The organism is Nocardioides sp. CFH 31398, from assembly GCF_022436705.1.
Taxonomy (GTDB): domain Bacteria; phylum Actinomycetota; class Actinomycetes; order Propionibacteriales; family Nocardioidaceae; genus Nocardioides.
Map to the genome: position 1 here is coordinate 1 of NZ_JAKUHT010000003.1, position 227,105 is coordinate 227,105.

Annotated in this window: 212 protein-coding genes, 4 tRNA genes, 1 pseudogene and 4 riboswitches (1 of these 221 running past the window's edge); of the genes and pseudogenes, 91 read left to right on the forward strand and 126 right to left on the reverse strand. The window is 74.7% G+C overall.

The annotated features are described in order from the left end of the window. Positions 1 to 32 precede the first annotated feature (32 nt). Both MJ876_RS02345 and MJ876_RS02350 read right to left on the reverse strand, forming a co-directional pair. Positions 33 to 899, reverse strand: coding sequence for a glucose 1-dehydrogenase (locus tag MJ876_RS02345; protein WP_240234443.1), 867 nt, complete (start codon positions 897 to 899; stop codon positions 33 to 35). Positions 900 to 1,119: 220 nt separating this feature from the next. Continuing rightward, positions 1,120 to 2,544, reverse strand: a complete 1,425-nt coding sequence (locus MJ876_RS02350; protein ID WP_240234444.1) for a mycothione reductase — start codon at positions 2,542 to 2,544, stop codon at positions 1,120 to 1,122. A 38-nt stretch (positions 2,545 to 2,582) separates the two neighbouring features. Here MJ876_RS02350 and MJ876_RS02355 point away from each other — a divergent pair, with 38 nt between their 5' ends. Beyond that, the gene (locus tag MJ876_RS02355) at positions 2,583 to 3,755 is read left to right on the forward strand and encodes a M20 family metallopeptidase (protein ID WP_240234445.1); all 1,173 of its coding nucleotides are present in this window, start codon (positions 2,583 to 2,585) and stop codon (positions 3,753 to 3,755) included. 349 nt (positions 3,756 to 4,104) lie between these two features. Here MJ876_RS02355 and MJ876_RS02360 read toward each other — a convergent pair whose 3' ends face one another. Genes MJ876_RS02360 through MJ876_RS02390 form a run of 7 tightly spaced genes read right to left on the reverse strand, consistent with a single transcriptional unit; the run spans position 4,105 to position 10,593 of the window. After that, positions 4,105 to 5,028, reverse strand: a complete 924-nt coding sequence (locus tag MJ876_RS02360; protein ID WP_240234446.1) for a PfkB family carbohydrate kinase — start codon at positions 5,026 to 5,028, stop codon at positions 4,105 to 4,107. Then, positions 5,025 to 5,975 (reverse strand): nucleoside hydrolase, encoded by a 951-nt coding sequence (locus tag MJ876_RS02365; RefSeq protein WP_240234447.1) that lies wholly within the window; start codon positions 5,973 to 5,975, stop codon positions 5,025 to 5,027. The genes MJ876_RS02360 and MJ876_RS02365 overlap by 4 nt, the downstream gene beginning before the upstream one ends. Beyond that, entirely contained in the window at positions 5,972 to 6,727 is a 756-nt protein-coding gene (locus tag MJ876_RS02370) for a glutamine amidotransferase (RefSeq protein ID WP_240234448.1), read from the reverse strand. Before MJ876_RS02370 ends, MJ876_RS02365 begins: the two co-directional genes overlap by 4 nt. After that, positions 6,724 to 7,791 (reverse strand): phosphotriesterase, encoded by a 1,068-nt coding sequence (locus tag MJ876_RS02375; protein WP_240234449.1) that lies wholly within the window; start codon positions 7,789 to 7,791, stop codon positions 6,724 to 6,726. The genes MJ876_RS02370 and MJ876_RS02375 overlap by 4 nt, the downstream gene beginning before the upstream one ends. Positions 7,792 to 7,794: 3 nt before the next feature. Further along, positions 7,795 to 8,811, reverse strand: coding sequence for an ABC transporter permease (locus MJ876_RS02380; RefSeq protein ID WP_240234450.1), 1,017 nt, complete (start codon positions 8,809 to 8,811; stop codon positions 7,795 to 7,797). A gap of 4 nt (positions 8,812 to 8,815) precedes the next feature. Beyond that, complete coding sequence (locus MJ876_RS02385; RefSeq protein ID WP_240234451.1) at positions 8,816 to 9,625, reverse strand: ATP-binding cassette domain-containing protein; 810 nt, start codon at positions 9,623 to 9,625, stop codon at positions 8,816 to 8,818. Further along, positions 9,622 to 10,593 (reverse strand): substrate-binding domain-containing protein, encoded by a 972-nt coding sequence (locus tag MJ876_RS02390; protein ID WP_240234452.1) that lies wholly within the window; start codon positions 10,591 to 10,593, stop codon positions 9,622 to 9,624. The genes MJ876_RS02385 and MJ876_RS02390 overlap by 4 nt, the downstream gene beginning before the upstream one ends. Positions 10,594 to 10,729: 136 nt before the next feature. Here MJ876_RS02390 and MJ876_RS02395 point away from each other — a divergent pair, with 136 nt between their 5' ends. Beyond that, positions 10,730 to 11,716, forward strand: coding sequence for a LacI family DNA-binding transcriptional regulator (locus MJ876_RS02395; RefSeq protein WP_240234453.1), 987 nt, complete (start codon positions 10,730 to 10,732; stop codon positions 11,714 to 11,716). 16 nt (positions 11,717 to 11,732) lie between these two features. Here the strand turns inward: MJ876_RS02395 and MJ876_RS02400 are convergent, their stop codons facing one another. Genes MJ876_RS02400 through MJ876_RS02415 form a run of 4 tightly spaced genes read right to left on the reverse strand, consistent with a single transcriptional unit; the run spans position 11,733 to position 16,223 of the window. Beyond that, positions 11,733 to 11,960 (reverse strand): hypothetical protein, encoded by a 228-nt coding sequence (locus MJ876_RS02400; protein WP_240234454.1) that lies wholly within the window; start codon positions 11,958 to 11,960, stop codon positions 11,733 to 11,735. Further along, entirely contained in the window at positions 11,957 to 13,177 is a 1,221-nt protein-coding gene (locus tag MJ876_RS02405; RefSeq protein ID WP_240234455.1) for an acetate kinase, read from the reverse strand. Before MJ876_RS02405 ends, MJ876_RS02400 begins: the two co-directional genes overlap by 4 nt. After that, on the reverse strand, positions 13,174 to 15,273 hold the full coding sequence (pta, locus tag MJ876_RS02410; protein ID WP_240234456.1) for a phosphate acetyltransferase: 2,100 nt from the start codon (positions 15,271 to 15,273) through the stop codon (positions 13,174 to 13,176). The genes MJ876_RS02405 and pta overlap by 4 nt, the downstream gene beginning before the upstream one ends. An 8-nt stretch (positions 15,274 to 15,281) precedes the next feature. Continuing rightward, the gene (locus tag MJ876_RS02415; protein WP_240234457.1) at positions 15,282 to 16,223 is read right to left on the reverse strand and encodes an NADP-dependent oxidoreductase; all 942 of its coding nucleotides are present in this window, start codon (positions 16,221 to 16,223) and stop codon (positions 15,282 to 15,284) included. Positions 16,224 to 16,454: 231 nt separating this feature from the next. Between MJ876_RS02415 and MJ876_RS02420 the strand changes: the two genes are divergently transcribed. Together MJ876_RS02420 and MJ876_RS02425 are read left to right on the forward strand one after the other, a co-directional pair. Continuing rightward, positions 16,455 to 17,249: an SDR family NAD(P)-dependent oxidoreductase gene (locus tag MJ876_RS02420; RefSeq protein WP_240234458.1), complete on the forward strand. Its 795-nt coding sequence runs from the start codon at positions 16,455 to 16,457 to the stop codon at positions 17,247 to 17,249. Beyond that, a complete protein-coding gene (locus MJ876_RS02425) occupies positions 17,246 to 18,127 on the forward strand; it encodes an NAD(P)H-binding protein (protein ID WP_240234459.1) in 882 nt (293 codons plus the stop codon). The genes MJ876_RS02420 and MJ876_RS02425 overlap by 4 nt, the downstream gene beginning before the upstream one ends. On the opposite strand, the gene MJ876_RS02430 is transcribed toward MJ876_RS02425, so the two are convergent. Next, positions 18,073 to 18,687, reverse strand: coding sequence for a class I SAM-dependent methyltransferase (locus MJ876_RS02430; RefSeq protein ID WP_240234460.1), 615 nt, complete (start codon positions 18,685 to 18,687; stop codon positions 18,073 to 18,075). The two genes, MJ876_RS02425 and MJ876_RS02430, sit on opposite strands and share 55 nt — an antisense overlap. Positions 18,688 to 18,777: 90 nt before the next feature. On the opposite strand from MJ876_RS02430, the gene MJ876_RS02435 reads away from it, so the two are divergent. Then, a complete protein-coding gene (locus MJ876_RS02435) occupies positions 18,778 to 19,239 on the forward strand; it encodes a hypothetical protein (RefSeq protein ID WP_240234461.1) in 462 nt (153 codons plus the stop codon). A gap of 103 nt (positions 19,240 to 19,342) precedes the next feature. Continuing rightward, positions 19,343 to 20,017 carry a DUF4396 domain-containing protein gene (locus MJ876_RS02440; protein WP_240234462.1) on the forward strand — a complete coding sequence of 225 codons (675 nt, stop codon included), beginning with the start codon at positions 19,343 to 19,345 and terminating at the stop codon, positions 20,015 to 20,017. Positions 20,018 to 20,129: 112 nt separating this feature from the next. Here MJ876_RS02440 and MJ876_RS02445 read toward each other — a convergent pair. Further along, positions 20,130 to 20,216 (reverse strand) — tRNA-Ser (locus tag MJ876_RS02445). Between the two features lie 101 nt (positions 20,217 to 20,317). Between MJ876_RS02445 and MJ876_RS02450 the strand changes: the two genes are divergently transcribed. Next, positions 20,318 to 21,943 (forward strand): DASS family sodium-coupled anion symporter, encoded by a 1,626-nt coding sequence (locus tag MJ876_RS02450; RefSeq protein WP_240234463.1) that lies wholly within the window; start codon positions 20,318 to 20,320, stop codon positions 21,941 to 21,943. Between the two features lie 4 nt (positions 21,944 to 21,947). Continuing rightward, a complete protein-coding gene (locus MJ876_RS02455; protein WP_240234464.1) occupies positions 21,948 to 23,021 on the forward strand; it encodes a tartrate dehydrogenase in 1,074 nt (357 codons plus the stop codon). Between the two features lie 43 nt (positions 23,022 to 23,064). Here the strand turns inward: MJ876_RS02455 and MJ876_RS02460 are convergent, their stop codons facing one another. Continuing rightward, positions 23,065 to 24,099 carry an NAD(P)-dependent alcohol dehydrogenase gene (locus MJ876_RS02460; RefSeq protein ID WP_240234465.1) on the reverse strand — a complete coding sequence of 345 codons (1,035 nt, stop codon included), beginning with the start codon at positions 24,097 to 24,099 and terminating at the stop codon, positions 23,065 to 23,067. A gap of 92 nt (positions 24,100 to 24,191) precedes the next feature. On the opposite strand from MJ876_RS02460, the gene MJ876_RS02465 reads away from it, so the two are divergent. Beyond that, positions 24,192 to 24,782: a TetR family transcriptional regulator gene (locus tag MJ876_RS02465; protein ID WP_240234466.1), complete on the forward strand. Its 591-nt coding sequence runs from the start codon at positions 24,192 to 24,194 to the stop codon at positions 24,780 to 24,782. A gap of 35 nt (positions 24,783 to 24,817) precedes the next feature. On the opposite strand, the gene tadA is transcribed toward MJ876_RS02465, so the two are convergent. Further along, positions 24,818 to 25,255, reverse strand: coding sequence for a tRNA adenosine(34) deaminase TadA (gene tadA, locus MJ876_RS02470; protein WP_240234861.1), 438 nt, complete (start codon positions 25,253 to 25,255; stop codon positions 24,818 to 24,820). A 61-nt stretch (positions 25,256 to 25,316) separates the two neighbouring features. Here tadA and upp point away from each other — a divergent pair, with 61 nt between their 5' ends. Further along, on the forward strand, positions 25,317 to 25,958 hold the full coding sequence (gene upp, locus MJ876_RS02475; RefSeq protein WP_240234467.1) for a uracil phosphoribosyltransferase: 642 nt from the start codon (positions 25,317 to 25,319) through the stop codon (positions 25,956 to 25,958). 7 nt (positions 25,959 to 25,965) lie between these two features. Continuing rightward, on the forward strand, positions 25,966 to 26,763 hold the full coding sequence (locus MJ876_RS02480) for a thioesterase family protein (protein WP_240234468.1): 798 nt from the start codon (positions 25,966 to 25,968) through the stop codon (positions 26,761 to 26,763). A 285-nt stretch (positions 26,764 to 27,048) separates the two neighbouring features. Here MJ876_RS02480 and MJ876_RS02485 read toward each other — a convergent pair whose 3' ends face one another. From MJ876_RS02485 to thpR, 13 genes are all read right to left on the reverse strand, one after another. Beyond that, complete coding sequence (locus tag MJ876_RS02485; protein WP_240234469.1) at positions 27,049 to 27,699, reverse strand: response regulator transcription factor; 651 nt, start codon at positions 27,697 to 27,699, stop codon at positions 27,049 to 27,051. Further along, on the reverse strand, positions 27,696 to 29,444 hold the full coding sequence (locus MJ876_RS22075; protein ID WP_240234470.1) for a histidine kinase: 1,749 nt from the start codon (positions 29,442 to 29,444) through the stop codon (positions 27,696 to 27,698). Before MJ876_RS22075 ends, MJ876_RS02485 begins: the two co-directional genes overlap by 4 nt. Before the next feature lie 108 nt (positions 29,445 to 29,552). Continuing rightward, entirely contained in the window at positions 29,553 to 30,947 is a 1,395-nt protein-coding gene (locus MJ876_RS02495) for an NAD(P)(+) transhydrogenase (Re/Si-specific) subunit beta (RefSeq protein ID WP_240234471.1), read from the reverse strand. Beyond that, positions 30,947 to 31,246 (reverse strand): NAD(P) transhydrogenase subunit alpha, encoded by a 300-nt coding sequence (locus MJ876_RS02500; RefSeq protein ID WP_240234472.1) that lies wholly within the window; start codon positions 31,244 to 31,246, stop codon positions 30,947 to 30,949. The genes MJ876_RS02495 and MJ876_RS02500 overlap by 1 nt, the downstream gene beginning before the upstream one ends. Next, positions 31,243 to 32,475, reverse strand: coding sequence for an NAD(P) transhydrogenase subunit alpha (locus MJ876_RS02505; RefSeq protein WP_240234473.1), 1,233 nt, complete (start codon positions 32,473 to 32,475; stop codon positions 31,243 to 31,245). Before MJ876_RS02505 ends, MJ876_RS02500 begins: the two co-directional genes overlap by 4 nt. A 49-nt stretch (positions 32,476 to 32,524) precedes the next feature. Then, positions 32,525 to 33,151: a hypothetical protein gene (locus MJ876_RS02510; protein ID WP_240234474.1), complete on the reverse strand. Its 627-nt coding sequence runs from the start codon at positions 33,149 to 33,151 to the stop codon at positions 32,525 to 32,527. Between the two features lie 98 nt (positions 33,152 to 33,249). Beyond that, positions 33,250 to 33,855 carry a hypothetical protein gene (locus MJ876_RS02515; RefSeq protein ID WP_240234475.1) on the reverse strand — a complete coding sequence of 202 codons (606 nt, stop codon included), beginning with the start codon at positions 33,853 to 33,855 and terminating at the stop codon, positions 33,250 to 33,252. A 92-nt stretch (positions 33,856 to 33,947) separates the two neighbouring features. After that, a complete protein-coding gene (locus MJ876_RS02520; RefSeq protein ID WP_240234476.1) occupies positions 33,948 to 34,598 on the reverse strand; it encodes a hypothetical protein in 651 nt (216 codons plus the stop codon). A gap of 11 nt (positions 34,599 to 34,609) precedes the next feature. Then, positions 34,610 to 35,236, reverse strand: a complete 627-nt coding sequence (locus MJ876_RS02525) for a hypothetical protein (RefSeq protein WP_240234477.1) — start codon at positions 35,234 to 35,236, stop codon at positions 34,610 to 34,612. Beyond that, positions 35,233 to 35,913, reverse strand: coding sequence for a hypothetical protein (locus MJ876_RS02530; RefSeq protein WP_240234478.1), 681 nt, complete (start codon positions 35,911 to 35,913; stop codon positions 35,233 to 35,235). The genes MJ876_RS02525 and MJ876_RS02530 overlap by 4 nt, the downstream gene beginning before the upstream one ends. 369 nt (positions 35,914 to 36,282) lie before the next feature. Further along, positions 36,283 to 38,484 carry an MMPL family transporter gene (locus tag MJ876_RS02535; RefSeq protein WP_240234479.1) on the reverse strand — a complete coding sequence of 734 codons (2,202 nt, stop codon included), beginning with the start codon at positions 38,482 to 38,484 and terminating at the stop codon, positions 36,283 to 36,285. 29 nt (positions 38,485 to 38,513) lie between these two features. Continuing rightward, positions 38,514 to 39,155 (reverse strand): pentapeptide repeat-containing protein, encoded by a 642-nt coding sequence (locus MJ876_RS02540; protein WP_240234480.1) that lies wholly within the window; start codon positions 39,153 to 39,155, stop codon positions 38,514 to 38,516. Beyond that, complete coding sequence (gene thpR / locus MJ876_RS02545; RefSeq protein WP_240234481.1) at positions 39,152 to 39,727, reverse strand: RNA 2',3'-cyclic phosphodiesterase; 576 nt, start codon at positions 39,725 to 39,727, stop codon at positions 39,152 to 39,154. The genes MJ876_RS02540 and thpR overlap by 4 nt, the downstream gene beginning before the upstream one ends. 73 nt (positions 39,728 to 39,800) lie before the next feature. On the opposite strand from thpR, the gene MJ876_RS02550 reads away from it, so the two are divergent. The 3 genes from MJ876_RS02550 (at position 39,801) to MJ876_RS02560 (ending at position 43,600) form a co-directional block, all read left to right on the forward strand. Beyond that, positions 39,801 to 40,268: a PPOX class F420-dependent oxidoreductase gene (locus MJ876_RS02550; RefSeq protein ID WP_240234482.1), complete on the forward strand. Its 468-nt coding sequence runs from the start codon at positions 39,801 to 39,803 to the stop codon at positions 40,266 to 40,268. 66 nt (positions 40,269 to 40,334) lie between these two features. Beyond that, positions 40,335 to 43,196 carry a phosphoenolpyruvate carboxylase gene (gene ppc / locus MJ876_RS02555; RefSeq protein WP_240234483.1) on the forward strand — a complete coding sequence of 954 codons (2,862 nt, stop codon included), beginning with the start codon at positions 40,335 to 40,337 and terminating at the stop codon, positions 43,194 to 43,196. A 44-nt stretch (positions 43,197 to 43,240) separates the two neighbouring features. Next, positions 43,241 to 43,600, forward strand: coding sequence for a VOC family protein (locus MJ876_RS02560; RefSeq protein WP_240234484.1), 360 nt, complete (start codon positions 43,241 to 43,243; stop codon positions 43,598 to 43,600). Positions 43,601 to 43,603: 3 nt separating this feature from the next. Here MJ876_RS02560 and MJ876_RS02565 read toward each other — a convergent pair whose 3' ends face one another. Continuing rightward, a complete protein-coding gene (locus MJ876_RS02565; RefSeq protein ID WP_240234485.1) occupies positions 43,604 to 44,623 on the reverse strand; it encodes a 5'-3' exonuclease H3TH domain-containing protein in 1,020 nt (339 codons plus the stop codon). A gap of 68 nt (positions 44,624 to 44,691) precedes the next feature. On the opposite strand from MJ876_RS02565, the gene MJ876_RS02570 reads away from it, so the two are divergent. From MJ876_RS02570 to MJ876_RS02610, 9 genes are all read left to right on the forward strand, one after another. Further along, positions 44,692 to 45,498, forward strand: coding sequence for a metallophosphoesterase (locus MJ876_RS02570; protein ID WP_240234486.1), 807 nt, complete (start codon positions 44,692 to 44,694; stop codon positions 45,496 to 45,498). 589 nt (positions 45,499 to 46,087) lie between these two features. After that, entirely contained in the window at positions 46,088 to 47,422 is a 1,335-nt protein-coding gene (locus MJ876_RS02575; protein WP_240234487.1) for an HNH endonuclease signature motif containing protein, read from the forward strand. A 32-nt stretch (positions 47,423 to 47,454) separates the two neighbouring features. Further along, a complete protein-coding gene (locus MJ876_RS02580; protein ID WP_240234488.1) occupies positions 47,455 to 48,390 on the forward strand; it encodes a hypothetical protein in 936 nt (311 codons plus the stop codon). 40 nt (positions 48,391 to 48,430) lie between these two features. After that, positions 48,431 to 50,635 carry a glycogen debranching protein GlgX gene (gene glgX, locus MJ876_RS02585; RefSeq protein ID WP_240234489.1) on the forward strand — a complete coding sequence of 735 codons (2,205 nt, stop codon included), beginning with the start codon at positions 48,431 to 48,433 and terminating at the stop codon, positions 50,633 to 50,635. Between the two features lie 3 nt (positions 50,636 to 50,638). After that, on the forward strand, positions 50,639 to 52,990 hold the full coding sequence (gene treY / locus MJ876_RS02590) for a malto-oligosyltrehalose synthase (RefSeq protein WP_240234490.1): 2,352 nt from the start codon (positions 50,639 to 50,641) through the stop codon (positions 52,988 to 52,990). After that, a complete protein-coding gene (treZ, locus tag MJ876_RS02595; protein WP_240234491.1) occupies positions 52,987 to 54,756 on the forward strand; it encodes a malto-oligosyltrehalose trehalohydrolase in 1,770 nt (589 codons plus the stop codon). Before treY ends, treZ begins: the two co-directional genes overlap by 4 nt. Before the next feature lie 60 nt (positions 54,757 to 54,816). Continuing rightward, positions 54,817 to 55,119: a hypothetical protein gene (locus MJ876_RS02600; RefSeq protein WP_240234492.1), complete on the forward strand. Its 303-nt coding sequence runs from the start codon at positions 54,817 to 54,819 to the stop codon at positions 55,117 to 55,119. Continuing rightward, positions 55,116 to 56,504, forward strand: coding sequence for a putative T7SS-secreted protein (locus MJ876_RS02605; protein WP_240234493.1), 1,389 nt, complete (start codon positions 55,116 to 55,118; stop codon positions 56,502 to 56,504). The genes MJ876_RS02600 and MJ876_RS02605 overlap by 4 nt, the downstream gene beginning before the upstream one ends. Before the next feature lie 28 nt (positions 56,505 to 56,532). Then, positions 56,533 to 57,033, forward strand: coding sequence for a hypothetical protein (locus MJ876_RS02610; RefSeq protein ID WP_240234494.1), 501 nt, complete (start codon positions 56,533 to 56,535; stop codon positions 57,031 to 57,033). A gap of 33 nt (positions 57,034 to 57,066) precedes the next feature. Here MJ876_RS02610 and MJ876_RS02615 read toward each other — a convergent pair whose 3' ends face one another. Further along, entirely contained in the window at positions 57,067 to 57,624 is a 558-nt protein-coding gene (locus MJ876_RS02615) for a hypothetical protein (protein WP_240234495.1), read from the reverse strand. A gap of 34 nt (positions 57,625 to 57,658) precedes the next feature. On the opposite strand from MJ876_RS02615, the gene MJ876_RS02620 reads away from it, so the two are divergent. Next, a complete protein-coding gene (locus MJ876_RS02620) occupies positions 57,659 to 58,546 on the forward strand; it encodes a M15 family metallopeptidase (RefSeq protein ID WP_240234496.1) in 888 nt (295 codons plus the stop codon). Between the two features lie 18 nt (positions 58,547 to 58,564). On the opposite strand, the gene MJ876_RS02625 is transcribed toward MJ876_RS02620, so the two are convergent. Continuing rightward, entirely contained in the window at positions 58,565 to 58,975 is a 411-nt protein-coding gene (locus MJ876_RS02625; protein ID WP_240234497.1) for a lipopolysaccharide assembly protein LapA domain-containing protein, read from the reverse strand. A 123-nt stretch (positions 58,976 to 59,098) separates the two neighbouring features. Between MJ876_RS02625 and MJ876_RS02630 the strand changes: the two genes are divergently transcribed. From MJ876_RS02630 to MJ876_RS02640, 3 genes are all read left to right on the forward strand, one after another. Further along, positions 59,099 to 60,802, forward strand: a complete 1,704-nt coding sequence (locus tag MJ876_RS02630; protein WP_240234498.1) for an ABC transporter ATP-binding protein — start codon at positions 59,099 to 59,101, stop codon at positions 60,800 to 60,802. After that, a complete protein-coding gene (locus MJ876_RS02635) occupies positions 60,799 to 62,544 on the forward strand; it encodes an ABC transporter ATP-binding protein (protein ID WP_240234499.1) in 1,746 nt (581 codons plus the stop codon). Before MJ876_RS02630 ends, MJ876_RS02635 begins: the two co-directional genes overlap by 4 nt. Before the next feature lie 173 nt (positions 62,545 to 62,717). Continuing rightward, the gene (locus MJ876_RS02640; RefSeq protein ID WP_240234500.1) at positions 62,718 to 63,632 is read left to right on the forward strand and encodes an NAD(P)H-binding protein; all 915 of its coding nucleotides are present in this window, start codon (positions 62,718 to 62,720) and stop codon (positions 63,630 to 63,632) included. Between the two features lie 9 nt (positions 63,633 to 63,641). Here the strand turns inward: MJ876_RS02640 and MJ876_RS02645 are convergent, their stop codons facing one another. The 9 genes from MJ876_RS02645 to recC form a co-directional block, all read right to left on the reverse strand. Then, on the reverse strand, positions 63,642 to 64,340 hold the full coding sequence (locus MJ876_RS02645) for a CPBP family intramembrane glutamic endopeptidase (RefSeq protein WP_240234501.1): 699 nt from the start codon (positions 64,338 to 64,340) through the stop codon (positions 63,642 to 63,644). A 64-nt stretch (positions 64,341 to 64,404) separates the two neighbouring features. After that, complete coding sequence (locus MJ876_RS02650) at positions 64,405 to 65,094, reverse strand: NAD-dependent deacylase (protein ID WP_240234502.1); 690 nt, start codon at positions 65,092 to 65,094, stop codon at positions 64,405 to 64,407. Next, entirely contained in the window at positions 65,091 to 65,795 is a 705-nt protein-coding gene (locus tag MJ876_RS02655; protein WP_240234503.1) for a bifunctional 2-polyprenyl-6-hydroxyphenol methylase/3-demethylubiquinol 3-O-methyltransferase UbiG, read from the reverse strand. Before MJ876_RS02655 ends, MJ876_RS02650 begins: the two co-directional genes overlap by 4 nt. Continuing rightward, positions 65,792 to 66,337 (reverse strand): DUF4333 domain-containing protein, encoded by a 546-nt coding sequence (locus MJ876_RS02660; RefSeq protein WP_240234504.1) that lies wholly within the window; start codon positions 66,335 to 66,337, stop codon positions 65,792 to 65,794. Before MJ876_RS02660 ends, MJ876_RS02655 begins: the two co-directional genes overlap by 4 nt. 2 nt (positions 66,338 to 66,339) lie before the next feature. After that, positions 66,340 to 66,651, reverse strand: a complete 312-nt coding sequence (locus tag MJ876_RS02665; protein ID WP_240234505.1) for a DUF4333 domain-containing protein — start codon at positions 66,649 to 66,651, stop codon at positions 66,340 to 66,342. Between the two features lie 99 nt (positions 66,652 to 66,750). Next, on the reverse strand, positions 66,751 to 67,398 hold the full coding sequence (locus MJ876_RS02670) for an ACT domain-containing protein (RefSeq protein ID WP_240234506.1): 648 nt from the start codon (positions 67,396 to 67,398) through the stop codon (positions 66,751 to 66,753). Positions 67,399 to 67,408: 10 nt separating this feature from the next. Then, positions 67,409 to 69,208 (reverse strand): exodeoxyribonuclease V subunit alpha, encoded by a 1,800-nt coding sequence (gene recD, locus MJ876_RS02675; RefSeq protein ID WP_240234507.1) that lies wholly within the window; start codon positions 69,206 to 69,208, stop codon positions 67,409 to 67,411. Then, a complete protein-coding gene (locus tag MJ876_RS02680) occupies positions 69,205 to 72,609 on the reverse strand; it encodes a UvrD-helicase domain-containing protein (protein ID WP_240234508.1) in 3,405 nt (1,134 codons plus the stop codon). The genes recD and MJ876_RS02680 overlap by 4 nt, the downstream gene beginning before the upstream one ends. Beyond that, complete coding sequence (gene recC / locus MJ876_RS02685) at positions 72,606 to 76,025, reverse strand: exodeoxyribonuclease V subunit gamma (protein WP_240234509.1); 3,420 nt, start codon at positions 76,023 to 76,025, stop codon at positions 72,606 to 72,608. Before recC ends, MJ876_RS02680 begins: the two co-directional genes overlap by 4 nt. Positions 76,026 to 76,082: 57 nt before the next feature. Between recC and MJ876_RS02690 the strand changes: the two genes are divergently transcribed. Beyond that, the gene (locus tag MJ876_RS02690; RefSeq protein WP_240234510.1) at positions 76,083 to 77,333 is read left to right on the forward strand and encodes an SGNH/GDSL hydrolase family protein; all 1,251 of its coding nucleotides are present in this window, start codon (positions 76,083 to 76,085) and stop codon (positions 77,331 to 77,333) included. 138 nt (positions 77,334 to 77,471) lie between these two features. After that, a complete protein-coding gene (locus MJ876_RS02695; RefSeq protein WP_240234511.1) occupies positions 77,472 to 78,677 on the forward strand; it encodes a GDSL-type esterase/lipase family protein in 1,206 nt (401 codons plus the stop codon). Positions 78,678 to 78,715: 38 nt separating this feature from the next. Here the strand turns inward: MJ876_RS02695 and MJ876_RS02700 are convergent, their stop codons facing one another. The 4 genes from MJ876_RS02700 to MJ876_RS02715 form a co-directional block, all read right to left on the reverse strand. Continuing rightward, the gene (locus MJ876_RS02700) at positions 78,716 to 78,943 is read right to left on the reverse strand and encodes a hypothetical protein (protein WP_240234512.1); all 228 of its coding nucleotides are present in this window, start codon (positions 78,941 to 78,943) and stop codon (positions 78,716 to 78,718) included. 86 nt (positions 78,944 to 79,029) lie between these two features. Then, positions 79,030 to 79,257 (reverse strand): hypothetical protein, encoded by a 228-nt coding sequence (locus MJ876_RS02705; protein WP_240234513.1) that lies wholly within the window; start codon positions 79,255 to 79,257, stop codon positions 79,030 to 79,032. A 44-nt stretch (positions 79,258 to 79,301) separates the two neighbouring features. Then, entirely contained in the window at positions 79,302 to 82,772 is a 3,471-nt protein-coding gene (locus MJ876_RS02710; RefSeq protein WP_240234514.1) for an error-prone DNA polymerase, read from the reverse strand. A 74-nt stretch (positions 82,773 to 82,846) separates the two neighbouring features. After that, on the reverse strand, positions 82,847 to 83,578 hold the full coding sequence (locus MJ876_RS02715) for a TetR/AcrR family transcriptional regulator (RefSeq protein WP_240234515.1): 732 nt from the start codon (positions 83,576 to 83,578) through the stop codon (positions 82,847 to 82,849). 87 nt (positions 83,579 to 83,665) lie between these two features. Between MJ876_RS02715 and MJ876_RS02720 the strand changes: the two genes are divergently transcribed. Continuing rightward, on the forward strand, positions 83,666 to 84,283 hold the full coding sequence (locus MJ876_RS02720; RefSeq protein WP_240234516.1) for a DUF5701 family protein: 618 nt from the start codon (positions 83,666 to 83,668) through the stop codon (positions 84,281 to 84,283). On the opposite strand, the gene ctlX is transcribed toward MJ876_RS02720, so the two are convergent. Continuing rightward, the gene (ctlX, locus tag MJ876_RS02725; RefSeq protein ID WP_240234517.1) at positions 84,280 to 85,317 is read right to left on the reverse strand and encodes a citrulline utilization hydrolase CtlX; all 1,038 of its coding nucleotides are present in this window, start codon (positions 85,315 to 85,317) and stop codon (positions 84,280 to 84,282) included. The genes MJ876_RS02720 and ctlX overlap by 4 nt on opposite strands. A gap of 11 nt (positions 85,318 to 85,328) precedes the next feature. Further along, positions 85,329 to 86,090, reverse strand: coding sequence for a MerR family transcriptional regulator (locus tag MJ876_RS22080; protein WP_240234518.1), 762 nt, complete (start codon positions 86,088 to 86,090; stop codon positions 85,329 to 85,331). A gap of 41 nt (positions 86,091 to 86,131) precedes the next feature. On the opposite strand from MJ876_RS22080, the gene MJ876_RS02735 reads away from it, so the two are divergent. Together MJ876_RS02735 and MJ876_RS02740 are read left to right on the forward strand one after the other, a co-directional pair. Further along, positions 86,132 to 86,593: a DUF6194 family protein gene (locus MJ876_RS02735; RefSeq protein ID WP_240234519.1), complete on the forward strand. Its 462-nt coding sequence runs from the start codon at positions 86,132 to 86,134 to the stop codon at positions 86,591 to 86,593. Positions 86,594 to 86,626: 33 nt separating this feature from the next. Continuing rightward, complete coding sequence (locus MJ876_RS02740) at positions 86,627 to 86,947, forward strand: DUF6506 family protein (RefSeq protein ID WP_240234520.1); 321 nt, start codon at positions 86,627 to 86,629, stop codon at positions 86,945 to 86,947. Between the two features lie 12 nt (positions 86,948 to 86,959). Here the strand turns inward: MJ876_RS02740 and MJ876_RS02745 are convergent, their stop codons facing one another. Further along, complete coding sequence (locus MJ876_RS02745) at positions 86,960 to 88,573, reverse strand: DNA polymerase Y family protein (protein WP_240234521.1); 1,614 nt, start codon at positions 88,571 to 88,573, stop codon at positions 86,960 to 86,962. Between the two features lie 59 nt (positions 88,574 to 88,632). On the opposite strand from MJ876_RS02745, the gene MJ876_RS02750 reads away from it, so the two are divergent. Then, a complete protein-coding gene (locus tag MJ876_RS02750; protein ID WP_240234522.1) occupies positions 88,633 to 89,220 on the forward strand; it encodes a TIGR03086 family metal-binding protein in 588 nt (195 codons plus the stop codon). Here MJ876_RS02750 and MJ876_RS02755 read toward each other — a convergent pair. Continuing rightward, positions 89,217 to 89,891, reverse strand: a complete 675-nt coding sequence (locus MJ876_RS02755) for a hypothetical protein (RefSeq protein ID WP_240234523.1) — start codon at positions 89,889 to 89,891, stop codon at positions 89,217 to 89,219. The genes MJ876_RS02750 and MJ876_RS02755 overlap by 4 nt on opposite strands. Before the next feature lie 139 nt (positions 89,892 to 90,030). Here MJ876_RS02755 and MJ876_RS02760 point away from each other — a divergent pair, with 139 nt between their 5' ends. Together MJ876_RS02760 and MJ876_RS02765 are read left to right on the forward strand one after the other, a co-directional pair. Further along, entirely contained in the window at positions 90,031 to 91,050 is a 1,020-nt protein-coding gene (locus MJ876_RS02760) for a formylglycine-generating enzyme family protein (RefSeq protein ID WP_240234524.1), read from the forward strand. Next, positions 91,047 to 91,412 carry a PH domain-containing protein gene (locus MJ876_RS02765; protein ID WP_240234525.1) on the forward strand — a complete coding sequence of 122 codons (366 nt, stop codon included), beginning with the start codon at positions 91,047 to 91,049 and terminating at the stop codon, positions 91,410 to 91,412. The genes MJ876_RS02760 and MJ876_RS02765 overlap by 4 nt, the downstream gene beginning before the upstream one ends. 328 nt (positions 91,413 to 91,740) lie before the next feature. On the opposite strand, the gene MJ876_RS02770 is transcribed toward MJ876_RS02765, so the two are convergent. Beyond that, positions 91,741 to 92,511, reverse strand: coding sequence for an SDR family NAD(P)-dependent oxidoreductase (locus MJ876_RS02770; RefSeq protein WP_240234526.1), 771 nt, complete (start codon positions 92,509 to 92,511; stop codon positions 91,741 to 91,743). Between the two features lie 54 nt (positions 92,512 to 92,565). Next, entirely contained in the window at positions 92,566 to 93,834 is a 1,269-nt protein-coding gene (locus MJ876_RS02775) for an MFS transporter (RefSeq protein ID WP_240234527.1), read from the reverse strand. A gap of 98 nt (positions 93,835 to 93,932) precedes the next feature. Between MJ876_RS02775 and MJ876_RS02780 the strand changes: the two genes are divergently transcribed. Then, positions 93,933 to 94,430: a helix-turn-helix domain-containing protein gene (locus tag MJ876_RS02780; RefSeq protein WP_240234528.1), complete on the forward strand. Its 498-nt coding sequence runs from the start codon at positions 93,933 to 93,935 to the stop codon at positions 94,428 to 94,430. Between the two features lie 36 nt (positions 94,431 to 94,466). Here the strand turns inward: MJ876_RS02780 and MJ876_RS02785 are convergent, their stop codons facing one another. The 5 genes from MJ876_RS02785 to MJ876_RS02805 all read right to left on the reverse strand — a co-directional run bounded on the left by MJ876_RS02785 (position 94,467) and on the right by MJ876_RS02805 (position 100,269). Further along, positions 94,467 to 95,330 (reverse strand): type IV toxin-antitoxin system AbiEi family antitoxin domain-containing protein, encoded by an 864-nt coding sequence (locus MJ876_RS02785; protein ID WP_240234529.1) that lies wholly within the window; start codon positions 95,328 to 95,330, stop codon positions 94,467 to 94,469. 65 nt (positions 95,331 to 95,395) lie between these two features. Then, positions 95,396 to 95,770 carry a universal stress protein gene (locus MJ876_RS02790; RefSeq protein ID WP_240234530.1) on the reverse strand — a complete coding sequence of 125 codons (375 nt, stop codon included), beginning with the start codon at positions 95,768 to 95,770 and terminating at the stop codon, positions 95,396 to 95,398. Continuing rightward, on the reverse strand, positions 95,767 to 97,848 hold the full coding sequence (locus MJ876_RS02795; protein WP_240234531.1) for a tripartite tricarboxylate transporter permease: 2,082 nt from the start codon (positions 97,846 to 97,848) through the stop codon (positions 95,767 to 95,769). The genes MJ876_RS02790 and MJ876_RS02795 overlap by 4 nt, the downstream gene beginning before the upstream one ends. A gap of 11 nt (positions 97,849 to 97,859) precedes the next feature. Then, entirely contained in the window at positions 97,860 to 99,065 is a 1,206-nt protein-coding gene (locus MJ876_RS02800; protein ID WP_240234532.1) for a tripartite tricarboxylate transporter substrate-binding protein, read from the reverse strand. 67 nt (positions 99,066 to 99,132) lie between these two features. Then, positions 99,133 to 100,269 carry a PrpF domain-containing protein gene (locus MJ876_RS02805; protein WP_240234533.1) on the reverse strand — a complete coding sequence of 379 codons (1,137 nt, stop codon included), beginning with the start codon at positions 100,267 to 100,269 and terminating at the stop codon, positions 99,133 to 99,135. Between the two features lie 200 nt (positions 100,270 to 100,469). Here MJ876_RS02805 and MJ876_RS02810 point away from each other — a divergent pair, with 200 nt between their 5' ends. Further along, positions 100,470 to 101,372, forward strand: a complete 903-nt coding sequence (locus MJ876_RS02810) for a LysR family transcriptional regulator (protein WP_240234534.1) — start codon at positions 100,470 to 100,472, stop codon at positions 101,370 to 101,372. 83 nt (positions 101,373 to 101,455) lie between these two features. Here the strand turns inward: MJ876_RS02810 and MJ876_RS02815 are convergent, their stop codons facing one another. The 4 genes from MJ876_RS02815 to MJ876_RS02830 are packed head-to-tail and all read right to left on the reverse strand — an operon-like array spanning position 101,456 to position 104,426. Next, the gene (locus tag MJ876_RS02815; RefSeq protein WP_240234535.1) at positions 101,456 to 102,493 is read right to left on the reverse strand and encodes an FAD-dependent oxidoreductase; all 1,038 of its coding nucleotides are present in this window, start codon (positions 102,491 to 102,493) and stop codon (positions 101,456 to 101,458) included. 22 nt (positions 102,494 to 102,515) lie between these two features. Further along, on the reverse strand, positions 102,516 to 103,013 hold the full coding sequence (locus tag MJ876_RS02820; RefSeq protein ID WP_240234536.1) for a pyridoxamine 5'-phosphate oxidase family protein: 498 nt from the start codon (positions 103,011 to 103,013) through the stop codon (positions 102,516 to 102,518). A gap of 46 nt (positions 103,014 to 103,059) precedes the next feature. Beyond that, on the reverse strand, positions 103,060 to 104,085 hold the full coding sequence (locus MJ876_RS02825) for a cation diffusion facilitator family transporter (RefSeq protein ID WP_240234538.1): 1,026 nt from the start codon (positions 104,083 to 104,085) through the stop codon (positions 103,060 to 103,062). Next, on the reverse strand, positions 104,082 to 104,426 hold the full coding sequence (locus MJ876_RS02830; RefSeq protein ID WP_240234540.1) for a metalloregulator ArsR/SmtB family transcription factor: 345 nt from the start codon (positions 104,424 to 104,426) through the stop codon (positions 104,082 to 104,084). Before MJ876_RS02830 ends, MJ876_RS02825 begins: the two co-directional genes overlap by 4 nt. Before the next feature lie 47 nt (positions 104,427 to 104,473). On the opposite strand from MJ876_RS02830, the gene MJ876_RS02835 reads away from it, so the two are divergent. Beyond that, positions 104,474 to 105,076: a bifunctional 2-polyprenyl-6-hydroxyphenol methylase/3-demethylubiquinol 3-O-methyltransferase UbiG gene (locus MJ876_RS02835; RefSeq protein WP_240234541.1), complete on the forward strand. Its 603-nt coding sequence runs from the start codon at positions 104,474 to 104,476 to the stop codon at positions 105,074 to 105,076. A 28-nt stretch (positions 105,077 to 105,104) separates the two neighbouring features. Here MJ876_RS02835 and MJ876_RS02840 read toward each other — a convergent pair whose 3' ends face one another. Next, entirely contained in the window at positions 105,105 to 107,069 is a 1,965-nt protein-coding gene (locus MJ876_RS02840) for a CocE/NonD family hydrolase (protein WP_240234542.1), read from the reverse strand. Between the two features lie 194 nt (positions 107,070 to 107,263). After that, positions 107,264 to 107,782, reverse strand: coding sequence for a hypothetical protein (locus tag MJ876_RS02845; protein ID WP_240234543.1), 519 nt, complete (start codon positions 107,780 to 107,782; stop codon positions 107,264 to 107,266). Between the two features lie 160 nt (positions 107,783 to 107,942). Here MJ876_RS02845 and MJ876_RS02850 point away from each other — a divergent pair, with 160 nt between their 5' ends. After that, positions 107,943 to 108,395 carry an OsmC family protein gene (locus tag MJ876_RS02850; RefSeq protein ID WP_240234544.1) on the forward strand — a complete coding sequence of 151 codons (453 nt, stop codon included), beginning with the start codon at positions 107,943 to 107,945 and terminating at the stop codon, positions 108,393 to 108,395. 104 nt (positions 108,396 to 108,499) lie between these two features. On the opposite strand, the gene MJ876_RS02855 is transcribed toward MJ876_RS02850, so the two are convergent. Next, on the reverse strand, positions 108,500 to 109,675 hold the full coding sequence (locus MJ876_RS02855) for an acyl-CoA dehydrogenase family protein (protein ID WP_240234545.1): 1,176 nt from the start codon (positions 109,673 to 109,675) through the stop codon (positions 108,500 to 108,502). Between the two features lie 63 nt (positions 109,676 to 109,738). On the opposite strand from MJ876_RS02855, the gene MJ876_RS02860 reads away from it, so the two are divergent. Next, positions 109,739 to 110,404, forward strand: a complete 666-nt coding sequence (locus MJ876_RS02860) for an SDR family NAD(P)-dependent oxidoreductase (protein WP_240234546.1) — start codon at positions 109,739 to 109,741, stop codon at positions 110,402 to 110,404. Between the two features lie 24 nt (positions 110,405 to 110,428). Here MJ876_RS02860 and MJ876_RS02865 read toward each other — a convergent pair whose 3' ends face one another. Further along, positions 110,429 to 111,226 (reverse strand): endonuclease/exonuclease/phosphatase family protein, encoded by a 798-nt coding sequence (locus MJ876_RS02865; RefSeq protein WP_240234547.1) that lies wholly within the window; start codon positions 111,224 to 111,226, stop codon positions 110,429 to 110,431. A 102-nt stretch (positions 111,227 to 111,328) separates the two neighbouring features. Between MJ876_RS02865 and MJ876_RS02870 the strand changes: the two genes are divergently transcribed. Beyond that, positions 111,329 to 113,764: a sulfatase-like hydrolase/transferase gene (locus tag MJ876_RS02870; protein ID WP_240234548.1), complete on the forward strand. Its 2,436-nt coding sequence runs from the start codon at positions 111,329 to 111,331 to the stop codon at positions 113,762 to 113,764. A gap of 37 nt (positions 113,765 to 113,801) precedes the next feature. Here the strand turns inward: MJ876_RS02870 and MJ876_RS02875 are convergent, their stop codons facing one another. The 3 genes from MJ876_RS02875 to MJ876_RS02885 form a co-directional block, all read right to left on the reverse strand. After that, positions 113,802 to 115,883: an ATP-binding protein gene (locus MJ876_RS02875; protein ID WP_240234549.1), complete on the reverse strand. Its 2,082-nt coding sequence runs from the start codon at positions 115,881 to 115,883 to the stop codon at positions 113,802 to 113,804. A gap of 104 nt (positions 115,884 to 115,987) precedes the next feature. Further along, positions 115,988 to 118,060: an ATP-binding protein gene (locus MJ876_RS02880; RefSeq protein WP_240234550.1), complete on the reverse strand. Its 2,073-nt coding sequence runs from the start codon at positions 118,058 to 118,060 to the stop codon at positions 115,988 to 115,990. Positions 118,061 to 118,173: 113 nt separating this feature from the next. After that, positions 118,174 to 118,923 (reverse strand): TetR/AcrR family transcriptional regulator, encoded by a 750-nt coding sequence (locus tag MJ876_RS02885; protein WP_240234551.1) that lies wholly within the window; start codon positions 118,921 to 118,923, stop codon positions 118,174 to 118,176. A gap of 63 nt (positions 118,924 to 118,986) precedes the next feature. Here MJ876_RS02885 and MJ876_RS02890 point away from each other — a divergent pair, with 63 nt between their 5' ends. Then, complete coding sequence (locus tag MJ876_RS02890) at positions 118,987 to 119,271, forward strand: hypothetical protein (RefSeq protein ID WP_240234552.1); 285 nt, start codon at positions 118,987 to 118,989, stop codon at positions 119,269 to 119,271. Positions 119,272 to 119,290: 19 nt separating this feature from the next. Here MJ876_RS02890 and MJ876_RS02895 read toward each other — a convergent pair whose 3' ends face one another. Genes MJ876_RS02895 through MJ876_RS02925 form a run of 7 tightly spaced genes read right to left on the reverse strand, consistent with a single transcriptional unit; the run spans position 119,291 to position 128,159 of the window. Then, positions 119,291 to 120,106 (reverse strand): PaaX family transcriptional regulator C-terminal domain-containing protein, encoded by an 816-nt coding sequence (locus tag MJ876_RS02895; RefSeq protein WP_240234554.1) that lies wholly within the window; start codon positions 120,104 to 120,106, stop codon positions 119,291 to 119,293. A 59-nt stretch (positions 120,107 to 120,165) separates the two neighbouring features. Next, positions 120,166 to 120,873 carry a maleylpyruvate isomerase family mycothiol-dependent enzyme gene (locus MJ876_RS02900; protein ID WP_240234555.1) on the reverse strand — a complete coding sequence of 236 codons (708 nt, stop codon included), beginning with the start codon at positions 120,871 to 120,873 and terminating at the stop codon, positions 120,166 to 120,168. After that, the gene (locus tag MJ876_RS02905; RefSeq protein WP_240234556.1) at positions 120,873 to 121,715 is read right to left on the reverse strand and encodes a fumarylacetoacetate hydrolase family protein; all 843 of its coding nucleotides are present in this window, start codon (positions 121,713 to 121,715) and stop codon (positions 120,873 to 120,875) included. Before MJ876_RS02905 ends, MJ876_RS02900 begins: the two co-directional genes overlap by 1 nt. Then, positions 121,715 to 122,806 (reverse strand): cupin domain-containing protein, encoded by a 1,092-nt coding sequence (locus MJ876_RS02910; RefSeq protein WP_240234558.1) that lies wholly within the window; start codon positions 122,804 to 122,806, stop codon positions 121,715 to 121,717. The genes MJ876_RS02905 and MJ876_RS02910 overlap by 1 nt, the downstream gene beginning before the upstream one ends. A gap of 1 nt (position 122,807) precedes the next feature. Next, entirely contained in the window at positions 122,808 to 124,487 is a 1,680-nt protein-coding gene (locus MJ876_RS02915; protein ID WP_240234559.1) for a (2,3-dihydroxybenzoyl)adenylate synthase, read from the reverse strand. A gap of 1 nt (position 124,488) precedes the next feature. After that, on the reverse strand, positions 124,489 to 126,588 hold the full coding sequence (locus MJ876_RS02920; protein WP_240234560.1) for an acetate--CoA ligase family protein: 2,100 nt from the start codon (positions 126,586 to 126,588) through the stop codon (positions 124,489 to 124,491). Next, positions 126,585 to 128,159: an FAD-dependent monooxygenase gene (locus tag MJ876_RS02925; RefSeq protein WP_240234562.1), complete on the reverse strand. Its 1,575-nt coding sequence runs from the start codon at positions 128,157 to 128,159 to the stop codon at positions 126,585 to 126,587. The genes MJ876_RS02920 and MJ876_RS02925 overlap by 4 nt, the downstream gene beginning before the upstream one ends. A 130-nt stretch (positions 128,160 to 128,289) precedes the next feature. On the opposite strand from MJ876_RS02925, the gene MJ876_RS02930 reads away from it, so the two are divergent. Further along, complete coding sequence (locus tag MJ876_RS02930) at positions 128,290 to 129,015, forward strand: alpha/beta fold hydrolase (RefSeq protein ID WP_240234563.1); 726 nt, start codon at positions 128,290 to 128,292, stop codon at positions 129,013 to 129,015. A gap of 36 nt (positions 129,016 to 129,051) precedes the next feature. Here MJ876_RS02930 and MJ876_RS02935 read toward each other — a convergent pair whose 3' ends face one another. Further along, complete coding sequence (locus MJ876_RS02935; RefSeq protein WP_240234564.1) at positions 129,052 to 129,459, reverse strand: PaaI family thioesterase; 408 nt, start codon at positions 129,457 to 129,459, stop codon at positions 129,052 to 129,054. Between the two features lie 214 nt (positions 129,460 to 129,673). On the opposite strand from MJ876_RS02935, the gene MJ876_RS02940 reads away from it, so the two are divergent. From MJ876_RS02940 to MJ876_RS02960, 5 genes are all read left to right on the forward strand, one after another. Continuing rightward, entirely contained in the window at positions 129,674 to 130,849 is a 1,176-nt protein-coding gene (locus tag MJ876_RS02940) for an ABC transporter substrate-binding protein (RefSeq protein WP_240234565.1), read from the forward strand. A 61-nt stretch (positions 130,850 to 130,910) separates the two neighbouring features. Continuing rightward, positions 130,911 to 131,801, forward strand: coding sequence for a branched-chain amino acid ABC transporter permease (locus MJ876_RS02945; RefSeq protein ID WP_240234566.1), 891 nt, complete (start codon positions 130,911 to 130,913; stop codon positions 131,799 to 131,801). Further along, on the forward strand, positions 131,798 to 132,745 hold the full coding sequence (locus tag MJ876_RS02950) for a branched-chain amino acid ABC transporter permease (protein ID WP_240234567.1): 948 nt from the start codon (positions 131,798 to 131,800) through the stop codon (positions 132,743 to 132,745). The genes MJ876_RS02945 and MJ876_RS02950 overlap by 4 nt, the downstream gene beginning before the upstream one ends. Beyond that, entirely contained in the window at positions 132,742 to 133,533 is a 792-nt protein-coding gene (locus MJ876_RS02955; RefSeq protein ID WP_240234568.1) for an ABC transporter ATP-binding protein, read from the forward strand. The genes MJ876_RS02950 and MJ876_RS02955 overlap by 4 nt, the downstream gene beginning before the upstream one ends. Continuing rightward, entirely contained in the window at positions 133,530 to 134,270 is a 741-nt protein-coding gene (locus tag MJ876_RS02960) for an ABC transporter ATP-binding protein (RefSeq protein WP_240234571.1), read from the forward strand. Before MJ876_RS02955 ends, MJ876_RS02960 begins: the two co-directional genes overlap by 4 nt. 16 nt (positions 134,271 to 134,286) lie before the next feature. Here the strand turns inward: MJ876_RS02960 and MJ876_RS02965 are convergent, their stop codons facing one another. The 5 genes from MJ876_RS02965 to MJ876_RS02985 form a co-directional block, all read right to left on the reverse strand. Further along, entirely contained in the window at positions 134,287 to 135,135 is an 849-nt protein-coding gene (locus MJ876_RS02965) for a sulfotransferase (RefSeq protein WP_240234573.1), read from the reverse strand. Positions 135,136 to 135,218: 83 nt separating this feature from the next. Then, positions 135,219 to 136,862, reverse strand: a complete 1,644-nt coding sequence (locus MJ876_RS22085) for a helix-turn-helix domain-containing protein (RefSeq protein ID WP_240234574.1) — start codon at positions 136,860 to 136,862, stop codon at positions 135,219 to 135,221. Positions 136,863 to 137,036: 174 nt separating this feature from the next. Then, positions 137,037 to 137,858, reverse strand: coding sequence for a VWA domain-containing protein (locus tag MJ876_RS02975; protein WP_240234576.1), 822 nt, complete (start codon positions 137,856 to 137,858; stop codon positions 137,037 to 137,039). Between the two features lie 116 nt (positions 137,859 to 137,974). Beyond that, complete coding sequence (locus tag MJ876_RS02980; RefSeq protein WP_240234577.1) at positions 137,975 to 138,925, reverse strand: MoxR family ATPase; 951 nt, start codon at positions 138,923 to 138,925, stop codon at positions 137,975 to 137,977. Beyond that, positions 138,922 to 140,037, reverse strand: a complete 1,116-nt coding sequence (locus MJ876_RS02985) for an NDMA-dependent alcohol dehydrogenase (RefSeq protein ID WP_240234579.1) — start codon at positions 140,035 to 140,037, stop codon at positions 138,922 to 138,924. The genes MJ876_RS02980 and MJ876_RS02985 overlap by 4 nt, the downstream gene beginning before the upstream one ends. 179 nt (positions 140,038 to 140,216) lie before the next feature. Between MJ876_RS02985 and MJ876_RS02990 the strand changes: the two genes are divergently transcribed. The 5 genes from MJ876_RS02990 (at position 140,217) to MJ876_RS03010 (ending at position 144,090) form a co-directional block, all read left to right on the forward strand. Continuing rightward, positions 140,217 to 140,531 carry a hypothetical protein gene (locus tag MJ876_RS02990; protein ID WP_240234581.1) on the forward strand — a complete coding sequence of 105 codons (315 nt, stop codon included), beginning with the start codon at positions 140,217 to 140,219 and terminating at the stop codon, positions 140,529 to 140,531. Positions 140,532 to 140,541: 10 nt separating this feature from the next. Continuing rightward, positions 140,542 to 140,988: an SRPBCC family protein gene (locus MJ876_RS02995; protein WP_240234583.1), complete on the forward strand. Its 447-nt coding sequence runs from the start codon at positions 140,542 to 140,544 to the stop codon at positions 140,986 to 140,988. 152 nt (positions 140,989 to 141,140) lie between these two features. Then, positions 141,141 to 142,022: a Cof-type HAD-IIB family hydrolase gene (locus MJ876_RS03000; RefSeq protein ID WP_240234585.1), complete on the forward strand. Its 882-nt coding sequence runs from the start codon at positions 141,141 to 141,143 to the stop codon at positions 142,020 to 142,022. Between the two features lie 41 nt (positions 142,023 to 142,063). Beyond that, entirely contained in the window at positions 142,064 to 143,677 is a 1,614-nt protein-coding gene (locus tag MJ876_RS03005) for an ATP-dependent DNA helicase RecQ (protein WP_240234586.1), read from the forward strand. Positions 143,678 to 143,811: 134 nt separating this feature from the next. After that, on the forward strand, positions 143,812 to 144,090 hold the full coding sequence (locus MJ876_RS03010; RefSeq protein ID WP_240234588.1) for a DUF1540 domain-containing protein: 279 nt from the start codon (positions 143,812 to 143,814) through the stop codon (positions 144,088 to 144,090). 157 nt (positions 144,091 to 144,247) lie between these two features. Here MJ876_RS03010 and MJ876_RS03015 read toward each other — a convergent pair whose 3' ends face one another. Both MJ876_RS03015 and MJ876_RS03020 read right to left on the reverse strand, forming a co-directional pair. Further along, positions 144,248 to 145,666 (reverse strand): HNH endonuclease signature motif containing protein, encoded by a 1,419-nt coding sequence (locus MJ876_RS03015; RefSeq protein ID WP_240234590.1) that lies wholly within the window; start codon positions 145,664 to 145,666, stop codon positions 144,248 to 144,250. 233 nt (positions 145,667 to 145,899) lie between these two features. After that, positions 145,900 to 146,817, reverse strand: a complete 918-nt coding sequence (locus MJ876_RS03020) for an SDR family oxidoreductase (protein ID WP_240234592.1) — start codon at positions 146,815 to 146,817, stop codon at positions 145,900 to 145,902. A 77-nt stretch (positions 146,818 to 146,894) separates the two neighbouring features. Here MJ876_RS03020 and MJ876_RS03025 point away from each other — a divergent pair, with 77 nt between their 5' ends. Continuing rightward, positions 146,895 to 147,689: an SDR family oxidoreductase gene (locus MJ876_RS03025; protein ID WP_240234593.1), complete on the forward strand. Its 795-nt coding sequence runs from the start codon at positions 146,895 to 146,897 to the stop codon at positions 147,687 to 147,689. A gap of 26 nt (positions 147,690 to 147,715) precedes the next feature. On the opposite strand, the gene MJ876_RS03030 is transcribed toward MJ876_RS03025, so the two are convergent. From MJ876_RS03030 to MJ876_RS03040, 3 genes are all read right to left on the reverse strand, one after another. Beyond that, on the reverse strand, positions 147,716 to 148,705 hold the full coding sequence (locus MJ876_RS03030; protein WP_240234594.1) for a hypothetical protein: 990 nt from the start codon (positions 148,703 to 148,705) through the stop codon (positions 147,716 to 147,718). Positions 148,706 to 148,785: 80 nt separating this feature from the next. Next, positions 148,786 to 149,316, reverse strand: a complete 531-nt coding sequence (locus MJ876_RS03035; protein WP_240234595.1) for a flavin reductase family protein — start codon at positions 149,314 to 149,316, stop codon at positions 148,786 to 148,788. Between the two features lie 69 nt (positions 149,317 to 149,385). Further along, on the reverse strand, positions 149,386 to 150,594 hold the full coding sequence (locus tag MJ876_RS03040; RefSeq protein ID WP_240234596.1) for a cytochrome P450: 1,209 nt from the start codon (positions 150,592 to 150,594) through the stop codon (positions 149,386 to 149,388). 111 nt (positions 150,595 to 150,705) lie between these two features. On the opposite strand from MJ876_RS03040, the gene MJ876_RS03045 reads away from it, so the two are divergent. Further along, entirely contained in the window at positions 150,706 to 151,215 is a 510-nt protein-coding gene (locus tag MJ876_RS03045) for a VOC family protein (RefSeq protein WP_240234597.1), read from the forward strand. A gap of 31 nt (positions 151,216 to 151,246) precedes the next feature. Here the strand turns inward: MJ876_RS03045 and MJ876_RS03050 are convergent, their stop codons facing one another. Then, complete coding sequence (locus tag MJ876_RS03050) at positions 151,247 to 152,341, reverse strand: alkene reductase (RefSeq protein ID WP_240234598.1); 1,095 nt, start codon at positions 152,339 to 152,341, stop codon at positions 151,247 to 151,249. Between the two features lie 112 nt (positions 152,342 to 152,453). On the opposite strand from MJ876_RS03050, the gene MJ876_RS03055 reads away from it, so the two are divergent. Further along, on the forward strand, positions 152,454 to 152,846 hold the full coding sequence (locus MJ876_RS03055; RefSeq protein WP_240234599.1) for a MerR family transcriptional regulator: 393 nt from the start codon (positions 152,454 to 152,456) through the stop codon (positions 152,844 to 152,846). Between the two features lie 91 nt (positions 152,847 to 152,937). Here the strand turns inward: MJ876_RS03055 and MJ876_RS03060 are convergent, their stop codons facing one another. The 10 genes from MJ876_RS03060 to MJ876_RS03105 form a co-directional block, all read right to left on the reverse strand. Beyond that, positions 152,938 to 153,165, reverse strand: a complete 228-nt coding sequence (locus MJ876_RS03060) for a hypothetical protein (protein WP_240234600.1) — start codon at positions 153,163 to 153,165, stop codon at positions 152,938 to 152,940. A gap of 191 nt (positions 153,166 to 153,356) precedes the next feature. Beyond that, positions 153,357 to 154,826 carry an aldehyde dehydrogenase family protein gene (locus tag MJ876_RS03065; protein WP_240234601.1) on the reverse strand — a complete coding sequence of 490 codons (1,470 nt, stop codon included), beginning with the start codon at positions 154,824 to 154,826 and terminating at the stop codon, positions 153,357 to 153,359. Continuing rightward, on the reverse strand, positions 154,823 to 156,832 hold the full coding sequence (locus MJ876_RS03070; protein ID WP_240234602.1) for an acetoacetate--CoA ligase: 2,010 nt from the start codon (positions 156,830 to 156,832) through the stop codon (positions 154,823 to 154,825). The genes MJ876_RS03065 and MJ876_RS03070 overlap by 4 nt, the downstream gene beginning before the upstream one ends. Then, positions 156,829 to 157,752 carry an HAD-IIA family hydrolase gene (locus MJ876_RS03075; protein WP_240234603.1) on the reverse strand — a complete coding sequence of 308 codons (924 nt, stop codon included), beginning with the start codon at positions 157,750 to 157,752 and terminating at the stop codon, positions 156,829 to 156,831. The genes MJ876_RS03070 and MJ876_RS03075 overlap by 4 nt, the downstream gene beginning before the upstream one ends. Beyond that, positions 157,749 to 159,266 (reverse strand): hypothetical protein, encoded by a 1,518-nt coding sequence (locus MJ876_RS03080; RefSeq protein ID WP_240234604.1) that lies wholly within the window; start codon positions 159,264 to 159,266, stop codon positions 157,749 to 157,751. The genes MJ876_RS03075 and MJ876_RS03080 overlap by 4 nt, the downstream gene beginning before the upstream one ends. Continuing rightward, positions 159,263 to 160,645 (reverse strand): acetyl/propionyl/methylcrotonyl-CoA carboxylase subunit alpha, encoded by a 1,383-nt coding sequence (locus MJ876_RS03085; protein WP_240234605.1) that lies wholly within the window; start codon positions 160,643 to 160,645, stop codon positions 159,263 to 159,265. Before MJ876_RS03085 ends, MJ876_RS03080 begins: the two co-directional genes overlap by 4 nt. After that, on the reverse strand, positions 160,642 to 161,166 hold the full coding sequence (locus MJ876_RS03090) for a biotin/lipoyl-containing protein (protein ID WP_240234606.1): 525 nt from the start codon (positions 161,164 to 161,166) through the stop codon (positions 160,642 to 160,644). The genes MJ876_RS03085 and MJ876_RS03090 overlap by 4 nt, the downstream gene beginning before the upstream one ends. Then, positions 161,163 to 162,296, reverse strand: coding sequence for a PEP/pyruvate-binding domain-containing protein (locus tag MJ876_RS03095; RefSeq protein WP_240234607.1), 1,134 nt, complete (start codon positions 162,294 to 162,296; stop codon positions 161,163 to 161,165). Before MJ876_RS03095 ends, MJ876_RS03090 begins: the two co-directional genes overlap by 4 nt. Then, complete coding sequence (locus tag MJ876_RS03100; RefSeq protein ID WP_240234608.1) at positions 162,289 to 164,160, reverse strand: PEP-utilizing enzyme; 1,872 nt, start codon at positions 164,158 to 164,160, stop codon at positions 162,289 to 162,291. Before MJ876_RS03100 ends, MJ876_RS03095 begins: the two co-directional genes overlap by 8 nt. Further along, entirely contained in the window at positions 164,157 to 165,842 is a 1,686-nt protein-coding gene (locus MJ876_RS03105) for an NAD(P)/FAD-dependent oxidoreductase (protein WP_240234609.1), read from the reverse strand. Before MJ876_RS03105 ends, MJ876_RS03100 begins: the two co-directional genes overlap by 4 nt. 142 nt (positions 165,843 to 165,984) lie before the next feature. On the opposite strand from MJ876_RS03105, the gene MJ876_RS03110 reads away from it, so the two are divergent. The 8 genes from MJ876_RS03110 (at position 165,985) to MJ876_RS03145 (ending at position 172,893) form a co-directional block, all read left to right on the forward strand. Beyond that, on the forward strand, positions 165,985 to 166,755 hold the full coding sequence (locus MJ876_RS03110) for an IclR family transcriptional regulator (RefSeq protein WP_240234610.1): 771 nt from the start codon (positions 165,985 to 165,987) through the stop codon (positions 166,753 to 166,755). 104 nt (positions 166,756 to 166,859) lie between these two features. Next, positions 166,860 to 167,591: an HD domain-containing protein gene (locus tag MJ876_RS03115; RefSeq protein ID WP_240234611.1), complete on the forward strand. Its 732-nt coding sequence runs from the start codon at positions 166,860 to 166,862 to the stop codon at positions 167,589 to 167,591. 16 nt (positions 167,592 to 167,607) lie between these two features. Continuing rightward, positions 167,608 to 168,375, forward strand: a complete 768-nt coding sequence (locus MJ876_RS22090) for an IclR family transcriptional regulator (RefSeq protein WP_240234612.1) — start codon at positions 167,608 to 167,610, stop codon at positions 168,373 to 168,375. A gap of 64 nt (positions 168,376 to 168,439) precedes the next feature. Continuing rightward, positions 168,440 to 169,690, forward strand: a complete 1,251-nt coding sequence (locus tag MJ876_RS03125) for a cytochrome P450 (protein WP_240234613.1) — start codon at positions 168,440 to 168,442, stop codon at positions 169,688 to 169,690. Then, complete coding sequence (locus MJ876_RS03130) at positions 169,687 to 170,436, forward strand: SDR family NAD(P)-dependent oxidoreductase (protein WP_240234614.1); 750 nt, start codon at positions 169,687 to 169,689, stop codon at positions 170,434 to 170,436. The genes MJ876_RS03125 and MJ876_RS03130 overlap by 4 nt, the downstream gene beginning before the upstream one ends. 32 nt (positions 170,437 to 170,468) lie before the next feature. After that, positions 170,469 to 170,783 (forward strand): 2Fe-2S iron-sulfur cluster-binding protein, encoded by a 315-nt coding sequence (locus MJ876_RS03135; protein ID WP_240234615.1) that lies wholly within the window; start codon positions 170,469 to 170,471, stop codon positions 170,781 to 170,783. Continuing rightward, positions 170,780 to 172,036: an FAD-dependent oxidoreductase gene (locus MJ876_RS03140; RefSeq protein WP_240234616.1), complete on the forward strand. Its 1,257-nt coding sequence runs from the start codon at positions 170,780 to 170,782 to the stop codon at positions 172,034 to 172,036. The genes MJ876_RS03135 and MJ876_RS03140 overlap by 4 nt, the downstream gene beginning before the upstream one ends. Then, on the forward strand, positions 172,033 to 172,893 hold the full coding sequence (locus MJ876_RS03145; protein WP_240234617.1) for an alpha/beta fold hydrolase: 861 nt from the start codon (positions 172,033 to 172,035) through the stop codon (positions 172,891 to 172,893). Before MJ876_RS03140 ends, MJ876_RS03145 begins: the two co-directional genes overlap by 4 nt. A gap of 10 nt (positions 172,894 to 172,903) precedes the next feature. Here the strand turns inward: MJ876_RS03145 and MJ876_RS03150 are convergent, their stop codons facing one another. Beyond that, the gene (locus MJ876_RS03150; RefSeq protein WP_308192550.1) at positions 172,904 to 173,788 is read right to left on the reverse strand and encodes an amidohydrolase family protein; all 885 of its coding nucleotides are present in this window, start codon (positions 173,786 to 173,788) and stop codon (positions 172,904 to 172,906) included. 211 nt (positions 173,789 to 173,999) lie between these two features. On the opposite strand from MJ876_RS03150, the gene lon reads away from it, so the two are divergent. Then, a complete protein-coding gene (gene lon / locus MJ876_RS03155) occupies positions 174,000 to 176,363 on the forward strand; it encodes an endopeptidase La (protein WP_240234618.1) in 2,364 nt (787 codons plus the stop codon). 130 nt (positions 176,364 to 176,493) lie between these two features. On the opposite strand, the gene MJ876_RS03160 is transcribed toward lon, so the two are convergent. From MJ876_RS03160 to MJ876_RS03180, 5 genes are all read right to left on the reverse strand, one after another. After that, the gene (locus tag MJ876_RS03160; protein ID WP_240234619.1) at positions 176,494 to 177,564 is read right to left on the reverse strand and encodes a zinc-binding dehydrogenase; all 1,071 of its coding nucleotides are present in this window, start codon (positions 177,562 to 177,564) and stop codon (positions 176,494 to 176,496) included. A 261-nt stretch (positions 177,565 to 177,825) separates the two neighbouring features. Then, positions 177,826 to 178,053 (reverse strand): rhodanese-like domain-containing protein, encoded by a 228-nt coding sequence (locus tag MJ876_RS03165; protein WP_240234620.1) that lies wholly within the window; start codon positions 178,051 to 178,053, stop codon positions 177,826 to 177,828. 54 nt (positions 178,054 to 178,107) lie between these two features. After that, the gene (locus tag MJ876_RS03170; protein ID WP_240234621.1) at positions 178,108 to 178,935 is read right to left on the reverse strand and encodes a sulfite exporter TauE/SafE family protein; all 828 of its coding nucleotides are present in this window, start codon (positions 178,933 to 178,935) and stop codon (positions 178,108 to 178,110) included. Continuing rightward, a complete protein-coding gene (locus tag MJ876_RS03175) occupies positions 178,932 to 180,323 on the reverse strand; it encodes an MBL fold metallo-hydrolase (protein WP_240234622.1) in 1,392 nt (463 codons plus the stop codon). The genes MJ876_RS03170 and MJ876_RS03175 overlap by 4 nt, the downstream gene beginning before the upstream one ends. After that, complete coding sequence (locus MJ876_RS03180; RefSeq protein WP_240234623.1) at positions 180,320 to 180,634, reverse strand: rhodanese-like domain-containing protein; 315 nt, start codon at positions 180,632 to 180,634, stop codon at positions 180,320 to 180,322. Before MJ876_RS03180 ends, MJ876_RS03175 begins: the two co-directional genes overlap by 4 nt. 90 nt (positions 180,635 to 180,724) lie before the next feature. Between MJ876_RS03180 and MJ876_RS03185 the strand changes: the two genes are divergently transcribed. Beyond that, a complete protein-coding gene (locus MJ876_RS03185) occupies positions 180,725 to 181,138 on the forward strand; it encodes a DUF302 domain-containing protein (RefSeq protein WP_240234624.1) in 414 nt (137 codons plus the stop codon). Between the two features lie 43 nt (positions 181,139 to 181,181). Further along, the gene (locus MJ876_RS03190; protein ID WP_240234625.1) at positions 181,182 to 181,448 is read left to right on the forward strand and encodes a metal-sensitive transcriptional regulator; all 267 of its coding nucleotides are present in this window, start codon (positions 181,182 to 181,184) and stop codon (positions 181,446 to 181,448) included. A gap of 174 nt (positions 181,449 to 181,622) precedes the next feature. Here MJ876_RS03190 and MJ876_RS03195 read toward each other — a convergent pair whose 3' ends face one another. From MJ876_RS03195 to arsM, 4 genes are read right to left on the reverse strand one after another with little or no spacing between them, the layout of a single operon-like run. Continuing rightward, a complete protein-coding gene (locus MJ876_RS03195; RefSeq protein ID WP_240234626.1) occupies positions 181,623 to 182,078 on the reverse strand; it encodes a low molecular weight phosphatase family protein in 456 nt (151 codons plus the stop codon). Continuing rightward, the gene (locus MJ876_RS03200; RefSeq protein ID WP_240234627.1) at positions 182,075 to 182,746 is read right to left on the reverse strand and encodes a three-helix bundle dimerization domain-containing protein; all 672 of its coding nucleotides are present in this window, start codon (positions 182,744 to 182,746) and stop codon (positions 182,075 to 182,077) included. Before MJ876_RS03200 ends, MJ876_RS03195 begins: the two co-directional genes overlap by 4 nt. Next, entirely contained in the window at positions 182,743 to 183,852 is a 1,110-nt protein-coding gene (arsB, locus tag MJ876_RS03205; RefSeq protein WP_374202453.1) for an ACR3 family arsenite efflux transporter, read from the reverse strand. Before arsB ends, MJ876_RS03200 begins: the two co-directional genes overlap by 4 nt. Then, entirely contained in the window at positions 183,849 to 184,631 is a 783-nt protein-coding gene (gene arsM, locus MJ876_RS03210) for an arsenite methyltransferase (protein WP_240234628.1), read from the reverse strand. Before arsM ends, arsB begins: the two co-directional genes overlap by 4 nt. A gap of 79 nt (positions 184,632 to 184,710) precedes the next feature. On the opposite strand from arsM, the gene MJ876_RS03215 reads away from it, so the two are divergent. Then, positions 184,711 to 185,055: a metalloregulator ArsR/SmtB family transcription factor gene (locus MJ876_RS03215; protein WP_240234629.1), complete on the forward strand. Its 345-nt coding sequence runs from the start codon at positions 184,711 to 184,713 to the stop codon at positions 185,053 to 185,055. Positions 185,056 to 185,140: 85 nt separating this feature from the next. On the opposite strand, the gene cobF is transcribed toward MJ876_RS03215, so the two are convergent. Further along, positions 185,141 to 185,896 (reverse strand): precorrin-6A synthase (deacetylating), encoded by a 756-nt coding sequence (gene cobF, locus MJ876_RS03220; protein ID WP_240234630.1) that lies wholly within the window; start codon positions 185,894 to 185,896, stop codon positions 185,141 to 185,143. Positions 185,897 to 185,903: 7 nt separating this feature from the next. Then, entirely contained in the window at positions 185,904 to 189,533 is a 3,630-nt protein-coding gene (cobN, locus tag MJ876_RS03225) for a cobaltochelatase subunit CobN (RefSeq protein WP_308192551.1), read from the reverse strand. A 14-nt stretch (positions 189,534 to 189,547) separates the two neighbouring features. Then, a riboswitch (cobalamin riboswitch) is annotated at positions 189,548 to 189,619 on the reverse strand. A gap of 84 nt (positions 189,620 to 189,703) precedes the next feature. Further along, positions 189,704 to 189,796: riboswitch (cobalamin riboswitch) on the forward strand. Positions 189,797 to 189,866: 70 nt separating this feature from the next. Between cobN and MJ876_RS03230 the strand changes: the two genes are divergently transcribed. The 6 genes from MJ876_RS03230 to MJ876_RS03255 are packed head-to-tail and all read left to right on the forward strand — an operon-like array spanning position 189,867 to position 195,767. Continuing rightward, positions 189,867 to 190,907 carry an ABC transporter substrate-binding protein gene (locus MJ876_RS03230; protein ID WP_240234631.1) on the forward strand — a complete coding sequence of 347 codons (1,041 nt, stop codon included), beginning with the start codon at positions 189,867 to 189,869 and terminating at the stop codon, positions 190,905 to 190,907. A gap of 7 nt (positions 190,908 to 190,914) precedes the next feature. Then, complete coding sequence (locus MJ876_RS03235) at positions 190,915 to 191,940, forward strand: iron ABC transporter permease (RefSeq protein WP_240234632.1); 1,026 nt, start codon at positions 190,915 to 190,917, stop codon at positions 191,938 to 191,940. Next, positions 191,937 to 192,713, forward strand: a complete 777-nt coding sequence (locus MJ876_RS03240) for an ABC transporter ATP-binding protein (RefSeq protein ID WP_240234633.1) — start codon at positions 191,937 to 191,939, stop codon at positions 192,711 to 192,713. The genes MJ876_RS03235 and MJ876_RS03240 overlap by 4 nt, the downstream gene beginning before the upstream one ends. 5 nt (positions 192,714 to 192,718) lie before the next feature. Then, on the forward strand, positions 192,719 to 193,567 hold the full coding sequence (locus MJ876_RS03245; RefSeq protein ID WP_240234634.1) for a nitrite reductase: 849 nt from the start codon (positions 192,719 to 192,721) through the stop codon (positions 193,565 to 193,567). Then, positions 193,564 to 194,220, forward strand: a complete 657-nt coding sequence (locus MJ876_RS03250; RefSeq protein ID WP_240234635.1) for a precorrin-8X methylmutase — start codon at positions 193,564 to 193,566, stop codon at positions 194,218 to 194,220. Before MJ876_RS03245 ends, MJ876_RS03250 begins: the two co-directional genes overlap by 4 nt. Next, positions 194,217 to 195,767, forward strand: coding sequence for a precorrin-2 C(20)-methyltransferase (locus tag MJ876_RS03255; RefSeq protein ID WP_240234636.1), 1,551 nt, complete (start codon positions 194,217 to 194,219; stop codon positions 195,765 to 195,767). The genes MJ876_RS03250 and MJ876_RS03255 overlap by 4 nt, the downstream gene beginning before the upstream one ends. A gap of 237 nt (positions 195,768 to 196,004) precedes the next feature. Here the strand turns inward: MJ876_RS03255 and cobM are convergent, their stop codons facing one another. Beyond that, positions 196,005 to 196,766, reverse strand: coding sequence for a precorrin-4 C(11)-methyltransferase (gene cobM, locus MJ876_RS03260; protein ID WP_240234637.1), 762 nt, complete (start codon positions 196,764 to 196,766; stop codon positions 196,005 to 196,007). Further along, complete coding sequence (gene cbiE, locus MJ876_RS03265) at positions 196,754 to 197,953, reverse strand: precorrin-6y C5,15-methyltransferase (decarboxylating) subunit CbiE (RefSeq protein ID WP_240234638.1); 1,200 nt, start codon at positions 197,951 to 197,953, stop codon at positions 196,754 to 196,756. The genes cobM and cbiE overlap by 13 nt, the downstream gene beginning before the upstream one ends. A gap of 59 nt (positions 197,954 to 198,012) precedes the next feature. After that, a riboswitch (cobalamin riboswitch) is annotated at positions 198,013 to 198,199 on the forward strand. A gap of 23 nt (positions 198,200 to 198,222) precedes the next feature. Here cbiE and MJ876_RS03270 point away from each other — a divergent pair. The 10 genes from MJ876_RS03270 (at position 198,223) to MJ876_RS03315 (ending at position 207,246) form a co-directional block, all read left to right on the forward strand. Continuing rightward, on the forward strand, positions 198,223 to 200,301 hold the full coding sequence (locus MJ876_RS03270) for a VWA domain-containing protein (protein WP_240234639.1): 2,079 nt from the start codon (positions 198,223 to 198,225) through the stop codon (positions 200,299 to 200,301). Next, complete coding sequence (bluB, locus tag MJ876_RS03275; RefSeq protein WP_240234640.1) at positions 200,298 to 200,939, forward strand: 5,6-dimethylbenzimidazole synthase; 642 nt, start codon at positions 200,298 to 200,300, stop codon at positions 200,937 to 200,939. Before MJ876_RS03270 ends, bluB begins: the two co-directional genes overlap by 4 nt. Before the next feature lies 1 nt (position 200,940). Next, positions 200,941 to 201,555 carry a cob(I)yrinic acid a,c-diamide adenosyltransferase gene (cobO, locus tag MJ876_RS03280; protein WP_240234641.1) on the forward strand — a complete coding sequence of 205 codons (615 nt, stop codon included), beginning with the start codon at positions 200,941 to 200,943 and terminating at the stop codon, positions 201,553 to 201,555. Beyond that, positions 201,552 to 202,910: a cobyrinate a,c-diamide synthase gene (locus tag MJ876_RS03285; RefSeq protein WP_240234642.1), complete on the forward strand. Its 1,359-nt coding sequence runs from the start codon at positions 201,552 to 201,554 to the stop codon at positions 202,908 to 202,910. The genes cobO and MJ876_RS03285 overlap by 4 nt, the downstream gene beginning before the upstream one ends. An 8-nt stretch (positions 202,911 to 202,918) precedes the next feature. Further along, positions 202,919 to 203,950 carry an Rv2231c family pyridoxal phosphate-dependent protein CobC gene (gene cobC / locus MJ876_RS03290; RefSeq protein WP_240234643.1) on the forward strand — a complete coding sequence of 344 codons (1,032 nt, stop codon included), beginning with the start codon at positions 202,919 to 202,921 and terminating at the stop codon, positions 203,948 to 203,950. 68 nt (positions 203,951 to 204,018) lie between these two features. After that, positions 204,019 to 204,104, forward strand: a riboswitch (cobalamin riboswitch). Between the two features lie 61 nt (positions 204,105 to 204,165). Continuing rightward, positions 204,166 to 204,390, forward strand: a complete 225-nt coding sequence (locus MJ876_RS03295) for a CbtB-domain containing protein (RefSeq protein ID WP_240234644.1) — start codon at positions 204,166 to 204,168, stop codon at positions 204,388 to 204,390. 13 nt (positions 204,391 to 204,403) lie between these two features. Further along, positions 204,404 to 205,192, forward strand: a complete 789-nt coding sequence (locus MJ876_RS03300) for a CbtA family protein (protein WP_240234645.1) — start codon at positions 204,404 to 204,406, stop codon at positions 205,190 to 205,192. Further along, entirely contained in the window at positions 205,189 to 205,533 is a 345-nt protein-coding gene (locus MJ876_RS03305) for a hypothetical protein (RefSeq protein ID WP_240234646.1), read from the forward strand. Before MJ876_RS03300 ends, MJ876_RS03305 begins: the two co-directional genes overlap by 4 nt. Further along, on the forward strand, positions 205,530 to 206,498 hold the full coding sequence (locus MJ876_RS03310; protein WP_240234647.1) for a nicotinate-nucleotide--dimethylbenzimidazole phosphoribosyltransferase: 969 nt from the start codon (positions 205,530 to 205,532) through the stop codon (positions 206,496 to 206,498). The genes MJ876_RS03305 and MJ876_RS03310 overlap by 4 nt, the downstream gene beginning before the upstream one ends. Further along, the gene (locus MJ876_RS03315) at positions 206,491 to 207,246 is read left to right on the forward strand and encodes an adenosylcobinamide-GDP ribazoletransferase (RefSeq protein ID WP_240234648.1); all 756 of its coding nucleotides are present in this window, start codon (positions 206,491 to 206,493) and stop codon (positions 207,244 to 207,246) included. Before MJ876_RS03310 ends, MJ876_RS03315 begins: the two co-directional genes overlap by 8 nt. A 17-nt stretch (positions 207,247 to 207,263) precedes the next feature. Here the strand turns inward: MJ876_RS03315 and cobU are convergent, their stop codons facing one another. Then, positions 207,264 to 207,788, reverse strand: coding sequence for a bifunctional adenosylcobinamide kinase/adenosylcobinamide-phosphate guanylyltransferase (gene cobU, locus MJ876_RS03320; RefSeq protein WP_240234649.1), 525 nt, complete (start codon positions 207,786 to 207,788; stop codon positions 207,264 to 207,266). A gap of 17 nt (positions 207,789 to 207,805) precedes the next feature. Between cobU and MJ876_RS03325 the strand changes: the two genes are divergently transcribed. Further along, positions 207,806 to 208,750 (forward strand): cobalamin biosynthesis protein, encoded by a 945-nt coding sequence (locus MJ876_RS03325; protein ID WP_240234650.1) that lies wholly within the window; start codon positions 207,806 to 207,808, stop codon positions 208,748 to 208,750. Here MJ876_RS03325 and MJ876_RS03330 read toward each other — a convergent pair. The 7 genes from MJ876_RS03330 to MJ876_RS03360 form a co-directional block, all read right to left on the reverse strand. Then, positions 208,710 to 209,444: a cobalt-precorrin-6A reductase gene (locus MJ876_RS03330; RefSeq protein WP_240234651.1), complete on the reverse strand. Its 735-nt coding sequence runs from the start codon at positions 209,442 to 209,444 to the stop codon at positions 208,710 to 208,712. The two genes, MJ876_RS03325 and MJ876_RS03330, sit on opposite strands and share 41 nt — an antisense overlap. Then, entirely contained in the window at positions 209,441 to 210,949 is a 1,509-nt protein-coding gene (locus MJ876_RS03335; protein ID WP_240234652.1) for a cobyric acid synthase, read from the reverse strand. The genes MJ876_RS03330 and MJ876_RS03335 overlap by 4 nt, the downstream gene beginning before the upstream one ends. A 66-nt stretch (positions 210,950 to 211,015) precedes the next feature. Beyond that, positions 211,016 to 212,239 (reverse strand): 2Fe-2S iron-sulfur cluster-binding protein, encoded by a 1,224-nt coding sequence (locus MJ876_RS03340; RefSeq protein ID WP_240234653.1) that lies wholly within the window; start codon positions 212,237 to 212,239, stop codon positions 211,016 to 211,018. Further along, positions 212,236 to 213,150, reverse strand: coding sequence for a xanthine dehydrogenase family protein subunit M (locus MJ876_RS22095; RefSeq protein WP_240234654.1), 915 nt, complete (start codon positions 213,148 to 213,150; stop codon positions 212,236 to 212,238). Before MJ876_RS22095 ends, MJ876_RS03340 begins: the two co-directional genes overlap by 4 nt. Positions 213,151 to 213,157: 7 nt before the next feature. Next, positions 213,158 to 213,937 (reverse strand): enoyl-CoA hydratase/isomerase family protein, encoded by a 780-nt coding sequence (locus tag MJ876_RS03350; protein WP_240234655.1) that lies wholly within the window; start codon positions 213,935 to 213,937, stop codon positions 213,158 to 213,160. A 3-nt stretch (positions 213,938 to 213,940) separates the two neighbouring features. Then, positions 213,941 to 216,343: a xanthine dehydrogenase family protein molybdopterin-binding subunit gene (locus MJ876_RS03355; RefSeq protein WP_240234656.1), complete on the reverse strand. Its 2,403-nt coding sequence runs from the start codon at positions 216,341 to 216,343 to the stop codon at positions 213,941 to 213,943. After that, positions 216,340 to 217,911: a class I adenylate-forming enzyme family protein gene (locus tag MJ876_RS03360; protein ID WP_240234657.1), complete on the reverse strand. Its 1,572-nt coding sequence runs from the start codon at positions 217,909 to 217,911 to the stop codon at positions 216,340 to 216,342. Before MJ876_RS03360 ends, MJ876_RS03355 begins: the two co-directional genes overlap by 4 nt. 67 nt (positions 217,912 to 217,978) lie before the next feature. On the opposite strand from MJ876_RS03360, the gene MJ876_RS03365 reads away from it, so the two are divergent. Both MJ876_RS03365 and MJ876_RS03370 read left to right on the forward strand, forming a co-directional pair. Then, a complete protein-coding gene (locus MJ876_RS03365) occupies positions 217,979 to 218,512 on the forward strand; it encodes a PadR family transcriptional regulator (RefSeq protein ID WP_240234658.1) in 534 nt (177 codons plus the stop codon). A gap of 162 nt (positions 218,513 to 218,674) precedes the next feature. Continuing rightward, the gene (locus MJ876_RS03370) at positions 218,675 to 219,967 is read left to right on the forward strand and encodes a benzoate/H(+) symporter BenE family transporter (protein WP_240234659.1); all 1,293 of its coding nucleotides are present in this window, start codon (positions 218,675 to 218,677) and stop codon (positions 219,965 to 219,967) included. An 81-nt stretch (positions 219,968 to 220,048) separates the two neighbouring features. Here MJ876_RS03370 and MJ876_RS22415 read toward each other — a convergent pair. Continuing rightward, positions 220,049 to 221,229 (reverse strand): annotated as a pseudogene (locus MJ876_RS22415) (homocysteine S-methyltransferase family protein). 28 nt (positions 221,230 to 221,257) lie between these two features. Then, positions 221,258 to 221,330, reverse strand: a tRNA-Arg gene (locus MJ876_RS03380). Positions 221,331 to 221,430: 100 nt separating this feature from the next. On the opposite strand from MJ876_RS03380, the gene MJ876_RS03385 reads away from it, so the two are divergent. From MJ876_RS03385 to MJ876_RS03395, 3 genes are all read left to right on the forward strand, one after another. Next, positions 221,431 to 222,024 carry a hypothetical protein gene (locus tag MJ876_RS03385; RefSeq protein WP_240234660.1) on the forward strand — a complete coding sequence of 198 codons (594 nt, stop codon included), beginning with the start codon at positions 221,431 to 221,433 and terminating at the stop codon, positions 222,022 to 222,024. Between the two features lie 187 nt (positions 222,025 to 222,211). Next, a complete protein-coding gene (locus tag MJ876_RS03390) occupies positions 222,212 to 224,020 on the forward strand; it encodes a phosphoenolpyruvate carboxykinase (GTP) (protein WP_240234661.1) in 1,809 nt (602 codons plus the stop codon). Between the two features lie 63 nt (positions 224,021 to 224,083). After that, complete coding sequence (locus tag MJ876_RS03395; RefSeq protein WP_240234662.1) at positions 224,084 to 225,088, forward strand: TrmB family transcriptional regulator; 1,005 nt, start codon at positions 224,084 to 224,086, stop codon at positions 225,086 to 225,088. Between the two features lie 176 nt (positions 225,089 to 225,264). On the opposite strand, the gene MJ876_RS03400 is transcribed toward MJ876_RS03395, so the two are convergent. The 3 genes from MJ876_RS03400 to MJ876_RS03410 form a co-directional block, all read right to left on the reverse strand. Continuing rightward, a complete protein-coding gene (locus MJ876_RS03400) occupies positions 225,265 to 225,438 on the reverse strand; it encodes a hypothetical protein (protein ID WP_240234663.1) in 174 nt (57 codons plus the stop codon). A gap of 357 nt (positions 225,439 to 225,795) precedes the next feature. Next, a tRNA-Ser gene (locus MJ876_RS03405) sits at positions 225,796 to 225,883 on the reverse strand. 90 nt (positions 225,884 to 225,973) lie between these two features. Next, positions 225,974 to 226,423 carry a hypothetical protein gene (locus tag MJ876_RS03410; RefSeq protein WP_240234664.1) on the reverse strand — a complete coding sequence of 150 codons (450 nt, stop codon included), beginning with the start codon at positions 226,421 to 226,423 and terminating at the stop codon, positions 225,974 to 225,976. 50 nt (positions 226,424 to 226,473) lie between these two features. Between MJ876_RS03410 and MJ876_RS03415 the strand changes: the two genes are divergently transcribed. Beyond that, positions 226,474 to 226,562: transfer RNA gene (locus tag MJ876_RS03415), tRNA-Ser, on the forward strand. A 215-nt stretch (positions 226,563 to 226,777) separates the two neighbouring features. Here MJ876_RS03415 and MJ876_RS03420 read toward each other — a convergent pair. Next, the gene (locus tag MJ876_RS03420; RefSeq protein WP_240234665.1) at positions 226,778 to 227,005 is read right to left on the reverse strand and encodes a biotin/lipoyl-binding carrier protein; all 228 of its coding nucleotides are present in this window, start codon (positions 227,003 to 227,005) and stop codon (positions 226,778 to 226,780) included. 28 nt (positions 227,006 to 227,033) lie between these two features. Then, on the reverse strand, positions 227,034 to 227,105 hold the end of the coding sequence (locus MJ876_RS03425) for a hypothetical protein (RefSeq protein ID WP_240234666.1). 981 nt of this gene lie beyond the right edge of the window; the window shows 72 of its 1,053 coding nt (coding positions 982-1,053); its start codon lies beyond the right edge, outside the window; its stop codon occupies positions 227,034 to 227,036.

The following is a 227,105-nucleotide window of genomic DNA, read 5'->3' on the forward strand; positions in this document are numbered from 1 at the left end:
CCGTACCGCGGAGGCACCCGCCGGCCGGGACCTCAGAAGACCGACTTGCCGCCGGTGACGCCGAGCACGGTCCCCGACACGTACGACGCGTCCGCCTCGGAGGCGAGGAACACGAACGCGGGCGCCACCTCCGCGGGCTGACCGGCGCGACCCAGCGGGGTGTCGGCGCCGAGGTTGGCGACCTTCTCCTCGTGCTGCGTCGCGGGCTGCAGCGGCGCCCAGATCGGGCCGGGCGCGACGGCGTTCACGCGGATCCCGTCCGCGCCGAGCTGCGCCGCCAGGTTGACCGTGAGGTTGTTGATGGCGGCCTTCGTGGCGGCGTAGTCCAGCAGCGCGCTGGACGGCTCGTAGGCCTGGATCGAGCTGCAGTTCACGATGCAGCCGCTGCGCTCCCGCAGGTGCGGCAGCGCGGCGCGGACGGTCCAGAGCAGGGCGTACAGGTTGACCTTGAACGTCGAGTCGATGCGCTCGTCGGTGAACTCGAGCAGGTCGTCGTCGCGGGCCCACTGGTAGCCGGCGTTGTTGACGAGCACGTCGACGCCGCCGAAGGCCTCGACGGTGTCGGCGACGATGCGGTCGCAGGCGTCGCGGTCACGCAGGTCGGTCTCGAGGGCGAGCACCTGGCGGCCCTCCGCCCGGACGAGGTCGGCGACCTCGGCCGCGTCCTGCGACTCCTCGGGCAGGTGGGTGAACGCGACGTCCGCGCCCTCGCGGGCGTAGGCGATGACGACGGCGCGTCCGATGCCCGAGTCGCCGCCGGTGACCAGCGCGACCTTGCCGGAGAGCCGGTCGTGGCCCACGTAGCTGTCCTCGCCGTGGTCGGGCCGCGGCTGCATCGCACCGGTGGTGCCGGGGTGGTCCTGCTGCTGGGGCGGGAAGGGGGTCTCGTCCTGACTCATGGGGCCCCGTACCCGGGCCGGAGCGCCGCACCCGGCGCGGCTGGTTCGCCCCCGCCCGGGGCGGGACAGTCTCCGCGCACGACGGGAGGCGACCAGCCGGGCGACGCCGACCTCGTCCCGCTGAGGCCCTCGGGCCGCTCCACCACGTGTGAGGAGATCGACGTCCGATGACGTGACGTACCGTCGTGCTCCCGACGGACGTCCGGCCCCGGTCGGAGGGTCAGTGGCGCAGCGCGCGCTCCAGGTCGAGCAGGGCGCCCTCGACGACCTCGGTGAGGGCGGGGTGGATCCAGTACTGCGAGCGCGCGAGGCCCTTGACGGGAAGGTCGTGGGCCATCGCGGTCAGCAGCGGCTGGATCAGCACGGACGCCTGCGGGCCGACCAGGTGCGCGCCGACGAGCAGTCCGGTGGCCCGGTCGGCGAGGAGCTTGACCACGTGGCCGGTGGCCGGGCCGTTCCTGTCGTCCTCCTCGTAGGCCCAGCCGTGGGCGGTGTCGGCGTACTCGGTGCGGCCGACGGCGAGGTCGATCCCCTCGTCGCGGGCCGCCGCCTCGGTCAGGCCGACGGAGGCGACCTGCGGGGAGGCGAAGACGGCCTGCGGGACGAACCGGTGGTCCACCGACTGCAGGTCGTCGGGGTTCAGCAGGTTGTGCCGGACGACGCGCGCCTCGTGGTTCGCGACGTGCTTGAGCGGGTGGCCGGTGCTGGCGTCGCCCAGCGCGAACACGCCCTCGGCACTGGTGCGCTGCTGGTCGTCGACCTTCACCCGCCCGTCGTCGTACGTGTCGACGCCCGCCTTCTCGACGGCGAGGACGTCGGAGTTGGCGCGGCGACCGACGGCGAGCAGGAGGCACTCGACGGTCAGGGTCGAGTCGTCGTCCAGGGTCAGGAGCAGACCGTCGCCCTCGGCGGGCTCGACCCTCACGACCTTCGCGCCGCAGCGGACGTCGTACCGCTCGGCGACCTCGCGGGTGAAGACCTCGGCGACCTCGCGGTCCTGGCTGGCGAGCAGCACGTCCTCGGACTCGACCTGGGTGACGGCCGTGCCGAGCGAGGCGAAGACGTGGGCCAGCTCGGAGCCGACGTACCCGCCGCCGATGACGGCCATCGACGCGGGCAGGTCGCTCAGCCGCATCACGGAGTCGCTCGTGTGCACGCGGCGACGGTCGGACTCGGAGAGGTCGTCCAGGCCGTCGATCGGCGGGATCGTCGGACGGGTGCCGGTCGCGATGACGACCTGGTCGGCGGTGAGCTCGGTCTCCCCGCCGTCCGCGAGGTGGACGACGAGCTGCCGCGGACCCGTGAAGTGGGCCTCGCCCACGACGACGTCGACCCAGTCCTTCTCGGACTGGCCCTCACGCCCGCTCTCGGCGTTCTCGTCGACGCGGCCCATGATCCGTTCACGGATCGCCGGCCAGTCGGCGCCGTCGTACGACGTGGCGAGGTCGAAGCGTGCCCCGGTCGCGGCGCTGTGGGCGACCTCGGCGGTGTGGAGGTACATCTTCGACGGGATGCAGCCCCGGTTCAGACAGGTGCCGCCGAAGGGCCCCCGGTCCACGATCGCGACGCGGAGGTGCGAGAAGTCGTGGCCCGCGATCATGTTCCCCGAGCCGGCGCCGACGATGACCAGGTCGTAGTGCGTCACCTCGACAACGTAGCCAAGGGTGCCGATAACGTCGGGCCATGAGCGACCGGTGGAGCCAGGCGGCGGCGCTGCAGGACTGGATGGCCGACCACCAGCGCACCCTGCACCAGCAGCCGGAGGTCGGGCTCGAGCTGCCCGACACCCACGCCTACGTCGCCGACGTGCTCCGCGGCCTGGGGCTCGAGCCCGAGGTGCACCCCCGCGCCGGCGTCACGGTCGCGATCCCGCCCGCGGCCCCCACCGACGAGCCGACGGTCGTGCTGCGCGCCGACATGGACGCGCTGCCCGTCGTCGAGCGCAGCGGCGTCGAGCACCCCTCGCAGCGCGACGGCGCGATGCACGCCTGCGGCCACGACCTGCACATGGCGATGCTGCTCGGTGCGGCGAGGGCGCTCGTCGAGCACCCGCCCGCGCGGCCCGTCGTCCTGGTGTTCCAGCCGGGCGAGGAGACCGACCGGGGCGCCGTCCCGACGCTGGAGTCGCACGCGGCGCTGACCGGTCTCGCGGACGAGGCGGCCGAGGCGTTCGCGATCCACGTCCACGCGACCTGGCCCGCGCACAGCGTGCACCTGCGGCCCGGCACGTTCATGGCGTACGGCGACTGGTTCCGCGTCGACTACCGCGGCCCCGGCGCCCACGCCAGCCAGCCGCACCTCGCCGGCAACCCGGTGGTCGCGGCCGCCGAGCTGGTCACCCACCTGCGCGACGCCGTCGCCGAGCTCGCCGCCGACGAGCACCTCGTCGCCACCGTGACCGAGTCGCTCATCGGCAACACCGTGAACGTCATCCCGACCGACGGTCGCGTGCGGGGCACGCTGCGGACCCTGTCCGCCGACAAGCGCGACGCCCTCCTCGAGACCCTCGACCGCCTCGCCACCTCGACCGCCGCCGACGTGGGCGTCGAGGCCGACGTGACGGTGACCGAGGGCTACCCCGCCGTCGTCAACGACGCGGCGTACGTCGAGCGGGTGCGCGCGGCGATCGGCGACCGCGCCGACGTCCGCGACATGGCGGACCCGTCGATGGTCATCGAGGACTTCGCCTACTTCCTGCACCGCTTCGGCGGCGCGATGGTCTACCTCGGCGCCCAGGTGGGTGGCCGCACCGGTTTCAACCACGCCGCCGACGCGGTCTTCGACCCGGCCGTCCTCGCCACCGGCGCCGCCCTCCACCTCCTCGCCGCGGACGGGCTCCCACCCGCCACGACCTGAGGTCGAGTCGGCACATCTGCGCACGCACAGGGGGTCGAGTCGGCACATCTGCGCACCTACCGAGGGTCGAGTCGGCACATCTGCGCAGGTGGGGCCGGAGGCCATGCGGCCTCGGCCCCAGCCGGTCGAGCCCGTCGAGGGCCACGGGAGCTGCGCAGACGTGCCGACTCGAGCCCTCTGAGCCGCGCAGACGTGCCGACTCGAGCCCTCTGAGCTGCGCAGACGTGCCGACTCGAGCCCTCTGAGCTGCGCAGACGTGCCGACTCGAGGCCTCTGAGCTGCGCAGACGTGCCGACTCGACCCTGGTCCTGCGCCCACGTCCGCCGAGCCGGCGGTCCTGGCCAGACGGTCAGACGGTCAGACGGGCGCCGTGGTGGGTGGTGCTCGCCGCGGCGGCGGCGTTGGCGCGGCGGACGGCGTCGACGAGCGGCTCCCCGGCCGCGAGGCCGGCGGCGAGGCAGCCGCAGAACACGTCGCCGGCGCCGCTGGCGTCCACGGTGTCGACGCGCTCGCCGTCGACGGCGACCGGGTCGGCACCCCTCTCGACGCCCTTCTCGAAGCACAGGGCGCCGTCGGCGCCGAGGGTGACGACGACGGAGCCGGCGAAGTCCAGGGCGGCGACGCAGTCGGTCACCTCGGCGGCCGAGGTGGGCTCGGGGCGCCCGGCGAGACGGCCGAGCTCACCCCGGTTCGGGACGAGGACGTCGACCGCGCCGAGCAGCTCGCGGACTCCTCCGGCGTCCGCCGGCATCGGCGCCGGGTTGAGGACGACAAGACCCCCGCCGGTGGCCGCACGCGCCGCGGCGGCCACCGCGGGCACCGGCACCTCGAGCTGCAGGACGACGACCGCGGGCGCGAGGTCGGCGACCGCGGACGCGGCCTCCTCGGCAGCGACGGTGTCGTTCGCGCCGGCGTCGACCACGATCGTGTTCTCACCGGCGGCGTCGACGGTGATGACGGCGATGCCCGTCCCGTCGTCGGCCCGACGGGCCACCCGCGACACGTCCACGCCCGCCGCGGTGAGCGCGGCCAGCGACCGCTCCCCCGGCTCGTCGTCCCCGACGGCGCCGACCATGGCGACGCGGCACCCCAGGTCGGCCCCGAGGACGGCGGCCGCGGCGGCCTGGTTCGCGCCCTTGCCACCCGGGGACGACAGGCGGGGCCCCGTGGTCAGCGTCGTCTCGCCCGGGGCGGGCAGCGCCTCGACGCGCAGCGTGGTGTCGTCGTTGAGGGAGCCGACGACGCAGACCAGGCCGGACCGCGCGGAGCTCACGTCGTCCCGCCCAGCCGGTCGAGCGCGGCGAGCACGAGGTCCCAGTAGCGGTCGGCGTCCAGCTCGAGCGCGACCGAGGCGTTGGGCTGCTCGTCGGGGTAGCGGTCGTAGAGGTCGACGACGGTGGTGCCGCGGGTCCAGCGCCCGTCGAGCTCGACGGCCACGAACGACTCGCGCCACCGGATGACGTCGGGGTCGAGCAGCGCGGCGATGGTGCACGGGTCGTGGACGGGCGGGGCCGAGAACTCCCAGATCCGCTCGTAGGAGTCGCCGAAGAAGCCCATCCAGGCGGCACACGTGCGCCCGACGGTGTGCGGCATCGCCGCCATGCGGTCGACGACGGCCTGCGTCGCCAGCGCCTGGTGGGTGAGGTTGAGCCCGACCATCCGCACCGGCACGCCGGAGCGGAGGACGACGTCGAGCGCCTCGGGGTCGGCGTAGGTGTTGAACTCCGCGGTCGGCGTGTGGTTGCCGCGCTCGGTGGAGCCGCCCATGAAGATGATCTCGCTGATCTTCGCGGCGATCCCGGGCTCCGAGGTCAGCAGCACGCCCAGGTTGGTCATCGGTCCCGTCACGACGACCGTCACGGGCTCCGGCGCCCCGGTCAGGGTGCGGTAGAGGAACGCCACGGCGGTCTCGGCGGACGGCGGCACGGTCGGCTCCGGCAGCTCGGGTCCGTCGAGGCCGGTGACGCCGTGCACGTAGTTGCCGAGCGCGAGCTCGCCGCGCATGGGTCCCGCGGCGCCGACCGCGACGGGCACGTCCTCCCGCCCCGCCAGCGCGAGCACGCGCTGGGCGTTGCGGGTGGCGTCCTCGACGGCGCAGTTGCCGAAGCACGTCGTGATCCCGAGCAGCCGCACGCCGGGCGAGCCGAGCGCCAGCAGGATCGCGACGGCGTCGTCGTGCCCGGGGTCGCAGTCGAGCAGGATGTCGAGCGGCTCGCTCATCGGTCGGCCAGCCAGCGCAGCATCGCGCCGACGAGCGGGGCGAAGCCGTCCCACGCGAGGAAGTCCTCGGGGCACCAGTGGGGGCCGATGTCGGAGGTCCACACCAGCGAGCGGCCCGCGCCGACCTCGCGGGTGGCGACGAGGACGTCGTCCCCGACGGTGGCCACGACCTCGGCGTCCTCGCGGGCGTGGACGACGTTGTAGCCCAGCAGCGTCGGCGCGGAGGCGACGAGCGAGCCCCAGCCGGCGGCGGCGGCGTGGTCCGGCAGGGTGACGGCGACGGGGGCGCCCTGCGGCGCCTCGACGCGGTCGTCGGACTCGAGCATCGTCACGGGCAGCACGTCGGCGACGGCGGTCCGCTGGAAGTTCGCGCGGGCCTGGAAGCCGGTGAAGCTGAGGTAGCCGCCGGCCATCATCAGCCCGCCGCCGCCACGGGTCCACTCGGCCAGGGCCAGCAGGGGGTTGTCGACGCGCTTGCCCTCGAGGAACACCTCGGGCGGCAGCACGAAGCTGTTGGCGCCGATGTCGGACAGGATGACGACGTCGTACGCCGACAGCGCCTCGACCGTGCGCGGGAACTTCCCCGGCACGTCGTGGGCGTACATCTGCTCGATCTCGATGCCCTCGCTCGCCGCGGCGGCGATGAAGGCGTCCGCGCCGGTGTGGAACGTGGTCGACGAGAACTCGTCGAAGCCCTTCACGTGGGTCGCGGTCGAGATCCAGCTCTCGCCGGCCAGCAGGACGCGGGTCACGGTGTCTCCTCATTCAGGTGGGGTGCGCCGCCGAACAGGCGGCGGGGGTTGTCGGTCATCAGGGAACGCACCTCGTCGGGGGTGAGCCCGTGCCGCTCGAGGCGGGGCGCGAAGTACTGCAGGACGTGGCCGTAGCCCGGCCCGCCGTGACGGCGGTAGAGCGACTTCACGAACACGTCCTGGCTGAGCAGGAGCTTCTCGCCGTACCCGTCGCGCACGAGGGCGGCGAGGTGGCGGGCGTTGTCGTCGTCGGAGGGGCACTGCACGCCCTGGTCGGCGTAGAAGACCTCCATGCCGAGCATGTCGTACTGCACCCACGCCCCGCGGTCGGCGACGGAGCGCTGGTAGTCGGCGTCGGCGCCGGACGGGCCCATGTGGCACAGCACGACCTTGTCGACGTCGGCGCCCATCTCGTCGGCGACGTCGAGGACGTCGTGGGCGAGGCGGAACCAGCCGGGCAGGTGCACCTGGACGGGCAGGTGGGTCTCGGCCTGCGCCGCCATCGCGCCGCGCAGGCTGGTGCGCTCGGCGTCGGTGAAGTCCGCGGAGACGCCGATCTCGCCGATGATGCCGGGGCGGACGCCGTCCTCGCCGTCGCGCAGGTCGTCGAGCAGCCGCGCGGTGACGCCGTCCACGCCGAGCGCGACGACGTCGACCGGGTGCGACGACTCCAGGTAGAAGCCGGTGCCGGCGACGACCAGCACGCCGGTCCGCTCGGAGATCGTCCGCAGCCCCGCGAGGTCGCGCCCGATGCCGAAGCCGGTGGTCTCGACGACCGTGGTGCCGCCGAGGTCGGCGTACCGGGCGAGCTCGGCGCAGGCCACGTCGACGTCGTCCAGCGCCAGGTTGTGGCGGTTGCCGAACGGGTCCTGACGCAGCTCCCAGAGCAGGTCCTCGCTGACCGGGGCCTCCGCGAACACCTCGGGCTCGACGCCGCGCGCCGTGGTGGGGGTCCACCACGACGACACGTCGTTGAGCAGGTGCTCGTGGGTGAGGACGACACCGAGGTCGTCGGCAGGGACCGGCCCCGTCACCGTCTGCACGGTGGCGGTCTCGTCGGGCACGGCCTAGCCCTTCTGCCCGGAGATGCGCCCGAACAGCTTGGCGTTGAGCAGGATCGCGACGATGAGGATGAGGCCCTGGGTGATCGGCACCCAGTAGACGTCGACCCGCAGCAGCACGAGCCCGTTGCTGATCACGCCCAGGGTCACCGCGCCGATGGCCGAGCCGAGGATCGAGCCCTTGCCGCCCATCAGCGCGGTGCCGCCGAGGACGACCGCGGTGATGACCTCGAGCTCGAACAGCGTGCCGGAGTTCGACGACCCGCTCGCCAGCCGCGTGGCGGTGATGACGCCGGCGAGGCCGGCCGCGAGGCCGGTGAGGGTGAGGACGGCGAGCTGGACGCGGCGGACGTCGACCCCGGCGCGCCGCAGCGACTCGGCGTTGGAGCCGACGGCGACGACGTACCGGCCGAAGCGGGTGTGGTTGAAGACGTACCAGCCGAGGGCCACGACGAGGACGGCGATCCACGTCGGGGTGTAGAGCCCGGCGAGCTTGCCGTTGCCGATCGGCAGCAGCACTTCGGAGGTGATCGGGGTGGAGTAGCCGTCGGTGATGAGCAGCGCCAGGCCGCGGACGGCGGTGAGCGCCGCGAGCGTGACGATGAAGGACTGCAGCTTCCCGAAGGCGGTCAGCGCGCCGTTGACGAGCCCGATGCCGAGGCCCAGGACGAGCGTCAGCAGCAGCGCGACCAGCGGGTTGCCGGACTCGGCGAAGATCGCCAGCGCCGCGGCGGTCAGGCCGAGGATCGAGCCCACCGACAGGTCGATGTTGCCGGTGGTGATGACGAAGGTCATCGCGGTCGCGACGATCACGGTCGGGGCCACCTGGCGGGCGACGTTGACCAGGTTGTTCGCGCTCAGGAACGCGTCGGTCTGCACGCTGAAGAACACGAACAGCACGACGAGCACGGCGGTGATGGACAGGACGCCGAAGTTGCGGGTGACGAAGTCCTGCCGGGCGCCCTTGCGGTTGCGCGCTCCGGCGGGGGTCGTGCCGCGGGCGGCGGCGGTGTCGGCACTCATCGGGTCACTTCCCCATCATGGCGGTCACGAGACCGCCGAGGTCGGTCTCGGCGGGCGCGAGCTCGCGGTGGTTCACGCCCTCGTGCAGGACGACGAACCGGTCGGCGACCTCGAAGAGGTCCTGGAGGCGGTGGGTGATCAGGACGACGCTCACGCCGCGGGCGGAGACGTCGCGGATCAGCTGCAGGGTCATCTCGACCTCGCGGGCCGCGAGCGCGGCGGTGGGCTCGTCGAGCACCAGCACCTTCGGCTCGAAGGTGACCGCGCGGGCGATGGCGATGGCCTGACGCTGACCGCCCGACATCGCGCCGACCATGCGGCGGGTGTCGGTGATGCGGATGTGGAGGGTGGCGAGGTCCTTCGCCGCCTCCTCGTGCATCCGCTTGGTGTCCATCCGCCGGCTGAACGGGCGGTAGAGCTCGCGGCCGAGGAACAGGTTGCCGGCGACGTCGACGTCGTTGCAGAGCGCGAGGTCCTGGTAGACCATCTCGATCCCGGCCGCGCGGGCCGCCCGCGGGCCGGAGCCCGCGAGCGGCACGCCGTCCACCCGGATCTCGCCGCGGTCGGGGGTGACCGCACCGGCGAGCATCTTCATGAGGGTGGACTTGCCGGCGCCGTTGTCGCCGACGAGGCCGACGACCTCCCCGCGGCGGACCGTGAGGTCCACCCCGCGGAGCACGTCGAGGGCGCCGAAGCTCTTGGTGATCCCGCGCATCTCGACGCGGGGCTCACCGATCCGGCCGCTCCCCGTGTCGGGCCCGGCGTCGGGCCCGGCGTCGGGCCCCGAGGCCCTCTGCTTGTCGAGGTCCGTCACTGGAAGATCTCGCGGTACGGGTCGACGTTCTCGGACGTCACGATGGTGATCGGGACGTCGATGAAGCCCTGCGGCTCCTCGCCGTCGAGGATCGCGGCGAGCTCGTTGACCGCCTCGACGCCCTCCTGCTTCGGGTCCTGCTGGACGACGGCGGTGACGAGGCCGGAGTCGATGCCGGCGATGACCTCGGCGGTGAGGTCCCAGCCGATGACCTTCGTGTCGGCGTCCGCGTCGAGGGCGGCGACGGCGCCGACGGTGGCCGGCTCGCCGGTGGTGTAGACGAAGTCGAGGTCGGGCTGGGCGGTGACGAGGTCCTGCGCCGCGGTGGCGGCCTGCTCCTGGACGTTCTCGCCGTCGACGGCCTGGGTGAAGGTGGCGCCCTCGTTGTCGACGACGGTGCGGAAGGAGTCCTCGCGCTGGTTCTGGATGAACGAGCTGCGCGCGTCGACGATGCCGTACGACGCGCCGTCGGCGAGGCCCTCGTCGACGACCCACTGGCCGGCCTCGGTGCCGGCGGCCTCGTTGTCGACGCCGACGAAGGTGTCGACGGCGCCGTCCTCGAGCTCGGCGTCGATGGCGACCGAGCGGATGCCGGCCTGGGTGGCCTGCTCGACGGCGGGCAGGACGCCGTTGACGTCGATCGCGACGACGATCAGGCCGGTCACGCCCTGGGAGACGAAGTTCTCGATGTCGCTGTTCTGCTTGGCGGCGTCGTTGTTGGCGTTGGCGATCTGCAGCTCGCAGCCGGCCTCGTCGGCCGCCTCCTGGGCGCCCTCGTTCATCTGGGTGAAGAAGGCGGCGGTCTGGTTGATCTGCGTCATGCCGATGACGCACTCGTCGGCGGGCTCGCCCGCCTCGCCGGTCGAGGACTCCTCGTTGCCGGTCGAGCACGCGGAGAGCAGCAGGGGGACGGTCGCCAGGGCGGCGAGGGCGGTGGTGCGACGGCGGGTCGTCGAGGGACGGGTCATCGGGGGATCCTCTGAGTTCGGAAATCGTTTGCCGAGAGGTTCCGGACTCTGGCAGAGAGCCAGGTCACACGTCTAGGGTCTAACCGGAAATCGTTTGCAGACGTAACAGCGCCGTCACATGGGGAGGTCCGGAGCCGTGTCCCGCACCCGCGCCGCGACCATGGCGGACGTCGCCCGCCTCGCCGGCGTCTCGACCGCGACGGTCTCGCGGGTGCTCTCCGGCACCCGCGCCGTCGACCCCGCGATGGCGCAGCGCGTCACCGACGCGGCCGGTCGTCTCGACTACCGGATCAACCTGCTCGGCCGCGGCCTGCGTCGCACCTCGACGTCCACCGTCGGGCTGGTGCTGCCCGACCTGCGCAACCCGTTCTTCTCCGCGCTCGGCCAGCACCTGGCCCGCGCCTTCGCCGACTCCGAGGTCGACCTGCTGCTCTTCAGCGCCGACGACTCGATCACCACCGAGGTGCGCGGCGTCCGGTCGTTCCTCGGGCGTCAGGTCGACGCCCTGGTGCTCATCCCCGTGCACGAGGAACGCAGTGCCGAGGCGGTCGCGCTCGCGGCGTCGTCGGTGCGCACGGTCCAGCTCGACCGGCGGGTCCCGGGCACGGCGGCGTCGTACGTCGGGGTGTCGAACCGCGACGGCGTCGCCCTCGTCCACGACCACCTCGCCGCGGCCGCCGACCTCGACGCCCAGCCGGTGACCTACGTCGGTGCCGTGCCCGACAGCTCCTCGGCCCACGAGCGGCTGGACGCCGTCCGCCGCTGGTTCGGCGCGGACGTCGACTGCCTGCTGGGCGACTTCTCGGCCGCCTGGGGACGCGAGGCGGCCTCACGCCTGCTGGGGGACGGCGCCGCCGCCGGCACGCTCGTCTGCGCCGCGGACGTCATCGCCGCGGGCGCGGTGGCGCACCTGCTCTCCGCCGGGCACCGCGTGCCCGACGACTTCCGCGTCACCGGCTTCGACGGCGTGGGCGCCGAGCTGACGCACCCGTCGTTGACGACGGTGCGTCAGCCGGTCGAGGTGATGGCGGCGGCTATCCGCGACCTCGTCGTGTCGGAGGAGGACGCCTCCGCGCGCTGGTTCGAGCCCACGCTGGTGGTGGGCGGCACGAGCCCCGCGTAGACGCCGAGTCGGCCGATCAGGCGTGGCCGGCGGAGGCCTCCGGCCCGTCGACCTCCTGCGGCTTGTCGTCCGGGGTGGCGGCCCGCTCGGCCTCCTCCTCGGAGATGGTCACGCCCGCGACGGGGTTGCCGCCGCTGGTGCCGGCGTCCTCGTGGTCGGTGCCGGTGGCGTCGGTGCCGGTGGCGTCGGCGCGGGGCTTCTCGGCGTCGCCGCCCTGGTCGGTGTGCTGGTCGGGGGTGCTCATGGACCCACCGTAGGACCAGCCGCCGCAGTCACGACCTCCACCGTCTGCCGCGCGATCTCCCACTCCTCGTCGGTGGGGACGACGAGCACGGCGACCGCGGCTTCGTCCGGCGAGATGCGGGTCGCGGACGACGGCCCGCGGGCGGCGTCGTTGCGCCCGGCGTCCACCTCGATGCCGAGGTGGGCCAGCCCGGCGAGCGCCCGGGCGCGGACGGGTGCCGCGTTCTCCCCCACCCCGCCGGTGAGGACGACGGCGTCGAGCCCGCCGAGGGCGGCGAGGTAGGCGCCGACGTACGCGCGGACGCGGTGGCAGTAGACGTCGAGCGCGAGCTCGGCGTCCGCGCTGCCCGCCTCGGCGGCCGCGACCACGCCCCGCACGTCGTTGTCGCCCGCGAGCCCCCGCAGCCCGGAGGACGCGTTGAGCGCCCGGTCGACGTCGTCCGCGGAGAGGCCGAGCTCGCGGCGCACGTGGCCGAGGACGGCGGGGTCGAGGTCGCCGGAGCGCGAACCCATGACGAGGCCCTCCAGCGGGGTCAGGCCCATGGAGGTCTCGACCGAGCGGCCGCCGTCCACCGCGGTCGCCGAGGCGCCGTTGCCGAGGTGCAGCACGATCTGCTTCGTCTCCTCGATCGGTCGGCCCAGGGCCGCGGCGGCCGCGCGGGAGACGAACGCGACGGAGGTGCCGTGGAAGCCGTAGCGACGCACCCCGGCCTCCCGCCACGCCGCGGGGACGGCGTAGGTGTGGGCGGCCACGGGGAGCGTGGCGTGGAACGCGGTGTCGAAGACCGCCACGTGCGGCAGGTCGGCGAAGAGCCGCCGCGCGGCCTCGAGACCGACCGCGTTGGCGGGGTTGTGCAGGGGCGCGAGCGGTGCGAGCCCGTGGACGGCGGCGACCAGGTCGTCGTCCACCAGCACGGGCTCGGAGAAGCGGGTGCCGCCGTGGACGACGCGGTGCCCGACGGCGACCAGCCCGAGGTGGGCGAGGTCGGGGCCGTGGGCGGCGAACGCGTCCAGCGCAGCCGCGACGGCGGCCTCGTGGTCGGCGACGTCGACCTCGACGACGCGCTCCTCGCCGTCGACGGCGTGGACGACGCGGCTGCCGGGCTCGCCGATCCGCTCGACGAGACCGGAGGCGGCGACGGTGCCGTCGTCGGCGTCGACGACGCGGTACTTCAGCGACGAGGACCCGGTGTTCAGCACCAGGACGGGGGCGCTCACGAGGCGCCCATCTCCTGCGCCTGGATCGCCGTGATGGCCACGGTGCCGACGATGTCGCGCACGTCCGCGCCCCGCGACAGGTCGTTCACCGGCTTCGCCAGCCCCTGGAGCACCGGGCCGACCGCGACGGCCCCGGCGGAGCGCTGGACCGCCTTGTAGGTGTTGTTGCCCGTGTTGAGGTCGGGGAAGACGAAGACGGTCGCCTGCCCGGCGACGGTGGAGCCGGGCAGCTTCGTCGCCGCGACCGCGGAGTCGATGGCGGCGTCGTACTGGATGGGGCCCTCGACGGGCAGGTCCGGACGCCGCTCGCGGACCAGACGGGTGGCCTCGGCGACCTTGTCGACGTCGCTGCCCGCGCCCGAGGTGCCCGTGGAGTAGGACAGCATCGCGACGCGCGGCTCGATCCCGAACGCGGTCGCGGTCTCCGCGGACGACAGCGCGATGTCGGCCAGCTGGGTGGCGGTGGGGTCGGGGTTGATCGCGCAGTCGCCGTAGACGAGCACGCGGTCGGGCAGGCACATGAAGAACACCGACGACACGGTCGAGACGCCGGGCGGGGTGCGGATGACCTCCAGCGCCGGGCGGACCGTCGAGGCGGTGGAGTGCGCGGCGCCGGACACCATCCCGTCGGCGAGGCCGGTCTCGACCATGAGGGTGCCGCAGTAGGACACGTCGACGACGAGCTCGCGCGCGTCGGCGAGCTCGACGCCGCGGTGCGCGCGGCGCTCGGCGTACAGCGCGGCGAAGCGCTCCACCAGCTCGGGGTCGTGCGGGTCGACGACCTCCACGTCGCCCAGGTCGACGCCGACCTCGGCGGAGCGGGCGCGGACGGCGCGCGGGTCGCCGAGCAGGACGGGCCGCGCCACCCCGCGCCGCACGACGACCTCGGCGGCCCGCAGCACGCGCTCGTCGAGCCCCTCCGGCAGCACGATCCGCTGGAGCGAGGCGCCCGCGCGGTCGAGCAGCTGGTGCTCGAACATCAGCGGCGTCACCGTCGCGGACGGGGTCAGCTCGAGACGGTCGAGCAGGGCGTCGCCGTCGACGTGGGCGGCGAACAGCGCGGTCGCGGTCGCGAGCTTGCGCGGCGAGTCGCGCGTCAGGCGGCCGCGGACGTCGTTCAGCGCCGAGGTGGTCGCGTGGGTGCCGAGGTCGGTGGCGACGATCGGGGTGGCCGAGCCGAGCCCGTCCAGCAGCCGCCCCACCTGCGGCGGGAGGTCGAGGCCACCGTTGAGCACGATCCCGGAGGACCGGGGGAAGCCCTCCGAGCGCTGCGCCATCAGCACGCCGAGCACGATCTCGGGGCGGTCGCCCGGGGTGACGACGACGGCGCCCTCGAGGAGCCGGTCGAGCACGTGCGGCAGGGTCATCGCGGCGACGACGACGCCGGTCACCTCGGTGCCGAGCAGCGCCGCGTCGCCGCTGACCAGGCGGCCGTCGATCGCGGCCGCCAGCTCGCCCATCGACGGGGCGCCGAGGAGCGGCTCGTCGGGGAGCGCGAAGCCGGGGGCGTCGCCGAGCGTGACCGCGTCGCGGGCGGCGGCGAGGGCCCGGTCCATCCCGTCGTCCCCGCCGGTCACCCGGTTCGCGACGACGCCGAGGAGGGTCGCGTGGTGGCCCCGCAGCTCGTCGGCGGTGACGGTCGCGAGGGTGTGCAGCTCGGCGGCCGACAGCCCGGCCGCGCCGAGGGTCAGGAGCACGGGCGCCCCGAGGTTGGCGGCGACGGAGGCGTTGAAGGCGAACTCGGCGGGGTTGCCGACGTCGGTGAAGTCGCTGCCGACGACCACGACCGCGTCGCTCTGCGCGGCGACGGCGTGGAAGCGCTCGACGATCCGTTCCATCGCGGCGGCGGGGTCGGCGTGGACGTCCTCGTAGGCGACGCCCGCGCACTCGTCGTACGACAGCCCGACCGCGTCGTGGCCGACGAGGAGGTCGAGCACGTAGTCGCGCGTGCCCCCACGGCCGTCCCCGCGGACGACCGGGCGGAACACCCCGACCCGCTCGACGCGCCGCGACAGCGCCTCGACGACGCCGAGGGCGACCGTGGACTTGCCGGTCCAGCCGGTCGGCGCGGCGACGTACACGGCGCGAGCACTCACCGGACCCGTCACGGGAGGAGGGCGATCTTCCCGCCGGGGTGCTGGCCCCGGAGGAACGCGGCCGCCTCGAGGGCGTCGGCCAACGGGTAGGTGCGGGCCAACGGGACCTCCAGATGGCCCTCGCGGGCCAGTCGCACGAGCTCGGGCCGGATGCGGTCACGGTAGGCCTGCGAGGCGGGCATCCGCCCGGCGATCGCCCGGATCCCCTCGGCCTCCGCGCGGGCGAACGCCGCGATGGTGACCAGACGCTCCTTCGCGACCAGCGCCAGGGACACGTCGATCGCCTCGTCGGTGCCGACGCAGTCGAGGGCGGCGTCGACGCCGGCCCAGCCCCGCTCGGCCGCCGCGTCGCGGACGCGCTGCTCGAGCCCCTCGCCGTACGTCACGGGGACCCCGCCGTAGCGGCGGACGACGTCGTGGTTGGCCTCGCTCGCCGTGCCGATCGCGTGGACGCCGGCGACGCGCGCCTGCTGCAGCACGCTGACGCCGACCGCGCCGGAGGCGCCGTGCACGAGGACGGTCTCCCCGGACCTCGCGCCCGTCACGTGGAGCATCTCGGCGGCGGTGCTGCCGGCGAGCAGGAGGTTGGCGGCCTGCTCGACCCCGATCTCGGCGGGGCGGTGCAGGACGTCCTTCGCGGGGACGGTCACCTCGGTCGCCCACCCGCCGGTGATGCGGAAGGCGAGGACCTCGTCGCCCTCGGCGACGGCTCCGGTGACGATCTCGGTGTCGGGCCCGACGGCCGTGATCGTCCCGGCCACCTCGTAGCCCACGGGCTTCGGGAAGTCGGCCACCTCGCCGCCGGCGACGTGCTTGTAGTCGGCGGGGTTCATCCCGGCGGCCCGGACGGCGATCGTCACCTCCCCCGGCCCCGGCGGCGGGGTGTCCACCTCGGTGAACGAGAGGACGTCGAGGTCCCCGGGACGGCTGGCGATCCACTGCTGGGCCATGTCCGGGGCAACGGACGACGCCGGGGACCTGTTCCCCCCGCGGCGACTGTACGAAGCCCCGCCCGTGCCCCCATGGGCACCGGCGGGGCCTCGCAACACCCCATGTGCGGGAGGACGGTAAGCAGGTGCCCGCCCGATCTCCTCGGTTGTTTCACGATTCGTTTTGCTGAATCAATGGCTCGTCCGGACCAGCGTCGGGAACATCGCCCGCGGGTACCGCGCTGGCCGGTCATGCAGATCGATCTCACCGGCCGCACGGCGCTCGTCACCGGCTCCAGCCAGGGCATCGGCCTGGCCATCGCCACCGTCCTCGCCCGGGCCGGCGCCCGGGTCGCGCTCAACGGCCGGCGGGCCGACGCCCTCGAGGCGGCGGCCGCGACGGTGGTCGACGCCGCTCCCGGTGCCGAGGTGCTGCGGGTGGCGGGCGACCTCGGGACGACGGAGGGTGCCGCCTCGGTCGTCGAGCAGCTGCCGCAGGTCGACGTCCTCGTCAACAACCTCGGCGTCTTCGGCCAGCTCGACCCGTTCGAGGTCGACGACGAGACGTGGGAGCGGTACTTCCAGGTCAACGTGATGTCGGCCGTGCGGATGCTGCGGGCCCACCTGCCCGGCATGCGGGAGCGCGGCTGGGGCCGGGCGATCACGATCGCCAGCGACTCCGCCGTGGCGATCCCGGCGGAGATGATCCACTACGGCGTCACGAAGACCGCCCTGCTCGGCGTGACCCGCGGCTTCGCGAAGGCGGTCGCCGGGAGCGGCGTCACGGTCAACACGGTCGTCGCCGGCCCGACCCACACCCCGGGCGTGGAGGACTTCGTCGCCGAGATGGTCGGCACCGACGGGAGCTGGGACGAGCGCCAGCGCCGGTTCATGGTGGAGCACCGGCCGGCGTCGCTGGTGCAGCGGCTGCTGGAGCCGGAGGAGATCGCGAACGCCGTGCTGTACCTGGCCTCGGACCTCGCCTCGGCCACCACCGGCGGCGCCGTCCGCGCCGACGGCGGCTACGTGGACGCGATCCTCCCGTGACCGCGACGACCGCGACGACCGGCCCGCGGACCGTCCTCGTCACCGGCGTCCGCGCCAAGACGGGGCTCCCCCTCGCGACGTCCCTCGCCGCGCGGGACGACGTCGTCGTCCGGGGCGGCAGCAGCGACCCGGCGGGCGTCGAGGTCCCGGGCGTCGAGGCGGTGGCGTTCTCCTGGGACGACCCGGAGCCGTGGGACGCGGCGGTGCGCGACGTCGACGCCGTGTACGTCGTCCGCCCCGACCGCCCCGACGCCCCCGCACTGATCGGCAACCTGCTCGCCCGCACCGCTCCCGGCACGCGCGTCGTGCTGCTGTCCGACCTCGACGCGGACCTCGGGGCCGCCGACCGCTGGTCGCTGCGGGTCGAGGAGGTCGTCGCGACCTCGGGCCGCCCCTGGGTCGCGCTGCGCCCCGGGTGGTTCTCGCAGGTCCTCACCGACCCGCGGTTCTTCCTCACCGCGATCGTCGAGGACGGCGAGCTGCCCTACCCCGCGGGCGACGGCGCACTGTCGTGGATCGACGCCCGCGACGTCGCCGCGGTCGCCGAGGTGGCGCTGCTCGACGCGTCGTACGACGGGCGGCTGCTGACCCTGACCGGTCCCGCGGCGTACACGCTGCCGGAGACCGCCGCGCTGGTGTCCGCCGCCCTGGGACGGCCGGTCGCGCACCGGGACCAGACCGTCGAGGAGGCGGTCAGCGCCTCCGACGAGTTCGTGCGGGCCCTCGAGACGGCCACCTTCGAGCGGGTCCGGTCGGGCGCGTTCGCCGTCGTCACCGACACCGTCGCCGAGGTCACCGGCCGGTCGGCGCGGCGGTTCGAGGACTACGTCGCGGAGGCCTTCTCCGCGACCACGGAGAACAGCGGGTCGCCGGCGTAGCGGCCCGACGGGGTGCGCCGCTCGACCCGGGCCGGGGTGAACCCGCCCGCACGGGCGAGGTGGTCGACGACCAGCGCGCAGTGGCCGGCGTCGTCGGTCTCCAGCCAGGCGCGGACGGCCTTGGTCGGGAAGCAGCGGTTCGAGAAGGTGACGACCACCGGCGCCCCCGGGCGCAGCACCCGCGCGACCTCGGCGAGGACCCGCACCGGGTCGACGAGGTAGTCGATGGAGACGCAGCACAGCACCGCGTCGAAGGAGTCGTCGGCGAAGGACAGCGTCGGGTCGACGTTGAGGTCGTGGACCACCCGCTCCGTCGCCATCGGGTTGGCGGCGAGCTCCTCGGCGTTCATCCCGAGCACCGTCAGCCGCTCGGGCCGCCGCCGCAGGTGCGAGACCCACGACGACATGAGGTCGAGGACGGCGCCGCCGACGCCCAGCTCTTCGTAGAGGTCGGCGACGGCCCCGATCGCCGCGTCGTCGATGTGGGTCACGAAGCGCGGCACCGCGTAGAACGCCGCGTCGGGCCCCTCGTCGTACCGCTGGAACCTGCGCTCAGCCATGGTCACGAGCGTGCCAGGACGGCGTGCGCGGCGGCCGGCGCTCGGCGCCTGCCCCCGGCGGGGTGCCCCGGCCGGCCGTAGACTGCGGGCGTGAGGGCCGTTCGCGCGATGGCCGGTGGGCACCGGTCGGCCCGCCGCCTCCCCGTCGTCGTCCTCGGTGTCCTCGTCGGCCTGCTCGGCATGGTCGTGCTCTGCGCCCCGGGCGGCTGCACCGCCGGCGGCGACTGTCCCGAGGGGGACGCGCCGCCCCCCGCCGCTCACGCCGAGGCCGGGCTGCCCACGGGCGCCCACGCCGAGCACGCCGAGCACGCCGAGCACGCCGAGCACGCCGGGCACGCCGGGCACGCCGGGCACGAGCCCGCCGCGACCCTGGCGGTGATGTGCCTGGCCCTCGTCGCGGTCGGCCTGTGGCTCCTGTGGCCCGCTCTCACCCGGAGCACCGGGTTCCTGCGCCTGCCCCGACCCGGCGTCGTCCGACGTCCCGGGCCCGACCCGTCCCCGAGGGGCACCGGGCCGCCCCCGGCCTGGCAGTTCTCCGTCATCAGGTGCTGAGGGGCGCACCGGTCCGTGACGTCACCCCGTGGCGTCCGTCCGACCGCCGTGCCCCGACCCCGCGACCTCACACCTGACACGACCTCGAAGGACTCCCATGGACATGACCTCCCGCGTCCCCGACTGGCTCACGCCGGTCGCCTGGACCTACATCGCCGCCTCGCTCGTCAGCGCGGCCTACCTGGGCTGGGCCGTCAGCCGGCTGCCGCGCGGCTCCATGCACCCGGCGACGGCGCTCGTGTGGATCACCTCCGCGCTGTACCTCGGCCCCGCGGCCGTCGTCCTCTTCCACCGCTACCGCGACCCCAGCAGCACCGCGGCCCGGGCAGGGGCCGGCCCGGCGGCCCTGGGCGGGCTCCCCGGCGGCGGGGCCTCGGCCCTGGCCCACCTCGTCGGCGTGCCGCTGGTCATCGCCTCCGGCCTGACGATCGCGGGGATCGACCTCTGGGTCATGATCCTCGTCATCGGGGCCCTCGCGATCCTCCTGCTGCTCGTCTACGAGCTGGCGCTGACCCGGTCCGCGCAGGCCTCGCGGGCGGCGGAGGGCCGGTCCCGCGTCGCTGTGCCCGCGGTAGTCGCCGCGGTGCTCACGGTGCTCGCCTTCGACGTCGGCATGGGCGGCTGGATGCTCCTGCTGCACTTCAACGCGTTCATGCCGCCCGCGACCGAGGGGACCTTCTGGTTCCTCATGCAGATCGGGATCCTGCTCGGGCTGCTCACCGCCTACCCGGCGGTGGCGTGGCTGGCCGGCAGGGGATCACGCGCGGTCGCGACCTGAACCACGTCGCCGGACGACGACACCGCCGGCCGGCCCCTGCTCGGGGCCGACCGGCGGTGCTGCGTCGACCGCGGTCGACGTCAGGTCCGGATCGTCGTCCTGACCTCTTCGGCGGTGGCGGAGGGATTTGAACCCTCGGTGGGGTCGCCCCCACAAACGCTTTCGAGGCGTTCTCCTTAGGCCGCTCGGACACGCCACCGCGCGGAACGCTACCCGAGCCCGCCGCTCGCGCGGAAACCGAGGGTGGTCCCGCGCGCAGAGGTGTGTGACAGGGGACACACAGTGCGCTTCACTGAGGCGATGACCGACCTCGGCAAGCATCCCGGTCCCTCCGCCGGCGGCACGCGCACGGACGTCGACCAGGCGTTCATGAGCTCCGCGACCTACCGCAGCCTCGGCGAGCAGCAGCTGTCGGCGCGGGAGGAGGCGTTCGAGAAGGGCCGGCGCACGGTCGGCCTGTTCCTCGCGCCCGCGGTGACGCTGGTGTTCTGGTTCCTGCCGCTCGGCATCGACGCCACCCAGCAGGGGCTCGCGGCCGTCCTGCTGGGCGTGATCGTCCTGTGGATCACCGAGCCCGTGCCGATCCCGGTCGGCGGGTTCATCGGCATCGCCGCGATCGTCGTCCTCGGGATCGCCACCGCGGACGAGGCGCTCGCGCCCTTCGGCTCCTCGACGGTCTTCACCTTCATCGGCGCGTTCATCCTGGCCCAGGCGATGCTCAAGCACGGCCTGGCGCGGCGGTTCGCGATGTTCGTGCTGAACCTGCCGGGCGTCGGCAGGTCGTCGTTCCGGGTCATCCTGGCGTTCGGGGCGATCACCTGCCTGCTGTCGGCGTTCGTCTCGAACACCGCGACGGTGGCGATGCTGCTGCCGACCGCGATCGGCATCCTCACCGTGATCGCGAAGCTCATGCAGTCGCAGGGCGTCGTCGCCGAGGACTTCGACCCGCTCCGGCTGCGGGTGGGCGCCGCCCTGATGCTCATGCTGGCGTACGGCGCGTCCGTCGGCGGCCTGCTGACCCCGGTCGGCTCACCCCCCAACCTCATCGGTCGTGGGCTCATCGAGGAGGCCACCGGAGAGCGGATCTCGTTCCTCGACTGGATGATCGTCGCGCTGCCGATCTGCGCCCTCATGTTCGTGGCGCTGGCGGTCGTGCTGTTCCTCGTCAACAAGCCCGAGATCAAGCACCTGGAGGGCATCGAGGAGTGGGTCGCGGCCGAGAAGGCCAAGCTTGGCGGCTTCTCCCGGGCGGAGAAGAACACCCTCATCGCCTTCGTCATCACCGTGACCCTGTGGATCCTGCCCGGCATCGTCGGGATCGTCGCCGGCACGGACTCCGACGCCTACCTCGCGACCGGCGACCGCCTCGACGAGGGCGTCGTCGCCATCCTGGGCGCCGCGCTGCTGTTCCTGCTGCCCACCGACTGGCAGCAGCGAGAGTTCACGCTGCGCTGGTCCGACGCCGCCAAGATCGACTGGGGCACCGTCGTCCTGTTCGGCACCGGCATCATCTTCGGCTCGCTGCTGGAGTCGACGGGGCTGGCGCTGACGATCGGCGAGGGGTCCTTCGACGCGCTCGGCCTCACGAGCGCCCTGGCCATCACGGTCTTCGCCGCGATCCTGGCGATCGTCATCTCGGAGACGACGTCCAACACCGCCGCGGCCGCGGTCGTCGTCCCGATCATCATCCCGATCGCGCTGGCCGCGGACGTGAACCCGTTCGTCCCGGCCCTGGCCGCCACCTTCGCGGCGTCGTTCGGCTTCATGCTGCCGGTCTCCACGCCGCAGAACGCGATCGTCTACGGCTCGGGCGTCGTCCCGATCACGCGGATGATCCGGTCCGGCTTCACCTTCGACATCCTCGGCGCGATCCTGATCATCGTGCTCCTGCCGGTGATGGTGGCGCTGCTCGGCCTGGGAGGCTGAGGCGATGAGCACCCAGCGCATCGCCGTGATCGGCGGCGACGGGATCGGGCCGGAGGTCGTCGACGCGACCCGCGCCGTCCTCGACGCCCTCGCCGAGGTCCACTCGCTCGACCTGGCCTACGACGAGTTCGACTGGTCGTGCCGCCGCTACGCCGAGCACGGCGCGATGATGCCGGACGACGCCCTCGACACCCTGCGGCCGTACGACGCCATCCTGCTCGGCGCCGTCGGGTGGCCGGGCGTGCCGGACCACGTGTCGTTGTGGGGGCTGCTGATCCCGATCCGACGGACGTTCCGCCAGTACGTCAACGAGCGCCCGATGACCGTCTTCGAGGGCGTCGACTCCCCGCTGCGCCGCGCCCGACCGGGCACCGAGCCGGGCGGTGTCGACCTGGTCGTCGTCCGGGAGAACGTGGAGGGCGAGTACTCCGAGGTCGGCGGCCGCATGAACCGCGGTTTCCCCGACGAGATGGCCGTCCAGGAGTCGATCTTCACGCGCGTCGGGGTGTCCCGGATCGCCGAGCACGCCTTCGACCTCGCGAAGCGCCGCACGGGCTACGTGACGTCGGCGACGAAGAGCAACGGCATCGTCCACACGATGCCGTTCTGGGACGAGGTGGTGGCCGACGTCGCCGCCGGCCACCCCGATGTCCGCTGGGACGCCGAGCTCATCGACGCCCTCGCCGCCAAGGTGGTGCTCGAGCCGGAGCGGTTCGACGTCATCGTCGGCTCCAACCTGTTCGGCGACATCCTCTCGGACCTCACCGCTGCGGTCGCCGGCTCGATCGGCATCGCGCCGAGCGCCAACATCGACCCGACCCGGGAGTTCCCGTCGATGTTCGAGCCCGTGCACGGCTCCGCGCCCGACATCGCGGGCAAGGGGATCGCGAACCCCGTCGGCACGCTGTGGTCGGCGGTCATGATGCTCGACCACCTCGGCCACCCCGAGGCGGCGTCCGCGCTCATGGAGGCGATCCGCGAGACCCTGAAGGACCCCGCGACCCGCACCGGCGACCTCGGCGGCAGCGCGTCGACCGCCGAGGTCACCGAGGCCGTTGTCCAGCGCGTGCGGCGGTAGCCGGGCGCGGCCCCCGGCCGCGCTGGCGTGCCGACCCGGCCGGTCAGAGGGCGGTCGTGTCGAGGACGAAGCGGAAGCGGACGTCGTTGCGGGCCAGGCGGTCGAGCGCGATGGCGACCTCCGACGCGGGCAGGACCTCGACGTCCGCGGTGATGCCGTGCTCGCCGCAGAACGCGAGCAGCTCGGAGGTGCGGTCGACTCCCCCGCTGCCGGAGGAGCTCAGACGCTTCCGCCCGCCCAGCAGGCTCATGGTGTCGACCGACAACCGGCCGAGGTAGCCGACCGGGTAGAGGACGCCCTCGGTGTCGACGCACGCGAGGTAGGGCTCCAGGTCGTGCTCGACCGCGACGGTGTCGAGGACGACGTCCAGGCTGCTCGCGGCCGCCGTCATCTGCTCGTCGTCCGTCGACACCACCACGCGCGAGGCGCCGAGGCGACGCGCGTCCTCGACCTTCGCCGCCGAGGTGGTGAAGGCCGTGACCTCGGCGCCGAGGGCGGCGGCCAGGCGGACGGCGAGGTGGCCGAGCCCGCCGATCCCGACGACGCCCACCCTGGAGCCCGCCCCGACGCCCTCGGTGCGCAGCGGCTCGCAGACCGTGATGCCCGCGCAGAGCAGCGGCGCGACGCCGGCCGGGTCGAGGCTCGCCGGGCGTGCGTGGACGAATCGCTCCCGGGCGACGTGCTCCCCCGCGTAGCCGCCGAGGGTGCGTGACCCGTCGTGGCGGTCACGGCCCGCGTAGGTGAGGACGACCTCGGCGCACCACTGCTCCTGGCCCTCCCGGCACCAGCGGCAGTCACCGCAGCTGTCGACGATGTTGCCGACCGCCACCGGATCGCCGACGGCGAAGCGGGTGACCTCCGGACCGACCGCGGCCACCTCCCCGACGAACTCGTGGCCCGGCACGAGCGGGAAGGCCGCGCCGTCGGTGCTGCGCAGGTGGTGCAGGTCGGTGAAGCAGACGCCGCAGTGGGTGACGCGGACAGCGACGTCGTCGGGCCGCAGGTCGCGGCGCTCGATCGGCGTGGGGGCGAGGTCGGCACCGGGGCGGTCGGCGAGCAGGGCGGTGGTGCTGCGCATGGCCTATTTCCTAACTGGTTGGTTTGTTCTGGCAGCGTGACACCGTTCCCGCCGAAAAGCAACCAACTGGTTTGTTCGCTAGTCTGTCCCACGTGACCGCCGAGCCCGCTCCGACGCCGAAGGGCGAGGCCACGCGCCGGCGCATCCTCGACGCGGCGCTCGCCGAGTTCGCCGAGCACGGCCTCGCCGGCGCCCGGGTGGACCGGATCGCCGCCGCGGCGCAGGCCAACAAGGCGCAGCTCTACGCCTGGTTCGGCAGCAAGGACCAGCTCTTCGACGCGGTCTTCTTCGGCTCGCTGCACCGGATCATGGACGAGACCCCGATCGACGCCGACGACCTCGCGGACTGGGCCGTCCGGCTGTACGACGACTACCTGCGGCGCCCCGACCTCATCCGCCTGTCCACCTGGCAGCGTCTCGAGCGGCGGCCGACGGGCCACCTCGTCGCCGACCAGGACCGGGTGGACGCCGAGAAGCTCGCCGCGATCGCCCGGGCCCAGGAGCAGGGCCGGGTCCGCGCCGGCGACCCGCTGGACGTGATGGCCCTGGTGATCTCGATGTCGATGGCGTGGTCGCCGGTCAGCGGGGTGTGGGCCGCGACGGCCGACGAGCCCCCCACCGACCACGAGGCGCGGCGGGACCTGCTGCGTCGCGCGGTCGCCGCGGCGGTGGCGCCGGACTAGCGCCGACGTCCGTCCGGCGTCCAGCCGGCGTCGGGTCAGTCCCGCCGCCGCTCGGCGAAGAACGCGTCGAGCACCGCGGTGCACTCGTCGGCGAGGACCCCGCTGACGACCTCGGGGCGGTGGTTGAGGCGACGGTCGCGGACGACGTCCCACAGCGACCCGGCGGCGCCGGCCTTGTCGTCCCAGGCGCCGAGCACCACGCGGTCGACCCGGGCGAGGACGGCCGCGCCGGCGCACATCGTGCAGGGTTCGAGGGTCACGACCAGGGTGCAGCCGGCGAGCCGCCACTCCCCCCGACGTCGGGCGGCGGCGCGGAGCGCCAGCACCTCAGCGTGGGCGGTGGGGTCGCCGTCGACCTCCCGCCGGTTGTGGCCGCGGCCGAGGACCTCGCCGGACGCGTCGAGCACGACCGCGCCGACGGGGACGTCGCCGACCGCCGCGGCCAGGTCGGCCTCGGCGAGCGCGGCCCGCATCGGGGCGTCCCAGGTGCTGCTGTCCACCGTCCGAGTCTCGCCGACCACTACGCTGCCCCGCATGCGGACCCACGTCGTCGACCACCCGCTCGTCGCGCACAAGCTCACCACGCTGCGCGACGTGGAGACCGACTCGCCGACCTTCCGGCGCCTGGCCGACGAGCTCGTGACGCTGCTGGCCTACGAGGCCACGCGCGACGTGCGCGTGCAGACCGTGGAGGTCCTCACCCCCGTCTCCCCCGCCGCCGGGGTACGGCTGGCCGAGAAGCCGCTGGTCGTGCCGATCCTCCGAGCCGGGCTCGGGATGCTCGACGGCATGATGCGGCTGCTGCCCACCGCCGAGGTCGGCTTCCTCGGGATGGTCCGCAACGAGGAGACGCTCGAGGCGTCGACGTACGCCGAGCGCCTGCCGGACGACCTGTCCGGCCGCCAGTGCTACGTCCTCGACCCGATGCTCGCCACCGGCGGCACGTTGGCGGCGGCGATCCGCTTCCTCGTCGACCGCGGCGCCGACCACATCACCGCGATCTGCCTGCTCGCCGCCCCCGAGGGCTGCGAGCGCCTCGAGGCCGGGCTCGCGGGCCTCGAGGTGCCGGTCACGGTGGTCACCGCGGCGATGGACGAGAGGCTCAACGAGGTCGGCTACATCGTCCCCGGCCTCGGGGACGCCGGGGACCGGCTATACGGCGTCGCGGGGAACTGAGCCCGGCATGACCGAGCCGTCGGCGTACTACCTGCCGGTCGACCCCGACGCCGGCCTCTTCGACTCGACCCCGGCGACGGAGAGCCCCTGGGACGCGGCGTCCCAGCACGGCGGCCCCCCGGCCGCGCTGCTGCTGCGGGCGATCGACGCCACCGCCTCCGACCCGACCGCGATGCCGGTCGCGCGCCTCAGCGTCGACATGCTGGGCGGGATCCCGCAGGGACGCATGCGTACCGAGGCCACCGTCGTCCGCCCCGGCAAGCGGGTGGAGATGGTGGAGGCGAGCCTCTACGCGGACGACGACCTCGCCGTGCGCGCCACCGCGTGGCGGATCCGCCGCGGCCCCGCCACCACCACCGACCACGTCACCGCGGGTGACGTCCCGCCGCTCCCCGACGAGCAGCCGCAGCGCTACTTCCCCGGCACCAGCCCCGACTGGGGCTACGGCCGCTCGGTCGAGTGGCGATTCGTGGCCGGTGGGTACGCCGAGCCGGGCCCCGCCACGGTGTGGGCGCGGCCGCGGATCCCGCTGGTCGAGGGCGAGGAGGCGACCCCGCAGCAGCGGGCGATGGTCGTCGCCGACTCCGCCAACGGGCTGTCGGGCCAGCTGCCGATGACCGAGTGGCTCTTCATCCCCCCGACGGTGACGGTCACCTTCCAGCGGCCGCCGACCGGCGAGTGGATCCTGCTCGACGCCGCAACCACGATCGGCCCCGACGGCACCGGCCTCGCCTCGGGCACCCTCTCCGACGCCGACGGCCTCGTCGCCGCCGTCGCCCAGCCCCTGCTCGTCGCGCGCCGCTGAGGCGGCGCGTGGTTGCGGGTCGTCTGGGTCGCACGGGTCCCGCTGGTGCGCGGGTTTCACCAGCCGGCTGGTGAAACCCCGACTCGGCCCTCGAAACTTCGGGGGCCAAGTCGGGACATCACGGGTCGGCTGGTGAAACCCCCGAGCGCGACCCCGAGCGCTCGCCCGGATCAGCGCGGGACGAAGCGCTGGAGCACCTCGCGTCGTGGGTGCGGACGCGTCCGTGGACGCCACGGGGTGGACCTCACCTCCCCCGCCCGGGGCGACGGCGAACCAGAACCGCGCTCACCCGCCGGGTCGGACCAGCCCGTGCTCGTAGGCGAGGACGACGGCCTGCACCCGGTCCCGCAGCCCGAGCTTGGCGAGCACCCGCGCGACGTGGGTCTTGACCGTCTGGATGCTCACGACCAGCTCGGCGGCGATCTCGGCGTTGCTGCGCCCGCGGGCCACCAGCTCGAGGACCTCCGCCTCCCGGGTGGTGAGGTGCTCGTAGCCGCGCGGCGGCCCGTCGCGGCCGGCGCGCGTGAACTCCGCGACCAGGCGACGAGTGATGGAGGGCGCCAGCAGCTCCTCGCCCCGGACGACGGCGTGGACGGCGGCGACCAGCCGGTCGCCCGGACCGTCCTTGAGCAGGAACCCGCTCGCCCCGGCCAGCAGCGCGTCGTACACCAGCTGCGAGCGGTCGAAGGTGGTGAGGATGACCACGCGGGTGCCGGGCAGGGTCCCGGTGATCCGCCGCGTCGCCGCGATGCCGTCGAGGCCGGGCATCCGGATGTCCATCAGGACGACGTCGGGGCGCAGCGCCTGCGCGAGCTCGACGGCCGTCGCGCCGTCGGGCGCCTCGCCCAGGACGGCGACGTCCGGCTCGGGCTCCAGCAGCATCCGCAGGCCGGCCCGCACGAGGTCGTGGTCGTCGGCGAGCAGGACGCCGATCATCCGACACCGACCGGGCACGCCGCGGGCGCCGGGACCTCCGCGACCACGCGGAACCCGCCGTCGTCGGGCCCCCAGCGCAGCGCACCGCCCCGCTCGGCGAGGACGGCGGCCAGGCCGGCCAGCCCGGTGCCGGACCCGCGCACCGGCGGCTGGCCGGCGCCGGGCGCACGACCGGTGTCCCTCACGTCGACCCGCCAGCCGGCTCCCGACCGGGCCACGACCACCGACGCGGTGGCCTCCGGCGCGTGCCGGGCCACGTTCACGAGCGCCTCCCGGACGACCCGGTGCACGAGGGCGCCGGCGGCACCGCGGGGTGGCGGCCCCGGCTCGGTCGACGCGGTGGTCGCCACCCCGACGAGCCGCCCGAGGGCACGGATGCGCGAGGCGTCGAGGACGTCGTCGTCGGCGAGGGCGTCGAGGCCGTCGCGGAGCTCGGCCACCCCTCCCGCCGCGGTCGCCGCGATCGTCGCGAGGGCCTCCGCTGCACCGGCGGGGTGACGGCGAGCCGCCGAGGCCTGGAGGCAGACGACGGTCAGCGTGTGGGCGACGGTGTCGTGCAGCCGGCTCGCCAGCGCCTGCCGCTCGCGAGCCGTCGCCAGGCGGGTCGCGGCGTCGCGGCCCGCCGCGAGGGCGTCCACCACCTCCGCCGTACGCCGGGCCCGGGCGTGCCACCCGGCGGCGAGGCGCCCCAGCAGCACCGTGGCGGTGAGCCAGGCGACGACCATGACGTCCTCGGCCGGACCGGCCTCGTCGACGTCGACCGCCGAAAGGTGTCCCAGCAGCAGGGCGGACGCGACCGTGGCGAGCCACGTCGGGACCCACCACCACGAACGGGACCAGGCGCCGAGCGAGTAGACGAGCACCGACAGCAGGGCGATGCCGGTCACCGTGGCGGGCACGGGCGTCAGCCACGCGGTGGCGGCCGCGGCGGCGACGAGGAGCACGAGGGCGGCGAGGACCGGCCGGGAGCGGCGGAGCACCAGGGGCGCGGCCACCAGCACCCCGGCCAGGGCGCACAGCCACGACGGCCCACGGGCCAGCGGGTGGACGACCATCTCGACCGCGACGGCGACGCCGATCGCCGCGGCCAGGCCCAGGTCCGCCCACGACGGACGCGGCGCCGGGGCGGCGTCCTGCGCCTGCGACGTCGACGCGGGCGGCTCCGGCGCGGCGAGGGAGCCGAGGACGTCGCGGACCTCGTCGAGCGCCCCCCGGGCCTCGGACTCCAGGACCGCCAGGGCGCCGGCGTCGCCGACCCGGCGCGCTCCGTCGGCGCGGACGGCGATCGCGGCGAGACGCTCGGTCACGCCGACGTGCACCTGCTGCTGCACCCGGGCCTGCTCCTCGAGGCGGGCCGCCAGGACGGCCTGCCGCTCCTGCTCCTCGAGCTCGTCCGCGAGGGCGCGCAGCCGGTCGACCTGCGCCGCGCGAGCGGTGACGACCCGGCCGGCGGCGGCGGGCCCGGCCACGAACGCCAGGAAGAACACGGCGTCGTCCAGCGGGTGGTACGCCGCGCCGCTGAGCTGGCTGACCGCGCAGAGGCACCCCGCGCTCACCGGCACCATGAGCAGCGCGACCCGCGGTCCGAGCCACGCACCGGCCGCGTACCCGGCGATCGCGGCGAGGAGGGTCAGCACGACCCCGTCGACCAGCAGCGGCCACCCCGCCGCGAGGGCGACGAGCGGCGTCAGGGTCACCAGCGCGACCACGACCCACGCGACGGCGGACGGGACGGGCCGGGACACGGAGCCGAGCCTAGGCAGCGACGACCCCGTCGCGCCTCACTCCGCAGAGTGACGCGGACTGACGCGGACTGACGCGAGGTGACGCGGGGAGGCCGGGCCCGGCGGCCGCTACAGCTTCTTGACCCCCGCCAGCACCTCGGTCAGCGACTCGCGCGCGTCGCCGAACAGCAGCATGGTGCCGGGCTGGTAGAGCAGCTCGTTCTCGATGCCGGCGAAGCCGGGACGCATGGACCGCTTGAGGAAGACGGTCTGCTTGGCCTTGTCGGCGTCGAGGATCGGCATGCCGTAGATCGGGGACGACTTCTCGGTGCGCGCGGCGGGGTTCACCACGTCGTTGGCGCCGACGACGAGGACGACGTCGGCGGTCGGGAAGTCGCCGTTGATCCGGTCCATCTCACGCAGCTGGTCGTAGGGCACCTGCGCCTCGGCGAGCAGCACGTTCATGTGCCCGGGCATGCGCCCGGCCACCGGGTGGATCGCGTAGTCGACACGGACGCCGCGCTCGGCGAGCAGGTCGACGAGCTCGCGCAGCGTGTGCTGGGCCTGCGCGACGGCGAGGCCGTAGCCGGGGACGACGATCACGCGGTCGGCGTACGCCAGGGTGATGGCGACGTCCTCCGCCGTCCCGGAGCGCACGGGACGGTCCGAGGCGGTGGTCGAGCCGAGCGTCGAGCCGCCCTTCAGGGCGCCGAAGAGGATGCCCGAGACCGACCGGCCCATCCCGTTGGCCATCAGCAGCGTGAGGAAGGTGCCGGACGCACCGACCAGGGTGCCGCCCACGAGCAGCACCGTGTTGCCGAGCAGCCAGCCGGAGCCGGCGACGCACAGGCCGGTGAAGGCGTTGAGCAGCGAGATGACGATGGGCACGTCGGCCCCACCGACCGGCAGCACGAGCAGGACGCCGAACGCGAGGCCGAGCAGCGCGAGGACGAACCCCAGCCACAGCGACTGGCCGCCGACGGTCAGCCACACGGCGCCCGCGAGCGCCAGGACGAGGACGCCGACCACGGCGACCGGCAGGCCCGGGAACACCACCGGGCGGGAGGTCATGAGCTCCTGCAGCTTGGCGAAGGTGACGACCGAGCCGGCGAACGAGACCGTGCCGACGACCACGGTGAAGGCGGTGATGGCCCAGGTGTCCCAGCCGAGGACGTCGAGGTCGGCGTAGGCGAGGAACTCCTCGAGCTCCACCAGCGCGACCAGCGCGGCGGCGCCGCCGCCGACGCCGTTGAAGAGCGCCACCATCTGCGGCATCTGCGTCATCTGCACCCGCTGGGCGCCGAGGACGCCGAGCACGGTGCCGACCACGATCGCGCCCACCATCAGCAGGACGTTGTCGAGGTCGAGGTAGAGGAACGGCAGCAGGCAGGCGACCGTCGCGGCGACCGCGCCGACGAGGTTGCCGGCGCGGGCGGTCCGGGGGCCCGACAGGCCCTTGAGCGCGAGGATGAACCCGACGGCGCAGAGCAGGTAGACCAGCTGCACCCAGGTCGGCGCCGCCATCACGGGCGGCCCTTGGCGCCGGACGCCGGACGGCGGCGCGAGAACATCTGCAGCATCCGGTCGGTCACGACGAAGCCGCCGACCATGTTGATGGTGGCGAGCACGATCGCCAGGGTGCCCAGCGCGACGAACACCGGCTCGTCCGTCGACCCGGTGACGAGGATCGCGCCGAGCAGGATCACGCCGTGGATCGCGTTCGCGCCCGACATCAACGGCGTGTGGAGGGTCGAGGAGACCTTCGAGATGACCTCGACGCCCACGAACACGCTGAGCACGAGGATGGTCAGGAGCTCGATCACAGGGAACCGCCTTGCAGGACCGCTCGGGTCATCTCGTGGACGACGACGCCGTCCTTGACGACGCAGGACTTCGCCACGACCTCGTCCTCCATGTCGGGGGCGAACCGCAGCACCCTCTCGCCGGGCGGGCCCGGGGGCCCGGGCGGCGGCGGGGTGTCCGCGGCGGCCTCGTCGCCGGGCCCGGCCGCGCCGGCGCCCGGGTCGGCGGCGGGCGGCTCGTCGGTGGTCATGAGGGTGACGAGGGCGAGCAGGTTCGCGGCGTACAGGCGGGAGGCGGGGTCGGGCATCTGCGAGGGGACGTTCTCCCCGCCCCACACCTGGGCGTCGCCCACGCGGACGACCCGACCGGGCTCGGAGCGCTCCACGTTGCCGCCGGACTCCGCGGCGAGGTCGACGACGACCGAGCCGGGGCTCATCGCCTCGACCATCTCGCGGGTCACCAGCAGCGGCGCGGGTCGGCCGGGGACGGCAGCGGTGGTGATGAGGGCGTCGGCGGCCGCGACGTGCGGGGCGAGCAGCGCGCGCTGGCGCTCCGCCCGGTCGGTGGTCATCTCCTTGGCGTAGCCGCCCTCGCCCGAGAGGTCCTCGAGGTCGAGGGTGATGGCCTCGGCACCCATCGAGCGGATCTCCTCGGCGGCGGCCGGCCGGACGTCGTACGCCTTGACGACCGCGCCGAGCCGCTTCGACGTCGCGATGGCCTGGAGCCCCGCGACACCGGCGCCGAGCACCAGCACCTGCGCGGGCTGGACGGTGCCGGCGGCGGTCATGTTGAGGGGGAAGAACCGACGCAGCAGGCCGGCGGCGACGATCGCCGAGCGGTAGCCGGCGACGAGGGCCTGGGACGACAGGGCGTCCATCGACTGGGCCCGGGAGATGCGCGGCAGCAGCTCCATCGCCCAGGCGTCGACCCCGCAGTCGCGCAGCTCGCCGATCGTGTCGGCCGCGGACGTCGGCAGGAACGACACGACCGCGGACCCGCGGGGGATGCGCCGCACCGTCGTCGGGGCGAGGGGCTGGACGGCGAGGACCAGGTCGGCACCCTCGAGCGCCTGGGGGTCGAGGACGGCGCCCGCGTCGGCGTACGCCTCGTCGTCGAACCCGGCCGGGATGCCGGCGCCCGGCTCGACGTGCACCTCGGCGCCCATCGCGACGAGGCGGCCCGCGACCTCGGGCACCACCGCGACCCGCGCCTCGTCCCGGCGCGTCTCCCGCGCCACCGCGATCCTCACGGGGCTGAACCTAAGGCATGGGACCGACGGTGTCCCGGTCCCGCGCAGGTCAGCCGCGCACCACGTCCAGCAGCAGGGACGGGGCGACCTCGTCGAGGGCGTCGCGCGACTGCGAGAAGGTGTGGAACCGCAGCCGCCCGACCGACAGCCACTCGGTCGAGAGCCGGACGACGGTCCGGCCGCGCACGCCCGGGGTCCGCTCCACGGTGATGCGCTGGGGCTCCACCCGCTCGCTCTCCCCGGACTCCGGGTCGACGGCGAACAGCTTGGCGGGACCACCCGCGTTGCCGAGGAAGAAGAACCAGGTCCGGCCGCTGGCCGGGTGCTCGAGCATGGTCAGCTGCTGCTGCCTGCGGACGCCGGTCGAGCGGCCGTCGCGCAGCTCGGCCCACTGCACGGTCACGACGATGTTGTGCCCGGCCTGCCACGGGGTGCGGTACGTCGCCCTCAAAATGTCGGCGTGACGGTTGGCCTCGGCCCCGCGGTCCTCCCCGAACGGGTGCTGCACGTCGCCGCGCGGGTCCTTGACCAGGTCGTGGTAGCGCGCGGCCGCCCGCTGCAGGCCGGCGCCCGGGTCGGACGCCGGGTCCGCCGCCGACGCGGGCGGGGCGAGACCGAGCAGACCGCTGAGCAGCACGAGGGCCGCCGGGCCGAGGAGACGCTGACGCAGAGGCACGAAACGGTCCCCATCCTGCTCGACGGGCGACCCCACGTCGCCCTGCGCGCACTCTTGCACAGCGCACGGGTCGGCGACGAGGGTGACGTCGGCCCGGTTCAGCGCGGCGTGCCGACGTACAGGGGTCGTGACGTCGCGACAGGATCGCGCGGGCGGGAGATCGGCCCCCCGCTCCACGAGGTGAACGAGGTCCTCCTGCGATCGACGCGGCGCATCCACTCGGTCGACATCCGCAGGTCCATCCGGCCGTTCGCCCCGAAGTCGTAGTCGACCTCGACCCGGTCGGGCCTGATGACGCGGACCTCCTCGTCACCGGAGTAGTCCTCGAGCTCGACGCGTCCGTCGTTGCCGACGTACACCGTCCACGACCCGTAGCCGAACCGGTCACCGAACTCGGTCCACAGCAGCTGGTCGGGACTCCCCCTGCGCCGACCGTCCACCAACCGGACCCACCGGGCCGTGATCCGTAGCTCACCGCCGACCCTGAAGGGGGTCCTGTAGCGGACCCTGGTCAGGTCCGCCGTCGACTCGTCCCCGCCCGGACGGACCACGTCCCCGCGCGGGTCCTCGACGACCTGGACGTGCGACGGCGTCGCCGGCTCGTCGGCCGCGGTCGCCGTCCCTGGTGCCGTGCCCGGCACCAGGGCCACCGCGAGCAGGGCAGGCACGGCGAGCAACCGGGCCGTCGGTCGGATGGTGCGCATGCGGGTCCTCGTCTCCTCCGGGCGCCCGAGCGCGCCCCCTTCACCCTCTACGCCGCCGGCGACGGATCGGTTGCCCGGCCCGGCGACGCGCGTCAGCGCACCGGTCCGACGTCCAGCAGCGGCGAGTACGGCGATCGGTCGACGGCCCGCCGGGAGAACGCGGCGCTCACGGCGTACACCCGCGGTGCCGTCAGCCACTCCGAGGACACGGTCACGGTCATCGTTCCGCCGCGGCCGAACTGGCGACGGACCGACACCTCCTCCGGGCGCACCCGGGACGGCTCCCCGTCGACGTACTCCCGCACGACCACCCGGTCGTCGTGGTTGGTCGCGAACACGGTCCAGAACCGCTCGCCGGGCCCGCTCAGCAGCGTGAGGAACGCCTGGCGGCGTACGCCGGGGCCCCGGGCGTCACCCAGCGACGCCCAGCGGCTGCGGAGCACCAGGTCACCTCCCCGGCGTGCCGGCGTCCGGTAGGAGACGGCGGTCAGGTCCGCGAGGTCCAGGTAGGTCCGGGGCCCACGCAGCACCACCGACGTCCCCCGCTCGGCGTCACCGCGCGGGTCCCCCTTGGACCAGCTCCGCACCGGCGACCCGACCGTCTCGTCGTCCTCGGGCGCCCCGGCGGCGGCCGACGCGACCCATCGCTCCACGGCCGAGGGCGGGTCGGCGGGGTCGGCCTGCACCGGGGCGGTGAGGAGGCCGAGGGCCACCACCCCGCCCACCAGGGGTGCGGCCAGCATCCGGGCCCGCCTCATCGCAGCGGCCCCACGTCGAGGGGCTTCGAGGCGCGCACGCGGTCGAACGCGATGTTCCGTCGTCCCGAGGTGGCGGTGTTGAGGAACGTGAGGGACCGGGCGCCGAGCCACTCGGTGGACAGGATGAGATCGACGGTGCCGTCACGCCCGAAGTCGCGACGCATCTCGACCTTCTCAGGGTTCACGCGGGACTGGCCGGTGCTGGTCGCGAACCTCTGGACGACCACCCGGTCGTCGGTGTTGCGGACCGTGACGTAGAAGGCCAGGTCCCGGGTCACGCGGAGGGTCGTGAACTGGAGCTGGCGTCGCGCACCCCCGTCACGGGCGTCGGCCAGGTACGCCCAGGTGGTGGTGATCCGCAGGTCGCCGTCGACGCGGGACGGGGTCTTGTAGCGGGAGCGTGTGATGTCGGCGAGGCGCTCGTACGAACGGGGTCCGCCGCGCAGCGGGCCCGGGACCTCGCCGTCACCGCGCGGGTCGCGGACGACGTCGACCCGGCGGGGCTCGTCGCCCCGGGGGGTGGCCATCTCGACGGCTGTCGTCGCGGTGGCGCTCGGCGCCGGGGCCGGCCCGAGCGCGAGCAGCCCGGTGGCGAGTGCGGCCACCACGCGAGTCGCCCTCATCGCAGTGCCCCCACGTCTAGCGGCCGCGAGCGCCGGACCCTGTCGAGCGCCTCCTCGCCGGACCCGGAGATCCCCTGGGTGAAGAACCGGACCCGGTCGGCGTCCAGCCACTCCGTCGACATCAGGACGTCGGTCGTGCCCCCGGGTCCGAAGGTGCGCTGCACCCGGACCTTGTCCGGCCGGACCCGGTCGAAGTCCTCGGTGAGGTCGTAGAGCCGGATCCGGTCGTCGGCGTTGGTGACCACGAAGGCCCAGAACCCGTCGTCGTCGACGTCGTCGAGGTAGGTCACCTGAATCTGGCGCCGGACGGCGGGTCGGCTGGCGTCGCGGAGGTCCGCCCAGGTGTTGGTGACGCGAAGGTCGCCGCCGTCGCGCGACGGCGTCTTGTAGCGGAGCCGGGTGAGGTCGGCCAGACGCGTGTAGGGCCGGGGACCGCGCGCGAGCCCGGTCCGCTCGGCGTCACCGCGGCGGTCCGTCACGACGTCCAGCCGGCGGTCCTCACCGGGCGCGGCGCGGGGAGGCACCGACGACGGCAGGGCGGGCGCCATGGCGCGCAGCTCGGCGGCGCTCGGGCCCTCGCCGGCGGCCGAGGCCGGGGCTGGTACCAGCCCGAGGGCCAGCAGGCCCGCGGAGAGGAGGGCGGCGGCGCGGGTGGCGCGGCCTGTGGACACGGTCATGGTTCCCCCTGGGGTCTCCGACGGGGTCGCACCCCCTCGTGTGGCCGTCACCATGCCCCAGCCCGCCGACAGCAAACCACTGGTCCAGACCAGTGGGTGTGCTCGCCCGGCGCGGCGGGTCCGGCGCTCAGTCGCTCGACGGCAGGGCGAGCGGTCGGTGACGTCGGTGACCCGCAGCTCGTGCACGTGGCGAGCCCACCCGCTCTCGACCCGGACGGAGAACACCTGTCGGCGGGCGCCGGGCTCGCTGCCGTCGCTCAGCGTGCCCCATCGGCTCACGAGGCGGGGGTCGACGCCGGGAGCCGGCGTGGTCCCAGTCGCGGGGACGGCCCGGGGTGCAGGTCTGGACCGCTTCCGCCCACGTGCCCGTCAGCGCGGCGAGGCCGCCGGCGTCGTCCGCCCGGTCGGTCGCGGCCCCTCGTGGTGGCCGTGACGCTCCCACCAGCGGCGCAGCGGGCCCGGGGCGTACCAGTTCCAGTCGCCGAGCAGCCGCATCGTCGCCGGCACGAGGAGCGCGCGGACGACGGTGGCGTCGATGAAGAGGGCGACGATCATGCCGACGCCGATCATCTTGATGAGCACGATCCCGCTGGTGCCGAAGGCGCCGATGACGACGCCGAGCAGGAGCGCGGCGCTCGTGATGATCTTGCCGGTCTTCTGCAGCCCGACCGCGACGGCGTCGGTGTTGGAGGCGCCGGTGTCCCACTCCTCGCGCACGCGGGACAGCAGGAACACCTCGTAGTCCATCGACAGGCCGAACAGGACCGCCAGCATGAGGATCGGGTTGGTCGCGTCGAGGAACCCCAGGGGCTCGAAGGCGAGCAGGCCGGCCAGGTTGCCGTCGGCGAAGATCCAGGTCACGACGCCGAAGGCCGCGGTGATCGACAGGACGTTCATCAGCACGGCCTTGACCGGCAGCACCACGGAGCCGAACGCCAGGAACAGCAGCACGAGCATCACGGCCACCATCACCGTGACCATCGCGGGCAGGCGGTCCGCGAGGCTGTCGATGGTGTCGACCGACTCGGCGGTCACCCCGCCGACCAGGGCCTCCCCGTCCTCGGGACGCACGTCGCGCAGGTGCCGCAGGAGGTCCTGGGAGGCCTGCGACTGACCGTTGCCCGACCAGCTCGCACGCAGCAGGGCGGCGCCGCCGTCCTCGGACGTCGTGTCGAGGACCTGGACGTCGACCGGCGTCGCGCCGTCGGCGCCCTCTCCCCCCACCTCGCCCAGCGCGTCGACGTACGACGCCAGCGAGGTCTCGTCGACCCCCGTCACGACGATCTCGGCGGTCGCGGTCTCCGCGCCGAACTCCTCGGCGAGCGTCGCGGCGGCGACGCGGGCCGGGGAGTCCTCGGGCAGGATCCGGTAGTCGGCGGTGCCGAACCGCGCCCCCAGGAAGGGCGAGGCGACGACCAGCAGCGCCGCGGTGAGCACGACGACCACCACGAGGGGACGCCGCATCACCGCGCGGGCGACGCGGGCCCAGCCGCCGTCCGGGGAGTCCACGGACACGGGGCGGCCGCGCCGCCACGGCAGGCGACCGGCGTCGACGCGCGGGCCGAGGAGGCACAGCGTCGCGGGCAGGACGGTGATCGCGACCAGGACGGCGACCAGGACCGCGACGACCCCGCCGTACGCCACGGACGACATGAAGGCGAGCGGGAACACCAGGAGGCTGGCCAGCGCGGCCGCGACCGTCAGGCCGGAGAACAGGACCGTGCGCCCGGCGGTGACGACCGTGCGGTGGGTCGCGGCGGCCGGGTCGAGGCCCCGGGCGAGCTCCTCGCGGAAGCGGCTGACGACGAAGAGGGCGTAGTCGATCGCCAGCCCGATGCCGAGCAGCGTGATGACGTTGACGGCGAACACCGACACCTCGGTGACCTGGGTCAGCAGCCGGGTCAGCGCGAGCCCGCCCACCGTGGCGAGGAGGCCGACGAGCACCGGCATCGACGCGGCCACGGCGCTGCCGAAGAACAGCAGCGCGAGCATCAGCACGATCGGCAGGGAGATGATCTCGGCGCGCTTGAGGTCCTCGGCGGTCGTCTCCGTGACGTCGTCGAACACCGACCACGGTCCGGCGAGGCGCACCTCGAGTCCGGCGGCCCCCGGGCCGTCGGTCAGCGGGCCCTGCACCTCGTCGTACGACTCCATGAGCTCGCCCTGGCCGTCACCGGCGAGGGAGATCACGACCTGGCCCCACTCGCCGTCGGTGCTGACGAGACCGGACCCCGGCGGCACCTCGGCGTACGACGTCACCTTGACGACGGCGTCCTCGGGGAGCCCGGCGACGGCATCGGCGACCGCCGCGTCGAACGCCGGGTCGCCCGGGCCCGCGCGGCCGTCCTCGGCCCGGTAGAGCGCGAGGACGTCGGCGTCGGAGTTGCCGAACAGCGCCCGCTCGACCTCGCCCTGCCGCTCGCTCTCGGACCCGTTGACGCCGAAACCGCTGTTCGACAGCGAGCCGAACACGCCGACGCCGTACAGCCCGGCGACCAGGGCCACGAGCAGGCCGGAGAGCAGCACCGACCGGGGGCGGCGCGCGACGAGGTACCCCCAGCGGTCGAGCACGGGACCATGGTGCCCGGCGAGGGTGCTGCTCAGTCCACGAGGATGCCGGCCTCGGCGGCCATCGCCGGCGCCAGGTCGAGCAGCTGCGCCGTGCCCAGGGTCGCCCCTCGCAGCCCGCTGGGCGGGCTGACCTCGCCGAGGCGGGCGCCGCGGAGGTCGACGTCCTTCAGCCGGGCACCGCGGACCGTGAGGGTCTCGACCGTGCAGCGCTCGAAGGTCGCGCGCTCGAGGACGGCGTCGGCGAGGTCGAGCTCGCCGACGGTGCAGTCCTCCACCACCAGGTCGGAGACGGTCGAGCCGCGCAGGTTGAGGTAGTCGACCTTGGTGTGGGCCACGCGCACCGAGGAGAGGGTCGACCCGTGCGCGCTCAGCGCCCCGAGCCGGGAGCCGAGCACCTCGCTGTCGCGCCAGACGCCCTCCGCCAGCACGAGCTCGGGGGCGTCGAGGGTGTCCAGGCGCAGGTCCAGCAGGCGGCAGCGCTCCAGGCGGGTGCCGTCGGCGCGGGCGCCGAGCAGCTCGGACTCCTGGAGCGTGACGCCGTGCAGGGTCCGGCCGGACAGGTCGAGCCCCGAGACGCGCAGGCCGTCGAGGCCGTCGTCCAGGTCGACGTCCGCCGAGTCGGTCTCGGCGAGGTCGACCAGGCCGGGCGGCGTGCGGCGGGGCCGCTTCACGCGGCCGCTCCGTCCAGCGGCAGCGTCGCGACGACCTCGTGCCGGGCGCCGCGGCGCGGCCCCTCCCCGAGGTGGGAGGCGACGACCTCGACCTCGTCCGCGCGCCAGTCCGGGCCGGCGTACGCGTCGAGGAGCTTGACCCAGTCCGAGACCTGGCTCGGCCGGCCGAGCCGGGCGAGCGTCAGGTGCGGCCGGAAGCGGTCGCCGTCCACCACCGCGCCGGCGCGGGAGCAGGCGCGGCGGCAGGCGGCCGCCAGGTCGTCGAGCCCGGCGCGGTCGCCGGCGAGGTCGCCCCACAGCACCTTGGCGCCGTCCGCGTGCGGGAACGCCCCGCCCCCGTCGACGCGCAGGTCGAGCGGGGCCCGCCGGGACGCGGCCTCCCCGACGCGCTCGACCAGGTCCTCCACCCGCCAGTCGTCGACGTCGCCGCAGAACGCGAGGGTGAGGTGCCACTGCTCGACCGGCGTCCACCGCCACCCGGTGGACGGCGCCGCGTCGCGCCGGGGCTCGAGGAAGGTCGCGAGGTGCTCCACCACCTCCGGGGCCGGTCGCAGGGCGACGAAGATCCGCACCCCGCGACGGTAGTCCGTGACGGGGACGCTCGGCGGGGACTACCCCTCGTGGCCTGCGGATACCGTGACGCGCATGGCCCGCAACATCGCGACGACCGACCACGTCGACCTGGAGGGGCTGCTGGACTTCGTCCGGCCCCGCCACCACATGGTGCTCATCACCACCCGCAAGGACGGCGCCCCGCAGTCCTCCCCCGTCACCGGCGGGGTCGACTCCGAGGGCCGGATCGTCATCGCGACCTACCCCAAGCGCGCCAAGACCGCGAACGCGCGGCGCAACGCCACGGGCAGCGTGCTGGTGCTCTCCGACGAGTTCGACGCCGCCTGGGTGCAGGTCGACGGGGACATCGAGGTCCTCGACGTGCCCGACGCGGTCGAGCCGCTGGTGGAGTACTTCCGCTCCATCGCGGGCGAGCACAGCGACTGGGACGAGTACCGGCAGGCCATGGTCGACCAGGGCAAGTCCCTCATCCGGCTGACGCCGACCCGCTGGTCGCCCATCGCGACCGGCGGCTTCCCGCCGGAGCTCGCCGACGACTAGGCCGTCGTCGTCCCAGCACCGGGACACGACACACGCGCGCAACACGGGCGCGCGACCATGGCGGCCATGAGCTCCACACGCCAGGACCGCCCCGACGTCGACGCGCTGCTCGAGGCCGACCGCCGCGACCTCGACCCGGCGCTCTTCGCCGGCGGGGTGTCGTCGGAGGACTCCCACACCGTCCTGCGCGCCTCGGTACGCCGGCTCGCGGCGCTGCTGGGCGAGGCCCTGCGCCGCCACGAGGGCGACGACCTGCTCGACCTCGTCGAGCGCGTGCGGCGCCTCGCGCGGCAGCCGGACGACGCCGAGCTGCGCGCCGTCCTCGACGAGGTGGACGCCCCCACCGCCGTCGTCCTGGCCCGCGCGTTCACCGGCTACTTCCAGCTCGCGAACGTCGCCGAGCAGCTGCAGCGCGGGCGCGAGCTCGAGGCCGGCGAGGTCGGGCCGCTCGCCGCGACCGTCGACCGGATCGGGGCCGCCCTCGGCGACGGGTCCCTGACCCCCGACCTGCTCGCCGAGATCCTCGATCGTGTCGAGTACCGCCCCGTCTTCACCGCCCACCCCACCGAGTCCAGCCGACGCTCCGTGCTGCGGCTCCTCGCCCGCATCGCTGGCGTCGTCGACGACCTCGACGACCCCCGGCGCTCGGGCCGGTACGCCGAGCGCGACGAGCAGCGTCTCGCCGAGCTGGTCGACCTGCTGTGGCAGACCGACGAGCTGCGGGTGGTCAAGCCGCAGCCGCAGGACGAGGCCCGCACCGCCGTCTTCTTCCTCCGCTCCCTGGCACGCGACGTGGTGCCCGAGGTGATGGCCGAGCTCGACCACCGGCTCGCGGCGATCGACGTCCACCTGCCCGCGACGGCGCGGCCCCTGCGGTTCGGGTCCTGGGCCGGCGGCGACCGCGACGGCAACCCCCACGTCACCTGCGCGGTCACGCTCGACGTGCTGCGCCTGCAGCACTCCGCCGGTCTCGCCGAGCTGGTCGAGCTCGTCGAGCAGGCGCTGGCGGAGATGACGCCGTCCACGCGCGTCGTCCGGGCCAGCGAGGCCCTGCTGGCGAGCCTCGAGCGCGACGCCGAGGCCCTGCCCATCACCTGGGAGTCCGTGCGCCGCCTCAACGCGGAGGAGCCCTACCGGCTCAAGCTCAGCTTCGTGCGGGTGCGGCTGCTGCGCACCCGCGACCGCCTCGCGCACGGCACCCCGCACGAGCCGGGCCGCGACTACGCCGGCATCGGCGAGCTCGTCGAGGACCTGTCGCTCGTGCGCGAGTCGATGCTCGCGGCCGGCGACCGCCTCACCGGCGACGGGACCGTGCTGCGCCTGCTCCGCACCGCCGTCACCCTCGGCGCCGGGCTCGCCACCCTCGACGTCCGCGAGCACTCGGGGCGCCACCACCGCGCCCTCGCCGAGCTGTACGACCGCCTCGGCGAGGACGGCACGCCGTACGCCGACCTTGACCGCGAGCAGCGCATCGAGCTGCTGTCGGCGGAGCTCGCCTCCCCGCGCCCCCTCACCGGCGCGTCGCTGGGCGGGCCGGGCGGGCTCGACGGGCTGGACGAGGACACGGCCGGTTGCCTCGACCTGATGCGCACGATCCGGACCGCCCTCGACACCTACGGCCCGGAGGTCGTCGAGACCTACATCGTCTCCATGACCCACGACGTCGACGACCTGTACGCCGCCGTCGTCCTCGCCCGGGAGGCCGGGCTCGTGGACCCCGGCTCGTCGTCGCGACCCGCGACCGCCCGGATCGGCTTCGCGCCGCTGTTCGAGACCGTCGCCGAGCTGGAGATCGCCGGACCGCTGCTGGAGAAGCTGCTGGGCGACCCGTCGTACCGCCGGCTCGTGGCCGCCCGGGGCGACGTGCAGGAGGTGATGCTCGGCTACTCCGACTCGTCGAAGGACGCCGGGATCGCGGCCTCGCAGTGGCAGATCCACCGCGCCCAGCGGGCGCTGCGCGACATCGCGGCCCGCCACGGGGTGACGTTGCGACTGTTCCACGGCCGCGGCGGGTCGGTCGGTCGCGGCGGCGGGCCGACGGCGGAGGCGATCCTGTCGCAGCCGAACGGCACCCTGGACGGCCCGATCAAGATCACCGAGCAGGGCGAGGTGGTCTCGGACAAGTACGCCCTGCCGACGCTCGGCCGGCACAACCTCGAGTCCGCGCTGGCGGCGGTGGTGGAGGCGTCGGTCCTGCACCGGACGTCCCGGCTGCCCCACGACCTCCTGACGACCTGGAACGACACGATGGACGAGGTCGCCGCCGCCGGGCAGGAGGCGTACCGCGCGCTGGTCCGCCACCCCGACCTGCCGTCGTTCTTCACCACGGTCACCCCCGTCGACGAGCTCGGCGGCCTCAACATCGGCTCGCGGCCCTCGAAGCGCCCCGGAGGCGTCGGCGGCATCGAGGACCTCCGCGCGATCCCCTGGGTCTTCGGCTGGACGCAGGCGCGGATCATCCTGCCCGGCTGGTACGGCGTCGGCTCCGGCCTCGTGGCCGCGCGGGAGGCCGGGCGTGCGGACACGCTGCGCGAGATGGTGCGGCACTGGCCGTTCTTCCGCACGTTCCTGTCGAACGTGCAGATGACGCTGGCGAAGACCGACCTCGACATCGCCGCGACGTACGTCGACGCGCTCGCCGCACCCGACCAGCGCCACCTGTTCGACACCATCCGCGCCGAGCACGCGCGCACGGTCGAGGAGGTGCTGGCGGTGACCGGGCAGTCGACGCTGCTCGAGTCGGCGCCCACCCTGCGCCGGACGCTCGAGCTGCGCGACTCCTACCTGGCGCCGCTGCACGCCCTGCAGGCCTCGCTGCTGCGTCGTACCCGGCAGACGCCGGAGGGCGCGGAGGTCGACCCCGACCTCCGCCGCGCGCAGCTCCTCACCATCAACGGCATCGCGGCGGGTCTGCGCAACACGGGGTGAGCCCCGGCCGATGACTCCACGGGGCCGCGCCGGTCGGTCCCCGCATGAGCATCGTGAGAGACCTGTACAGCGTCACCGTCGAGGTGACCGACACCGACCGCGCCCTGGCGTTCTACCGCGACGTGCTGGGCTGCGAGGTCCGCCTGGACGTCGAGGTGTGGCCCGGCGCCCGTCTCGTCGAGGTGGTGCCTCCGGGAGCCTCGGTGCCGGTCGCGCTCATCACGCGCGACTCGGGCCTGCCGATCGGCGTGCGGTACGTCGTCGCGGACGCCGACGCCGCCCATGCGGCGCTCGTCGCGGCCGGCGTGCAGCCGCACAGCGAGGTGCTGCACATGGACGGCGCGCCGCCGATGTTCGCGTTCGACGACCCCGAGGGCAACACGGTGATCCTGATGCAGGGCTGAGCCTCAGGCGACCGTGCCGTGCAGCAGCGCCATGCGGCTCGCCGGGGTGGTGCCGGTGAGCACCCGCAGCGCCAGGACGGTCGTGGTCGAGACACCCAGGTGACCCGTGACCCGGGCGACGGCGAGCTCGTCGAGGGGCAGGGCACCGGTCGAGCGGCTCACGTCGGGGACCAGGCCGAGGTCGAGGTCGTCGCGGCCCGCCATCATCGAGCGGTTGAACTCGAACTGCTCCCGCGCTCCGTCGGCGGCCAGCTTCCTCAGCACCCCCGCGCCCATCCGACGACCGGTGCGCTCCACGGAGAGGGAGTCGAGGGCGGCGACGAGGGTCGCACCGCCGGCGTGCTCGACGTCCGCCCAGACCGCGCGCATCGAGCCGGCCGCCTCCAGCAGCAGGGCGGCCGCCTTCTCGCCGATCCCGGCGACCCCCGGCAGGTTGTCGCTGGCGTCGCCGCGGAGCGCGGCGAAGTCCAGGTAGTGACCGGCCTCGACGCCGTACATGGTGAAGAGCTTGGCGGGGTCGAGCAGCGGCGAGGCGCCGACGCCGCCGTTGATGAGCCGCAGCACGCGGGTGGAGTCGGAGATGTGGGCGAAGGCGTCACGGTCGGACGTGATGACGATGCACTGCCAGCCGTGCCGCCGGGCCCAGGTGGCGGCGGAGGCGGTGACGTCGTCCGCCTCGAGGCCGGCGGGGGTCACCGTGTGCAGCCCCATCGCGTCGAGCATCGCGGCGCCCCGGTCGATCTGCTCGAGCAGCTCCGGGTGCTTCTGCGCCCGGCCCGCCTTGTACGCCGGGTAGCGCGCCGCCCGCTGCGAGTGCGTGCGGTCGTCGAAGCCGAGGACGACGCGGTCGGGGGCGAAGCGCTCCACCGCCTCGAGCACCTGCAGCAGCATCCCGTGCAACGCCCAGGCCGGTCGGCCACCGCGGTCACGTTGGTCGGACGCGACCCGGGCGTGGTGGGCGCGGTGCAGCAGCGAGGGGGCGTCGACGGCGAGGAGCAGCGGCGCGTCGGTGGGGGTCGTCATGGTGTGCCGCCGAGCCTAGGTCGCCGGAGGCGGGCGCGCGAGGCCCGGATCGGGGTCATGATCGAGCCGTGAGGATCGGACTGGTCGGCGACGTCGAGGGCGAGCTCGCGGTGGTCGTCGACGCCCTGCGCCTCCTCGCCGAGCGCGGGGACGTGAAGCACGTCGTCCAGCTCGGCGACCTGCGCTACGGGATGGGCCCGGACCCCGAGGGCTACCTCGACGCGATCGAGGCCGCATGCGTCGGGCTCGGGCTGCGCCTGGATGTCGTCCCGGGCAACCACGAGAACTGGGCGCTGCTTGACTCGCTCTGGTCGCGTCCAGCCTCCGTGGACGACACCGGCCGGCTGCTGCCGCTGCGGCTGCGGGAGCACGTGACGATGCTGCCCCGCGGCCACCGCTGGACCCTCGGCGGGCGCAGCGTCGTCGCCCTCGGCGGCGCGCCGTCGATGAGCGTGGGCCAGAGGCCGGAGGGCGTCGAGTGGTGGCCGACGGAGGTCCTGCTCGACCACCACGTCGACGCGGTGGTCGCCGACGGCCCGGCGGACGTGATGCTCACCCACGACAGCCCCGGTCCGCCGTACTGCGTGCCCGAGGTCGACCAGATCCTGCACCGCAACGTGCGCGACAACCCGCGGGACTGGTCACCGAGGGCGCTCGCCCACGCCGAGACCGGTATGACCCGGATGACCCGCGCCGTCCTGGGCGTCGCCCCGCGGTTCCTGGCGCACGGCCACTTCCACGTGGCCGGGGAGGACGTCGTGCGCCTGCCGGGGTCCTCCCACGACACCACCGTGTGGTCGCTGTCGGCTCGGGGTGAGCCCGGCTCCGTCCGCGTGCTCGACCTCGACACGCTGGGTCCCGCGCCGGGCGGGTAGTGCGAGGAGCGCCCACGACCCACCCGTCGGAGGTTGAGGTGCGAGGAGCGCCAGCGACCCACCCGTCGGTGGTCGAGGTGCGAGGAGCGCCCACGACCCACCCGTCGGTGGTTGAGGTGCGAGGAGCGCCCACGACCCACCCGTCGGTGGTTGAGGTGCGAGGAGCGCCAGCGACGAGCCTCGAAACCCCGCACCACGGCCACCGGTCGACCCACCGGGTTTCGAGGCTCGTTGCGCTCGCACCTCAACCAGCGGTGGACACGCCCGCTCGCACCACGGCCACCGGTCGACCCACCGGATTTCGAGGCTCGCTGCGCTCGCACCTCAACCAGCCGTGGACACGCCCGCTCGCACCACGGCCACCGGTCGACCCACCGAGTTTCGAGGCTCGCTGCGCTCGCACCTCAACCAGCGGTGGACACGCCCGCTCGCACCTCAACCAGCGGTCGACCCACCGGTTTTCGAGGCTCGCTGCGCTCGCTCCTCAACCAGCGGTCGGTACGCCCCCGCTCGCACCTCTGCCAGCGACGGGCACCTCCCCTGTGCATCTTCCCTGTTAATCGAACATGTGTTCGATTACACTGGGTCCATGACCACCACAGCCATCCCCCTCCGGCCCCGGGACTCCCTCTCCCTGGCCGTGCAGGTGGATGTGCTGCACCTGGTCGTGGACGACCTGCACGCGACCACGGTCCGCGCCGCGGACGCCGGGTTGCTCGCCGAGGTGCACCGCGCGCAGGCGCGGCTGTACGGGCTGCGGCTGAAGCTGATCGCCGCCGCGCAGGCCGCGGACGTGCCCGCCGGCGACGGCCAGGCCTCGACCGCGGACTGGGTCGCGAAGAACACCCGCGGCACCCGGCAGGACTCCGCCCGCGACGCCGGCCTCGCCGGCTCCCTGGCCGGCTCCGAAGGTGAAACCGGACTGGAGGGGACCCGCTCGGCACTGGAGGACGGCGCGCTGTCCGCGGCGCACGCGAAGGTCATCGCCGACGCGATGAGGAAGCTCCCCGCCGCCCTCACGCCCGCCCAACAGCAGGCGTGCGAGGCGCGGCTGGTCGACCTCGCCGCACGCCTCGACCCCGCCCAGTTGCGCCGTGCCGCACGGCGGGTGCTGGAGGAAGTCGAGCCCGACCCCGAGGTCGTCGACGCCCACGAGAACGACCAGATCGTCGAGGAGGAGGACGCCGCCCACGCCAAGGCGCGCCTGAGCTTCCACGACAACGGCGACGGCACCACCAGCGGCCACTTCACCCTGCCGAACCTCGCCGCCGACGCCCTGCGCAAGATCATCGAGGCCATGACCGCACCCCGGCGCCAGCACAGGGCCAGCGGTCGCGACGCGCGCCATGCCAAGGTCGGGCCGCGGGAGTCCAACCCGTTCGTGCGTGACCAGACCGACCCCACCCGTGATCCCGCCCATGCCCGCGGCCTCGCCCTGGCGCAGCTGTGCGAGCACCTGCCCACCGACCACCTCCACGGCGCCGCGACCACCCAGGTCACCGTCCTGATGGACATCGAGACCCTCCGCGGCCACCTACGCGCCGCCGGCCTCGACACCGACCGCCCCATCTCCGCCGGCGAAGCCCGCCGCATGGCCTGCAACTCCGGCATCGTGCCCACCGTCTTCGGCCGCGCCCTCGACGGCAAACCCCGCGTCCTCGACCTCGGCAGGCTCTCCCGACTGTTCACCGAAGCCCAACGCGCCGCCATCACCGCCCTCCACACCCACTGCGCCGCCCGTGGCTGCACCCGACCCGTCGCCTGGTGCGAGCTGCACCACAAGACACCCTGGTCCCACGGCGGCACCACCGACCTCGACAACGCCGCACCCCTCTGCGGCTGGCACCACCGACGCATCCACGACCACCGCTACACCCACGACTGGTACACCGACGGCACGGTCTCCATCAGCCTGCGCACGTAGGGGGCGACCGCGTGCTGCCCTACCGTCGACCCGTGGAGCCGTCGACCGCCGACCGACTCGCGGAGGCCACCGAGGCCGCCGCCCTGTCGGCGCGCCTGCAGCGGCAGCTCGACGAGGCGCGTGAGCGAGTGCTCGTCAGCGCGCAGGCAGTGGAGGAGGCGACGTCCTGGGCCGCCGAGAAGGAGAGGGACGTCGAGCGGCTGCGTGGGTTCGGCTGGTCCGGCGTCCTCGCGAGCGTGACGGGGTCGAAGGACGACGACCTGCACCGCGGGGAGGCCGAGGCGCTCGCCGCGAGGACGGCGGCCGCCCAGGCCGAGCAGCAGCACGCCCAGGACGCTGCCGCCGTCACTTCGCTCCGCGAGCGGATCCGTGACCTCGGGTCGACCACCACGGCCCTCGCCGAGGCCCGAGACGCCCACGAGGCGTGGCTCATCGAGCACGACCCCGAGCGCGGACCCCGCCTCCGCGAGCTCGCCGCCAGCGACGGCGCCCTCGCGGCCGAGCAGAGGGAGGTCAGGGAGGCGCTCGCCGCCGGTCGCGAGGCGCAGGACCGGCTCGTCGCCGCACTGGACCTGCTGCGCAGCGCCGACGACTGGGCGACCTGGGACCTCCTCGGCGGCGGGGTGGTGAGCGGCGGCATGAAGCACGAGCGGCTCCGGCAGGTCGGCGACCAGCTGGAGCAGGCGGGCCTGGCGCTCCGCCGGTTCGACGCCGAGCTCGCCGACGTGCACCGGGACGCCGCCGGGGCCGTCGCCGTCAGCGCCGGGCAGCGGTTCGTCGACGTCTGGTTCGACACCCTCGCCTCCGACCTCGCGGCCAGCCGCCGCATCGACGACGCGGTCCAGCGCACGCGCGCCGCGCTCGAGCGGGTACGGGACGCCGGCCAGCGTCTCGAGGCGCGCGAACGAGAGGTGACGGCGCGCAGAACTGTCGTCGCCGATGAACGGGTACATCAGCTCGACCGATAGTTTGAACGTTCAAACCCGAACACCTGTGGAGGCGACCGTGGTGGAGAGCTGGCCGGGAGAGCCCTATCCCCTGGGCGCGACGTTCGACGGGAGCGGCACGAACTTCGCCCTCTTCAGTGAGGCCGCCGACCGCGTCGAGCTGTGCCTCGTCGACGTCGGCCCGCGGGGCAAGCGACGCGAGACGCGCGTCGAGATGACCGAGGTCGACGCCTACGTCTGGCACTGCTACCTGCCGACCGTGCAGCCGGGCCAGCGGTACGGCTACCGCGTCCACGGCCCGTGGGACCCGAAGAACGGGCTGCGCTGCAACCCGAACAAGCTGCTGCTCGACCCGTACGCCAAGGCGACCCACGGCGAGATCGACTGGGACCCCTCGCTGTTCGGCTACGACTTCGGTGACCCCGACTCGCGCAACGACGCCGACTCCGGGCCGCACATGACCCTCGGCGTCGTCATCAACCCCTTCTTCGACTGGGAGGGCGACCGCGCGCCGCGCACGCCGCTCAACGAGACGGTCATCTACGAGGCCCACGTCAAGGGCATGACCGTGCAGCACCCCGAGGTGCCGGAGGAGCAGCGCGGCACGTACGCCGGCCTCGCCCACCCCGCGGTCACCGACCACCTGCGCAAGCTCGGCGTCACCGCCATCGAGCTCATGCCGGTCCACCAGTTCGTGCAGGACAACACGCTGCTCGAGAAGGGCCTGCGGAACTACTGGGGCTACAACACCCTCGGCTTCTTCGCCCCGCACGCGGCGTACGCCGCCACCGGCGACGCCGGGCACCAGGTGCAGGAGTTCAAGGCCATGGTGAAGTCGATGCACGACGCGGGCATCGAGGTCATCCTCGACGTGGTCTACAACCACACCGCCGAGGGCAACCACCTCGGCCCCACCCTGAGCTTCAAGGGCATCGACAACCCGCAGTACTACCGGCTCGTCGAGGACGACCCGCAGTACTACATGGACTACACCGGCACCGGGAACTCGCTCAACGTCCGCCAGCCGCACTCGCTGCAGCTGATCATGGACTCGCTGCGCTACTGGGTCACCGAGATGCACGTCGACGGCTTCCGCTTCGACCTCGCCAGCGCGCTCGCGCGCGAGTTCTACGACGTCGACCGCCTCGCGACCTTCTTCGAGCTCGTGCAGCAGGACCCCGTCGTCAGCCAGGTGAAGCTCATCGCCGAGCCCTGGGACGTCGGCCCCGGCGGCTACCAGGTCGGCGGCTTCCCGCCCCAGTGGGCGGAGTGGAACGGCGCCTACCGCGACACCGTCCGCGACTTCTGGCGCGGCGAGCCCAGCCTCGGCGAGTTCGCCAGCCGCCTCGCGGGCTCCAGCGACTTCTACGAGCACTCCGGACGCCGCCCGGTCGCCAGCATCAACTTCGTCACCGCCCACGACGGCTTCACCATGCGCGACCTCGTGTCGTACGTCGAGAAGCACAACGAGGCGAACGGCGAGGACAACAACGACGGCGAGAGCCACAACCGGTCCCAGAACTTCGGCGTCGAGGGGCCGACCGACGACCCCGAGGTGCTCCGGGCCCGGGCCCGGGCGCAGCGCAACTTCCTCGCCACGCTGCTGCTCAGCCAGGGCGTGCCGATGATCCTGCACGGCGACGAGATGGGCCGCACCCAGGACGGCAACAACAACACCTACGCCCAGGACTCCGAGATCGCGTGGATGGACTGGGACGCCGCCGACCGGCCGCTGGTCGAGTTCACAGCCGCCGTCGTCAAGCTCCGCCACGACCACCCGACGTTCCGCCGCAAGCGGTTCTTCACCGGTGACGAGGTCCGCGTGCCGGCCGGCGACGAGGGCGACCGCCTCAACGACATCGTCTGGCTGCACCTCGACGGCCGCCCGATGGAGGACGGCGACTGGCACGGCGAGGGAGCCTCGCAGGCGGTCGGCATGTACCTCAACGGCCACGGCATCGCCGGCAAGGACGCCCGCGGCAACTCGATCACCGACGACCACTTCCTGCTCTACTTCAACGCCGACGGCGACGCCGAGATCACCCTGCCCCCGGCCGAGTACGCCGAGGGCTGGGACGTCGTCATCGACACCTCCGGCGAGGTCACGGACCGTGACGGCCTGGAGCCGGGAGCATCGCTCCCGATGTCGTCGTCCAGCCTGCTGGTGCTCCGCGAGGCGCAGCCGCCCGCACCCGAGGTCGACCACTCCGTCGACGCCTCGATCGCGGCCTACGCCGACCGCGCCCAGCCCGTCAGCGAGGGTTAACCCATGGACAAGCCTGTGCCCACCAGCACCTACCGGGTGCAGGTCCGGGAGTCGTTCGACCTCCGGAGGACCGCGGAGCACCTCCGCTACCTGCACGACCTCGGGGTCGACTGGGTCTACCTGTCGCCGCTGCTCACCGCGGAGCCAGGGAGCGACCACGGGTACGACGTGGTCGACCACGCGAGCGTCGACGCCTCCCGCGGGGGCACCGCCGGGCTCGAGGCCGTCGCCCGCCAGGCGCACGCGCTGGGCATGGGCGTGCTGATCGACATCGTCCCCAACCACGTCGGCGTCGCGACCCCCGCGGCGAACCCGTGGTGGTGGGACCTGCTGCAGCACGGCCAGGGCTCGGCGTACGCCGACGCGTTCGACGTGGACTGGGCGGCCGACCCGGGCCAGGACGGGGGCAAGCTCGTCGTCCCGGTCGTCGGGGACGGCGACGAGGGCGCCATCGAGGTCGACGTCGAGGCTGGCGAGGTGCGCTACCACGACAACCGCTACCCGCTGGCTCCCGGCACGACCACGCTCGCCGAGCAGCACTACCGGCTCGCGCACTGGCGCGAGGCCGACCACGGGCTGAACTACCGACGCTTCTTCGCGGTCAACACGCTCGCCGGGATCCGCGTCGAGGACCGTCGCTGGTTCGACGCCTCGCACGTCGAGATCGGCCGCTGGTTCCGGGAGGGCCTCGCCGACGGCCTGCGCGTCGACCACCCCGACGGCCTGCGCGACCCCGAGGGCTACCTCGCCGACCTCGCCGAGCTGACCGACGGCTCCTACGTGCTCGTCGAGAAGATCCTCGAGCCCGGCGAGGAGCTGCCCGAGAGCTGGTCGACCGCCGGCACCACCGGGTACGACGCCATGGCCCAGGTCGACCGCGTGCTCGTCGACCCCGCGGGCGAGGAGCCGCTGACCGCGCTCGAGGCCCGGCTCGCGCGGCGGCCCTACGACTGGCACCAGCTGATCCACGACACCAAGCGCGCGGTCGCCGACGGCGCCCTCGGTTCGGAGGTCCGGCGCATCGTCCGCGAGCTGCCCGCCGAGCAGGTCGGCCCCCACCCCGAGCGTTTCGTCGACGCCGTCGCCGAGCTCCTCGCCTGCTTCGAGGTCTACCGCTCCTACCTGCCCCTCGGCGCCGAGCACCTCGAGCGTGCCGTCGCCGAGGCCCGCGAGCGCCGCGGCGACCTCGACGACGTCCTCGACGTCCTCGCGCCCCTCCTCGCCGACACCGACCAGCCGGCCGCGCTGCGGTTCCAGCAGACCTCCGGCATGGTCATGGCCAAGGGCGTCGAGGACTGCGCGTTCTACCGCACCTCCCGCCTGTCGTCGCTGTCCGAGGTCGGCGGCGACCCGTCGGTCTTCGCGGTCTCGCCGGCCGACTTCCACGCCGCCATGGCCCGCCGCCAGCACACCTGGCCCCACGCGATGGTCGCCACCTCGACCCACGACACGAAGCGCGGCGAGGACGTCCGCGCCCGGATCGCCGTCCTCGCCGAGATCCCCGCCCTGTGGGAGTCGGCGCTCGACCGGTTGCTCGAGGCGGTCCCGACCCCGGACCCGTCGTTCGCGTCCCTGCTGTGGCAGGCCATCCTCGGCGCGTGGCCGTCCCGGCCCCACCCCGACCTGCGGGGCCGGCTCCACGCGTACGCCGAGAAGGCGATGCGCGAGGCGGGCGACCGGACGCAGTGGACCGCCCCCGACGAGGCCTACGAGGCCGCCGTCCACGCGTGCGTAGACGCCGCCTTCGACGACCGCCGGGTCGTCGCCGTCCTCGAGGAGCTGCTCGACGCCACCTCCCGCGCCGGGCAGTCGAACGGCCTCGCCGCCAAGCTGGTCTCCCTGACGATCCCCGGCGTCCCCGACGTCTACCAGGGCAGCGAGATGTGGGAGCAGAGCCTGGTCGACCCCGACAACCGGCGCGAGGTCGACTTCGAGGTCCGCCGCACCGTGCTCGACGCCGTCGCGGGCGGCGTCCGCCCGCCGTGGGTCGGCAGCCGGCAGGACGCCGGGGCCGCGAAGCTGCACGTCGTCCGCTCCGCCCTGCGGTTGCGGCGCCGGTCCCCCGAGCTGTTCACCACGTACGACGCGCTGCTCGCCGAGGGCACCGCGGCCGACCACGTGCTGGCCTTCGACCGGGGCGGCGCCGTCACCGTCGCCACCCGCCTGCCCGTCGGCCTCGCGGCCGTCGGCGGCTGGGGCAGCACCCGGGTCCGGCTGCCGGCCCAGCCCGGGGACGCGCCCCTCGTCGACCGCCTCACCGGGCGCGAGTGGTCCGGCGAGGTCCTGCTCGCCCAGCTGCTCGACGCCTACCCCGTCGCGCTGCTGGCGCCCGCCACCGACGAGGACGACGCGTGAGCCGCCCCGGCGTGTCGCGCTTCGACGTCTGGGCGCCGGAAGCCGAGCGGGTCGACCTCGTCGTCGCCGACCAGGTGGTCCCCATGCGCGGCCTCGACGGTGGCTGGTGGACCCCCGACGGTGCCGTGCCGGACGGCGAGGTCGACTACGGCTACCGCCTCGACGGCGCGGAGACGGTCCTGCCCGACCCGCGATCGCGCCGACAGCCGGACGGCGTCCACGGCCGCTCGCGGACGTTCGACCCGACCGCGTTCGCGTGGACCGACCAGGCCTGGACGGGCCGCCAGCTCGCCGGGTCCGTCGTCTACGAGCTCCACGTCGGCACCTTCACCCCCGAGGGGACGCTGGACGCCGCCCTCGGAAAGCTGGACCACCTCGTCTCGATCGGGGTCGACCTCGTCGAGCTCATGCCGGTCAACTCCTTCGACGGCACCCACAACTGGGGCTACGACGGCGTCGGCTGGTTCGCCGTCGACGAGACGTACGGCGGCCCCGCGGCGTACCAGCGCTTCGTCGACGGCTGCCACGCCGCCGGCCTCGGCGTCGTCCAGGACGTCGTCTACAACCACCTCGGACCGTCGGGGAACTACCTGCCCGCGTTCGGCCCCTACCTGACCGAGGGCCGCAACACCTGGGGCGACCAGGTCAACCTCGACCAGGTGGGCAGCGAGGAGGTCCGTCGCTACGTCCTCGACGACGTCGCGATGTGGCTCGACGACTACCACGTCGACGGGTTGCGCCTCGACGCCGTGCACGCCCTCGTCGACTCCTCCCCCGTGCACCTGCTGGAGGAGATGGCCGTCGAGGTCGCCGCCCTGTCGGCGGCACAGCGGCGTCCGCTGACGCTGATCGCGGAGTCCGACCTCAACGACACCCGCATGGTCACCCCCCGCGAGGGCGGCGGCCGGGGCATCGACGCGCAGTGGAGCGACGACTTCCACCACGCCGTCCACGTCGCGCTCACCGGGGAGACCCACGGCTACTACGCCGACTTCGCGCCGCTGTCCGCGCTCGCGAAGGTCTGCGAGAAGGGGTTCTTCCACGACGGCACGTACTCGTCGTTCCGCGAGGCCGACCACGGCCGTCCGGTCGACGTCGAGCACATGCCCGCCTGGCGCCTCGTCGTGTGCTCGTCGAACCACGACCAGGTCGGCAACCGCGCCCGCGGCGACCGCCCCTCCGACCCCGAGCCCGGCCACCTCGACGACGACCGGCTCGTCATGGCCGCCATGCTCGTCATGGCCGGCCCGTTCACGCCGATGCTGTTCATGGGCGAGGAGTGGGCCGCCGCCACGCCGTTCGCGTTCTTCACCTCCCACACCGACCCCGAGATCGCCGAGGCGACGCGGACCGGCCGGATCGAGGAGTTCGCGAAGATGGGCTGGGACCCCGACACCGTCCCCGACCCGCAGGACCCGCAGACCTTCGCCGCGAGCCGGCTCGACTGGTCCGAGCCCGAGGGCGGACGGCACGCCGTCGTCCTCGACGCCTACCGGCGGCTCGCGCAGCTGCGCCGCACGGTCCCCGCGCTGACCGACCCCGACCTGCGGGCCGTCCGCGCCACCGCGGACGACGACGCGAGGGTGTTCGTGCTGCGCCGCGGCGACGTGACGCTGGTGCTGAACCTGGGCGACGCGGCGTACGACCACGGCCTGGACGGTGCGGCCGAGGTGCTGCTGGCGACCCCGACGGCACCGACGCTCGACGGGGGCGTCCTGCGCCTGCCCGCGGGATCGGGTGCGCTCGTGAGGTTTCAGCGGGGCTGAGCGGGGTAGGAGCCTGGGCACCGCGTCATCCCACCCGAGACATCCGTCGAGGAGGACCCCATGACGATCCAGGTCGTCAAGCGCGAGCTGACCGCTCTGTCGTCGGACATCGACGACGCCGTGGCCGACTCGGTCACTCGCACCATCCCGTTGGCCGCCTCCAGCCCCGAGACGTACGGCGACGCCACGCTGTCCGGCTACGTGGACTCCGCCAAGGAGAGCCTGCAGGCGACCATCCGCGCCATGGCCACCGACGCCCAGGCCGCCGCCGCCAGCGTGCGCGACCAGCTGACCGACTTCTCGACGACCGACACCGGCTCGGCCGACGCGATGCGGCCCGCCGGCGGGGGTGTCCCGGTATGAGCCTGGACGTGAAGGAGCTCGGCGAGACCGAGGACCCCAAGGAGATCGTGCCCGGCGAGCCGGGCCAGGTGCGGACCGCCGCGACCACGTTCACCGACGAGGGTGAGCGGATGACCCGCATCGGCGTCAGCCTGGCCGGGCTCTCGGCGCCGTCCTGGGAGGGCGGCGCGGCGGAGACGTTCAACGCGGCCTTCCCCGACTCCATCAAGCCGTGGAGCGAGATCGGCGGCGACGCGAAGTCCGCCGGTCGGGCCCTCTCCGACCACGCCGGCGTCCTCGGCGCCGCGCAGGCGAAGGCCCAGCAGGCCATCGAGAAGTACAAGGCCGGCAAGGAGGCGCAGGCACGCGCCCTGGCCGAGCACAACGCCGCCGTCGACGCGTACAACGCCAACCTCGGCTCCACCGGCACGCTCGGCGGCGGGGGCGGCCACCTGGCCCCGCCCGGCGCCTTCCACGACCCCGGCATCGAGCGGATGCGCGAGGCGCAGGAGATGGTCGAGGAGGCCCGCGAGCAGGTGAAGGAGTCGGTGGAGACCACCACCACCGCCCTCGCGAAGCTGCCCGGCACCCTGACCGCCGGCGCCCGCCCCGACCCCGACAGCACCTTCGGCGACATCACGATCGCCCTGCCCGGCGGTGAGCGTCCGTGGAACGACGAGGACCTCATGACGCCCTACGGCGACGCGGTCGACGAGGACGGCGACGGTCGCGACGACCGGACCGGCCTCGAGGTCACGATGGACCTCGGCAGCGTCGAGACGCCCACCGCCCGCGTGTGGGGGGCCGAGGGCAGCTTCGAGAACCAGGTCGGCGACGTCACCCTGTCCGGCGACGGCGAGGTCAACGTGCTCAGCGCCAACGCGGGCGCGGGCCTCGAGGTCGGCACGGGCGGGCTCGCCGCGACGGCCAACGCCGGCGCCTACCTGGCGCAGGCGGAGGGCCAGGTCTCCGCCCAGTACGGCTACGCCACGGTCGGCGCCGAGGGCTCCGCCATGGTCGGGGCCGAGGCCGAGGGCGAGGTCAGCGTCGGCACCGACGGCGTCCACGCCGGCGGCGAGGTGTTCGCCGGCGCCCGGGCCGAGGGCGCGCTGTCCGGCGACGTCGGCGGCGTCGGCGGTGCCGTGACCGGTGAGGCCTGGGCGGGCGTCGGCGCGTCCGCGGACCTGGACGTCGGCATGAACGAGGACGGCTCCTTCACCATCGGCGGCCACCTCGGTGCCGCGCTCGGTGTCGGCGGACAGCTCGGCGGCGAGATCACCATCGACCCGGGTGAGGTCGTGGACACCGCCGAGGACCTCGCCGAGGGCATCGGCGACGGCGCGGAGGAGGTCGGCGACGCCATCGGCGACGCCGCCAGCAGCGTCGGCGACGCCCTCGGGTTCTGAGACCGGACGAGACGAGAGGATCACGGACATGGAGCAGTTCCCCGTCCCCATCCGGTTCGAGCTGCCCGGCCCCCAGTGGCGGGCCGTGCAGCCGGAGTCGGTGGGAGTCACCAACGCGATGCTGGTCGCCCTGCGCGACGACACCCCCGGCGACTACACGCCGATCATCTCCTTCAGCGGCGGCTGGCGGACCGACGACGCCACGATGGAGCAGATCGCCGACGAGGCCGTGATGCGGCTGCGCGACGAGACCGGCGACGCCCAGCTGATGGACCGTCGTCGCGTCGGGACCGAGCAGACCCCGTCGTACAGCCAGGTGATCCGGGCCTCCGCCGAGGTCGACGGCGTCCACTACGACCTGGCCCGCCTGCAGGCCCTGCTCGGCCTCCAGGACCCCGAGCAGGAGCGTCGCCGGGCGGTGCTCATCGTCAGCTGCACCTGCCTCGCGTCCCAGCTGGACGTCGTGACGCCCGAGTTCCAGACCCTCGTGCGGGGCCTGCGGGTCGACGAGGAGAAGGCCGCCGGCTGAGTCCCCGGCTGGGCCGCCGGCTGAGTCGCCGGGTCAGCCCAGGACGCCGGTGAGCGCCAGGATCGCCACCACGATCCCGACGACCACGAGGGCGCCGATCACGAGGCCCGCCACGCCGAGGCCGACCTTGGCGGACGTGTTCATCGTCTTCCGCAGGCCCAGGCGGTCGGCGGCGGCCTCGATGATCGCGTTCCCCTCGCCCGAGGCGAAGGTGTAGTCGACGACCTCGCCCGGTCGTCCGCTGTCGTCGATGCCGATCTCCTTGCGGAAGGAGATCTCGCGGACGTTGCCCTGCTGCATGCCCGCCGTCGCGCGCAGCACCGGCCGCGGGACGCCGCCCGCGAGCTCGGCACCGGCCTGCCACTCGACCGTCATCGACCGGTCCGTGACGGTGTAGGTGCCGTCCGGAGCGACCTTCACGATGTGGGAGAACGACTTCTTCAGCGACTTGCGCTGCATCAACGTCCACCACTGGGCGTCGACGACGTCGATCTGCACGGTGAACCCGTCGGGCGTCTCGTCGGCGACCATGTACGGCGTGTCGGCGACGGCGCGCTCGACCTCGGCGGCGAACTGCTGGGCATCGGCCATGGGACGACCCTACTGGCGTCCGTAGCCTGGCCGGGTGAGGCGAACCGCGATCCTCCTGGCGACCGCGACGCTCCTGCTCGCGGCGTGCGCGCCGAGCGGGGACGACGCCGCGCCGGCCACGGAGCCCGAGCCGCCGCGGTCGTCCCAGTCGCCCCAGTCGTCCGAGTCGCCCCAGTCGCCCCGGTCGTCCGAGTCCGCCCAGCCGCCCGAGCCCGGGTCGACCCCGCCGCCCTGGCTCGGCACCCGGGTGCTCCCCGACCGCGGCGACGGCTTCGGTGAGGTCCGGGCGACCCCACCCGCGCTGCGGGAGCGGGCGTTCACGGTCGCCGACACCCTGCCGCCGCTGCCCGGCGGCGGCTTCGCCGCCCGGGTCGCCGATCCCGCGCCGACCGGCGTCCTCGACCGGTCGACCTGGGCGCCCGGCTGCCCGGTCGCGGCCGACGACCTGGCGTGGGTCCGCGTGACCTTCCGCGGGTTCGACGGCGAGCGGCACACCGGCGAGCTGCTCCTGGCCTCGGAGTGGGCGCGGCCGATGGTGCGGGTGTTCCGCGCCCTCTGGGACGCCGACTTCCCGCTCGAGGAGCTGCGGATCACGCGCCCCGCCGAGCTGGACGCCCCGCCCACCGGCGACGGCAACAACTCCGGCGCGTTCGTGTGCCGCCCGGTGACCGGCGGGACGTCGTACTCCGAGCACGCCTACGGCCGGGCCATCGACCTGAACCCGTTCCAGAACCCCTACGAGCGCGACGACCTCGTCGTCCCCGAGCTCGCCTCGGCGTGGCTGGACCGCGACCGGGACCTGCCCGGCATGATCCGCCCCGGCGACGCCGTCGTCCGCGCGTTCGCCCGGATCGGGTGGCAGTGGGGCGGGGACTACACCTCGCTGAAGGACTACCAGCACTTCTCCAGCACCGGCGGGTGAGTCCCGCCGGGCGGGGGCCTAGCGGTCGGCCTTCCGCACGCGCCGCCGCAGCTGCAGGATCCGCGCCGTGCCGGCGAGCCCGGCGACCGCCAGCCCGGCCGCGAAGGCGAGCAGCAGCGCCACGGCGAGCGGCGAGCTGCCGGTGGCGCCGAAGTAGTTCACCTGCACCGACTCGAGGTTCTGCAGGATGAAGACCGCGAGCAGCACGAGGACGACGACCATCAGCACCAGGATCACCCACACGTGACCGGTCGCCGACCCGCGCAGCGGGTCGTCGGGGCTGCCCTTCACCCGGCGCTGCTCCTGCTCCTCCTGCCGCTCCGCCACCGCGTCGCGCCCCGTGGGCTCGGGCGCGCGGTCGTCGTACGTCGGTGCGGGCGGAGGCTGGTTCGCGGGCTGTCCGCCGACGACCGGGTCCTGCTGGCTCATGGGCCCTCCTTGGCTCGCGACCAGCCTAGGGCGTGGGGCCGGGGCCCACGACCGCTTCACCCGCCACGACACGCCGGGCTTAGGGTGGCCTTACCTGACGGTCGTCGGCGGAGCGGAGGAACGGTGGACGAGGCGCCCGGGACCAGCGGCGCCCTCGTGGCCCGCACGCTGCGCCGGCAGGCGCGCCCCCTCGTCGGGGCGCTCGTGATCATCGGGCTGTGGCAGGTCTGCGAGGCCATGGTCCCCGTGATGATCGGGGTCGTCGTCGACCGCGCGGTCGCGACCGGCGACCCGCTGGCGTTCGCGCTGTGGGGCACGGCGACGGCGCTGCTGTTCGTCGTCCTCGGGCTGTCGTTCCGGTTCGGCTCGCGCATCCTGCTGCGCTGCCGGACCGTCGAGATGCACCGCATCCGCAGCGAGATCGCGGCCCACGTGCTCGCCCCCGTCGGCGCCCGCACCGGACGCCCGGTCGGCGAGGTCCTCAGCCTCGCGACCACCGACGCCGAGACGGTGTCCAACGTCCTGCGCCAGCTGGTGTTCGCCGTCGCCGCGCTGCTCGGCCTGACCGTGAGCACCGTGGTGCTCGTCGGGATCGACCCCGTCCTCGCGCTCGTCGTCCTCGTCGGGGTGCCGCTGGTGCTGGCCGGCACCCAGCTGCTCGCGCCCCGGCTGGCCCGGCGCAGCACCGTGCAGCTCGACGCCGTGGGCGACGCGACCGCCGTGGCGACCGACCTCGTCCGCGGCCTGCGACCGCTGCAGGGCATCGGGGGGCAGGACGCCGCCCTGGCCGGCTACCGGCGCCGCAGCCGCGCCGCGTCCGACGCCGCGGTCGACAGCGCCCGCTCCGAGGGGCTGCTGGTCGGCGTGGCCAACGGGCTGTCCGGGCTGTTCCTCGCCGTCGTCGCCCTGCTCGCCGGCCTGCGCGCCGCCCAGGGCGAGATCGGCGTCGGCGAGCTCATCGCCGTCGTCGGGCTCGCGCAGTTCTTCGCCGAGCCGATCCGGATGGCCACCGACCTCATCGCCGACCTCGCCCGCTCCCGCGCGGCCGCCGGCCGCGTGGTCGACCTCCTCGCCACGCCCCCGCTCGCCGAGGACGGCCCGCTGCCCGCCCCCGGCGCCACCGGACCCCCCGCCCTGGAGGTGGACGCCGTCACCACCGGCCCGCTGCGGGGCCTGACGCTCGAGGTGGAGCCCGGCCGGACGACCGCCGTCGTGGTCGACGACCCCGCCGCGGCCGCGACACTGCTCGCGCTGCTGCGCGGGGAGCGGCGCCCCGACGCCGGGGCGGTCCGGCTCGACGGCGCGGACCTGGTCGACCTCGGTGTCGCCGCCCGAGCGGCACGGCTCCTCGTGGACGACCACGGCACCGACCTGTTCGAGGGGACGCTGCGCAGCAACGTCGACCCGGCCGGCCGGCTGGACGACGACCGGCTCGGCGTCGTCCTCGAGGCGTCGGCGGCGACCGACGTCGCGGACCTGGACCCCGCCGGCGTCGAGCGACCGGTCAGCGCCGACGGCACCGACCTGTCCGGCGGGCAGCGCCAGCGCCTCGCACTGGCCCGCGCGCTCGCGGCGGACCCGCCCGGCCTGGTGCTCCACGACCCCACCACCGCCGTCGACGCGGTCACCGAGCAGCGCATCGCCGCCGGGCTCGCCGCACTGCGGCGGGGACGGACGACGCTCGTGCTCACCAGCAGCCCCGCCCTCCTCGACGCCGCCGACGTCGTCGTCCACGTGCGCGAGGGTCGCGTCGTCGCCCGCGGCCGGCACGCCGAGCTCCTCGCCGACCCGGCGGCCGCGGCGTACGCCGAGGCGGTGCTGCGATGAGCGGGCCCGACACCCTGCCGATCAGCACCCCCCGCGAGGCGGCCCGGGTCGCCTGGCCGCTGCTGCGCCGTCGGCCCGGCGCGCTCGTCGCGACCGTCGTGTCGCTCGTCCTGGTCGGCGCCGCCGGCCTCGTCGGCCCCTTCATGCTCGGCCGGGTCGTGGACGTGGTCGACGACGGCGGGGACCAGGGCCGCATCGTCGTCGCCGCCGTCTGGATCGCCCTGGCCGCCGTCGTGGGGGCGGTCGCCACCACCGTCGGGGTGACGGCGCTGGCCGCGGCCGGGCAGCCCGCGCTGGCCGAGCTGCGCGAGGAGGTCCTCGACGTCGCGCTGCACACCGACCCCGCCCGGATCGAGCGCGCCGGCTCCGGCGACCTGCTGTCGCGGGTCGGCGACGACGTCCGGCTGATCTCGGAGTCCCTGACCGAGGCCGTGCCCCTCGTCGTGAACTCGCTCGTCACCGTGGCCTTCACCGCCGGCGGGCTGTTCCTGCTGGACTGGCGGCTCGGGCTGGCCGGCCTGGCCGCCGCGCCGGCGTACGTGCTGGGGCTGCGGTGGTACCTGCGCCGCAGCGGGCCGAAGTACCGCGCCGAGCGCGCCGCGAACGGCGTCCGGGCGCAGGCGCTGGTCACGGGCCTGGGCAGCAGCGCCACGCTGCGCGCCCACGGTCTCGCCCCGCGGGCGCAGGAGCGGATCGAGTCGACGTCGTGGTCGGCGGCCGAGATCACCCTCGACGTCTTCCGGCTCTACACGCGCTTCGGGTTCCGCATGAACATGTCCGAGGCGCTCGGGCTGCTGCTCGTGCTGGGCGTCGGGTTCCTCGCGGCCCGCGCGGACGCCGTCAGCGTCGGCGAGGTGACCGCCGCGGCGCTGTTCTTCCACCGGCTGTTCAACCCGGTCGGCGCGCTGCTGTTCTTCTTCGACGACGTCCAGTCGGCCGGGGCGTCGCTCACCCGGCTCACCGGCATGGTCCTCATGCCCCGCCCCGCGCGCCCCGCCGACGTCCGCCCGCCCGCCGACGCCGGGGTGGCGCTGCGCGGCATCACGCACGCCTACGTCGAGGACCGGCCCGTCGTCCACGGCGTCGACGCCGTCCTCGCGCCCGGGGAGCGGGTCGCGGTGGTCGGCAGCACCGGAGCCGGCAAGACCACCCTCGCGGCCGTCGCCGCCGGGCGCCTGCACCCCACCGCCGGGACGGTCGAGCTGGGCGGCGTCCCGCTGGCCGCCGTCGAGGCCGACGGACGCCCGCCGGTCGCGGTGGTGACGCAGGAGGTCCACGTCTACACCGGCACCGTGCGCGACAACCTGCTGCTCGCGAAGCCGTCCGCGACGGACGACGAGCTGCGCGCCGTCCTCGGCGACCTGGGCGCCCTCGGCTGGGTCGAGGCGCTCCCGGACGGGCTCGACACCGTCGTCGGCGAGGGCGGGCTCGAGCTCACCCCCGCCCAGGCCCAGCACCTCGCCCTCGCCCGGCTGCCCCTGGCCGACCCGCTGGTCGCCGTCCTCGACGAGGCCACCGCCGAGGCCGGCTCCGCCGGAGCCCGCGACCTCGAGCGGGCGGCGTCCGCCGCGACCCGCGGCCGCACCTCCCTCGTCGTCGCCCACCGGCTCACCCAGGCCGCCGCCGCCGACCGGGTCTGGGTCATGCACGACGGTCGCGTCGTCGACTCCGGCACCCACGACGAGCTCGTCGCCGCCGGCGGCCGCTACGCCGAGCTCTGGCGCGCCTGGTCCCAGCGCTGACGGTCGTCCCGCGCGGGGCTCCCGGGACCGGGGCCGGCGGCGGGTGGCCAGGAGCCCGTCGGCGCCGGCGGGCGTCCGGTCCGGGGAGGCGCGGCCTGTCGCGTCCGTCACGCTGACGGGGGCGCGGGTGGCGGCGGAGCATGGGTGGAGACGTCTGCGGGCACACTGAGGGCATGGCTGACTCCCCCGCGTCCCTGCGCGTCCTCGTGACCGGCGCGACCGGATTCGTCGGCCAGCACCTCGTCCCCGAGCTCGTGGACGCCGGTCACGAGGTCCGCGCGATGACGCGTCACCCCGACACGTACGACGGGCCCGGCGAGGCCGTGCACGGCGACGTGTTCGACCCCGAGACCCTCGACAAGCCCCTCGCCGACGTCGACGTCGCCTACTACTTCGTGCACTCCCTCGACGCCAAGGACTTCGAGCGTCTCGACGCCGAGGCCGCCACCGCGTTCGGTGAGGCCGCGAAGCGGGCGGGGGTGTCGCAGATCGTCTACCTCGGCGGCCTCGGCGCCGACGACCAGGAGCTCTCCCCGCACCTGCGCTCGCGCCGCGAGGTCGAGGGCAGGCTCGGTGCGGCCGGGGTGCCCGTCACCGTGCTGCGGGCCGCGATCGTCGTGGGCCACGGGGGCATCTCGTGGGAGATCACCCGCCAGCTCGTCGACAAGCTGCCCGCCATGGTCGCCCCGCGCTGGGTCAAGACCCGCACGCAGCCGATCGCGCTCGCGGACGTCGTCCGCTACCTCGTCGGCGTCGCCGGCAACGACGACGCGATCGGCCGCACCTTCGAGATCGGCGGGCCCGACCAGATCGACTACCTGGAGATGCTGCGGGTCGCCTCGACCGTCATCAAGGGCCACGCCCCGCCGATCGTCCCCGTGCCGATCCTCAGCCCGCGCCTGTCGTCGTACTGGCTCAGCCTCGTGACCGACGTCGACACCATGACGGCGCGCAACCTCGTCGACTCGATGGACACCGAGGTGCTCGTCACCGACCACTCCATCCACGACGTCGTCCCGGGGGACCCGATGACGTACGAGGAGGCCGTGCGCCGGGCCATCACCGACCGGCAGGCCTCGGAGGCCTGACGGGCCCGCTCAGACCGGGAAGAGCAGCGGCAGCGCGTAGAGCATCGAGACCGACCACGTCACGTGCGTGATCATCGGCGCCATGATGCCGCCGGTGACGCGCCGCTGCTGGCCGGCGACGAGGCCGATGACGATGGCGGCGAACGCGAGCATCACGTTGCCCGTCAGCAGGGTCGCCAGGGCGTAGACGACCGTCGTGATCAGCACCTTGCGGCCGCGGACGGCGTCGTAGAGGGCACCGCGGAAGAACAGCTCCTCCGCCAGCCCGTTGATCACCGTGATGAACAGCAGCAGCGGCCCGGTGCCGGCCGCGGCGAACTGGAGGACGGCGGTGACGGCCGCGTCGAGCGGGGGGATCTCGCGGACGATCAGGCCGCCGACGACGAAGACCCCGGCCAGGCCGAGCCCGATGGCCAGCGGCACCAGGAACGGGCGGGGGCCGACGAAGCGGTCGCGCGGCCCGGCGTCGGGCCTCGACTCGTCCGGACGACGGACGGCCTCCGAGGGCCGCAGCGTGAACCAGCCCTGCCGACCGAGGTGCACGGGGCCGGCGGCGAAAGCGCCGACCGCCCAGACGAGGGCGAGGGCCAGGGTGACGACGTAGAAGGCGGTCCCGCCGGGCGTGAGACGCAGCAGCGAGCCGAGCAGCACGGTGCCGATGACGGCGAAGACGGCCGTGGTGACCTGCTGCCGTCGCGCCGTCGTCATGTCGCCTCACTGTAGGGAGCCGATTCGAGGGGTACCCGATCGGGGCAGGACCTCACGCCCCACCTCAGCCGGTTGTGATCTCCGCCACCCAGGCGGGCACGAGGCGGGACGCGGGGCCGTGCCGGGCCTCGGCGAAGTGGGCCGTGCCCTCGCTGGGGACGAGGTTGAGCTCGACGGTGTGCGCGCCGTACGCCGCGGCGTACTGGACGAAGCCGGCGGCGGGGTAGACGGCGCCGGAGGTGCCGATGGAGCAGAACACCTCGCACCGGGCGACCGCGCGCTGGATGCGCTCCATGCCGAGCGGCACCTCGCCGAACCAGACCACGTCCGGGCGCAGGGCGTCGGCGCCGCAGGCCGCGCACGGGGGCGCCCCGAGCAGGGGGCCGTCCCACCCGACCCGTGCGTCGCAGGCGGCGCACAGCGCGGAGCGCAGGCGGCCGTGCATGTGGAGCACGTCGGTCGAGCCCCCGCGCTCGTGGAGGTCGTCGATGTTCTGGGTGACCAGGAGCAGGTCGTCGCCGAGGGCGCGCTCGAGGGCGGCCAGCGCCTCGTGGGCGGGGTTCGGCTCGACGGAGGCGAGCGCCGCGCGGCGGGCGTCGTAGAACCGGTGCACGGTCTCGGGGTCGCGGCGGAACGCCTGCGGGGTCGCGACGTCCTCCACGCGGTGGCCCTCCCAGAGCCCGTCGGCGTCGCGGAAGGTGGGCACGCCGCTCTCCGCCGAGATCCCGGCGCCGGTCAGGACGACGACCCTCACCGGGCCGCCCCCGGCTCCGTCGGGCGCACGTGGACGCTCACGGCGTAGCCGTCGCCGGACGCGCCGGACGCGCCGGACGCGTCGGGCGCGCCGGACGACGGGCGGGCGGCGGCGTCCCAGGCGTCGAACCGGTCGCGCAGCACGAGGCCGGCGGCGGCGCAGGCGGCGTCCCAGTCGGCCAGCGGGGTGACCGGGCAGCCCTCGGGGAGGTGCTCCTCGTCGAGCCCGAAGCCGCTGACCACCAGCCCGCCCGGGCGCACCGCCCGGACGCAGCCCGCGGCGACGGCGGGCAGGGTGCCGGCCTCGCAGAGCGGGACGACGTTGCCGGCGAGCACGACGAGGTCGAAGCCGGCCAGGTCGGCCGGCACGGCCGCGAGGTCCACCCGGCGCCAGGGCAGCGCGGGCGCGTCGCGCCGGGCGACCTCCAGCATGGCGTCGTCGACGTCCACGCCGACGACGTCGTGGCCCAGCCCGGCCAGCCGGACCGCCACCCGGCCGGTGCCGCACCCGGCGTCGAGGACCCGCGCCGGGCCGGCCGTCAGGCCGGCCAGCAGCCGAGCCAGGAACCCGGCCTCACCGTGGACATCGTCCCCGGCGGCCTCGGCGTCGGCGAACCGCCGGGCGTAGGCCTCGGCGTACGTCGGCCCGGCGTCGTCGGTCGCGACCCGCTGCCAGCGGGTGGTGCTGCCCGGTCCCGTCACGCGTTCGGCTCGTCGGCGACCTGGATGAAGAAGTTGACGTCGGTGCCGTCCACCTCGGTGACCTCGACGGACGTGTCGTACTCGTCCTCGCCGTCCACGAGGGTGCAGGTGATCGTGGCGCCGACCTCGGCGGGCAGGTCCTCCGGGCAGCTGACGCCGTCCGGGGCCGAGCCGACCTGGGCGGCCACCTGGCTCGCGACCTCCTGCTCGACGTCCTCGGCGGCGACCCGCGGCAGGCGCAGGTCATCGGGGACGATCACGTCGAACTCCGCGGAGTCCCCCTCCACGCCGGTGACCTCGACGTCCGTGTCGTACGTCGTGCCGTCGACGCTCACCTCGCAGGTGGTGGTGGCCCCCTCCTCGGCGTCGAGGGCGTCCGGGCAGTCGACGCCGTCGGGCGCGGAGCCGGAGGCGTCCTCGACCACCGCGGACACCTCGTCGACGACGTCGTCCTCGTCGACCGTCCGGCCGCACCCGGCGAGGGCGCCGACCAGGACGCCGGCGAGGACCACCGCACCCGCGGTGCGCGTCGGCAGCCCCACGGTCAGTTCGGCTCGTCGGCGACCTGGATGGAGAAGTTCACGTTGTCGCCGTCGACCCCGGTGACCTCGATGGCCACGTCGTACTCCTCGCCCTCGGCCTCGAGGGTGCACGTGGTGGTCGCGCCCTCCTCCGCGTCGAGGTCCTCGGGGCAGTCGACGTTCTCCGCCTCGAGGCCCTGGTTGCCGAGCTGGGTGGTGATCTGCTCCTCGATGTCGGAGGACGACACGGTGCTCGCGCACCCGCCCAGCAGTCCGAGGGCGAGCGTGGCGCCGGCGGCGAGGGCGAGGCGGGACGGGAGCGTACGAGCGGACACGGAGACCTCCGGGGTCAGGGTGTGAGCGGGACGCCCACAGTCTGCCCTACCCCGTCCACAGGAAACGCCCACCGGAGACGCCCCTGCGGGGCGGCACCGTCAGGACCTGCTGATGGACACCGCGAGGGCGACGAGGTGCCCGAGGCGGGCGAGCTCGGAGTCCAGGAAGTCCGGTCCACCTCGCCGCCCGATGACCACGGCCTCCGGCGGCCCGCCCTCGGACGCCTCGAGCGGCGCGCCGCACCGGACGACGTCGCCGTCGCCGTCGGGCAGGCGCGCGGCCCGCTCCAGACCCGGCCAGGCGAGGCCGTCGGGGGCGGCGCCGGTGGCGTGGACGACGTGCGCCGGGCTGTCCGGCTCCGCGTCGGGCGAGGCCGGGCGGATCCGGGCGGCCCAGTCGGCGCGGAAGGTCAGGGGCACGAGGTCGACCAGGCGGTCGAGCGCCTGGGGCGGGTTGGCGGTCAGCTCCTCCACCGCCTCCAGGTCCATGAAGAGGTTGCCGCCCGCGGCGTACCGGCTGATCCAGATCACCTGCACCCCGTCGAGGGTGTTGCAGGCCGAGACGATCGAGTCCGGCATGTGACCGGGGGCCAGCTCGAGGAGCACGTCGTCGACCGCGTAGCCGTCGTCGCGGTGCTCGACGATCTCGATGGCGTCGATGTCGCCGCCGGCCTCACCGATGGCCGTCGCGACGCGACCCAGCGACCCGGGCACGTCGGGCAGCTCGACACGGAGCAGGAACGGCATGGCCCCGACCCTAGCGACGAGCGGCCGCGAGCCGCTGGGCCAGCCCGGTGGCGCGTTGCGCCCGTGCGGCGACCGCCACACGGACGGCCTCCGGCGAGCCGACCACGCGGATCCGGCGCTGCGCCCGGGTCACGGCGGTGTAGAACAGCTCGCGCGTGAGCAGGCGCGAGTCGGCGTCGGGCAGCAGGACGGTGACCGTGTCCGCCTGGCTGCCCTGCGACTTGTGCACCGTCATCGCGTGCATCGTCTCCAGCGCGCCGATGCGGCCGGGGGCCACCTGGCGCCCGCCGCCGAAGTGCGCACGCAGCCGGCCGTCGGCCGCGGGCACCACGACGCCGGTCTCGCCGTTGTAGAGGTCGAGCGTGTAGTCGTTCTCGGTCACCAGCAGCGGCCGGCCGGCGTAGAAGGGGCCGTACGTCGGGGCGACGCCGTGCTCCTCGTCGTCCTCGGCGAGCCAGCGCTCCACCTGGCGGTTCCACCACGCGACGCCCCAGGGCCCCTCGCGGTGCGCGCACAGCAGGCGGTGGGAGTCCAGCCCGGCGAGGGCCGCGGCGACGTCGCCGGAGCGGGCGGCGTCGCGGACGGACCGCGCCGCGGGGAGGCAGACCTCCCGCAGCGCCCCGGCGGCCTCCTCGGTGCCGTCGACCTCGACGAGCCCGACCTCGTCGGTGTCGCGCGCCAGCACCTCGAGGACGCCGTCGGCGTCACCGGCGCGCAGGCTCGCGGCGAGGTCGTTGATGTGGGTGGTGGAGCGGTGGTTGGTCCGCAGCGGCGCCACCGGCAGCCCGGGCGTCGTGGTCGCGGCCTCGACGAGGTCGCCCAGGACCGCCCCGGCGCCGACGGACGTGAGCTGCTCGGGGTCGCCGACGAGCAGCAGCCGGGCCTGCGGCCGCACGGCCTCCAGCAGGCGGCCGGTCATGGTCAGGTCCACCATCGACGACTCGTCGACCACGACGACGTCGAACCCGAGCCGGTTGTCGCGGTCGTGGCGGAAGCGGGTGGCGTTGTCGGGCCGCCAGCCCAGCAGGCGGTGCAGCGTGACCCCGGCCAGCCGGGGCGCGCGCCGGGCGAGCTCGGCGGCACCGGGCCGGGCCGTCGGCCCGGCGAGGGCCGCGAGCTCCCCCGCCACGGCCTCCTCGAGGCGGGTCGCGGCCTTGCCCGTGGGCGCCGCGAGCGCGACCGACAGCCGCTCGCCGCGGGCGTGGGCCTGGTCGGCGAGCAGCAGGAGGATGCGGGCGACGGTCGTCGTCTTGCCCGTCCCGGGGCCGCCGGTGAGGATCGCCGTGCGGGAGCGGACGACCTGCTCGGCCGCCTGCTGCTGCTCGGGGCTGAAGTGGTCGCCGCCGAGCGCCTCCAACCCGGCCGTGAGCCGGTCCTCGTCCACGGCGGGCGCGTCGAGGTCGGCCCGGGCGCGGAGGTCGTCGGCGACCTGGACCTCGAGCCGGTGGTAGCGGTCGAGGTAGACGAGGCCGTCGTCGACGTGCAGCAGTCCGGCCGCCGTCAGCGGCGAGTCCCGCACCGCCGCCAGCCAGCCGTCCGGCTCGGGCCACGCCAGGGGCGCGAGGTCGCGGACACCGTCCAGGTCGAGGGCCACGGCGCCGCGGCGTACGGCCCGGACCAGCAGCGCCACCGCGAGGAGCACCCGCTCGTCCTCCTCGCCGCCGAGGGCGGCGGTGCGGGTGGCGACGTGCACGTCGGCGGCCGTGAGCAGCCCGGCAGCGTTGCCGTCGGCCAGCAGCCCGCCGGCGTGCCGGGCGCGCAGGGCGAGGCGGTGGTCGTGGGCGTCGCTGGGCTCGAAGAGCTCGGTCACGGCGCGCCTCCCGTCCCCGGTGACCCGTCGGCCCCGTCGAGCAGGTCGGACATCGCGGTCACGAGCGCCGCCGGGGGCCGCCACGCGAAGACCCCGCACGGGGTTCCGTCGACGACCGGGGTGTCCGGGCCGGCGAGGCCGCGCAGGTACAGGTAGAGCACGCCCCCGAGGTGCCGCTCGGGGTCGTAGTCGCGAAGCCGCCACCGCAGGAAGCGGTGCAGCACGACGGCGTAGAGCAGGGCCTGCAGCGGGTAGTCGGAGTGGGTCATCGCCCCCGCCAGGGCGGCGGGCGTGTAGCGGCCCGCGGTGAGCGGCTCGTCGACGGGCCCAAGCCAGTTCGTCTTGTAGTCGACGACGAGGTACCGCCCGTCGTCCGAGCCCGCGCCGCTCGCGGGCACTCGGAGGACGACGTCGACCGAGCCGGTCAGGTAGCCGCGCAGGCTCTGGCGCCCGAGCGGGCCCCGCAGCGCCGCGGCGTACGGGCGCACCGGGTCGTCGTCGCCCAGGTGGCCCTCCAGCAGCGGCGCGAGGTCGCCCAGGAGGACGTCGCGCCCCGCCGGGCCCCGGGCGTCGCCACCCGCCAGGGGCAGCTCGAACTCCATCTCGACGAGGCGCGACGCCAGCGGGAGGTCGGCGAGGCGCACCCCGCCCGCCGCCGGTCCGAGGGGCGTGGCGCAGACGGCGACGAGGGCGTCGGTGACCTCGTCGACGTCCACGTCCACCGCCCACAGGTCCCGCTGCTCGGACACGTGCGCGGCCAGCTCGGCCCGCCAGTCACCCGCGGCCGGGTCGGCGTGCTCGAGGACCGCGTGGACGAGCGAGCCGAAGGTGGCGCCCAGGGGCAGGTGGGCCATGGGCGAGGCGACGTCCTCGACCCCCGGCGGGAGCTCGCCCGTCGGCGTGGGGACCGCCGGCAGCTCCTCGTCGTCGCGGACCGTGACCTCGGGCTCGCTGGTCGGTGCGGGCGCCGCCGCGGTCGCGTCGACGGTCGGCCGCTCGCCCGGGGCCAGCCCGTCCAGGCGGCTCAGCGAGGAGTACGACGTCCGACGCCAGGTGGTGTCGACCTCGCGGGAGAAACGGCGCAGCGCCAGCGGCGGCGTCGCCGGGGTCGCCACCACCGCTCCGCCCTCCGGGTGGTCGGCCCGCTCGACGCGGGGCCCGCCGGCGGCCTCCCAGGCCGCCAGCCGTGCCGCCATGTCGTCGTCGGAGGGCACCGACGGCGCGGGGAGCACCTCGGCCTGACCGGGCTCTCGCACCAGGAGCCGGTGCAGCGGCGACGGGGCGGCGTTCGAGGACGGCGCCCACCAGGCCACGACCTGCGACTGCGCGCGGGTCACGGCGACGTAGAGGTAGCGCAGCCACTCCCCCGCCTCCTCGGCGTGCCAGCGGGCCACGTGGTCGCCCCAGTCGTCCCCGCCGTTGCCGACGTTGCGGCAGCGCACCCCGTCGGCGTCGTGGAAGAGCGGCCGGTCGGGCTTCGGCACCCACCGGTCGGCGAGCGCGGGCAGGTAGACCACCGGGTACTCCAGACCCTTCGAGGCGTGGATGGTCACCAGCTGCACCGCCGCGGCGTCGGAGTCGAGCCGCCGGGTGCGCTCGCTGCCCTTGCGCTCGCGGCCCAGCCGGACCTGCTCGCGCAGCCAGCCCAGCAGGGAGACCAGCCCGAGGCGCTCGGTCAGCGCCACCTCGTGGAGCAGCTCACCGACGTGCCGGACGTCGGTCAGCAGCCGCTCGCCGCCAGCCACGCCGAGCACCCGGGCCGGGAGCCCGCCGGCGGTGGCGGCCTCGGCGACGGCGGCGACGCCGCGCTGGCGGAACAGCTCGGTCCACCCGCGCAACCGGTCGGCGACGGCGTCAGTGAGGTCGTCGCCGCCCGCGTCGAGCTCGGCGGCGGTGAGCCCGACGAAGCAGGTGAGGGCCGCGGCGCGGACGCGGTCGCTGCGGTGGGGCTGCTCGAGCGCCTCCAGCAGGACGACCCACTCGTCGGCCGCCGGTGTCGCGAAGACGCTGCCGCCGCCGGCGATGACCGCGGGCACCCCCTCCGCGAGCAGGGCGTCCCGGGCCGCCGCGAGGTCGGCGTGGCGGTAGGCGATGACCGCCACGTCGCGGGCCTGGACCGCCCGGCCGCACCACGTGGCCCCCGAGGTGAGCAGCCGCCGGACGTCGCGCGCCAGGTCGGTGGCGATCCGCGGTCGGGAGGTGCGGACCCCGATCAGCCCGTCCCTGCCCCGCCGGTCGACGTCGTCGGTGCGCAGCGTCCGGAGCCGGAACGGCGGCAGCGGCGCGCCGTCGGCGCCGAGCAGGCGGCTGCCGTCGTGGTGGGCCTCGACCGGCCCCACCACGATGCCCTCGCCGAGCTCCGCGCCACCCAGCAGGACCTGCAGCCGGTCGAGCAGCGCCGCGTCGCTGCGGCGGTTGACCCCCAGGGTGTGGTGCGTCGCCGCCGTGCGGGCGGCGGTGAGGTACGTCGTCACGTCGCCGCCGCGGAAGGCGTAGATGGCCTGCTTGGGGTCGCCGATCAGCACCATCGTCGCCACGCCGGAGAAGGCGCGGTCGAGCACCTGCCACTGGACGGGGTCGGTGTCCTGGAACTCGTCGACCAGGACGACGCTCCACCGGCGCCGCATCCGCGCCCGGGCCGGGCCGTCGGGGTCGGTGAGGGCGTCGGCGAGCCGGCTGAGGAGGTCGTCGTACGACAGGACCTGCTGGCGGCGCTTGCGGCGGGCGACCTCGCGCCGCACGGCCTCGCCGAACGCGACCTTGCGGCCCTCCGGGGTGGCCCGGTCGGCCGCGGCGGGCTCGAGCCGGGCCTGCGGGTCGCCGACCGCGTCGGCGGCGATCGCGCGGGCGGTGTCGTGGTCGAAGACCGGCGCCGCGTCGGCGTAGGCGAACGCCCGCAGGTAGAGGTCGTCGACGACCTCGGAGACCAGGTCGTCGACGTCCTCCACGAGCCGGGCCGAGGGCTCCACGTCGCCCGCGACGCCGAGGGAGTCCAGCACGAGGCTGCAGAACTGGTGGGTGGTGACGATCGTGGCGGCGTCGTACGACGCGAGCGCGGCGCGGACCCGCTCCCGGCCGGCCGCCCGGTCGGCCGGGTCGAGACGCGCCAGCAGGTCGAGCAGGTCGGACGGCGGCAGCTCGGCGGCCGACGGATCGCCCGCGAGCACCCGCTCGGCCTCGACGAGCTGGGCGCGGACCCGCTCGCGCAGCTCGCGGCTCGCGGCGCGCCCGAAGGTCACGACGAGCATGTCCTCGAGGCGGACGTCGCCGCTGACGACCATCCGCGTCACGAGGGCCCCGATGGTCCAGGTCTTGCCGGTGCCGGCGCTGGCCTCGAGGAGGACGGTGCCCACCGGCAGCGGCCCGGCGATGTCGAACGGGGTGCTCGCGGTCGCGCTCACAGGCCCCGCACCTCCTCGTGCTCGAGCAGCGGCTCCCAGACCGCCTTCGCGGCCCGGGGCAGGCCCGCCTCGAGCAGGGCGCGCAGCGGGGCGGCGGGGCCCCAGACCCGCACGTGCTCGGCCTCGGCGTCCTCCTTCGGGAAGCCGCGCGGGTTGTGGACGTCGGTCACCCACTCCCTGGCCGCCTCCTCCGCCGGGTCGATGCGCGAGCCGGCCGCCCGCCGGACCGCCGCCGCGGCGAACGCCTCCCCGGTGGCCGCCGGGAGCGGCATCGGCGTGCGCAGGCCGTGGTCGCGCAACCGCACCAGCTCGGCGAGCAGGGGGAGCCCGGCGTCGTGGACGCCGCCCGCCAGCGCGCGTCGGGGTCGGGAGCCGGAGCGACCCACGACGTGCGAGGTCCACCCGACCTCCACGTCCTGCGCGGACAGGGCGAGGAGGTCGACCCAGCCGGCGAGCCGGTGGGTGGCCTTGAGCCGGGAGTAGCCGAGGCGGACGACGCGGTCGGCGTGGACGCCGGTGACGGTGCCGACGACGCGCCGCCCGGCGAGGTCGCCGCCGAGCTCGATGTCCACATCGACGGCGCGGGCCCCGCCCTCGCGGAGGGCGACGGTGGTGTTCCACAGGTCCTGGCAGTCCTGGGCCACCTCCCGCAGCGACGCCTCCCCCAGCTGGCCGGGGCCGAGGCGGCCGCCGAGCAGCTCGGCGTGGAGCAGGGCGTCGACGTCGGCCCCCGCGAGCATCTCGCGGAGCAGGAAGTCGCCGACCTCCCACTTCGCGAGCTGCTTGAGCGTGACGGGGATGGCCGTCGCCTTCTCCGTGGTGGCGCGGGACAGCGCCACGTCGAGCCGGTCGCGCAGGAAGGTCCGCACGGGCCGCACCAGGAAGCGACGCAGGTCGTCGAGCGAGATCTCGGTCTCGGGCGGCCGGGCGGGCAGCGGCCCGCTGAGCAGGGGCTCGGGCGGACGCCGGTCCGTCGTCAGGGCACGGGCGCCGGCGATGGCGGCGGGGTCGAAGCCGAACGGTCGCTGCTCGGGCCCCTCCAGGCCGTCGGCCTCCCACTCCGGCGGGTCGTCGGCGGCCGGGCCGCCCTTGAGGTTGCGGGCGTCGTGGGGCTGCAGCGGGTGCCGCGTCACCAGGCGCGGCCCGGTGCCGGGGGCGGCGGTCCGACCGGCGGCGTCGACGAGCTCGCCCAGCGGCACGGCGGGCGGCCGGCGGGCCCCGGTGTGCTCGTCGGCGCCGTCGTAGGTGACGACCAGGTGCTCGGTGGCGGCGAGGACGGCGTCGAGCAGGAGCTGGCGGTCCTCCCCACGGGCGTCGCGCTCCCCGGTGAGGGGCCGGCGGGCCAGGACGTCGTCGCCGTCCGGGACCGCGGCGCGGGGGAACACGCCGTCGTCGAGGCCGAGCAGCGCCACCACCCGGTGCGGCACGGACCGCATCGGCAGCATGGTGGCCACGGTCAGGGTGCCGGTCCGGAAGTTGGCCCGGGTCGCGCGGCCCTGCAGCCGGGTGGCCAGCATCGCGCGGACGTCGGCGAGCCGCAGCCCGGCCGAGGGGTCGCCGCCCTGCGAGGCCCGCGCCAGCTCGCGGTCCAGCTGCGTCCACTGCCAGGCCTCGTCGGCGGGCACGTCGCCGAGCGCGCGCACCCCCTCGCGCAGGGCCGCGACCCACGCGTCGACCCCGTGCGCGCCCTCGAGCGCCCGGAGGGTGCCGTCGAGCCGGTCGACCATCTCGGCCAGCCGGCCGGCCAGCTCGACCTCGCCGCTGCCCACGTCGTCCAGGGGCAGGCCGCGGCCGAGGTGGCGGTGGTCGTCGCCGCTCATCGCGACCCCGAGCAGGATCCGGTCCAGCCCGGCCCGCCACGTGTTGTGCCCGAACGCCTGCATGGCGAACGGGGCCCGCGCCTCCTCGTCGAGGCCCCAGCGCACGCCGGCGGACTCGATCCAGCGCTGCACGCGGTCGAGGTCGTCGTCGTCGAGGGAGAACCGCCGGCGCACGACGTCGGAGGCGAGGAGGTCGCCGATGTCGACCGTCGTGACGCGGCTCCCGCACAGCGCGAGCAGCCGGGCGGCGAGGGCGAGCAGCGGGTTCGTGCTGCCCGGCGCACGGTCGGCCAGACGGACGCGCAACCGGTGCGCGGGGTGCGCGGGCCCACCCGTGCGGGACCCGGGGCCGCCCGGCGCGTCGCCGACGGCGCCGGCGAGGCCGAAGCCCGCCGAGACCAGCGGCGCGAAGGTCTCGATGTCGGGGCACATCACGACGATGTCGCGGGGCTCGAGGGTCGGGTCGTCCTCGAGGAGCCCGACCAGCACCTCCCGCAGCACGTCCACCTGCCGGCTCGGCCCGTGACAGGCGTGGACCTGGATGCTGCGGTCGTGCTCGGCCACCACCCGGGAGGCCCGCGTGGCGGCGTCGGGGACGGTGTCGTCGCGCAGGTCGGCCTGGAGCCAGCCGAGCCGGGTGGACGGCGGGGCCGGCGGCACCACGTCGGACGGGCTCGCGGCGGTGGCCGGCAGGTGGGCCAGGGCACGCCCCAGCTCGCGGGAGTCGCGGCCCAGCGAGGCCAGCAGCGGGTGCCGCACCAGCGCGGAGGTGGGGTCCTCGGCGCGCGGGACCGGCCCCGGGCCGGGGGCCGCCGCCCGGACGGCGTCCCACAGCCGGCCCGACGGGACGGGCAGCCACAGGTGCACGTCGCGCCGACCGCCGAGCGCCTCGAGCAGGGCGATCTCGCTCGCGGGCAGCCGCGTGTGGCCGACCAGCGACAGCCGGCCGGGCAGCGCCAGGTCGTCGTCGCCGGCCGCCAGCCGCGCGACGACGTCGGCCTGCCGCACGTCCGGGGGCGGCGCGCCCACCCGCTCGAGCACGCGGCGCCACAGCTCCGCCTGCCAGGCGAGGTCGTCGTCGAGCGGGCCCCCGGCGCCGTCGGTGTCGCGCCCGGCCCGCCAGTCGGCGACCAGCCCGGGCCGCTGGACGGCGTACGACGCGAACAGCCGCGCGAGGCGGTGCGCCACCGACCACCGGCGCGACCGGCGCAGCTCGGCCTCGGGGCCGTCGTCACCGTGGCCGAGGTGGGCGGCGAGGGCGGAGCACCAGGGCTCGTCGAGGCTCGCGTCGACGGTCTCGAGCACCGGCCACACCAGGCGCTCCGGGGCCCAGGGGTCGTCCCGCTCGCGGTCGAGCAGCATCGAGACCAGCGAGCCGGGGGTCAGGAAGCGGACCCCGGCGCACACGCCGTCGGCCCCCCGGCCGCCGACCCCGAGACGGTGGCTCAGGCGCTGGGCGAGCCAGCGCTCCACCCCGCGCGTCGGCACCACGACGACCTCCTCGACGAAGGGGTCGGCGACCGGCTCCGCCAGGAGCGCCGCGAGACCCTCGGCCAGGGCGGCCGTGCCGGGGGCGTGGTGGACGGTGAGGGACACGCCGACGACCCTGCCACGGTCCACCGACAGCGGCCGGTGGGCGGCTACCGTCGCCGGGTGCGGCTCCCCTTCCCCGGCCGGCCGGCCGTCGTCCCGCGCGCCCTGACGGGCGTGCTGCTGGCCGCGCTCGTGGCCGCGGGCGGGCACGCCGTCGCGCCGGCGCCCGCCGCCGCCGACCCCGACCGCCCGCGGGTGCTGCCGCTGGAGCGGACCGAGGACGCCCGGACCGGCGGGCCGACGGCCCGGGCCTGCCCTCCGCTCGACCCGGCCCGCCGCCCGCTGCGCATCATGTTCGTCGGCGACTCGATGACCCAGGGCCTGTCCGGGTCGGCGACCTACCGCTACTGGGTGTGGCGCGGCCTGGAGCAGACGGGGACCGACGCCGAGCTCGTCGGGCCGCGGCTGCGGACCCACCGGGCGCCGCGGGACGTGCCGCCGCGGGCGTCGTACGAGCACCTCGACCACGGCTTCGACCGCCAGCTGGCCCACGCGGCGCAGGCGGGGGCCACGTTCCTGACCCACCCGGACCGACCACGCGTCCTCGCCCGCCGCTACGACCCCGACGTGGTGGTCCTCCAGCTCGGCTACAACGACGCCAACCACGCCGACGGCGCGGAGATCGCCCGTCGCACGGCGGCGTTCGTGCGCTCGTTCCGCCACGTCGACGCCGTCCGGGGCGGGCCGGCCACCCGCTTCGTGCTGGGGCAGGTGCCGCTGGCGGGCAAGAGCGGGTCCCGCCCGCTGGCCGAGCGCAACGCCGTGACCCGCGAGGCCAACCGGCTGGTCGCCGCGCAGCTCACCGAGCCGTGCCGGGTGGTCACCAACGAGCTCCGCACCGGCGGCGAGCCTCGCTGGCGGCCCGTGCGCGACACGTTCGACGGCCGCCACCCGAACACGGCGGGGGAGACGCTGATGGCGCAGCGCATGCTCGACGCCCTGCGTCGCCTCGGCGCCCTGCGGGGCCGCCCGGACGTCTACCGCCCCGACGAGCCGTGGACCCCGGGGCTCGACCTCACGCTGGAGCCCGCCGGGGGCCGGGAGTGGCGCGTCGACTGGGCCGCGGCCGAGCGTCTCGCCGGGGCCGACCGCGCGCGCCTGCGTCTCGTCGAGCCGGGTCGGGCGCCCCGGCTGACGCCGTGGAGCGCCGCCACCTCGGCGCTGATGCCGCTGCGGCCCGGCACCGAGGTGTCCCTGGTGCTGCGGCGCGGGGGCGCCCCGGGGCGGATGGTCGCGGGCCCCGGGCCGGCGTCCGTCGTCCCCGGGCCCGTCGAGCGGCCGCGCGGCGCGCAGGACCCGCCGGGCGACTGACCCCGCGGCGTCCACGCGTTCGGGAGTCCGCTAGGCGGGTGGACGAGTGTTCAACTACCGTGTCAGCGGGCCTGCGGGCAAGCCGCCACGCCGTCACGGGCCCCCGGACCGACGTCGACGCATGGGGAGGACGCTCGCGTGAGCACCGGGACGCAGGCCGTCCGCCGGCGCCGTCTCCCCTGGGTCCTGGCGGTCGGGGCAGCGCTGGTCGCCGTCCTGGTGGTCGTCGTCCTCGTCGCGACGCAGGGTCGCGGGGCTCCGTTCGACCTCAGCCCGGGTGGGGGCGAGGACACCGAGAGCGGCTCCGCCTGCGGGCTCCTCGACCCCGGCGACCGCGACCTCCGGATCATGTTCGTCGGGGACTCGATGACGCAGGGGCGCGCCGGTTCCGCGTCGTACCGCTACTGGGTCTGGCGCGGCCTGCAGGAGAAGCGGGACGACGTCGCGTTCGTCGGCCCCACCATCGCGCTGAACGGCTCGGACTCGCCCGAGGGCTACGAGCACCTCGACCACGGCTTCGACGACAACCTCTTCCACGCCGCCCAGGCGCGGTCGACCTTCGAGACCCTCGAGGCGCAGTACCCCGTCGACGACCTCGTCGCGACCTACGAGCCGGACGTCGTCGTGCTCCAGCTGGGGTTCAACGACGCGAACGCGCTGAAGGCCACCCCCGAGGTGATCGCCGAGCGGACGGCGGACTACATGCGGCAGGTGTGGGCCGCGGACGACGCGCTCGGCCGGGAGCGCACCCGCTTCGTGCTGGGCCAGATCCCGACGGCGGAGCAGCCGTCGAAGCAGGTGACCACCGAGGCGAAGAACGAGCGCACCGACGGCGCCAACGAGCTGATCGAGCGGCAGTGGGGCTCACGGCCCTGCCTCGTGCAGGTCAACCGGCTCCGGACCGGGTCGAACCTGGACTGGGTGCCCGGGGAGTACACCTACGACGGCTCCCACCCGGACGCCGCCGGCGAGACGCTGATGGCCGACCGGATGCTCGCCGCGATGGGCCGGCTCGGCCTGTTCGAGGGCAAGGTCCGCGTGTACGACCCGGACGAGCGGTGGGACCCCGCCCCCCGCATCACCGCCGGGGTGCTGCGCGACGGCCGGGTCCGGGTGACGTGGGACGGCGAGCGCGAGCGCTCCAGCGCCGACGCCATCCGCCTGCAGATCCGCACCGACGGCGAACGCCGCAAGTCGGCCTGGACCGACACCCCCAGCACGACCCTCGCCCTCGGACCCGGCACCCACGAGCTGAGTGCCCAGGTCCGCCGGGGCCTGCCCGGCCGCATGGTCAGCGAGCCCGGCCCCGCCGTCACCGTCGAGGTGCCGGCCGACGCTGGTTGAGGCGGTGTCCGGCGCCTCGACCAGCGACGGGCGGGGGCTCAGTCGCCCGCGGTGCCGCCGACCTGCTTGATCAGCTCGTGGCAGCGGGCCGCGCGGGCGGAGTCCTGCTCCATGACCTCGCGGAAGAACGAGGCGACCTCGTCGAGGCCTGCGTTCTCGGCGTCACGGACGTACTGGCCGTAGTCGTGCCCGGCCTTCAGGCTGTGGTACTGCACGGAGACGAGGTCGAAGGTGACGTCGTCGAATCCGGTCTCACCGGTGGCCATGGGTCCTCCTTGTGTGAAACGTCCTCCCGGCGGTCGCCGGGAGGACGTTCCGTGACCCCCGCGGAGGGGGCTCATGCACGGGAGTGTCAGTGGTCGTTGGTCGGCTTGCCGCTGTACGGCGAGGCGTTGGGCCCCGCGGTGCCCTCCTGCGGCTTGGAGCCCTCGACGCCGGTGGCGCCGTCGATGTTGTCGTCGTCCTCGGGGTGGGTGGGGAAGCCGGCCGTGGCCTGGTCGGGGTAGATCTCCTGGCCGGCGTCGGCCAGGGACTCCGCGTCGGAGACCTGGCCCTCGGACTGCTGCTTGTCGTCGCTCACGCCGTCCCGGTACCCGCCGGACCCCCGGGCTGACCCGCGGGTGGCTACTGGAAGTCGCGGGACCGGTGCCGGGCGGCGAGGGCGGCGCCGGCGTCGGGGTGGAGGGTCTCGAGGGCGTCGAGGCGGTCGGCGACGAGGTTGACCACGCCGTCGGAACGCTCGACGATCCCGCGGACCAGCAGGCCGGCGGCGTGGGTGGCGAGGCGGCGCTGGCGCTTCCACAGGCCGGGCGAGCAGACGACGTTCAGCATGCCGGTCTCGTCCTCGAGGTTGAGGAACGTCGTCCCGCTGGCGGTGCCGGGGCGCTGGCGGTGGGTGACGAGGCCGCCCACGACGTAGCGCCGGCCGGGTTCCACCCGCCAGCAGTCCGCGACCGACCTGATGCCCGCCGCCGTCAGCCGGGAGCGCAGGTGCACGAACGGGTGGCCCTCGGGCGAGGTGCCGGTCGCCCAGAGGTCGGCGAGCGTGGTCTCGACGTCGTCCATGGTCGGCAGCGTCGGCGGCGGCCCGGCGACGCGGATGCCCTCGAGGTGCTCCTCGGACTCCGTGTGGCCCGACGCCCACAACGCCTCGCGGCGGTTCCAGCCGCGGCCGAAGTCGCAGCCGTCGAACGCGCCGGCGGTGGCCAGCGCCTCGAGCTGCGCGGACTCCAGCCCGGCCCGCCGCGACAGGTCGACCAGGTCGGCGAACGGCCGCTCCGTGCGGGCCGCGACGATCCGCTCCGCGACCTCGGTGCTGATCCCGCGGACGGCGTCCAGCCCCTGCCGCACGGCGTACGCGCCGTCGCGACGGTGGGTCGGGCAGGGGTCGGGCGCGTGGGCGTCGTACGGCGAGGGCACGTGGTCGCCGGACACACAGGCGTCGAGCCCCGTCGGGCCGGGAGCGTGGCCGGGGAGGAGCTCCAGGTCCGCCTCCGCCGACGAGCGGACCAGGCAGGGGCGGAGCACGTCGATGCCGTGCCGGGTGGCGTCCTGGGTCAGCGACTGCGGCGAGTAGAAGCCCATCGGCTGCGAGCGCAGCAGCCCGGCGAGGAACGCCGCCGGGTAGTGCAGCTTGAACCACGAGCTCGCGTAGACCAGCACCGCGAACGACAGCGAGTGCGACTCGGCGAACCCGAAGTTCGCGAAGGACAGGATCTGCACGTAGACCCGGTCGGCGAGCTCGCGGCTCATGCCCTTGCCGAGCATCCCGTCGTACAACGACTCCTTGACGCGCTCGATCCGCTCGACGCCGCGCTTGGAGCCCATCGCGCGGCGCAGCAGGTCGGCCTCGTCGGCGGTGCAGTCGCCGAGCACCCGCGCCATCTCCATCAGCTGCTCCTGGAACAGCGGCACCCCGAGCGTGCGCCCGAGCACCGGCTCGAGCAGCGGGTGGGCGAAGGTGACGTCCTCCTGGCCGGTCGCACGGCGGATGTACGGGTGGACGGCGCCGCCCTGGATCGGCCCGGGGCGGATCAGCGCGATCTCGATCGCGAGGTCGTAGAAGCAGCGGGGGCGCAGCCGCGGGAGCGTGCCGATCTGGGCGCGGGACTCGACCTGGAACACCCCGATCGAGTCCGCGCGGCAGAGCATGTCGTAGACCGCGGGCTCCTCGCGGGGGATGTCGCGCAGCGGCCAGTGCTCGCCGAGGTGCGCGTCGATGAGGTCGGTCATCTGCGCGATCGCGCCGAGCATCCCCAGCCCGAGCAGGTCGAACTTCACCAGGCCCATGTACTCGCAGGCGTCCTTGTCCCACTGCAGGACCGTCCGCTTCTCCATCGAGGCGTGCTCGATGGGGCAGACCTCCCCGATGGGACGCCGGGTCAGCACCATGCCGCCGGAGTGGATGCCGAGGTGACGCGGCGCCCCGAGGAACGCCTCCGCCAGCCCGAGGACCGGGGCGGGGACGTCGATGCCCGGGTCGTCCTCGGTGCCGCCCTCGGCGACCATCACCCTCGCCCAGGACGAGATCTGCTTCGACCAGGCGTCCTGCTGGCCCGGGGAGTGCCCCAGCGCCTTCGCGGCGTCACGGACGGCGGACTTCGGGCGGTAGGTGATGACGTTCGCGACCTGCGCGGCGTTGTGGCGGCCGTAGGTGTCGTAGACCCACTGGATCACCTCCTCGCGCCGGTTGGAGTCGAAGTCGACGTCGATGTCGGGCTCCTCGTCGCGGTGCGTGGAGATGAACCGCTCGAACGGCAGCCGGTAGAACACCGGGTCGATCACCGTGATCCCCAGCGCGTGGCAGACCGCCGAGCTCGCCGCGCTCCCCCGCCCCTGGCAGACGATCCCCTGGCTGCGCGCGAACGCGACGATGTCGTGGACGATCACGAAGTAGCCGGCGAAGTCCTTGTCCGCGATGACCTCGAGCTCGTGCTCCACCCGGTCGCGGGCGTCCATCTCGAGCGGGCCCCCGGCGTACGTCTGCTCGAAGCCGCGCTCGGTCAGCACCCGCAGCCAGCTGGTCGCCGTGTGGCCCTCCGGGATGCCGCGGTCGGGCAGCCGCGGGGTCGCCCGCTGCAGGTCGAAGGCGCACTCCTCGGCGAGCGTCACGCTGCGGGTGACGGCGCCGGGATACCGGACGAACCGCCGGGCCATCTCGTCGCCGGAACGCAGGTGGGCGCCGCCGGCGGCGGGCAGCCAGCCGTCCATCTCGGCGAGGCTGCGACGGGCGCGGACGGCGGCCATCGCCGCGGCCAGCCGCCCGTCGACGGGCCTCGCCTGGTGCACGTTCCCCGTCGCCACCGTCGGCAGCCCCGCCTCGGCGGCGAGCCGGGCGAGGGCGTCGTTCAGGTCGGTGTCGCCGGGGTGGCCGTGATCGGTGAGCTCGACGACGACGTTGTCGCGCCCGAAGCGGTCCACGAGGTCGTCGAGGGCCGGGCGCGGGTCCCGCCCGGCCAGCAGCGCCTGCCGGACGGCGCCCTTGCGGCACCCGGTGAGCACCAACCAGTGCCCGCGACCGCGGTCGGTGAGGTCGTCGAGGTCGTAGACCGGCCGGCCCTTCGTGCCGCCCCCACCCTCGAGGGAGTTGCCCCGCAGCTGCGCGTCGGTGATGGCCGCGGCGATCCGGTGGTAGCCCTCCACCCCGCGCGCCAGCACGAGCAGGTGCTGCCCGACGGGGTCGGCGACGCCGTTCTGCGGGCCGTCGAGGCCGAGGCTCAGCTCGGCGCCGTACACCGTCCGCAGGCCGGTCGACCCGAACCGGCCGAGGTCCTCCGCCGTCTCCGCGAACAGCGGCGCGCCGTAGAACCCGTCGTGGTCGGTGATCGCCAGCCCGTGCAGCCCGAGGCGCACCGCCTCCGCGACGAGGTCGTCCGGCCCGCTCGCGCCGTCGAGGAAGCTGAACGAGGAGTGGCAGTGCAGCTCGGCGTACGGCGTGCCCGGCTCGCCCTCGTGGTGGTCGAGCCCGTCGAGACCCGCGACGACCGGGCCCTTGCCCGACCGTCGCTTGCGCGTCGAGATCGGTGCCTCGACGTCCGGGGCGTCGGGGACGACGGGCCGGCCCGAGAGGCGTCCCTCGAGCTCCCGCCACGGCATGGCCGGGTTGTCCCAGCCCACCTCAGACGACCGCCCGGCTCATCCGACCAGGCTAGTCGAACACCTGTTCGTGCTCAACGAGGGAGCAGCCCGGCGACCGTCACGTCGAGCGCGAAGCGGAACTGGCCGTCCGGATCGGTCGCGGCGCCGAACGCCTCCCCCGCCGCCCGGCCGACGCGCTCCGCCAGCGGGAACGATCGGCCCGCCATCGCCTCGCCCAGCGGCTCGGCGTTCGCCTCCCACCACTCCAGCTCGGACCGGCCCGTCCTCCGCTCCGCCGCGAGCACGACGTGGCGGGCGCGCACCGCGGCGGCCGCGAGGCCGTCGAGCAGCGTCACGGTCCGGTCGGTCTCGACGTCGCCGAGCCCCAGCGGCTCGACGGCGCCGAGCTGCCACTCGTACCGCGCGGTCGCGCCCGGCCCGAGCCAGGCGCGCAGCCCCTCGGTCGCGAGCAGCCACGGGTGGGCGGCGTACTCGGCGTACGCCGCCTCCGCGACGGCGCGCAGCCGGCCCGCGACGTCGTCCGGCAGCGACGGGTGGACGCCGGCCGCGAGCACCCGGTCGACCATGAGCACGACGAGCTCGTCGCGACCCGGCACGTAGGTGTAGAGCGACATCGCGCCCAGCCCCAGGCGCCGGGCCAGGGCGCGCATCGACAGCGCGTCGAGGCCCTCGGCGTCCGCGAGGGCGACGCCGGCGTCGAGGACGCCGTCCAGGCTCACCCGCTGCCGCGGGCCCCTGCGCGGGCCCGGGTCCTCCGGGCCGTCGCGCCACAGGAGCGCGAGCAGGCGGGCGTCGTCGGTCACGAGGTCACCGTACGCCGTACGGAACAAATCCCGGACCCCGCCCGTTCGACTCCGTACGCTGTACGACGATCACCTCCGGAGGCGCTCGTGACCACCCCCACCGACCAGCTGGACCGCCTGCTCGACGCCGGCCTCGGCGACGTCACCGACCTCCGGGTCGGTGAGCTGCGTGCGCAGGCCGCACGGCTGCCCGACGTCCCCGGCGCCGTGCTCGCCGTGCACCCGCGGGCGGCCCCGCCGAGCCGCCTCGCCCCGCTGCTGCGACGGCAGGGCAAGCCGGGCTTCGTGGTGGTCGACATGACCGACCTCGACGAGTTCGTGCCCATCGAGGGTGTGTCGCTGCCCGACGCCCCGCTCTACCTGCTCACCGACGTCGACCGGGGCGACGACCTGCGCAGCTGGAGCCCCGACGAGGCGCTCCCCGAGATCACCGGCCGCGACCGGACGCCCCTGACCGTCGGCGAGGGCATCTCCTGGCTGCTCGCCGAGCCGGACCGCCTCGAGCCGAACCACTGCTTCATGACGATCGGCTCACGGCTGCGGCGCGGGTCGAGGCTCGACGCACGGACCCCGGCGATCTGGATCAGCTCGGGGACCGGTCGCGACGGCAGGGACGCCGCCCGGGCACCCAAGGTCGGGTGGTGCTGGGCGGGCAACCGCCACACGTGGCTCGGGTTCGCGTCCGCCGGCGTCCGGGTCGGCTAGGACCCGGTACCGACCTCCATCAGGTCACGACCGTCGGCGGTGCGCGGGTCCTCGTCGATCGCCTCGACGGCCTCGCTGATCTCGGGCTCCACCTGCGGCGGGCGGCGGTCGAGGTGGACACCGGCGATCATGCAGCGCACCGACCCGCCGGCCAGCTCGATGGTCGGGATGTCGACGGCCACGATCTCGCAGGACTGCTCGATCGCCGCGACCTGGTCGTCGCGCAGGCTCGCGCGGGCCCGCGCCGACATCACCATGACGTAGCGGCGGCGGCCGTCCGGCGTCCGCCCGCACAGCTCGACGGCGTTGCCGGCGAACTCCCGGACCTGCTGCTCGGTGATCTCGACGACCGTCCGGCCGTTGACGCTGAGGCGCTCGCGGACCTGCTCGCGGCGCTGGGGGTCGGGGATCATCCCGAGGGCGAAGAGGGCGACGTCCGTGCCGACGCACCCGATGACGTTGGTGTGGTAGACCGGCACGCCGCCGGAGTCGACGGCGTCGAAGGCCATGGGCTCGTAGCCGAAGTCGGTGCAGAACCGCTCGAGCACGTGGGTGTCGGCGCGGTGGCTGCGGGCGGTGTAGGCGACGCGGGAGACGTGGTCGAGCACCATGGCGCCGGTCCCCTCGAGGAAGATGCCGTCCATCTCGAGGCCCGAGTAGTCGACGATCGTCTGGACGCGGTACTGCCGCTTGAGCATCTCCAGGACGTCGGCGCGGCGCTCGTGGCGTCGGTTCGAGGCGTACATCGGGTAGACGCCGACGAGGCCGCCGGCGTGCGTCGAGAGCCAGTTGTTGGGGAAGACGCTGTCGGGTCGCGTGTGGTCGGAGTCGGAGAACACGTGGACGCGGACCCCGACGCCGCGCAGCGCCTCCGCGACGGCGTCCATCTCGGCGAGCGCCCGCGACTCCACGTCGGTCGCGCTCCGGTCGGCCGGGACGTCGGCCTGGAAGGCGTTGTCGGCGGCGGTCGCGGGGTTGGGGCGGAACCGCTCCGCACGGACCAGGACGACTGCTGACGGGGCCTGCGCACTCACGACCGGCGACGCTAACGCACGTCCGGGACGTCCTGTGAACCGATGAGGTCGGCGAGTGCCGCACCTGCTCTCAGCAGCGCCAGCGCCCGCTCGCCGAGCAGCTCGAGGCGCCGGTCCAGGGCCGCGAGGGACTCCCCCACCTCGCCGAGGTCGCGCAGGGCCACGACGGCGCGGCGCACGTCCGGGACGCGGTAGCCACCGGCTCGCAGCGCCGCCACGACCCGCGCCTCCCGGACGGCGGGGACGGGGTAGCGACGGGCGGTCCCGGACCGCGTCGTCACGCGCTCCGGGAGCAGCAGCCCCTCGGCCTCCCAGAACCGCAGCGTCGACGACCGCACCCCGAGCGCCCCGGCGAGCTCGGTGATGGTCATCGTGTCCTCGGCGCGCGAGGGGACCTCCTCCCCCGCCTCGTCGCGGACGGCGCACAGCGCGGCACGGGCCGCGAGTGCCTGCCGGCGCTCGGCGTCGAGGGAGACGTGGAGCGCCGAGACCCGGGCGGCGCCCTCCGCGGCCGTCGTCCCCCGGAGCTCGGACAGGAACCGCCGGGCGACGACCGGCCCGACGGCCAGGGCGAGGTCGCGGTAGGCCCGCACGGCACGGACGTGGACGGGCGTGAAGCGGCGGTAGCCGTTCGGCGACCGGGTCGGGGCCGGGATGGCACCGAGGCGCTCCAGGTCGCGCACCAGCTGCACGGAGCAGCCGGCCGCCCGCGCCACCGCCGTCGTGCCGAGCACGGCCCCGGTCGCCCCGGTCACCCCGGTCACCCCCGTCACCGCACAACCCTCCACAAGCACTTCAACCTCACACTCGAACCATGAGTATGGACCGACTGCTGGCGACGACCCGCACGCTCGAGGGGGTCCTCGAGCTCGCACCGGCCGAGGGCGGACCCTTCCCCGCGATCGCGTGGGGCGACCACTTCCTCTACTACGCGCCGGACGGCGAGGTGCCGCAGCGCGAGCAGCCCTTCGCCACGGTGGTGACGAAGGACTACCCCGACGACGCCCTGTGCGACCTCGACCCGCCCGGCCGCTGGCGGCTCAACGTGCACGTGGGAGCCGAGGTGTTCCGCGAGCTCACCGGCGAGGACCCCCGCGACGACCCCGGTTCCTGGGACTGGACGGCGAGCGACGTCGTCCTGCCGCACCCGGTCTACCGGGCGCAGGGCTGGGTCTCGATCGTGTGCCCGGACGCCGACCCGGGCGGCCTCGCCGTCCGGCTGGTGCGGCGGGCGCACGACGACGCGCGACGGCGGGCGGAGCGGCGGGAGGCTTGACCTCGAGCGCGCTCGAGGTCGCAGCCTGGTGCCATGACGACTCCACGGTGGGCCTACCTGTTCGAGCACCCCGGCGCAGACCCGGTCGCTGATCGCTGGGCGCTGTCCCACCCGGACAGCCACGCGACCATGGTCGCGATCCCGGACCTCGCCGCCGCCCCGGCCGTCGCGGCCGGGCTGGCGGCGTCGGGCGTGCGCCTGATCGAGCTGTGCGGTGGCTTCGGACCGGCCGACGTGGCCGCGGTCCGCCGGGCCGTCGGCGACGAGGTGGCCGTCGGCAGCGTCGCGTTCGCGATGGACAGCCTGGCCGCGGCGGCGGCCTATGCCGCCTCGGCCTCCGGCGGCGACGCCTGACCGACCGTCCCGTCAGTCGTAGCCCGCCTCGGTCCACCAGGCGGTGCCGGCGAGGGCGAGGAGCCAGGCGCGGCCGTCGACGCCGACGACCTGGAACCGGGTGAGTCGACAGCCGCCACCCTCCTCCCACCACGACTCCTCGACCGGCCACGGGCCCGCCCACGCGGCGACGGGCTGCCAGGGCTCGTCGGTGCTGGTGCGGAAGCGGCCGGGGACGCCGCTCATCGCGCCGCGGTCGTCGACCACCACGGGGCGGCCGTCGTCGGTGGCCACGGACGCCGGCCACGGCTCGGCGAGCACCCGGGCGGGCTGGGGGTCGGGCAGGCGCCCGGGCCAGGGCAGCGCACGGTCGCGCAGGGCGACCGGCCGCTCGCCGTACGGGACGAGCGCCTGGCGGTCCGCCGGCCCGCGGCCGCCCTGCAGCACCGGCTGGACGACGGCCTCGTGGCCCAGCAGGCCCTGGACCTTCGCCAGCCCGCGCGCCACGCGCTCGTCGGTCGACCCGCCCCACAGCCCCTCGGCGTGGGTGGACTCGCCGACGGCGACGACGGGCACGAACCGCACCAGCGTCACCGGGGCGCCGACCTGGGTGGCGGCACGCTCCCCCGGCGCGGGTGCGCCGCCCCTGCTCGCGGGCGACCGGGTCGAGCCGGACAGCTGCCAGGCCAGCCGGTCGACGAGGTCGGCGGCACCGAAGACCCGGGGGTGCAGCCAGTCGCGGCCGACGGTGACGCCGGGGGCGCCCTCGGTCTCGACCTCGACGCGGACCTCGGTGGCGGCGAGCCCGTGGTGGGCCAGGCCGGCGACGAACGCGTCGGCCGTGCGGCGGATCGAGAAGCTCAGCACCTCGACGTTGTCGACGGCCGGCTCGAAGACCTGCTCGCGGGCCAGCTCGGGCGGTGGGGTGCGGGCGCCGAGGTGCCCGACGCCGGAGCCCGTCCCGGAGACGGCGCGGTGCAGCCACGCGCCGTACGCGCCGAACCGCGAGCCGACCGCCTCGGCGGGGAGGGCGGCGAGGTCGCCGAGGGTCCGCAGGCCGAGGCGGCGCAGCACCGAGACCAGGTCGCCGGCGTCGGGCTGGGTGTCGACCACCTCGACGGGCAGGCCGGCGAGGTACGCCGCGGACCCGCCCGGGTCGACCACCTCGGTCTCCTGCGGCGCGGCGTTGCGCGCGGCCTGCTCGGCGGTGAAGAGGTCGTCGGCGACCCCCACCCGGCAGTCCCAGGCGCCGGCGGCCACGACCTGCTCGGCGACCACCGCACCGGCGTGGACGTCGCCGCCGTAGAACACGCTGGGCGAGCGCAGCGCCAGCAGCCCCGGCCGCAGCGGCGCCACCCCCGGGCGCAGCTCCTCCACCGCGGCGAGGACCGGCTCGAACGCGCGGGCGTCCCGGTCGGGGGCGGCGTCGAGCAGCCGCAGGTCGGGACACCCCGCCTGGGCGTCCCGCTTGCGCATCCCCCGTCGTACGCCGGTCTCCCGCGCCGCCGCGGAGGCGGCGCCGATCCGGCCCCGCTCGAGGACGGCGGCGGGCACGCGCCGCGCGGACTCGGCGGGCATCCCGGCCTCCCACAGCGCGGCGACGACCGGCCAGTCCGGGCACCACACGACCATCACCCGGGCGCCCATCAGTGCGGCTCCTGCGGCGACGGCGATGAGTCCGGGCGACCGGCCCGGTCAGGCCATCCATGGACACGATCGACTTCCGCCCCACCACCACGGCCCTGGCGCAGGTGGTCGCCGGGATCGGCGAGGCCGACCTCGCCGGCCCGACGCCCTGCCCGGCGTACACCGTCGGCGACCTCGCCGAGCACGTCGTCGGCCTCACCACGGCGTTCACCCACGCCGCCACCCGCGAGCCGCTCGACCCGTCGCTGATGCGCGACGGCGACGGCACCCAGCTGCCCGACGGCTGGCGCGAGCGGCTCGCGGCCGACCTCGACGCGCTGGCCGACGCCTGGGACGACCCGGCGGCGTACGACGGGCTCACCATGGCCGGGCCGATCGAGATGCCGGCGTACGAGGCGGGGCTGGTGGCGCTGGACGAGCTCGTCGTCCACGGCTGGGACCTCGCCCGCTCCACCGGCCAGGACTGGCACCCCGACGAGCAGGCCGTCGCCGCGTGCACGGCGTTCGTGGAGTCCTTCGACGCGCCGGCGAACACCGACGGCGGGCTGTTCGGACCGCCCGTCGCGGTCGGCTCCGACGCGAGCCCGCTCGACCGGCTCGTCGCGCTGACCGGCCGCGACCCGGCCTGGGCACCCGAGCACGGCTAGCCGACCTCCCCCAGCCGGGTGACCGGGCGCATCCGTTCGGCCGACCGGTCCCGTCGGACCGACCCGTCGGCGGGGATCCACAGCGTGGCCTCCTTCGCCGGGCCGGCGCCGCGGCGGACGAGCAGGTCGACGTGGCGGCCGTCGAGGTGGCCCGCCCCGTGGCCGGCCCCGCTCTCGGGACCCGTCCAGCGCAGGCCCGTCACCGCGAGGCGTGCCTCGCAGCGCGGCCAGTCACCGAGCGCGACGAGCGCCGCGGACCGCTTGCGCAGCCGCGCGGCGAGCTTGGCCGCGGCCCCCTCGGACACCCGCGGCGGGGGCCGCAGCACCACCAGCGGGGCGACGTCCACCAGGGCGGCGGTGACCTCGAGCCACGACTCGGCCGGGTCGGGGACGAGCACCGTCCGTGACAGGTCCACCCCCAGCGAGGCGAACGCCTCCGCCCCCAGGTCGCCGACCCCGACCACGGCGGTCCAGGCGCCCTGCGCCGACGGGCCGGCCATCATGAGGGCGGCGAGGCTCAGGCTGTCCACGCCGTACGACGCCCCCGCCCGCAGCTGCAGCAGCCCGGCGAGGGCGGGATGGGTGGGCAGCTCGACCCCCGTGCGCGACCCGGTCTGCTCCATGCCGCGGATGCGGGCACGGAGCACGTCGAGGTCGGGAGCGGTGGTCACCCCTCATGATCGAACGCGTGTTCGACTTGCGTCAACCGGGGATCCTCTTCGTCCGCGTGTCGCCCGGCGTGTCGCGTTGCGTGGAGTCTGCCCGACCGTCCGAGGAACACCGTCGGCGCTCCCCACTAGCCTCGGGCCGATGAGCGAGCCCTCCCCCTGCTGCGCCGGCCGGGTCGCCGCGGAGACCGACAGCACCCCGGCCGCGGACCCGGCGCTGGACGCCACGCCGACCGCGCGGCCGCTCCCCGAGCGCGCCGCGCCGCAGCGTCGCGGGCTGGTCGCGGTGCCCGGGGGGACGTTCGCGATGGGCGACCACTTCGACGAGGGCTACCCGGCCGACGGGGAGACCCCGGTCCACGACGTCGTGCTGTCGCCGTACCTCATCGCGCCCACGCCGGTGACGAACGCGCAGTTCGCGACGTTCGTGAAGGCCACCGGCTGGGTCACCGACGCCGAGGACCTCGGCGTCTCGGCCGTGTTCCACCTCGCGTACGGCGGGGAGCGGCGCCACGTGCTGCACCAGGTCGCGGCGACGCCGTGGTGGCTGGCCGTGCGGGGGGCGGACTGGCGCCACCCCGAGGGCCCGGGCTCGGACGTGACGAAGCGGCAGAACCACCCCGTCGTCCACGTGTCGTGGCGCGACGCGCAGGCGTACTGCGCGTGGTCCGGCACCGTCCTGCCCACCGAGGCGCAGTGGGAGCACGCCGCCCGCGGCGGTCTCGCCGGCGCCCGCTACCCGTGGGGCGACGAGCTGACGCCGAAGGGGCGCTGGCGGATGAACATCTGGCAGGGAACCTTCCCCACCGCCAACACCCTCGACGACGGCCACCTCACGACCGCGCCGGTGAAGTCCTACCCGCCCAACGGCCTCGGGCTGCACCAGACCTCAGGCAACGTGTGGGAGTGGTGCGCGGACTGGTTCTCACCGACGTTCTACGCGGAGTCACCGACGGCCGACCCGACCGGCCCCGAGGGCCCGGGCGAGGTCGAGCTGCGGGTCATGCGGGGCGGGTCCTACCTGTGCCACGACTCCTACTGCCACCGCTACCGCGTCGCCGCCCGCTCCTCGAACGGCCCCGACGCGGCCAGCGCGAACATCGGCTTCCGGGTGGCCAACCCGGCCCAGGGCCACCAGCACCACGAGAAGAGGACACCGTGATCGACTTCGCCAACGGCACCATCGTGAAGCTCAACCCGTCGCAGCCGGACGAGGGCGTCCTGGCCATGCTCGTCACCGGCGAGCAGGTCTACCGGAGCTTCAAGGGCATCCGTGACTCCGTGCACTTCACCAGCAAGCGGATCATCGCCGTCAACGTCCAGGGGCTGACCGGCAAGAAGGTCGACTACTCCTCCCTGCCGTACGCGAAGATCCAGGCGTGGTCGATCGAGACCGCCGGGCGCTTCGACCGTGACTGCGAGCTGGAGATCTACTTCAGCGGTCTCGGCAAGGTCCGGCTCGAGTTCGCCGGCTCCGTGGACATCAAGGTCCTCGGCCAGATCATCGCCGACCACGTGCTCTAGCTCGACGTCCTCGACACCGAGACGTGGGGCGTCGTCGGCATCCACTCCGGCGTCGAGGTCGAGACGCGCTCCGAGAAGCCGACTGTCCCCGACGTCCCCCTCGTCGAGAAGGACACCGTCGCGTGGACCGCCGGCGAGGTCACCGTCTGCTGCACCAGCGACGACGACGTCCATCAGGTGCGCTGCGGCGGCGAGCAGCCGGTCGTGGGCATCCACGTGTACGGCACCGACATCGGCACGCTCCCGCGCCGCAGCTACGACCCCGCGACCGGGGCGGTCACCTGGTTCACGTCGCGCTGGGCGGACTGACCTCCCTCGGCGCGGCTCGTCAGTGCGCCTGACCCGTGCTCGCGGTGGTCCCGCCGTCCACGGGCAGCCACGCCCCGGTGACGTACGCCGCGTCGTCGCTCGCGAGCCACAGCACGGCGGGGGCGATGTCGTCCGGACGGCCGGGGCGTCCGAGCGCGATGCGGTTGTTCGCGGCTGCGAGGGCCTCGGGGTCGTCCTCCACGGCCTGGGTCAGCGCGGTGATCGTGAGCGCGGGGGCGACGGCGTTGATGCGGACGCCGCGCTCGCCGTAGTCCAGCGCGAGCGACTGGACGAAGTTCATGATCGCGGCCTTCGTCGCGTTGTAGGCGGCCTGGCCCCAGTCGCCGGCCATGCCCGACACCGAGCCGACCACCACGAGGTTGCCGCCGGCCTTCTCGAGCTCGGGCAGCGCGTGACGGGCGACGTGGAAGAAGCCGTCGATGTTGACCGAGCGGATCTGCTGCCACCGCTCGAGCGTCAGCTCGTCGAAGGGCGCGTTGACGTAGTCCGCGGCGTTGTTGACGACGACGTCCAGGGAGCCGAACCGCTCGACGACCGAGCGGACCATCGCGGCCGCGGAGTCGTCGTCGCTGACGTCCGCCTCGACCACGAGCGCCCGCTCCTCGGGCACGTCGGACAGCGTCTCTTCGAGCGGGTCGCGGCGACGGCCGCTGACGGCGACGTTGGCGCCGTTGTCGGCGAAGGCCCGGGCGATGGCGCGGCCGATGCCGGAGCCTCCCCCGGTCACGAGGACGGTGCGGCCGGCGACGTCGTAGGTGTTGTGGGTCATGACGACCCGAACGGCGGGGCCCCCCACCGTGTTCCTGCCCGCCGCGAGTCGGGACTACGTCAGGTCCGCGCCGACCACCCGCGGCCGGGCGAGGATCGACAGCGTCGCCGCGACGACGCAGAGCGCGGCACCGGCCCACCAGGCGTAGGTGTAGGAGCCGAACGAGTCCCGGACGACGCCCGCGCCGAGGGCCGCCAGCGCGGCGCCGACCTGGTGGGAGGCGAAGACCCAGCCGAAGACGATCGTGCCGCGGTCGCCGAAGATCTCGCGGCACAGCACGGCCGTCGGCGGGACGGTCGCGACCCAGTCCAGGCCGTAGATGACGACGAACAGCACCATGCTCGGGTGGACGCTGTCCGACAGCAGCCAGGGCAGCAGCATCAGGCTGACCCCCCGGAACGTGTAGTAGCCGACGAGCAGCAGCCGCGGGTCGAAGCGGTCGGTGAGCCACCCCGACGCGACGGTCCCGGCGATGTCGAAGACGCCCACCATCGCGAGGAGCCCGGCGGCCGTCGTCGTCGACATCCCGTGGTCGTGGGCGGACGGGATGAAGTGGATCCCGATCAGCCCGTTCGTCGTCGCGCCGCAGATCGCGAAGGCGACGGCCAGCGCCCAGAACGCGCGGCGGCGGACGGCGTACGACAACCCCTCGAGCGCCCGCGCGACCGCGCCACCGGTGGCCCGTGCGGGCGGCGTCCACGTCACGGGGTCGGCGCCGTACGGCGCGGCGCCGCGGTCCTCCGGGTGGTCGCGGATGACGGTCCAGACCAGCGGGACCGCCGCCAGCGCGGCCGCTGCGATCACGAGCGAGGCGGCGCGCCAGCCGACGTTCTCGGCCAGGGCGGCGACCACGGGCAGCAGCGCGAGCTGCCCGGTCGCGGAGCCGGCGGTGAGCACGCCCATGACCAGGCCGCGCCGCGCCACGAACCACCGGTTCGCGACGGTCGCGGCCAGCACGAGCGCCATCGACCCGGTGCCGCCGCCGATGAGCAGGCCCCAGAAGACCAGCAGCTGCCACGACGCGGTCATGACGACGCTGCCACCCGCGCCGAGGGCGATCAGGCCCAGCGCGGCGCACATGACCTGGCGCATGCCGAAGCGGTCCATCAGCGCGGCGGCGAAGGGGGCGACGAGACCGAAGAGCACCAGGTTGAGGCTCACGGCGGCCGACATGGACGTGACGGTCCAGCCGAACTCCTCGTTCAGCGGCACCATCAGCGCACCCGGGGCCGCCCGGAAGCCGGCGGCGGCGAACAGCGCGAGGAACGCGACGGCCGCGACCCACCACGCCGGGTGGACGCGACGGGTGGGCCGGGAGCTCACGTCCGGAGTGGCCACGATTGCTCACTTTCTTCAGCGAAGTTACGCTGGGCGAGCACGCTACACCGCGAGGAACCCGAGGGGAACACGAGAGGAACACCGTGCCGCTGCGGTCCGACTGGTCCACCGAGCCCTGCCCCGTGCGGCGCTCGCTCGACGTCGTCGGCGACCCGTGGGTGCTGCTCATCGTCCGCGACGTGCTGCACGGCCGCGGCCGGTTCGACCAGCTCCGCGACGGCCTCGGCATCTCCGAGGCGGTGCTCAGCCGCCGTCTGGCCGCGATGCTCGACGCCGGTCTCCTCGAGCGGGTGGAGTACGCCGACGGCGCCCGCACCCGTCAGGGGTACGCCGCCACCGAGGCCGGCGCCGACCTGCTGCCGGTCCTGCAGCAGCTGGCGCTGTGGGGCGAGCGGCACACGGCGTTGCCCGAGGGCGGCGCCCACATGGCGATGGTGCACGACACCTGCGGCGCCGAGACCACCCGCGGCGAGGTGTGCAGCGCCTGCGGCGCACCGCTACGCCCCGAGCACATGACCTGGGTCAAGCCGTGGCTGGGGCGCAGCGACCGGCTCGTGGGACCGGGCACCCTCCTGGGCTGAGGGCCACCGTCAGGACGGACGTGCAGAAGCGCGAGCTCAGGCACATCTCCGGCAGTCGGTCCGACGTCTGCACGTCCGTTCCAACGACTCCAAGCACTCCACGACCCACTCCGTGGTGACCGCGCGATGGCCGAAGCGCACCACGGTCCACCCGTCGACCGTCAGCGCCGTGTAGCGCCACAGGTCGTGCGCGAACTGCTCGGGGCCGCCGTGGTAGAGCCACCCCTCCGCCTCCACCACGAGGCGGAGCCGCTCGTCCACGAGGTCGGGATGGATCACGATGCCGTCGACCGTGACCGGGACCTGCGGGACGAGAGCGAGCCCGGGGACCTCGAGCGACAGAGCCCGCAGCGCGGACTCGAGCGGGTTCCGGGACGACGGGTGGGCACGGGTGGCGACCCTGCTCACCGCCGGTGAGCCGGGACCTCGCACGCGGGCGGCCGCCACCTGCAGCTCGTCGAGGTCGACGACGCCGTGGCGCAGCGCCGAGTCGGCGACCGCCAGCGCCTCGGGGAACGGCAACCGTCGTGCGCACTCGAGCACCGTGGTCACCGGGGAGGTGACCGTCGCGCCGTGGCCCGTCCAGGTCAGGTTGACGCCCCGACGGCGGCCGAGCTCGACCTTCCGGTTCCGGGGCACCGCGAGCCAGGGCCGGTCCGGCTGCTGGAGCACCTCCCATCCCTGCTCGACCGCGGCCGACAGGCAGGTGATGGTCGCGTCGAGCCGGGCGGCCGCCCGATGGGTCGCGGCCAGCGCAGGGAGTCCGTAGTGCCCCTTCGACAGTCGTTCGACCCGTCCGGCCCGGACGGCCTCGGTCAGTGCCCGAGCGGTGACGTGGCGGAGGAGCTGGTCGGTGCGGGCCACCCCTCCCAGCCGCGCCACCACCTCCGCCACGTCCACGGGCCCAGCGTCACCCCTGACCAGCTGCCGCGCATCCGCCCATCCACAGGCCCGGACGCCTGAGGTCAGGCGGCGGGGTCCGGCTTCACCGCCAGCACCGGGCAGGTCGCGTCGAGCAGGATCCGCTGGGCGGTGCTGCCGAACACCAGCTTCCCGACGGGGCTCCGGGCCCGCAGCCCGAGGACGACGAGCCGCGCGCCGAGCCGCTGGGCGACCTGCACGACGGCGTCGCTCGGGTCCCCGACGTCCCCGTGCTCGACCTCGACCCGCCCGGCGAGGCCGGGCCAGCGGGCCGCCGCCTCGTCGGGCGTCGGGACGGACTCGCCCCGCACGGCCGGGACGAGGACGACGGTCTCGCCCTCGGGGCCGGGCGCCTGGGCGGCGGCACGCACGGCGGCGTGCCCGGGCTCGCTGTCGGCGTAGGCGACGACGACGGTCACTGGAGGACTCCCATCGGAAGGTCGACCGGCAGCAGCGACGGCAGCGCGAGCAGCACCGCGCCGAGCACCAGCGTGTAGACGATCGCGGTCCGGGGCTTCGCCCAGGCCGCGTACATGAGGAACACCGGCACGAAGACCAGGGTGGCGGCGACGTAGCCGACCAGGCCGACGAGGACCAGGAAGACGGCCATGGCACCGAAGGTGCGGGCGGCGATCACCAGGTCGCGACGCCGGGTCTCGGCCTGGACCGAGGGCTCCGTGCGGGGCCGGGTGGCGACCATCGTGCCGCCGGGACCGCCCGAGCCCGAGGGGTCCGCACCGGGCAGCTGGTCGTCGAGCGGCACGTCGGCCGGACGACGGGGACGGCGACGCAGCTCCTGGGCGACGAGCAGCCCGGCCATGACCAGGCCGCCGATCGCGACGAGACGCGGCATGAGCTGGGCCTCGTCGGAGAAGGAGGCACTGAGCCACAGGGCCCCGGCGAAGACCACCACGGCGGTGACGGCGACACCGAGCGACCAGCGCGTGCCGGCGAAGGAGCCCTCGAGCTCGTCGCCCCCGGCGGCGTCGGGCTCGTCGTGCTCGTCGCGGTGACCGTCGTCCACCTGGCCGGCGGTGCGGCGCAGCTTCTTCAGCAGCGCCCACAGGATCGGCACCACGAGGACGGCGGCGAAGATCAGCACGCCCGGGCGGGTCATCCAGCCGAAGCCGTCGTACAGGTTGGCGGTCAGGTAGTAGTAGCGCTCCATCGGGATCGCCAGGACGAAGCCGATCAGCATCGGCGCACGGGGCATGCCGGTCGCCTTGAGGAAGAAACCGACCACGCCGAGGGCGACCATGATCCACAGGTCGCCGAGCTGGCCACCCTCCTGGAACGCGCCGAGCAGCATGATGACGAGCAGGCCGGGGCCGAGCACCGCGAACGGCACCTTGGTGAGGCGGGCCAGCTGGCCGGTGGCGAGGAAGCAGAAGAACGCGCCGGCGACGGAGGCGATCGCGAAGGCCCAGACGATGAGGTACATCAGGTCGAGGTGCTCGGTGACGATGGCCGGGCCGGGCTGGATGCCGTAGGTCAGCAGCATCCCGAGGAGCATCGCGGAGGGCACGCCGCCCGGGATGCCGAACAGGAACGTCGGGATCAGGTCGCCGGCCTCCACGGAGTTGTTGGCCGACTCGGGGCCGACGATGCCGCGGGGGTCACCCTTGCCGAACTTGCGCTTGTCCTTCGCGGTGGCGACGGCCTGGCCGTAGGCGAGCCAGGTGCCGGCGGTGGCGCCGACGCCGGGCAGGACGCCGGCCCAGATGCCGATGAGCGAGCCGCGGATGACCTGGGTCCAGTGGGTCAGCCACTCGCGGATGCCGGAGCCCCAGCCGCCGGACAGCTCGACGGGCTTCTCGGTGACGCGGCGCTGGCCGACGCGGCTGGCGATCTCGGCGAGGCCGAAGACGCCCAGGGCGACCGCGACGAGCGACATGCCGTCGGAGAGGAACAGCGAGCCGAAGCTGAAGCGCTCCTCCGCGGTGGTCGGGGAGGTGCCGACGAGGCCGAGCAGCAGACCCAGGAGGCCGGCGGTCAGGCCCTTCACGACGTTGCCGCGGGACAGCACGGCGGCGAGCGAGACACCGAGGATGGTGAGCATGAACAGCTCGGGGCTGCCGAACGACAGCACCATCGGGCGGGCCAGCGGGATCGCGATCGTCAGGCCGAGCGCACCGATCAGGCCGCCCGCCATCGAGGAGAGGAACGCCAGGGACAGGGCGCGTTTCGCCTGTCCCTTCCTCGCCATCGAGTAGCCGTCGAGCATCGTGACGCTCGCGGACGCCGAGCCCGGTGCGCCGAGCAGGACGGCGGCCACCGTGTCGGAGGTGTGGACGACGGCGAGGGCGCCGATGAGCATGGCGAGGGCGGCCTCGGGCTCCATGCCGAAGGTGACGGGGAGCAGGATCGCGACGGCACCCGTGCCGCCGAGACCGGGGATGAGCCCGATGACGAGACCGGCGACGACGCCGATCGCGAGCATCAGCAACAGGGACGGGTCGGCCAACGAGGCCAGGGCGGAGAACGCTGCGTCAGTCATGGTGGTGGGCCTCAGTCGATCGTGATGTCGTGGTCGCGCTCGAGCAGCTCGAGGACGTCCTCACGCACCTCGGCGTCCACCTGGTAGGCGGCGCCGATGCGCTCGGGGAGGTCGGGGGCCGCGTCGAGCGGGTAGCCGCCGAGGACCTCCGCGGCGGACTCCTCGAAGGAGGGGTCCACGCTGAGCTTCTCGGCCTCGTCGCGGACGAGCTCGAGGGCCTCGTCCGGCGTGTCCTCGGGCACCCAGAGCGCCTTCTGGAAGGTGTAGGTTAGCGCCAGGATCGCGCGGTAGGTCTCGAGGGCGTCGGCGGGCGGCTGCTCGCCGTTCAGCTCGGAGTACACCTCGACGACCGTCGGCATCTTCGGGAAGTTGGGGTCGCGGACGATCTCGCCGTCCTCGTCGACCTGGCCGAGGCTGAACAGCGGGACGGCGGTGCCGTCGTCCACCAGCGGCTGCACGGCGGGGCCGTACGACGAGGTCGTCTGGTAGTCGATGTCGACCTCGCCGCGCTGGAGCGCGAGGTTGACGGGGCCGCGGCCCTCGAAGCCGAAGGTGGACTCGACGTCCGCCCCGAGCAGGTCGAAGGCCAGCAGCGTGGTGAGGTCGAGGCTGGTCGCGGCGATGCCGCCGAAGACCAGCGGGCGGTCACGGTCGACGAGGTCGGCCACGCCGTCCACGCCGGCGCCGGTGCGGGCGTAGACCACCGCCCCGGTCCCGTTCGCGAGGATGGGCCGGAGCTCGGTGAAGTCGTAGCGGACGGCCTCCATCTCGAGCAGGTAGGGCACCACCGTCGAGGCGGTGGAGACCAGCCACTCGGTGCCGTCGGGGCGGGCCGAGGTCATGAAGTGGTTGGTGCCGACGATGCCCTCACCGCCGTCGTCGTTGACCGGTGCGAGCCCCGGCTGGCCGGGGACGGCCTCGGTGAGCTCGGCGGCCACGAAGCGCGCCCAGGTGTCGGTGCCGCCACCCTCGGCGAGCGGGATCATCATCTCGACGGTCTCGCCGGCGTAGTCGCCGTCCGTGGTCGAGGCGGGCGGGTCCAGGAGGCCGCCGCCGAAGGCGGTGACGCCGACGGCCAGCGCGGTGAACCCGGCGATGACGGCGGCCGCGGTCCGGGCCCGCGGGGGGCCGGAGTCTGCGCCGGCGGACGAGGCGTCCTCCGGCGGGGTCGGATCGTCCGGGGTCGTGGCGTCGACCTCGTCCGTGTAGAGCGTCATGCGGTCCTCCAGGTGCGGTGAGCCTGCCACGTGGCGAGCCCGAGGGGCAGGGGTCGAACGGGGGTCCTCACGCCGACACCGACGGCATCAGCGGAGGCTCGGGCAGGACGACGGACCCCTGGGCCAGCCGTCGGTAGGTGCGGGTGACCCCGACCACCGGCAGGCCGGCGTGGGTCTCGACGAAGGTCTGGACGCACCCGGCCGGGCTGCCGAGGCGCAGCCCCTTCTCGACGTCGGCGCCCGTCGCCGCGGCACGGCTCTCCACGAGGTCCGCGACGACCGTGCCGGGGGTGGCGGCGGCGAGGGTGAGGGCGACCGAGCCGGTGACCGGGACGGCGGGGTGGAAGCGGCCCATCGACAGCATCCGCACCGTGAGGTCGGTCGGCTCGTCGGCGCGCGACGAGGGCGGGGAGACGAGCGCGAGCTTCGGCACGGCTCGGGCGACCTCGCCCGCGGTCTCCGCCAGGCCCATGCGGACCCCGGCCTCCCGTCGTACGACGTCGAGGCGGGCGAGCAGCCCGGGGACGGCGTCGAGGCGGTCGGGGGACTCGTCGCCGACGATGCCGTGGGCATCGAGACCGAGCTCGGCGACGTCGACGGCGACGACCGGTGCGCCGGCGTCCACGAGGGTCACGGTGACGCCCGCGGCCTCGAGCACGTCGCGCTGCGCGCCGCTCGGGAAGAGGCGGCCGGTGCTGCGGCCGGCCGGGTCGACGAAGCCCATCCGCACCGGCGCGCCGCCGAAGGGGACGCCGGGGATGTGGGTCGAGCCCTCCTCGGCGAGCACACCACCGGGGGTGGGGACGTGCTGGACGATCAGCTGGTCGGTGTTCGTGTTGAGCACGCGGACGGCGGTCTCGACCTCGCCGGGGCGGACCCAGCCCTCGCGGATGGCGAAGGCGGCGACGACGGCCGAGCAGTTGCCGCAGTTGCTGCCCCAGTCGACCTTCGCGTCCTCGATGCCGACCTGCGCGAAGGTGTAGTCGACGTCGACGCCCTCGTCGGACGACGGCGCCAGGATGACGGCCTTGCTCGTCGTCGAGGTGCCCCCGCCGACGCCGTCCACCTGACGGTGGTCGGGGCTGCCGTACAGGCGGAGCAGAACCTCGTCGACGGACTGGTCCGCGACCTGCAGGTCCTCGCGCCGGAAGACCCAGCACTTGCTGGTCCCCCCGCGCATCCACGTCGCCGCGATCTCCCGCACGTCTGCCTCCTCGTCGCCGGCCCGGTGTCTCCGGGCGCAGCCACTGTGCGGCGGCGGTGAGGTGTAGCACAATCACGACTTCGTACGCTGTCGTGTAGCAGCACTTAACAACGAGTGACGCCCGGCGGTCCACGGCGGCCTTCAGCACGACTGGAGGCCTGTACATGGTCGTGTAGCGATGCTTCAGGCAGGATGGGCCCGTGCTCGACGTCAAACGACTCCAGGTGCTGCTCGCGGTGGTCGAGGAGGGCTCGGTGACCGCCGCCGCGCAGTCGCTGGGGTACACGCCCTCCGCGATCTCGCAGCAGCTGCTGCGCCTGGAGAGGGAGGCCGGCCAGCCGCTGCTGGAGCGCTACGCCCGCGGGATGCGGCCCACCGACGCGGGCGTCGTCCTCGCCCGGCACGCCCGGAAGGTGGTCCGCCAGCTCGCCGCCGCCGAGGCCGACCTGGCCGAGATCGCCGGCGTACGACGGGGCCGGGTGACGCTCGGGACGTTCCCGACCGTGGGCAGCTCGTTCCTCCCCCTCGCCGTCCGTCGCTTCCGCGAGCTCTACCCGGGCATCGAGCTGACCATCGAGAGCGGCCGCGAGGACCACCTGGTCCGCCACCTCGAGGAGGGCCGGGTCGCCATGTCGCTGCTGTGGGACTACGAGTGGCGCCGCATCGAGAACGACGAGCTGCTGCTCACCGAGCTGTTCACCGACCCGACCGTGCTGCTCGTCGGCGCCACCCACCGGCTGGCGAGGCGGAAGCAGGTGACGATGACCGAGCTCGCCGACGAGCCGTGGATCATCCGCGCCGGCGGCCACCCGGTGGTCGAGGTGCTCGAGCGCAGCACCGTCGCCGCGGGCTTCACGCCGCGCATCGCCTTCCACGCGAACGACTACCAGGAGGCCCAGGCGATGGCGAGCGTCGGCCTGGGCATCGCGCTGGCGCCCCGCACGGCGACGGTCAACCAGCACCCCGACGTCCGCGTGCTGTCGCTGGGCGACACCGCTCCCCCGCGCCGCGTCCTCGTCGCCCGCCGCGAGGGCCGCGTCCGCGCCGCCGCCGAGCTCGCGCTCCACGACGTCCTGCTCGACGTGGCCGCCGGCTACCGCTGAGGGCCCGTCACCGCACCCGTCGGCTCACGGGGTCTCGAGGCTCCTCGCCCAGGGGCTCGTCACACCTCGACCACCGGGGGGCGTCAGGGCAGGCGGGCGGCCAGCGCGCGACCGAGGGCGGCGCCGGAGAGGTACGCCGTCTCCACCTTCGACGTCTCGCCCCACCCGTCGCCGCAGACCCCGACCAGGCCGTCACCCTCGGAGGAGAGGTGGAACGGCTCGGGCCGCTCACCGGTCGGCTTGGCGAAGGTCCAGCGCTGCACGCGGGTCTCGACGGGGTCGCCGGCGTCGAGCAGGGAGCTGAGGGCCATCGCCATGACGGGGGCCGCGCCGGCCGGGTCGTCGAGGTAGCGGGCGGCGAGCTCGGGGGTCGAGTGGGCGACCACCACCGGGGCGTCGTCGCCGCGACGACGGCCGTCGTCCGCGATCCAGGACAGCACGGGGTCGTCGTTGACGAAGGCGCCGTGGAAGGTGCCGGACGGCGAGACCCGGTCCCACGTGCGCTGCTCGAAGCGCGCCGCGAGCGCGAGCGTCGGCTCCCACTCCCGGGTCAGCACCGCGGCGACGTCTCCCAGGCCGTCGCCGAGCAGGCGGACGGCCTGGGGGTCCGGCATCGCCAGGACGACGGCGGAGGCGGCGGCGCCGTCCACCGTCAGCAGGCCGTCGGGCGAGACCGCCACCGACTCGACCTGCTGCCGCTCCAGCGCGCCCCCGGCGACCAGCGGCTCGAGGACGTCGTCCACCAGCGCACGCAGGCCGCGGGTGCCGCCCCAGCGGGTCGGACCGTCCTTGTCGCCGGCGGGCTCGCCGCCGTGGAGGACGGTGAAGGTGTCCGTCCACGGCCGGGCGAGGCCGCGGACGCGCCAGTCCTCGGCGATCGCCGCGAAGTCCTCGTCGCCCGCCGTGAAGTACGACGCCCCGAGGTCGGTCTCGCGGTCGCCCAGGTCGCCCCCGTCGTCGAACGCGCGCCCGCTCATCCGGCCGCCGGGACGCCGGCCGCGGTCGAGGACCCGCACCGGGACGCCGGCCGAGACGAGCTCGAGCGCGCACGCGGCGCCGGCGAGGCCGGCACCCACCACGACGACGGGGGCCGGGCCCGGCCCGGGATCAGACACGCTCACCCCGCGAGTCTCACAGGGAGGATCAAAGGTCCACGCGCTCGTTCTCGCCGCCGTCGTACCGCTCGCCCTTGACCTTCGCCTTCACCAGGCTCAGGGCGGAGGAGATGCGGCTGCCCGGGGTGTCCCAGTACTCCCCGGAGCTGCCGGTCACCTTGAGCAGGACGACGGACGGGTCCTCGGGGCCCTGCGGCATCCACGCCTCGACCCACGTGTTCCACAGCTCCTTCGCCTTCGCGGTGTCCTCGACGACCTCGGCGGTCCCGTCGATGGAGATCCACGTGTCGGACGACGCCATGGTCAGGCTGACGTGCGGGTTCGCCCGGACGTGCGCCACCTTCCGCGAGTCCCGCTCCGCGAAGAACCACAGCTCCGCGACGTCGGTGACCTTCTGGTGGGCCATCGGTCGCGAGACGAGGGTGCCGTCGGCGTCGACGGTGGTGAACATGCAGACCCGCTCGCCGTCGGCGAGCTCGGTCAGGCGCTCGGTGGTGCCGGTCCGGGTGCTGGTCGCGTCGCTCATGACCCCCCGTACCCCACGTGCGCCGCAGCAGAGAACGGTGGCCGGCTCAGGCGTGGTGCGACGTCAGCGGGTGCAGGTCGGCGTGGTCGTGAATGTCCGGGTGCACGTGGACGACGACCGCGTCGAGGTGGTCCACGACGTGGAGCAGCGCGTGCTCCACCCGCTCCGCGACCGCGTGGGCCGCCGTCACCGACAACCCGCCGTCGACCCGGATCGTCGCGTCGCCCTCCAGCCGGTGGCCGGCCCAGCGGGCGCGGACCCGGTCCACGCCGCGGACCTCCTCCTCCGCGAGCGCGGTCGCGCGCATCGCCGCGAGGACCCCGGGCTCGACGCCGTCCATCAGCCGTCGGACGACGGGTCGCATCGAGGCCACCAGGATGCCGACGATCGACACCCCGATGACCAGGCCGACGACCGCGTCGGCGCGGGGGAACCCGGCGTACACCCCGAGGACGCCGCCGACGACCGCGAGCGACGTCAGCCCGTCGGCGCGGGCGTGCTGGCCCTCGGCGACGAGGGCGGCGGAGCCGATGCGGCGGCCGGCCCGGATGCGCTGCACCGCGACCGCCTCGTTGCCGGCCGCACCGACGAGCCCGGCCGCCAGCACCCAGCCGAGGTTCGCGAGCGGCCGCGGGTCGAGGAGCGCGGAGACGGACTCCCACAGCACCCACGCCGCCGAGACGAGGACCACGAGCCCGATGAACAGCCCGACGAGGTCCTCGGCGCGGCGGTAGCCGTAGCTGTAGCGCTCGTCCGGTCGACGCATCCCGAGCCGGAACGCGAGGATCAGCGGGATCGTGGTCGCCGCGTGCCCGACGTTGTGGATGGTGTCGGCGAGCAGCGCGACCGACCCGGAGACCGCGACGATCAGCACCTGGGCCAGCGCGGTCGCGGTCATGCCCGCCAGGCCGATCCAGGCGGCGCGGATGCCGAGCCGGCTGGACTCCTCGGCCGTCCGGATCGCGTCGTGGTGGTCGTGGGCGTGCGGGACGACGGCGTGGCGCAGCCGGGCCCACCACCCGCTGCGACCCGGCGAGTGCCCGTGCCCGTGGCCGTGACCGTGCCCGCTCATCGCGACTCCCGGTGGTGCGGGGGGACCCCGGGCGCGAGGTGCTCGGCGTGGAAGAGGCCGTCGGTGACGAGCTGGCGGACGTGGTCGTTCGCGAGCCGGTAGAACACCTGGTTGCCGGCGCGACGGGTCTGCACGAGGCGCGCCATCCGGAGCTTGGCGAGGTGCTGCGAGACCAGGGCCGGCGGCTTGTCGAGGGCGGCCGCGAGGTCGCCGACGCCCACCTCATCCGTCGTCATGAGCCACAGCAGGCGCAGGCGGGTGGCGTCCGCGAGCATCCGGAACACCTCGACGGCGAGGTCGACGCCCTCCTCGTCGGGGAGTACCTTGCTGTCTGCGCGCATGGCTAGATAGTGAGCCAGCCAGACTTCGGGGTCAAGCGGAGGTACCCGTGACCGATTCGGCAGGAACGGCGGCGACGGCGGCGGAGTGGGACGCCCAGGCCGACACGTTCGACGACGAGCCCGACCACGGACTGCGGGACCCGGCGTGCCGCGAGGCCTGGCGCCGGCTGCTCACGGGCGTCCTGCCCGACGCGCCGGCCCGGGTCGCCGACCTCGGCTGCGGCACGGGCACGTTGAGCCGGCTGCTCGCCGAGGCGGGCCACACGGTCGACGGCGTGGACCTGTCGCCGCGGATGGTCGACGCCGCCCGGGCGAAGTGCGCCGGGCTGCCCGTCACCGCCGTCGTGGGCGACGCCGCCGCGCCCCCGCTCGCGGAGGCGGCGTACGACGTGGTGCTGGCCCGCCACGTGCTGTGGGCGCTGCCCGACCCCGCCGACGCCGTACGACGCTGGGCCGGGCTCCTCGCGCCGGGCGGGCGGCTGGTGCTGGTCGAGGGCTTCTGGCACACGGGCGCCGGGCTGAGGGGCGAGCAGACCCTGGCCGCGGTCCGCGCCCACCGCGCGGAGGGGGTCCTGACGCGACTGACCGACCCGCTCCTGTGGGGCGGGCCGGTCAGCGACGAGCGCTACCTGGTGCTCAGCGCCCGCTGAGCACCGGGTAGCAGCGCAGCGAGAGCGCTCAGCGGGGCAGCTGGAACCGCGGGGTCGGCTCCGCCACCGTGCCGGGGACGACGTCGCTCGGCGCCGGGAGCCACGCGGCCGGACCCTGCGAGCGCGAGCCCGCACCGCCGCCGAGGGCGAGGTCGCCGGGCACCGTGAAGGACGTCCGGGCGAGATCGATCGTGTAGCGCGAGGTCGGCGAGGTGTCGACGTTGCGCACGCGGCTCGGGGCGGCCCCGACCAGCACGACACCGAGCCGGTGACCGGCCTCGACGACCGCGTCGTCCGGGTCGAGGCGGACGGTCACGTCGCGGGTGCGGGCGCCGTCGAGGCGGGCCCAGCCGCGACCGAGGACGCCGAACGGGGTCTGGCCCAGGTTGCGGGTCATCCGGTAGTAGCAGGCGTCGTCGTACGACGTCGACCGGCCGTGGCAGCTCTGCTCCTCGGTGGTCCGGGCGCCGTCGCCGGTGGCCAGGACGCGCTCGTCGAGGCCGTAGTCGACGAGCATGACGCCGACCTGGCCGGTCTCGACCTCGCTGGTGATCCGCAGCTTCGCGACGGTCTCCCCCGAGATGCGGGTGTCCTCGCCCAGGGGCGCGGAGGCGTACAGCAGGCGGTTGGCCTCGGACCCGGCGGTCAGCGCCGTGGTCTCGGTCTGGTTCGGGGCGTTGAGCCAGGAGGCGGTGCCGGACTGCGCGCCGGTGGCCGCGAGGGTGCCACCGGCGGTCGGCCGCAGGACGGTCCGCTCACCGGTCGGCCACTGCTCCGCCGTCGTCCACTCGTTCGGCTGGGTCTCGATGTCGACGGCGGGCTCGTCGAGGATGCCGTTGTCGATGCCCATCAGCTGGGAGTCGAACCAGCGGTGCAGGGTCTTGATCCAGCGCGTGCGGTCGGAGTCGAAGGCGTCGACGTGGCCCAGGCGGGTCAGCCACATCTTGCGGGTGACGCCGTTCTTGCCGAGCTGGGTCCACCACTTCGAGAAGTGCCGGGTCTTGACGTTGAGGTCCTGCAGGCCGTGCATCACGAAGACGCTGGCGGTGACGTTCGAGGCCTTCGTGGTGGTGCCGTTGCGGTGGTCGCGCTCGGCCCAGAAGGCGTTGTAGCGGCCGGTCTCGTCGTCGTCCTCGGCGGACAGGCGCTCGTACGTCGCCTCGCAGTCGACGGTCTCGGTGCGGTCGGCGGCGACGCGGCGCGACAGGCCCTCGGCGTAGTCCCAGCTGTAGGGCAGCTTCTGCGAGCGGGTGTAGTCGTACCAGGACGAGATGGCGGAGATCGGGACGATCGTCTCGAGGCCCTCGGTGCCGAGCGCGGCGACGCCGTTGGCGATCGTGCCGTCGTACGACTTGCCGATCATGCCGGTCTTCCCGTTGGTCCAGTCGGCCACGACGGGCTCACCGTCGGCGTCGACGGCCTCGGCGTTGCCGTTGAGCCAGTCGACGGCCGCCGCGGCGGAGCCGACGTCGGAGACGCCGCCCTCGTCGACGCACCCGGTGGAGCGCGCGGTGCCGGCGAGGTCGACGGCGACGAACGCGTAGCCGCGGGGCACGAAGTAGTTGTCGTAGAACAGCGGCGTCAGGGCCGGGTTGCCGTCCGCGTCGTACGTCTTCTTCTCGGCCTCGTTGCCGCGGCCGATGGAGAGGTAGTACGGGCTCGCGTCCATGATCACGGGGACCTGCTGGCCGGCGCGCTCGGTCTCGGCGGGCCGCACGACGTCGACCGCGACGCGGTCGGGCTGGCCGTTGCCGTCGAAGTCGTCGGCGAGCACGTAGACGGTCTCGCGGATGGCGCCGGCGTAGCCGTAGATCGGGGCGGTGCGCCCGTTCTTCAGCTCGTACGGCGCGTCAGCGGCCCGGACGGGCGCGGCCGCGGGTGCGGCGCCCGCGGTGGCCGACGCGAGCGCCGGCAGGGAGCCGAGCAGCAGGCCGGCGCCCGCGAGGGCCACCACCCCGCGTGCTCGGGAGCGGGTCGGGCGGGACCAGGTCATGGTCGTTCCTCACTGCGAGGGCGGCTCGGCAGGGAGGCGTCGCACGCCCGTCGTCCGACGGGTCGCACCACGTCGACGGCGGCCGAGATCCACCGAACGGACGGTGGCACAACCCAAGCGGTCGGCCCGATGGGGCGTCAAGGATCGTGACCGCTTCGGGACCTGCGCCGCCCGTCGGCGCCGCGGACGTCGGCTCAGAGCCGGCGGCACTGGTCCTCCTTGTTCCCCTCGACCACGTTGCCGCTGCCGGTCGGGGCCGGGCGGTTCTCCTTGCACTGCAGGTTGCCGTCGACCCGGTTGTCGCTGATCGTCTGCGCGCGGCGGTTCTCGAAGGACTGCACGTCGGAGCCGACGCGGTTGGCGACGATCGTGGCGGCACCGCCCTGGACGAGCTGGACGCTCCCGTCGACGACCGAGCGCCGGACGACGACCTTCTCGTGACCCTCGGCCTGGACGTTGCCCTCGACGTCGACGCGTCGCGCGACGAGCGTGGCGCCGTCGGCCACGGTGACGTTGCCGCCCACCTGCGTGCCGGTGAGCGTGCAGGTGGCGCCGCGCGGCACGCGGAGGTCGTCGACCTCGACGGCGCCGAGGGAGCCTCGGCAGGTGCGCTCGTCGGCGTGGGCGGGCGCGGCGACGGCCAGGGCCGACGCGGCCAGGGCCAGCGCCCCCAGGGCGGGAGCGGCGGAGCGGAGCAGGGTCTGCGCGGACATCGGGGCCTCCTTCGGGGCCGGGACCACCCCGACCGCTGGGCCCGACGTTCCCGGGTGCCGGTGAGCCGACGGTGAGACGACCGTGAGAGACCTCTCACCCGGTTAGAGCGGCGACCTATACTCCATTGAGTCAGTTGACATTGTTCAGATAGGAGCAGTGGTGAGCACCGTCCCCTTCACCGTCCAGAGCACCGGCACCGGCGTCGCCCAGGAGATCACCGTCCTCGGCGACAACGCCCACGTCTTCCACGCCGACACCTACCCCGCCTTCGGCGGTGCGGACGCCGCCCCCAGCCCGCTGGCCTACAGCCTCGGCGCCCTCACCTCCTGCAACCAGGTCACCGCGCAGGTGGTGGCGAAGGAGCTCGGCGTGACCCTCGGCGAGTTCTCGCTGTCCGCGCGGGGCGACCTCGACCCGAGCGTCATGGTCGGCGGTGCCGACGGCAACGCCAACTTCTCCGCCGTGACCGTCGACGCCACCGTGCAGACCGACGCCGACGCCGAGACCTTCGACCGCCTCGTCGCCGAGGTCGACCGCCGCTGCCCCGTGACGCAGCTGTTCCGCCGCTCCGGCCTCGCCTTCACCAGCGAGTGGAAGCCGCTGCCGCTCTGAGGTCGTCCGGACGGACGTGCAGAAGCCCCCGGAACGCCCCTCGCGGGGGTGTTCCGGGGGCTTCTGCGCGTCGGTCCCGACCGGGGGCCGACCCGTCCGCGGGATCAGCGGAAGGCGGCGTGCCCCGTCAGCGTCTGGCCGACGACGAGGGTGTGCATCTCGACCGTGCCCTCGTAGGTGAGCACGGACTCGAGGTTGTTCATGTGCCGGATCACCGGGTACTCGAGCGAGATGCCGTTGGCGCCCAGGATCGTGCGGGCCGTGCGGCAGATGTCGATGGCCTCGCGCACGTTGTTCAGCTTGCCCACGCTCACCTGCGGCGGAGCCAGCGTGCCGGCGTCCTTGCGGCGACCGAGGTGCAGCGCGAGCAGCGTGCCCTTGGTGAGCTCGAGGCTCATGTCGGCGAGCTTCTGCTGGGTCAGCTGGAAGCCGGCGATCGGCTTGCCGAACTGCTCGCGCTCCTTGCTGTAGTCCAGCGCGGCGGAGAAGCAGGAGCGGGCCGCGCCCATCGCGCCCCACACGATCCCGTAGCGGGCCTCGTTGAGGCAGGACAGCGGGCCGCGGAGCCCGGTGACCTCCGGCAGCACGGCGTCGGCGGGCAGGCGGACGCCGTCCAGGACGAGCTCGCTGGTCACGGAGGCGCGCAGCGACATCTTGTGGTGGATCTGCGGCGCGGAGAAGCCGGGGGTGTCGGTCGGGACGACGAACCCGCGGACGCCCTCCTCGGTCTGCGCCCACACGACGGCGACGTCGGCGACGGAGCCGTTGGTGATCCACATCTTGCGCCCGTCGAGGACCCAGTCGTCGCCGTCGCGCTTCGCCCGGGTGCGCATGGAGTCGGGGTCGGAGCCGTGGTCGGGCTCGGTGAGGCCGAAGCAGCCGATGGCCTCGCCGGCGGCCATGGCGGGCAGCCACTGCTGCTTCTGCTCCTCGCTGCCCCAGCGGTGGATCGCGAACATCGCCAGCGAGCCCTGCACGGACACGAGGGAGCGGATGCCGGAGTCGGCGGCCTCGAGCTCGAGGCACGCCAGGCCGTAGTCGACGGCGCTCATGCCCGGGCAGCCGTAGCCCTCGAGGTGCATGCCGAGCAGCCCCATGGCGCCGAACTCCTTGGCGAGCCCGCGGACGTCGGGGAGCTCGCCGCGCTCGAACCACTCGGCGACGTCGGGCATGACGACGTCGTCGCAGAGCTTCCTCACCGCGGCGCGGATGTCCCGCTCCTCCGCCGTGAGCTGGTCGTCGATGCCGACGATGTCGAGGGGGTCGATCTTCGCTGCCATGCCCTCGATCGTACGCCGGGAGAGACGTGGAACACCCGTCGAGGAGAGGTGGTTGAAGGCTGCATGACCACCATCGCGATCATCGGAGCCGGACGAGGACTGGGGGCGGCCGTCGCGCGGCGCTTCGCCGCCGAGGGGTACGCCGTGGGGCTGATCTCGCGGCACCAGGGACGCCTCGACGCGCTCGCCGCCGAGCTCGAGACCGAGGGCGTCCGCGCGCAGGGCTTCGCCGCCGACGTGCGCGACCCCGCCTCGATCGCGAAGGCCCTCGAGCAGGTCACCGAGACCCTGGGCCCGATCGAGGTGCTGCAGTACTCCCCGCTGCCGCAGAAGGACTTCATGCGGCCCGTGCTCGAGACGACGCCCGCCGACCTCGTCGGCCCCGTCGAGTTCTCGATCTACGGCCCCGTCGCGGCCGTCCACCAGGTCGTCCCGGGCATGCGGTTCCTGGGCGAGGGGACGGGCTCGATCCTGTTCGTCAACGGCGGGTCCGCGGTCAAGCCCGGCCGCAACGTCACCGGCACCTCCATCGCCTTCGCCGGTCAGGCGGCGTACGCCGAGCTGCTGCACGAGGTGCTCGGCGAGGAGGGCATCTTCGTCGGCCAGCTGATCATCGGCGGGCAGATCATCGAGGGCGACGAGGAGAAGGACCCCGCCGTCCTCGCGGAGAAGCTGTGGGACCTCCACACCGAGCGCGACACCTTCCGGGTGCAGGTCTCGACCGACTGAGGCGTCACCGCGGCTCGCGGGGCCTCAGCCGGCGACGGCCACCTCGACCACGAGCGCGCGGTGGTCGCTGGCGCCCACGACCTCGGCCCGGGACGAGGTCGCGCGGACGCCGGGGCCGGGGGCGGCCAGGGCGTGGTCGAGCTGGACCCGCGGGTCCTGCGCGGGGTAGGTGGGGTGGCGGGCGAGCGGCGTCCACCGGCTCAGCATCGCGGCGACGCCCGGCGGCATGTTGAGGTCGCCGAGCAGGACGACGGGCCCGGGCAGCTCGCCCGCCCACGCGGTCAGCTCGCGCAGCTGCCGGCCCGCGCGGACCGGCTCGAACGACAGGTGCGTGCACACCACGGTCAGCGGCCCGGACGGCGTGGTCAGCTCCGCGGCCACCGCGGCGCGGGGCTCGTCCGGCACCCACAGCACCCGCTGCCCGGCCCCGGGCGGCAGCGGCACCGGGATGCTCAGCCGCGAGCCCTCCATGCGCAGCTCGTCCGTGCGCACCACGGGGAAGCGGGTCACCAGCGCGACGCCGTACGCCCCCTCGTCGGCGGCGAGGGCGGCCGAGGTGGCGGGGCGGAACGTGTCCCGGGAGCCCGGCGTCCCGAGGATCGCCGCGGTGAAGTGGTGCTGCCAGGACTCGCCGGGGCGCGCGCAGGCGTCGGCGAGCGCGGCGGCCTGGTCCTCGGCGCCGCTGCGGGGCAGCCGGTGGTCGACCTCCTGGACGGCGTACACGTCGGCGTCCAGGGCCGCAGCCCTGCGCGCCCAGGCGGCAAAGTCGTGGCGGCCTCGGTCGCGTCCCGAGGCGGCGTTGGCACTGACGAGGCGGACCACGCCCCCTGTGTACCCGCACCCGACGCGCCCGGGACCGGCTGTCCGCGACACGCCGTCACACCCGGCCCGGCGGCGCGCCCACCCGTGTGGTTCGTTGGCCCCGTGAGCGAGGACACCCCCGGCAGCAAGAACGGCACGACCAGCGGCCCCCCGTCGTACCCGAGCTGGCCGAACCCCGGCCGCCGCAACCTGCCGATCCGCATCAGCACCCCGACGAACGACGCCGGCGCGCGGGCGGCGGCGCACCTCTCGGGGTTCCCGGGGGCGAAGGCCTCGCAGCACGACCCGATCCAGCCCGTCCGGCCGCCCGAGGGCGCGCCGAACGTGGTGATCGTGCTCGTCGACGACATGGGCTTCGGCGCCTCCAGCACGTACGGCGGCCCGTGCGAGATGCCGACCGCCGAGCGGCTCTCGGACGGCGGCCTGCGCTACAGCCGCTTCCACGTCACCGCGCTGTGCTCGCCGACGCGGCAGGCGTTGATGACGGGCCGCAACCACCACTCGGTCGGCATGGGCGTGACCTCGGAGATGACGACGCTGGAGCCCGGCTACACCGGGTTCCGGCCGCCGTCCGCGGCGACGATGGCGCAGATCCTGCAGGGCAACGGCTACGCCACGGCGGCGTTCGGGAAGTGGCACCAGACGCCGCCGGTCGAGGTGAACCCGACGGGGCCGTTCAACCGCTGGCCCGTCGGCGAGGGCTTCGGCACCTTCTACGGGTTCATGGGCGCGGAGATGAACCACTGGTACCCGCAGCTCTACTCCGGGACGACGCCGGTCGAGCCGGACCGCCTGCCCGAGGACGGCTACCACCTCACCGAGGACCTCGTCGACCACACGATCGACTGGATCCGCGACCAGCACGCCATCACCCCCGACCAGCCGTTCTTCGCCTACCTGGCCCTGGGCGCGACGCACGGGCCGTTCCACGTGCAGAAGGAGTGGCGCGAGAAGTACGCCGGCCGCTTCGACGAGGGCTGGGACGAGATGCGCAAGCAGACCCTCGCCCGTCAGAAGGAGCTGGGCCTGGTCCCCCAGGACACGGTCCTCGCGCCGTGGCCGGACGGCCTGCCGCAGTGGTGGGAGCTCGACGAGATGGAGCGCGAGGTCGCCGCCCGCTTCATGGAGACCTACGCCGGGTTCGCCGAGCACGCCGACGTCCAGGTCGGCCGGATCACCGACGAGCTCGAGCGCCTCGGGATCCTCGACGACACGATCTTCGTCTACATGCTCGGCGACAACGGTGCCTCCGGCGAGGGGGGCCCCGAGGGCACCCTGCGCGAGCACCTCGTCGGCCACGGCATCGCCGACGACACCGCCGACATGCACGCCCGCCTCGACAGCTTCGGCGACCCCACGACGTACGCGATCTACCCGGCGGGCTGGGCGTCGGCGATGAACACGCCGTACGCGTGGACCAAGCAGATCGCCTCCCACCTGGGCGGCACCCGCGACGGCCTGATCGTGCACTGGCCGAACGGCATCGCCGCCCGCGGCGAGGTCCGCCACCAGTGGCACCACGTCATCGACGTGCTGCCGACGATCCTCGAGGTCGCGGGCCTGCCGCACCCGACGACCGTGTACGGCGTGACGCAGCAGGTCATCGAGGGCGTCTCGATGGCGTACTCGTTCGCCGACGCGGACGCCGCCGACCGCCGCGTGACGCAGTACTTCGAGATGGTCGGCAACCGCGGGATCTACCACAACGGCTGGATGGCGGTCACCCGCCACGGCACGCCGTGGCTGATGGTGGACGGCGGCGACCGGCCGTTCGAGGAGGACGTCTGGGAGCTGTACCACACCGACCGGGACTGGTCACAGGCCTTCGACCTCGCCGGGGAGGGCCCCGACCAGCTGCGCGCGCTGCGCGACATCTTCCTCATCGAGGCGTCGCGCCACCAGGTCTTCCCGCTCGACGACCGCGTCACGGAGCGGGAGAACCCCGCCATCGCCGGTCGTCTCGACCTGCACGCCGGGCGGACGTCGATCGAGCTGGGCCCCCGCGCCGGCCGGCTCACCGAGGAGGCGGCCCCCAACGTCAAGAACCGCTCCCACACGATCACGGTGCCGCTCACCGCGCGCACCGACACCGACTCCGGGGTGCTCGTCGCGCAGGGCGGTCGCTTCGGCGGCTGGTCGCTGTACGTCGTCGACGGCCGACCGGCGTACGCCTACAACTGCTACGGCCGCGAGCTCACCACGGTGCGCTCGGAGGAGTCACTCACGGCGGGCGACCACGAGGTGACGATGCGGTTCTCGTACGCCGGGGGCCCGCCCGGCGACGCCGCCGACGTCGTCCTCGAGGTCGACGGCCGGGAGGTCGCGCGGGGCCACGTGCCGCAGACGACCGCGTACTACTTCGCCTTCGACGAGACCCTCAACGTCGGCGTCGACCGCGGCGCCCCCGTGACCGACGACTACGCGCCGGTGCACAACCGGTTCACCGGCACCGTGCACGGCGCGCGGTTCGACCTGGACACCCAGATCGAGCTGGGCGAGCAGGTCAAGCGCCGCCTCACCCAGCTGGCGCACGACTGACGCCGCTGCTGGTCGAGCCCGTCGGGGCCCGAGCGCGTCAGGCCTCGTCGGGGACGACGCCGTCCGCGACGGGTGCGGTGACCGGGGGGACGTCGGGGACGGCCGCGGGAAGGTCGAAGGCGAAGACCGTGCCGCCGCCGGGCGCGGGACGGCACTCGATCAGGCCGCCGTGCCGCACGACGATCGTCTTGCAGATCGCCAGGCCCAGCCCGGTCCCGGCGAAGCGGTCGTCCTCGGCGTGGGCGCGGTGCAGGCGCTCGAAGACCCGCGCACGCTGGTCCTCCGGGATGCCGATCCCGTTGTCGGCGACCTCCACCTCGACCCGGTCGCCCACGCGCCGGGCGCTCACCGTGATCTCCGGGCGCACGCCCGGCTCGACGTACTTGACCGCGTTGCCGAGCAGGTTGGTGAGCAGCTGGCGCAGCATGTCCGGCTGGGCCGAGACGACCACCAGGTCCTCGGCGCGGTGCACCACGGCCTCGGCGTCCAGGTACTCCAGGACGTCGTCCACGGCCAGGTCCAGGGGGACGGCCTCCAGCTCCGCCGCGCTCAGCAGGCCGCCCTCCGCCGAGGCCTGCTCGAGGAGGTCGGAGATGAGCTCCTGCATGCGGATCGCGGCGCCCCGGGCGCGGTCCAGGCTGGCCAGCACGACGGGGTCGTCGGTGTCGGCGGCCATCTCGAGCCAGCCGCGGAGCGCGGTCAGCGGGTTGCGGAGGTCGTGGGCGGCGGTGGCCGCGAACTCGGCGAGCTGGTCGGCGTGGCGCCGCTCGCCGGTGACGTCGCGGTAGACCACCACCGAGCCCCCCGACCCGTCCTCGTGCACCAGCCGGTCGGCGACGACGGACAGGGTGCGGCGGGTGCCGTCGCCGAGGTGCAGGACGATGTCCTCCGGGCCCACCCTCCCCTCGGTGATCGCGCGGTACGACGGGTGCTCGGACGCCCGGAGGACCGTGCCTCCCGGCGTGGTCACGACGAACTCCTCGGAGGCGACGCCGTCCTCGCCGCCGGCCGAGGTCCGGGAGAGCATCGCGCGGGCGGCCGGGTTCATCCGCACCAGGTTCGCGTCGGCGTCGAGGACGACGAGGCCCTCGGCCATCACCTCGGTCACGGTCTCCAGGAACTCCGCGCGCGCCCGCGCCTCCTGCTGCGCGACCCGCAGCTGCGCCGTCGACGCGTCGCGCTGGTCGCGGGTGCTGCCGATCGCCAGGGTGATGACGAGGAGCGTGATGACGAAGGCCTGGACGGCGAGGGCGTCGAGGTCGTCGGGGGCCGAGGCGGCGAGCCCGTCCGTCGCGAGCACGACGCCGAACGCCGCCGCCCCGGTGCCGACCACCTGCAGGGCCGCGACCGTGGTCGAGAAACGCATGGCGCACCACACGCTGACCACGATCAGCAGGAAGGTCAGGGAACCGCCGCGGTCGAGGTCGACCAGGACGAACGTCACCAGTCCGGCGAGGACCACCAGCCCGAGCTCGGGCAGGCGCCGCGACTCGAGGATGCGGGTGCGGGTGGCCAGTGCGTGGACGAGCAGGTGCCCGCTGGTCCCGACCAGCAGCATCCCGGCGAGGTTCCGGCCCCACCACAGCGCGAGGAACGTGAGGGTGACCGTCTCGCCCGACGCCGCGAACGAGGTGGCCGCGAGCGCCGTCCCCACCCCGGTGCCGAGGACGGCGGAGCCCACGACGGCGGTGAGCGTCCGGGGGTCGGAGATCGTGCCCGTGCCGCGGGCCCCGAGCAGGTCCGGGCGCCACCGGCGCAGCACCACCGCCCCCAGTCCGGCCTGGCTGACCGCGGCGGCGGTCCCGGCCACCACCAGCGGGGCCGCCGCGCCGGTCACCGCGTGCATGGCGCACGCGATCACGGCGATGGCGGCCGAGGAGGCGAGCGCCCACCGGCGTCCCGGACGGGCCAGCACCCAGAGCAGGCCGACGCCCGCCGCGGGCCAGACCAGGGACGGGCCCTGGTCGACCACCGCGGTCGCCCGTCCGGCGAGCGCGAGCAGGGCGTACGCGGCCGCGAAGCACCAGAAGGACCACGGCGGGACGGCGGGCCCCGACGTGGCCGGCTCGCCGGGTGCCCCCTCCGGGTCCGGACGGGCGTCGGGCTGCACGCGGCTCATCCCCACCTCCCCGCTCGGCCGTTCGCGGGGCCCGGTGCCCGCGGCTACGTCGAGGGTAGGACCGCCGCTGCGTCGTGCACGACGTTTCTGCGAAACCGGTGGCCTCAGCCCTCGTCGGTCAGCGCCCCGTCGACGCGCGGCGCGGCGACCGGGGGGACGTCGGGGACGGCGGCGGGCAGGTCGAAGGCGAGGACGGTGCCCCCGCCGGCGGCCGGGCGGCACTCGATGTGACCGCCGTGGCGCAGCACGACCGTGCGGCAGATGGCGAGGCCGAGGCCGGTGCCGCCGAACCGGCCGTCGTCCGCGTGGGCGCGGTGCAGCCGCTCGAAGACCCGGGTGCGCTCCGACTCGGGGATGCCGATGCCGTTGTCCTCGACCTCGACCTCGACCCGGTCCCCGACCCGGCGGGCGGTGACCGCGATCCGCGGCGTCACGCCCGGCTCGACGTACTTCACGGCGTTGCCGAGCAGGTTGGTCAGCAGCTGGCGCAGCATCTCCGGGTGCGCCGAGACCACGGGCAGCTCGGCCTCGCGGGTGAGGACGGCGTCGGTGGGCAGGTACCGCGCCACGTCGTCGACGGCGAGGTCCAGCGGCACGGCCTCGAGCTCGCCCGCGCTCAGCAGCCCGCCCTCCGCCGAGGCCTGCTCGAGGAGGTCGGTGATGAGGGCCTGCATGCGGGCGGCCGCCTCCCGCGCCCGGGACAGAGAGAGCTGGGACGGGCCGTCCGTCGCGGTCTCCGTCGCCATCTCGAGCCAGCCCCGCAGTGCGGTGAGGGGGTTGCGCAGGTCGTGGGCCGCGGTCGCCGCGAACTCCGCGAGCTGGTCGGTCTGGCGTCGCTCGTCGGTGACGTCGTGGAAGACGACGACGGAGCCCACGGAGCGGCCGCCGTCGGAGAGCATGTCCGCGGTGACGGACAGGGTGCGGCGGCTGCCGTCGTCCAGCACGAGCAGCAGGTCCTCGGGACCCACGCGTCCCTCCGTGATGGCCCGCACCGACGGGTGCTGCCGGGGGTCGAGGACGCTGCCGTCGGGCGCGCAGACGACGTAGTCCCGTGCGGCCGTCGGCGCCGTCGCGCCGGCCGGTGTCATCTCGAGGATGGCGCGGGCGGCGGAGTTCATGCGGACGAGGTTCGCGTCGGCGTCCAGCACCGTCAGCCCCTCGCCCATCACCTCGGTGACCGTCTCCAGGTGCCGGGCCCGGCCCGCGGCGTCGCGTCGTGCCTCGTCGAGCTCGGCCAGGACGGCGTCGCGCTGGTCGCGGCTGGAGCCGATGGCGAGGGCCACGGTGAGCAGGGTGACCGTGAAGGCCTGGATCATCACGGCGTCCGACGCGTCGGGCAGCTCGGGGTAGCCCGCCCGGCCGACCACCACGAGGGCGACCCCGAGGGCTCCGACGCCCGCCACCTCCAGCGCGGCCAGCGCGGTGGAGAAGCGCAGGGCGCACCAGACGCTGGTCCCGATCAGCAGGCACGCCATGCCCTGGCCGCGGTCGACCTCGGCGAGCGCGAAGGCGCCCAGGGAGGTGAGGAGCAGCAGGCACAGCTCGGGGACCCGGCGGCGCGACGGGAGGACCCGGGTGCCGGTGACGACGGCGTGGAGCAGCAGGTGGCCCGCCGTGAGCGCCAGGAGCATCCCCGACAGGTTGCGGGTCCACCACAGCACCGTCGTGAGCACGGTCGCGGGCTCGCCGAACAGCAGCATGGACGTCGTGGCGGCCAGCGCGCCCACCGCGCTCGCGAGGCCGGCGGCCAGCACCGTGCGGGCCAGGAGGGAGGGGTCCGAGATGGTCCGGTCGCCGCCGGCGCCCAGGAGCCGCGGGCACCACCGTCGCAGCACCAGCACGGCCACGACCGGCTGCAGGACGGCGGCGAGCGTGCCGGCCAGGACGAGCCCGGGCGCGGCGCCGGTCACGGCGTGCAGGGTCAGCGCGACGACCGCGACGGCACCCAGCACCGAGGCCGCCCAGCGACGCCCGGGGCGGGCCAGCAGCCAGAGCACGCCGGCGCCGGCCGCCGGCCAGACCAGGGCCGGCCCGCCCTCCACGAGCGCTGTCGCCCGGCCGGCGAGGACGAGCACGACGTAGGCCACCAGGAAGCACCAGAAGCTCCACGCCGGGACGACGGGGACCCTCGGCGGGGCTGGCCCGACCGCGCGCTCGACGTCCACCTGCACCTCCACGTCAGGACCCGTGCACCAGGGCCCGAGAGGTGCGCCCCGAGAGTAAAGCCCGGTCCGGGTCGGCCGCCGCCGATCGACGGAATTCGGACGGCCACCCGCCTCGCAGCCGGGGTCTAGCCCTCCGCGCGGACCAGGGCGAGGCGGTCGATGAGGGTCTCCAGCGTCTCCTCGAACTCCGTCGCCATGTGGTCCTCGCTGAGGGGCTCCGCGAGGGCGGCGACGGTCGGGAAGTCCCCGAGGTCCCCGGGGATGACGGACCCGTCGTCGATGGTGTCGATCGGCCCGAGGTCGGCGCCCCGGCCGGCGACCTCGAGCAGCAGCGTGCCGAGGAGGAACCCGGTGAACGCGCGGTAGGCCTGGACGGCGGCGGACCGGGTGAACCCCTCGGCGATCAACGACGCCAGGAAGATCTCGACCCACCGCAGGTCGCGCAGCGGCGGGCGCAGCCACGGCGCCTCGGGCGGGCGGGAGGCGACGAGGGGGAAGCACTTCGGGTGCTGCAGCGCCACCCGGCGCACGCCGTGGGCGAGGCGCTGCAGGAAGTCCTGCCAGCCGTCCTCCGGCCCGAACCGGACCTCCGGGTCGTCGGCCATCGTCCCCATGATCCGTTCGACGACGGAGTCCAGGACCTCCTCCTTGCCGGGGACGTAGCGGTAGAGCGACATCGCCTCGACGCCGAGCTCGCGACCCAGCCGGCGCATCGAGAGGCCGGGCAGCCCGTTCTCCTCGATGAAGGTGACGGCGGCGGCGACGATCCGGTCCTTGTCGAGCGGCACGCGCGCCGAGGGCAGGTCGTCGCCGGCGATGAGAGCGGCGTCGGGATCGTGGGTGCCCCCGGCACCGGGTGGGCTGTCGGATCCCATGGCGACCTCCTCTGGAGCTCCCAGGATATCGGGGCCGTCCGCGCGGTGGGACAGGATGGTGCCGTGAGCGAGACCCCCGACGAGCGCGCCTGGCGCCGCGACCGGCGGGCCGCCGTACGGCGCCACCACCCGGACGTCGGGGGCGACCCGGTGGCGCTGCAGGCCGCGCTCGCGGAGGTCGACCGGCGCCACGGGCGGGGCGCGGCGTCCACGTCGACCGCGGCGCCGCGGCGCGTCGTCGTCGTGCGCCGCTCGCCGCTGTCGCAGCTCGTCCGGGGCATCCGCGAGGTGCGTCGCCGGATCCCCACGGGCTGGCCCGGGCACCGGACCGGCCGGGACCTCGACTGATCCCTCGACCGGGCCCTCGTCAGGCGTCCGGCGCCGCGATGTCGCGGCCGACGACGGCGGCGACGTGCGCCCGCGCGGGAGGGCCGAGCCGGCGGTGGACGTCGGCGAACAGGCGGTGCGCCTCCTCGCCCGGCCACGCGTCGGGCCGCACCTCGACCGGCAGCCGCGGGTCGAGGAAGGGGAAGTGGCGGAAGGTCGCGACGAGGTCGGTGCGGGCCACGAGCGCCTCGGCGCCCCGGAGGTCGCCGGCGCGGGCCTCGAGGTCGCGGTGCGTGTCGACGAACGCGGCGTACTGCGAGGCGAGGTCGTCGAGGTCCCAGCAGCGACGGGCGAGGTCGCGGTCGTGGTCGAGGCCCCGGGAGCGGCAGCGCAGGACGTCGACCCGGTCGGTGCGTCGTACGGCGTCGAGGCGGTCGACCTCCGCCGTCCGCTCCCCCGGCGCCAGCCAGGTCGAGGTGGTGAGGCTGCCGAACCCGAGCCAGGCGAGCTGCTTGCGGAGCTCGTCGCGCTCGGCGCGCTCGGCCTCGGACAGCTGGTAGATGACCATCGTCCAGTCGCCGTCCCACGACACGGCGGCGGGCGCGAAGATCCGTCGGCGCCCCTCGTCGAGCACGTCGAGCATGTCGCCGCTGAGCGTGTAGACCGTCTCGCGGCCCTCCCGACGCGACGTGAACCAGCCCTCGCGGCGCAGCCGCGACAACGTCACCCGCACCGTCGCCGGCGCGACCCCGAAGTCCCCGAGCAGGCTGGCGAGGTGGCCCAGCCGCACCTCGGCGTCGGTGTAGCGCAGGTAGTCCCCGAACAGGTCCAGGATCAGGGAGCGGGGCGTGACCATCCGTCCATCCTGTCCGACGGCGGCCCCACGACGGTCGGGCGACCTGACCGCCGGCCCCACTACAACCAGCGGGGGGCGGGGTCCTCGCCGGGCAGGGTGCCGCGGCCGGTCGCCCAGGCGGTGGCGTCGGCCAGGGACGCCTTGACGACACGGACGGCGGACGCCGGGTCGCCGACCTCGACGTCGTCCGCGACGACGGCGACCTCGACCGAGTCGCGGCGCGACCACGTGCCGACGACGTCGCGCAGCAGGCGCTCGAGCACCGGGGCGGGGACGTCGTGCACGCGGGCGCCGGAGTCCAGGTCGACGGCGTGGAGCCAGACCTCGCGCATCCGCATCCAGACCGTCTCCGACACCGGCACCTCACGACCCTGGGCGGTCCGGACGGTCACCGACCACCGCTCCGCGGGCAGGTCCCGCCACCGGACGTCGAGATCGATCGCGGCGTGCTCGGCGAGGTTGCGCAGGGCGACCGGGCGCAGCGAGGCGCCGTACGCGATCTCCGCGTCGCGGGCCTCGGGGGAGGCGTACATCGGGTTCTCGACCCCGGTCGCGGCCCACTCGACGAGCCGCGTGAGCGCGCGGGCGTTGTAGCCGACGTGGGCGACGAGCGCCCCCCGGCTCCAGCCCGGCAGGAGACTGGGCCCGGCCAGCCCGCCGTCCGTGACGTGCTGCAGCGCCCGCCGGAAGTACGCCGTGCCGAAGCGCACCGCCGCCAGGTCGGCGACGACCGCGGGGTCGGTGACGAGGTCGTGGCGGGCCGGCATCAGCCGTCCTCGGGGGTGTCCGCCACGCAGCGGTTCCGGAGCTCGCCGAGGCCCTCGACGGCGGTGACGACCTCGGCGCCGGGGCGCAGGTAGCGCTGCGGGTCCCGCGCGTGGCCGACCCCGCCGGGGGTGCCGGTGAGGATGAGGTCGCCGGGACGCAGCGTGATGATCCTCGACGCGTAGGCCACGAGCGCCTCCGGGCCGAAGACGAGGTCCGAGGTGGGGTGGCGCTGCATCGTCTCGCCGTCCACGACGCAGGACACCTCGGGCCCGGGCGACCAGGCGTCGGCGGTGACGAGGGCGGGGCCCACGGGCGTCGAGCGGTCCCACATCTTGCCCTGCAGCCACTCGTTCGTCCGGAACTGCCACGACCGCATCGAGACGTCGTTCGCGACGGTGTAGCCGGCGATGACGTCCGCGGCGTCGGCCTCCGGGACGCGCCGGCAGGTCGTCCCGATGACGACGACGAGCTCGGCCTCCCAGTCGAGGGCCTCCTCCTCGTCGACGGGCAGCGGGAGGTCGTCGTACGGGCCGGCGAGCGTGTCGGCGTACTTCGCGAACAGCGTGGGGTGCTCCGGCAGGTCGCGGCCCATCTCGGTGATGTGGGAGGCGTAGTTCAGCCCCACGCAGAGCACCTTGCTGGGTCGTGTGACCACGGGCGCGAGGTCGAGGTCGCCGGCCTCGTGGCGCGGGCCGTCGGCGTCCTCGGCGCGGTTGCGCCAGTCGGGCGAGGCCAGCAGGGCGCCGACGTCGGGCACGTCGAGGATCTCGGTGGCCGAGCCGTCGTCGTCCTGGCGGGCGGCGACGGTGCCGGCGCCGGTACGCAGCGTGACGAGCCGCATCAGACCTCCTCGACGTGGGTGCGGTCGAGCGACAGCCGCTCGACGATGGGGCCGTCGCCGAACCCGAACAGGTCGACGCCGTCCTCGCTGCTCGTCGCGAACGGCACCCAGGACGGCACGCAGAACAGGTCGCCCTTCTCGACGTGGCGGCGCTCCTGCCCGAGCAGCACCTCCGCGGCGCCGTCGAAGACCTGGAACACCTGCGAGCCCGACGTACGACGGGTGCGGGTCGTCGTGCCCGCCCGGAGGCGGTGGAACTCGGCGCGGATCGTCGGCATGACGTCGCCGCCCGTGGTCGGGTTGGTGAAGCGGACGGCGGCGTGGCCCTGCTCGACCGTGGCCGGGAAACCGGCCTCCTCCAGCTCGAGCTGCTCGGCCAGCGCGGCGTCGGTGTGCTCCCACCGGTAGGCGCCGATCGGCGAGGCCGCGGTGTCCTCCAGCTGCGACAGCGGCCGCAGGCCCGGGTGGCACCAGAGCTTCTCGGAGCGCGAGCGGTCCGGGGTGGAGGAGTCGGTCACCTTCTCCGAGCCGAACTCGAAGAACCCGGTGTCGGTGTAGTGGACGAAGGGGATGTCGAGCCCGTCGATCCACGCCATCGGCTGGTCGGTCTCGTTGTGGTGGCCGTGGAAGTACCAGCCCGGCGTCAGCAGGAAGTCCCCGCGGCGCATCGCGACCGGGTCCCCGTTCACGACGGTCCACACCCCCTCGCCCTCCACGACGAACCGGAAGGCGTTCTGGGTGTGGCGGTGCTCCGGGGCGACCTCGTGCCCGCCGAGGTACTGGATCGCCGCCCACAGCGTCGGCGTCACGTAGGGGCGCCCGCCGAGGCCGGGGTTGGCCAGCGCGATCGCGCGGCGCTCGCCGCCGCGGCCGACCGGGACCAGGTCTCCCGCGCGCTCGGCGAGCGGCAGCAGGGTGTCCCACCGCCACACGTGGGGGACGGCACGCGGCTCGGGCGCCAGCGGCATCAGGCCCTCGCGCTCGGTCCACAGCGGGACGAGGTTCTCGGCGTCGAAGTCCTTGTAGAGGACCTCGATCTGGGCGGCCTCCTCCGGCGTGGGCGGGGGTGCGGTCATGCTGTTGCCGGTCATCTCAGCTCCCTGCGGTGGTGAGGGTCAGGCGCTCGCGGAGCGCCTTCTTGTCGATCTTGCCGACCTTGGTCATGGGCAGCGCCGTCACGAGCTCGAGCCGCTCCGGCCACTTGTACGCCGCGACGCCGGACGCGTCGAAGTGCGCGCGGACCGCCTCCAGCGTGACCTCGTGGCCCGCCTTGGGCACGACGTACACGCACAGCCGCTCGCCGAGCCGCTCGTCGGGCATCGAGACGGCGGCGACCATCTCGGCGGCGTCCATGGCGTACACGAGGGTCTCGACCTCCTCGGCGGAGATCTTCTCGCCGCCCCGGTTGATCATGTCCTTGTCGCGGCCCTGGACGACGAGGTTGCCGTCACTGCGCCGGAGGACGACGTCGCCGGAGGCGTACCAGCCGTCGTCGACGAACGCCCGCGCGTCGGCCGCGGGGGCGCGGTAGTAGCCGCGCGGCGTGTACGGCCCGCGGGTGACGATCGAGCCGGGCTCGCCGTCGGGCAGGTCCGCCCCGAGCGGGTCGAGGATCCGCACCTCGTCGGCCTCGTGCACGGGGCGACCCTGCGTGCGGCAGATCGCCTCCTCCGGGTCGTCGAGGCGGGTGGTGTTGATGAGACCCTCGGCCATGCCGAACACCTGCTGCAGGGTGCAGCCGAGGACCGGGGCGATCCTCGCGGCGTACGCGTCGGGCAGCCGCGATCCGCCGACCTGCAGGACCCGCAGCGTCGACAGGTCGTGGGCGCCGGGGTGCGCCTGGCGGTGATCGACCCACGCCTGGGCGACGGCGGGGACGGCGGCCGACACGGTCACGCCCTCGGCCTCGATCGTGCGCATCGCGCGCTCGGGCTCGGGGCTGGGCAGCATCACGACCCGGCCGCCGACGAGCAGCGTGCCGAGCACGCCGGGGCAGGCCAGCGGGAAGTTGTGGGACGCCGGCAGCGTGCCGAGGTAGACGTCGTCCGGGCCCAGCGCGCACGTCGCGGCGGTGGCCCGGACGTTGCAGGCGTAGTCGTCGTGCGTCCGGGTGATGAGCTTCGGCAGGCCGGTGGTGCCTCCGGAGATGAGGAAGCAGGCGGGCGAGGCCGGGTCGGGGTCCAGGGCGTCGACCCGGGCGCGCAGGTCCGCGGCGTCGGCCCCGGCAGGCGGGGCGAGGAGCGCGGCGAGGTCGTGCGCGCCGCCGGTGGGCTCGCCGAGGACGAGGACGTGGGCGAGGTCCGGCAGGTCGACGGCCAGCTCGTGGGCCAGCCCCTGGTGGTCGAAGCCGCGCAGCACGCCGGGGACGGCGATCGCGCGCGCCTCCGACACCGACGCGAGGTGCTCGAGCTCGTGGCGGCGGTGCGCGGGCAGCGCCATCACGGGGATCACCCCGGAGCGGAAGCACGCGAGGGTGAGGACGACGAACTCCCAGCCGTTCGGCAGCTGCACGAGCAGCCGGTCGTCGGGCTCCAGGCCGAGGTCGCCCAGGCGCAGGGCCGCGGCGTCCGCGCGGGCGGTCAGCTCGCCGTACGTCAGACGGGTGGCGGGCTGCTGCGCGGCGTCGACCACGGCGACCTCGTCGCGGCGGGCGTCCGCTGTCTCCCACAGCAGGTCGCCGAGGGTGCGGTCGAGCCAGTAGCCGGCCGCGCGGTAGCGAGCGGCCACCTCGGGCGGCCACGGCACGACGCCGTCGCGGGTGTGGTGCGGCACGTCAGTCCTCCTGGTCGGTGGGGCGGGTGGTCGCGCGGGTGGTCGGGCGGGTCGTGGTCGGGACGACCAGGGCGTCGAGGGCGACCCAGCCCGCGGCGCCGTCACCGGGGGTGACCCGCAGCGGGTTGATCTCGACCTCCTCGAGCCCGGGGTGGTCGAGCAGCAGCCGTCCGAGGTCGGCCAGCAGGTCCGCGAGCGCGTCCACGTCCACGACGGGGCCGCCGCGGTGGCCCGCGAGCAGGGCACGGGCGCGGAGCCGCCCGGGCAGCGCCGTGAGCTGCGCCCGGGTGGCGGGGACGCCGGCGAGCGCGACGTCGGCGTGCACCTCGGTGGCGACGCCGCCGACCCCGACGAGCACGACGGGTCCGAAGACGGGGTCGCGGCGGGCGCCCACGACGAGGTCGAGCCCGTCCGGTACGAGCTCCTCGACGATGAGGCGCTCGGCACCCAGGGGCCGCACGCGGGCCAGCGCGTCGTCCAGGGTCGCCTCGGTGACGCCGACGACGACGCCGCCGACGTCGGTCTTGTGGGCGACGGCGGGGTCGCAGACCTTGAGCACGGCGGGCCCGCCGAGCGCACGGATCGCGCCGCGGGCGTCGGCCTCGGTCACGACCGCCCGCGCGGGGGTCGGGACGCCGAGGGCGTCGAGGAGGTCCTTCGCGCGGGCCTCGTCCCAGGCGCCGTCCGTCGCCCCGACCCAGCCGGTGCCGGCGACGACGTCGTCGAGGCCGCGGTGGCGGGTGCGGGCGTCGGCGACCAGGCCGACGAGCCCGGACACCAGGCCCCGGGCGCCGACCTGGCAGGCCAGGCCCCGCTTGGCGGCGTCGCGGCGCCCGATGCCGACCTCGTCGGCGGAGCCGTCGAGCCCGACGACGACCGCGGCGTCGCCGAGGTCGGCGGCCGCGACGGAGGCGGGCAGGTCGACCACGGGCTCGGCGAGGGCGTAGACCGCGACCAGGTCGACGCCCGGGTCGGCGGCGACGGCGGTGAGGACCTCGCCGTGGCGGGGACCGGGCCGGCCCGTGTCGACGGGGTTGCCGAGGTGCGTCATCGGCGGCAGCAGGCCGGCGAGCCTGTCGCGGGCGGCGCCGCCCAGCTCCGGGACCCGGACGCCGGCGCCCAGCAGGGCGTCGGTGACGAGCAGCCCGGGGCCTGCCTGGGCGGTGACGAGCCCGACCCCGGGGTCGGGGTGGGGCGTGAGGCGGGTGGCGGCGAGCGTCGAGGCGGCGGCGACGAGCTGCTCCTCGTCGTCCACCACGACGGCGCCGGCCTGCTCGAGCAGCGCGCGGGTGGTGCGCCACGACGTGGCGAGCGCGCCGGTGTGGGACGTCGCGAAGTCACCGAGGTCGTGCTCGCCGACGACGAGCGCCACGACCGGGGTGGTGGCCGTGGTCGTGCGGACGGCGTCCAGCAGGGCGACGCCGTCCGGCACGGTCTCGAGGTGCAGCGCGACCGCCCGGGTGCGGGGGTCCGTGGCCGCGTGGGCGAGGAGGTCGACGGCGTCCACGGACGTCCCGGCGCCCACGCCGACGCCCAGGCTGACGCCCTGCCCGGCCCGCTCGAGGGCGAACATCAGCGCGTGGTTCAGCCCGCCGCTGGCGGCGACCACGGCCACGGCGCCGTCGGCGACGCGGGCGACGCCGGGCACGAAGCTTGCCCGCAGGTCGAGAGCGGGGACGACGAAGCCGGACGTGTTCGGGCCGAGCACCGCCAGGTCGTGCCGGGCGGCCACGCCGGCGAGCCGCGACTGCAGCGCGGCACCGGCCTCGGCGCCCTCGCCGCCGAGCTCGGCGAACCCGCCGGCGCAGACCAGCGCGGCCCGGACGCCGACGGCGGCGCACTCCTCGAGCACGTCGGGGCACGCGGGCGCGGGGACGCAGAGGACGGCCAGGTCGGGCGTCGCGTCGAGGGCGGCGGCCGCGGCGGCGACGTCGGTGTGCATCCCCTCGCCGCCGCGGGCGTTGACCAGCGCGACGGGCCGGTCGTACGACGCCAGCGAGGCGGCCATGGCGCCGCCGAGCTTGGCGTGGTCGCTGGAGGCCCCGACCAGCAGGACGGCGCGGGGGTCGAGGAGCGGGGTCAGGTCCCGGGGCCGCCTCATCGCGTCGCCACCCCGTCGGCCCGGGCCGACAGCAGCAGGGTCTCGAGGGCGGCGTCGTCCGGCGTCTCGTCGGCGGGGGTCACGAGGACCGCGCCGAGCCCGCACCACAGCCGGGCCTCCTCGGCGAGCACGCCGCGCGTGTACGCCGTCCCGCCGGTCACGGCCACGACGCCGGCGGACGGCAGCGCGGCGAGGGCGGCCGGCAGGTCGTCCGCGTCCTCGGGGGCGGTGACGACCGTGGCGGGGACCCGGAGCCCGGAGGTCGCGTCGACCAGGGTCCGGCCGTCGACCACGAGCCGCCGGCCCAGGGCGACCCCGTCCGCCCGCCAGGGCGTCTCGAGGGCCGGGGTCCGGTGGGCGGCGAGCCAGGCGGCACGGACGTCGCGGGCGAGGTCGGGGTCGCGCTGGGCGATCTTGTCGACGCCGATGCTGCGCGAGAAGAAGTGGAAGGCGAACGTCAGCGGGTCGAGGGCGTCGCGGTAGCGCCCGAACCGCTCCCACCACCCGAGGCTCGGCACGGAGGCGTCCTGGATGCGGCCCACCGAGCGCTTCCGCTGCTCGGCGTACGACGCCAGGGCGGCCTCCAGCGCGGCGGCGTCGCCGAGGTCGTCGACGCCGGCGAGCTGCTCCGAGAGCGTCACGGCGTCCTCCATCGCCATCTTCGTGCCGGAGCCGACGGAGAAGTGGGCGGTGTGCACGGCGTCGCCGAGGAGCACCACGGCGCCCGCGGTGTCGACGTGGTGCCACCGGCGCGTGCGACGCGTGCGGAAGCGGCCCCACCGGGAGTTGTTCGCCACGAGCCCGTGGCCGTCGACGTCGTCGGCGAACAGCTTCTCGAGGTAGTGCTGCGTCTCGAGGTCGGAGGGTCCGGGCGGCTGGGTCACGTCGAAGCGGTCCATCCCCGCGCGGCGCCACGTGCCGGGGTCGGTCTCGACGATGAACGTGCCGAGCTCGTCGCTGATCGGGTAGCCGTGCACCGCGAAGTGGCCGTGCTCCGAGGCGCGGTGCAGGAAGGTCAGGCCGTCGAAGCGGTACGTCGTGCCGAACCAGATGAAGTGGGCCGTCGCCTCCTGCACGGAGTGTCCGAGGTCGACGGCGTCGGAGAGCCAGGCGCGGACCGTGGAGCTCGTGCCGTCGGCGCCCACCACCAGGTCGTACGACGCGGCCAGGGCGCCGACGTCCGGCACGGGGGTCGAGAAGCGGAGCTCCGCGCCGGCGCGCTCGGCGTTCTCCTGCAGCAGGCGCAGCAGGGTGCGCCGGTGGATGGCGGCCATGCCGTTGCCCGAGAACCCGTGGCGGACGGTCCCCTCGGGGTGGTCGTCCGTCGCCTGCCGGACCTCGATCCGGTCCCAGTGCTCGCCGTGGTCGCGCAGGCCGTCGCGCAGGACCGGGTCGGCGGCGTCGATGGCCTTGAGGGTGGCGTCGGAGAAGACGACACCGAAGCCGAAGGCGTCGTCGCGGCCGTTGCGCTCGAGGACGGTGACGTCGAGGTCCGGGCGGCGGGTGCGGAGCAGCGCCGCGAGGAACAACCCCCCGGGTCCGCCCCCGACGATCGCGATGCGGCGGGGCATGGCCTCACCGTAGGCCAGCCGGAAGCCCAACTGCAACAGACTGACGGTGGCCGTTCAGATGATGTTGCACTAAGGTCGGCGGCAGCGCCGGTCGACCCCCGCACCCGCCCCACCCGAGGAGAGAGAGCCCATGTCCCACACCTTCGTCCTCATGCACGGCGCCTGGCACGGCGGCTGGGGGTACAACCCCGTCGCCGCCCACCTCCGCGCCGCCGGTCACACCGTCGCCCTGCAGCCGACCGCGCCCGGTCTCGGGGACGACGACCCACGCGGCGTCGGCCTGGCCGACGTCGTCGACCACCTGGTCGGGGTCGTCGAGCGCGCCGACCTGCACGACGTCGTCCTCGTCGGCCACTCGTGGGGCGGCATGGTCCTGACCGCGGCCGCGCCGCGGCTGCGCGACAGGCTCTCCCGGCTCGTCTACTTCTCGGCGTTCGTGCCCGAGGCCGGGGAGTCGCTCTACGACCTCGTGCCGCCGGACTACCAGGGCCTCTTCGACCAGCTCGCGGGCGCGTCGGACGACAACACCGTCGCCATGCCGCTCGAGGTCTGGCAGGGCGGGTTCATGCAGGACGCCTCACCACACGAGCAGGTGCTGGCCCACTCGCTGATGAAGCCGCACCCCTACGCCACCTTCACCGACGCGGTCGGCTCCGGCCCCGGCGACCTCGGCGTGCCCACGTCGTACGTCATCTCGCCGGACGACATCGCCCTCCCGCCGGGACCGTTCGGCTGGGCGCCCCGGTTCCCGGACCGCCTGCCCGACACCCGCGTCGTCGAGACCGTCGGCAGCCACGAGTCGCTCTTCACCGCTCCCGCCGCGATCGCGGGGGCGCTGGTCGAGGCCGCCGACTGACGGTCGTCACCACCGTCGGTGCGCCGAGCGCCCGACTCAGACGTGGTCGGCGGCGAGGTTCTGCAGGCGCACGCTGCCCCGGGAGACGACGCGGTCGCCCTGGGTGGTGACGACGTCCCAGACCTGCTGGAGGCGGCCCCGGTGGACCGGGGTCGCCACGGAGGTCAGGGCACCGTCCCTGGTGGCCCGCAGGAAGTCCGTGGTGTTCGAGACGCCCACCACCTGGCCGTCCTCGCCCAGCCACGTCGCGGCACCGATGCTCGCCAGCGTCTCGACGACGCTGCAGTGCACGCCGCCGTGGACGATCCCGTACGGCTGGTGCAGCGCCGGCCGCGCCTCCCAGGTGCACGCCACGCGGTCGCCCGACGCCTCCGTCAGCTCGAGGCCGAGGAACTCGGCGAAGGGTCCCAGCATCCCGCTCATCGGCCCGGTCGTCCCAGTCATGCCGGCCATCCTCCCCCGCGCCCCGCCGTCCCGGGTCGGGCAGGTCACGACACGTCACTACATGTGACAGAAGCCTTGACGAACGCGCTACTTGTGTAGAACCTTTCGGGCCACCCCCTCGCATGACCTACGTCACACCCGCCTCACACCCGCCTCACACCCGCCTCACACCCAGCCTCGGCCCCAGACTCGGACCCAGCCCCAGGAGCTCCTCGTGCGCACACGTCGCCTCGCCCCGGCCGCCCTCCTCTCCACCGCCGCCCTCGCCCTCGCCGGCTGCGGCGGCGGCTCGCTCTCCGAGGACTCGGGGGGCGGCGGCGACGACAGCGTCACCGTCGGCCTCGTGCTCCCCGCCTCCGGCGTCTACGAGCCGCTCGGCGTCGACATGACCCGCGGCTGGGAGCTCTACCTCGAGCAGAACGACGGCCAGCTGGGCGGTCGCGACGTCGAGGTGGTCACCGCCGACGAGGGCGAGGGCCCGGACGTCGGCGTCCCCGCGACGACCCGCGTCATCACCCAGGACCAGGCCGACGTCGTCGTCGGCATCGTGAACTCCGCCACCGCGCTCGGCGTCAAGGAGGGGCTCGCCTCCTCCGAGGTGCCGCTCATCGTCGCCAACGCGGGCGCCGACGACCTCGCCGACGGCGGCGAGTGGGTGTGGCGGACGTCGTTCACCAACGGCGGCATCGCCGCCTCGCTCGGCGAGCAGGTGGCCGAGGACGTCGGCGACGAGCCCGTCTACCTCATGGCCTCCGACTACGCCGCGGGCGAGGAGTCCATCGCGGGCTTCCGCGAGGCGTTCGAGGCCGCCGGCGGCACCGTCGCGGGCGAGTCCCTCACCCCGTTCGGCACCACCTCCGACTACCAGCCGTTCCTCACCCGGGCGCAGAACTCCGACGCGGGCGCGATCTACGCCTTCTACGCCGGGGCGGAGGCCGTGAGCTTCGTGCAGCAGTACCGCGAGTTCGGCGCAGCCGAGGACCTCCCCCTCTACGGCCCCGGCTTCCTCACCGAGGGTGGCGTGCTCGAGGCGCAGGGCGACGCGGCCGAGGGCGTGCAGACCGCGATGCACTACTCGAACCTGCTCGACACGCCCGAGAACACCGAGTTCGTGGACGCCTACGTCGAGGCCTACGACGCCCAGCCGACGACGTACGCCGTGCAGGCCTACGACGCCGCCGCCGCGCTCGACGCCGCGCTGGAGGTCTCCGACGGGACCAGCGGCGCGGACATCGCCGCCGCGCTCGGCGAGGTCGGCGAGTTCTCCGACAGCCCCCGCGGCCCCTGGAGCTTCGACGAGGAGCACAACCCCGAGCAGACCTACTTCCTGCGCGAGGTCGAGATGGTCGACGGCGCCCCGGGCAACGTCGTCCAGGGCGAGCTGAACTGACCCCCGCCCCGGGCCCCGGCCCGGCGGGACCCCGCAGACCGAGCAGAGGAGAACCCCACCCATGGGCTGGCTCGACGCCAACCTGATCAGCGTGCTCAACGGCTTCGCGCTGGCGGCACTGCTGTTCCTCATCGCCGTGGGGCTGTCCCTGGTGTTCGGCACCATGGACGTGCTCAACCTGGCCCACGGCAGCCTGTCGCTGATCGGGGCCTACCTCGGGGTCGCGCTGGTCGACGAGGACGCCTCCCTCGGCGTCTTCGTGCTCGCCGCGCTGCTGGCGGCGGCGGTCGGCGCCGCGCTGGGGGCCGCCCTGGCCGCCATGACCAGTGCGATCAACGACCACCTGCGGCAGGCGCTGCTCACGCTCGGGGTCGCCCTCATCGCGGCCGACGTGCTGCGCGAGCTGTTCGGCTCCGACCCCGAGCGGGTCTCGGCGCCGGCGGCGCTCGCCGGGTCGGTCGACGTCCTCGGGCGGCCCTACCCCGTCTACCGCCTGTCGGTCGTCGCGGTCGCCGTCGTGATCGGGCTCGTCCTCTACGTCGTGCTGGAGCGGACGCAGGCCGGCGCGATCGTCCGCGCCACCGTCGCCGACCGCGGGATGGTCGAGGCCATCGGCATCCGCTCCCAGGTCGTGCTGCTCGGCGTCTTCGGCGTCGGCGCCGCCCTGGCCACCCTCGGCGGGCTGCTCGCCGGGCCGGTGCTCGGCGCCCGGCCGGGTCTCGACTCCACCGTGCTGCTGCTCGCGCTGGTGGTCGTGGTGGTCGGGGGGCTCGGCTCGGTCCGCGGGGCCCTGCTCGGCGCGCTGCTGGTCGGCCAGGTGCAGACCCTCGGGGTCAGCCTGCTGCCCGGCCAGGCGTCGTACCTGCTGTTCGGGGCGATGGCGCTCGTGCTGCTGCTGCGTCCGCGGGGCCTGCTGCCCTCGCCCTACGCCCACGCGGGGGGCCACGCATGAGGCGCGCGCTCGCCCCCGGCCTCGTCGGCGCGGTCGTCGTCGTGCTCGTCGCGCTGCCGCTGTTCCTCACGCCGTACCCGATCTCGCTGGTGACCCGGATCCTCGCCTTCGGCCTGCTCGTCGTCTCCGTCGACCTGCTCACCGGCGTCACGGGGCTGCCGTCGCTGGGACAGATCGCCTACTTCGGCGTCGGCGCCTACACGGCCGGCATGGTCGGGGTGCACGTCACCGACAACCTCGTCGTGCAGCTCGCGGCCGGGGTCGCGCTGGCCGCGCTCTTCGCGCTCGTCACGGGCGCGTTCGTCGTCCGGACCTCCGGGATCGTGTTCCTCATGGTCACCCTCGCGGTGGGCGAGCTGACCCACCGTCTCGCCGACGGCCTGGACGCCGTCGGCGGCAGCAACGGCCTGGCGGGCATCCCGCCCGGCACCGTCCTGCCGGGTGGGGAGCCGCTGCTCATCGCCGGGTTCGTCTACTGGTGGGTGCTCGCGGTGTTCCTGCTCGGGATGGCGGTCGCCCTGGTGGTGTCCCGCTCCCCGCTCGGCAGGGCGATGCGCGGCGTCCGCGAGGCCGAGGGCCGTCTCCCCGCGCTGGGGCAGCGGACCTACGCCGTCAAGCTCGCCGCGTTCGTCGTCGCGGGCGCCGTCGCCGGCGCGGCCGGCACCGCGTGGACGGCGCAGAACCGGTTCGTCTCCCCCGGCGACCTCGCCTTCTCCGTCTCCGCGATCGCGCTGCTGAGCGTCGTCCTCGGCGGGGCCGGGACGCTCTGGGGCCCGCTGCTCGGCGCGGCCGTCGTCATCGTCGTCCGCGACGAGCTCGCGGCGTACGTCGCGGGGTACGGCGAGCTGCTGCTCGGCATCCTGTTCGTCGTGGCCGTCTACGCGCTCCCCCGCGGCATCGCCGGCTCGAGGCTGCGGCGGGTCCCGTCGGTGAGGCCCGCATGACGGCGCTCCTGGAGGTCGAGGGCCTGACGCTGCGCTACGGCGCCGTCACCGCCGTCGACGACGTCACCCTCACCGTCGCCGAGGGATCCCGGCACGCGCTGATCGGCCCGAACGGCGCCGGCAAGTCGAGCCTGTTCTCCGTGCTCGCGGGGGCCACGAGGGCCACCGCCGGGACCGTCCGCTTCGGCGGCGACGACATCACGTCGTCCGACGAGGTCGCCCGCGCCCGCGCCGGGCTGGTGCGGACCTACCAGCACTCCAGCCTGTTCCTGCGCCTGTCGGTGCTCGACAACGTGAGGCTGGCGGTCGAGCGGCGGAGCGGCCGCCCGCTGCGGCCGTGGCCCTCCCCGCGCGCCGACCGCCGTGTCACCGCCGCCGCCGACGACCGTCTCGCGCAGGTCGGCCTCGCGGACCGCCGCCGTGAGCCCGTCTCGTCGCTGTCGCACGGCGAGCGCCGCCAGCTCGAGGTCGCCCTCGTGCTCGCCTGCGAGCCGCGGCTCGTGCTGTTCGACGAGCCCACCGCCGGGATGTCGGCCGCGGAGACCACCCGCTTCCTCGAGCTCGTCGAGGGTCTTCCCCGCGACATCACCACGGTGGTCGTCGAGCACGACCTCGACGTCGTCTTCCGCCTCGCCGACCGCATCAGCGTCCTGGCCGCCGGGAGGCTGATCGCCGACGGCAGCCCCGAGGAGGTCCGCGCCGACCCGGCCGTCAACGAGGCCTACCTCGGCGTCGCCGACGGCCGCGAGGCGCTGTTCACCGACTCCCCCGAGGCAGGTCGCCCATGACCACCACCCCCGTGATGACCGTCCGCGGTCTCGTCTCCGGGTACGACGGCAGCCGCGTCGTCGACGAGGTCGACCTCGTCGTCGCCGCCGGCGAGACCGTCGCCCTGCTCGGCCGCAACGGCGTCGGCAAGACCACCCTGCTGGAGACCGTGATGGGCCTCGTCCGCCCGGTCGCCGGGCAGGTCCTGGTCGGCGTCGCGCAGGCGGACGTCGCCGGCCGCAAGCCCCACGTCGTGGCCCGGGCCGGGGTCGCGATCGTCCCCCAGGGCCGCCGCGTCTTCGCTCCGCTGACCGTCGAGGAGAACCTCCGCGTCGCCGCCCGCAGGCGCAAGGGCCGCACCCCCGGCGAGGGGGTCCGCACCTGGACCGTCGACGACGTCTACACCCTCATGCCGAGGCTGGCCGAGCGTCGCACGAACCTGGGGCGGCAGCTGTCCGGCGGCGAGCAGCAGATGCTGGCCATCGGCCGCGCCCTCCTCGGCTCCCCCGACCTGCTGCTGCTCGACGAGCCCTCCGACGGCCTCGCCCCCGCCGTCGTGGAGACCGTCGGCGAGGTGCTGCGCGACCTGGCGTCGTCCGGCATGGCGCTGCTGGTCGTCGAGCAGGACCTCCGCCTCGCGTTCTCCGTCGCCGACCGCGTCCTCGTCATGAACAAGGGCCGCATCGTCCACGAGTCCACCACCGCCGAGTTCCGCTCCGACGGCGTCCGCGCCCGCTCCCTGCTGGGCATCGGCTAGCCCGCCGACCCGACCCTCAGGAGCGGGTGATGCCGGCCTTGGCGTTGAGGCGCTCGGCCATGTCGGCGGGGGTGAGGCGGCCGTCGACGATCTGCTGCAACGGCCAGCCGGAGACGTCGATCCCGGAGAGCCCGACGAACCGGGGCAGGTCGTCGGCGAGCTCCTCGACGAGGACCTCGACGTCCGAGGCGACGAGGGGGTCGGCGTCGACCGAGGTGCTCGACTGGTTGCGCGGCGCGTCGAGCGACCGCGGCTCGTACGCCGGCAGGCCGAGGTGGTCGACGATCCGGTTGCAGGTGCCGGCCAGGTCCTTGACGGTCTCGCGGAACTCGAGCAGCAGCCACTGCTCGCGACCGAAGACCTCGAAGGCCTTCTCCAGCTGCAGCCCGTAGAGCCCCCGGACCACGGTGCTGCGGCGCCGCAGCGCGGGGAACTTCCAGTCCTCCCACGGCGGCAGGTCCGCGCGGCGACCCATCCGGACCGCCTCCCCGAACTGCTTCATGCCCCGGCGGCGGACGTAGTCCATGTTCCAGTGCGAGAACGCCCGCTCGATCGGGTCCCGGAAGCACGCGACCAGCGGCATCGCCGGGTCGTAGTCGCGCATCCGGGGCAGCGCCCGCGGCCAGAACAGGTACGACGGGGTCGCGTCGCAGGCGAGGTGCTCGCCCTCGGCGCGGGGCCGGACCCGGTACGACGAGTAGTCCTCGCTGCTCCAGTCCCGCCGGTTGTCGTCGAAGAAGTGACGCTCCTTCTTCGGCGCCGAGACGATCTCCGGGTGCTGGATCAGCAGGTCGTACAGCGTGCTCGTCGCGGCCTTCTGCACACCGACGATCGAGAAGCCGAAGCGGACGGGCTGCAGCGCCACCGGGCACCCTCCTCGCAGGCGGACGGACCCGCCGCGGGGGACGGCGGTGACCCCCGAGCGTACGGCGTGGGCAGCCGCGGGCCTCAGTCGGCCGCGATGCCGAGGGCGCGCAGCTTGGCGTACAGCGTGGTGCGCGAGATCCCCAGCGACCGCGCGGCGCGGAGCTTGTTGCCGCCGTGCTCGCGCAGCGCGGCGGCGATCGCGTCGCGCTCGGCGCGCGCCAGCGGCGTGAGGGGCCGGGACGGCGCCGGGGCCCGGTACGCCTCGGGCAGGTCGTCGACGGTCGCCCCGCCCGCGTGGCGACGCGCGGCGACGTGGGCGACGACGGCCCGCAGCTCGGCCAGGTTGCCGGGCCACGGGTGGGTGGCGAGGGCGCGCAGGGCGCTCGGGACGAGGTGCAGCGACGGGTCCGCACCGAGGTCGCGCAGCATCGCGGCGACCAGCGACCCGAGCTCCCCGGCCCGCTGCGCCAGCGGCGGGACGACGACCACCTCCAGGCACGTCGCCGCGAGCACGGCGGCCCGGCCGGTCAGCTCGTCGTGCGGTGCGGAGACGAGGACGACGGCGGGGGCGCGGCCCGACGCGGCGTGCGCACCGACCAGCTCGAGCAGCGGGTCGTCCAGCTGCTCGAGGCCGTCGACGACGAGCGCGCCGACGCCCGTGCGGACGACGGACTCGTGGTGCCGCGCCCAGGCCGACGGTCCGTCGAGCAGGGCGCTGGTCGCGGTGAGGACCGCGACCGGCGCGGTGGGCCCGGCCTGCTCGCGGGCCAGCCGCAGCGCCTCGGTGGTGCGGCCCGACCCGGGCGGGCCGCAGACGAGCCGCGGCGCGACCGTCGTCGTCCCCGCCGGCCTGGGCACGACCCGGTCGGTCGTCACGCGTCGCGAGGACGCCGCGGGCTCGACGTCCAGCAGCGCGCTGTCGCCGTCGACGGGCGTGGTCCGCACGTGCACCCGCAGGCCCGACGTCAGCTCCACCTCGTGGCAGCCGCCGGCGCAGTGCGTCGAGCCGGCGTCCCGGGCGACCGCCTGCAGCAGGGCCACGTCGGCGGACTCCAGCAGGTCCAGCGCCGCCTGGTTCGACATGGTGACGTCGCGGCCGACCGCGACGACGGCGCCCCGGCGTACCGAGGCCCGGCGGAAGGCCGCCAGCAGCCGGGCCTGCGAGGCGCTGCCCGCCTCCAGCAGCCGCGCCTCGATGTCGGCGACGGCCCGCTCGACCAGCGGCGGCAGCAGCGGGTTGGCCTCGTCGACGCGGGCGGTGAGGTCGAGCGCACCCAGGATCCGCCGCGTCGTCGGGTGGAAGATCGGGTGCGCGTAGCAGGAGTAGCCGCGCAGCTGCCGGGCGAAGTGCTCGTCGCCGCGGACGACGATGCTGGAGCGCGTCTCCACGACCGTGCCCGGTGCGTTGGTGCCGACCCGCTCCTCCTGCAGCGAGGCGCCGACGCCGATGCCGAGCTCGTCGAGAGCCCGCAGGACGGCGCGCTGCCCGCTCGCGCGGTGCACGACCCGGCCGTCGCGGTCGACGAGGACCGTCGCGTACCCGGTGTGGGCGAGCCGCTCGGTCAGGTCGTCGAGCACCGGCCCGGCCGCCGACAGCAGCGACCCGGTGAGCTCGACGTCGTCGTAGTCGATGCCCTCGAGGGCGGAGTCCGGCTCGAGCCCGGCGATCTGCGCGCGGTGCCACGAGGCCGCGATCGGCGGCCGCAGCTCGGGCGTCGTCGTCACGCCTCCCCCTCCCGCCGCCGCTCCCGGGTGTGTCCTCGGTCACGCTACTCGCGCACCGGCGCCCTCGGGCAGGGCCGGGGACAGGATGTGGACGCCGACCGGCCGGCGGTCTCGACGCGGTCGCTCGCCAGGGCTCGCTCCCTGCTCGACCACCTGAGGGGCCACCTGAGGGGCCTAGTGCGCCAGCAGCCCCTCGAGGACGCCGGGCAGGCCGTCGATGGTGTCGAGCGAGGCGACGCGGGCGCCGGCGGCGCGGGCGAAGCGGACGGCCTCCTCGTCGTCGGAGGCCGGCGCGACGACGAGCAGCTCGGCGTGTGCCCGCGCGGCCGGGAGGGGATCGACGTCGTCGGTGACCCGGCAGTCCGAGAGCAGCAGGGTGATGCGCCGGTTCGCCCGGGCCCCCGCGAGCTGCGCCTCGGCGGCGCGCAGGGCGGCGTCCAGCGACGTCGTCCCGAAGCCCCGCAGCCCCAGCACCCGGTCGACGACCACGTCGGCACGGCACGGGGCCGCGAGGTCGAGCAGCACCTGCGTGCGGGAGTCGAACGCGACCACCGACAGCTCGGTGCGCGAGTGCTCCGCCCGCAGCGCGCACGACGCCGCCGCCATCGCGGCCGTCGCCAGCCGCGTGCCCTCCATCGAGCCGGAGCGGTCGATGAGCAGGCAGATCGCCGTCCGCGGCTTCTGCCAGTCGTACGCCGTGAGCTCGTCCACCGCGGGCGGGCGCCGGGACGCCCGGGCCTCCGCGATCGCCTCGAGGGAGGAGTCGACGTCGAGGTCACCGCCCCGGTCGGCCCGGACCCGCCGCAGCTGGGAGGCGCCGACGCGGTGGCGGGCGCCGTAGCGCGCCCGGTCGATGATCAGCCGCGGCACCAGCCCGGCCACGCGCCGCCGCAGCTGCTCGTCGGTGGCCCGGCTCATCGCCATGAGCAGGGTGAGGGTGTCGTCGAGGTCCTCGGCGGCCGCGTCGCGCACGGCGTCCTCGTCGAGCTCACCCACCTCCGGGGAAAGCTCGACGAAGCGCGGGTTCTGCGCGAGCTCGGCCCGCGGGGCCGTGCGCTCGCGCCGGCCCCGCCGCTTCTGCTTCTGCTCGCCCGCCCCACTCGGGGGCGGGCTCAGGCTTCCCCCGGGCCCCCCGGTGGCGGCGGCGCCCCGCCCTCCGAGCCGTCGGACGACGGGTCGGCGTCGGTGTCGCTCGGCTCCGGCCCGAAGGCCGCGACGTACAGCTCGTCGACGACCTCCTCCGCGCTCCGGGGCGAGGACTCCTCGACGCGCACCCGTCCCGACAGCGCCACACGGGCGGCGTCGCGACCGGCGTACCAGTCCTCGGGCTTCACCCCGCGGCGTGCGGTGAGCTGGTGCACGAGCCCGGCGAGGTCGATGGCCCCGCGCACGGACGCCCCGACGCGCAGGTCCGGGTGGTCCCGGCTGGCGCGGATCATCGACACCGCACGACGGGTCCAGTCGGGCGAGGGCACCGGTGCGCGGGAGGCGGTGATGGCCTCCTCGGCCGCGGCGGACTGGTAGCCCATGACGATGCGGCAGGTCCGGTCGTAGATGGCCCCCGACACCCGCGCGGTGCCGACCGCGTCGTACGGGTTCATCGCGGCCACGACGGAGAAGCCCGGTGCGGCCCGGACGACGCCGAGCCGCGGCACCCGGATCTCCCGCTCGCTCATCACCGCGAGCAGCGTGTTGAGGGTCTCCTCGGGGACCCGGTTGAGCTCCTCGACGTAGAACAGCCCGCCCTCGCGCATCGCGGTGAGCAGGGGTCCGTCGACGAAGACCTCGGGGTCGTAGCCGACGGTGAGCACCTGGGCGGGGTCGAACTGCCCGACGATGCGGGCGGGGGTCAGCTCGGCGTTGCCCTCGACGAGGACGAAGGTCGTGGACCGGTGCTGGGCGACCTCGCGCAGCAGCGTGGACTTGCCCGTGCCGGGCGGCCCCTCGAGGACGACGTTGGCGCCACTGGCCAGCGCCGCCTCGAGGAGCTCGGTCTCCAGGCCCCGGTCGACGACCCCCTCGCCGCCGCCCACAGGGACGGCGGCGGCGGGGGAGTCACTCACGAGTGCTCGTGGACGACCACGCCGCGGACGTTCTCACCGTTGAGGAGGGCGTCGTACCCCTCGTTGACCTCGTCCAGCGTGTAGGTCTTCGTGATGATCTCGTCGAGCTTGATGTCGCCGGACTGGTAGAGCCCGAGGATCTTCGGGATGTCCGTCGTGGGGTTGCAGTCGCCGAACAGGCTGCCGCGGAGCTGCTTGCGGTAGAGGGTCATGATCGTGCCGGGCAGCTTGATCGTCTCCTCCATCACCTTGTTCAGGCCGGTGAGGACGACGACGCCGCCCTTGCCGACGCCGTGGAAGCCTCCCGCGACGATCTCGGGGGTCATCAGGCCCGGGGTGAGGATCGCGGAGTCCGCCATCTGGCCCCGGGTGAGGTTGGTGATGGTCTCCATCGCCTCGTCGGTGCTGGCGAACGCGTGGGTCGCGCCGAGCTCCATGGCCTTCTCCCGCTTGTTGGGCAGCGGGTCGATGGCGATGACGTTCTTGGCCCCGGCCATCGCCGCGCCCTGGACGGCGTTGATGCCGATGCCGCCGACGCCGACGACCATGACGGTCTGGCCGGGCTTCACCTCGGCGGTGTTGACCGCGGCGCCCCAGCCGGTGGGCACGCCGCAGCCGACGAGGACGGCCTTGTCGAGGGGCAGGTCGTCGTCCACCTTCACGGCGGAGTTCTGGTGGATCACGCCGTACTGGCTGAACGTGCCGAGCATGCACATCGCGCCGTACTGGCCGCGGGGGCCGGTGATCGGGAAGCGCTCACCGGGCAGGTAGCCCTCGAGGATCGTGGCGCCCATGTCGCAGATCGACTGCTGACCGTTGGCGCAGTAGCGGCAGTGGCCGCAGTTCGGGATGAACGAGCAGACGACGTGGTCGCCGGGCTTCACGCGGGTGACGCCGGGGCCGACCTCCTCGATGACGCCGGCGCCCTCGTGGCCGAGCACCATGGGCAGGCGGGCCTCGAGGTCGCCGTGGGCGACGTGGACGTCGGAGTGGCACAGGCCGGCGTGGGTGTAGCGGATGAGGACCTCGCCCTCCTGGGGCTTGTCGAGCTCGAGCTCCTCGATCTCGATCCTGGCTCCGGGCTCGTAGACCACTGCGGCCTTCGTCTTCATCGCGCGTCCTCCTGCTGGACCTCGGGTGCTGTGACGGGCCCCACACTGCCCCTCGCGCCCCGCCGTGGGTGTTCTAGAACTGGACAGTGCACAGCCGGTCCGTCGGTCCCGGCCTCTGGCCGCGCGCCGGTCGGGTACTCGGGGACCGACAGCACATCCGGCTCGAGCAGGAGGAGACCGTGGCCGACGGGCACAGACCGCCGAAGGGCGTGCAGGAGAACGGCCAGCGCGCCGTGAAGTGGATCGAGGACGGCAAGGCCGGCAAGGGCTTCACCGAGACCGGCGAGAAGCGGGCCCACCAGCTGGCGAACGGCGAGGCCCTGTCCGACGACGAGGTGAAGAAGATGCAGGCCTACTTCAAGCGCCACTCCGTCGACAAGGACGCGAAGGGGTTCAAGAGCGGCAGCGAGGGCTTCCCCTCCCCCGGTCGGGTCGCCTGGGACGCGTGGGGCGGCGACGAGGGTCAGCGCTGGGTCGACGGGATCGAGGTCTGAGATGCCCGACGTGGAGCGCACCGTGACCGTGGACAAGCCCGTCGGCCGCGTCTGGGACTACATGACCGACTTCCGGTCGACCGAGCAGTGGGACCCGCCGACCGTGCGCACCGAGCGCACGTCCGGCGACGGCGGCGTCGGGACGACGTACCACAACGTCTCGAGCTTCCTCGGCAGCGAGCAGCGGGTGACCTACGAGGTCGTCGAGCACACCCCGCCGACCGCCACCACCCCCGGGCGCTTCGTGCTGCACGGGGACGCCGGGTCGATCAAGCTCGTCGACACCATCACCTTCACCGCCGAGGCCGCCGACCGGACGTCGGTGACCTACCACGCGGAGTTCGTCCCGGACGGCACCGCGGCGAAGCTCGCCGCACCCGTGATGCCGGTGGCGCTGAAGGTGCTGGGCGACAAGGTGGCCGCCAAGCTCGAGGAGGAGCTGAACAAGCTCCCCTGACGGTGGTCGAGCAGGGAGGAGCGCCAGCGACGACTGCGTCGAGACCGCCGGTCGACGTACGGCGGTCTCGACGCGGTCGCTCGCCAGGGCTCGCTCCCTGCTCGACCACCCGGGGCGCGCGGATTCGGGCGGCGGGGGCTGCGCTGGGGGGAATGAGGCACGTGTCCGCGCCGAACGACCTGCCCTCCCCCGCCGACGTCCGCCTCGTGGTGACCGACATGGACGGCACCCTGCTGGGTGAGGACGGCGCCGTGCCGGCGGCGTTCTGGCCGCTGGTCGAGCAGATGCGGGAGCGCGGCGTGGTGTTCGCGCCGGCGAGCGGGCGGCAGTACGCGACGCTGCGCAGCACCTTTGAGCCCGTGCTCGAGGGTCTCGTCGTCATCGCCGAGAACGGCGCCTACGTCGTCCGCGACGGCGTCGAGCTGAGCTCCACCACCCTCGAGGTGGACCTGGCCGCCGAGCTGGTCCGCCACCTGCGCGGACTCGCCGCCGACGGGCTCGACCTCGGCGTCGTGTGGTGCGGCCGCGACTCGGCGTACGTCGAGCGCACCGACCGCGCCTTCCTCGACCACGTGGACCCGTACTACCTCGCGCTCAGCGAGGTCGACGACCTGCTCACCGCGCCCGGCCCCACCGGCGACGCCCCCGTGAAGCTGGCGGTCTTCACCCCCGGTGACCCGCACGAGTCAGTCGCGCCCGGGCTGGCGTCGTACGACGAGGCGCAGGGCGGCCCCGTCCAGGTCGTGGTCTCCGGGCAGCACTGGTGCGACGTGATGCCGTCGGGCGTCCACAAGGGCGTCGCCGTCCGGCGGCTCCAGGACTCCCTCGGCGTCGGCCCCGCGCAGACCGTCGTGTTCGGCGACAACTTCAACGACGTCGAGATGCTGGACGCCGCCGAGCTGTCCTTCGCGATGGACGGCTCCCCGGCCGGGGTGGCGGAGCGGGCGAACTTCACCGCGCCGTCGCACCGCGACGAGGGCGTCGTCACCGTCCTGCGGCACCTGCTCGACGGACTGCCCGCGCGTTCGGGCTGAGACCAACTGAGATCCCCCGCCCCGGGGAACCTCTCGGGGCGATGAACGACCTCGCCGACCGCATCCACACCATCGCCCACGACGACTTCGGGCACGACCGCCTCCTCACCGGTCAGGAGGAGACGATCGCCGCCCTCGGCAACGGCGAGGACGTGCTCCTGGTCGCCCCGACCGGCGCCGGCAAGTCGCTGACCTACCTCGTCGCCGGGCGCCTGCTCGACGGCCCGGTCGTGGTCGTCTCACCGCTGCTCGCCCTCGAGCAGGACCAGGTGGACGCCGTCACGGCCGCGCCGACCCCCGTCGCGGCGGCCCGGCTCAGCTCCGCCGAGTCCGCCGCCCAGCGGCGTGCCGCCCTCGAGCAGGCGGCCGCCGGCGAGGTGGGCTACCTGTTCTGCTCCCCCGAGCTGCTCGCCGACGACGACGTCCGCTCGGCGCTGGCCGACCTGCGGCCGGTCCTCGTCGCCGTCGACGAGGCGCACTGCGTGGCGGCGTGGGGCCACGACTTCCGGCCCGACTACCAGCGCCTCGGCGCCGTGGTCGAGGACCTCGGCCGCCCACCCGTGCTCGCCACCACGGCGACCGCGGCGGCCCCGGTGCGCGCCGAGATCGCGGAGCGCCTGCGGATGCGCTCGCCCCGCACGGTCGTCACGGGGTTCGCCCGTCCCGAGATCGCGCTCGACGTGCGACGGTGCCGCGACGAGGCCGAGCAGACCGAGGCCGTGGTCGGCGTCGTCGCGGACCACGCGAAGGCCGGCGAGGCCGGGCTGGTCTACGCCCGCACCCGCCCCGCGGTCGAGGAGCTCGCCGAGCGCCTGGCCGGCGAGCTCGACGTGCCCGTCGGCGCCTACCACGGGGGGTTGTCGCGCACGCGCCGCGAGGCCGTGCAGGAGTCGTTCATGGACGGCTCGACCCCGGTCGTCGTGGCCACCTCCGCCTTCGGGATGGGCGTCGACAAGCCCGACGTGCGGTTCGTCGTCCACGCCCAGGTGCCGGGCTCGCCGGACGTCTACTGGCAGGAGGCGGGCCGCGCCGGCCGCGACGGCGAGCCCGCGACCGCGACCCTGATGTACCGCCCCGAGGACCTCGGCCTCGGCCGCTACTTCTCCGGGGGAGTCCCCTCGGCGACGGACCTGCGGCGCGTGCTCGCCGCCTGCGACACCCCGCCGGAGGAGGCCGACGCCGCGGCCCTGGCCGAGGACCTGCCGTTCGGTCGGCGCAAGACCGGCAAGCTGCTGAACCTGCTCGAGCTGGGCGTCGCGCGCCTCGACGGGGAGGACGACCCCACCCCGAGCGCCATCGTCGACTCGGCGCGGGAGGTCGCCGAGGCCCAGCGGGCGCTGGAGCTGAGCCGCGTCGACATGATCCGCGCGTACGCCGAGACCGGCCGCTGCCGTGCCGAGTACCTCCTCGCCTACTTCGGCGAGGTCGGCGAGGCGTGCGGGCACTGCGACTCCTGCCGCAGCGGCAGCGCCGCCGAGCACGCCCACGACGACGACTCGCCGTACACGGTGGACGAGACGGTCACCCACCCCACGTTCGGCGAGGGCACGGTCACCGACGTCACCGACGGCGAGGTGACGGTGCTGTTCGACGAGGCCGGCTACCGCACGATCGACGCCACGCTGGCCGAGGAGAAGGACCTGCTGACGGGCTGAGGATCAGGGTGGTCGAGCAGGGAGGAGCGCCAGCGACGACCGCGTCGAGACCGCCTGACCCGCACCTGTTTCCGCAGGTCAGGCAAGCCTTCCCAGGCTGGACAAGCTCCAGGGAGCGGGATCACCGTGGGCCCATGACGACGATGGGCCTCCCGATCGTGAGCACTTGTGGCAGCACCGGCTGCTCCTACAACCACGACTCCGACTGCCACGCCGCGGCCATCACGGTGACGTCCGGCTGCGGCACGTACGTCGAGGCTGCCGCCGAGGCCGGCATCGACACCCAGGCGACGGTCGGCGCCTGCCACCGCGCCGAGTGCGTGCACAACTCGGCTCTCGAGTGCGGCGCGGAGAGCGTCCAGATCGGGCCGTCTGGCGGCGTCGCCGACTGTCTCACCTACAGCGCGAGGTGACCCGCGCCATCACAGGACGCCTCGGCGGGGGCACGCCAAGGAGACGCGGGCCGAGACCCGCGGCGGGCTCGAGGCAGCAGCGAACTCGACCCGTTGTTCGACCGTTCACTGAGGACGAAGCGCCATCGCCTCTCGTTCGACTGTTCGCCGGACCCCGTCAATCCGGGGCTCGGGGTGAGCCGCGGGTGGTGCCTCCGTGGGGGCGGGTGTCGACGCGGTAGGTCTCGCGCTGCGGGCTGGTCCACTCGTACAGGCCGGGTCGCAGGTGGCGGTAGCGCCATCGGCCGTGGGTCTTGAGTCGGTGGTGGTAGCGGCAGAGAGGGGCGAGGTTCGCGGCGCAGGTCTCGCCGCCGGCGCCGTAGGGGACGGTGTGGTCGAGGTCGCAGGATTCTGCGGGGCGGGTGCAGTAGGGGAAGACGCAGTGGCGGTCGCGCAGGCGCACGGTGCGGTCGAGGTGGGTGGGGATGCGGTAGCTGGTGCCGTGTCCGACGACCTGCTCGACGACGTCGTCGTCCAGGGTGAGGTCGATGACGGGCTGCACGGTCACCGTCGTCGCGGTGGCGGGGTCGTGGCACCAGGTGCGGACCTGTTCGGCGAGGGTGAGGACCTCGCCGGTGATGGGGTGGCGCACGGTGACGACCTCGCCCGAACCGTCGAGCGCGGCGCGGGTGAGGTGCACGACGAGGCTGACGTTCTTGGTCGGCCTCCTCGCTGCGCGGGACCCAGCACTGCCCTCGCCGTCCTCCTCGGTGACGGTGGTGAGGTCGAGGCCGAGCTGCTGGCGGGCGAGGTCGCCGGCGGCGTGGGCGCGGCGTTCGTCGAGGGGTGCGTCGGAGCCGAGGTCGGCGCGTAGTTGCGCGCCCGCTCGGATCGCGGTCTCGAGGTCGACGGCGTCGTCGAGGTCGAGGCATCCGGACAGCGACACGGTGGCGGAGAGGTCCCCCTGGGCGGAGGCGTCGGCGGTGGCTTTGAAGTCGAGGTCGAGGAACCGCTTGGCGTGGCCCTCGGCGTCGCGGGCTTCGCGGGCGAGGCGTTCGGCGAGGTCGGGGTCGGTGGCCGCGATCGCCGCGGCCACGGCGCGGTCGAGGACCGCGGGGCCGGCGCGGTGGGCGACGGGCAGGAGGTGGCGGTCGACGAAGTCGGCGGCGGCGCGGGAGATCCCGGTGGTGCGTTCGGCGATGCGACGCGCGCGCCAGGCGGGTAGGCGTCCGTCCATGACCGCGGCGTAGAGGCGCGGCAAGCGGTAGGCGAGCTCGAGGGCGGCGGTGAGGTAGGCACGTCCGGACTCCGGCGGGAGGCCGAGGGTGGTGGCGAGGTCGGCCAGGCAGAACTCCCCGACCTCGGGGGTGCCCTCCCCGGCCAGCTGCCGGGCCCGCTCACGACCGGGACCGCTGGACCAGGTGGCGGCGTCCTCGACCGACTGCGGCGGGTGCATGGTCGCCCAGGTGACGGCGAGCTTGAGCTGGGTGGCCTCGGCAGCGTCCGCGGTGGTGCGGGCGGTGCGCAGCGCGACGAGCACGGCAGCCGGGTCCACCGGCTCCTGCTCCTGCTGCACCTCGTCCACGCCTTCGCTCATGCGTTCGATGCTATCGACGACCACCGACAGTGGTAGCGGTAGTGACGGCGGTCCGTCCACAGCGCTCTGCGGTGGTCTCGACAAGCTCGACCGACGGTGGTGCGGATCGGCGGGTGGTCTCGACAAGCTCGACCGGCGGCGGTGCGGCCCGGCGTGCTCCTCACCGGGTCTCGTGGCTCAGCCGTGGCCGGCTTCGCACCTCGACCTCGGCGGCGGCCAGGCGGCCGGCCTGCTCAGCGGCGGCGCCAGCGGGCGCGGCGGCCCGGCCCGCTGCGGAGGCGGCCGTCGGGGGTCCAGCCGCCGCGCTCGGACTCGCCGTCCGGGCGCGGGGCGAAGACGTTGCCGGGGTGGTCGGGCACGCCGGGCCCACGGAGGGCGACCTTCGCGACCAGGGGGCCGGCCAGGCGGTCGTAGATCGCGGGCATCATCCGGAACCCCGTGCGGGTGAGCAGCGTGCCCGGGCCCACGTGCACGGCGCGGCGGGGGTGGTCGAGCAGCCGCACGCAGGCCTTCGCGACCTGCTCGGGGGCGACGATGGGCGGCGGGGCCGAGCCGGCGCTGCCGGCGTACGAGCCGGCGAGGTGGTAGACCGGCGTGTCCACCGCACCGGGCAGCACCAGGGAGACGTGGACGCCGCGCTCGCGGCGCGTCTCGACCTGCAGCGCCCGCACGAGCGCCATCTGCCCCCACTTCGCGGCGCAGTAGGCCCCCATGCCCGGCACGGCGATCTCCCCGAGCAGGGAGCCCACGACGACCAGGGAGCCGCCGCCCTGCGAGCGGAAGACCGGCATCACGGAGCGGGCGAGGTTCCCGACGCCGCCGACCCCGACGGCGACCACCTGGGTGAGCACGTCGTGCGGGACCTGTTCGACGCCGCCGTACGCCATCGGCTGCGCCGTGGTCACCACGGCGTCCAGACGGCCGTGCTCGCGCACGCAGCCGTCGACGGCGGCCTGCACCGCGTCGGGGTCGGACACGTCGGCGACCGCCCACGTCGTCCCGCCCCCGAGGTCGGCGGCCACGCGGCGCAGGCGCTCCTCCGAGCGCGCCACCACCCGGACCTGCTCGCCCGTCTCCACCAGCAGGCGGGCGGTCGCCAGGCCGATGCCGGACGTGCCCCCCACCACCATCACGATCCGTCGGTCGGCCACGCCCCCAACCTAGACAGGGTGTTCAGGCCCACACAGGCCCCCGTTAGGCGAGCCCCCACGAATGGGCACCGGAACCCGTGCCTCGCGTCTGTCTCGTCACCGGAGCCTCCAGCGGCATCGGCCGCTCCGTCGCCCACGAGCTCGCCGGACGCGGGGCGGCCCTCGTGCTCCTCGCCCGCCGTCGGGAGGTGCTCGAGGAGATCGCGCAGGAGTGCCGCGACCGCGGCGCCGCCTCGGTCGACGTGCAGCCCGCCGACGTCTCGGACGACGAGGCGGTGGGCCGTGCCGTGGCCGCGACCGTCTCGCGCCACGGGCGGCTGGACGTCGTCGTCCACTGCGCCGGCCTCGTGACGTACGGCGACCACGTGACGACGGACTCCGAGGACTTCCGCTCCGTGATGGAGGTCAACCTCGTCGGCGCCGCGACCGTCGCCCGCCACGCCCTGCCCGTGATGCGCAGCCAGGGCCGCGGGTCGTTCGTGCTGGTCGGCTCGCTCCTGGGCCACGTGGCGATCCCCGGGATGACGGCGTACGTCGTGAGCAAGTGGGGCGTCCGCGCCCTCGCCCGGCAGCTGAAGATCGAGAACGCCGACGTGCCCGGCCTGCGGATCGCGTACGTCGCCCCGGGCAGCGTCGATACCCCGATCTACGAGCGGGCGCTGGCCGACGGCTCGGGCGGGCACCGCCCACCGCCGCCCACGATGAGCCCGGAGCGTGCCGCGAAGGCCGTCGTCCGCCACGTCGACGGACGCCGCCACGAGCTGCAGACCGCGTTCAGCAACCACGCCGTCATCGCGGCCTTCGACATCGTGCCCGCGGTCTACGACCGTCTCATCGGCCCGGCGTTCCGGCTGCTGTCGCGGAGGGGTTGAGCGCCTCCGTTCACCCCGGACGACGGCTACGTCCCCAGAGCGAACTCGCGCTCGCTCGGGCTCGGGGTCTCCTCCATCCAGGCGTCCCTGGTCTGAGCCACCCAGAAGACCAGGAACAGGCTCAGCAGCGCGAACTCGATCTCGATGATCCACTCCGAGACGGCACCGAGCTGGAACATGACGAAGGCGAAGCCGACAACCGTCAGCATGCCGACCGCCACGACGGAGTAGATCGCGGAGAAGATCCGTGGCCACCGGCGGCCGTTCGCCAAGGAGAAGTCGCTCGATGACGGAACGACGGAGTCGCCGACAGGGACGTCATCCAGCCATCGCAGGACCGAGATGCCTGGTGGGGTCCGCAGGAACGCGACGACGCCGAGGCAGAGGAAGAGCAGGACCGCCGCGGACCCGTGGGCACGACGGGCCACCGTCTCCGTGTCCAGGATGAACCACACGATCGCGCCTCCGACCACCAGCGGACAGAGAAGCTCGATGACACGCAGGATGACGCGTGCGCCGCCTGCTCCGCCCTGCGCGGGTGGATCCTCCGTCCTGTGAGCCCGTCCGGCGTTGATGAGATCCGCCGGCACGCGGGCGGCGACGACGGCTGCCGCGATCACGAGGACGATCAGCGCAACGAGATTGATGGTGTTGGCCGTCTGGACCTCCTCGGGGTAGGCGTCCGGTCCCAACGGGTCACCGGCCGCCGTCTTGGGCCAGCAGGCAGCCGCGCCGACCACTAGGGCGCACCCCCCGGCGAGGTTCAGGAGCGACTGTTCACTCGCCGTGTTCCCGCGGATGATGGCGAGCAGACAACCCGCTGCCGCCATTCCCATGACGAAGGCGATCTGCCCGTCGTAGTACCAGGAGTCAGAGATGCTCGGCGGCAGGATCCCATCACCGATCCGGGACAGGAGAGGGGCTGACATTACCAAGGAGCCGGCAGCGATGACCGCGATCCGCAACAGGTAATAGGTTGCGCGATGCTCTTTCCTGATGACCGTCGGTCTATCCATTGAAAGCCTCCCAGGCTCGACCTGCCCGAGATGACTTTCACCCTAGAGAGGGACGGCACGAGGGTCGATACAAGATTGCTTCAAGCATCCAGCGGGCCCGGCGCCCAGTAGGCACGGTCGTGGTGCACCAGCGGCGCCCCGCCGGTGCCGAGCTCGATCTCGTCGACCTCCATCAGCGCCAGCCAGGACGCCCCCGCCGGGACGACGACCGACAACCGGCCCGTGAACCGGGCGGCGGCGTCGGTGAGCACCGGCAGGTCCGAGCCCTCCCGGTGACGCCAGCCCTGCTCCGCGGAGAAGCGGTCCGCACCGCGCACCGCGAAGGAGTGCGCCAGCGCCGCCTGGTCGGCCCGGAGCAGGTACACCGTCACCGCGTCGGCGGCGAGGACGGCGGCGCCCGTCGCGCTCGTGCGCGCCATGGAGAACGACAGCAGGGGCGGGGCAGCGCTCACCGACGCCACGCTCGACAACGTCGCGCCCACCGGGCCGTCGGGTGTGGCGGCGCAGACCAGGGCGACCCCGGCGGCGTGGTGGCGGAAGCCCTCCTTGAACAGCGCCGCGACGTCGGCGTCGGCACCGTCCTCGGGCGGGGGAACCGCGGTCTGGCTCATCGCCGTCCTCTCGTCGTCGGGGATCGCGCCCACGCTAGGAGCTCGACCGCGCTGCAGGTCAACCGGACCTCAGGTGGGTCTGAACACGACGGGGAAGCGCAGCGCCCCCGTGTTGCCCGAGACGGGCAGCCACTCGCCGGGCCCGTCGGGCCGTGCGTCCGGCATGCGCCGCGCCAGCAGGGGCAGGGCCACGGCCATGTCCGTGCGGGCCACGAAGTGCCCCAGGCAGTGGTGCCAACCGCCGCCGAAGCCCAGGTGCGGCGGCCGCTCGGAGGCACGCTCGATGTCGACGTCGGGGTCGTCGACGGCCGACGGGTCCGTCCCGGCCGCGTGCGAGAGCACCTGGACGATGCTGCCCGCGGGCAGGTGGAGACCGTGCAGGTCGACGTCCTCGACCGCCTCGCGGGTGACCCAGGTGACCGTCGGGTTGACGCGCATCACCTCCTCGACCGCGGCGGGCCCCAGCTCGGGGCGCTCGGCGAGCAGTGCCCACTGGTCGGGGTGGCGCAGGAGGGTCTGGACGGCGAGGCCGATCTGGTTGCGGGTGGTCTCCATGCCCGCGAAGGCGAGGAAGACCAGCGACACGACGAGCTCGTCGCGGGTCAGCCGGCCGTCGGTGGTCTGCGCGTGGAGGAGCGTGGTGACGAGGTCCTCGCGCGGCTCGGCGAGGCGGTCCTCGACGACCGCGGTGACGTAGCCGGTCAGGCCCTCGAGCGCGGCCTCGATCCGTGGCAGGTCGTCCTTGACCCGGATCCCGAAGGACTTCCCGAGGTCGTCGGCCCACCGCGCCACGACGTGCCACTCGTCGTCCGGGAGGCCGAGCAGGAGGCAGAGGATGCGGGAGGCGTAGGGCTCCGCGAACTCCTCGATCAGCTCGACCTCGCCGCGGGCGGCGAACCCGTCGACCAGCTCGGTGGCGAGGCGGGTGAAGTCCGGTTGCAGCGCCTGGATCGACCGCCGTCGGAAGGCCGGGTTCAGCAGGCGCCGGAGCCGGGCGTGGTCCTCTCCCTCCAGGCTCAGCAGCACCTCCTGCCACCAGCGCAGGAACGGGCCGTCGTGGATGCCGTTCTGCTCGGGCCAGCGCGCGTTGCCCTGGACGAACCGGCGGTCGGTCAGCAGCGCGCTCGCCTCGGCGTACCGCAGCACGGCGTGGCCGTACGGCGTCTCGGCGTACCAGGACCGCTTGCGCGCCTCGTGCACCTCCGCCGACGTGACGTCGAGGGCCGTGCTGGCCAGGTCCAGGTAGGGGACCGCCCCGCGCGAGGACACGCCGCTCATGCGGCGGAGTGTGCCACGCGGGGCGGCGTCGAGGGCGACGACCGAACTTGATGGAACAACATCGCGGGCGGCGCCGTTCTCCTGTCACCGACGTCCCGAAAGAGGGAGCTCATGACCGTCCACGCCGTCCGCCTCAACCACGCCGTGCTCTTCGTGTCCGACACCGAGCGCAGCGTCTCCTTCTACGCCGAGGCCTTCGGCATGACCGTCGTGGCCCGCGAGCCCCGCGCGGACGCCGCGTTCCTGCGGCTGCCCCGCTCGGGCAACCACCACGACCTCGGCCTGTTCGGGGTCGGGGCGCAGCCGCCGCGGCAGCCCGGCGGTCTCGGCCTCTACCACCTCGCGTGGCAGGTCGACACGATTGAGGAGCTCGAGGAGGCGCGCCGGACCCTGGCGGACCTCGACGCCCTCACCGGCGAGTCCAGCCACGGCGCCACCAAGAGCGTCTACGGCAAGGACCCCGACGGCAACGAGTTCGAGGTCATGTGGATGCTGCCGCGGGCGCAGTGGGGCGAGCACGAGAACGCCGCCCCCGTCGAGCGCCTCGACCTGCCCGGCGAGGTCGCCCGGTGGAGCGGCGTCCGCACCGCGGCCGAGCTCGTCCCGCTGGACGCCGGGTGAGGGTCTCGCCGTGCGGACGCGCGGCTCGGGCTCACGCCGTGTGGCGGTACGCCGGGTAGTCGAGGTAGCCGGCGTCGCCGCCGCCGTAGAAGGTGGCGGGGTCGGCCTCGGCCAGTGGCAGCCGCAGGCGCAGGCGCTCGACCAGGTCCGGGTTCGCCACGTACGCGCGGCCGAAGCTGATCAGGTCCGCGCCGAGGCCGAGCCAGGCCTCCGCGAGGTCCCGATTCGTCGCCACCGGGCCGTACGGCGCCCCGTCACGCTGCAGCCACGTGCTCGGGTTGACGACGAGCGTGCCCTGCCACCGACGACGCAGGGCGAGCATCGTGTCCTCGTCGGTCGTCGCCTCGAGGTGCACGTACGCCGGGCCGACGGCGCCGAGCTCGTCCAGCAGGGCGTCGTACAGCGCGGGGGCGTCGTCCTCGACGACGTCCCAGATCCCCGCGTCCGGGGACAGGCGGATCCCGACCCGGTCGGCCCCGATCGCGTCGACGGTCGCGGCGACCGCCTCGACGGCGAAGCGGATCCGGTTCGGCACCGACCCGCCGTAGCGGTCGGTGCGGAGGTTCGCGTTGCTGGAGAGGAACTGGCCGATCAGGTAGCCGTTCGCCCCGTGCAGCTCGACGCCGTCGAACCCGGCGTCCACGGCCCGCCGCGCCGCCTCGGCGTACGACCGCGCCTGCTCGCCCACCTCCACGGTCGTCAGCGCCCGGGGCACCGGCGCGGGCTGCGGGCCCTGCGGCGTGAACACCGACGCCCGCGCCGCCACGGCCGACGGGCCGACCGGCTGGGTGCCGGTGACGAGGCGGTGGCCGATGCGGCCGCCGTGCATGAGCTGGGCCACGATCCGGCCGCCGTTGGCGTGGACGGCGTCCGTCACCTGCCGCCAGGAGGCTGCCTCCTCGGCCCTGCGGAGTCCGGCGGCGCCGGGGTTCGACGTGCCGACGACGTTCGGGCCGATGCCGTCGCTGATCAGCAGGCCCACGGTGGCCCGCTGGGCGAAGTAGGTCGCCATCGCCGGGGTCGCGAGACCCCGCGCGGTGCCCCGCACCCGTGACATCGGGGCCATCACGACCCGGTTGGGCAGGTCCAGCTCCCCGAGCCGGTAGCGGTCGAACAGGGTGGTCATGTCGTCGTTCTCCTCAGGTCGTGTCCGCGGCGAGTTGCCGTCGACGACGCTAGGACCTGACACTGACGTCAGGGGCAAGTCCCGGCGCAGGGATGTGCGCGGGCTCACAGGAGTGACGGAGGTCGTCGTGCGGATCGGAGAGCTCGCGGAGCGCGCCGGGGTGAGCGTCCGCTCGCTGCGCTACTACGAGGAGAGGGGCCTGCTGGTCTCGAGACGCAGCCCCTCGGGCCAGCGGCACTACGGCGACGACGCGGTCGGTCACGTGGCGCTGCTGAAGCAGCTGTACGCCGCCGGCCTGACCAGCAGCGTCATCGCGGAGCTGCTGCCCTGCACCTACGCCCCGAGCGTGGCCGCGAACGACGACGCGTTCGAGCGTCTGCAGGTCGAGCGGCAGCGCCTCCAGGACCACATCACCGAGCTGACCGGCACGCTCGCCGCGCTCGACGTCGTCATCGACAACAACCGACGCTGGCGCCGCAGCCAGGACGACGCCGTCCCGGCCTGACGGGCACCGGCCTCTCGATGCTGGACCGCGGCGCCTCGCCGTGGGGGTAGCGAGGCGCCGCGGACCACCGTCGAGGTGACCGGGACCGCCGTCACGCGCACAGGCGCCTGACCGCGAGGGCCTCCTCCCGGGCCCGGCGCGCCAGCACCCGCGCCTCGTCGCACCGGTGCCGCAGCAGCGCCGTCCTGGCGAGGAAGGCCGCGTCGTCGGCGGCGAGAGCGCGCACCGACGAGGCGTGCCCTCGGCCCGTCCGGCCGCGGCGGCGGGCGTCGCTGGCGGCCGCGAGGGCCTCGTTCGCCCACCGGCGCGCCAACCACACGTGTATCCGAGCTGCCAGCATCCGTCCCCCATGTGCACTCGGCAACTACCACCGACCGTACGCCGGGGGTGGTCGGCGCCGGGGGTGTCCACCCGCAGGACGGGCGCTCACGGGCTCGCGGGCTCGGGACCGCGGCGGACCCCGGCCTGCTCCTCGACCGACGAGGCGCCGCGCCGGGCGCCGTCGCCGTCCTACCGGCTCCGCACCCGGTGGATGGACTTGAAGGTGAGGTACTGGTGCAGTCCCTCGACGCCGTACTCGACGCCGAGGCCGGAGTCCCGCCGGCCGCCGAAGGGGGCGGCGTGGTTCGAGGCGAAGAAGTTGACCCCGACCGAGCCGGTGTCGAGACGCTCGGCCACGGCCTGCGCCCGGTCGGCGTCCGACGAGAACACGATGCCGCCCAGACCGTAGGCGGTGTCGTTGGCGAGGGCCACGGCGTCGTCGACGTCGGAGTAGGGCTGGATGGTGACGACCGGTCCGAACACCTCCTCGCGCGCGACGGTGGACCCGCGGGCGACGTCGACCAGGACGGTGGGCTCGATCCAGTAGCCCGGGCGGTCGAGGACACCGCCCCCGAGCACGGCTCGCGCGCCCTCCCCGCTCGCCGTGGCCAGCATCCGCCGCACGGACTCGTACTGGCTGCGGTTGGCCACCGGACCGAACACGGTGGCCGGGTCGGACGGGTCACCCTGCGGCGCTGACCGGACCGTCCTGACCACCATGTCCACGACCTCGTCGTGGCGCGACGCCGGGGCCAGGATGCGGGTGGCGACGTAGCACGTCTGGCCCGTGTTGCGCAGGCAGGACCGGAGCAGGACGTGAGCGACCGCGTCGAGGTCGGCGTCGGGGAGGATGACGGCGCTGGACTTGCCGCCGAGCTCGAGGGTCACGGGTCGCAGCCGCTCGCCGCACGCGGCGGCGATGCGCCGGCCGACGCCGGTCGAGCCGGTGAAGGCGATCTTGTCGACCGCGGGGTGGGTCACGAGCGCGTGGCCCACCCGGCCGTCGCCCGTCACGAGGTTGACGACCCCGTCGGGGACGCCGGCGGCCGCGCAGGCCTCGACCACGTGCCGGATGGAGAGGGGGGTCGTCTCCGCCGGCTTGATCACCACCGTGCACCCCGCCAGGAGGGCGGGTGCGAGCTTGGTCACGACGAGGTTGATCGGGAAGTTCCAGGGCGCGACCAGGGCGCACACCCCGACCGGGTCGCGACGGACCACGCTCTCCCGCGTCGCGTCGGGGAACGGCCGCACGTCGTCGGCCTCGAGGTGGGGCGCCAGCGACGCCACGTGCCGCAGGATCCCCGCCGCGTTGGCCGCCGCCCCGGCGGTCTCGGCGACCGGTGAGCCGTTCTCGCGGGTGGTCGTCGTCGCGATCTGCTCGGCGAGGCCCTCCACCTCGGAGGCGACACGTTCCAGGACACGCGCGCGCTCGGCGGGGGCGAGACGGGGCCAGGGCCCGTCGTCGAAGGCGACCCGGGCCGCCCTCGCGGCGGCGTCGACGTCGGTCGGGGACGCCTGCGGCGCGCTCCCCCACGCCTCGCCGGTCGCCGGGTCCACGACCTCGAGCCGCTGGGCCGACGACGACGTGACCCACCGGCCCCCGACGTACAGGTCGTCGACGTGGGTCGGCAGCCGCGGCGCGCCGCCCCCGCCGCTCACCGCGCACCACCGGCGGCGCGCTCGGCCGTCGCCCGACGGAGGCCGACGAAGGCGTCGAGGGAGTCCGCGACCGCGAGGGTGTCCCGACTCGCGACGACGTCGGGATCGCCGCCCAGGAGCACGCGCTTGACCGGCACCTCCAGCTTCTTGCCCGTCAGGTTCCGCGGCACGTGGGGGACCACGACGAGCCGGTCGGGCACGTGGCGGGGCGACAGCTCCCGGCGGAGGGTCGAGGCCACGGTGCGGGCCAGTCCGGGGTCGGCGGGGTGCGGCTCGGCCGTCGGCTCGTCCAGCTCGACGAACAGCCACAGCTCGCCGTTGCCGCCCTCGGGGTCGTCGAGGTGGACGACCAGGGAGTCGGCGATGCCGTCGAGCTGCTCGACGACGCCGTAGAACTCGGACGTGCCGAGCCGGACCCCTCCCCGGTTCAGGGTGGCGTCGGAACGGCCGGTGACCTGGCAGCCCTGGTCGGCGCCCATGACGATCCAGTCGCCGTGCCGCCACACCCCCGGCCACGTGTCGAAGTACGACGCGCGCAGCCGCGAGCCGTCCTCGTCGCCCCACAGCCCGACGGGCATCGAGGGCATGGGGGTGGTCACCACGAGCTCGCCCGGGCTGCCGACGACGTCGTGGCCCTGCTCGTCCCAGGCGTGGACGTCGACGCCGAGGCACGGGCCCGCGATGACGCCGGCGCGCGTGGGCGTGAGCGGGTTGTCCTGGACCAGGCCCGAGCAGACGTCGGTGCCGCCGCTGCCGATGCAGGGCTGCACGCCCGGCCCGAGCTGCTCACGGAGCCACGCGAACCCCGGCAGGGGCATGGGCGCGCCCGCCGACCCGAGGACGCGCAGGCGGGAGAGGTCGACGTCCTCCAGGGTCAGGCCGGCCTTGAGGCACGCCCCCACGAAGCCCGGGCTCGCCCCCATGGTCGTCGCGCCCACCTCGGCGGCCAGCCGCCACTGCCACCCGAGGTCGGGAGACACGGGGTTCCCGTCGATCATCACGATCGCCGCGCCGACGTGCAGGCCCGAGACGAGCGAGCTCCACATCATCCAGGAGGTCGTGGTGAACCACAGGAGGCAGTCCCCGGGGCCGAGGTCCCAGGACAGCGCGTGGTTCTTGAGGTGCTCGAGGAGGATGCCGCCGTGCCCGTGGACGATCGGCTTCGGCTTCGAGGTGGTCCCGCTCGAGAACAGGACGGTGAGCGGGTGGTCGAACCCGACCGGCTCGTACGTCGGCTCGGCGTCCGTGTGCCCCGCCAGGAGCGTCGACCACGCCAGGGCGTCGTCGACCCGCCAGTCGCCGTACTCGACGTCGACCACGTGCCGCAACGACGGGATGCGCCGGCGGACCTCCGCGACCTCGGAGGACCGGTCGACGGGCTTGGGCCCGTAGTCGTAGCCCCCGGCCGTCAGGAGCACGGTCGGCTCGACCTGTCCCAGCCGGTCGGCGGCGCCCGAGGGACCGAGCTCGAGGGCGCACCCCGCCCAGACCGCGCCCAGGGCGGCGGTGGCGAGGAAGCCGACCAGGGCCTCGGGGACGTTCGGCAGGTAGGCGGCCACGCGGTCGCCACGACCGACCCCGAGCGCGGCCAGCGCGGCACGGCAGGCGGCGACCTGCTGCTCGAGCTCGCCGAACGTCAGGGTCGAGGCGGGCCGGGTCTGCGAGCGGGCGTGCACCGCGACGGCGTCGGCGGGGGCGACGCCGAAGGCGTGCTCGGCGTAGTTCAGCGCGGCCCCGGGGAACCACCGGGTCCCCGGCATGGTGCGGTCGGGCAGGACCTCGGTCGGGGCGTGCCGGGCGCGGACGCCGAAGTGGTCCCAGATGCTCTGCCAGAAGGCCTCGGGATGCCCGACCGACCACCGGTGGAGGTCGCCGACGTCGTCGAGGACCACGTCCCGCTCGGCCAGCCAGGTCAGGAACCGGCCGAGCCTCGTCGTCGCGCGGGCGTCCTCGGACGGCGTCCAGACCACGTCGCCGAGGGCCGGCACGCGGAGCCCCGTGGTCACCGTGCCGTGACCCCCGTGCGGGCGGCACGGACCAGCGCGGTGGCCTCGGCGAGGCTGTCGACCACCAGGTCCGGGCGCCGGTCCTCGGTCGCGGCGTCCGCGTCGTCACGGCTGTGCGTACCGGTCGTCACCAGCACGCCGACCCCGCCCGCCGTACGGGCCATCGCGACCTCGAGGCTCAGGTCGTCCCCGGCCACCAGCAGCTCGCTCGAGGCGACGCCGAGCCGACGGGTGGCGATGTCGATGGCGGCCGGCGACGGCTTCCCGAGGACCTCGTAGGAGCGGCCCGTGACGTAGGAGAGGCCGTTCGCGATGAACCCGCCCAGGCCGGCGGTGCGGCCGCCGGCGGTGGCGAACGCGGGCGCGTCGCTCGTGACCAGCAGCGGCGCGCCGTTCCAGACGGCCTCGGCCGCCACCTGCAGGCGCTTCTGGTCGAACCCCACGTCCCAGCCGACCAGCACCACCTCGGCGCGACGAGCGGCGTCACGCTCCTCGGGATCGATGACGGTGACCCCGGCGTCACGCAGCACCTGGACGACACCGGACCCGCCGAAGGCGAGGGCCGGCCGGTCCCCGAACCGGTGCAGGATGGTCTCCGCGCCCACGACCGACGGGGTGAGCACGTCGTCGGGCCCGACGGGGAACCCGAGGGAGGCGAGGGACACGGCGATGTCCGCGGGTGGCCGGCTCGAGGCGTTGGTGAAGACCACGACCGGCAGGCCCAGGTCCCGCAGCTCCCGCACCGCGCCGACGGCGCCGGGCAGGGTCGCGCCGTCGTCACCCGCCGGCTGGCTCGACAGGATCAGGCAGCCGTCCACGTCGAGGACCACGCCCCGCACGTCGGCGAGCCGGGTCCGGAGGTCGCTGGACCCGGTGGGCCCGGTGGGCCCGGTCGGTTCGGTCGGCTCGGTGACGGTCATGACGCCCCCTCCCGTCGCAGGTGGACTCTCTCGTCGCCGAGCCGCACGTCGATCTCCCGCCAGTTCGGCAGGGCGCCGGCGGCGCGGACGAACTCCGCTGCCGAGGTCACGTCGTTCCCGGCGGCCTCCGCCGACCACGCCGGTGCCGGGGTGACGATCGCGTCGACCTGCTCGGCGGGCAGGACCGTGCGGAGCAGCACCTCGCCGTCCCCGACGTCGGCGCGGCCCGTCTGCTCGACGACGCTCGCGCGGAGGTCGGCGAGCTCGGGCTCGGCCTGCGGCCGGTCGAGCTCGCGCGTCCGCGGGTTGTCGGCGGCGCGGGAGGCGACCTCGGGGTCGACCGGGCCGGGCGGCTCGCCGAAGTGACCCAGCAGGTAGCGCAGCACCTCGTCCGGCATGCGTGACCAGGGCTCCTGCCCGGCCTGCCGGGCGAGGACGTTCATGACCGCCTGGCTGCCGACGAACTGGCTGTAGGGCGTCACCATGATCGGGTAGCCCAGCGCGGCCCGCACCGACCCCACCTCGTCGAGGACGGCCGGCAGCAGGTCGAGCTGACCGATCTCCGAGAGCTGGCGGCGCAGCGTGCCCATCATCCCCCCGGGCACCTGGTGGCGCTGGTAGGCGAGGTCGAGCTCGGTGGGGCGGCCGGGCTCCAGGCCCTGGCTCGACGCGATGACCCCGATGATCCGCTCCGCCTCGTGCAGCGGCCCGAGCTCGATGTCGGTGCCGATCCCCACCGCGGCCAGGTTCTCCACGAGGCGGACGGCGGACGGCTGGCTGGTCCCGTTGCTGAGCGCGCCCAGGGCGGTGTGCAGCACGTCGATGCCGAGCTGGGCCGCCACCACGTAGACCTCCGGGGCGAGACCCGTGGTGCAGTGGCTGTGGAGCTCCAGGGACCGGTCGCCGGAGGCCGCCCTGAGCTGGGGCACGAGCGTGCGGGTCCGCTCCGGGGTCAGCAGCCCGCCGGGGTCCTTGAGGTAGATCGCGTCGACGTTCTCGTCGGCGGCGAGCGTCTTGGCGGCCGCGGCGTACAGCGCGTCGTCGTGGACCGGGGACTCGGTGAAGGTCACCGCCGCCACGACCTGCTCGATGCCCTCCTCCTTGGCCAGCCGCGCGATGGCGGACGCCTGGGCGGTGTCGTTCATCGGCTCGGCGATCTGCAGCCGCCGCAGGCCCGACTCGGCGAGCATGCGCATCGACAGACGCATCACCGACTGCGGCGAGCGGTCCCAGGACATGAAGCGCATGCCGGTGGTGATGAGGGCGAGCGGCGTCCCGGGGGTGAGCGCGCGCATGCGGCGGATGCGCTCCCAGGGGTCCTCGTGGTGCCAGCGCACGCCGACCGAGAGGTGGGTGGACGAGGTGAAGTCGAGGGCCAGGAAGCCGGCCGCCTCGAGGTGCGGGGCCAGTGCCTCGACCATGCCGGTGGTCAGGCCCGCCGCCCCCCACAGGCTCTGGTTGCCGTCGCGGGTGCTGGTGTCGACCAGCCGGACGGACGTCGCGGGCGCGGTCATCGCGGTGCCTCCTCGAGCGGGGGTGGCCAGGCGGCGGGCAGCCACTGCGTGGTGACGCCGCCGGCACGGAAGTCGGGGTGGGACAGGACGGCCTCGTGCACGGGCGTCACCGTGCTGACGCCCTCGACGCGCGTGGCCCGGAGGGCGGCGAGCATGCCGTCGACCGCCGCCTCCCGGTCGTGGGCCCGCACGATCACCTTCGCCAGGAGGCTGTCGTAGTACGGCGGGAACAGGTAGCCCTCGTGCACGTGGGTGTCGATCCGCACCCCCGGCCCCCGGGGCCACTCGACCGCGGTGATCCGCCCGGGCGTCGGGCGGAAGTCGGCCGCCGGGTCCTCCGAGGTGATCCGGCACTCGATGACGTGCGCCGGAGGGACCGCCGGGAGGTCGGGCAGGCCGTGGTGCAGGCCGGCGGCGAGGCGGAGCTGGGCGGCCACCAGGTCGATCCCGAAGGCCTCCTCGGTGACGGGGTGCTCGACCTGGATGCGGGCGTTGACCTCGAGGAAGACGACGGTGGCGGGCTCGGTGGCCGACGCAGGGTCCGACGTGGTGTCCACGAGGAACTCGACCGTCCCGGCGCCCCGGTACCTCAGGTGGGACACGAGGCGGCGGGCGCTGTCGTGCAGCAGCGCACGGGTGGCCGGACCGATCCCGGGTGCCGGGCACTCCTCGACCAGCTTCTGGTGCCGACGCTGCACCGAGCAGTCCCGGTCGCCGGCCACGACGCAGCCGCCCTCGCCGTCGCCGAAGACCTGCACCTCGACGTGGCGGGCGGCGGCGAAGAACTTCTCGAGGTACAGGGCGCCGTCGCCGAAGCCCGCGCGCGCCTCGGCGGCCGCCTGGTCGACGAGCGTCGGCAGCTGGTCCTCGTGCTCGACGAGGTGGATGCCGCGGCCGCCACCGCCGTGGACGGCCTTCAGCAGCACGGGGTAGCCGATCTCACGCGCCGCGTGGACCGCCCCGTCCAGGTCCTTGACCTCGGCGCCCGCCGCGACGGGGACGCCCGCGGCGACGGCCACCGCACGGGCGGTGTTCTTGTCGCCCACCGAGCGGAGGGTGTCGGGCCGTGGCCCGGCGAGGGCGATGCCGGCCTCGTCGAGCATCTCGCCGAGCTCGACCTTCTCGCTGCAGAACCCGTAGCCGGGGTGGAGCACGTCGGCCCCCGCCATCACGGCCGCCTGGACCAGCAGCTCGGGTCGCAGGTAGGACAGCGACGGCTGCGGCGGGCCGATCACCAGGACGCGGTCGGCGAGCCGGGCGGCCAGGGAGTCCGCGTCGGCCGAGCTCGCGGCCAGCACCGCCTCGAAGCCGAGCCGCCGGCAGGCCGCGACGATCCGGACCGCGATCTCACCCCGGTTCGCGACGAGGACGCGGGTCATGCCGGCTCGACCCGCAGCAGGACGTCGCCGTGCTCGACCATGACGCCGTCCTCGACGAGGATCTCGGCCACGCGGCCGGCGACTCCTGCCGTGACCTGGTTCATCATCTTCATGACCTCCAGGATCGCCACGGTGGTGTCCGGCTCGACGAGGTCGCCGACCCGGACGAACTCGGCCCTGTCGGGCGCCGGACGGCGGTAGAGGACGCCCAGGATCGGCGCCGTCACGTCGACGAGGTCACCGGCTGCGGACGACGGCGCGGACGACGGCACGGACGACAGCACGGGGGCCGCCGACGCCGGCGGGGCCGACGGCGTCGGGGCGGACGCCGCGGGGGCGGGCGTCGCCGGGACAGGGGTGGCGGCGGCAGCGGCGGGGGCGGCGTCACGTGAGGCGGACAACCCACCGGCGGCGCGGGACACCCGGACCGAGACGCCGTCGGCGACGACCTCGGCCTCCACCACGCCCGACTCGTCCAGCTGGGTGAGCAGCGCGAGGACGTCGGACCACGTCGTGCTCACGAGCCGCCCCCCGCCCGGCTGCTGAGGGACTGCACCATCGAGAGGTAGGACGTCACCGGCGAGGGGGCCGGCGTCGTCGCCCTCCTCGCGGTCACGACGGTCTCGGGCCGGCTCTGGAGGAGCAGGAACCGGTGCGACCCGTCGGCGTCGCGGGCCATGGCCCACTCGATGTCCTGCGGGGCGCCGTAGTGCCTCTCGACGCTCACCATGATGTCGGCGAGCTCGCGGAGCTGCTGGTCGTCGAGCGACGGCTCGTCGGCCCGCTCGGCGGGCACGGGCACCGTCGCGGTGCCGGTGCCGCCCGGCGCCGGCACGCACTGCTGCTCCTTGTGCGTGATGGTGCGGCTGCGGACGGAGCGCTGGACCTTGTCGATCCAGAACTCGTCGGGCGTCACCTCCCCGGACACCACCGTCTCGCCGAGCCCCCAGCTGGCGTTGACCGCCATGACGGAGGGGTCGCCGGTCCGCGGGCTCACGGTGAACCCGACGCCGGCCACCTCCGCGTCGACCATCTCCTGCACCGCCACGCTCATGAGGACGGCCTCGTAGCGGGCCTGGTCGTCGAGCTTGCTGCGGTAGGCGATGGCCTGCGGGGTGAACAGGCTGGCCCAGCAGTCGCGGATGCGGGCGACGACCTCGTCGATCCCCACCACCCACAGGTAGGTCTCCTGCTGGCCGGCGAAGCTGGTCGCCTCGCCGTCCTCGGCCACGGCCGACGACCGGACCGCCACCGGGACCTCCGCGACGCCGGCACGGGCGCACAGCTCGGCGTAGCCCGCGCGGATGGCGCTCTCGACGTGCTCCGGGATCGGCGCGGCGCCGATGATCTCCACCGCGTGGCGCTGCACCTCGCGCAGGGCGGCGTTGTCGCCGGGGTCGACGCCGGCCGTCCAGGAGCTGATCTGCTCGCGCAGCCCGCCGTGCTCGATGACCTGCTCCCAGGCGTCGACGGTGATCGCGAAGCCGCGCGGCACCGGGATGCCGGCGCTCGTCAGCTCGCCGAGGCTGGCGCACTTGCCGCCGACCTGGGGTCGGTCGTCCTTGCGCAGCTCGTCGAACCAGCGGATCGCCGGGGTGTCGGTCACGGACACGGAGGGTCCCTCCTCGTGGCGGGTGATCAGGTCAGGCATCGAGGATCGTCACCGTCCCGGTGTCGCCGTCGACGCGGATCAGGTCCCCCGTCCTGATGGCGGAGGTCGCGTTGCCGGTGCCGACGACCGCCGGGAGCCCGTACTCGCGGGACACGATCGCGGCGTGGCACATGATCCCGCCGATGTCGCTCACGGCGCCCTTGATGCGGGCGAAGACGGGCGTCCAGCTGGGCGAGGTGATGGGGGCGACGAGGATCTCGTCCTGGAGCAGGTCGTCGAGCCCCTGGGGGCTCATCACGACGCGCGCGCGGCCCTCCACGACCCCGGGGGAGCCGGCGAAGCCCTCGAGCACCTTGGCGTCGTCCTCGGCCGCGAGCCACTTCTGCACCTGCTCGTCGGTGATGCCCCAGAGCATGATGGTCATCGGCTCGACGATGGCGCCCGGAGCGGGGCCGAGGGCCGGCGGCGGCAGCTCGGCGCGGAGCACGTCGAGCATGCGACGGCGCTCGGCCACGATCTTCGGCCAGTACGACGGGCCGATGGGCTCACCGCCGGAGCACCAGGAGATCTGGACGTCCGCGACGGCGTCGGCCAGCTCGGCGCGCCGCAGGAAGAACATGTCGTCGACCTGGTCGAAGAACCCGAACCGCACGAAGACCTCGCCGAGCTCGCGCATCTTGTTCCAGAACACCGTCATGTACCAGTGCTCGATGTAGAAGTTGTGGTTCTCGACGTACGGGAAGACCGTCTTCGACAGCCCGAGTGCGTCGTCGAAGGCCTGGCGGGCCTCGCCCTCGGGGATCAGCTCGCGGTAGCGCGCCGTGACGGCGTCCCGCTCGGCCTCGACCTCGGCGACGGGCCGCGACAGGTCCTCGCCGTTGCGCAGGCGGCCGACGTACTCGCCCACCATGCCCAGGGGGAAGGTCGGGTCGTCGTTCCAGCTGCGGTGGTGGTGGTAGAAGCCGTTGCCGTAGGAGAAGTTGAACCACGGGTCGGCCGAGACCTCCCACTCCGCGAGCCACTGGCGGCCGGCCTCGTCCGAGGACAGGTCCTGGGTCAGCGCACCGAGGTCGGTGACCCCCACGACGCGGTCGGCGACACCGAGCTCGATCGCCTTCGCGGCGAGACGCTTCAGCTCGTCGTCCGGCCGGAACAGCAGGACGTCGACGCCGCTGACCATCTGGGCGACCTGCTGGTCCTTGATCTCGGGGAAGTGCGACTTCACCGTCATGAGGAAGTTCAGGTAGGCGGCGTAGCCCATGTTGAGCATCTCGCTGTGCAGGTTCCACGTCGCGTCGAGCGAGGCGAGGATCGCCTGGAAGGCGACGAGGAGGTCGTTGGCCTCGGTGACGCCCCGCCCGGCGAGGACGCTCTCCTGGGGCTCGAAGTCCCCCAGCGCCGGGAGCTCCAGCTGCTGCAGCGCGGCGATCTGGGCTCGGACCTTGTCCTCCCACCGCGCGTAGAGGTCGGGCCAGTTGGCGTAGTAGTGGCCGACACGGGGGCCGAACTCGGCGGCGCGCCGCTCGAGCTCGGCCGGGTCGTCCACCCCGAGCGCCGACATGTACATGTGCCCGTTGACCACACGGATGTCCATGCCGAGGGCGGGCGGCAGCGCGAACACGCGGGTGTTCATCACCCCGACGCTCATGTACGCGCTGTCGGCGGTCGCGATGTCGAACGGCGGCATCGGCTCGGGGAACTGCATGCCGTTGCGGAACCAGGTGCGCTTGTCGTCCTTCTCCCGCCGCTCCTCGAGGAAGAGGTTGAAGTAGGAGTACATGTCGCGCCAGTTCTCGGCACCGGCCGGGGCCGCGACCTCGTACGGGTCGGGGAAGCGGCGTCCGCCGGTGGGGGCCGCCGTGCCCGACTCCGTGGTCGTCGGCTCGTTCTCGATGGTGGTCATGCGGGCTCCTCGCTGGTGCTGGTCCTGCTGGCGGGTGTGGTGACGGTGGCGTCGGGGTCGAGGCCGAGGTCGCCCGCGATGGTCCGCCAGCAGTTGAGGCTGTTGCCCCGACCGATGCCGGATCCCGAGTGCATCGAGGACGAGCAGTTGTAGAGGTTGGGCAGGACGGTGCGGTAGCCGGACAGCTCGGGGACCGGCCGGAACCGGCCCTGCTGGCTCGCCATCGTGGTGCCCTGGCTGTAGCCGCCCTCGAGCATGTCGGGGTGCGTCGCCAGGACGTCGCGCGGCATGGTGAGCCGGACGGACTCGATGTTGTCGGCGGTCATGTTGGGGGCGTACCGCGGCCACTCGGCGCGCAGCAGCGCCTCGACCGAGGCCTCGACGTGCTTCCACCCGTCGCGGTCGAAGAAGCGCAGCGGTGCGCAGAACTCCTCGACCCCCACCAGGTGGCGGCCCTCGGGCGCGCGGCTGGGGTCCCACAGCGTGTCGGTGCTGCTCAGCGCGAAGAACCGGCTCGAGTGGCCCTTGGTCATGATCTCCGCCTGGTAGCGCGTGGCCAGCCAGTCGGGGTCCTTCGGTCCCCAGTAGAGACGGGGCTGCGGTCCGACCGCCGGGTCGCCGGTGAAGGAGGCGTAGTCCGGCGGCTCGTGGACCGCGACGTTGATCCAGACCAGCTGGCCGCGGTCGTAGTGCACGTTCGACAGCCGGTTGCGGGTGCGGCGCTCGAGCGGGACGTCCGGGCTGAGGTCGAGCAGCGTCTGCGGCAGGCCCAGCCCGCTCACGACCACGTCCGCCGCCACCGTGTCGCCGGACTCGAGCCGGATGCCGGTCGCGCGGCCGCCCTCGACCAGGACCTGCGCCACCCCCGCGTGGGTGTGGTACTCGACCCCGAGCCTGCGGCCCGCGCCGACGAGTGCGTCCGTGATGGCCTGCGTCCCACCGATCGCGATGGCAGCGGGCTCCAGGGAGAGCGTCAGCGCGAGCACGTGGACCAGGCCCTGCAGCCCCGGCACGTCGTCGCCGTAGCACCCGGTCGACGTCGTGGCCGCCCGCATGAACAGCGTCCGCAGCTCGTCGGACTCGAAGAAGTCGTAGGCGAGCTGACGGACCGTCATGAACTGGTGGACCGGCTCGAGGAGGCCACCCTCCTCGAGGAGTCGCTCCAGCGGGTCGGGGGTGCCCCACGCCGGCGGCGTCGTGTAGCGGTGCTCGCCGAACGCGCGCTTCCAGCTCGACGAGTACGCCTCGTGGATGCGCAGGTAGGTCTCGGCGTCCGCGTCGCTGAACCGGCGGATGGCCTCCTCGGTGCGCTTCACGCCCTCGGGCCACGGCTCCTGGGTGCCGTGGGCGTCGACGACCCGCCAGGCCGACCAGCCGACGAACGAGGACCCGTCGTCGAAGACCATGGCCTCGTTGCCCTCGGGGAACTCGTAGCGCAGTCCCTCGGCGTAGAGGTCGAAGTCCTTGTACGCCGGGTGCGAGTAGAAGCGGGTCCAGTGCGAGTAGTTGTTCATGCGGAACCCGGTGAGCGGGCCCTTGCTGCTGATCGCCGACCCGCCGAGGCGCCCACCCCGCTCGAAGACCCCCACGGACAGACCGGCCCGGGCCAGGTAGGGGGCGATGATCGTCGCGTGGTGCCCGCCTCCGAGCACCACTGCGTCGTACCGCGCTGAGACCGTCACCTGCGTCCTCCTCCTCGTGAGCCCACGTCTGCTGTGGCGGGGACCACACTGCTCAGCGGCGATCCGAGGCCCGCTGTACCTTTCCATTCGTTGGAAAACTTGACCGGCGCGGCCGGTCGTCGGGAGGGCAGGGGCAGACCGCATGGCCGTACGACGCACCGCCCCCGGGGACTCCGTGACGTTCCGCGCGCTCGGGCTCCTCAACGCCTTCGACGAGACGCACCGCGTGCTGAGCCTCAGCCAGGTCGCGCGCCGCACCGGGACACCGCTCGCCACCACGCACCGCCGGCTCCGCGACCTGGTCGACGGCCGGCTGCTGCAGCAACGCACGGACGGGTTGTACGAGATCGGGGCCCGCACCTGGCACCTGGGGCAGCTCGCCCGCCCGACGTCCATGCGCGAGGCCGCGCTGCCCCACCTCCAGGACCTGGTGCTGCGCACCGGGCAGACCGTGCACGTGGGCGTCCGCGACGGCCTGACCGCCCTCGTGATCGACCGGCTGGCGGGCTCGCGGACCTTCACGACGCGGCACCTGCCCGGCTCCCGCCTGCCTCTCCACTCGACCGGCATCGGGAAGGTGCTGCTCGCCTTCGCCCCGGACGACGTCCAGCGCCAGGCACTGGCTCGCCTGACCTCCGTCACCGAGTTCACCGTGACCGACCCTGCCCGGCTCCGGCGCGACCTCGACCAGGTCCGTCGCCGGCGCCTGGCCGAGAGCCTCCAGCAGAACCGCCTCGGCGTCGGGTCGCTGGCGGTCCCGGTCTTCGGCCAGGGCGAGACCGTCATGGCCGCGATCGGCCTGCTCGCCTCCGGTGACGTGAGGCTCGCCTCGCTCGAGGACCCGCTGCGGGCCTGCTCGCACGCCGTGTCCCGGGCGGTGGAGGCTCTGGAGCAGCGCTGGTACGAGCAGTGAGCGGGCGGGAGCGGACGGGAGCGGACGGGGGCGCTCCGTGGCAGGCTTCCGTCATGCGGAAGGACGGTGGGTCGCTCGTGACACCGGTGGTGTCGGCTGGGCCGGTGCGCCAGGAGCTCCCCCGTCCCGCAGCCACCCGCAACGACCTCGGTCGTCCGCTCGACCCCGCGGTCGTCCCCGCGGTGGGGCCCGAGGTCGGCCTCCCGGGCATGCGCCCGGAGGACCGGGCGGTGTGGGACCTGGCGCTCCCCCACCTGCGGCACCGGGACAACGACGTCCACACCCTCTACTCCTACGCGATCGCGCGGGAGCTCTGCGCGCTGCACCCGGAGGCCGACGCCGACGTCGTCCTGCCGGGGATCATCCTCCACGACTCCGGGTGGTCGGAGGTGCCGATCGACCGCGTCATGGCGGCGCTCGAGCCGGGCGTGTGGTCGGCCAGCCAGGAGTCGTTCGAGACGGTGCGGCTGCACGAGATCGCCGGGGAGCGCATCGCCCGCGAGGTCCTGACCGGGCTCCACGTCCCCGAGGACCGCGTGGAGACGATCTGCACGATCATCGAGGGCCACGACACCCGCCGGGAGGCCCTCAGCCTCGAGGACGCCCTGCTGAAGGACGCGGACCGGCTCTGGCGGGTCACCCCGCGTGCCACCGACGTGGTCATGGACTGGTTCGGGCTGACCCGGGAGCAGTCGGTGGCGCTCAACGCCGGTCGCGTGCACGGGCACCTGTTCACCGACGCCGCGAAGGTCATGGCCCGTACCCTGACCGCGGTCGGCTGGGTCGACGTCAGCGAGCAGCGGCTGGCCCTGGACCGCGAGCGTGACGGCGACTGAGGGTCGCCGCACGGCGGTGACGAAGGCCCTCGACGTGCTCGCCGCGTTCGAGGGCAGTCGTCCCTCGCTGACGCTCACCGAGCTGTCGAGGCACGCCGACCTCCCGCTGTCGACGACGCACCGGCTCGTGGGAGACCTCGTGCGGACCGAGTTCCTGCGCCGGGAGCCGGACGGTCGGTTCCGGCCCGGGCGGCGGGCCTGGAAGATCGGGCAGAACGCCGGGCGGGCCCTGCAGGAGGCCGTCCGTCCCCGCCTGGTCGAGCTGCACCGCCGCACCGGCCACGCGGCGCAGCTGGCCATCCGGGACGGCGGCCACGCCCTCGTCATCGACGGGGTCCACGGCTCGGCCGCGCGGCCCGGCACCTCGAGCCGCCCGGGGGCACGGCTCCCGCTGCACACCTGCGCGACGGGCAAGGCCCTGCTCGCCCACGAGGAGTCGTGGATCCGCGAGGGCTACCTCTCCGGGAGCCTGGAGAGGTCGACCCCGTCGACCCAGGCGGACGCGACGGCCCTCGCCGCCCAGCTCGAGCAGGTCCGGCGCCGCGGGTGGGCGACGACGGTCGAGGAGGCGCGCCTGGGGACCGCCGCCCTGGCGGTGCCGGTCGTGGTCGGGTCGGGCGTCGCGGTGGCGGCGGTGGGCCTCGTGGCCGGCGCGACCGAGGCGCGACGGCTCGTCGACCACGTCCCCACCCTGCGCGAGGTCGCCGCATCCATCGCGCTCGAGGCGCCACGCTGGCCGAACGTCCGGGCCGTCATCGACACCTTCGCCGCCGACTCCGCCTGAGCCTGGCTTCCACCATGTGGAAGGACGTCGCGGTCCCACCGTCGCCACGTCGGAGACTCGCCGCATGACGACCACCGGATGCCCCGTGGCGCACGGGGACCACCAGGGCTACGAGCCGTTCGCCCAGCACGACCCCTTCCCGGCCTACGCGCGACTGCGCGAGAACGAGCCCGTCTTCCACGACGAGCGCACCGGCTACTGGGTCGTCAGCCGCTACGACGACGTCCGGGCCGTGTTCGGCGACTGGGAGACCTTCAGCAGCGAGAACGCCCAGCGCCCCGTCACCCCGCGCACCGCCGCGGCCCAGCAGGTCCTCGACGACGGCGGCTTCACCGCGTACTCCGGGATGTCCGCCCGACAGCCCCCGGTCCACACCCGCATCCGGCGGTCGGCGAGCGCCGCCTTTACTCCGCGGCGGTTCAAGGCCCTGGAGCCACAGGTCGAGGCGCACGTCCGCGACCTGCTCGAGCAGGTCCACCGCGCCGGCGGGCCGGTGGACCTCGTCCCGACCTTCACCAACCAGCTGCCCGTCATGACGATCCTGAGCCTGCTCGGCGTGGACGTCGACCACAGCGTCGAGTCGTTCAAGCGATGGTCCGACTCCCGGTCCGCGATGACCTGGGGCCATCTCAGCGACGAGGAGCAGCTGCCGCACGCGGAGGCGCTCGTCCAGTACTGGCAGGCGTGCCTGGACCTGGTCGCGGCCGCGCACCGCGACCGGCCCGACAGCCTCGTCGGCGACCTCGTGCGGGCGCAGACCGAGAACCCCGAGGGTGCGCTCGACGACCACGAGATCGCGTCCGTCTGCTACTCCCTGCTGTTCGCCGGGCACGAGACCACCACGACCCTCCTCGGCAACGCCGTCCGGCTGCTGCTCACCCACCGTGACCAGTGGGAGCGACTCGTCGCGGACCCGTCGCTCGCCCCGGGCGCCATCGAGGAGGCGCTGCGCTTCAGCCCCTCCATCGTGGCGTGGCGCCGCCTGGCCCGGAAGGACGGCGAGGTGGCGGGCGTCAGGATCCCCGAGGGGTCCGAGGTGCTCCTCCTGATGGGCGCGGCCAACCGCGACCCGTCGCGGTTCGAGGACCCCGAGGTCTTCGACATCGGGCGCGCCAACGCGCGGGAGCACCTCGCGTTCGGGTACGGCATCCACTTCTGCCTCGGCAACAAGCTGGCGAAGATGCAGTCGGCCATCGCCCTGCGCGAGCTGGCCGCGTCGACGCCGGACCTGCGGCTCGCCGTCGATCCCGACACCATCGAGTTCCCCGACAGCCTGTCGATGCGGGCCCCCGTCGCCGTCCCGGTGACCTGGTGAGCGCCCCCACCGTCCTGGTCACCGGCGCCGCCGGCGGCCTCGGCCGGGCCTTCGCCCTCGGCTTCGCCGGTCTCGGCCACCGGGTCGCCGTCGCCGACCTCGACGCGGAGGGGGCGGCCGAGACCGCACGCCTGAGCGAGGAGGCCGGCGCACCGGCGACGTGGTCGGGCCGTGTGGACGTCACGTCGGCCACGGACACCGCCCGTGCGGCCGAGGCCGCCGCCGACCTGGGCGAGGGCCGCATCGACGTGGTCGTCAACAACGCGGCGGTCTACGCCACCTTGAACCGGAGCCCGCTCGAGGACATCGACCCCGACGAGTTCGACCTGGTGATGCGGGTCAACGTGAAGGGCCCGTGGCTCGTGGTGCGGGCGGCCAGCCCCTACCTCGGCGCCGGCTCGAGCGTCGTCAACGTCGCCTCGGCGACGGTCCTCAGCGGCTCCGAGCAGTGGCTGCACTACGTGGCCTCGAAGGGCGCCGTGGTCGCGATGACGCGCACCATGGCCAAGGAGCTGGGGCGCCGGGAGATCCGGGTGAACACGCTCGCGCCGGGCTTCGTGCTCACGGAGGCGAGCTACGGCCAGATGGGCGAGGACGCCGCCACGTACGGCGTCGACCGCGGCGCCCTGCGCCGCTCCTGCGACCCCGCCGACGTCGTCGGCGCCTGCCTCTTCCTGGCCGGCGAGGGCGCCGGCTTCGTCACCGGTCAGACCCTCGTGGTCGACGGCGGCCGCCAGTTCCTCTGACTCCTGCACCCACACCACCGGAAGGGGACCCTGTGCCCATCGTGACCTTCACCGCCGACGACGGCACCGACCGGGAGGTCGACGTCCCCGACGGGGACTCCCTCATGGAGACCGCGGTCCGTCAGGGCGTCCCCGGCATCGTCGGCGAGTGCGGCGGTGCGCTGGCGTGCGCGACCTGCCACGTCTTCGTGGTCGACGCCGACCCCGCGGACCTCCCCGCCATGGACGAGATGGAGGACGAGATGCTCTGGGGGACGGCGGTCGACCGTCGCGACGAGTCGCGCCTGAGCTGTCAGCTGCGGCCCCGCCGCCCGATGCACGTCCGGACGCCGGAGACGCAGCAGTGAACCCTGAGGCCGCGCACGTGCTGGTCGTCGGCGCCTCGCACGCCGGAGTCCAGCTCGCGGTGGCGCTCAGGGAGCAGGGCCACCACGGGCCCGTCACGCTCGTCGGCGCCGAGGACCATCGTCCCTACCAGCGGCCGCCGCTGTCGAAGGACTGGCTCCTGGGCAAGGCCGAGAAGGACTCGGTGCTCCTGCGCAGCGACGCGTTCTGGGCCGAGCGGGACATCCGCGTGCTCCCGGGTGAGCGCGTCGTCGAGGTGGACCGGTCGACGGAGCCCGCCGTCGCCCGCACGGACCGGGGCACCGAGATCGCCCACGACCGGCTGGTGCTCGCCACCGGCGCGCGGGCGCGCGCGCTGCCGGTGCCCGGTGGCGACCTCGAGGGGGTGCTGCTGCTGCGGGACGCCGACGACGCGCTGGAGCTCCGGGAGCGTCTCCCCGACCTGCGGAGGGCGGTCGTCGTCGGGGGCGGCTTCATCGGGCTGGAGGTGGCCGCGGCCCTCCGCGCGGTGGGGGCGGAGGTCGTGGTCCTCGAGTCCGCGGACCGCCTCCTCGCGCGGGCCTGTGGCCCGGAGACCGCCCAGGAGCTGCTCGACCGCCACCGAGCGGACGGCATCGACGTCAGGCTCGGGGCGCGGGTCACCGCCCTGACGGGTGAGCGGCGGGTCACCGGCGTCCGCCTCGGGGACGACCACCTCGAGGCCGACCTGGTCGTCGTCGGCGTGGGCGTCGTCCCCGCGACCGAGCTCGCGGAGTCGCTGGGGCTCGTGTGCGACGACGGGGTGAGGGTCGACGAGCGCGCCCTCGCCTCGGACGGGCTCACGCTGGCGGTCGGGGACGTGGCCAACCAGCCCCATCCCGCCCCCGGAGCGGCCGCGGGCAGCCGCGTGCGACTCGAGAGCGTCTCGAACACCCTGGACCAGGCCGCGGTCGCCGCGGCCACCCTCCTCGGACGCGAGCTCGCCTACCCGGGCGTGCCGTGGTTCTGGTCGACCCAGGGGGCGCACCGCCTGCAGATCGCGGGGGTGTCCCACGCCGACGACGAGCGCGTCGTCCGGCGCGACCCGGCGAGGGGCGGCCTGACGACGCTCTACTACCGCGACGGTCGGCTCGTCGCCGCCGACACCGTCGACGCGCCGGCCGAGTTCGTCACCGTGAAGAAGGCGCTCGCCCAGGGCGCCACGATCCCGCGGGAGCGGGCCGCCGACGTCACCGCGCCCCTGCGGACCCTGGTCGAGCAGCCGGTGGGCGCGTGAACCGCTCCACGCCGGTCGACGGCTTCGCGCTGGCCTATGACCTGCACGGCGACGGCCCGCCCGTCGTCCTGCTCCACGGCTGGCCGGGCGAGCGCGGCGACTACCGGCGCGTCGTCCCCCTGCTCGAGGGACGGGCCCGTCTCGTCGTCCCCGACCTCCGGGGCTTCGGGGACTCCGACCGGCACGACGTGCCCGCCGTCGAGGGCTACTCCGCCGACGCCCAGCTGCGCAGCGTCCTCGCCCTGCTGGACGACCTGGACGTCGACCGGGCCGTGTTCGTGGGCTACGACATCGGCAGCCGCCTCGTCCAGCGCCTGCTCGAGGTCGGCTCGGAGCGTGTCGCCGCGGCCGTCATGACCCCTCCGCTGCCCGGCGCCGCCGAGCGGATGCTGGCGCCGGCGGTGCAGCGGGAGTTCTGGTACCAGGTGCTGCACCGCCTGCCGCTCGCCGACGCCCTCGTGGACTCCTCGCCGACGGCGGTCCGGTCGTACCTCGGGCACTTCTGGGACCACTGGTCCGGCGACGGGTTCTCGCTGCCCGAGGAGGAGCTGACCCGGCTCGTCGACCTCTACGCGCGGCCGGGGGCGTTCACCGCCTCGATCGGCTGGTACCGCTCCCGGACGGGCAGTGCGGCCGGGGCCGGCGCGGAGACCGGCCCCGAGACACGGATCGCGACCCCCGTCGAGGTCGTCTGGCCGGGGCAGGACCCGCTGTTCCCCGCCGCGTGGAGCGACCGGCTCGACGAGTGGTACGCCGACCTCACGCTGGTCCACGCCCCGGCGTCCGGCCACTTCGTGCCGCTGGAGGCGCCGGGGCTCGTGGCCGACGCCGTGCTGCGCCTGCTGGACCGGGCCTGACCGGAGCCGGTCAGCCGAGGCCGAGGACCCCGACGGCGTTCTCCTTCAGCACGAGGGGGAGCACCTCGGGCTTCACCCCGAGGCCCTCGAAGTGCTCGATCCAGGTCTCCGGCGCGATGAGGGGGTAGTCGCTGCCGAACAGCACCTTGCGCTTGAGCAGCCCCCCGGCGGCCCGCACCAGCTCGGCCGGGAAGTACTTCGGCGACCAGCCCGACAGGTCGATGAACACGTTGCTCTTGTGGGTCGCGATCGAGATGGCCTGGGCCTGCCACGGCACCGAGGGGTGGGCCATGATGATCGTCAGGCCGGGGTGCTCGGCCGCGACGTCGTCGAGCAGCATCGGGTCGGAGTAGCGGAGCTTGATGCCGCGGCCGCCGGGCAGGCCCGCGCCGATGCCGTTCTGGCCGGTGTGGAACAGGGCGGGGACGCCGAGCTCCTCGATGGCCCCCCAGAGCGGGTCGAAGCGCTCCTCGTCCGGCGAGAAGCCCTGCAGGCTCGGGTGGAACTTGAAGCCGCGGACGCCGTGGTCGACGACGAGGCTGCGCGCGTGGTCGACGGCCGCCTCCCCCCGCAGCGGGTCGACCGAGCCGAACGGGATCAGCACGTCGGCGTGGTCGGCGGCGCGGGCCGCGATGTCCTCGCTCGACAGCGGCTCGCGCCCGAGGTTGGTCCTGGCGTCGATCGTGAAGACGACCGCGGCCATCCCGGACCGCCGGTAGCGCTCGGCGAGGTCCTCGACGGTCGGTGTGCGGTTGTCGGAGGAGCGGAAGTACTTCGCCGACGCCTCCATCAGCTCGTCGTCCAGCGACAGGCACCCGTCGTGGTCCTGCTCGACGTGCACGTGCACGTCGATCGCGGACACCGCGTCGAGGTCGATGGCGGGCGTGTAGACCACGGGCGCTCCCAGCGTTGTTCGGACGTCGTCGGTCGACGCTAGGACAGTGCGGCGGGCGAGCACCGCGACCCTTCCATCAGCTGGAAGCGTCCGCCGCCCGAGCCCTCCGCGCTGACCCCGTGCGGGCGTTCGCCGTGGGCGGACGCCAGACCGGAACGCCCGACCTGCTCCCGAGGTTGAGTCGACACCACTCAACCTCTGAGGAGACCCCATGACCGAGGCCCGCGACGGCCAGTCCGTCGACCAGACCCAGGACCAACCGGTGCACCTGCCCCTGCTCTCGGCGCCCGACACCGTCGTGCTGCCCGGCATGGTCGTGCCGCTCGATTACGACGCCGACGTGCGCCCCGTCATCGAGGCGGCCCGGGCGTCGGCCGACGGCCGACTCATCCTGTCCCCGCGGCTGCCCGACCGCTGGGCGACCCACGGCGTCGTCGCCACCATCGACCAGGTCGGTCGCCTGCCCGGGGGCGCCCACGTCGTCGTCCTGCGCGCCGGCGAGCGGGTCCGCATCGGGCACGGCGTGCCCGGACCCGGCGCGGCGCTGTGGGTGGAGGCCGAGCCCGTCGAGGCCGGCGCCGTCACCGACGCGACGCGGGAGCGGGCCGAGGAGTTCAAGCGCACCACCGTCGCGATCCTGCAGCGCCGCAACGCCTGGCAGGTCGTCGACCAGGTGCAGCAGGTGAGCGACCCCGGCGCCCTCGCGGACCTCGCCGGCTACGCGTCGTACCTCGACGACACCCAGAAGCGCGAGCTGCTCGAGACCCCCGACGTCGACCAGCGCCTCGCGCTCGTCGTCGGGTGGGCGCGCGAGCACCTCGCCGAGCTCGAGGTCAGCGAGAAGATCAGCCAGGACGTGCGCGAGGGCATGGACAAGCGGCAGCGGGAGTTCCTGCTGCGCGAGCAGCTCGCGGCGATCCGCAAGGAGCTCGGCGAGGGCGAGCCCGAGGGCACCGACGACTACCGCGCCCGGGTCGAGGCCGCCGACCTGCCCGACCACGTGCGCGAGGCCGCCCTGCGCGAGGTGGGCAAGCTCGAGCGCGCCAGCGACCAGAGCCCCGAGTCGGGGTGGATCCGCACCTGGCTCGACACCGTGCTCGACCTGCCTTGGCAGGTGAGCACCGACGACCGCACCGACGTGGTCGCGGCGCGCGAGGTCCTCGACGCCGACCACCACGGCCTGGACGACGTGAAGGACCGGATCGTCGAGCACCTCGCGGTGCGCGCCCGACGCGCCGAGCGCGGCCTCGAGGTCGTGGGCGGCCGTGGGTCGGGGGCGGTGCTCGCCCTCGTCGGCCCGCCCGGCGTCGGCAAGACCTCGCTCGGCGAGTCCGTGGCCCGCGCGCTCGGGCGTCGTTTCGTCCGGGTGGCCCTGGGCGGCGTCCGCGACGAGGCGGAGATCCGCGGGCACCGGCGCACCTACGTCGGCGCCCTCCCCGGCCGGGTCGTGCGCGCGATCTCCGAGGCCGGCTCGATGAACCCGGTCGTGCTGCTGGACGAGGTCGACAAGGTCGGCTCCGACTACCGGGGCGACCCGGCGGCCGCCCTGCTCGAGGTGCTCGACCCCGCGCAGAACCACACCTTCCGCGACCACTACCTCGAGGTCGACCTGGACCTGTCCGACGTCGTCTTCCTCGCGACCGCCAACGTCGCCGAGCAGATCCCCGAGGCCCTCCTCGACCGCATGGAGGTGGTCCGTCTCGACGGGTACACCGAGGACGACAAGGTCGCGATCGCCCGCACCCACCTGCTGCCCCGGCAGCTCGAGCGGGCGGCCCTCACCGCCGACGAGGTCAGCGTGGACGACGAGGCGCTGCGTCTCGTCGCCACCCAGCACACCCGCGAGGCGGGCGTGCGGCAGCTCGAGCGGGCGCTGGCCAAGGTGCTGCGCAAGGTCGCGACTCGTCTCGCCTCCGGCGAGGAGCGGGTGACGGTCACCGCGGAGAGCCTGCGCGAGCTGCTCGGGCGGCCCCGGTTCACCCCGGAGTCGGCCGAGCGCACCGCCGTCCCGGGCGTGGCGACGGGCCTGGCGGTCACCGGCACCGGGGGCGACGTCCTGTTCATCGAGGCCTCGGCCTCGGACGGCGACAGGTCGCTCCACCTGACCGGCCAGCTCGGTGACGTCATGAAGGAGTCCGCGCAGATCGCGCTGTCGTACCTGCGCGCCCACGGCACCGAGCACGGCGTCGACCCGACCGGGCTCGACCGCGCCCTGCACCTGCACGTGCCGGCGGGCGCGGTGCCTAAGGACGGGCCCTCGGCCGGCATCACCATGGTCACCGCGCTGGCGTCGCTCGCGACCGGACGCCCCGTCCGGGCGGACGTGGCGATGACCGGCGAGGTCACCCTCAACGGCCGGGTGCTGCCCATCGGCGGCGTCAAGCAGAAGCTGCTGGCCGCGCAGCGCGCGGGCACCACGACGGTGTTCATCCCGGCGCGCAACGAGCCCGACCTCGACGACGTCCCGGCGGAGGTCCTGGAGGCCCTCGACGTGCGACCCGTGGCGGACGTCGCGGACGTCCTCGCCGCGGCCCTGGAGGAGCCGGCGGTCGCGGGCGGCGTCCTGGCCGCCTGAGACACACCGTCCCCCCTCCGCCGGGACGCAGGGCGCCCCCGAGCAGCCCGTGCTGCCCGGGGGCGCCCAGTCCTGTGCGGGTGGACGATGCGACCCCCCGGACCATCCGACCTGTGGACCACGCCGCCGGTCAGCACGACGAGGGCACGACGACGATCTTGCCCACGTGCTCGCGGGTGGCCAGGGCACGCTGCGCGGCCTCGAGGTGCTCGAGCGCGTAGGTAGCGGCGACGGCCGGCCGGACGCTACCGCGTCGAGCGATGGTCACGAGGTCGTCGAACACTCGCCTCGTGTGCATGGTCGAGCCCACGACGGTCAGGTCCGACAGGTAGAGCCGTCGGACGTCGAAGGCGACGTCCGAGCCGGCGAGCGCACCGGAGACCACCCAGCGGCCTCGGCGGCGCAACAGCCCGAGCCCCTCGCCGAGGAACGGCCCCGCGACGAGGTCCACGACGACGTCGTACCCCTCGGGGGCAGCGTCGGCCGCAGCCGTCAGCACGTCGCCGTCGCGCGGAACCACGACGTCGGCTCCCGCGGCCAGGACGGCGGCCGCCTTGTGCGCACCGCACACCGCGACGACCCGTGCTCCGCGGGCGCCGGAGAGCTGCACGGCTGCGAGACCCACACCGCCGGAGGCCCCGGTGACCAGCACCTGCTGACCCTCCCCCACCCCGCCCCGCTCGAGCATCCCCAGTGCGGTGCCGTAGGCGATCGGCAGCGCGGCGAGCTCGACGTCGCTGAGCGGCGAGTCGTCGACCCGGTGGGCCCGGACGGCGGGGACCACGACCCGCTCGGCGAACCCCCCGTCGCGTTCGCTCCCGAGCACGTCGGCGACTGAGGCGTCGCGGCCCGGTCCGTCGTACCCCGCCGGGTCGAGCAGCACCCGCGCGCCGAGCAGGTCCCGGTCGCCGACCCCGGCGCCGAGCTCGACGACGGTGCCGCAGACGTCCCCGCCTTGGACGCGCGGGAAGGACAGCGGTCCCAGCCATCCGGCCCTGACGCCGGATCCGCTCCCGTAGGCGCCTTCACGGGTCCAGATGTCGGTGTTGTTGCACCCGGCAGCGGCGACGCGGACCACCAGCTCGTCCGGACCGGGGCGGGGCACGGGGACCGACCGCAGCTCGATCACCTCGGGGCCACCGTGACGGTCGATGACCGCGGCTCGCATGAGGTCGGCTCCCTGGCTCGCGACGTCGCTCATCGCGCCAGGATGGCTCACGCGGGTCGCGCTCGGCGCTCGTCGGCGCGACGCGTCCGAACCACGCCTCAGCTCACCGCCGGAGCAGGCGGTCCACCCAGGATCGCTTGCTGCTCCTCGGGTGCCCGTGACACCACTGGCCGGCGGGGACGGCGGCCTCGACCTGGGCGACGTGCCGGCCGCAGCCGGCCCAGGTCGTCCTGCCGCAGGTCCTGCAGGTGACGGCTCGACACATCTCTCGGTCCTCCTGTCGGTCGGGGTGGGTCAGACGCCGCCGTCGAGCGTGGCCAGGACGTCGCGGATGTCGACGTGGTCGAGGCGGTCCACGAGATCGCGGCGGTGCTCACGCAGCAGGTCGAGCGGCAGGTTCCACGAGCCGGGCACGTGCGCGCTCTCGAACTCGGCCGGGGTGCGGACGTCGAGGACGAGGGGTGCGTCGGGGCGGTCGAGCAGGTCGCGCAGGTCGGTGGGGTCGAGGGTCGTGGGGGTCATGAGGGCCTCCGGTGTCGTGAGGTCGTGAGCTGGGTGGGTCGTGCTCGGGACGGGTCAGAGCAGGGCAGGGACGGCCTGGGCCGCGGTGAGTCCGGCCACCAGGAGGAGCAGGGCGGTGAACCCGGTCTGCAGCCGTGCCACGCGGACCCGGCAGGCCAGGCGTGCGCCTAGCCAGCCTCCGGCGACGGCGACGGCGGTGAGCAGGGCGACCAGGACCCAGTCGGGCTGGATCCCGGAGCCCGCCCGGACGGCGAGTGCCGCGGCGGAGGTGATGGTGATGACGACGAGCGAGGTGCCGGCGGCGCGGTCCATCGGCAAGCCGAGGGCGAGCACGAGGGCGGGGACGACGAGGAACCCGCCGCCCACGCCGAGGAACCCGGTCAGCAGGCCCACGACCGTCGCGGTCACCAGGACCCTCAACGCCCGCGGGCAGGCGCACGCGAACGTCGGGCTGAAGGTGAGGATCGGGTCGTCGACGCGAGGCCGGGGTCGCGGCGTCCCGTCCCGTCGCGCTGCGAGCTGGCGGTGCACCATGACCGCGGCGACGACGACGAGCAGGACGCTGAAGGCGGCCATCAGCACGGCGTCGGGCACGTGGGCGGCGAGCCTCGCACCGAGCGCCGCCCCACCGATGGCGGTAGCGCCGAAGGCCATCCCCCGCCCCAGCATCACGGTGCCCTGTCGGTGGGCGGTGACGGCGCTGATCAGGGAGGTCAGGCCGACCACCACCAGCGAGCCCGTCGTCGCCTGGGCCGGCGTCTGGTCCAGCAGGTAGACGAGGACTGGCACCGCCAGCACCGACCCGCCGCCCCCGAGCGCCCCCAGGCTGAGCCCGATGAGCAACCCGGCGACGACGGCGGTCGCGAGCAGCGCTGGGCTCATGCCGCGGCGTCGACCAGCGGGAGCCCGGCCTCGCCGGCGTTGTCGAAGCCGTCGTCGACGGCGACCAACGGGCGGCCACCGGCGGCGAGGAACGACGCGGCGACCGAGGCGCGGTAGCCGCCGGCGCAGTGCACCCAGACCTCGCCGGCCGGGACCTCGGCGAGTCGGCGGGGCAGCTCGTGGAGCGGGATGTTGACCGCGCCGTCGATGCGCGAGGCGGCGTGCTCCTCGGTGCGGCGGACGTCGAGCACGACGACGTCGCGGTGGTGGCGCACCTGCACGAGGTCGGCGAAGGTCGCTGTGGCGAAGGAGCCGAGCCCGGTCCCGGTGCCGGCGACCCAGTCCTCGGGGGAGCCCGTGGCTGCGGCGGCGGGGCGGTCGATGCCGATGCGCACCAGCTCGCGCTGCGCCTCGGCGACGTCGTCCGCGCTCTCGCCCAGGAGGGTGATCGGGGTGCCCCACTCGACGAGCCAGCCGAGGTAGGTCGCGAACCCGCCGTCGAGGCCGAAGTTCAGCGAGCCCGGCACGTGGCCGGCGGCGAAGACGGTGCGGTTGCGGAGGTCGACGACCCACTCGCCCGCCTCGATGCGACGCCGCAGCTCGTCGGGCTCGGCCTGGGCCGGAGCCGACAGGTCGGGCTCGGAGGGACCCGCCGCGTTGGCCGGAGCCATGTGGGCGTAGTAGGCCGGGTAGGCCCCGAGCCCGTCGAGGAGCTCGGTCACCCAGGTCTCCTCATCCTGGGTGAGCACCGGGTTGGCGGTCCTCTCGTGCCCGATCGTGGAGGCGGTGGCCTGCGACTGGGTGGCGGAGCAGAACGAGCCGAAGCCGTGGGTCGGGAAGACCTCGGCGTCGTCCGGCAGCAGCGCGGCGAGCCGGTGGGCCGAGGCGTGCTGGGCCCGCGCGAGGTCGTGCGTGTGCTCCGGGCCGAGCAGGTCGGGGCGACCCGTGGCGCCGTGGAGAAGCGAGCCTCCCGAGAACACCGCCACCTGCTCGCCCGTGCGCGCGTCGGCCAGTGCGTAGGACAGGTGGGTGTGGGTGTGACCCGGGGTGGCCAGGGCGGTGATCCGCATCCGCTCGCTGAGGGCGAGGGTCTCCCCGTCACGGACGGGCGTGCGGTCGAAGACGACGTCGTCCGCCGCGTTGACGAGGTACGCCGCTCCCGTGCGCTCGGCGAGCGCGAGTCCTCCGGTCACGTAGTCGTTGTGGAGGTGGGTCTCGAGGACGTGGCTCAGGCGCACGCCGTGCTCGTCCAGCAGCGCCAGCACCCGGTCGATGTCGCGCTGCGGATCGACGACGAAGGCCACCTCGCTGTCGTGGACGAGGTACGAGCGGTCTCCGAGCGTGGGGGTCTCGATCACCAGCACAGTCAGGTCGCTCGTGTCGCTCATCGGCGCGCCCCCTGCTCGACCGGCCGGCCGGACTCGACCCAGGCGTGGGTCCCGCCGGCGACCGAGCGGGCCTCGAAGCCGTGGGCGAGGAGGACGTCGGTCATCGCGGACGAGCGGTTGCCGGAGGCGCAGACCACGAGCACGGGTCGCGAACGGTCCAGCTCGTCGAGCCGGCTGGGCAGGCGCCCCATCGGCATCGAGGTCGCGCCGGGCACGTGACCGGCGGCGTACTCGTCGGGTTCTCGGACGTCGACGACCGGGTCGCCGCGTTCCAGCGCGGTGGCGAGGTCGTCGAGGGTGGCGTCGCTCATGGGACTCTCCTTCTCACGTCGGCGCATCCCCCTAGGGGGTTCTGGATCCCACGCTAACGGAACCCCCCAGGGGGATGTAAAGTCGTGACCATGAGCGACGACACGCTGAGCACGACCGTCGACCTGCCGTACGACGCCGCCGTCGTCGCCGTGAAGGAGGGCCTCGGCCAGCAGGGCTTCGGCGTCCTCACCGAGATCGACCTCGCGGCGGCGCTGGAGCAGAAGATCGGCGCCGACCTGCCGCCGCAGGTGATCCTCGGAGCGTGCCGCCCGCAGCTCGCGCACGTCGCGATCCAGGCCGACCCGTCCGTCGCCGCGATGCTGCCCTGCAACGTCGTCGTCCGTGCGGTCGACGGCACCACCAGCGTCGTCGAGGCCTTCGACCCCGCGGCCATGGTCGCGATGGGCGGCAAGGCCGCGGACCCGGAGCAGACCTCACCGCTCACCGACGTGGCAGACGATGCGCGCGCACGCCTCACCGCGATGCTCGACGCCCTCGGCTGAGCAGACCCCACCCACCAGCACCGACAGCCACAGGAGCACCCCCATGGACCTCGAACCCAGCGAGATCAAGGCGATCATCACCCGCATGAAGCGGGCTCACGGCCACCTCGGCAGCGTCATCCGCATGATGGAGGAGGGCTCCGACTGCGAGTCCGTGCTCACCCAGCTCGCCGCTGTGAACAAGGCCATCTCCCGCAGCGGCTACGCCATCGTCGCCACCGGACTCCAGCACTGCCTCGCCGAGTCCGACGACGGCCTCGACGGCGTCGACGTCAAGAGGATGGAGAAGCTGTTCCTGGCTCTGGCCTGATCCCGCCTGCCCGGCTCGGCCCGGTCGCGGGTGGTCTCGGACGCCGGCCTGGACGCCCGACCCCCCTGGACCCTTCGGGAACCGGTCCCCGAACCGCCGGTCGATCCCGGCGGTCGCGGGCGGTGCCGTCGTGGCCGCCTGACGGCCGCCACGCCTCACGCCAGGGTGTCGGCGTCAGGTCGTGATCACCGACGGCGGGAGCACGTGGTCCGGGACGAGCTCGGCGATCAGGTCCCGGACCCGGGCGTCGATGTCGGCGACGATCCGACGGACCTCGGCCTCGTCCTTGCCCTTCGGGTCGTCGAGCGGCCAGTCGCGGTAGCGGGCGCCGGGGACGTAGGGGCAGTTCTCCCCGCAGCCCTGGGTGATCGCGAGGTCGCTGTCGGCGATCATCTCGGCGGTCAGGAGCGTCGGCGACTCCCGTGAGACGTCGAGGCCGAGGTCGGTCAGGACGGCGGCGACCTCGGGGTGGACGTGCTCCCCGGGCTCCGTGCCCGCGGAGACCGCGACCACGCGTCCCTGCGCGTAGTGCTCGGTGAGCAAGCGGGAGGCCACGGACCGCCCGCCGTTCGCGCGGCAGGCGAAGACGACGACGGGCGGTGCGCCGGCGTCGAGGTGGGTGTCGGTCATGAGGAGGCTCCTTCCTGGTGGTGGGCGAGGACGGTGGCGACGAGGTCCCGAGCGCGCGCGTCGATCTCGTCGCGGATCGCGCGCACCTCGTCGAGGGGACGGCCCGCCGGGTCGGCGAGGTCCCAGTCGAGGTACGTCCGTCCGGGGTAGATCGGGCAGGCGTCGCCGCAGCCCATGGTGACGACCACGTCGGCGGCACGGACCACGTCGTCGGTCAGGGGCTTCGGGAAGGCGTCGGCGAGGTCGATCCCCAGCTCGCCCATGACGGCGACCACCTCGGGGCCGACCTCGGCCGCGGGCTGCGAGCCGGCCGATCGCACGTGGACGCTGCCGGCGGCGTGGCGGTCGATGAGCGCGGCCGCCATCTGCGAGCGTCCGGCGTTCTGCTCGCACACGAGCAGCACCTCCGGCACGTCGCGCGCGATGCTGCCCTGGTGCTGGGCCAGAGCGGTGAGCCGCTCGCGGGCGAAGGTCTCGGCGAGCACCGGCAGGAAGGCCGTGAGCCTCGACGTCCGGCGCAGTGCGGCGTAGGACTCGAACAGGTAGCGCTCGATCGTCTCCGGCGCGAAGTGCCCGGTGAACCGCTCCGCGAGCCGGGTCCCGGCGTCGTGGAGCAGCTGACGCGGATCCTCCACGCCCGGCATCGGGCCGGGTCCGGACGTCGTCACGGGCGGACCTCCTGATCGGCCGGGCCTGGCGCGGGTCGCAGGCGCAGGGCGACGTAGACGAGCGCGACGAGGACGGGCACCTCGATCAGCGGGCCGACGACGCCGGCGAGCGCCTGGCCGGAGGTGACGCCGAAGGTCCCGATCGCCACGGCGATGGCGAGCTCGAAGTTGTTGCCGGCGGCGGTGAACGCGAGCGTCGCCGTCCGGGGGTAACCCAGGCCCAACCGCGACCCGGTCGCCCAGGAGACGGCGAACATCACCAGGAAGTAGGCGAGCAGCGGCAGCGCGATCCGGGCGACGTCGAGCGGCTGGGAGGTGATCGCCTCACCCTGCAGGGCGAACAGCATGACGATCGTGAACAGCAGGCCGTAGAGGGCGAGCGGGCCGATCCTGGGCAGGAACCGCTCCTCGTACCAGTCCCGCCCACGGGTCCGCTCCCCCACGACGCGGGTCAGGTAGCCGGCGGCCAGCGGGATGCCCAGGAAGACCAGGACGCTGCCCGCGATCGCGACCACCGAGAAGTCGGCGGAGGTGGTGGGAAGGCCCAGCCAGCCGGGGAGGACCTGCAGGTAGAACCAGCCCAGACCGGCGAACGCGAGGATCTGGAAGACGGAGTTCAGCGCGACCAGCACGGCCGCCGCCTCCCGGTCGCCGCACGCCAGGTCGTTCCAGATCAGCACCATGGCGATGCACCGCGCCAGGCCGACGATGACCAGGCCGGTGCGGTACTCCGGGAGGTCGGGCAGCAGCAGCCAGGCCAGCGCGAACATCAGCGCGGGCCCCACCAGCCAGTTCAGCACCAGCGAGGCGGCCAGCAGCCGCCGGTCGGCGGTCACCCGCGAGGTCTCGGAGTACCGCACCTTCGCGAGCACCGGATACATCATCAGCAGCAGGCCGAGGGCGATGGGCAGGGACACCGACCCGATCTCCACCGCCTCGAGGGCCTCGTCCAGCCCCGGCACCAGGCGGCCCAGCGCGAGGCCGAGGAGCATGGCCGCGACGATCCAGACCGGCAGGAACCGGTCGAGCGTCGAGAGACGGGCGGCCACGCGCTCCTGGCCCGGTCCACCCGCCCGGGAGGCACGGGCCTCGCTCGTGCTGCTCACGCCCCACCCCCGCCGGACCGGACGGCGCGGACGACGGCGGCCGCGGCGGCGTCGTGCACCCGGTGGGTGGTCTCGATCTCCACCTGCTCCCACCCGGTGGCGGCGAGGGCGCCGCGGAACTCGGCCTCGGTCAGCGCCCCGGCGATGCAGCCGGTCCAGGCGGCCATGTCCGCCCGGGTGGCGTCGTCCATGTCCTCGTCCGCGACGACGTCCGAGACGGCGAAGCGTCCACCGGGTCGGGTGACCCGGGCGGCCTCGGCGAGCACGACCCGCTTGTCCGCGGCGAGGTTGATCACGCAGTTCGAGATGACCACGTCGACCGAGCGGTCCGGCAGCGGGACGTCCTCGAGGTACCCCTCGAGGAACTCGACGTTGTCGACCCCGGCCGCCGCGGCGTTGCGCCGCGCGAGCTCGAGCATCTCGGGAGTCATGTCCAGGCCGTAGACCCGTCCCGACGGGCCGACCCGCCGGGCCGAGATGAGGACGTCGCCGCCGGCGCCGGACCCCAGGTCGAGGACCACCTCGCCCTCCGCGAGGCGGGCGACGGCCGTCGGGACGCCGCACCCGAGGGACGCCTCGATCGCGGACGCCGTCCCCTCGTCACGCCCGCCGGCCTCGTCGTCGTACAAACCGGAGCCGAACACCGTGACCCCGTCCCGCTCGGTGGTGTCGTAGGGGTCGGCGACCGTCTCGCAGCACGCGGCCCCCGCCGCGCCGGCGTACCTCGCCCGCACCGTCTCGCGCAGGGCCTCCGGCGTCCTGCCGTCCGTCGCTGCCATGGTCCTCCTCGGTCGTGGTTCGACGTCTGTCGATGCAGCAACTCTGGCGCGCTGATTCGAGATCTGTCAATATGCCTGCATGCCCACCGTCGTGCAGCCCGTCGCGGACGACCTCCTGTCGGAGGCGTCCTGCTGCCCGCCGGGCGGCGCAGGCCTCGACGCGGACGACGCCTCGGCCGTCGCGGCCGTGCTCAAGGCCCTGGGCGACCCGGTGCGCCTGCGCCTCTACTCACGCATCGCGGCGGCCTCGCCCGCCGCGGTCTGCGTCTGCGACATCGACGACGTCGGGGTCTCGCAGCCCACGGTGTCCCACCACCTCCGCAAGCTGCGCGAAGCGGGGCTGATCGACTGCGAGCGACGCGGCACCTGGGTGCACTACTGGCTCGTCGCGGGTGCGACGGACGCCGCGCGCGCCGTGCTCTGAGACCGGGTCCACAGCAGGTCCGGCCTCCGCCGCGGACCCGCCGGACCAGCGGGTGGGAGTCGTCGTGGGGAGCGACCCCGCTCGCTCACCCCGTGGAGGACGGCGACCGCACCAGGTAGGTGTCCAGCACCCATCCCGCCCGACGACGCACCTCGTCCCGCGCCGAGCGCAGGTCCTCGGCCACCGCGGGCAGCCGACCCGAGACCAGCCGCTCGGACGACGTCTGCAGATTTGCCCCCCACCAGATCGACCACCCGTCCAGCCTCGTCAGCACCGGCGGGGCCAGGCAGGTGAGGTCTCCGTCGAGCATGACGACCACCGCCGACTGCCCGACCAGGTCGCGCTCCAGCCTGCGACCGGTCGTGACGAGCACGGGCTCGCCGATCGCGTGCAGCACCACGCCGTGGCGCGCCGCCAGCAGGGACGGGGCCGCGACGCCCGGCTCGACCTGCAGGGCGGCGCCCCGGCGCCGGGCGAGCTCACCCAGGATCCGCACGTGGGAGTCGTAGAGCGACGGGTCGCCCCAGACCAGCCACGCCGGGTCCCCGGCCCGGGCGGCCACCGCCTCCTCCCACCGCGCCAGCCGGGCGGCGTGCCACTCCGCGACGGACCCCCGGTAGTCGCCCTCCCCTGAGCGCGGCGGGTCGACCACCTCGACGAGCTCGAGGCCGAACGTGCGGCAGACCTCGGCGCGGACGGCCAGGAGCTGGTCCCCCTGGCCGCCGGGGCGGTGCTTGCGCGGCGCGACGACGTATGACGACGCCGCCAGCGCCCGGGCTGCCGCGGGGGTGAGGTGGTCGGGGCCCATGCCCATCCCGACCACGCGGATCGTGGTGGTCACCGACGGCTCAGCGGTCCTCGAGGTCGCCCTCGAGGTCGAGGTAGACCTCCTGCATCCGCGCCAGCAGGTCGGCGTCGGGCTCCGCCCACAGGCCCCGCTCGACGGCCTCGTGCAGCTTCTCGACGATGCCCCGCAGCGCCCACGGGTTCGAGCGGCGCATGAACTCCTGGTTCGTCTCGTCGAGCACGTAGGACTCGGCGAGCTTCTCGTACATCCAGTCGTGCACGACCCCGGTCGTCGCGTCGAACCCGTAGAGGTAGTCCACGGTCGCCGCCAGCTCGAAGGCCCCCTTGTAGCCGTGGCGCTGCATCGCGGTGATCCACCGCGGGTTCACCACCCGGGCGCGGAAGACGCGGGTGGTCTCCTCCTGCAGCGTGCGGGTGCGGACGAGGTCGGGCGAGGTCGAGTCCCCGACGTAGGCCGCCGGCTCGGCGCCGGTCAGCGCGCGCACCGTGGCGACCATGCCGCCGTGGTACTGGTAGTAGTCGTCGGAGTCGGCGATGTCGTGCTCGCGGGTGTCGATGTTCTTGGCGGCCACCTTCATCCGCCGGTAGTTGGTCCGCATGTCGTCGGCGGCGGGACGACCGTCGAGGTCGCGGCCGTAGGCGAAACCGCCCCAGGCGGTGTAGACCTCGGCGAGGTCGGCGTCGTCGCGCCAGTTGCCGGACTCCATGAGCTGGAGCATCCCGGCGCCGTACGAGCCGGGGCGGGAGCCGAAGACGCGGGTGGTGGCGCGCCGCTCGTCGCCGTGCTCGGCCAGGTCGGCCTGCGCGTGGGCGCGCACGAAGTTGTGCGTCGCCGGCTCGTCGAGGGCCGCGACCATCCGGACGGCGTCGTCGAGCATCTCGACCACGTGCGGGAACGCGTCGCGGAAGAACCCCGAGATGCGGACCGTCACGTCGACCCGCGGGCGACCCAGCTCCTCGAGGTCGATCACCTCGAGGCGGGAGACCCGCCGCGAGGCCTCGTCCCAGACCGGGCGGACGCCCAGCAGCGCGAGGACCTCGGCCACGTCGTCGCCGGAGGTCCGCATCGCCGAGGTGCCCCACACCGAGAGCCCCACCGCGGACGGGGGCTCGCCGTGGTCGGCGACGTACCGCTCCACCAGCGACGCCGCCATCGCCTGCCCGGTCTCCCACGACAGGCGGCTGGGGACGGCGCGCGGGTCGACGGTGTAGAAGTTGCGGCCGGTCGGCAGCACGTTGACCAGGCCGCGCAGAGGCGAGCCGGACGGCCCGGCCGGCACGAACCCGCCCTCCAGCGCGTGCAGGACGGCGTCCAGCTCGTCGGTGGTGCGGGCCAGGCGGGGGACCACGTGCCGCGCCGCGAAGCGCAGCACCCGCTGCACCTCGGGGTCGTCGTGGAGCTCGCCGACGGCGTCGGGGTCCCAGTCGCGGGCCTCCATCCCGGCGACCAGGTCGCGGGCGCGGCGCTCGACCTCGTCGACGGCGCCCACCGCCTCGCCGTCCTTCAGGCCCAGGGCGCTGCGCAGGCCGGGCACGGCCTGCTCCCCGCCGCCCCACACCTGCGTCGCCCGCAGGATGGCGAGCACCAGGTCGACCCGGACCTCGCCGGTGGGTGCCCCGCCGAGCACGTGCAGGCCGTCGCGGATCTGGGCGTCCTTGATCTCGCAGAGCCAGCCGTCGACGTGCAGCAGGAAGTCGTCGAACTCCTCGTCGTCGGGGCGCTCCTCGAGCCCGAGGTCGCGGTGCATCTCGGCGGCGTGCATCAGCTGCCAGATCTCCCCGCGGATCGCCGGCAGCTTCGCCGGGTCCATGGCGGCGATGTTGGCGTACTCGTCGAGCAGCTGCTCGAGCCGGGCGACGTCGCCGTACGTCTCGGCCCGCGCCATCGGCGGGATCAGGTGGTCGACCACGACGGCGTGGGCGCGACGCTTGGCCTGCGCCCCCTCGCCGGGGTCGTTGACCAGGAACGGGTAGACCAGCGGCAGGTCCGCGATCGCGGCGTCGGTGGCGCAGGACGCCGACAGGGCGGCGTTCTTGCCCGGCAGCCACTCCATCGACCCGTGCTTGCCGAGGTGGACGACGGCGTGCGCGCCGAAGCCGCCGTCGTCCTCGGTGGCGCGCAGCCAGCGGTAGGCGGCCAGGAAGTGGTGGGACGGCGCGAGCTCGGGGTCGTGGTAGATCGCCACCGGGTTCTCGCCGAAGCCGCGCGGCGGCTGGATGAGCAGCACCACGTTGCCGGCCCGGATGGTCGCGAGCACGATCTCGCCGTCGTCGTTGACGAACAGCTCGCCGGGGGCGTCGCCCCACGCGGCGTGCACCTCGGCGCGCAGGTCCTCCGGCAGGTCGGCGGTCCAGCGCCGGTAGTCGTCGGCGGCGATGCGGACGTGGGCGTCGGTGAGCTGGGCGTTCGTCAGCCACTCCTCGTCCTGGCCGCCCGCGTCGATGAGCGCGTGGATGAGGGTGTCGCCGGCGACGGTCTCGTCGGCCTCGTCCAGGCCCGGGACGGCTCCCGGCCCGCCGAGGTCGTAGCCGGCGTCGCGCATGGCCCGCAGCAGCCGGATGGTGGAGACCGGGGTGTCGAGGCCGACGGCGTTGCCGACCCGGGCGTGCTTGGTCGGGTACGCCGAGAGCATGAGGGCCACCCGGCGCTGCGCGGGCGGCGTCCGGCGCAGGCGGGCGTGGTTCGCCGCGATCCCGGCGACCCGGGCCGAGCGCTCCGCGTCGGCGACGTAGCGGGGCAGCCCGTCGGCGTCGACCTCCTTGAACGAGAACGGGACGGTGATGATCCGCCCGTCGAACTCGGGGATGGCGATCTGGGTGGCCGAGTCGAGCGGCGAGACGCCGTCGTCGGAGGCCTCCCACTCGGCCCGGCTCGAGGTCAGCGTCAGCGCCTGGATCACCGGGACGTCGAGCGCGGCGATCCGCGCCACGTCCCACGCCTCGTCGTCACCGCCGGCCTGGGCGTCGGCGGGGGTCGCGCCGCCCGCGGCCAGCACCGTCACCACCAGCGCGTCGAGGTCGCCGAGGGCCTCGAACAGCGCGTCGGGCGCCGAGCGCAGCGACCCGGCGTACACGGGCAGGCCGACGGCCTCGCCGGTCGCGTCGATCGCGTCGGCCAGCGCGTGGGCGAAGGCGTCGTTGCCGCTGGCGCGGTGCGCCCGGTAGTAGAGGACGCCGATCCGCGCCCGGTCGCCGGCCGGGACGTCGCGCTCGGCCCACCCCCACTCGGGCACGCGCACCGGCGGCTCGAAGCCCTCCCCGGTCAGCAGCACGGTGTCGGAGAGGAAGGCGTGCAGCTCGCGGAGGTTCGCCGGCCCGCCCTCGGCGAGGTAGCGGTGGGCCTGCGCCGCGGTGCCGACGGGGACCGTCGAGAGCTCCATCAGCTCGGCGCTCGGCTGCTGCTCCCCGCCGAGGACGACCATCGGCATCCCGGTGCCGCGGATGCGGCGGAAGCCGCTGCACAGGTCGCTGGGGTCGCCGAGCACCCGGCCGACGACCAGGTCGCAGCCCTCGATGACCTCGGCCATCGACTGGTGGCCGGGCCGCGCCGGGTTGGCGTGGACCCAGTCCGCGCCGCTCGCCCGCGCGGACAGCAGGTCGGTGTCGGACGTCGAGAGCAGGGCGATGCGCATCGCGTGGTCCTCCCCGGGGTTCTCGCCCCTGGTCGTCAAGGAGCCCCCGTGGTCGGTGTCTGACTGACCCGCCTCGCGGCGGGCTCACAGTGGCGGAACCGTCCCGGACTCGCACCGGGTTCCCGGCTCCACGGGAGGTGTGCCGCTCACCCTAGGCCAGCGGGCCCACCCTGGACGCCGGCACCGCGGTCGTTGGTAGCGTCGGCGGCGCCAGTCGCCTCACGGCAGGGGAACCCGGTGCGACTCCGGGACTGACGCGCAACGGTGTGGGCCCACGTGCCCGAGTCCGAGGACCTGCTGGCCGGCCGCGTGACCGCGCGGCGCGTCCGTACGGGCCCCGCGTGCCGGGCCCGGATGCCGAAGGAGCTCCTCGTGAGCCGCGCACGCGCCCTCGTGCCCCCCGTCCTCGTCCTGCTGCTCGCCGCCGGGCTCTCCGCCTGCGGCACGGGCGGACCCGCCGCCGGGGCCGGTGCCTCGGGTGCCGGCGCCGACCCGGTCACCGTCGACGACTGCGGCCGCGACGTGACCGTGCAGGCGCCTCCCCAGCGCGTGGTGTCCCTCAACCAGGGCACCACCGAGATCCTGCTGTCGCTCGGCGCCGCGGACCGGCTGGTCCGCACCGCGCAGTGGACCGACCCCGTCCTGCCGCGGCTGGCCGGGGCGGAGGCCGGCGTCCCACGGCTCTCGGACGACGCACCGTCGCTCGAGTCGGTGCTCGCCGCCGAGCCGGACCTGGTGACCGCCTCGTTCACCAGCACGCTCGCCGAGGGCGGCGTCGCGCCGGTCGCGGCCTTCGAGGAGCTGGGCGTGCCCGCCTACCTCTCCCCCGCCGAGTGCGGCAAGGTCGAGGTCGGCGACACCGACGGCGAGCGCCGCGACACCCTGGAGATGGAGACGATCCACACCGAGGTCCGCGACCTCGCGGCCCTGCTCGGCGAGGATCGGGCCGGCGAGGAGCTGGTCGCCGACCTCACCGACCGCATGGACGCCGTCGAGCCGCTGAGGACCCCCGACGGCGAGCCGGTGTCGGTCATGTACTGGTTCGCCAACGCCGAGTCGCCGTACCTCGCCGGGTGCTGCGGCGGCCCCGGCATCGTCAGCCGTGCCCTGGGCCTGGAGAACGTCTTCGCGGAGCAGACCGCCGACTGGCCCCAGGTCGGCTGGGAGGCCGTCGCCGAGCGGGACCCCGACGTGCTGGTCCTCGGCGACCTGTCGCGGCGCAGCCAGACCGCGGAGACCGCCGCCGCCAAGATCGCGTTCCTGGAGTCCCACCCGGTGGCCCGGCGGATGACGGCCGTCCGGGAGGGCCGCTACGTCGCGCTCGCCGGGGCCGAGCTGAACCCCTCGATCCGCACCGTCGACGCCGTCGAGAAGGTCGCCGCCGGGGTGCGCGACCTCGGCCTGGCCGACTGAGGACGCGGTGAGCGCCGTCCTCGCCCGGCCGTGGGTGCTCGGGCCCGCGGGTCTCGTGCTGCTCGCGGTCTCGGTCGCCGCCGCGACGACGGTGGGCCCCTCGACGCTGGGCCCGACCGACGCGTACGCCGTCGCGTGGTCCCGGCTCACCGGCGCGGAGTCGGGGCTCAGCGTCCTGCAGGAGGCGATCGTGTGGGACCTGCGGCTGCCCCGCGCCGTCCTGGCCGCGGTCTGCGGTGCCGGGCTCGCGCTGGTCGGGGTGGTCCTGCAGTCGCTGCTGCGCAACCCCCTGGCCGACCCCTACCTGCTGGGGGTCTCCTCGGGCGCCTCCACCGGGGCGGTCCTCGTGGTCGTCCTCGGGATCGGCGCGGGGGCTCTCGGCCTGGCCTCCGGCGCCTTCCTCGGCGCGGTGGTCGCGTTCGGCCTCGTGCTGGCGCTCGGCCTGCTCGCGGACGGCACCCCGGACCGCATCGTCCTCGCCGGCGTCGCGGTGACCCAGCTGTTCACGGCGCTGACCTCGTTCGTGGTCTACGTCGGGGCGGACGCCGAGCAGACGCGCGGCGTGCTGTTCTGGCTGCTGGGCTCCCTCGCCGGCTCCACCTGGACCGATGTCGTCCTGTGCGGGGTGGTGGTCGGCCTCGGGGCGGTCCTGTGCGGGCTCGCGGCGGGGTCGATGGACGCCTTCATGTTCGGCCAGGACGCCGCCGCCACCCTCGGGGTGCCGGTGGCCGCGGTCCGGGTGGTCCTGCTCGTCGTCACCGCCCTCATGACCGCCGTCGTGGTCTCGACGTCGGGGGCCATCGGGTTCGTGGGCCTGGTCCTGCCGCACGTCGCCCGCGGCCTCGTCGGCGTCGGCCACCGGGTGCTGGTGCCGACCGCGGCGGTGCTCGGCGCCGTCTTCCTGGTCTGGGTCGACACCGCGGCGCGGCTGGTGATCGCCCCGCAGGAGCTGCCCGTCGGCGTGGCGACCGCGCTGGTCGGGGTGCCGGCCTTCGTCGTCGTCCTGCTGCGCCGCCGGCGGGGGCGCGCATGAGCATCACCGCACGGGCCGTGAGCTGGGCGGCACGCGACCGGCTCGTCGTCGACGGCGTCGACCTGCACGTCCCCCCCGGGGCGACCGTGGGGCTGCTCGGGCCGAACGGGTCCGGCAAGTCCACCCTGCTACGGCTGCTGGCCGGCCTCCGTCCGGCGTCCTCCGGCGTCGTCCGCCTGGGCGACGACGACCTGTCCGGGCTCGGCCGCCGGGCCGTGGCGCGCCGGCTCGCGGTGGTCGACCAGGAGTCCGGCACCGACACCGACCCCACCGTCGCCGAGGTCGTCGCCCTCGGCCGCCTGCCGCACCGGCGACCCTGGGCGGGGGAGCGGGACGTCGACCGGGCGGCGGTGCTCCGCGCCGCGACCGCCATGCGCACCGAGCACCTGCTGGCGCGCCGCTACGCCACGCTGTCCGGCGGGGAGCGCCAGCGCGTCCAGCTGGCGCGGGCGCTGGCCCAGGAGCCCAGCGAGCTGCTGCTGGACGAGCCCACCAACCACCTCGACGTCCGCCACCAGCTGGAGCTGCTCGCGCTCGTCGTCTCCGCCGATGTCACCACCGTCCTGGCGCTGCACGACCTCACCCTCGCCATGTCGTTCTGCGACGAGGTCGTGGTGCTCGACGGGGGCCGGGTGGTCGCCGCCGGCGCCCCCGCGACGGTGGTCACCGCCGACCTCGTCGCCCGCGTGTACGGCGTTGAGGCGGTCGTGGAGTCGACCGCCTCGGGCCCCTCGGTCCGCTACCTGCGCGCCCTGCCGCGCCTGGAAGCATGACCGGCGTGAGTCCGCCGACCCCGACCGGCGCCCGCACCCGCGCCGACCGCTGCCCCGGCCTCGCGCGACCCTGGATCGCCGACGACGGCGCCCTCGTGCGGCTGCGCCTGCTCGGCGGCGCCGTGGGCGCCGACCAGCTGGCCGCCCTGCTCGACGTCGCGGAGGCCCACGGCGACGGCGCCGTCCACCTCACCCGGCGAGCCAACCTCCAGCTGCGGGCCCTCCCCCACGACGGCGAGGGTCGCCTGCGGCCCGACGTCGCGGACGCCGTCCTCGCGACCGGTCTCGTGCCGAGCGCCAGCCACGAGCTGGTCCGCAACTACCTGCTCTCCCCCGGCCTGGGCGCCACGCGCGCCGACCTGCGGCCGCTGCTGTCCGCGCTGGACGCCGCCGTGTGCGGCTCCCGGTCGCTGGCCCGGCTCTCCGCACGGTTCCTCGTCGTCCTGGACGACGGGGGCGGCGAGGTCCTCGACCGGCCGTGCGACCTCGGGCTGGTGGCCCTGTCGGGGACCCGGGCACAGCTGCGGGTCGGCGACGGGCTCGGGCCCGTGATCGACCTGACCGACGCCGTGCCCGCGCTGGTCGCGCTCGCCGAGACCTTCGCGGAGGCCCGGGGCACCGGGCCCGACGCCCCCTGGCACGTCACCGAGCTGCCCGCGCCCCTCGACCACCCCCTGGCCGTGCCCACGCCGCCCGACCCCGCCCTGCCGGCGCCCACCGGCGCGCCGCCGTACGACGCCGCCCACGTGGCGGTGCCCGACGGGCGGCTGACCAGGGGCCTGCCCCTGCCCGCCGGCGACCTCGTCGTCACGCCGTGGCGATCGGTCGTCCCCGACCCGAGGAGAGCCGCATGAGACCTCCCACCCGGCGCTACCCCTACGAGGGCGACGGCGCGGCGATCTACGCGGAGTCGTTCGCGACGATCCGCGCCGAGACCGACGTCTCCCACCTGCCCGCCGACGCGGAGAAGGTCGCCGTGCGGATGGTCCACGGCACCGGCCAGACCGACCTCGCGGGCGACCTCGTCGTCCACGAGGCCTTCGTCGGGGCCGCCCGGGCCGCCCTCGTCGGGGGCGCGGCCATCCTCGTCGACGCGCACATGGTCGCCTCCGGGGTCACCCGGGCCCGGCTGCCCGCCGACAACGAGGTCGTGTGCACGCTGCGCGAGCCCGGCGTCACCGACCTCGCCCGCGCCTGGGGCACCACCCGCTCCGCCGCGGCCCTCGGGCTGTGGGGCGACCGGCTCGAAGGCGGGGTCGTCGCCATCGGTAACGCGCCCACGGCCCTGTTCCACCTGCTGGAGATGCTCGCCGACGGCGGGCCGCGGCCCGCGGCCGTCGTCGGGTGCCCCGTCGGGTTCGTGGGCGCGGCCGAGTCGAAGGCCGCCCTGGAGTCGCTCGCGGACGACCACGGCGTCGACGTGCCGTACCTGACCGTCCGCGGGCGCCGCGGCGGTTCGGCGATGACCGCGTCGGCCCTCAACGCACTGGCCCAGGAGGACGAGTGAGCAGCCCCGCGACCGGACGTCTCCACGGGGTCGGGCTCGGCCCCGGCGACCCGGAGCTCATCACCCTCAAGGCGGCCCGGCTCATCGGCGCCGCCGACGTCGTGGCCTACCACGCGGGCGTCGGCAAGCAGTCCCACGCGCGCTCGATCGCCGCCGACCTGATCCCCGACGACGCGATCGAGGAGGAGCTGCGCTACCCCGTCACGACCGGCACGACCGACCACCCGCAGGGTTACACCGGCGCGCTCGCCGACTTCTACGCCGAGGCCGCCGCCCGCCTCGCCGCGCACCTCGAGGCGGGCCGCGACGTGGTGGTGCTCGCCGAGGGCGACCCGCTGTTCTACGGCTCGTTCATGTACCTCCACGACCGGCTCGCCGACCGCTTCCCCACCGAGGTCGTGCCGGGCGTGCCCGCCTTCGCCGCGGCGGCCGCGGGCGCCGCGCTGCCGCTCGTCCGCCAGACCGACGTCCTCACCGTGCTGCCCGGCACCCTGCCCGCCCCCGAGCTGGCGCGCCGGCTCGCCGACACCGACGGCGCGGTGGTGATGAAGCTGGGCCGCACGTTCCCCGCCGTCCGCCAGGCGCTCGTCGAGGCGGGACGCCTGGACGACGCGACGTACGTCGAGCGCGCCTCGACCGCGCAGGAGCGGACCATGCCGGCCGCCGAGGTGGACCCGGCGAGCGTCCCCTACCTCTCGCTGCTGCTCGTCGAAGGCGACAGCCGCAACGGACGCCGCAGCCGCGACGTCGCTCCCCCGGTCGCTGAGCCCGAGCCGGTCGCCGTCCCCGGGTCGGACCGGGCGGCCGAGCTGCTCGTCGTCGGGCTGGGCCCCGGCCCGGACACCTGGCTGACCCCGGAGGCCTCGTCGGCCCTGGCGGAGGTCGAGCACGTCGTCGGCTACGCGCCGTACGTCGACCGGGTGCCGCAGCGCGCCGGTCTCACGCGGCACGCGTCGGGCAACACCGTCGAGCTCGACCGCGCCCGGCTCGCCCTCGACCTGGCGCGCCGCGGCGAGCGCGTGGCGGTGGTCTCCGGCGGGGACGCCGGCGTGTTCGGGATGGCGACGGCGGTCTTCGAGGCCGTCGCCGCGGACCCGGCCTACGACGACGTGCCGGTGCGGGTGCTGCCGGGCGTCTCGGCCGTGCAGGCCGTCGCGGCCCGGGCCGGGGCCCCGGTGGGGGCCGACTTCGCGGTGATGTCGCTGTCGGACCGGCTCAAGCCCTGGTCGCTGGTCGAGCGGCGCCTCCGCGCCGTTGCCGAGGCCGACCTCGTGCTCGCGGTCTACAACCCCGCCTCCCGGTCGCGGACCGACCAGGTGGCCAAGGCCTGCGCCGTGCTCGGCGAGGTGCGCGCTCCCGACACCGTCGTCGTGGTGGGCCGTGACGTCGGCCGGGCCGAGGAGTCGCTGACGGTCACCACCCTCGGCGACCTCGACCCCGCGAGCATCGACATGAAGTGCCTGCTCATCGTCGGCTCGTCGGCCACCCGCGTCACCCGCGGCGGCCGGGTCTGGTCGCCGCGATCGACGGACCCGGGCACCTCCTGACGACCGGCGGTCTCGACGCGCTCGTCGCCCAGGGGCTCCTCGCTGCTCGACCACCTCACTCACCGGTGGTCGAGCAGTGAGCGAGCGCCAGCGAGCGAACGTCCGTCGAGACCCCGCCCGCCGCCACCCGGAGGCCGAGGTCTCGACAGGCTCGACCGACGGTGGTCGCGCACCCCTGGCGATGCCCGGCGGTCTCGACGCGCTCGTCGCCCAGGGGCTCCTCGCTGCTCGACCACCTCACGCACCGGTGGTCGGGCGGGGGCGGGCGGCGTCGTACAGGTGGGACTCGCCGCCGCCGGTGGTGCCGAGCACCCGGCCGACGATGATGACGGCGGCCTGGCGCAGCCCGGCGTCCTCGACCTGCGCGCCGATGTCGGCGAGGGTGCCGCGCAGCACCAGCTCGCCGGGCTGGCTGGCGCGGAAGACGACGACGGCGGGGCAGTCCGCGCCGTAGTACGGCGCCAGCCGCTCGGCGAGCTCGGTGGTGCGGGTGACGGCGAGGTGCAGCACGAGGGTCGCGCCGGTGGCCGCGAACGCCTCCAGCGACTCGCCGTCCGGCATCGGCGTCGAGCGGGCCTGGGCGCGCGTCAGCACCACCGACTGCGCCAGCAGCGGCACGGTCAGCTCGGCCCCGACCAGCGCCGTCGCGGCGGCGTACGACGGCACGCCGGGCGTCACGTCCCACGCCACGCCCGCGGCGGCGAGGCGGCGGGTCTGCTCGGCCAGCGCCGAGTAGACCGACGGGTCGCCCGAGGTCAGCCGCACGACCGCCAGTCCCTCGGCGGCGGCCTCGACGAGCACCGCGGTGATGCGGTCGAGGTCGAGGGCCTGGCTGTCGACCAGCCGGGCCTCCGGGGAGCAGTGCGTCAGGACCTCGGGGTCGAGGTAGGTCCCCGGGTAGACGACCACGTCGGCGGCCGCGAGCAGCCGCGTGGCCCGCACGGTCAGCAGGTCGGCGGCCCCGGGCCCGGCCCCCACGAAGTGGATCACGCCGACCACGCCCACTGGGTGACCGTGCGCGCCGGCGTCCAGCCCGTCATCGAGCCCAGCGGGGCCGCGGTCTCGACCCCGTGGCGGGTGAGCTCCCCGCCGTGCTCGGCGTACGCGCGGGCCACGAGGGTCTCCGACTCGACCGTCACCGCGTGCGCGACCAGCCGCCCCCCGGGGCGCAGCGCCGCGAGGCAGGCGTCGAGCACGCCGGGCGCCGTCAGCCCGCCACCGACGAAGACCGCGTCCGGCCCGTCGAGACCGGCCAGCGCGTCCGGCGCGGGCCCCCGCACGACCTCGAGGCCGGGGACGCCGAGCGCGGCGGCGTTGCGCGCGACGCGCTCGGCCCGGTCGGGGTGCCGCTCGACCGCGACGGTGCGGCAGGTGGGGTGGGCGCGGGCCCACTCGATGCCGACCGAGCCCGCCCCGGCGCCGACGTCCCACAGCAGCTGCCCGGGCTGGGGGGCGAGCCGCGCCAAGGCCGACGCGCGGAGGTCCCGCTTGGTGAGCTGGCCGTCGTGCTCGTAGGCGTCGTCCGGGAGACCGGCCGCCCAGCCGCCGAGCACCGGGCCGAGGCATTCGAGGGCGAGCACGTGCAGGCGCGGGCCCTCGCCGGACCACGTGGCCGCGGTGGCCTCGTGACGCGACTCAGTGGCCGCGCCCAGGTCGCCGAGCACCGTCATCCGGGTCGCGCCGTAGCCGGACGAGACGAGCAGCGCCGCGACCGCCGCGGGGGTGTGCTCGTCGGAGGACAGGACCACGACGCGGGCGCCGGGCGACAGCGCGCGCCGCAGCAGGTCGACGTCGCGACCGACCAGGGTGAGCGTCGTCGTGGTCTCCGCGGCCCACCCCATCCGGGCGCGGGCGAGCGCGACCGACGAGACCGCCGGGTGGACGACGACGGCGTCGGCGCCCAGGAGGTCGACGAGGGTGGTCCCGATCCCGGACACGAACGGGTCGCCCGACGCGAGCGCGACGACCGAGGCGTCGCCGACGGACACCAGCAGGGCGGGCAGCCCCTCCCGCAGCGGCGAGGGCCACGGCTCGCGCCGCTGCCCGGGCACGTCGGGCACGAGCGCCAGGTGTCGTGCCCCGCCGAGCAGCACGTCGGCTCCGAGCACCCGCGTCCGCAGCGGCTCGGGGACACCCGGCCAGCCGTCGGCACCCAGACCGACGACGTGGATCCTCGGGCCCGGCACGACGGCGACCCTAGGACAACCGACCGCCGGGACGGCGGGCGACCGGGTGCCGGTAGCGTCACCCGGGACAGGCACGAGGTGCCCACGGGCCCGGGGAGACAACCGGCGCCACGGGGAGAATCTGGGAAGCCGGTGAGAATCCGGCACAGGGCCCGCTGCGGTGACCTGCGGCGCCGCCGGCTCGACGAGAGCCGGGCACGGCGCACGTGGGAAGTCCGAAGACCGGCCTCGCGCCCCCATCTTCTTGGCGATGCGAGCGGGAGCCCCACGTGCCAGTGCACTACCCCTTCTCTGCCGTCGTCACCTCCGGTGACGACGACCCCCTGGCGTTGGCCCTCGTGCTGACCACGATCTCGCCGGCGATCGGCGGGGTGCTGGTCCGCGGCGAGAAGGGCACCGCGAAGTCGACGATCGTCCGGGCCCTCGCCGGCGTGCTGCCACCGATCGACGTCGTCGCGGGCGACCGGTTCTCCTCCGACCCGGCCGACCCCGCGCCGCGGTCCCCCGACGGTCCGTTCGGCCCGGACGCCGAGGTCGAGACCCGGCCCGTCCGCCTGGTGGAGCTGCCCGTCGGCGCCACCGAGGACCGCGTCCTCGGCTCCCTGCACCTCGAGCGGGCGCTCAGCGAGGGCCGGGCGGAGTACGAGCCCGGGCTGCTGGCCCGCGCGCACCGCGGCGTGCTGTACGTCGACGAGGTCAACCTGCTGCACGACCACCTGGTCGACCTGCTCCTCGACGCCGCCGCCATGGGCTCCTCCACCGTCGAGCGCGACGGGGTCTCCGTCGTCCACGACGCCCGGTTCGTCCTCGTCGGCACCATGAACCCCGAGGAGGGCGAGCTCCGCCCCCAGCTGCTGGACCGCTTCGGGCTGACCGTCGAGGTCGCCGCGCCGCGCGACCCCGCGCTGCGGGTCGAGGTGGTGCGCCGCCGGATGGCCTACGACGCCGACCCCGACGGCTTCGTCGCGTCGTACGCCGACGCCGAGGCCGCGCTGACCGACCGGATCCGCGCCGCCCGGGACGCCGTCGCCGACGTCGTGCTGTCCGACGCCGCGCTGCTGAGGATCGCCGAGATCTGCGCCGCCTTCGAGGTCGACGGCATGCGTGCCGACCTGGTGCTGGCCCGCGCCGCGGTGGCGCACGCCGCCTGGCACGGCCGCGACCGCGTCGCCCGCCCCGACATCCGCGCCGCCGCGATCCTCGCGCTGCCGCACCGGCGGCGGCGCAACCCCTTCGACGCCCCCGGCATCGACACCGACCTCCTCGACGCGCTCCTCGACGGCTTCGAGCCGGAGCCCCCCGAGCCGGAGCCCGAGCCGGAGCCCGGCCCCGACCAGGGCCCCGGGCCCGACGGGGGTCCCGACGCCGTGCCGACCGACGACACGACCGGCGGGCCCGACCCGTCACCCGGGCAGGGCCCGGACCAGACGGGCCAGACCCAAGACCGGGCCCCCGACGGCACCGACGGCTCCGAGGCCCCCGGGCGTCCGGCCGGCTCCGATGCTCCCGGGGGTTCCGCCGGGGCCGGCACCACCGCCGCGGTCGGGACGCCGTACCGGCCGCGGCTGTTCACCGTCGGCGGCACCGGGGCCGGCGAGACCGGCCGCCGCAGCCGGGCGGTGACGGAGTCGGGCCGGCGCACCGGCGCGCGGCGCCGCGAGCCCGGGGCGGGCGGGTCGGTCGACCTCGTGCAGACGGTCCGGGCCGCCGCCCCCCACCAGGGGCGGCGCGGCCGCACCGGTGGTCGCCTGCGGCTCGACCCCGACGACCTGCGGGTCGCGACGCGGGAGGGTCGCGAGTCGAACCTCGTGCTGTTCTGCGTCGACGCCTCCGGCTCGATGGCGGCCCGCAAGCGGATGGAGCAGGTCAAGACCGCGATCCTGTCGCTGCTCCTCGACGCCTACCAGCGGCGCGACAAGGTCGGCCTGATCACCTTCCGGGGCGCGGACGCCGACCTGGCGCTCCCGCCGACCCACTCGGTCGACATCGCCGCCACCCGGCTGGCGGAGCTGCCCGCGGGCGGCCGGACGCCGCTCGCCGAGGGCCTCCTGCTCACCGACCGGGTGCTGGCCCGGGAGCGCGTCCGGGACCCGCGCCGTCGTCCGCTGCTGGTGCTGGTCACCGACGGCCGGGCCACCGCCGGCGCCGACGCCGTCGCCCGGTCCCGGCAGGTGGCCGACCACCTCGCCGCCGCCGGGGTCGCGAGCCTCGTCGTCGACTGCGAGGCCGGTCCGATGCGTCTCGGGCTGGCGAGCACGCTGGCGGAGCACCTCGGCGCCGAGCACGTCCCGGTCGCGGAGGTCAGCGCGCAGGCGCTGACCAGCGTCGTCCGGGACCGGGTCGCGTGAACGTCTACGAGGCCATCGAGCGGCGCCGCGACGTGCGCACGGAGTTCACCGGCGAGGTCGTGGACGACGCCGTGCTGACCCGCGTCCTCGGGGCCGCGCACCGGGCGCCGAGCGTCGGCATGAGCCAGCCGTGGGACTTCGTCGTCGTCCGCGACCCGGCCACCCTGGCGGCGTTCGCCGACCACGTGGCCCAGGAGCGGGAGGCCTACGCCGCCGAGCTGCCGCCCGAGCGCGCCGAGCGGTTGGCGCCGATCACCGTCGAGGGTGTCCGGCGCGCCGGCACGGGGGTGGTCGTCACCCACGACCCCGACCGCGGCGGCCCGCAGGTCCTCGGACGGCGGACCGTGCCGGGCACCGGGCTGGCCTCGACCTACCTGGCCGTCCAGAACCTCTGGCTCGCCGCGACCGCGGAGGGCCTCGGCGTGGGCTGGGTGTCCTTCTACCGCGAGGAGCGGCTGCGGGCGCTCGTCGGCGCCCCGGCGCGGGTGCAGGTCGTGGCCTGGCTGTGCGTCGGTCCGGTCACCTCGCTGGCCGAGGTCCCCGACCTGGAACGCCACCACTGGCGCAGCCGCCGACCGCTGGCGGACGCCGTCCACACCGAGCGCTGGTCCGACCAGCACGAGAGCGAAGGAGCCTGAGATGCCGCAGGGCAAGGTCGAGGTCGTGCCCGACGACGGGCTGACGACGGCGCAGCGGCGGCGGCTGCCGCTGCTGATGGTCCACACCGGCGACGGCAAGGGAAAGTCGACCGCGGCGTTCGGCCTGGCCATGCGCGCGTGGAACCAGGGCTGGGACGTCGGGGTGTTCCAGTTCGTGAAGTCCGCGAAGTGGCGCATCGGCGAGCAGACCGTCCTCGAGCGGCTCGGCGAGCTGCACGAGGCCACCGGCGAGGGCGGACCGGTGACCTGGCACAAGATGGGCGCCGGGTGGTCGTGGTCGCGCAAGGCCGGCGACGAGACCGACCACGCCGCCGACGCCGCCGAGGGCTGGGCCGAGGTCCGGCGGGCGATCGCCGAGGAGCGCCACGACCTCTACGTGCTCGACGAGTTCACCTACCCCATGGAGTGGGGCTGGGTGGACGTCGAGGAGGTGGTCGCCACCCTGCGCGACCGGCCCGGGCGGCAGTACGTCGTCGTCACCGGTCGCCGCGCGCACCCCGCGCTGGTCGAGGCGGCCGACCTCGTCACCGAGATGACGAAGGTCAAGCACCAGATGGACCGCGGTCAGAAGGGCCAGAAGGGCATCGAGTGGTGAGGCTCCCCCGCCTCGTCGTCGCCGCCCCCGCCACCGGGCAGGGCAAGACGACCGTGGCGACCGGCCTGATGGCCGCGCTGCGGCGCCGCGGGCTCGCCGTCTCGGGCCACAAGGTCGGGCCCGACTACATCGACCCCGGCTACCACGCGCTGGCCTGCGGACGGCCCGGCCGCAACCTCGACCCGCACCTCGTCGGCGAGGACCGGGTCGTCCCGCTGCTCCTGCACGGCGCCGCCGTCCCCGCACCCGCCGACGTCGCGGTCGTCGAGGGCGTCATGGGGCTGTTCGACGGCAAGGTCGGGGGCCGCGGCTTCTCCTCCACCGCCCACGTCGCGGCCCTCACCGCCTCCCCCGTCGTGCTGGTCGTCGACGTGTCCCGGTCCTCGCGCACCCTGGGCGCCGTCGTCCACGGCCTCGCGACGTACGACGACGACGTGCACGTCGCCGGCGTGGTGCTCAACCAGGTCGGCTCGCCCCGGCTCGTGGAGGAGATCAGCGACGCCGTCCGCCTGCCGGTGCTCGGGGCCCTGCCCCGCGACCCCGGCCTGGCGGTGCCGTCGCGGCACCTGGGGCTCGTGCCCGCCGCGGAGCGCGCCGAGGCCGAGGCGACCCTCGACGCGCTGGCCGCGCGCGTCGAGGAGCACGTCGACCTCGACGCCGTCCTCGCCCTCGCCCGCGCCGCGCCGGACCTGGACGCCGCGGCCTGGGACCCGGCCGCGGAGGTCGCACCGCCGTCCGCCGCGCGCCCCCGGGTCGCCGTGGCCGGCGGGCGCGCGTTCACGTTCTCCTACGCGGAGACCACGGAGCTGCTGACGGCCGCGGGCTGCGAGGTCGTCGTCTTCGACCCCACCCGCGACCCCCTGCCCGAGCGGACGGCCGGGATCTACCTGGGCGGCGGCTTCCCCGAGGTCCACGCCGCGTCGCTGGCCGGGAACCACGCCCTGCTCACCGCCGTGCGGGACGCCGTCACGGCCGGCGTCCCCACCGTCGCCGAGTGCGCCGGGCTGCTCTACCTGTGCCGCACCCTCGACGACACCGCCATGGTCGGCGCCCTCGACGCGACCGCCGCGATGGCGGAGCGGCTGACCCTGCGCTACCCCACCGCCGTCGCCGCGGCCGACACCCTGCTGACCCGGGCGGGCGAGGAGGTCACCGGCCACGAGTTCCACCGCACCCTCACCGCCCCCGAGGCCGGCGACGTGCCGGCCTGGCGGATCGGGGACGACGTCGTCGGGCACGCGGGGCCCACCCTGCACGCGTCGTACCTGCACACCCACTGGGCGGGCCACCCCCGCCTGGCGCAGCGGTTCGCGGACGCCGTCCACGCCCACGAGGCCACGCGGGCGGCCCCGTGAGCGGCCCCGTGAGCCGCCCCGTCGACCCGCTGCGCCACCACGGCGACGCGGAGCTCGGCGAGGGGCTGCTCGACCTCGCCGTCAACGTGTACGACGGCCCCCGACCGGCCTGGCTCGACGAGACGCTGCGTGCCTCGCTGCTCGACGTCGGCGCCTACCCCCACCCCGGCGCCGCCGAGCGGACGGTCGCGGCGCACCACGCCCGCGAGCCCGAGGAGGTGCTCGCCACCGCGGGCGCGGCCGAGGCCTTCACCCTCGTGGCCCGGCTCCGGCCGTGGCGGCGCCCCGTCGTGGTGCACCCGCAGTTCACCGAGCCGCACGCCGCGCTGCAGCAGGCCGGGCACGCCGTGACCGTGGCGTCGTGCCGGGCCGAGGACGGCTTCGCGCTCGACCCCGCCGCGGTGCCCGACGACGCCGACCTCGTCGTCGTCGGCAACCCCACGAACCCCACCGGCGTCCTCCACCCGGCGGCCAGCGTGCGGGCGCTGGCCCGGCCCGGGCGGCTGGTGGTGGTCGACGAGGCCTTCATGGACACCGTGCCCGGCGAGCCCGAGACCCTCACCGGCCCGCCGGCCGGGCCCGGCGGGGACGGCGGCGACGGGCTGGTCGTGATCCGCAGCCTGACGAAGCACTGGTCGATCCCCGGCATCCGCGCCGGCTACCTCCTCGGACCCCCCGACGTCGTCGCCGCCCTGCGCGACGGCCAGACCCCGTGGTCGGTCTCCACCCCCGCGCTGGCCGCGATCGGGGCGTGCTGCACGCCCCGGGCCCGGGCCGAGGCCGAGCGTCGGGCGCTCGAGATCGCGGGGTGGCGCGCCGCCCTGGTCGACGGGCTCAGCGGCCTGGGGGTCGAGGTCGTCCCCGGCCGGGCGTCGTTCGTGCTCGCCTGCGTCGGCACCGGCGTGCGCGAGCTGCTGCGCGGGCGCGGCGTCGCCGTCCGCCGCGCCGACACGTTCCCCGGGCTCGACGGCACCTGGGTGCGCATCGCCGTCCGCGGGCCCGGGCCCACGGCGCGTCTGCTGGCCGCGCTCGAGGCGTGAGCCGCGCCACGCGCGGACGCCGTACCGGCGACGGACGGCGGGGGGCTACGCTGCGCCAGCGGGCACGAGGAAGCCGGTGGGACTCCGGCGCAGTCGCGCTACTGTGACCGGCCCTCCCGAGGAGCACCAGCTCGGGGGAGGTCGGGAGCCAGACCCGAAGGTCCGCTCCACTCCCACCGACCCCGGGGCGCATGATCCCCGGAAGGAGCGCACCGATGTCGCAGTCCACCCCTGCCCCCACCTCGCTCGCCGGCGGCGTCGAGGTCTCCCCGATCCCGGTGCTGCGGCTGCTGCCGTGGCTGCTGTTCGCCGGCCTGCTGTCGCTGCTGGTCCTCTTCTTCGTCTCCGCCGACCAGGGTGCCGTGTCGATCCCGGCCGGGACGGCGGTCCACGAGTGGGTCCACGACGGACGCCACCTGCTCGCCTTCCCCTGCCACTGAGGGCGGGCCTCGGATGAGTCCCCGCACCTTCCTGGTCCACGGGCTCCTCGCCGGCCTGCTCGCCGGCCTCGCGGCCTTCGCGGTCGCCTTCACGGTCGGGGAGCCTCCGATCGACGACGCCATCGCCCTCGAGGAGTCCGCGGCGGCCAGCGAACCCCACAGCCACGACGGCACCGAGGAGGAGGGCCACTCCCACGCCGACGAGGGCGAGAGCGGCATCAGCCGCGGGCAGCAGGCCGGTCCCGGTCTCGCCACCGCCACCCTCGCCGTGGGGACCGCCCTGGGTGGTCTCGTCGCCCTGGCCGCGGCCGCCGTCATGGGACGCATCGGCAGGCTCACCCCGCCGCAGTCGACCGCGCTGGTGGCAGCCGTCGGCTTCGTCGCGGTCGCGCTCGTCCCGTTCCTGAAGTACCCGGCCGTGCCTCCCGCGGTGGGCTCCGGGGACACCATCGGCTCGCGGACGGCCCTCTACTTCACGTTCCTGCTCGTCTCGGTCGTCGCCGCCGGGGTGGCGCTCGCGGCCGCGTCGCGGCTCGCCCGCGCGGGCTCCGCGTACGCCGCGACCGCCGTCGGGGTCGCGGGGTACGTCGGGGCGGTGGTCGTGGCGGGGGCGCTGATGCCCCGCGTCGACGAGCTGGGTGCCTTCCCGGCCGACGTCCTGTGGCAGTTCCGGCTCTCCTCCCTGCTCACCCTGGCCACGCTGTGGGCCGTCCTCGGCTTCGCCCTCACGGGGCTGGTCGGACGGTCCTGGCGCACGCACGTGGCCGCGACCGACCGTCGCGCCCTGGCGGCCTCCCTGTGAGCAGGCCGGACGTCACCGTCACCGTGTGCCGTGACTGCTGCTGCGGCAGCGGGTCGAAGCACCCCGGCACCGACCACGACGAGCAGCGGGAGCGCCTGCTCGCCTGCGCGAGCGACACGGTCCGGGTCAGGGTCAGCGACTGCCTCGACGAGTGCTCGCGCAGCAACGTCGTCCACGTGCGCGACCACCGACGGCCCCGCCGCGAGGCCGACACGTGGCTGGCGCGGGTCCTCGGCCCGCGTGAGACCGAGGCCCTCGTCGGCTGGGTCTCCGACGGCGCGTCCGCCCCGCTGCCGCCCGCGCTGCGGGCGCGGTCCTTCGGACGGCGCGGGCCCGCGTGAGGGCCCCGGACGCCGCGGCCGAGGAGGCCGCCCGCGAACGCCTCGCCGGTCTCGCGACGCCCGCCGGCGCGCTCGGCCGGCTCGGCGACCTGGCCGTGTGGGTCGCGGCCTGCCAGGCGGCGTGCCCCCCCGAGCCGCTGGACGACGTCGTGTGCGTGGTCCTCGCCGGCGACCACGGGGTCGCGGCCCACGGGGTCTCGGCGTACCCGGCCGAGATCACCGGACTCATGGTGGCCACGCTGCGGGCGGGCCGGGCGGGGGTCTCGGCGCTGGCCGCGGCCCACGGCGTCGCGGTCCGGGTCGAGGACGTCAGCGTGGGCCGCCCCAGCGCCCCCCTCCACCTCACCGACGCGGTCTCCCGGACGCAGGCGGAGGCCGCGCTGGCCCGCGGGCGGGCGATCGCCGCGGAGGAGCGTGGACGCGACCTCGTCGTCCCCGGCGAGGTCGGCATCGGCAACACCACCCCCGCGGCCGCGCTCACCGGGGCGCTGCTCGGCCTGCCGGCCACCGAGGTGACCGGGACCGGCACCGGGCTGGACGGCGAGGCCCTGGCCCGCAAGACCGCCGTCGTGCAGGCCGCCCTGGACCGGACCGCCGACCTCACCGACCCCGTCGACCTCCTCGCCGCGCTCGGCGGGGAGGACCTGGCCGTGATGACGGGCCTCCTGCTCGGCGCGGCCGAGGCCGGCGTCCCCGTGCTGCTGGACGGCGTGGTCTCCGTCGCGTGCGCCCTCGCGGCCGAGGCGGTCGCGCCCGGGGTGGCCCGCTGGTTCGCCGCCGGGCACCGCTCCACCGAGCCGGCCCAGGCGGTGGCGCTGGAGAAGCTCGGCCTGGTCCCGGTGCTCGACGCCGGCATGAGGCTCGGCGAGGGCTCCGGTGCGGTCGCCGCCGTCCCCCTGCTGCGCGGAGCGGTGGCCCTGCTGCGTGACACCGCGAGCCTCGAGGAGGTCCTGCGGGGTGGGTGACGGATGGCGCCTGGCCGTCGGCACGCTCACCGCCCTGCCGGTCCGCCCACCGTCGCGGGTCGACCCCGGCGTCGCCCGCCACTCGCTCCTGCTCGCCCCGCTCGCGGCGGTGCCGCTGGGCCTGCTGGCGGGCGTGCTGGCGTGGGTCGGGCGCGAGGCCGGTCTGGCGCCGTACGCCGTGGCCGTCGTCGTCGTCGGGGCGGTCGTCGCGGGCAGCCGCGCGTTCCACGTCGACGGGCTCGCCGACACCGCCGACGCCCTGACCTCCTCCTACGACGCGGAGCGGTCGCTGGCCGTGATGCGCTCCGGGGACACGGGCCCCGCCGGCGTCGCGGCCGTCGCCCTGGCCCTGCTGGCCCAGACCGCCGGGACGGCGGCGCTCCTGGGCCCGGCCTGCGGGCCGGCGCTCCTGGGCGCCTGCGTGGCGCTGTCGCGGGTCGCCCACGCCGCGGCCTGCACCCGGGGCGTCCCCGCGGCCCCCGGCTCGCGGCTCGCGGCGCCGTACGCCGGCGCGATCGGCCGTCCGGCCGCGGCGGCGCTGTGGGTCGGGGCGGGCGTCGTCCTCGCCGCGGTCGGGACCCTGGCGGGCCTCCCCTGGTGGCGGGGGCCGCTGGCGCTCGCGGTGGCGGCGCTGCTCGTGGTGCTGCTGGTGCGCCGAGCCGTGCGGCGGCTCGGCGGGGTCACCGGCGACGTGTTCGGCGCGTCGATCGAGACCACCCTGGCGGTGCTGCTGGTGGGGCTCACGTGAGGCGCCCGGGGCTCTGCTCAGAGGTGCAGCGTGCGGCCCGCGACCACCAGGACGACGTCGTCGCAGACCGTCGCCACCCGCTGGTTGACCGTGCCGAGCAGGTCGCGGAAGACGCGCCCCGAGCGGTGCTCGGGCACGACGCCCGAGCCCACCTCGTTGGTCACGAGGACCACCGGCCGGGTCGTGGCCGCGACGGCCTCGACCAGCGCGTCGAGCCGCTCGCCCACGGAGGCCTCGAGGGCGTCGCGGGCGGCGTCCCACCCGGCCTCGTCGAGCAGGGCGGTGAGCCAGGTGCCGAGGCAGTCCACGAGCACCGGGCCCCCCGCCTGCGAGACCGCCGCCGCCAGGTCGCGGGTCTCCCGCGTCTCCCAGGACGCCGGGCGGCGCGCGCGGTGCCGGGCGAGCCGGTCGGCCCAGTCGGGGTCGGGGTCCTCGTCCGTCGTCGGGCCCGGCGCCACGTACAGGGTCGGACGATCGGCCAGCAGCGACTCGGCGTACGCCGACTTGCCCGAGCGGACGCCGCCGGTGACCAGGACCTTCACGCTCCCGGAGGCTACTGGTGACCGCGGCCGGCCTCCTGCTCGGCCACGGGCTCGACCGGCTCCTCGGCGACCCCCGCCGCGGTCACCCCGTCGCGGGCTTCGGCGCGCTCGCGGCGCGCGTGGAGTCGCGGCTGTGGGCGGACTCCCGACCCCGGGGGCTCGTGCACTGCGTCGTCCTGGTGGGCGGCACGGCGCTGCTCGGCGCGGCGGTGGACCGGGCGACCCGCGACCACCCGCCGGTGCGGACCGCGGTCGTCGCCGCGGCGACCTGGACGGTCCTCGGGGGCACGTCGCTGGAGCGCGAGGCCCACGCGATCGGTGCGTCGCTGACGGCCGGCGACCTCGCGGCGGCGCGCGCCCGGCTGCCGCACCTCGTCGGCCGCGACCCCTCCGTGCTCGACGCCGACGGGATCGCCCGCGCCGTGGTCGAGTCGGTCGCGGAGAACACCTCGGACGCCGTCGTGGCGCCGCTCGTGTGGGGCGCGATCGCCGGCACACCCGGCCTCCTCGCCTACCGCGCCGCCAACACCCTCGACGCGATGGTGGGCCACCGGACGCCGCGCCACGAACGGTTCGGGTGGGCCTCGGCGCGCCTCGACGACGTGCTCAACCTCCCCGGTGCGCGACTCGCGGGGTTGCTGGCGGTCGCCGTCGGACCCGACCGGGCCGGCGCCGCCCGGGCCTGGCGCCGTGACGCCGGAGCGCACCCCAGCCCGAACGCCGGGGTGGTCGAGGCCGCGTTCGCGGGCGCCCTCGGGCTGCGGCTCGGCGGCGAGACGGCGTACCCGGGCCGGGTCGAGCAGCGCCCTCGGCTGGGCGACGGTCGCGTGCCCACGCCGGACGACGTCGAGCGGGCCTGCCGGCTGGCCCGTCGGGTGCAGACGGGCTCGGCCCTCGTCGCGGCGGCCGCCGCCCTCGCCGTCAGCCGCGCACCCGGGCCACGGCGGCGTCGACGTCGGTGACGACCTCCACGCCCGCGGCCGGGCGTGGGCGGGCGACGACGACGACGGGCACCCCCAGGGCGGCGGCGGCGTCCAGCTTGGGGCGGGTGTGCTCGCCGCCGGAGTCCTTCGTGACCAGGACGTCGGCGCCGTGCCCCTCCAGGAGCGCCCGCTCGCCGGGCAGCGTGTAGGGCCCCCGGTCCTGCAGCAGCGACCAGGCGGGGGGCAGCGCGACCTCCGGCGGGTCGACCACCCGCGCCAGCACGGCGTGGTCGGCGAGCGGCGCGACGAAGCGGTCCAGCGACTGCCGGCCGACGGTGAGGAAGGGGCGCCGTCCGAGGGTCGCGGTCGCGGCGGCGGCCGCGTCGTGGTCGTCGACCCAGTGCCAGTCGGCGGCCCCCGGCAGCCCCGACCAGCCGGGCCGCTCGAGCCGCAGCAGCGGCACCCGCTCCGCGGCGCAGGCCTCGGCGGCGTGGGCGGAGATCCCGTCGGCGAACGGGTGGGTCGCGTCGACCACGAGGTCGTACGCCGCCTCGACGAGGTGGGTCCGCAGCCCGGCCACGCCCCCGAAGCCGCCGAGCCGGACCTCGCCGCGGGGCAGCCGCGGCCGCTGCACCCGTCCGGCCAGCGAGGACACCACGTCGACGCCGTCGTCCACGAGCGCGTCGGCGAGCGCGCGCGCCTCGGCGGTGCCGCCGAGCAGCAGCACCCTCATCGGTGCGACCCGGGCGCCAGCAGCGGCAGGTCCTCGGGGGCGCCCGCGGCCGCGAGGGCCAGGAGCGCGTCGACGTCCAGGTGCTGCTCGACCAGGTCGGCGAGCAGCTCGAAGCGCGCCTCCCGCGCCGCGGGGAACGACACGCCCGACGGCGGCAGGGACGTCCCGACCGCCTCGGCCACCGAGGCGAGGTAGGCCGCGCGGAAGCCGTCCGACTCCAGCGTGCCGTGCCACATGGTCCCCGCCACGACCCCGTCGCGCACCCCGCCGGGGAAGGGCTCGCCGTCGCCCGCGGCCGCCCGGCCGTGGTGGATCTCGTAGCCGCCGACGGCCTCGCCGTACGCGGTGCCCGACGGCAGCCGCAGCACCTTCTCGGCGGTGAAGCGCGTGGCGAGGTCGAGCAGGCCCAGGCCCTCGGCCGCACCCGGTGCGCCCTCGACCCCGTCGGGGTCCTCGACGACCCGCCCGAGCATCTGGCAGCCGCCGCAGATCCCGAGCACCGGTCGCCCGGCGGCGGCGTGCGCCGCGATCGCGGCGTCGAGGCCCCGCTCGCGCAGCCACGCGAGGTCGGCGCGGGTGGCGCGCGTGCCGGGCAGGACGAGGAGGTCGGCGTCGCCGAGGTCGGCGGGGCGCGTCACCCAGCGGACGTCGACGTCCGGCTCGAGCCCGAGCGCGTCGACGTCGGTGAAGTTGCTGATCCGCGGGAGCCTGACGACGGCGACGCGCAGCGCCCTGGCCCCGGTCGGTCGCGCGGCCGAGGCCAGGTCGAGCGCGTCCTCGGAGTCCAGCCAGATGTCGCCGCGCCACGGCAGCACGCCGTACGTCGGCCGGCCCGTGAGGCGGGCCAGCTCGTCGAGCCCGGGGCGCAGCAGGTCGACGTCGCCGCGGAACTTGTTGACCACGAAGCCCGCCACCAGCCGCTGGTCGGCGGGCTCGAGGAGGGCGACGGTGCCGAGCGCGGCGGCGAACCAGCCGCCCCGGTCGATGTCGCCGACCACCACGACCGGCATCGCGGCGTGCCGCGCGAGACCGAGGTTGGTGTAGTCGCCGGCGCGCAGGTTGATCTCCGCCGGACTGCCGGCGCCCTCGGCGACGACGAGCCCGGCGCGGGAGGCGAGGTCGTCGAAGGCGGCGTGGGCCGCGGCGGCGAGGTGGCGTCGGCCGTCGACCCAGTCCGCCGAGTCGACCGTCCCGGCCGGACGGCCCATGACCACGACGTGGCTGCGGCGCTCCCCGCCCGGCTTGAGCAGGACCGGGTTCATCGCGGGCTCGGGCTCGGCCCGTGCCGCGAGCGCCTGCGTCCACTGGGCGCGACCGATCTCGACGCCCTCGCCGGTGGCGGGGTCGCGGCAGACCATGGAGTTGTTCGACATGTTCTGCGCCTTGAACGGCGCCACCCGCACCCCGCGGCGCGCCGCCGCGCGGCACAACCCGGTCGTCAGGACGGACTTGCCGGCGTCCGAGGTCGCCCCGGCGACGAGGAGCGCCGAGACCCGTTCCGCCACCACGTCACGCTAGCGAAGCCCCCGCCGGCCCCGACGCCCTCCCCGGGCCGGTTGGTCGAGGGCGTGTCAGGGCCGGCGTCGGCGTCCGGACGTGGCGCGCCGGCGGCGGGCACGCACCCGGTCGACGAGGCTCGACCAGAGCAGGGCGACCGCGCTCGGGGGCCGGGCGTCGACGGCGGGCTCCTCGCCGGCCGCGGCCCGGTCGAGCGCGCGGGCGAAGTCGGCGAACATCCGCCGGCTGACGTCGCCGGCCAGCGACCGCCCGAAGCCGGCGATGCGACCCGTCAGGAAGACGTCGGCCGTCGCGCGCAGGGTCGTGCCGCCGTCGTCGCCGGGAGCGGCGACCATCGTGATCCCGGCCTGCGCCCCGCCGCCACCGCTGTCGCGGCCCTGGCCGTTCATGCGGATCCGCTCGTCGGACTGCTCGAGGATGTGGGCCATCCCGTTGAACGCCAGCTTGACCGGTCCCAGTGCCACGCGCGCGCGGCCCCGGTACCAGTCGTCCCCCAGGTCGTCGGTGAGCTCGGCGCCGGGCAGGCAGCGGGCGAGCAGCCGGACGTCGTGGAAGACCCGCGCGACGTCCTCCGGCGCCGCGTCGAGCGCGCTGGTGACGTCGATGCGGATCGTCGGCTCGCCCTCGGGCAGCGCGATCTCCTCGGGGTGGCCCTCGTCGGCGCCCGGGCCCTCGCCCGCGGGCTGGTCGACGGCCGGTGGGACCGTCGTCCCGGCCGCGGTGCGACCCACCAGGGTCCGCCGGTGGCAGTTGCCGGGCCCGGGGAGCCCGTCACGGTGGGCGTGGGCGACCTCGTCGACGGCGTCGACGATGCCGCGGTAGCCGGTGCACCGGCACAGGACGCCGGAGAGCTTGCTCGGCAGGTCCTCGCGCTCGACGTCGGGCTCGTGGGTCAGCAGGTCGTAGGAGCTCATCAGGAATCCCGGGGTGCAGAAGCCGCACTGCAGGCCGTGGTGGCGCCCGAACGCCTCCTGGAGGGGGTGCAGCTCGTCCGGTCGTCCGAGGCCCTCGACGGTCGTGATCTCGGCGCCGTCGAGCTGGACGGCGAAGAGCAGGCACGCCCGCGCCGCGTCGCCGTCGACGAGGACCGTGCACATGCCGCAGATCCCGTGCTCGCAGCCGACGTGGGTCCCGGTGAGGCCGAGGTGGTCCCGCAGGGCGTCGGACAGGGTGACGCGCGCCGGGAGCGAGACCGTCACCGGGCTGCCGTTGACGGTGAGGCTCACCTCGACGTCCTGGTCGGCTCCGGTGCGGGCGGTGGGCTGGGGCAGGGTCATCGGGGGCTCCGCTCGGTCTCGGGACGGGTGGCACGCAGGTACGCCGCGGCGACCTCACGGGCGATCAGCCCGCTCAGGAGCCGTCGGCGGTACTCCGGGCTGGCGTGGCTGTCGCCGCCCGTGTCGACGACGGCGCGGGCGACGTCGCCGGCGTGCCCGGCGAGGGCGCTCACCAGCTCGCCCCGTGACGGGGCCGGGCCGACGGCCTCCAGGCCGGCCCGCAGCTCCGCCGAGACGTCCGCGGTGACCGGGACGTCGGACACCCCGAAGCAGGTGACCCGGGCCTCGGGACCGTCGCCGTGGCCGGGCGCCCGGACGCGGACCGCAACGCCGGCCAGGGCGAAGTCGCCGTGGCGACGGGCGAACTCGCCGAACCCGAAACCCTCGTCGCGCCGGGCGACCGGGAACGCCACCTGGGTCAGCAGCTCGTCGGCCGCCACCGCGGTGGTCATCGCGCCGCTGAAGAAGTCGGCCGCCGGCACCTCCCGGGTGCCGTGGGTGCTGGTGAGGACCATCGTCGCCCCCAGGCAGCGCGCGACGGCCGGCAGCTCCGCGGACGGGTCGGCGTGGGCGATGCTGCCGCAGACCGTCCCCCGGCTGCGGATCTCGCGGTGGCCCACCCAGGGCAGTGCCATGCGCAGGAGCGGGACCGCCGCGGCCAGCTCCGACCTCTCCGTGCGCCGCTGCCGCACGGTCGCGCCGACCCGGACGACGTCCCCGTCGCGCGTCAGCGCGTCCAGCTCGGGGACGGCGTTCACGTCCACCAGCAGCGCCGGACGCCCCAGCCGCATGGCGAGGACGGGGACCAGCGACTGTCCCCCGGCGATGACCTTGGCGTCCTCGCGCGCGAGGTCGGCGACCACCTCCTCGACGGTCCCGGGACGGGTGTAGGCGAACGGCGCGGCCTTCACGGGGTGCTCACCGGCCCTCGAACTGCGGGGTCCGCTTCTCCCCGAACGCGGCGACGCCCTCGGCGAAGTCGTGGCTCGCCCGCAGCATGGAGTAGGCCTTCCGCTCCAGCTCGATACCGGTGTAAAGGGGGCCGTCGACGCCGCGGTCGAGGACCTCCTTGGCGGTGCGCATGGCCAGCGGCGAGTGCCTCAGCAGGGTGGTGACCACCTCCTCGAGGGCCTCGGAGAGCGCGTCGGCGTCGGGGCAGCAGCGCGCCACGAGCCCCCAGTCGTAGGCCTGCTGGCCGGTGATCCGCTCCCCGGTGAGGACGTGGTACTTCGCGCGGGAGAGTCCCACGAGACGCGCGAGACGCTGGGTGCCGCCGCTGCCGGGGATCATGCCGAGCTTCATCTCGGGCAGCGCGAACCGCGAGCGCTCCGTGGCGAGGCGGATGTCGGCCGACAGCGCCAGCTCGAGGCCGACGCCGAAGCAGTAGCCGTCGACGGCGACCACGACCGGCTTGGGGCTGCGCGCGGCCGCCGTGACGTCCTGGCCGAGGTCGGTCAGCTCGACGGGCTCGACCTCCATGAAGCCCGCGATGTCGCCGCCGGAGGTGAAGTGCTCACCCTCCGCGCGGATGACCACCACGTGGACCTGCGGGTCGGCGTCGACCTCGGCGAAGCGGTCCGCCATGACCCGCCGGGTCTCCATCGTGATGACGTTGTACTTCCCGTGGTCGATCACCAGGTGGGCGACCGCGCCGCCGTGGCTGTGCTCGAGTCGGATCTCGCCTCCGGTCAGGGGCATGGGTCAGGTTCCTTTCACTGTCGTGAGGAGCTCGTGCAGGACGTTGCCGTGCAGGGGCAGGGAGGTGATCTCGACGCCCTCGTCGCGCAGGGCGTCGGCGACGGCGTTCGCGATCGCGACCGGCAGGCTCATCGAGCTGCCCTCGCCGCAGCCCTTCGCGCCGAGCCGGGTCAGCGGCGAGGGGGTCTGGAGGTGGTCGCTGGTGAGGGGGAACGACGACTCCGCGGAGGTCGGGCACAGGTAGTCCATGAACGTGCCCGCCGTGGGCTGGCCGGCGTCCGAGTAGGTCATCTCCTCGAACAGCGCGCCGCCCAGGGCCTGGGTGATCGCCCCGTGCACCTGCCCCTCGAGCAGCTGCGCGTTGAGGATCGTGCCGGCGTCGTGGACGCTGGAGAGGTGCTCGATGCGCACCGTGAGCGTCTCGCGGTCGATGCGCACCACGACGACGTCGGCGACGAAGCCGTAGCAGAGGCTCGAGTTGATCTGGTCGGTGCGCGAGGCGGCCTTGGACTGCGGCGGCGTGAAGGCCGCCTCCTCGTAGACCCGGGCGTCGACGTCGTCCGGCAGGGAGCCCGGGTCCCAGTGCAGCAGGCCGGCGGCGTGCCGGAAGGCCACGGACCGCTCGTGGTCGTCGACCACCCGCACGACGCCGTCCGCGAGCTCCAGGCGCTCGGCCTCCACCTCGAGGATCACCGAGGCCGCCACCGTCACGGACGCCGCGAGCCGGTCGGCGGCCTCGAGCAGGGCGCTGGTCAGCAGCGGCGCGAAGCGCGAGGAGTAGCTGCCGGAGCTGATCGTCCAGGGCGTGGAGGCGGTGTCCATCTCGACCCTCGCGCGGACCTGCTCGACCGGCAGTCCCAGGTGGGCGGCCACCAGGTCCCGCGCCACGGTGGCGTGGCCCTGGCCCTGGGGCACCGTGCCCAGCAGCACCGTCACGACGCCCTGCGGGTCCACGCTGACCCGGACGTGCTCGGTGGACCCGGACTTGCCGCGCCGGGCGGTGCGGTCCGCCACCGGCGTGGCCAGGCCGACGTAGCCGATGTTGGTCGCCGAGGGGTCCACCACGGCGGCGATGCCGATGCCCATCCAGTCGCCGTCGGCGCGCGCCGCGCGCTGCTCCTCACGGAGCCGCTCGTAGCCGACGTTGTCCAGCGCGAGCTCGAGCGCCCGCTGGTAGTCACCGGAGTCGTAGATCCCGCCGCTGGGGGTCGCGTAGGGGAAGGCCGTGACCGGCACCAGGTTGCGGCGGCGGACCTCGGCGGGGTCCAGGCCGTGCTCCGCGGCGATGTCGTCGATCAGCCGTTCCAGCCCGAAGTACAGCTGCTGGCCACCGAAGCCGCGGTTCAGGCCGGTGGGTGACTTGTTCGTGACCACGGCGCGGGCCCGGATCCCCACGGCCTCGATCGCGTAGGCGCCGGTGATGTTGCCGAAGCAGCGGTAGAGCGTGCTGGGCTCGGGGGGCCGCAGGTAGGCGCCGACGTTGTCGACCAGGTCGACCCGGAGGGCCTGGATCCTCCCGTCCTCGTCGAGGGCGGCCTCGAGCTCCATGAGCCGGTCGGACCCGGACGAGCTGGCCACGAGGTGCTCGAGCCTGTCCTCGGTCCACCGCACCGGGCGACCCGCGTGCTTGCTCGCCAGCGCCATGAGCGCGATGTAGGGGTAGACGCCCGACTTGATGCCGAAGCTGCCGCCGATGTCGGCCGGCACCACCAGGCGCAGCGACGAGGTCGGGACGCCGAGCGCCCCGGCCACCACCGGCGCCATCGAGAACGGCCCGTGGAAGTTGGCGTGGGCGGTGATCTCGGGTCCGTCGGGACCCTCGCGCCAGTCCGCGACCACGACGTAGCACTCCATCGGCGTGGAGGAGTACCGCGGGAAGGAGTACCGGCGGCTGACCACGCGCCGAGCGCCGGCGAAGGCCCCGTCGACGTCGCCGAAGGTGAACGTGCGGTCGGTGGCGACGTTGCCGTCGGACCCCTCGTGCAGCAGCGGTGCCTCCGGGGAGAGGGCAGCATCCGTGCGGACGACGGCCGGCAGCGGCTCGTAGTCCACCTCCACGAGCTCGGCGGCGTCCTCGGCGAGGTAGCGGTCGGACGCCACGACGACCGCGACCGGCTCCCCGACGAACCGGGTCTTGTCGGTGGCGGTCGGGTAGTACGGGTGGGGCGTGCGCACCGACAGCGGGAACGGCCGGAGGGTCTCCAGCACCTCCTCGGGGCCGATCACGGCCGCGACGCCGGGAGCCCTGCGGGCCTTCTCGAGGTCGACCGCCCGGATCCGGGCGTGCGGGTGCGGGCTGCGCACGACCGCTGCGACGAGCGTGCCCGGCAGCGGGTCGAGGTCGTCCAGGAACCGGCCCTGGCCGGTCAGCAGGGCGGCGTCCTCCACCCGGGCGAGGCCGGTCACGACTGCTCACCCGCCTCGGAGTCCGACAGGACGGTGAGCTCGTGCTCCGTCAGGCGGCGGCGCAGGATCTTGCCGACCGCCGACTTCGGGATGCTCTCGACCACGACGTAGCGCTTGGGGCGCTTCAGGGACGGCAGGCCCGCGCCCTCCCGGGCGAACCGTCGGACCCGGTCCAGCGTCTCGCGGGGCGAGTCGCCCGGTCGGCCGACGACGTACGCCGTGACGGCCTGACCCCACCGCTCGTGCGGGCTGCCGGCGACCACCACCTCGGAGAGGTCGGGGCACGCGGCGAGGGCGTGCTCGATCTCCTCCGGGTAGAGGTTCTCCCCGCCGGAGTTGATCATGTCGTCCACCCGCCCGGAGACCCAGAGGTCCCCGTCCTCGTCGGCGACGGCGAGGTCGTTGGTGTAGTACCAGCCGTCCCGGATCGCGCGGGCGTCGGCGTCCGGACGCCTCCAGTAGCCGGCGAACGCCTCGGGGCTGTCCATCGAGGCGATCACCTGGCCGCGCTCGCCCGGCGCGACGACCTGGTCGGGGGTGGCCGCGGGGTCCGGGTCGACCAGGCGGATGCGCGAGAACAGGCCCGCACGTCCGGCGCAGCCCGGCTTGCCCACGTTGTCGGGGCCGATCGTGAAGGTGTAGATCTCGGTGCTCCCGTAGTGGTTCACGAACCGCTCGGGGGCCACGGCGTCGACGAGGCGCCGGGCCAGCGTGGGGGTCATGGCCGCGCCGGCGTAGGCGACGCTGCGCACCGGGCCCACGTCGGACAGCCGTCCGGTCTCCAGGAGCGCCCAGTAGATCGTGGGGACGAGGTAGAGCATCTCGACGTGCTCGTCCCGGATGAGCTCGATGGCCTCGTCGGCGTCGAACCTGGCCTGGGGGACCCACGTGCCCGCGCTCATCACGCTGGCGAGGAGGGTGCGGAGCCCCATGGTGTGGAAGAGGGGCATGACGCCGAGCGTCGCCCCGCCCGGCAGGTGGCCGGTCTGCACGAGGTGGGCGAGAGCCGCCTGCTGCTCGGCGCCGTGGGTGCGTGGCACGCCCTTGGGCCGTCCGGTGGTCCCGGAGGTGTACAGCATGACGCTGGGGTCCCCCGCCCGGGGCGACACGGGCACCCGGGAGCCCGGCGCGCCGTCGGCGACCCGGCCGACGGCCGGCACCGACGCCGGCGCGTCCTCGGGTCGGCCGGCCCACACGAGCGCCGGCCGCGTCTCGTAGTCCGCCAGGGCCTCGACCACCACGTCGTGGGTCAGCTCGTCCACGGCCACGACGGCCGGGGCGCAGTCCGCGATGCAGTAGGCCAGCTCGTCCGCCCCCAGGCGGGTGGACAGCGGGATCGAGGTGACCCCGGCCTTCTGCGCGGCGAGGTGGAGCGTGGCCAGGGGTTCGCCACCGGTCGTCAGGAAGACAGCTCGACTGCCCTCGTGGGCGCCCAGGTCGTGCAGCGCGTGCGCCTGCCGCTCGGTGCGGTCGTCCCACTCGGCGTAGGTCAGCGGCGCGAGTCCTCCGACCGCCCGGCGGTGCGGATGCCTCTCCGCCGTCCAGCGGAGCGCGGTGCCCAGGTTCATGCTGACCTCACAGTCTGATCCGGATCGTCTGATTCAGATGGTTGGAACGTACGATACGGTTCGGAGCGTGTCAACCGCCCGACTGACGCCCACGTCCTACGTGGTCCTGGGCATGGTGGCCATGCGGGGCGCCTCGACGTCCTACGACCTGAAGCGCGCGGTGCAGAACTCGGTGGGCTACTTCTGGCCCTTCCCCCACGCGCAGCTCTACTCGGAGCCCAAGCGCCTGGTCGACATGGGCCTGCTCGCGGTGCGCAGCGAGGAGGACGGCCGGCGGCGGCAGACCTACACCGTGACGACCGAGGGTCTCGCGGCCCTGAGGTCCTGGCTGGCCGAGCCGACCGACGAGCAGCTCCAGGTGCGCGACGTGGCCGAGCTCAAGCTGTTCTTCGCCGAGTTCGCCCAGGAGCGCGACATCCTCAACCTGGCGCGCGAGCAGGTCGCCCAGCACCGCGAGCGCATCAGCGTCTACGAGGCGATGCAGGAGCGCTTCCGCGACCGCGACGACATCGCCGACCGGATGGTCCCGCTGCGTCTGGGCCTGGCGATGGAGCGCGCCGCCCTGGACTTCTGGGTGCAGCTCGAGGCCGAGCGGGGCTGACGCCCCCCGCCCGGCGAGCCCGGGTCCACCCGTCGCCGGCCCAGCCGGACCGCCGGGTCCCCGGGCGATCCAGTGACCCTTGACACACCCAAGCACCCGTCCTACGTTCGCATGGTCCGAATCAGACCGTATGAAACCGACGGTTCAACGAACGAGGTTGCCATGCCACGTCCCGCGTCCGACCCCACCGACGACCTCGGTGCCCCCGATCTCGACCACGGCAGGTCCCTGGTCGAGCGCGGTCCCGGCTTCCGCTCCGGGGTGCGGGACGTCCGCGCCCACGTCGGGGTCGGTCCCGTCGGCGCCGGTGTCGTCGCCGCGATCTTCGGGTGCACCGGGCCGGCGCTGATCATCATCAACGGCGCGAACGCCGCGGGGCTCGACCCTCGGCTGACCACCTCGTGGATCTTCGGCATCTACGCCTTCGGCGGGCTGATCTCGCTGCTGCTGGGGCTGTACTACAAGATCCCGGTCACCGGGGCCTGGAGCATCCCGGGGGCCGTGCTCGTCGTTGGTGCGCTGGGCTCCTTCGAGTTCGCCGAGCTCGTCGGCGCCTTCCTGGCCGCCGGGGTCCTCGTCCTCGCCCTGGGTCTCAGCGGGCTCATCCGCAAGGTGGCGGCCTGGCTGCCCGTCCCCATCGTGATGGCGATGATCGCCGGCGCGCTCATCCGTTTCGGGACCGGGGTCGTGGACGCCGCGGTGAGCCAGCCCGTGGTCGTCCTGGCCGCGGTGGTCGGCTACCTGCTGCTCACCCGCTACGTCCGCGCCGTGCCGGGAGTGGTGGGCGCGCTGGCCTTCGGCGTGGCCGCGGCCGCGCTCACGGGCGCGTTCGGCTCGGCCGCGACGGACCTCACGCTCTCCGCGCCCCAGCTGGTCGCACCCGCCTTCGACGTCAACGCGATCCTCGCGGTCGGCGTCCCGCTGGCGATCCTCGTGATCGGGGCCGAGAACGCCCAGGCCACCGGGGTCCTCATGGCGGAGGGCTACCGGCCACCGGTGAACGCCATGACGCTGGTGAGCGGGGTCGGAGGCGTGCTGGCGTCGGCGTTCGGCGGCCACAACGCCAACATCGCGGGGCCGATGACCGCCATCTGCTCCTCCGAGCAGGCCGGGACGGACCGCGACGGACGTTACGTGGCCACCCTCGTGAACGGGGTGCTGTTCCTGCTGTTCGGGATCTTCGCCGGGGCGGCCGTCGCCCTGGTCACGGCGATGCCGACGACCCTCGTCGCCGCCGTGGCCGGCCTGGCCATGATCGGCGTGCTCGTGTCGGCCTTCCGCGGCGCCTTCGGCGCCACCGGCTTCCAGTCCGGCGCGCTCGTGGCCCTGGTGATCGCCATGAGCGGGGTGACCATCCTGAACATCTCCAGCCCCTTCTGGGCGCTGCTGGGCGGCGTCGTGGTCTCCCTCGTCGTGGAGTCGAAGGACTTCGGCGGCCGGGCCGGGAGCCGCTGAGCAGGCCCTCGCCGCCGGTCGCCCCGCGGCACGCCCTCCCGCCCGCCGCCGGAGCCGCCGCGGCCCCGGCCCTCCGGCCGGCTAGCCGTCCGCCGAGACGCCCCAGAGCTCGGCCACGTGCCGGCTGTCGGTCCCGCAGCAACCCCCGATGACGCCGAGCGTCGGCACCTGCTCCCTGACCCCGTCCGTGGACGACCGCAGCTGCTCGAGGTCGCCGGGGTCCAGGACCTCCATCTCGTCGAGCTCGGCGTGCGACATCGCCGACGCGTTCGGCCGGAAGAACCGGAGCCGTCGCTGCCACGACCCGCCGTCCAGCGCGCGCATCACGTGGGTCGGGTGGGCGCAGTTGACGCCGTACCAGTCGGCGGGCGCCTGGGCCTCCACCCGGTCCAGGGTCGCCGCCAGCGTGCTGTCGTCGGGCAGCAGCCCGTCGTCTCGACCGTGAACGAGAGCGCCACCGGCACCCCGGCGTCCCGGGCGGCGCGCACCACCCCGATCGCCTCGGCCGGGCCGGTCATCGTCATGGCGTGCACCAGGTCCACGCCGGCCGCGGCGAACGACCGCACCTGCGCCGCGTGGTACTCCGCCGCCTCGTCCGGGTCCGCGCCGCCCGCCCGGTACCCGTCACCGCGGGGCCCGACGTTGCCGCTGACCAGCACCACGTCGAGCCCGGACGCCGACTGGACACGTCTCACGAGGTCGACCGCACGGCGGTTCGCGCGGTCGAGGCCGTTCGCGTCGTACCCGAGCACCCGGCCCCAGTCGGGGTTGGCCCGCCAGGTCGGCGTCTCCAGGAGCAGACCCGCGCCGGCCGCCCCGGCGATCGCGGCGTACCCGGCGAAGTAGCGCTCGAGCATCGCGGCACCGTCGGGGTCCTCGACGAGGGGGAACGACGCGAACTCCGGCAGGTCGACGGCGTGGTTGAAGATGAGGTCGGTCTCGAGACCACCGTCGGTCACCCAGGCGGAGTCACCCAGACGATCACGACGGGTCGCCGCCGGCACGCTCACGTCGTCCGTCCCGGCGTGCGACCCCGCTCCCCTGCGCCGAGCACGTCCCCGGACATGACCACCTCCACCTGGTGCGCCCACGCACGAGGATGGGCGGCAGGGCTCGCGACCGCATCCCCAGTGCGGGTGAACGTCGGTCGCAGCGCCACCGCCCCGGTGGACCCTCCCCGGACAGGGGCAACGGCGGGCGCGACGCGGGACCGATGGGCGGACGCCCTGGTCGACCACCGGACGGAGGAAGCCCCAGGTCATCGATCTGACCTGGGGCTTCGTCGTGCTGCGCGCCTGTAGGGATTCGAACCCCAAACCTTCTGATCCGTAGTCAGATGCTCTATCCGTTGAGCTACAGGCGCCCGTCGCTCGCGCGACCCGTCGACTTTAGCCGACGCCGGGGGGCAGGGAGAAATCAGGTGGACCTCGACAGCCTTGGGCCCGCCCCGGAGGATCGGGGGGGTGACTCGCCGATCCGGGCCCGCCGCCCCGGTGCTCGTCGCGGCCCTCCTCCTGACCGCCTGCTCCGGTGGCGGGGGGCCGAGCGGTGGTGGCGGCGCGGGCCCGGACGCCGCGGCGTCGTCCGACGAGCCGGCCCTGAGCGCCCCGGAGCTCGAGGGCGGCGGGGCGGACGGCGGGACGGGCGGCACCGGCGGCGCCCCCACGTTCGACGGCGAGCGCGAGCTGACGATCAGTGCGGCGCGCCGTACGGCGGTCGACGAGCCGTGCACCGCCAACCAGATCGAGCGGCTGTGCGGCTCGTCCACCACCTTCCAGGTCCGCCCGGTGGGTCCGCCCCGCCGGGTCATCCTGGTGTCCGCGTCCACCCGGCCCGAGGCGACGGGGCTGACGTGGCGGGTCCGTCTCGCCTTCGCCCCGGACGGCGCACCGCTCCCCCTGCCGACCCGCGGCGACGACCAGGTCCTCACCGACGACGAGGGCCTCCAGGTCGTCGTCACCCCCACCGCGCGGCTCGCCGGACGCTCGATCACGCTGCGCGGACTGCCCAAGCGGCAGGCCTGGCTGACCGTCGAGCAGCTGGCCGGCGAGGCTTGATCGATCCAATATGTCCGCGTCCTGAGCCTTATGTAGCCTCAGCGCCACCCTGTGGGCGCCTGCCCCGTGGGTACGACAAATCGGGCGCCGAGCAACGACGCGAGGCGGCCGCACACCGAGACTCCACGACACTCCACGGCCCCGGACGACACGCTCGGACCGAGGCGGACGAGAGGGACCACCAGGCATGACCGCGGAACTCCAGGAGCCCACCACCCACCGAGGGATCCTCGACTGGGTCAACGAGATCGCCGCGCTGACGCAGCCCGATCGAGTCCACTGGTGCGACGGATCCGACGAGGAGTGGGAGCAGCTCACGCAGGCCCTCGAGGCCACCGGCACCTTCACCCGTCTCGACCCGGCGAAGAAGCCCAACTCCTTCCACGCCGCCTCGGACCCCATCGACGTCGCGCGCGTCGAGGACCGCACCTACATCTGCTCGGTCGACGAGAAGGACTGCGGGCCCACCAACAACTGGATGGACCCCGAGGAGATGAAGACCCTCATGCGGGGTCTCTACGAGGGCTGCATGCGGGGCCGCACGATGTACGTCGTCCCCTTCGTCATGGGTCACCTCGAGGCGGAGCGCCCGATGTTCGGCGTCGAGATCACCGACTCGGCGTACGTCACCGTGTCGATGCGCGTCATGGCCCGCATGGGCAAGCACGTGCTGGAGCGCATGGAGGAGCTCGACGCGGACTTCGTGCCCTGCCTGCACTCCGTCGGCATGCCGCTGGAGCCCGGTCAGGACGACGTCGCGTGGCCCTGCAACGACACCAAGTACATCGTGCAGTTCCCCGAGGAGCGCGCGATCTGGTCGTTCGGCTCCGGCTACGGCGGCAACGCCCTGCTCGGCAAGAAGTGCTACGCCCTGCGCATCGCCAGCGTCATGGCCCGCGACGAGGGCTGGCTCGCCGAGCACATGCTGATCCTCAAGCTCACCAGCCCCGAGGGCGTCGTGAAGTACGTCGCCGCCGCCTTCCCGAGCGCCTGCGGCAAGACGAACCTCGCCATGCTGGAGCCGACCATCCCCGGCTGGAAGGTCGAGACCCTCGGCGACGACATCGCCTGGATGCGCATCGGTGAGGACGGCCGGCTGTGGGCCGTCAACCCCGAGTACGGGTTCTTCGGCGTCGCCCCCGGCACGAACGAGCACACCAACCCGAACGCGATGCGCACCATCAACAAGGGCAACAGCGTCTTCACCAACGTCGCCCTGACCGACGACGGCGACATCTGGTGGGAGGGCCTGGAGAACATGCCCGACCACGCGACGTCGTGGAAGGGCGAGGACTGGACGCCGGACTCCGACTTCCTCTCCAGCCACCCGAACAGCCGCTACTGCACGCCGATCAAGCAGTGCGACATCCTCGCCGCCGAGTACGACGACCCGCGCGGCGTCCCGATCGACGCGATCCTGTTCGGTGGGCGCCGCAAGACGACGGTCCCGCTGGTCTTCGAGGCCCGCGACTGGACCCACGGCACCTTCCTCGGGGCCACCCTCTCGAGCGAGACGACGGCTGCGGCGACCGGTCAGGTCGGCGTCGTCCGCCGCGACCCGATGGCGATGCTGCCGTTCATCGGCTACCACGCCGGCGACTACTTCAGCCACTGGATCGCCATGGGCAAGGACAACGACGCCTCCAAGCTGCCGCGCATCTTCTACGTCAACTGGTTCCGCCGCGACGAGGACGGTGGCTTCCTGTGGCCGGGCTTCGGTGAGAACAGCCGGGTGCTGAAGTGGGTCGTCGAGCGCATCGACGGCCAGGCCGCCGCGAAGGAGACGCCCATCGGCCACGTGCCGACCCTCGACTCGCTCGACGTCGAGGGTCTCGACATGACGACCGAGGCCCTCGAGGCCGCCCTCGACGTGGACGCCGAGGAGTGGAAGGCCGAGCTGCCGCAGATCCAGGAGTGGTTCGAGAAGTTCGGCGAGCAGATGCCCGCCGTCCTGTGGACCGAGCTGGACGGTCTGCGCACGCGCCTCGGCGCCTGATCCACGCTCTCGCACCCTCGCCTGGTGTTGAATAACCGGGCGGGGGTGCGAGGGGGGGAGTCCATGGTTGACCTCGGGCCGGACGAGCGTGCCCTGCTGGAGTCGACGGGCACGGAGCTGTGGGAACAGGTCCTCGCCTCGGCCGGGATCGACACGAACGATCCGCGCATCGTCGAGGGGGGCCCGTACGAGGTCGCCTGCAGGCTGCTCCTCGAGCTGGGTCTCCTGACGCTCGACGCCCCGGGCCAGCAGTACGTCGCGGTCGACCCCGCCGCCGTCCAGTCGCGGGTCGTGGCCCCCCTCGGGCAGCGGGGCGCCCAGCTGCTGAACGAGTCGTCCCAGTGGGCGGGCGTGTTCGCCGGGCTGGGCCAGACCTGGCGTCGTGCCCCTCAGCCGGCGTCGGGCCCGTACACGGAGATCCGCGGCAAGACGGCCATCAACGCCTTCATCGCCTCGCTGGTGTCGGACCTCGAGACGGAGATGCTCACCGCGCAGCCCCAGACGGGCCGCACGGCCCCCTCGCTGGAGGCCGCGACGGAGAGGGATCTCGCGGCCCTCGAGCGCGGCGTGACGATCCGCACGCTCTACCAGCACGCGGCCCGGCGCAGCAGCTTCACCCACGCCTACGTCGCCGCGGTCACCGAGCGCGGTGGTGAGATCAGGACCCTCGACGAGTTCTTCAACCGGCTGATCGTCGTCGACCGCCGGGTCGCGGTGATCCCGAGCGCCGAGGGCACGGACGCCGCCCTCGTCATCCGCGAGCACTCGCTCGTGGCCTACCTCGTCGACGTCTTCGAGCGCCACTGGGAGCGGGCTCGGCCCTTCACCAGCAAGGACCGCGACCTGATGAAGAGCATCGCGGCCGAGCAGCGGGCGATGACCATCCGGATGCTCGTCGAGGGTCACTCCGACCCCGTCAGCGCCAAGCGCCTCGGGGTCAGCCCCCGTACGTACGCCGGCTACATCGCGGACCTGAAGGAGGAGTACCAGGTCCAGAGCCGCTTCCAGCTCGGGTACGAGATGGGCCGGCTGGGGGTCTCCGGGACGGACGACGACCAGACGGCGTGACCATGCTGGTGGCTCGTAATCAGCCCCGGAAGCAGTGAGGGCGGCGACCGGAGTCGGTCGCCGCCCTCAATCCTCGAGACGAGCCGGGGGGAGGCTCACGGACCGGGGGGATGGTCCTCGTCTCGGGGTCCACGGCCCTCGGGGGGAGTGAGGGCCAGGTCCGATGTGCTGCGGCGTCAGCCCCAGCTGCTGTCCCTGCGGTTGGTGGAGACGACGTAGGAGGTCTTGGTCTTGGAGGCCGCGGCGCCGTCGTCGTCAGCGTTCGCAGCGGGCGCGGACGCGACGGTGACGAGGCCCGCGGAGAACAGGGCGACGACGATCGTGGTGCCGGCTCGACGAAGGTGCTTCATGACGCTCCACTGGGTCTCGGGGGAAGCTCGGGGTTACTTCCTCGCGCAGATCCATGATGGGGCGTTGCAGGGTTGTGCAGCAGAGATGCGCTCCCTCAGAAACCTGCAATGCAAAGAGTTGCAAAAGGGCGCAGTGAGGTAGACCCAGCCTGGGGGGCCTCGGAAGGGCGGCCTGGGGGCCACGAGGCGGCGGACGGATGGGACGCGTGGACAGTACAACGCACGTCTGTGCACCGCTATGAAGCAGTGTGGGCCCCGGCGTGTCCTCGCGACGCGGAACGGCCGGACACGTCGCGGAGCCGGTGCCCGGGGAGGGGGACCGTGGTCCGGGACGGACGCCCGGACCACGGTCTGCTGCGGAGGCGGCGGGATTTGAACCCGCGAGAGGGAATCACCCTCAACCCGCTTAGCAGGCGGGCGCCATAGGCCACTAGGCGACGCCTCCCCGACAGCCCGCACAGGCTACAAGGAGCGGAGGGCGGGCCAGAAACCCGGTGCACCCCCGGGCTCGGACCGGGCCCGGGCCGGGCTCGGATCAGAGGGGGCGCAGGCCCTGTCCGCGCCGCAGGTGCTCCTGCAGCTCCCGGACGAACTGCTCCCGGTCGACGGTCAACAGGGTCACGGGGATCGTGCTCGACCGGCCGTCGCGGAGCCTGAGGACGACGCAGGGGGTGCCGCCCACGGTCGCGGTGACGGCGTCCTCGACGTCCTTCCACCGGGCCCGGTCGGTGCCGACGCCGCGGACGAAGCGGACGACGTACCCCTCGTCGGTCACGCGCAGGACCCACCCGGTGCGGGCGACGAACCAGGCGGTGCCGCTGACGAGGAGCAGGGCGCCGAGGGCGACCACGAGCAGGGTCCACGCCGGCAGGTCGAGCGCGGCGACGAGGACGGTCAGGATCGCGACGACGACGGCCAGCACGAGCAGCACGCCGCCGACCACACGGGCGACCACGCGTGGGGAGAGTCGGTAGTCGGTGGCCACGCCCCTAGGATCGCAGGCGAGCCGGCCCCGGTGTCGTCCGGGACCGCTCTGGAGGGGTGCCCGAGCGGCCTAAGGGAACCGCCTTGAAAGCGGTCGCCGGCAGCGATGTCGGCCGCGGGTTCGAATCCCGCCCCCTCTGCGATCGGACAGCCGCGGACGAGGAACGAGTCCGCGGCGTCGTCCGATCGGGACGAGTGAGCGAAGCGACCGAGGGACGAGGTCGGTTCGCGCATCGAGACACACGGGCGGCACCAGCAGCAGCTCGCCCAGCCAGCCTCCGTGGTCGGGCGTTCGGGCCGACTCGGCGTCCCCACGACAAGCGTTCGGGCCGACTCGGCGTCCCCGGGGTGGGTCTCAGCCCAGCACGACGAGGATGTCGCCCTCCTGGACGACGTCGCCGGGGTCGACCTTGATGTCGCGGACGACGCCGGCGCGCTCGACGACGACCGGGATCTCCATCTTCATCGACTCCAGCAACACGACGGAGTCCCCGGGGGCGACGGTGTCGCCGACGGCGACCTCCACGGCCATCACGTTCGCCACCATCTCCGCGGTGATCGCCTCGAGCTTCTCGCGCGCCATGGGCCGCAACCTACCCCCGCCGGGGCCGTCAGAGCAGGGCGCGGGTGCGGGAGGGCTCGGGGCGCCGGGCCGACGCCTCCTCCTCGCGCCGGGCGCGGGC

Excerpts from the sequence above, each read along its gene's own strand:
- MJ876_RS03250 (WP_240234635.1), top strand. The coding sequence starts at position 193,564 with ATGAGACCTCCCACCCGGCGCTACCCCTACGAGGGCGACGGCGCGGCG.
- MJ876_RS02460 (WP_240234465.1), bottom strand. The coding sequence starts at position 24,099 with ATGCGCAGCACCACCGCCCTGCTCGCCGACCGCCCCGGTGCCGACCTC.
- MJ876_RS03050 (WP_240234598.1), bottom strand. The coding sequence starts at position 152,341 with ATGACCACCCTGTTCGACCGCTACCGGCTCGGGGAGCTGGACCTGCCC.
- MJ876_RS02605 (WP_240234493.1), top strand. The coding sequence starts at position 55,116 with ATGAGCCTGGACGTGAAGGAGCTCGGCGAGACCGAGGACCCCAAGGAG.
- MJ876_RS02450 (WP_240234463.1), top strand. The coding sequence starts at position 20,318 with ATGACCGACCTCGGCAAGCATCCCGGTCCCTCCGCCGGCGGCACGCGC.
- MJ876_RS03080 (WP_240234604.1), bottom strand. The coding sequence starts at position 159,266 with ATGACCGCGCCCGCGACGTCCGTCCGGCTGGTCGACACCAGCACCCGC.
- MJ876_RS02365 (WP_240234447.1), bottom strand. The coding sequence starts at position 5,975 with ATGAGCGAGCCGCTCGACATCCTGCTCGACTGCGACCCCGGGCACGAC.
- MJ876_RS03390 (WP_240234661.1), top strand. The coding sequence starts at position 222,212 with ATGACCGCGGAACTCCAGGAGCCCACCACCCACCGAGGGATCCTCGAC.
- MJ876_RS03190 (WP_240234625.1), top strand. The coding sequence starts at position 181,182 with ATGGACCTCGAACCCAGCGAGATCAAGGCGATCATCACCCGCATGAAG.
- MJ876_RS02575 (WP_240234487.1), top strand. The coding sequence starts at position 46,088 with ATGACCACCACAGCCATCCCCCTCCGGCCCCGGGACTCCCTCTCCCTG.
- MJ876_RS03075 (WP_240234603.1), bottom strand. The coding sequence starts at position 157,752 with ATGACCGTCACCGAGCCGACCGAACCGACCGGGCCCACCGGGCCCACC.
- MJ876_RS02900 (WP_240234555.1), bottom strand. The coding sequence starts at position 120,873 with ATGCCGGCCCGCCACGACCTCGTCACCGACCCCGCGGTCGTCGCCGAC.
- lon (WP_240234618.1), top strand. The coding sequence starts at position 174,000 with ATGACCGAGGCCCGCGACGGCCAGTCCGTCGACCAGACCCAGGACCAA.
- MJ876_RS03095 (WP_240234607.1), bottom strand. The coding sequence starts at position 162,296 with ATGCCTGACCTGATCACCCGCCACGAGGAGGGACCCTCCGTGTCCGTG.
- MJ876_RS02565 (WP_240234485.1), bottom strand. The coding sequence starts at position 44,623 with ATGACGACCCCCACCGACGCGCCGCTGCTCCTCGCCGTCGACGCCCCC.
- MJ876_RS02520 (WP_240234476.1), bottom strand. The coding sequence starts at position 34,598 with ATGCTGGCCGCACCCCTGGTGGGCGGGGTGGTGGCCCTCGGCCTCCTC.
- MJ876_RS03400 (WP_240234663.1), bottom strand. The coding sequence starts at position 225,438 with ATGAAGCACCTTCGTCGAGCCGGCACCACGATCGTCGTCGCCCTGTTC.
- arsM (WP_240234628.1), bottom strand. The coding sequence starts at position 184,631 with ATGGCAGCGACGGACGGCAGGACGCCGGAGGCCCTGCGCGAGACGGTG.
- MJ876_RS02840 (WP_240234542.1), bottom strand. The coding sequence starts at position 107,069 with ATGACCTGGTCCCGCCCGACCCGCTCCCGAGCACGCGGGGTGGTGGCC.
- MJ876_RS02910 (WP_240234558.1), bottom strand. The coding sequence starts at position 122,806 with ATGACCGGCAACAGCATGACCGCACCCCCGCCCACGCCGGAGGAGGCC.
- MJ876_RS02480 (WP_240234468.1), top strand. The coding sequence starts at position 25,966 with ATGACCGAGCCGTCGGCGTACTACCTGCCGGTCGACCCCGACGCCGGC.
- MJ876_RS03180 (WP_240234623.1), bottom strand. The coding sequence starts at position 180,634 with ATGAGCGACGCCACCCTCGACGACCTCGCCACCGCGCTGGAACGCGGC.
- MJ876_RS03395 (WP_240234662.1), top strand. The coding sequence starts at position 224,084 with ATGGTTGACCTCGGGCCGGACGAGCGTGCCCTGCTGGAGTCGACGGGC.
- MJ876_RS02710 (WP_240234514.1), bottom strand. The coding sequence starts at position 82,772 with ATGCCGTGGCGGGAGCTCGAGGGACGCCTCTCGGGCCGGCCCGTCGTC.
- MJ876_RS02485 (WP_240234469.1), bottom strand. The coding sequence starts at position 27,699 with ATGATCGGCGTCCTGCTCGCCGACGACCACGACCTCGTGCGGGCCGGC.
- MJ876_RS02935 (WP_240234564.1), bottom strand. The coding sequence starts at position 129,459 with ATGACTGGGACGACCGGGCCGATGAGCGGGATGCTGGGACCCTTCGCC.
- MJ876_RS03165 (WP_240234620.1), bottom strand. The coding sequence starts at position 178,053 with ATGACCCCCACGACCCTCGACCCCACCGACCTGCGCGACCTGCTCGAC.
- MJ876_RS02895 (WP_240234554.1), bottom strand. The coding sequence starts at position 120,106 with ATGGTCACGCCCCGCTCCCTGATCCTGGACCTGTTCGGGGACTACCTG.
- MJ876_RS03370 (WP_240234659.1), top strand. The coding sequence starts at position 218,675 with ATGCCACGTCCCGCGTCCGACCCCACCGACGACCTCGGTGCCCCCGAT.
- MJ876_RS03010 (WP_240234588.1), top strand. The coding sequence starts at position 143,812 with ATGACGACGATGGGCCTCCCGATCGTGAGCACTTGTGGCAGCACCGGC.
- MJ876_RS02905 (WP_240234556.1), bottom strand. The coding sequence starts at position 121,715 with ATGCGGCTCGTCACGCTGCGTACCGGCGCCGGCACCGTCGCCGCCCGC.
- MJ876_RS03030 (WP_240234594.1), bottom strand. The coding sequence starts at position 148,705 with ATGGATAGACCGACGGTCATCAGGAAAGAGCATCGCGCAACCTATTAC.
- MJ876_RS03215 (WP_240234629.1), top strand. The coding sequence starts at position 184,711 with ATGCCCACCGTCGTGCAGCCCGTCGCGGACGACCTCCTGTCGGAGGCG.
- treY (WP_240234490.1), top strand. The coding sequence starts at position 50,639 with ATGGACAAGCCTGTGCCCACCAGCACCTACCGGGTGCAGGTCCGGGAG.
- MJ876_RS03350 (WP_240234655.1), bottom strand. The coding sequence starts at position 213,937 with ATGCCCCTGACCGGAGGCGAGATCCGACTCGAGCACAGCCACGGCGGC.
- MJ876_RS02645 (WP_240234501.1), bottom strand. The coding sequence starts at position 64,340 with ATGACGACGGCGCGACGGCAGCAGGTCACCACGGCCGTCTTCGCCGTC.
- MJ876_RS02525 (WP_240234477.1), bottom strand. The coding sequence starts at position 35,236 with ATGAGGGCGACTCGCGTGGTGGCCGCACTCGCCACCGGGCTGCTCGCG.
- MJ876_RS02345 (WP_240234443.1), bottom strand. The coding sequence starts at position 899 with ATGAGTCAGGACGAGACCCCCTTCCCGCCCCAGCAGCAGGACCACCCC.
- MJ876_RS02635 (WP_240234499.1), top strand. The coding sequence starts at position 60,799 with ATGAGCGGGCCCGACACCCTGCCGATCAGCACCCCCCGCGAGGCGGCC.
- MJ876_RS02355 (WP_240234445.1), top strand. The coding sequence starts at position 2,583 with ATGAGCGACCGGTGGAGCCAGGCGGCGGCGCTGCAGGACTGGATGGCC.
- MJ876_RS02920 (WP_240234560.1), bottom strand. The coding sequence starts at position 126,588 with ATGAGGCGGCCCCGGGACCTGACCCCGCTCCTCGACCCCCGCGCCGTC.
- MJ876_RS02925 (WP_240234562.1), bottom strand. The coding sequence starts at position 128,159 with ATGCCCCGCCGCATCGCGATCGTCGGGGGCGGACCCGGGGGGTTGTTC.
- MJ876_RS02770 (WP_240234526.1), bottom strand. The coding sequence starts at position 92,511 with ATGACCCACAACACCTACGACGTCGCCGGCCGCACCGTCCTCGTGACC.
- MJ876_RS02415 (WP_240234457.1), bottom strand. The coding sequence starts at position 16,223 with ATGGCCCAGCAGTGGATCGCCAGCCGTCCCGGGGACCTCGACGTCCTC.
- MJ876_RS02560 (WP_240234484.1), top strand. The coding sequence starts at position 43,241 with ATGAGCATCGTGAGAGACCTGTACAGCGTCACCGTCGAGGTGACCGAC.
- MJ876_RS02600 (WP_240234492.1), top strand. The coding sequence starts at position 54,817 with ATGACGATCCAGGTCGTCAAGCGCGAGCTGACCGCTCTGTCGTCGGAC.
- MJ876_RS03175 (WP_240234622.1), bottom strand. The coding sequence starts at position 180,323 with ATGAGCGACACGAGCGACCTGACTGTGCTGGTGATCGAGACCCCCACG.
- MJ876_RS02830 (WP_240234540.1), bottom strand. The coding sequence starts at position 104,426 with ATGCGCGCAGACAGCAAGGTACTCCCCGACGAGGAGGGCGTCGACCTC.
- MJ876_RS02750 (WP_240234522.1), top strand. The coding sequence starts at position 88,633 with ATGGACACGATCGACTTCCGCCCCACCACCACGGCCCTGGCGCAGGTG.
- MJ876_RS02800 (WP_240234532.1), bottom strand. The coding sequence starts at position 99,065 with ATGACGCTCTACACGGACGAGGTCGACGCCACGACCCCGGACGATCCG.
- MJ876_RS03045 (WP_240234597.1), top strand. The coding sequence starts at position 150,706 with ATGACCGTCCACGCCGTCCGCCTCAACCACGCCGTGCTCTTCGTGTCC.
- MJ876_RS03195 (WP_240234626.1), bottom strand. The coding sequence starts at position 182,078 with ATGACCGACACCCACCTCGACGCCGGCGCACCGCCCGTCGTCGTCTTC.
- MJ876_RS03330 (WP_240234651.1), bottom strand. The coding sequence starts at position 209,444 with ATGAGGGTGCTGCTGCTCGGCGGCACCGCCGAGGCGCGCGCGCTCGCC.
- MJ876_RS02875 (WP_240234549.1), bottom strand. The coding sequence starts at position 115,883 with ATGAGCCGCGTGCAGCCCGACGCCCGTCCGGACCCGGAGGGGGCACCC.
- MJ876_RS03015 (WP_240234590.1), bottom strand. The coding sequence starts at position 145,666 with ATGAGCGAAGGCGTGGACGAGGTGCAGCAGGAGCAGGAGCCGGTGGAC.
- MJ876_RS02740 (WP_240234520.1), top strand. The coding sequence starts at position 86,627 with ATGACGACTCCACGGTGGGCCTACCTGTTCGAGCACCCCGGCGCAGAC.
- cobO (WP_240234641.1), top strand. The coding sequence starts at position 200,941 with ATGCCGCAGGGCAAGGTCGAGGTCGTGCCCGACGACGGGCTGACGACG.
- MJ876_RS02950 (WP_240234567.1), top strand. The coding sequence starts at position 131,798 with ATGAGGCGCGCGCTCGCCCCCGGCCTCGTCGGCGCGGTCGTCGTCGTG.
- MJ876_RS02390 (WP_240234452.1), bottom strand. The coding sequence starts at position 10,593 with ATGACCCGTCCCTCGACGACCCGCCGTCGCACCACCGCCCTCGCCGCC.
- MJ876_RS02420 (WP_240234458.1), top strand. The coding sequence starts at position 16,455 with ATGCAGATCGATCTCACCGGCCGCACGGCGCTCGTCACCGGCTCCAGC.
- MJ876_RS02610 (WP_240234494.1), top strand. The coding sequence starts at position 56,533 with ATGGAGCAGTTCCCCGTCCCCATCCGGTTCGAGCTGCCCGGCCCCCAG.
- MJ876_RS03360 (WP_240234657.1), bottom strand. The coding sequence starts at position 217,911 with ATGAACCTGGGCACCGCGCTCCGCTGGACGGCGGAGAGGCATCCGCAC.
- MJ876_RS02760 (WP_240234524.1), top strand. The coding sequence starts at position 90,031 with ATGAGCGAGCCCTCCCCCTGCTGCGCCGGCCGGGTCGCCGCGGAGACC.
- MJ876_RS02795 (WP_240234531.1), bottom strand. The coding sequence starts at position 97,848 with ATGACTGACGCAGCGTTCTCCGCCCTGGCCTCGTTGGCCGACCCGTCC.
- ppc (WP_240234483.1), top strand. The coding sequence starts at position 40,335 with ATGAGCTCCACACGCCAGGACCGCCCCGACGTCGACGCGCTGCTCGAG.
- MJ876_RS03110 (WP_240234610.1), top strand. The coding sequence starts at position 165,985 with ATGGCCGTACGACGCACCGCCCCCGGGGACTCCGTGACGTTCCGCGCG.
- MJ876_RS02440 (WP_240234462.1), top strand. The coding sequence starts at position 19,343 with ATGACCTCCCGCGTCCCCGACTGGCTCACGCCGGTCGCCTGGACCTAC.
- MJ876_RS02960 (WP_240234571.1), top strand. The coding sequence starts at position 133,530 with ATGACCACCACCCCCGTGATGACCGTCCGCGGTCTCGTCTCCGGGTAC.
- MJ876_RS02885 (WP_240234551.1), bottom strand. The coding sequence starts at position 118,923 with ATGGGATCCGACAGCCCACCCGGTGCCGGGGGCACCCACGATCCCGAC.
- MJ876_RS02615 (WP_240234495.1), bottom strand. The coding sequence starts at position 57,624 with ATGGCCGATGCCCAGCAGTTCGCCGCCGAGGTCGAGCGCGCCGTCGCC.
- MJ876_RS02735 (WP_240234519.1), top strand. The coding sequence starts at position 86,132 with ATGAGTATGGACCGACTGCTGGCGACGACCCGCACGCTCGAGGGGGTC.
- MJ876_RS03295 (WP_240234644.1), top strand. The coding sequence starts at position 204,166 with ATGTCGCAGTCCACCCCTGCCCCCACCTCGCTCGCCGGCGGCGTCGAG.
- MJ876_RS03000 (WP_240234585.1), top strand. The coding sequence starts at position 141,141 with ATGAGGCACGTGTCCGCGCCGAACGACCTGCCCTCCCCCGCCGACGTC.
- upp (WP_240234467.1), top strand. The coding sequence starts at position 25,317 with ATGCGGACCCACGTCGTCGACCACCCGCTCGTCGCGCACAAGCTCACC.
- MJ876_RS02745 (WP_240234521.1), bottom strand. The coding sequence starts at position 88,573 with ATGGGCGCCCGGGTGATGGTCGTGTGGTGCCCGGACTGGCCGGTCGTC.
- MJ876_RS03125 (WP_240234613.1), top strand. The coding sequence starts at position 168,440 with ATGACGACCACCGGATGCCCCGTGGCGCACGGGGACCACCAGGGCTAC.
- MJ876_RS03005 (WP_240234586.1), top strand. The coding sequence starts at position 142,064 with ATGAACGACCTCGCCGACCGCATCCACACCATCGCCCACGACGACTTC.
- MJ876_RS02930 (WP_240234563.1), top strand. The coding sequence starts at position 128,290 with ATGTCCCACACCTTCGTCCTCATGCACGGCGCCTGGCACGGCGGCTGG.
- MJ876_RS03085 (WP_240234605.1), bottom strand. The coding sequence starts at position 160,645 with ATGACCCGCGTCCTCGTCGCGAACCGGGGTGAGATCGCGGTCCGGATC.
- MJ876_RS02455 (WP_240234464.1), top strand. The coding sequence starts at position 21,948 with ATGAGCACCCAGCGCATCGCCGTGATCGGCGGCGACGGGATCGGGCCG.
- MJ876_RS02530 (WP_240234478.1), bottom strand. The coding sequence starts at position 35,913 with ATGACCGTGTCCACAGGCCGCGCCACCCGCGCCGCCGCCCTCCTCTCC.
- MJ876_RS03420 (WP_240234665.1), bottom strand. The coding sequence starts at position 227,005 with ATGGCGCGCGAGAAGCTCGAGGCGATCACCGCGGAGATGGTGGCGAAC.
- MJ876_RS02985 (WP_240234579.1), bottom strand. The coding sequence starts at position 140,037 with ATGAAGACGAAGGCCGCAGTGGTCTACGAGCCCGGAGCCAGGATCGAG.
- MJ876_RS02550 (WP_240234482.1), top strand. The coding sequence starts at position 39,801 with ATGGCCCGCAACATCGCGACGACCGACCACGTCGACCTGGAGGGGCTG.
- MJ876_RS02430 (WP_240234460.1), bottom strand. The coding sequence starts at position 18,687 with ATGGCTGAGCGCAGGTTCCAGCGGTACGACGAGGGGCCCGACGCGGCG.
- MJ876_RS03240 (WP_240234633.1), top strand. The coding sequence starts at position 191,937 with ATGAGCATCACCGCACGGGCCGTGAGCTGGGCGGCACGCGACCGGCTC.
- MJ876_RS03100 (WP_240234608.1), bottom strand. The coding sequence starts at position 164,160 with ATGACCACCATCGAGAACGAGCCGACGACCACGGAGTCGGGCACGGCG.
- MJ876_RS03170 (WP_240234621.1), bottom strand. The coding sequence starts at position 178,935 with ATGAGCCCAGCGCTGCTCGCGACCGCCGTCGTCGCCGGGTTGCTCATC.
- MJ876_RS02855 (WP_240234545.1), bottom strand. The coding sequence starts at position 109,675 with ATGGCAGCGAAGATCGACCCCCTCGACATCGTCGGCATCGACGACCAG.
- MJ876_RS02515 (WP_240234475.1), bottom strand. The coding sequence starts at position 33,855 with ATGCGCACCATCCGACCGACGGCCCGGTTGCTCGCCGTGCCTGCCCTG.
- MJ876_RS02825 (WP_240234538.1), bottom strand. The coding sequence starts at position 104,085 with ATGAGCGGGCACGGTCACGGCCACGGGCACGGGCACTCGCCGGGTCGC.
- MJ876_RS02955 (WP_240234568.1), top strand. The coding sequence starts at position 132,742 with ATGACGGCGCTCCTGGAGGTCGAGGGCCTGACGCTGCGCTACGGCGCC.
- MJ876_RS02625 (WP_240234497.1), bottom strand. The coding sequence starts at position 58,975 with ATGAGCCAGCAGGACCCGGTCGTCGGCGGACAGCCCGCGAACCAGCCT.
- MJ876_RS02380 (WP_240234450.1), bottom strand. The coding sequence starts at position 8,811 with ATGAGTGCCGACACCGCCGCCGCCCGCGGCACGACCCCCGCCGGAGCG.
- MJ876_RS02640 (WP_240234500.1), top strand. The coding sequence starts at position 62,718 with ATGGCTGACTCCCCCGCGTCCCTGCGCGTCCTCGTGACCGGCGCGACC.
- MJ876_RS03340 (WP_240234653.1), bottom strand. The coding sequence starts at position 212,239 with ATGACCCTGCCCCAGCCCACCGCCCGCACCGGAGCCGACCAGGACGTC.
- MJ876_RS02670 (WP_240234506.1), bottom strand. The coding sequence starts at position 67,398 with ATGCCGTTCCTGCTCCGTGTCGAGCTGCCCGACGTGCCCGGGTCGCTG.
- tadA (WP_240234861.1), bottom strand. The coding sequence starts at position 25,255 with ATGCGGGCCGCGCTCGCCGAGGCCGACCTGGCCGCGGCGGTCGGCGAC.
- MJ876_RS02700 (WP_240234512.1), bottom strand. The coding sequence starts at position 78,943 with ATGGCCACCGGTGAGACCGGATTCGACGACGTCACCTTCGACCTCGTC.
- MJ876_RS03185 (WP_240234624.1), top strand. The coding sequence starts at position 180,725 with ATGAGCGACGACACGCTGAGCACGACCGTCGACCTGCCGTACGACGCC.
- MJ876_RS02845 (WP_240234543.1), bottom strand. The coding sequence starts at position 107,782 with ATGTCCGCGCAGACCCTGCTCCGCTCCGCCGCTCCCGCCCTGGGGGCG.
- MJ876_RS03160 (WP_240234619.1), bottom strand. The coding sequence starts at position 177,564 with ATGAGCGACGTCGCGAGCCAGGGAGCCGACCTCATGCGAGCCGCGGTC.
- MJ876_RS03035 (WP_240234595.1), bottom strand. The coding sequence starts at position 149,316 with ATGAGCCAGACCGCGGTTCCCCCGCCCGAGGACGGTGCCGACGCCGAC.
- MJ876_RS03040 (WP_240234596.1), bottom strand. The coding sequence starts at position 150,594 with ATGAGCGGCGTGTCCTCGCGCGGGGCGGTCCCCTACCTGGACCTGGCC.
- MJ876_RS02860 (WP_240234546.1), top strand. The coding sequence starts at position 109,739 with ATGACCACCATCGCGATCATCGGAGCCGGACGAGGACTGGGGGCGGCC.
- MJ876_RS02945 (WP_240234566.1), top strand. The coding sequence starts at position 130,911 with ATGGGCTGGCTCGACGCCAACCTGATCAGCGTGCTCAACGGCTTCGCG.
- MJ876_RS03300 (WP_240234645.1), top strand. The coding sequence starts at position 204,404 with ATGAGTCCCCGCACCTTCCTGGTCCACGGGCTCCTCGCCGGCCTGCTC.
- MJ876_RS02495 (WP_240234471.1), bottom strand. The coding sequence starts at position 30,947 with ATGGCGGCGCCGACCTGGGTGCAGCTGGTCTACCTGCTCTGCGCCGTC.
- MJ876_RS02820 (WP_240234536.1), bottom strand. The coding sequence starts at position 103,013 with ATGAGCGACGCGACCAGCACCCGGACCGGCACCACCGAGCGCCTGACC.
- MJ876_RS02400 (WP_240234454.1), bottom strand. The coding sequence starts at position 11,960 with ATGAGCACCCCCGACCAGCACACCGACCAGGGCGGCGACGCCGAGAAG.